The sequence below is a fragment of the Nonomuraea fuscirosea genome, from assembly GCF_003001935.1.
GTDB lineage: Bacteria > Actinomycetota > Actinomycetes > Streptosporangiales > Streptosporangiaceae > Nonomuraea > Nonomuraea fuscirosea.
The window spans coordinates 400,227-629,338 of the sequence record NZ_PVNG01000003.1; the positions used below are offsets into that span (position 1 = coordinate 400,227).

At 71.6% G+C, this 229,112-nt stretch carries 202 protein-coding genes, 1 other RNA gene and 1 pseudogene (1 of these 204 only partly in view); 119 read left to right on the forward strand and 85 right to left on the reverse strand.

Annotated elements, in window-relative coordinates:
* The 4 genes in view from B0I32_RS08880 to B0I32_RS08895 are tightly spaced (at most 51 nt apart) and all read left to right on the forward strand, a layout consistent with a single transcriptional unit that may run on beyond the window.
* Window positions 1–879: the 3' portion of a phosphomannomutase/phosphoglucomutase gene (locus tag B0I32_RS08880; RefSeq protein WP_106236647.1), read on the forward strand. 471 nt of this gene lie to the left of the window's left edge; 879 of the gene's 1,350 nt are visible here — the last part of the coding sequence; its start codon lies off the left edge, out of view; it ends in the stop codon at window positions 877–879.
* Window positions 876–1,043, forward strand: a complete 168-nt coding sequence (locus B0I32_RS08885; protein ID WP_106236648.1) for a Trm112 family protein — start codon at window positions 876–878, stop codon at window positions 1,041–1,043. Before B0I32_RS08880 ends, B0I32_RS08885 begins: the two co-directional genes overlap by 4 nt.
* Complete coding sequence (locus B0I32_RS08890; RefSeq protein WP_106236650.1) at window positions 1,040–2,146, forward strand: SIS domain-containing protein; 1,107 nt, start codon at window positions 1,040–1,042, stop codon at window positions 2,144–2,146. The genes B0I32_RS08885 and B0I32_RS08890 overlap by 4 nt, the downstream gene beginning before the upstream one ends.
* A 51-nt stretch (window positions 2,147–2,197) precedes the next feature.
* On the forward strand, window positions 2,198–3,136 hold the full coding sequence (locus tag B0I32_RS08895) for a cation diffusion facilitator family transporter (protein ID WP_106236652.1): 939 nt from the start codon (window positions 2,198–2,200) through the stop codon (window positions 3,134–3,136).
* A gap of 115 nt (window positions 3,137–3,251) precedes the next feature.
* Here B0I32_RS08895 and B0I32_RS08900 read toward each other — a convergent pair whose 3' ends face one another.
* The gene (locus B0I32_RS08900; protein WP_106236653.1) at window positions 3,252–3,584 is read right to left on the reverse strand and encodes a MerR family DNA-binding transcriptional regulator; all 333 of its coding nucleotides are present in this window, start codon (window positions 3,582–3,584) and stop codon (window positions 3,252–3,254) included.
* 101 nt (window positions 3,585–3,685) lie between these two features.
* Between B0I32_RS08900 and ahcY the strand changes: the two genes are divergently transcribed.
* Together ahcY and B0I32_RS08910 are read left to right on the forward strand one after the other, a co-directional pair.
* Entirely contained in the window at window positions 3,686–5,113 is a 1,428-nt protein-coding gene (ahcY, locus tag B0I32_RS08905) for an adenosylhomocysteinase (RefSeq protein ID WP_106236655.1), read from the forward strand.
* A 187-nt stretch (window positions 5,114–5,300) separates the two neighbouring features.
* Window positions 5,301–6,536 carry an adenosylhomocysteinase gene (locus B0I32_RS08910; RefSeq protein WP_106236657.1) on the forward strand — a complete coding sequence of 412 codons (1,236 nt, stop codon included), beginning with the start codon at window positions 5,301–5,303 and terminating at the stop codon, window positions 6,534–6,536.
* A gap of 113 nt (window positions 6,537–6,649) precedes the next feature.
* Here B0I32_RS08910 and B0I32_RS08915 read toward each other — a convergent pair whose 3' ends face one another.
* On the reverse strand, window positions 6,650–7,075 hold the full coding sequence (locus tag B0I32_RS08915) for a peptidase inhibitor family I36 protein (protein ID WP_181307172.1): 426 nt from the start codon (window positions 7,073–7,075) through the stop codon (window positions 6,650–6,652).
* A 153-nt stretch (window positions 7,076–7,228) separates the two neighbouring features.
* On the reverse strand, window positions 7,229–7,864 hold the full coding sequence (locus B0I32_RS08920; protein WP_106236661.1) for a DUF305 domain-containing protein: 636 nt from the start codon (window positions 7,862–7,864) through the stop codon (window positions 7,229–7,231).
* Between the two features lie 165 nt (window positions 7,865–8,029).
* Here B0I32_RS08920 and B0I32_RS08925 point away from each other — a divergent pair, with 165 nt between their 5' ends.
* Complete coding sequence (locus B0I32_RS08925) at window positions 8,030–9,427, forward strand: LVIVD repeat-containing protein (RefSeq protein WP_106236663.1); 1,398 nt, start codon at window positions 8,030–8,032, stop codon at window positions 9,425–9,427.
* Between the two features lie 109 nt (window positions 9,428–9,536).
* Window positions 9,537–10,970, forward strand: a complete 1,434-nt coding sequence (locus tag B0I32_RS08930; protein ID WP_106236665.1) for an LVIVD repeat-containing protein — start codon at window positions 9,537–9,539, stop codon at window positions 10,968–10,970.
* 30 nt (window positions 10,971–11,000) lie between these two features.
* On the opposite strand, the gene B0I32_RS08935 is transcribed toward B0I32_RS08930, so the two are convergent.
* Window positions 11,001–11,972 carry an RDD family protein gene (locus tag B0I32_RS08935; RefSeq protein ID WP_106236667.1) on the reverse strand — a complete coding sequence of 324 codons (972 nt, stop codon included), beginning with the start codon at window positions 11,970–11,972 and terminating at the stop codon, window positions 11,001–11,003.
* A gap of 51 nt (window positions 11,973–12,023) precedes the next feature.
* Between B0I32_RS08935 and B0I32_RS08940 the strand changes: the two genes are divergently transcribed.
* A complete protein-coding gene (locus B0I32_RS08940) occupies window positions 12,024–13,016 on the forward strand; it encodes a stage II sporulation protein M (protein WP_106236668.1) in 993 nt (330 codons plus the stop codon).
* Window positions 13,017–13,110: 94 nt separating this feature from the next.
* Here B0I32_RS08940 and B0I32_RS08945 read toward each other — a convergent pair whose 3' ends face one another.
* The 5 genes from B0I32_RS08945 to B0I32_RS08965 all read right to left on the reverse strand — a co-directional run bounded on the left by B0I32_RS08945 (window position 13,111) and on the right by B0I32_RS08965 (window position 18,822).
* On the reverse strand, window positions 13,111–14,481 hold the full coding sequence (locus B0I32_RS08945; RefSeq protein ID WP_106236670.1) for a DUF58 domain-containing protein: 1,371 nt from the start codon (window positions 14,479–14,481) through the stop codon (window positions 13,111–13,113).
* Between the two features lie 88 nt (window positions 14,482–14,569).
* Entirely contained in the window at window positions 14,570–15,550 is a 981-nt protein-coding gene (locus B0I32_RS08950) for an AAA family ATPase (protein ID WP_106236671.1), read from the reverse strand.
* Window positions 15,540–16,775: a DUF4350 domain-containing protein gene (locus B0I32_RS08955; protein WP_181307174.1), complete on the reverse strand. Its 1,236-nt coding sequence runs from the start codon at window positions 16,773–16,775 to the stop codon at window positions 15,540–15,542. Before B0I32_RS08955 ends, B0I32_RS08950 begins: the two co-directional genes overlap by 11 nt.
* A complete protein-coding gene (locus B0I32_RS08960) occupies window positions 16,772–17,503 on the reverse strand; it encodes a DUF4129 domain-containing protein (RefSeq protein ID WP_181307176.1) in 732 nt (243 codons plus the stop codon). The genes B0I32_RS08955 and B0I32_RS08960 overlap by 4 nt, the downstream gene beginning before the upstream one ends.
* Window positions 17,500–18,822, reverse strand: a complete 1,323-nt coding sequence (locus tag B0I32_RS08965; RefSeq protein ID WP_245955692.1) for a DUF7847 domain-containing protein — start codon at window positions 18,820–18,822, stop codon at window positions 17,500–17,502. The genes B0I32_RS08960 and B0I32_RS08965 overlap by 4 nt, the downstream gene beginning before the upstream one ends.
* A 269-nt stretch (window positions 18,823–19,091) precedes the next feature.
* Between B0I32_RS08965 and mtrA the strand changes: the two genes are divergently transcribed.
* From mtrA to B0I32_RS08995, 6 genes are all read left to right on the forward strand, one after another.
* Window positions 19,092–19,769, forward strand: coding sequence for an MtrAB system response regulator MtrA (mtrA, locus tag B0I32_RS08970; protein WP_106236674.1), 678 nt, complete (start codon window positions 19,092–19,094; stop codon window positions 19,767–19,769).
* Window positions 19,770–19,787: 18 nt separating this feature from the next.
* On the forward strand, window positions 19,788–21,566 hold the full coding sequence (mtrB, locus tag B0I32_RS08975; RefSeq protein ID WP_106236675.1) for an MtrAB system histidine kinase MtrB: 1,779 nt from the start codon (window positions 19,788–19,790) through the stop codon (window positions 21,564–21,566).
* Window positions 21,553–23,286, forward strand: a complete 1,734-nt coding sequence (locus tag B0I32_RS08980) for an LpqB family beta-propeller domain-containing protein (RefSeq protein ID WP_106236676.1) — start codon at window positions 21,553–21,555, stop codon at window positions 23,284–23,286. The genes mtrB and B0I32_RS08980 overlap by 14 nt, the downstream gene beginning before the upstream one ends.
* A gap of 200 nt (window positions 23,287–23,486) precedes the next feature.
* Window positions 23,487–24,236 carry a ComF family protein gene (locus B0I32_RS08985; RefSeq protein ID WP_245955693.1) on the forward strand — a complete coding sequence of 250 codons (750 nt, stop codon included), beginning with the start codon at window positions 23,487–23,489 and terminating at the stop codon, window positions 24,234–24,236.
* A gap of 604 nt (window positions 24,237–24,840) precedes the next feature.
* Window positions 24,841–25,509, forward strand: coding sequence for a ribosome hibernation-promoting factor, HPF/YfiA family (gene hpf / locus B0I32_RS08990; protein ID WP_106236678.1), 669 nt, complete (start codon window positions 24,841–24,843; stop codon window positions 25,507–25,509).
* Between the two features lie 204 nt (window positions 25,510–25,713).
* Entirely contained in the window at window positions 25,714–26,412 is a 699-nt protein-coding gene (locus tag B0I32_RS08995) for a response regulator (RefSeq protein ID WP_106236680.1), read from the forward strand.
* 857 nt (window positions 26,413–27,269) lie between these two features.
* On the opposite strand, the gene B0I32_RS09000 is transcribed toward B0I32_RS08995, so the two are convergent.
* Entirely contained in the window at window positions 27,270–28,547 is a 1,278-nt protein-coding gene (locus tag B0I32_RS09000) for a winged helix-turn-helix domain-containing protein (protein ID WP_106236681.1), read from the reverse strand.
* A 1,013-nt stretch (window positions 28,548–29,560) separates the two neighbouring features.
* The gene (locus B0I32_RS09005) at window positions 29,561–29,821 is read right to left on the reverse strand and encodes an HGxxPAAW family protein (RefSeq protein WP_106236683.1); all 261 of its coding nucleotides are present in this window, start codon (window positions 29,819–29,821) and stop codon (window positions 29,561–29,563) included.
* Between the two features lie 223 nt (window positions 29,822–30,044).
* On the opposite strand from B0I32_RS09005, the gene secA reads away from it, so the two are divergent.
* Window positions 30,045–32,834: a preprotein translocase subunit SecA gene (gene secA, locus B0I32_RS09010; RefSeq protein WP_106236684.1), complete on the forward strand. Its 2,790-nt coding sequence runs from the start codon at window positions 30,045–30,047 to the stop codon at window positions 32,832–32,834.
* Window positions 32,835–32,905: 71 nt separating this feature from the next.
* On the opposite strand, the gene B0I32_RS09015 is transcribed toward secA, so the two are convergent.
* From B0I32_RS09015 to B0I32_RS09030, 4 genes are all read right to left on the reverse strand, one after another.
* Complete coding sequence (locus B0I32_RS09015) at window positions 32,906–33,334, reverse strand: Rv3235 family protein (RefSeq protein WP_181307178.1); 429 nt, start codon at window positions 33,332–33,334, stop codon at window positions 32,906–32,908.
* 222 nt (window positions 33,335–33,556) lie between these two features.
* Window positions 33,557–34,792 (reverse strand): PTS transporter subunit EIIC, encoded by a 1,236-nt coding sequence (locus B0I32_RS09020; protein WP_106237061.1) that lies wholly within the window; start codon window positions 34,790–34,792, stop codon window positions 33,557–33,559.
* Between the two features lie 263 nt (window positions 34,793–35,055).
* A complete protein-coding gene (locus B0I32_RS09025; RefSeq protein ID WP_106236686.1) occupies window positions 35,056–36,369 on the reverse strand; it encodes a PTS transporter subunit EIIC in 1,314 nt (437 codons plus the stop codon).
* A gap of 134 nt (window positions 36,370–36,503) precedes the next feature.
* Window positions 36,504–37,244, reverse strand: a complete 741-nt coding sequence (locus B0I32_RS09030) for a GntR family transcriptional regulator (protein ID WP_106236687.1) — start codon at window positions 37,242–37,244, stop codon at window positions 36,504–36,506.
* 123 nt (window positions 37,245–37,367) lie between these two features.
* Here B0I32_RS09030 and B0I32_RS09035 point away from each other — a divergent pair, with 123 nt between their 5' ends.
* The 6 genes from B0I32_RS09035 to nagZ all read left to right on the forward strand — a co-directional run bounded on the left by B0I32_RS09035 (window position 37,368) and on the right by nagZ (window position 42,590).
* The gene (locus B0I32_RS09035) at window positions 37,368–38,402 is read left to right on the forward strand and encodes an SIS domain-containing protein (protein ID WP_106236689.1); all 1,035 of its coding nucleotides are present in this window, start codon (window positions 37,368–37,370) and stop codon (window positions 38,400–38,402) included.
* Between the two features lie 38 nt (window positions 38,403–38,440).
* Entirely contained in the window at window positions 38,441–38,677 is a 237-nt protein-coding gene (locus tag B0I32_RS09040; RefSeq protein WP_106236690.1) for a PTS sugar transporter subunit IIB, read from the forward strand.
* A gap of 10 nt (window positions 38,678–38,687) precedes the next feature.
* The gene (locus tag B0I32_RS09045) at window positions 38,688–39,134 is read left to right on the forward strand and encodes a PTS sugar transporter subunit IIA (RefSeq protein WP_106236692.1); all 447 of its coding nucleotides are present in this window, start codon (window positions 38,688–38,690) and stop codon (window positions 39,132–39,134) included.
* Window positions 39,135–39,292: 158 nt separating this feature from the next.
* The gene (locus B0I32_RS09050) at window positions 39,293–39,553 is read left to right on the forward strand and encodes an HPr family phosphocarrier protein (RefSeq protein WP_106236693.1); all 261 of its coding nucleotides are present in this window, start codon (window positions 39,293–39,295) and stop codon (window positions 39,551–39,553) included.
* Entirely contained in the window at window positions 39,550–41,229 is a 1,680-nt protein-coding gene (gene ptsP / locus B0I32_RS09055; RefSeq protein WP_106236695.1) for a phosphoenolpyruvate--protein phosphotransferase, read from the forward strand. Before B0I32_RS09050 ends, ptsP begins: the two co-directional genes overlap by 4 nt.
* Before the next feature lie 59 nt (window positions 41,230–41,288).
* Entirely contained in the window at window positions 41,289–42,590 is a 1,302-nt protein-coding gene (nagZ, locus tag B0I32_RS09060; protein WP_106236697.1) for a beta-N-acetylhexosaminidase, read from the forward strand.
* 18 nt (window positions 42,591–42,608) lie between these two features.
* Here nagZ and B0I32_RS09065 read toward each other — a convergent pair whose 3' ends face one another.
* Window positions 42,609–43,403, reverse strand: a complete 795-nt coding sequence (locus tag B0I32_RS09065; protein WP_106236699.1) for a F0F1 ATP synthase subunit A — start codon at window positions 43,401–43,403, stop codon at window positions 42,609–42,611.
* A gap of 141 nt (window positions 43,404–43,544) precedes the next feature.
* Here B0I32_RS09065 and B0I32_RS09070 point away from each other — a divergent pair, with 141 nt between their 5' ends.
* From B0I32_RS09070 to B0I32_RS09090, 5 genes are all read left to right on the forward strand, one after another.
* Window positions 43,545–44,201, forward strand: coding sequence for an HAD family hydrolase (locus B0I32_RS09070; RefSeq protein ID WP_106236700.1), 657 nt, complete (start codon window positions 43,545–43,547; stop codon window positions 44,199–44,201).
* A gap of 85 nt (window positions 44,202–44,286) precedes the next feature.
* Window positions 44,287–44,796 carry a DUF6912 family protein gene (locus B0I32_RS09075; protein ID WP_106236702.1) on the forward strand — a complete coding sequence of 170 codons (510 nt, stop codon included), beginning with the start codon at window positions 44,287–44,289 and terminating at the stop codon, window positions 44,794–44,796.
* A 136-nt stretch (window positions 44,797–44,932) separates the two neighbouring features.
* On the forward strand, window positions 44,933–45,340 hold the full coding sequence (locus B0I32_RS09080; protein ID WP_181307179.1) for a DUF2690 domain-containing protein: 408 nt from the start codon (window positions 44,933–44,935) through the stop codon (window positions 45,338–45,340).
* 114 nt (window positions 45,341–45,454) lie between these two features.
* Window positions 45,455–46,081 (forward strand): HAD family hydrolase, encoded by a 627-nt coding sequence (locus B0I32_RS09085; RefSeq protein WP_106236705.1) that lies wholly within the window; start codon window positions 45,455–45,457, stop codon window positions 46,079–46,081.
* A gap of 90 nt (window positions 46,082–46,171) precedes the next feature.
* Window positions 46,172–46,879, forward strand: coding sequence for an HAD family hydrolase (locus B0I32_RS09090; RefSeq protein WP_106236706.1), 708 nt, complete (start codon window positions 46,172–46,174; stop codon window positions 46,877–46,879).
* Window positions 46,880–46,997: 118 nt separating this feature from the next.
* Here the strand turns inward: B0I32_RS09090 and B0I32_RS09095 are convergent, their stop codons facing one another.
* Window positions 46,998–48,608, reverse strand: a complete 1,611-nt coding sequence (locus B0I32_RS09095; protein ID WP_106236708.1) for a penicillin-binding transpeptidase domain-containing protein — start codon at window positions 48,606–48,608, stop codon at window positions 46,998–47,000.
* An 87-nt stretch (window positions 48,609–48,695) separates the two neighbouring features.
* Here B0I32_RS09095 and B0I32_RS09100 point away from each other — a divergent pair, with 87 nt between their 5' ends.
* The 3 genes from B0I32_RS09100 to B0I32_RS09110 are packed head-to-tail and all read left to right on the forward strand — an operon-like array spanning window position 48,696 to window position 52,484.
* Window positions 48,696–49,613 (forward strand): LysR family transcriptional regulator, encoded by a 918-nt coding sequence (locus B0I32_RS09100; RefSeq protein ID WP_106236709.1) that lies wholly within the window; start codon window positions 48,696–48,698, stop codon window positions 49,611–49,613.
* Entirely contained in the window at window positions 49,610–50,467 is an 858-nt protein-coding gene (locus tag B0I32_RS09105) for a serine hydrolase (RefSeq protein WP_106236711.1), read from the forward strand. The genes B0I32_RS09100 and B0I32_RS09105 overlap by 4 nt, the downstream gene beginning before the upstream one ends.
* A gap of 58 nt (window positions 50,468–50,525) precedes the next feature.
* Window positions 50,526–52,484, forward strand: a complete 1,959-nt coding sequence (locus B0I32_RS09110) for an acetoacetate--CoA ligase (RefSeq protein ID WP_106236713.1) — start codon at window positions 50,526–50,528, stop codon at window positions 52,482–52,484.
* 15 nt (window positions 52,485–52,499) lie between these two features.
* Here B0I32_RS09110 and B0I32_RS59690 read toward each other — a convergent pair whose 3' ends face one another.
* On the reverse strand, window positions 52,500–54,164 hold the full coding sequence (locus tag B0I32_RS59690) for an alcohol dehydrogenase catalytic domain-containing protein (protein ID WP_245955695.1): 1,665 nt from the start codon (window positions 54,162–54,164) through the stop codon (window positions 52,500–52,502).
* Window positions 54,165–54,281: 117 nt separating this feature from the next.
* Here B0I32_RS59690 and B0I32_RS09120 point away from each other — a divergent pair, with 117 nt between their 5' ends.
* A complete protein-coding gene (locus B0I32_RS09120; RefSeq protein ID WP_106236714.1) occupies window positions 54,282–55,220 on the forward strand; it encodes an AraC family transcriptional regulator in 939 nt (312 codons plus the stop codon).
* Window positions 55,221–55,516: 296 nt separating this feature from the next.
* Entirely contained in the window at window positions 55,517–56,470 is a 954-nt protein-coding gene (locus tag B0I32_RS09125) for a L,D-transpeptidase family protein (protein ID WP_181307180.1), read from the forward strand.
* A 240-nt stretch (window positions 56,471–56,710) separates the two neighbouring features.
* Here B0I32_RS09125 and B0I32_RS09130 read toward each other — a convergent pair whose 3' ends face one another.
* The 5 genes from B0I32_RS09130 to B0I32_RS09150 all read right to left on the reverse strand — a co-directional run bounded on the left by B0I32_RS09130 (window position 56,711) and on the right by B0I32_RS09150 (window position 62,099).
* Window positions 56,711–57,148 (reverse strand): hypothetical protein, encoded by a 438-nt coding sequence (locus B0I32_RS09130; RefSeq protein ID WP_106236718.1) that lies wholly within the window; start codon window positions 57,146–57,148, stop codon window positions 56,711–56,713.
* Window positions 57,149–57,339: 191 nt separating this feature from the next.
* Complete coding sequence (locus B0I32_RS09135) at window positions 57,340–58,968, reverse strand: NADH-quinone oxidoreductase subunit NuoF family protein (RefSeq protein WP_342751720.1); 1,629 nt, start codon at window positions 58,966–58,968, stop codon at window positions 57,340–57,342.
* A 34-nt stretch (window positions 58,969–59,002) separates the two neighbouring features.
* Window positions 59,003–59,839 (reverse strand): hypothetical protein, encoded by an 837-nt coding sequence (locus B0I32_RS09140; RefSeq protein ID WP_146178094.1) that lies wholly within the window; start codon window positions 59,837–59,839, stop codon window positions 59,003–59,005.
* A gap of 71 nt (window positions 59,840–59,910) precedes the next feature.
* Window positions 59,911–61,458 (reverse strand): DUF1996 domain-containing protein, encoded by a 1,548-nt coding sequence (locus B0I32_RS09145; RefSeq protein ID WP_219911700.1) that lies wholly within the window; start codon window positions 61,456–61,458, stop codon window positions 59,911–59,913.
* Window positions 61,455–62,099 carry a DUF4142 domain-containing protein gene (locus B0I32_RS09150; RefSeq protein WP_106236724.1) on the reverse strand — a complete coding sequence of 215 codons (645 nt, stop codon included), beginning with the start codon at window positions 62,097–62,099 and terminating at the stop codon, window positions 61,455–61,457. Before B0I32_RS09150 ends, B0I32_RS09145 begins: the two co-directional genes overlap by 4 nt.
* A gap of 108 nt (window positions 62,100–62,207) precedes the next feature.
* On the opposite strand from B0I32_RS09150, the gene B0I32_RS09155 reads away from it, so the two are divergent.
* The 3 genes from B0I32_RS09155 (at window position 62,208) to B0I32_RS09165 (ending at window position 68,216) form a co-directional block, all read left to right on the forward strand.
* On the forward strand, window positions 62,208–62,762 hold the full coding sequence (locus B0I32_RS09155) for a sigma-70 family RNA polymerase sigma factor (RefSeq protein ID WP_245955696.1): 555 nt from the start codon (window positions 62,208–62,210) through the stop codon (window positions 62,760–62,762).
* The gene (locus B0I32_RS09160) at window positions 62,762–62,962 is read left to right on the forward strand and encodes a zf-HC2 domain-containing protein (RefSeq protein WP_106236725.1); all 201 of its coding nucleotides are present in this window, start codon (window positions 62,762–62,764) and stop codon (window positions 62,960–62,962) included. Before B0I32_RS09155 ends, B0I32_RS09160 begins: the two co-directional genes overlap by 1 nt.
* A gap of 379 nt (window positions 62,963–63,341) precedes the next feature.
* Window positions 63,342–68,216: an NAD-glutamate dehydrogenase gene (locus B0I32_RS09165; RefSeq protein ID WP_106236727.1), complete on the forward strand. Its 4,875-nt coding sequence runs from the start codon at window positions 63,342–63,344 to the stop codon at window positions 68,214–68,216.
* A gap of 301 nt (window positions 68,217–68,517) precedes the next feature.
* Here B0I32_RS09165 and B0I32_RS09170 read toward each other — a convergent pair whose 3' ends face one another.
* Window positions 68,518–69,537, reverse strand: a complete 1,020-nt coding sequence (locus B0I32_RS09170) for a DUF8094 domain-containing protein (protein ID WP_146178095.1) — start codon at window positions 69,535–69,537, stop codon at window positions 68,518–68,520.
* 47 nt (window positions 69,538–69,584) lie between these two features.
* Between B0I32_RS09170 and prfB the strand changes: the two genes are divergently transcribed.
* On the forward strand, window positions 69,585–70,700 hold the full coding sequence (prfB, locus tag B0I32_RS09175; RefSeq protein WP_106236730.1) for a peptide chain release factor 2: 1,116 nt from the start codon (window positions 69,585–69,587) through the stop codon (window positions 70,698–70,700).
* Here the strand turns inward: prfB and B0I32_RS09180 are convergent.
* Window positions 70,686–70,877, reverse strand: coding sequence for a hypothetical protein (locus tag B0I32_RS09180; RefSeq protein ID WP_106236732.1), 192 nt, complete (start codon window positions 70,875–70,877; stop codon window positions 70,686–70,688). The genes prfB and B0I32_RS09180 overlap by 15 nt on opposite strands.
* Before the next feature lie 201 nt (window positions 70,878–71,078).
* Between B0I32_RS09180 and ftsE the strand changes: the two genes are divergently transcribed.
* The 15 genes and pseudogenes from ftsE to B0I32_RS61610 all read left to right on the forward strand — a co-directional run.
* Window positions 71,079–71,768, forward strand: coding sequence for a cell division ATP-binding protein FtsE (gene ftsE, locus B0I32_RS09185; protein WP_091079803.1), 690 nt, complete (start codon window positions 71,079–71,081; stop codon window positions 71,766–71,768).
* Between the two features lie 20 nt (window positions 71,769–71,788).
* Complete coding sequence (gene ftsX, locus B0I32_RS09190) at window positions 71,789–72,697, forward strand: permease-like cell division protein FtsX (protein ID WP_106236733.1); 909 nt, start codon at window positions 71,789–71,791, stop codon at window positions 72,695–72,697.
* Between the two features lie 47 nt (window positions 72,698–72,744).
* On the forward strand, window positions 72,745–73,212 hold the full coding sequence (gene smpB / locus B0I32_RS09195) for an SsrA-binding protein SmpB (protein ID WP_106236735.1): 468 nt from the start codon (window positions 72,745–72,747) through the stop codon (window positions 73,210–73,212).
* A 19-nt stretch (window positions 73,213–73,231) separates the two neighbouring features.
* Complete coding sequence (locus tag B0I32_RS09200; RefSeq protein ID WP_106236736.1) at window positions 73,232–75,088, forward strand: penicillin-binding transpeptidase domain-containing protein; 1,857 nt, start codon at window positions 73,232–73,234, stop codon at window positions 75,086–75,088.
* 308 nt (window positions 75,089–75,396) lie between these two features.
* Window positions 75,397–75,780, forward strand: a transfer-messenger RNA (tmRNA) gene (gene ssrA / locus B0I32_RS09205).
* Between the two features lie 173 nt (window positions 75,781–75,953).
* Window positions 75,954–76,181 carry a thioviridamide family RiPP peptide gene (gene tvaA, locus B0I32_RS09210; protein ID WP_181307181.1) on the forward strand — a complete coding sequence of 76 codons (228 nt, stop codon included), beginning with the start codon at window positions 75,954–75,956 and terminating at the stop codon, window positions 76,179–76,181.
* Window positions 76,182–77,279 carry a phosphotransferase family protein gene (locus B0I32_RS09215; protein ID WP_106236740.1) on the forward strand — a complete coding sequence of 366 codons (1,098 nt, stop codon included), beginning with the start codon at window positions 76,182–76,184 and terminating at the stop codon, window positions 77,277–77,279.
* The gene (locus B0I32_RS09220) at window positions 77,276–78,292 is read left to right on the forward strand and encodes a T3SS effector HopA1 family protein (protein WP_106236741.1); all 1,017 of its coding nucleotides are present in this window, start codon (window positions 77,276–77,278) and stop codon (window positions 78,290–78,292) included. The genes B0I32_RS09215 and B0I32_RS09220 overlap by 4 nt, the downstream gene beginning before the upstream one ends.
* Before the next feature lie 146 nt (window positions 78,293–78,438).
* Window positions 78,439–79,263: a phosphotransferase gene (locus B0I32_RS09225; RefSeq protein ID WP_146178096.1), complete on the forward strand. Its 825-nt coding sequence runs from the start codon at window positions 78,439–78,441 to the stop codon at window positions 79,261–79,263.
* A complete protein-coding gene (locus B0I32_RS09230; RefSeq protein WP_106236745.1) occupies window positions 79,260–80,120 on the forward strand; it encodes a flavoprotein in 861 nt (286 codons plus the stop codon). Before B0I32_RS09225 ends, B0I32_RS09230 begins: the two co-directional genes overlap by 4 nt.
* On the forward strand, window positions 80,117–81,337 hold the full coding sequence (locus B0I32_RS09235; RefSeq protein ID WP_106236747.1) for a 50S ribosomal protein L11 methyltransferase: 1,221 nt from the start codon (window positions 80,117–80,119) through the stop codon (window positions 81,335–81,337). Before B0I32_RS09230 ends, B0I32_RS09235 begins: the two co-directional genes overlap by 4 nt.
* Window positions 81,334–82,683 (forward strand): YcaO-like family protein, encoded by a 1,350-nt coding sequence (locus B0I32_RS09240; RefSeq protein ID WP_106236748.1) that lies wholly within the window; start codon window positions 81,334–81,336, stop codon window positions 82,681–82,683. The genes B0I32_RS09235 and B0I32_RS09240 overlap by 4 nt, the downstream gene beginning before the upstream one ends.
* Window positions 82,684–82,709: 26 nt before the next feature.
* Window positions 82,710–83,357, forward strand: a complete 648-nt coding sequence (locus B0I32_RS09245) for a TfuA-like protein (RefSeq protein WP_106236750.1) — start codon at window positions 82,710–82,712, stop codon at window positions 83,355–83,357.
* Window positions 83,354–84,235, forward strand: a complete 882-nt coding sequence (locus B0I32_RS09250; RefSeq protein WP_106236751.1) for a phytanoyl-CoA dioxygenase family protein — start codon at window positions 83,354–83,356, stop codon at window positions 84,233–84,235. Before B0I32_RS09245 ends, B0I32_RS09250 begins: the two co-directional genes overlap by 4 nt.
* Before the next feature lie 185 nt (window positions 84,236–84,420).
* Window positions 84,421–84,960 (forward strand): annotated as a pseudogene (locus B0I32_RS61610) (hypothetical protein); the annotation flags it as partial.
* Between the two features lie 168 nt (window positions 84,961–85,128).
* On the opposite strand, the gene B0I32_RS09255 reads toward B0I32_RS61610, so the two are convergent.
* Complete coding sequence (locus B0I32_RS09255; protein ID WP_181307182.1) at window positions 85,129–85,968, reverse strand: AfsR/SARP family transcriptional regulator; 840 nt, start codon at window positions 85,966–85,968, stop codon at window positions 85,129–85,131.
* A 255-nt stretch (window positions 85,969–86,223) separates the two neighbouring features.
* Window positions 86,224–86,349 carry a PIN domain-containing protein gene (locus B0I32_RS60860; RefSeq protein WP_281262580.1) on the reverse strand — a complete coding sequence of 42 codons (126 nt, stop codon included), beginning with the start codon at window positions 86,347–86,349 and terminating at the stop codon, window positions 86,224–86,226.
* A 242-nt stretch (window positions 86,350–86,591) separates the two neighbouring features.
* Between B0I32_RS60860 and B0I32_RS09265 the strand changes: the two genes are divergently transcribed.
* Both B0I32_RS09265 and B0I32_RS09270 read left to right on the forward strand, forming a co-directional pair.
* On the forward strand, window positions 86,592–87,515 hold the full coding sequence (locus B0I32_RS09265; RefSeq protein ID WP_146178098.1) for a hypothetical protein: 924 nt from the start codon (window positions 86,592–86,594) through the stop codon (window positions 87,513–87,515).
* The gene (locus B0I32_RS09270; RefSeq protein ID WP_106236757.1) at window positions 87,512–88,126 is read left to right on the forward strand and encodes a hypothetical protein; all 615 of its coding nucleotides are present in this window, start codon (window positions 87,512–87,514) and stop codon (window positions 88,124–88,126) included. Before B0I32_RS09265 ends, B0I32_RS09270 begins: the two co-directional genes overlap by 4 nt.
* Before the next feature lie 30 nt (window positions 88,127–88,156).
* Here the strand turns inward: B0I32_RS09270 and B0I32_RS09275 are convergent, their stop codons facing one another.
* Window positions 88,157–88,570, reverse strand: a complete 414-nt coding sequence (locus B0I32_RS09275; protein WP_106236758.1) for a hypothetical protein — start codon at window positions 88,568–88,570, stop codon at window positions 88,157–88,159.
* 97 nt (window positions 88,571–88,667) lie between these two features.
* Between B0I32_RS09275 and B0I32_RS09280 the strand changes: the two genes are divergently transcribed.
* The 5 genes from B0I32_RS09280 (at window position 88,668) to B0I32_RS09305 (ending at window position 96,035) form a co-directional block, all read left to right on the forward strand.
* A complete protein-coding gene (locus B0I32_RS09280) occupies window positions 88,668–89,636 on the forward strand; it encodes a GlxA family transcriptional regulator (protein WP_106236759.1) in 969 nt (322 codons plus the stop codon).
* 39 nt (window positions 89,637–89,675) lie between these two features.
* Entirely contained in the window at window positions 89,676–91,679 is a 2,004-nt protein-coding gene (locus B0I32_RS09285; RefSeq protein WP_106236761.1) for a serine/threonine-protein kinase, read from the forward strand.
* Window positions 91,680–91,687: 8 nt separating this feature from the next.
* Complete coding sequence (locus B0I32_RS09295) at window positions 91,688–94,828, forward strand: AfsR/SARP family transcriptional regulator (RefSeq protein ID WP_245955697.1); 3,141 nt, start codon at window positions 91,688–91,690, stop codon at window positions 94,826–94,828.
* Window positions 94,829–94,903: 75 nt separating this feature from the next.
* A complete protein-coding gene (locus B0I32_RS09300) occupies window positions 94,904–95,509 on the forward strand; it encodes a hypothetical protein (protein WP_106236762.1) in 606 nt (201 codons plus the stop codon).
* Window positions 95,493–96,035, forward strand: a complete 543-nt coding sequence (locus B0I32_RS09305; protein ID WP_106236763.1) for an OmpA family protein — start codon at window positions 95,493–95,495, stop codon at window positions 96,033–96,035. Before B0I32_RS09300 ends, B0I32_RS09305 begins: the two co-directional genes overlap by 17 nt.
* A gap of 153 nt (window positions 96,036–96,188) precedes the next feature.
* Here the strand turns inward: B0I32_RS09305 and B0I32_RS09310 are convergent, their stop codons facing one another.
* From B0I32_RS09310 to B0I32_RS09320, 3 genes are all read right to left on the reverse strand, one after another.
* Entirely contained in the window at window positions 96,189–97,271 is a 1,083-nt protein-coding gene (locus B0I32_RS09310) for a S1C family serine protease (protein ID WP_106236765.1), read from the reverse strand.
* Between the two features lie 18 nt (window positions 97,272–97,289).
* Complete coding sequence (locus B0I32_RS09315; protein WP_106236766.1) at window positions 97,290–98,720, reverse strand: AMP-binding protein; 1,431 nt, start codon at window positions 98,718–98,720, stop codon at window positions 97,290–97,292.
* 187 nt (window positions 98,721–98,907) lie between these two features.
* A complete protein-coding gene (locus tag B0I32_RS09320; protein ID WP_106236767.1) occupies window positions 98,908–99,168 on the reverse strand; it encodes a hypothetical protein in 261 nt (86 codons plus the stop codon).
* Between the two features lie 283 nt (window positions 99,169–99,451).
* Here B0I32_RS09320 and B0I32_RS09325 point away from each other — a divergent pair, with 283 nt between their 5' ends.
* Both B0I32_RS09325 and B0I32_RS09330 read left to right on the forward strand, forming a co-directional pair.
* On the forward strand, window positions 99,452–100,324 hold the full coding sequence (locus tag B0I32_RS09325) for a hypothetical protein (protein WP_181307183.1): 873 nt from the start codon (window positions 99,452–99,454) through the stop codon (window positions 100,322–100,324).
* A 74-nt stretch (window positions 100,325–100,398) separates the two neighbouring features.
* Entirely contained in the window at window positions 100,399–102,636 is a 2,238-nt protein-coding gene (locus tag B0I32_RS09330) for an acyl-CoA dehydrogenase family protein (protein ID WP_106236770.1), read from the forward strand.
* A gap of 30 nt (window positions 102,637–102,666) precedes the next feature.
* Here the strand turns inward: B0I32_RS09330 and B0I32_RS09335 are convergent, their stop codons facing one another.
* On the reverse strand, window positions 102,667–104,601 hold the full coding sequence (locus B0I32_RS09335) for a hypothetical protein (RefSeq protein WP_106236772.1): 1,935 nt from the start codon (window positions 104,599–104,601) through the stop codon (window positions 102,667–102,669).
* Window positions 104,602–104,683: 82 nt separating this feature from the next.
* Between B0I32_RS09335 and B0I32_RS09340 the strand changes: the two genes are divergently transcribed.
* From B0I32_RS09340 to B0I32_RS09355, 5 genes are all read left to right on the forward strand, one after another.
* Complete coding sequence (locus B0I32_RS09340; protein ID WP_106236774.1) at window positions 104,684–106,366, forward strand: MmpA family trehalose lipid delivery protein; 1,683 nt, start codon at window positions 104,684–104,686, stop codon at window positions 106,364–106,366.
* 121 nt (window positions 106,367–106,487) lie between these two features.
* Window positions 106,488–106,622 (forward strand): hypothetical protein, encoded by a 135-nt coding sequence (locus B0I32_RS60865; RefSeq protein WP_281262581.1) that lies wholly within the window; start codon window positions 106,488–106,490, stop codon window positions 106,620–106,622.
* Window positions 106,623–106,633: 11 nt separating this feature from the next.
* Window positions 106,634–107,437: a glycosyltransferase gene (locus B0I32_RS09345; protein ID WP_106236775.1), complete on the forward strand. Its 804-nt coding sequence runs from the start codon at window positions 106,634–106,636 to the stop codon at window positions 107,435–107,437.
* On the forward strand, window positions 107,434–108,564 hold the full coding sequence (locus B0I32_RS09350) for a glycosyltransferase family 4 protein (protein ID WP_106236777.1): 1,131 nt from the start codon (window positions 107,434–107,436) through the stop codon (window positions 108,562–108,564). The genes B0I32_RS09345 and B0I32_RS09350 overlap by 4 nt, the downstream gene beginning before the upstream one ends.
* Complete coding sequence (locus tag B0I32_RS09355; RefSeq protein WP_181307184.1) at window positions 108,561–112,694, forward strand: alpha-(1->3)-arabinofuranosyltransferase domain-containing protein; 4,134 nt, start codon at window positions 108,561–108,563, stop codon at window positions 112,692–112,694. The genes B0I32_RS09350 and B0I32_RS09355 overlap by 4 nt, the downstream gene beginning before the upstream one ends.
* Here B0I32_RS09355 and B0I32_RS09360 read toward each other — a convergent pair.
* On the reverse strand, window positions 112,621–113,766 hold the full coding sequence (locus B0I32_RS09360; protein ID WP_181307185.1) for an acyltransferase family protein: 1,146 nt from the start codon (window positions 113,764–113,766) through the stop codon (window positions 112,621–112,623). The two genes, B0I32_RS09355 and B0I32_RS09360, sit on opposite strands and share 74 nt — an antisense overlap.
* Window positions 113,767–113,933: 167 nt before the next feature.
* Between B0I32_RS09360 and pgfA the strand changes: the two genes are divergently transcribed.
* Both pgfA and B0I32_RS09370 read left to right on the forward strand, forming a co-directional pair.
* Window positions 113,934–114,857 (forward strand): cell envelope lipid trafficking protein PgfA, encoded by a 924-nt coding sequence (pgfA, locus tag B0I32_RS09365; protein WP_106236782.1) that lies wholly within the window; start codon window positions 113,934–113,936, stop codon window positions 114,855–114,857.
* Window positions 114,858–115,019: 162 nt separating this feature from the next.
* Window positions 115,020–116,126 (forward strand): NAD(P)H-dependent flavin oxidoreductase, encoded by a 1,107-nt coding sequence (locus B0I32_RS09370; RefSeq protein WP_106236784.1) that lies wholly within the window; start codon window positions 115,020–115,022, stop codon window positions 116,124–116,126.
* Window positions 116,127–116,130: 4 nt separating this feature from the next.
* Here the strand turns inward: B0I32_RS09370 and B0I32_RS09375 are convergent, their stop codons facing one another.
* From B0I32_RS09375 to B0I32_RS09385, 3 genes are all read right to left on the reverse strand, one after another.
* On the reverse strand, window positions 116,131–116,535 hold the full coding sequence (locus B0I32_RS09375; protein ID WP_106236785.1) for a type II toxin-antitoxin system VapC family toxin: 405 nt from the start codon (window positions 116,533–116,535) through the stop codon (window positions 116,131–116,133).
* Window positions 116,528–116,809 (reverse strand): type II toxin-antitoxin system Phd/YefM family antitoxin, encoded by a 282-nt coding sequence (locus B0I32_RS09380; protein WP_245955698.1) that lies wholly within the window; start codon window positions 116,807–116,809, stop codon window positions 116,528–116,530. Before B0I32_RS09380 ends, B0I32_RS09375 begins: the two co-directional genes overlap by 8 nt.
* Before the next feature lie 61 nt (window positions 116,810–116,870).
* Entirely contained in the window at window positions 116,871–117,680 is an 810-nt protein-coding gene (locus B0I32_RS09385) for a crotonase/enoyl-CoA hydratase family protein (protein WP_106236787.1), read from the reverse strand.
* A gap of 228 nt (window positions 117,681–117,908) precedes the next feature.
* Between B0I32_RS09385 and B0I32_RS09390 the strand changes: the two genes are divergently transcribed.
* The 5 genes from B0I32_RS09390 to B0I32_RS09410 are packed head-to-tail and all read left to right on the forward strand — an operon-like array spanning window position 117,909 to window position 124,104.
* Window positions 117,909–119,462: an acyl-CoA synthetase gene (locus tag B0I32_RS09390; protein ID WP_106236789.1), complete on the forward strand. Its 1,554-nt coding sequence runs from the start codon at window positions 117,909–117,911 to the stop codon at window positions 119,460–119,462.
* Window positions 119,452–120,351: a Zn-ribbon domain-containing OB-fold protein gene (locus B0I32_RS09395; RefSeq protein WP_245955699.1), complete on the forward strand. Its 900-nt coding sequence runs from the start codon at window positions 119,452–119,454 to the stop codon at window positions 120,349–120,351. Before B0I32_RS09390 ends, B0I32_RS09395 begins: the two co-directional genes overlap by 11 nt.
* Entirely contained in the window at window positions 120,348–121,367 is a 1,020-nt protein-coding gene (locus tag B0I32_RS09400; RefSeq protein WP_106236792.1) for a thiolase domain-containing protein, read from the forward strand. Before B0I32_RS09395 ends, B0I32_RS09400 begins: the two co-directional genes overlap by 4 nt.
* A gap of 2 nt (window positions 121,368–121,369) precedes the next feature.
* Entirely contained in the window at window positions 121,370–122,518 is a 1,149-nt protein-coding gene (locus B0I32_RS09405) for a thiolase domain-containing protein (protein ID WP_106236794.1), read from the forward strand.
* Entirely contained in the window at window positions 122,518–124,104 is a 1,587-nt protein-coding gene (locus B0I32_RS09410; RefSeq protein ID WP_106236795.1) for an acyl-CoA synthetase, read from the forward strand. The genes B0I32_RS09405 and B0I32_RS09410 overlap by 1 nt, the downstream gene beginning before the upstream one ends.
* A gap of 102 nt (window positions 124,105–124,206) precedes the next feature.
* On the opposite strand, the gene B0I32_RS09415 is transcribed toward B0I32_RS09410, so the two are convergent.
* From B0I32_RS09415 to B0I32_RS09425, 3 genes are all read right to left on the reverse strand, one after another.
* Window positions 124,207–131,382 carry a tetratricopeptide repeat protein gene (locus B0I32_RS09415; RefSeq protein ID WP_146178101.1) on the reverse strand — a complete coding sequence of 2,392 codons (7,176 nt, stop codon included), beginning with the start codon at window positions 131,380–131,382 and terminating at the stop codon, window positions 124,207–124,209.
* A gap of 108 nt (window positions 131,383–131,490) precedes the next feature.
* On the reverse strand, window positions 131,491–132,117 hold the full coding sequence (locus B0I32_RS09420; protein WP_106236799.1) for a LysE family translocator: 627 nt from the start codon (window positions 132,115–132,117) through the stop codon (window positions 131,491–131,493).
* A 21-nt stretch (window positions 132,118–132,138) separates the two neighbouring features.
* Window positions 132,139–132,999, reverse strand: a complete 861-nt coding sequence (locus B0I32_RS09425; RefSeq protein ID WP_106236800.1) for a LysR family transcriptional regulator — start codon at window positions 132,997–132,999, stop codon at window positions 132,139–132,141.
* A 111-nt stretch (window positions 133,000–133,110) separates the two neighbouring features.
* Here B0I32_RS09425 and B0I32_RS09430 point away from each other — a divergent pair, with 111 nt between their 5' ends.
* The 3 genes from B0I32_RS09430 to B0I32_RS09440 all read left to right on the forward strand — a co-directional run bounded on the left by B0I32_RS09430 (window position 133,111) and on the right by B0I32_RS09440 (window position 134,579).
* The gene (locus tag B0I32_RS09430) at window positions 133,111–133,638 is read left to right on the forward strand and encodes a cysteine dioxygenase family protein (protein WP_106236802.1); all 528 of its coding nucleotides are present in this window, start codon (window positions 133,111–133,113) and stop codon (window positions 133,636–133,638) included.
* Window positions 133,639–133,769: 131 nt separating this feature from the next.
* Window positions 133,770–134,357 carry a winged helix-turn-helix domain-containing protein gene (locus B0I32_RS09435; RefSeq protein ID WP_106236803.1) on the forward strand — a complete coding sequence of 196 codons (588 nt, stop codon included), beginning with the start codon at window positions 133,770–133,772 and terminating at the stop codon, window positions 134,355–134,357.
* Window positions 134,358–134,390: 33 nt separating this feature from the next.
* Window positions 134,391–134,579: a hypothetical protein gene (locus tag B0I32_RS09440; RefSeq protein ID WP_106236804.1), complete on the forward strand. Its 189-nt coding sequence runs from the start codon at window positions 134,391–134,393 to the stop codon at window positions 134,577–134,579.
* Here B0I32_RS09440 and B0I32_RS09445 read toward each other — a convergent pair.
* Window positions 134,573–134,995, reverse strand: coding sequence for an ester cyclase (locus B0I32_RS09445; protein WP_106236806.1), 423 nt, complete (start codon window positions 134,993–134,995; stop codon window positions 134,573–134,575). The two genes, B0I32_RS09440 and B0I32_RS09445, sit on opposite strands and share 7 nt — an antisense overlap.
* Before the next feature lie 90 nt (window positions 134,996–135,085).
* Between B0I32_RS09445 and B0I32_RS09450 the strand changes: the two genes are divergently transcribed.
* A complete protein-coding gene (locus tag B0I32_RS09450) occupies window positions 135,086–135,613 on the forward strand; it encodes a TetR/AcrR family transcriptional regulator (protein WP_106236808.1) in 528 nt (175 codons plus the stop codon).
* Between the two features lie 42 nt (window positions 135,614–135,655).
* Here B0I32_RS09450 and B0I32_RS09455 read toward each other — a convergent pair whose 3' ends face one another.
* Window positions 135,656–136,510, reverse strand: coding sequence for an NAD(P)H-binding protein (locus B0I32_RS09455; RefSeq protein ID WP_106236810.1), 855 nt, complete (start codon window positions 136,508–136,510; stop codon window positions 135,656–135,658).
* Between the two features lie 87 nt (window positions 136,511–136,597).
* On the opposite strand from B0I32_RS09455, the gene B0I32_RS09460 reads away from it, so the two are divergent.
* Entirely contained in the window at window positions 136,598–137,380 is a 783-nt protein-coding gene (locus tag B0I32_RS09460; protein ID WP_106236812.1) for a helix-turn-helix domain-containing protein, read from the forward strand.
* A 43-nt stretch (window positions 137,381–137,423) separates the two neighbouring features.
* Here B0I32_RS09460 and B0I32_RS09465 read toward each other — a convergent pair whose 3' ends face one another.
* Window positions 137,424–138,779, reverse strand: coding sequence for a dipeptidase (locus B0I32_RS09465; protein ID WP_106236814.1), 1,356 nt, complete (start codon window positions 138,777–138,779; stop codon window positions 137,424–137,426).
* A 271-nt stretch (window positions 138,780–139,050) separates the two neighbouring features.
* Here B0I32_RS09465 and B0I32_RS09470 point away from each other — a divergent pair, with 271 nt between their 5' ends.
* Together B0I32_RS09470 and ald are read left to right on the forward strand one after the other, a co-directional pair.
* A complete protein-coding gene (locus B0I32_RS09470; protein ID WP_106236816.1) occupies window positions 139,051–140,433 on the forward strand; it encodes an aspartate aminotransferase family protein in 1,383 nt (460 codons plus the stop codon).
* A gap of 52 nt (window positions 140,434–140,485) precedes the next feature.
* Window positions 140,486–141,595, forward strand: coding sequence for an alanine dehydrogenase (ald, locus tag B0I32_RS09475; RefSeq protein WP_106236818.1), 1,110 nt, complete (start codon window positions 140,486–140,488; stop codon window positions 141,593–141,595).
* 76 nt (window positions 141,596–141,671) lie between these two features.
* On the opposite strand, the gene B0I32_RS09480 is transcribed toward ald, so the two are convergent.
* The 8 genes from B0I32_RS09480 to B0I32_RS09515 form a co-directional block, all read right to left on the reverse strand.
* Complete coding sequence (locus tag B0I32_RS09480; RefSeq protein WP_106236819.1) at window positions 141,672–143,057, reverse strand: tetratricopeptide repeat protein; 1,386 nt, start codon at window positions 143,055–143,057, stop codon at window positions 141,672–141,674.
* 53 nt (window positions 143,058–143,110) lie between these two features.
* Entirely contained in the window at window positions 143,111–144,022 is a 912-nt protein-coding gene (locus B0I32_RS09485) for an urease accessory protein UreH domain-containing protein (protein WP_281262585.1), read from the reverse strand.
* Complete coding sequence (locus tag B0I32_RS59695; protein WP_106236821.1) at window positions 144,019–144,219, reverse strand: hypothetical protein; 201 nt, start codon at window positions 144,217–144,219, stop codon at window positions 144,019–144,021. Before B0I32_RS59695 ends, B0I32_RS09485 begins: the two co-directional genes overlap by 4 nt.
* Window positions 144,220–144,398: 179 nt before the next feature.
* Window positions 144,399–144,692: an SHOCT domain-containing protein gene (locus B0I32_RS09495; protein WP_106236823.1), complete on the reverse strand. Its 294-nt coding sequence runs from the start codon at window positions 144,690–144,692 to the stop codon at window positions 144,399–144,401.
* Window positions 144,693–144,936: 244 nt separating this feature from the next.
* On the reverse strand, window positions 144,937–145,308 hold the full coding sequence (locus B0I32_RS09500; RefSeq protein ID WP_106236824.1) for a VOC family protein: 372 nt from the start codon (window positions 145,306–145,308) through the stop codon (window positions 144,937–144,939).
* Complete coding sequence (locus tag B0I32_RS09505) at window positions 145,292–146,056, reverse strand: class I SAM-dependent methyltransferase (RefSeq protein WP_106236826.1); 765 nt, start codon at window positions 146,054–146,056, stop codon at window positions 145,292–145,294. The genes B0I32_RS09500 and B0I32_RS09505 overlap by 17 nt, the downstream gene beginning before the upstream one ends.
* 46 nt (window positions 146,057–146,102) lie before the next feature.
* Window positions 146,103–146,564: a Clp protease N-terminal domain-containing protein gene (locus B0I32_RS09510; RefSeq protein WP_245955701.1), complete on the reverse strand. Its 462-nt coding sequence runs from the start codon at window positions 146,562–146,564 to the stop codon at window positions 146,103–146,105.
* 4 nt (window positions 146,565–146,568) lie between these two features.
* The gene (locus B0I32_RS09515; protein ID WP_181307187.1) at window positions 146,569–146,772 is read right to left on the reverse strand and encodes a hypothetical protein; all 204 of its coding nucleotides are present in this window, start codon (window positions 146,770–146,772) and stop codon (window positions 146,569–146,571) included.
* Window positions 146,773–146,824: 52 nt separating this feature from the next.
* On the opposite strand from B0I32_RS09515, the gene B0I32_RS09520 reads away from it, so the two are divergent.
* Window positions 146,825–148,261 (forward strand): FAD-dependent monooxygenase, encoded by a 1,437-nt coding sequence (locus B0I32_RS09520; protein ID WP_106236827.1) that lies wholly within the window; start codon window positions 146,825–146,827, stop codon window positions 148,259–148,261.
* A 7-nt stretch (window positions 148,262–148,268) separates the two neighbouring features.
* Here B0I32_RS09520 and B0I32_RS09525 read toward each other — a convergent pair whose 3' ends face one another.
* A complete protein-coding gene (locus tag B0I32_RS09525; protein WP_106236829.1) occupies window positions 148,269–148,916 on the reverse strand; it encodes a response regulator transcription factor in 648 nt (215 codons plus the stop codon).
* On the reverse strand, window positions 148,913–150,025 hold the full coding sequence (locus tag B0I32_RS09530; RefSeq protein WP_106237082.1) for a sensor histidine kinase: 1,113 nt from the start codon (window positions 150,023–150,025) through the stop codon (window positions 148,913–148,915). The genes B0I32_RS09525 and B0I32_RS09530 overlap by 4 nt, the downstream gene beginning before the upstream one ends.
* Window positions 150,026–150,120: 95 nt before the next feature.
* Between B0I32_RS09530 and B0I32_RS09535 the strand changes: the two genes are divergently transcribed.
* Window positions 150,121–151,866, forward strand: a complete 1,746-nt coding sequence (locus tag B0I32_RS09535) for a gamma-glutamyltransferase family protein (RefSeq protein WP_106237084.1) — start codon at window positions 150,121–150,123, stop codon at window positions 151,864–151,866.
* On the opposite strand, the gene B0I32_RS09540 is transcribed toward B0I32_RS09535, so the two are convergent.
* Window positions 151,856–153,310, reverse strand: a complete 1,455-nt coding sequence (locus B0I32_RS09540; RefSeq protein ID WP_106236830.1) for a flavin-containing monooxygenase — start codon at window positions 153,308–153,310, stop codon at window positions 151,856–151,858. The two genes, B0I32_RS09535 and B0I32_RS09540, sit on opposite strands and share 11 nt — an antisense overlap.
* A gap of 166 nt (window positions 153,311–153,476) precedes the next feature.
* Window positions 153,477–153,650, reverse strand: coding sequence for a hypothetical protein (locus B0I32_RS57545; RefSeq protein ID WP_181307189.1), 174 nt, complete (start codon window positions 153,648–153,650; stop codon window positions 153,477–153,479).
* A gap of 105 nt (window positions 153,651–153,755) precedes the next feature.
* Here B0I32_RS57545 and B0I32_RS09545 point away from each other — a divergent pair, with 105 nt between their 5' ends.
* Window positions 153,756–154,541, forward strand: coding sequence for an SURF1 family protein (locus B0I32_RS09545; RefSeq protein WP_181307191.1), 786 nt, complete (start codon window positions 153,756–153,758; stop codon window positions 154,539–154,541).
* A gap of 2 nt (window positions 154,542–154,543) precedes the next feature.
* The gene (locus B0I32_RS09550) at window positions 154,544–154,855 is read left to right on the forward strand and encodes a DUF3817 domain-containing protein (RefSeq protein WP_106236832.1); all 312 of its coding nucleotides are present in this window, start codon (window positions 154,544–154,546) and stop codon (window positions 154,853–154,855) included.
* A gap of 37 nt (window positions 154,856–154,892) precedes the next feature.
* Here the strand turns inward: B0I32_RS09550 and B0I32_RS09555 are convergent, their stop codons facing one another.
* From B0I32_RS09555 to B0I32_RS09565, 3 genes are all read right to left on the reverse strand, one after another.
* Entirely contained in the window at window positions 154,893–155,084 is a 192-nt protein-coding gene (locus B0I32_RS09555) for a hypothetical protein (RefSeq protein WP_106236833.1), read from the reverse strand.
* 123 nt (window positions 155,085–155,207) lie between these two features.
* Window positions 155,208–156,299 carry a protein kinase domain-containing protein gene (locus B0I32_RS09560; RefSeq protein WP_106236835.1) on the reverse strand — a complete coding sequence of 364 codons (1,092 nt, stop codon included), beginning with the start codon at window positions 156,297–156,299 and terminating at the stop codon, window positions 155,208–155,210.
* 52 nt (window positions 156,300–156,351) lie between these two features.
* A complete protein-coding gene (locus tag B0I32_RS09565; RefSeq protein WP_245955702.1) occupies window positions 156,352–157,206 on the reverse strand; it encodes an arylamine N-acetyltransferase family protein in 855 nt (284 codons plus the stop codon).
* Between the two features lie 73 nt (window positions 157,207–157,279).
* Between B0I32_RS09565 and B0I32_RS09570 the strand changes: the two genes are divergently transcribed.
* The 6 genes from B0I32_RS09570 to B0I32_RS09595 are packed head-to-tail and all read left to right on the forward strand — an operon-like array spanning window position 157,280 to window position 165,400.
* Complete coding sequence (locus B0I32_RS09570) at window positions 157,280–157,963, forward strand: response regulator transcription factor (protein ID WP_245955703.1); 684 nt, start codon at window positions 157,280–157,282, stop codon at window positions 157,961–157,963.
* A complete protein-coding gene (locus tag B0I32_RS09575; RefSeq protein WP_106236837.1) occupies window positions 157,960–161,103 on the forward strand; it encodes a DUF4153 domain-containing protein in 3,144 nt (1,047 codons plus the stop codon). The genes B0I32_RS09570 and B0I32_RS09575 overlap by 4 nt, the downstream gene beginning before the upstream one ends.
* Window positions 161,104–161,111: 8 nt before the next feature.
* Window positions 161,112–162,680, forward strand: coding sequence for an N-acyl-D-amino-acid deacylase family protein (locus B0I32_RS09580; protein ID WP_106236838.1), 1,569 nt, complete (start codon window positions 161,112–161,114; stop codon window positions 162,678–162,680).
* A 47-nt stretch (window positions 162,681–162,727) separates the two neighbouring features.
* Window positions 162,728–163,804 (forward strand): alanine racemase, encoded by a 1,077-nt coding sequence (locus B0I32_RS09585; protein WP_245955704.1) that lies wholly within the window; start codon window positions 162,728–162,730, stop codon window positions 163,802–163,804.
* Window positions 163,805–163,813: 9 nt separating this feature from the next.
* Window positions 163,814–164,194 (forward strand): RidA family protein, encoded by a 381-nt coding sequence (locus tag B0I32_RS09590; protein ID WP_106236840.1) that lies wholly within the window; start codon window positions 163,814–163,816, stop codon window positions 164,192–164,194.
* 9 nt (window positions 164,195–164,203) lie between these two features.
* Window positions 164,204–165,400 (forward strand): hypothetical protein, encoded by a 1,197-nt coding sequence (locus B0I32_RS09595; protein ID WP_106236841.1) that lies wholly within the window; start codon window positions 164,204–164,206, stop codon window positions 165,398–165,400.
* Between the two features lie 58 nt (window positions 165,401–165,458).
* Here B0I32_RS09595 and B0I32_RS09600 read toward each other — a convergent pair whose 3' ends face one another.
* Window positions 165,459–166,007: a TetR/AcrR family transcriptional regulator gene (locus B0I32_RS09600; protein WP_106236843.1), complete on the reverse strand. Its 549-nt coding sequence runs from the start codon at window positions 166,005–166,007 to the stop codon at window positions 165,459–165,461.
* A 5-nt stretch (window positions 166,008–166,012) separates the two neighbouring features.
* Window positions 166,013–166,627, reverse strand: a complete 615-nt coding sequence (locus B0I32_RS09605) for a LysE family translocator (RefSeq protein WP_106236844.1) — start codon at window positions 166,625–166,627, stop codon at window positions 166,013–166,015.
* A 102-nt stretch (window positions 166,628–166,729) separates the two neighbouring features.
* On the opposite strand from B0I32_RS09605, the gene B0I32_RS60870 reads away from it, so the two are divergent.
* Window positions 166,730–169,483 carry a helix-turn-helix transcriptional regulator gene (locus B0I32_RS60870; protein WP_106236846.1) on the forward strand — a complete coding sequence of 918 codons (2,754 nt, stop codon included), beginning with the start codon at window positions 166,730–166,732 and terminating at the stop codon, window positions 169,481–169,483.
* A 195-nt stretch (window positions 169,484–169,678) separates the two neighbouring features.
* On the opposite strand, the gene B0I32_RS09615 is transcribed toward B0I32_RS60870, so the two are convergent.
* The 7 genes from B0I32_RS09615 to B0I32_RS09640 all read right to left on the reverse strand — a co-directional run bounded on the left by B0I32_RS09615 (window position 169,679) and on the right by B0I32_RS09640 (window position 175,725).
* Window positions 169,679–170,554, reverse strand: coding sequence for an ABC transporter substrate-binding protein (locus B0I32_RS09615; RefSeq protein ID WP_181307193.1), 876 nt, complete (start codon window positions 170,552–170,554; stop codon window positions 169,679–169,681).
* Between the two features lie 164 nt (window positions 170,555–170,718).
* On the reverse strand, window positions 170,719–171,459 hold the full coding sequence (locus B0I32_RS09620) for an ABC transporter permease (protein ID WP_245955705.1): 741 nt from the start codon (window positions 171,457–171,459) through the stop codon (window positions 170,719–170,721).
* 65 nt (window positions 171,460–171,524) lie between these two features.
* Window positions 171,525–172,280 (reverse strand): ABC transporter permease, encoded by a 756-nt coding sequence (locus B0I32_RS09625; protein ID WP_106236851.1) that lies wholly within the window; start codon window positions 172,278–172,280, stop codon window positions 171,525–171,527.
* 202 nt (window positions 172,281–172,482) lie between these two features.
* On the reverse strand, window positions 172,483–173,124 hold the full coding sequence (gene otnC, locus B0I32_RS09630) for a 3-oxo-tetronate 4-phosphate decarboxylase (protein ID WP_106236852.1): 642 nt from the start codon (window positions 173,122–173,124) through the stop codon (window positions 172,483–172,485).
* Window positions 173,121–174,545, reverse strand: coding sequence for a four-carbon acid sugar kinase family protein (locus tag B0I32_RS09635; RefSeq protein WP_106236854.1), 1,425 nt, complete (start codon window positions 174,543–174,545; stop codon window positions 173,121–173,123). Before B0I32_RS09635 ends, otnC begins: the two co-directional genes overlap by 4 nt.
* Window positions 174,542–174,667 carry a hypothetical protein gene (locus B0I32_RS60875; RefSeq protein ID WP_281262582.1) on the reverse strand — a complete coding sequence of 42 codons (126 nt, stop codon included), beginning with the start codon at window positions 174,665–174,667 and terminating at the stop codon, window positions 174,542–174,544. The genes B0I32_RS09635 and B0I32_RS60875 overlap by 4 nt, the downstream gene beginning before the upstream one ends.
* Before the next feature lie 116 nt (window positions 174,668–174,783).
* Window positions 174,784–175,725: a hypothetical protein gene (locus B0I32_RS09640; protein ID WP_106236855.1), complete on the reverse strand. Its 942-nt coding sequence runs from the start codon at window positions 175,723–175,725 to the stop codon at window positions 174,784–174,786.
* A 588-nt stretch (window positions 175,726–176,313) separates the two neighbouring features.
* On the opposite strand from B0I32_RS09640, the gene B0I32_RS09645 reads away from it, so the two are divergent.
* Window positions 176,314–177,465, forward strand: coding sequence for a DUF418 domain-containing protein (locus B0I32_RS09645; protein ID WP_106236857.1), 1,152 nt, complete (start codon window positions 176,314–176,316; stop codon window positions 177,463–177,465).
* A gap of 338 nt (window positions 177,466–177,803) precedes the next feature.
* Here the strand turns inward: B0I32_RS09645 and B0I32_RS09650 are convergent, their stop codons facing one another.
* Window positions 177,804–178,652, reverse strand: coding sequence for an alpha/beta fold hydrolase (locus tag B0I32_RS09650; RefSeq protein ID WP_245955706.1), 849 nt, complete (start codon window positions 178,650–178,652; stop codon window positions 177,804–177,806).
* A gap of 392 nt (window positions 178,653–179,044) precedes the next feature.
* Between B0I32_RS09650 and B0I32_RS09655 the strand changes: the two genes are divergently transcribed.
* From B0I32_RS09655 to B0I32_RS09685, 7 genes are all read left to right on the forward strand, one after another.
* Window positions 179,045–180,022 (forward strand): threo-3-hydroxy-L-aspartate ammonia-lyase, encoded by a 978-nt coding sequence (locus B0I32_RS09655; RefSeq protein WP_106236858.1) that lies wholly within the window; start codon window positions 179,045–179,047, stop codon window positions 180,020–180,022.
* Window positions 180,023–180,157: 135 nt separating this feature from the next.
* Window positions 180,158–181,384, forward strand: a complete 1,227-nt coding sequence (locus B0I32_RS09660) for an MFS transporter (protein WP_106236860.1) — start codon at window positions 180,158–180,160, stop codon at window positions 181,382–181,384.
* A gap of 243 nt (window positions 181,385–181,627) precedes the next feature.
* Window positions 181,628–182,074 carry a MarR family winged helix-turn-helix transcriptional regulator gene (locus B0I32_RS09665; RefSeq protein WP_219911702.1) on the forward strand — a complete coding sequence of 149 codons (447 nt, stop codon included), beginning with the start codon at window positions 181,628–181,630 and terminating at the stop codon, window positions 182,072–182,074.
* On the forward strand, window positions 182,071–183,486 hold the full coding sequence (locus B0I32_RS09670) for an MFS transporter (protein WP_219911703.1): 1,416 nt from the start codon (window positions 182,071–182,073) through the stop codon (window positions 183,484–183,486). The genes B0I32_RS09665 and B0I32_RS09670 overlap by 4 nt, the downstream gene beginning before the upstream one ends.
* 162 nt (window positions 183,487–183,648) lie before the next feature.
* On the forward strand, window positions 183,649–184,422 hold the full coding sequence (locus tag B0I32_RS09675) for a carotenoid biosynthesis protein (RefSeq protein WP_245955707.1): 774 nt from the start codon (window positions 183,649–183,651) through the stop codon (window positions 184,420–184,422).
* Window positions 184,410–186,002: a phytoene desaturase family protein gene (locus tag B0I32_RS09680; protein ID WP_245955708.1), complete on the forward strand. Its 1,593-nt coding sequence runs from the start codon at window positions 184,410–184,412 to the stop codon at window positions 186,000–186,002. Before B0I32_RS09675 ends, B0I32_RS09680 begins: the two co-directional genes overlap by 13 nt.
* Window positions 186,003–186,013: 11 nt before the next feature.
* Window positions 186,014–187,231, forward strand: a complete 1,218-nt coding sequence (locus tag B0I32_RS09685) for a glycosyltransferase family 2 protein (RefSeq protein ID WP_245955709.1) — start codon at window positions 186,014–186,016, stop codon at window positions 187,229–187,231.
* Here the strand turns inward: B0I32_RS09685 and B0I32_RS09690 are convergent.
* Window positions 187,191–187,763 (reverse strand): glycerol-3-phosphate acyltransferase, encoded by a 573-nt coding sequence (locus B0I32_RS09690; protein WP_245955710.1) that lies wholly within the window; start codon window positions 187,761–187,763, stop codon window positions 187,191–187,193. The two genes, B0I32_RS09685 and B0I32_RS09690, sit on opposite strands and share 41 nt — an antisense overlap.
* Between B0I32_RS09690 and B0I32_RS09695 the strand changes: the two genes are divergently transcribed.
* Window positions 187,753–188,604, forward strand: coding sequence for a spheroidene monooxygenase (locus B0I32_RS09695; protein ID WP_245955711.1), 852 nt, complete (start codon window positions 187,753–187,755; stop codon window positions 188,602–188,604). The two genes, B0I32_RS09690 and B0I32_RS09695, sit on opposite strands and share 11 nt — an antisense overlap.
* Before the next feature lie 8 nt (window positions 188,605–188,612).
* Here the strand turns inward: B0I32_RS09695 and B0I32_RS09700 are convergent, their stop codons facing one another.
* The 5 genes from B0I32_RS09700 to B0I32_RS09720 form a co-directional block, all read right to left on the reverse strand.
* Window positions 188,613–189,551 carry a phosphate acyltransferase gene (locus tag B0I32_RS09700; RefSeq protein ID WP_245955712.1) on the reverse strand — a complete coding sequence of 313 codons (939 nt, stop codon included), beginning with the start codon at window positions 189,549–189,551 and terminating at the stop codon, window positions 188,613–188,615.
* Window positions 189,552–189,589: 38 nt separating this feature from the next.
* Window positions 189,590–190,489 carry a phytoene/squalene synthase family protein gene (locus tag B0I32_RS09705; protein ID WP_106236863.1) on the reverse strand — a complete coding sequence of 300 codons (900 nt, stop codon included), beginning with the start codon at window positions 190,487–190,489 and terminating at the stop codon, window positions 189,590–189,592.
* Window positions 190,490–190,550: 61 nt separating this feature from the next.
* Entirely contained in the window at window positions 190,551–191,993 is a 1,443-nt protein-coding gene (locus tag B0I32_RS09710; protein ID WP_106236864.1) for a phytoene desaturase family protein, read from the reverse strand.
* 196 nt (window positions 191,994–192,189) lie between these two features.
* Window positions 192,190–192,669 (reverse strand): DUF305 domain-containing protein, encoded by a 480-nt coding sequence (locus B0I32_RS09715; RefSeq protein WP_181307195.1) that lies wholly within the window; start codon window positions 192,667–192,669, stop codon window positions 192,190–192,192.
* Window positions 192,670–192,719: 50 nt separating this feature from the next.
* Window positions 192,720–193,253, reverse strand: coding sequence for a helix-turn-helix domain-containing protein (locus tag B0I32_RS09720; protein WP_245955725.1), 534 nt, complete (start codon window positions 193,251–193,253; stop codon window positions 192,720–192,722).
* A gap of 97 nt (window positions 193,254–193,350) precedes the next feature.
* Here B0I32_RS09720 and B0I32_RS09725 point away from each other — a divergent pair, with 97 nt between their 5' ends.
* The 3 genes from B0I32_RS09725 to B0I32_RS09735 are packed head-to-tail and all read left to right on the forward strand — an operon-like array spanning window position 193,351 to window position 196,812.
* Complete coding sequence (locus tag B0I32_RS09725) at window positions 193,351–194,484, forward strand: aminotransferase class V-fold PLP-dependent enzyme (RefSeq protein WP_106236869.1); 1,134 nt, start codon at window positions 193,351–193,353, stop codon at window positions 194,482–194,484.
* Between the two features lie 21 nt (window positions 194,485–194,505).
* Entirely contained in the window at window positions 194,506–195,897 is a 1,392-nt protein-coding gene (locus tag B0I32_RS09730; RefSeq protein ID WP_219911704.1) for an amino acid permease, read from the forward strand.
* A 42-nt stretch (window positions 195,898–195,939) separates the two neighbouring features.
* Entirely contained in the window at window positions 195,940–196,812 is an 873-nt protein-coding gene (locus B0I32_RS09735; protein ID WP_106236871.1) for an LLM class F420-dependent oxidoreductase, read from the forward strand.
* A gap of 37 nt (window positions 196,813–196,849) precedes the next feature.
* Here B0I32_RS09735 and B0I32_RS09740 read toward each other — a convergent pair whose 3' ends face one another.
* Window positions 196,850–198,379 (reverse strand): alpha-N-arabinofuranosidase, encoded by a 1,530-nt coding sequence (locus B0I32_RS09740; RefSeq protein ID WP_106236873.1) that lies wholly within the window; start codon window positions 198,377–198,379, stop codon window positions 196,850–196,852.
* A 212-nt stretch (window positions 198,380–198,591) separates the two neighbouring features.
* On the opposite strand from B0I32_RS09740, the gene B0I32_RS09745 reads away from it, so the two are divergent.
* From B0I32_RS09745 to katG, 6 genes are all read left to right on the forward strand, one after another.
* The gene (locus B0I32_RS09745) at window positions 198,592–200,205 is read left to right on the forward strand and encodes an FAD-dependent oxidoreductase (RefSeq protein ID WP_106236874.1); all 1,614 of its coding nucleotides are present in this window, start codon (window positions 198,592–198,594) and stop codon (window positions 200,203–200,205) included.
* Between the two features lie 20 nt (window positions 200,206–200,225).
* Window positions 200,226–201,446, forward strand: coding sequence for a cytochrome P450 (locus tag B0I32_RS09750; protein WP_106236876.1), 1,221 nt, complete (start codon window positions 200,226–200,228; stop codon window positions 201,444–201,446).
* A gap of 103 nt (window positions 201,447–201,549) precedes the next feature.
* Window positions 201,550–201,927, forward strand: a complete 378-nt coding sequence (locus B0I32_RS09755) for a hypothetical protein (RefSeq protein ID WP_106236878.1) — start codon at window positions 201,550–201,552, stop codon at window positions 201,925–201,927.
* Window positions 201,928–201,965: 38 nt separating this feature from the next.
* Window positions 201,966–203,138: a serine hydrolase domain-containing protein gene (locus tag B0I32_RS09760; protein ID WP_106236879.1), complete on the forward strand. Its 1,173-nt coding sequence runs from the start codon at window positions 201,966–201,968 to the stop codon at window positions 203,136–203,138.
* Window positions 203,139–203,274: 136 nt separating this feature from the next.
* On the forward strand, window positions 203,275–203,712 hold the full coding sequence (locus tag B0I32_RS09765; RefSeq protein ID WP_106236881.1) for a Fur family transcriptional regulator: 438 nt from the start codon (window positions 203,275–203,277) through the stop codon (window positions 203,710–203,712).
* A 34-nt stretch (window positions 203,713–203,746) separates the two neighbouring features.
* Complete coding sequence (katG, locus tag B0I32_RS09770; protein WP_106236883.1) at window positions 203,747–205,978, forward strand: catalase/peroxidase HPI; 2,232 nt, start codon at window positions 203,747–203,749, stop codon at window positions 205,976–205,978.
* Window positions 205,979–206,105: 127 nt separating this feature from the next.
* On the opposite strand, the gene B0I32_RS09775 is transcribed toward katG, so the two are convergent.
* Window positions 206,106–206,678 (reverse strand): dienelactone hydrolase family protein, encoded by a 573-nt coding sequence (locus B0I32_RS09775; RefSeq protein ID WP_106236885.1) that lies wholly within the window; start codon window positions 206,676–206,678, stop codon window positions 206,106–206,108.
* A gap of 165 nt (window positions 206,679–206,843) precedes the next feature.
* Window positions 206,844–207,713: a sigma-70 family RNA polymerase sigma factor gene (locus B0I32_RS09780; RefSeq protein WP_106236886.1), complete on the reverse strand. Its 870-nt coding sequence runs from the start codon at window positions 207,711–207,713 to the stop codon at window positions 206,844–206,846.
* 84 nt (window positions 207,714–207,797) lie between these two features.
* On the opposite strand from B0I32_RS09780, the gene B0I32_RS09785 reads away from it, so the two are divergent.
* The 5 genes from B0I32_RS09785 (at window position 207,798) to B0I32_RS09810 (ending at window position 211,899) form a co-directional block, all read left to right on the forward strand.
* Entirely contained in the window at window positions 207,798–208,247 is a 450-nt protein-coding gene (locus B0I32_RS09785; protein ID WP_106236888.1) for a carboxymuconolactone decarboxylase family protein, read from the forward strand.
* A 205-nt stretch (window positions 208,248–208,452) separates the two neighbouring features.
* Complete coding sequence (locus tag B0I32_RS09795) at window positions 208,453–208,866, forward strand: TOBE domain-containing protein (RefSeq protein ID WP_106236890.1); 414 nt, start codon at window positions 208,453–208,455, stop codon at window positions 208,864–208,866.
* A 256-nt stretch (window positions 208,867–209,122) separates the two neighbouring features.
* Entirely contained in the window at window positions 209,123–209,878 is a 756-nt protein-coding gene (locus B0I32_RS09800; protein ID WP_106237116.1) for an ABC transporter permease, read from the forward strand.
* A 32-nt stretch (window positions 209,879–209,910) separates the two neighbouring features.
* Entirely contained in the window at window positions 209,911–210,945 is a 1,035-nt protein-coding gene (locus B0I32_RS09805) for an ABC transporter ATP-binding protein (RefSeq protein WP_106236891.1), read from the forward strand.
* Window positions 210,946–211,131: 186 nt separating this feature from the next.
* On the forward strand, window positions 211,132–211,899 hold the full coding sequence (locus B0I32_RS09810) for a class I SAM-dependent methyltransferase (RefSeq protein WP_245955713.1): 768 nt from the start codon (window positions 211,132–211,134) through the stop codon (window positions 211,897–211,899).
* Between the two features lie 36 nt (window positions 211,900–211,935).
* Here the strand turns inward: B0I32_RS09810 and B0I32_RS09815 are convergent, their stop codons facing one another.
* From B0I32_RS09815 to B0I32_RS09825, 3 genes are all read right to left on the reverse strand, one after another.
* Entirely contained in the window at window positions 211,936–212,925 is a 990-nt protein-coding gene (locus B0I32_RS09815; protein WP_146178102.1) for a trypsin-like serine peptidase, read from the reverse strand.
* A gap of 104 nt (window positions 212,926–213,029) precedes the next feature.
* The gene (locus B0I32_RS09820) at window positions 213,030–213,569 is read right to left on the reverse strand and encodes an LppU/SCO3897 family protein (RefSeq protein ID WP_106236896.1); all 540 of its coding nucleotides are present in this window, start codon (window positions 213,567–213,569) and stop codon (window positions 213,030–213,032) included.
* A gap of 67 nt (window positions 213,570–213,636) precedes the next feature.
* Window positions 213,637–214,266 (reverse strand): HD domain-containing protein, encoded by a 630-nt coding sequence (locus B0I32_RS09825; protein WP_106236898.1) that lies wholly within the window; start codon window positions 214,264–214,266, stop codon window positions 213,637–213,639.
* Window positions 214,267–214,554: 288 nt separating this feature from the next.
* Between B0I32_RS09825 and fdhA the strand changes: the two genes are divergently transcribed.
* Entirely contained in the window at window positions 214,555–215,778 is a 1,224-nt protein-coding gene (gene fdhA, locus B0I32_RS09830) for a formaldehyde dehydrogenase, glutathione-independent (protein ID WP_106237118.1), read from the forward strand.
* A gap of 73 nt (window positions 215,779–215,851) precedes the next feature.
* On the opposite strand, the gene B0I32_RS09835 is transcribed toward fdhA, so the two are convergent.
* Both B0I32_RS09835 and B0I32_RS09840 read right to left on the reverse strand, forming a co-directional pair.
* Window positions 215,852–216,520 carry a LysE family translocator gene (locus B0I32_RS09835; RefSeq protein WP_106236899.1) on the reverse strand — a complete coding sequence of 223 codons (669 nt, stop codon included), beginning with the start codon at window positions 216,518–216,520 and terminating at the stop codon, window positions 215,852–215,854.
* Window positions 216,517–217,266 (reverse strand): metallophosphoesterase, encoded by a 750-nt coding sequence (locus tag B0I32_RS09840; RefSeq protein WP_106236901.1) that lies wholly within the window; start codon window positions 217,264–217,266, stop codon window positions 216,517–216,519. Before B0I32_RS09840 ends, B0I32_RS09835 begins: the two co-directional genes overlap by 4 nt.
* Before the next feature lie 97 nt (window positions 217,267–217,363).
* On the opposite strand from B0I32_RS09840, the gene B0I32_RS09845 reads away from it, so the two are divergent.
* Entirely contained in the window at window positions 217,364–217,978 is a 615-nt protein-coding gene (locus B0I32_RS09845; protein ID WP_106236902.1) for a CGNR zinc finger domain-containing protein, read from the forward strand.
* A gap of 111 nt (window positions 217,979–218,089) precedes the next feature.
* Window positions 218,090–220,975, forward strand: a complete 2,886-nt coding sequence (locus B0I32_RS09850; RefSeq protein ID WP_146178103.1) for a DUF7507 domain-containing protein — start codon at window positions 218,090–218,092, stop codon at window positions 220,973–220,975.
* Between the two features lie 105 nt (window positions 220,976–221,080).
* On the opposite strand, the gene B0I32_RS09855 is transcribed toward B0I32_RS09850, so the two are convergent.
* A complete protein-coding gene (locus B0I32_RS09855) occupies window positions 221,081–222,328 on the reverse strand; it encodes an NAD(P)-binding domain-containing protein (protein ID WP_106236906.1) in 1,248 nt (415 codons plus the stop codon).
* A 67-nt stretch (window positions 222,329–222,395) separates the two neighbouring features.
* Entirely contained in the window at window positions 222,396–222,944 is a 549-nt protein-coding gene (locus tag B0I32_RS09860) for an OsmC family protein (RefSeq protein WP_106236907.1), read from the reverse strand.
* Between the two features lie 80 nt (window positions 222,945–223,024).
* Here B0I32_RS09860 and metX point away from each other — a divergent pair, with 80 nt between their 5' ends.
* The 3 genes from metX to B0I32_RS09875 are packed head-to-tail and all read left to right on the forward strand — an operon-like array spanning window position 223,025 to window position 226,072.
* Complete coding sequence (metX, locus tag B0I32_RS09865) at window positions 223,025–224,236, forward strand: homoserine O-acetyltransferase MetX (protein WP_106236909.1); 1,212 nt, start codon at window positions 223,025–223,027, stop codon at window positions 224,234–224,236.
* Window positions 224,237–224,255: 19 nt separating this feature from the next.
* On the forward strand, window positions 224,256–225,593 hold the full coding sequence (locus B0I32_RS09870) for an O-acetylhomoserine aminocarboxypropyltransferase/cysteine synthase family protein (RefSeq protein ID WP_106236911.1): 1,338 nt from the start codon (window positions 224,256–224,258) through the stop codon (window positions 225,591–225,593).
* Complete coding sequence (locus B0I32_RS09875; RefSeq protein WP_106236912.1) at window positions 225,590–226,072, forward strand: CoA-binding protein; 483 nt, start codon at window positions 225,590–225,592, stop codon at window positions 226,070–226,072. Before B0I32_RS09870 ends, B0I32_RS09875 begins: the two co-directional genes overlap by 4 nt.
* Here the strand turns inward: B0I32_RS09875 and B0I32_RS09880 are convergent.
* Both B0I32_RS09880 and B0I32_RS09885 read right to left on the reverse strand, forming a co-directional pair.
* Window positions 226,044–227,453 (reverse strand): sensor histidine kinase, encoded by a 1,410-nt coding sequence (locus tag B0I32_RS09880; RefSeq protein WP_181307198.1) that lies wholly within the window; start codon window positions 227,451–227,453, stop codon window positions 226,044–226,046. The two genes, B0I32_RS09875 and B0I32_RS09880, sit on opposite strands and share 29 nt — an antisense overlap.
* A gap of 156 nt (window positions 227,454–227,609) precedes the next feature.
* Window positions 227,610–228,980, reverse strand: coding sequence for a sensor histidine kinase (locus B0I32_RS09885; RefSeq protein WP_181307200.1), 1,371 nt, complete (start codon window positions 228,978–228,980; stop codon window positions 227,610–227,612).
* Between the last annotated feature and the right edge of the window lie 132 nt (window positions 228,981–229,112).

The following is a 229,112-nucleotide window of genomic DNA, read 5'->3' on the forward strand; positions in this document are numbered from 1 at the left end:
CGTACGCTGGTCGACCTGCGGGGCATCCGGCCGCTGAAGGTCGTCGTCGACGCGGGCAACGGGATGGGCGGCCACACCGTGCCGGCCGTGTTCGACGGGTTGCCGATCGAGCTGACCCCGCTCTACTTCGAGCTCGACGGGAACTTCCCCAACCACGAGGCCAACCCGCTGGAGCCGCAGAACCTGGTGGATCTGCAGCGCGCGGTGGTCGAGCGCGGCGCCGACCTGGGGCTGGCCTTCGACGGCGACGCCGACCGGTGCTGGGTGATCGACGAGCGCGGCGAGTCGGTCTCGCCCTCGGCGGTCACGGCGCTGGTGGCGGCGCGCGAGCTGGCCAAGCATCCCGGCGCGACGATCATTCACAATCTGATCACGTCGCTCGGCGTGCCGGAGATCGTCCGCGAGCACGGCGGCGTCCCGGTGCGCACGCGGGTCGGGCACTCGTTCATCAAGGCCGAGATGGCGCGCACCGGCGCCGTCTTCGGCGGCGAGCACTCCGCCCACTACTACTTCAGGGACTTCTGGTTCGCCGACTCCGGCCTGCTGGCCGCGATGCACGTGCTGGCCGCGCTGGGCGAGCAGGACAGCCCGCTGTCGCAGGTGGTCGGGGCCTACTCGCGCTACCACGCCTCGGGCGAGGTCAACAGCGCGGTGTCCGACCAGGCCGAGGCGCTGCGGCGGGTACGCGAGGAGTTCGCCGGGCGCGGGGAGTTCGACGAGCTCGACGGGCTGACCGTGACCGGGTCCGGCTGGTGGTTCAACCTGCGTGCCTCCAACACCGAGCCGCTGCTCAGGCTGAACGCCGAGGCGGCCGACGAGACGAAGATGACGGCGATCAGGGACGAGGTCCTCGCCATTGTGGGAAAGGTGTCAGAGTGAAGATCGACGACTGGCTGCTGGAGATCCTGGCCTGCCCGGCGTGCAAGGCGCCGCTGCGTGCCGAGACCGAGGCGGAAGAGCTGGCCTGCACCGGATGCGGGCTGATCTATCCGGTCAGGGATGACATCCCGGTTCTGCTCGTCGACGAGGCCAGGAAGCCGTGACCTGGGAGCCGGAGCGGCTCGACGACCAGCGTCATCTCAGTGAGGGCGATCCCTCGGGCATGCTGCCGGCGGTGGCCGGCGCGGCGGCCCACGTACGCACCGGCTATCGCAACGCGATCGAGGCCCGGGTGGACCGCCTGGCCGGCCAGGGGCGTCCCCGCGCCATCGTGGTCGCCGGCATGGGTGGCTCGGGCATCGCCGGCGACATGCTGGCGGCGGTGGCCGGCAACGGCGCCCCGCTGCCGATCGTGACCGTGCGCTCCTACCAGCTCCCCGGCTGGGTGGGCGCCACCGACCTGGTCATCGCCGTCTCCGGCTCGGGCGACACCGAGGAGACGCTGTCCGTCGCCACCCAGGCCGTGCGGCGCGGCTGCACGCTGCTCGGCGTGGGCGCTCCCGGATCGCCGCTGGAGGCCGTCGCCACCCAGGCGTCGGCCGTCTACGTCCCGGTGCCGGTCAGCGGGCAGTCCAGGGCCAACCTGTGGCTGCTGGCGATTCCGCTGATCGTGGCCGCCGTCGAGCTGCGGCTGGTGACGGCGGAGCCGGATCTGTTCGAGCGGGTGGCCGCGACGCTGGAGGACATGGCGAACCGGTGCCGGCCGGCCAGCGAGTCGTTCATCAACCCGGGCAAGTCGCTGGCGATGGACCTGGCCGAGTCCGTACCGATGATCTGGGGCTCCTCGCCGTCCACGGCCGTCGCGGCGCACCGGCTGGCCGGCCAGCTGCACGCCAACGCGAAATATCCCGCCATGCACGGCGAGCTGCCCGAGGCCGGTCACCTCCAGGTCGCGGCCCTCGACGGGCCGGTGGCCGAGCGCGACATCTTCGCCGACGTCTCAGGACGCTCGCTGCGGCTCGTGATCCTGCGCGACGTCGAGGAGCACCCCCAGGTGACGCGGCGGCGCGAGGCGTCGCTCAGGCTGGCCCGCGAGCGCGGGGTGCCGGTCAGCGAGCTCATGGCCGAGGGCGTGCACCCGCTGGAGCGGATGGCCACGCTCATCGGGCTCGGCGACTACGCCAGCACCTATCTGGCACTGGGTTATGCCATCGATCCCACCCCCGTGTCGGCGATCACTGAACTGAAGGCCAGAATTTCGCAATAGGATCCCCTTCCACAGGCCTTTGCAGTTGATCTTTATGAGTGGAGCAGATCGGTGAGCGCGAGCGGCGGAACTAAAGCGATCATTGCGGCATTGTCCGCGAACTTGGCCATCGCCGTGGCCAAGTTCGTGGCCGCGGCCTTCACCGGATCGTCCTCGATGCTGGCGGAGGGCATTCACTCGGTCGCCGACTCGGGCAACCAGGTGTTGCTGCTGGTGGGTGGCAAGAGAGCGGCCAGGGCCAGCACCAAGGAGCATCCGTTCGGATACGGGCGCGAGCGTTACTTCTACGCCTTCGTGGTGGCCGTCGTGCTGTTCACGATCGGCGCCGCGTTCTCGATTTACGAGGGCGTGCACAAGCTCTCCGATCCGCATCCGGTGGAGGCGCCGGCCTGGGCGTTCGGCGTGCTGATCTTCGCGATCATCGCCGAGGGATTCTCGTTCCGTACGGCGATCAGGGAATCGAACACCGTGCGCGGCAAGCAGTCCTGGGTCTCGTTCATCCGCCGCTCCAAGTCGCCCGAACTGCCCGTCATCGTGCTGGAGGACCTCGGCGCGCTGCTCGGTCTGGTCTTCGCGCTGTTCGGCGTGGCGATGGCGGTCATCACCGGCGACGGCCGCTGGGACGGCGTCGGCACCCTGATGATCGGCGTGCTGCTGGCCGTGATCGCGATCGTGCTGGCCGTCGAGATGAAGTCGCTGCTCGTCGGCGAGGGCGCCGCGCCGGAGATGGAGAGCCGCATCAGGGCCGCCCTGGAAAGCGCGCCCGAGGTGGCGCGGGTCATCCACATGCGCACGCTGCACCTGGGGCCCGAAGAGCTGCTGGTGGCGGCAAAGATCGCGGTCGAGCACAACGAAACGGCGGCGGAGGTCGCCCACGGCATCGACGAGGCGGAGCGCCGCATCAGGGACGCCGTGCCGATCGCCCGGGTGATCTACCTGGAGCCCGACCTCGACCGCCTGCGCTCCGGCAACGCCTCCACCTCCGCCTGACCACCTCGCCGCCGCCTGGCCACCTCGCGTTGCGCAGATCTCCGCGCGGCGCGAGGTCTGCTCAGCGGTGACGGGGCTGCGCTCGGGCGGCGGCTGGCCAGGCGCAGGGCTCTGCTCAGCGGTGGCGGAGCAGGCGCAGGGCCTTCTCCTTCTCGAAGTCGAGCGCCCTGCGGGGCACCTGGATGCGCCCGATGCGCACCCCCAGGTCGCGTACGGCCGCCGCCACCGCCGGGTCGCTCAGCACCCGCAGCGCGAACGCCAGCTCGGCCGGCGAGACGTCGAACCGTTTCTCCAGCTCCACGCCCTGGGCCACCGCGGACAGCTCGTCCGGCCCGAACCGGCGATGGGCCCCCTGCTCCCGCACCGGCGGCAGCAGACCGAGAGCCTCCCGGTATCGGAGCATTCGCGGGGACATGCCGAGTCGCTTGGCCGCTTCCGTGATGCGCATTCTTACATTCTTACGTCAGATTCCGACTACCTGGGGTGCGACCGCGTACGAGGGCCGCCTAAACTCGTCGCGACAACATCAGTGACGCGAGGGGAAACCCGATGGACTTCAAGGTCGCCGACCTTTCACTTGCCGACTTCGGCCGCAAGGAGATCCGGCTCGCCGAGCACGAGATGCCCGGCCTCATGGCGGTCCGCAAGGAATTCGCGGCCTCCCAGCCCCTCCGCGGCGCGAAGATCATGGGCTCCCTGCACATGACCATCCAGACCGCCGTCCTCATCGAGACGCTGGTGGCGCTCGGCGCCGAGGTGCGCTGGGTGAGCTGCAACATCTTCTCCACCCAGGACCACGCCGCCGCCGCCGTGGTGGTCGGCCCCGACGGCACCGTGGACGACCCGCGCGGCGTGCCGGTCTTCGCCTGGAAGGGCGAGACGCTGGAGGAGTACTGGTGGTGCACCGAGCAGGCGCTGACCTGGCCTGACGGCGACGCCCCCAACATGATCCTCGACGACGGCGGCGACGCCACGCTGCTGGTGCACAAGGGCGCCGAGTACGAGAAGGCCGGCGCCGTGCCGCCCGCCACCGCCGACGACCCGGAGGAGTGGCACGTCATCATCGACCTGCTCACCCGCACGGTCGGCGCCGACAAGCGGTGGACCCGGATCGCCGAGAGCATCAAGGGCGTCACCGAGGAGACCACGACCGGCGTGCACCGTCTCTACGAGATGCACAAGAACGGCCAGCTCCTCTTCCCGGCGATCAACGTCAACGACTCGGTCACCAAGTCGAAGTTCGACAACAAGTACGGCTGCCGCCACTCCGTCATCGACGGCCTCAACCGCGCCACCGACGTGCTGATCGGCGGCAAGGTCGCGGTGATCTGCGGCTACGGCGACGTCGGCAAGGGCTGTGCCGACGCGCTGCGCGGCCAGGGCGCCCGGGTCATCGTCACCGAGATCGACCCCATCTGCGCGCTCCAGGCGGCCATGGACGGCTTCCAGGTGACCACGCTGGAGGAGGTCGTCGGCATCGCCGACATCTTCGTCACCTGCACCGGCAACTTCAACATCATCACCGCCGCGCACATGGCGCAGATGAAGCACCAGGCGATCGTCTCCAACATCGGCCACTTCGACAACGAGATCGACATGGCCGGCCTGGCCAAGCTGCCCGGCATCGTCAGGAACACCATCAAGCCGCAGGTCGACGAGTGGGTCTTCGCCGACGGCCACTCGATCATCGTGCTGGCCGAGGGCCGCCTGATGAACCTGGGCTGCGCGACCGGCCACCCCAGCTTCGTCATGTCCAACTCGTTCACCAACCAGGTGATCGCGCAGATCGAGCTGTTCACGAAGACGGCCGAATACCCGATCGGCGTCTACACGCTGCCCAAGCACCTGGACGAGAAGGTGGCCCGGCTGCACCTCGACGCGCTGGGCGTGAAGCTCACCGAGCTGACCAAGGAGCAGGCCTCCTACATCGGCGTCCACGTCGAGGGCCCGTACAAGTCCGACCACTACCGGTACTAGATCTTCCTCAGAGATGGCTCCGGGAGCTCGTCTCTCGGAGCCATCCGTTTTTTCATCTTTTACGGCGGGCCAGGTTACCCGCACGCGCCGACGCCACCTCCGTCCGTCATGGCCGGTCGTGAAGGCTCACGGGCCGGGCGCCGTGACGACGCGTAATCTTGGCCGTGTTCTTCGGTGGGGGCTGGCCATGGATCTCAGTGCGAGCGGTGAACGGCAGATCTCCTGGGCTGCCCGGTCGATGCCGGTGTTGACCGCGATCGGTGAACGGTTCTCCCTCGAACGCCCGCTGGACGGGCTGAAGATCGCTGCCTGCCTGCACGTCACCGCAGAGACGGCCGTGCTGATGGGGGCGCTGAAGGCGGGCGGCGCGCAGATCGCGCTGGCCGCGTCCAACCCGCTGTCCACGCAGGACGACGTCGCCGAGGCGTTGCGCGGCTACGGGATCGCGGTGCACGCGCGGGCCGGGGTGGATCGGGCCGCCTACTACCGGCACATCCACCAGGCGCTCGACCTCGCGCCCGACCTCGTGCTGGACGATGGCTGCGACCTGGTCAACATCCTGCACACCGAGCGGACCGACCTGCTCGACGGCGTGAGCGGCGGCTGCGAGGAGACCACGACCGGGATCATCCGGCTGCGGCAGATGGCGGCCGAGGACGCGCTGCGGTTCCCCGTGGTGGCCGTGAACGACACCCGTACCAAGCGCATGTTCGACAACCGGTACGGCACCGGCCAGTCCACGCTGGACGGCATCATGCGGGCCACCAACACCATGCTGGCGGGCCGGACCGTGGTGGTGGCCGGGTTCGGCTTCTGCGGGCGCGGGGTGGCCGAGCGGGCGAAGGGCTTCGGCGCCCGGGTGATCGTGACCGAGATCGACGCGGTCAAGGCGCTCGACGCCACCCTGCAGGGCTACGAGGTGCGGCCGATGGCGCAGGCCGTGCTGCTCGGCGACCTGTTCGTCACCGTGACGGGCAACCGCGACGTGATCAGGGCCGAGCACCTGGCGGCGATGAAGGACGGCGCGATCCTGGCCAACGCGGGGCACTTCGACGTGGAGATCGACGTGCGGGCGCTGGACGAGCTGGCCTCCGAGGTGCACCGCGGGGTCCGGCCCAACACCGACGAGTACGTCATGCCCGACGGCCGCCGCCTGCTGCTGCTCGCCGAGGGCCGCCTGGTCAACCTCACCGCCGCCGAGGGGCATCCGGCGGCCGTCATGGACATGTCGTTCTCCGCCCAGGCGCTGGCCGTGGCCTGGCTGGCCGGTGAGCGGGCCGGCCTGGAGCCGGGGGTGTACGACGTTCCTGAAGAGATCGACCACGAGGTGGCCAGGCTCAAGCTGGCCGCGGCCGGCATCGGCATCGACGTGCTCAACCCCGAGCAGGAGGACTACCTGCACTCCTGGCGCGTCGGATCGTGAACGCGATCGTCAGCGCCGGCCCTCTCCCGCGCAGGTGAGGGCGACCTGCTCTGAGCGCGGGCGCCCGCGGCAGGGGCTGCCGCGGACGCCTCGCGGGCTTCTCCGGGCGACCTCTACCAGACGACCCGGTCGACGGTGTCGTTCAGCGGGAGCGGCTCCTCCAGGTGCTGGCCGGGGAAGAGCGGGCGGGGGCGGCCGCCCTGCTCGTCGACCAGCAGGGCGACGCCCGCCGTGCGGTTGGCCCAGGACGAGACGTTGTCGGCGGCGGTGGGGCCGCCGGACCCGTACATGGGCAGCCAGTGCAGGTCGACGACGTAGCCCGCGCCGATGCCGTACGCCGGGCCGGAGAAGCCGTAGTCGCGGTAGAGGCACAACGTGCCGGGCGGGCACGGCTCGCCGTCGCCGAGCTGGATCACGCCCGGCGGGAGCTGGGCGGCGACGGCGGGCGGCGCGGCGGGCAGGGCGGTGACGCCGGCCAGGGCCGCGGCGGCGGCGGTGACGATCAGGGCGCGGGCGAGTGCGGTGCTCAGGGACGGCACGATGCCTCCTCGGGGGCGGTTCGGTACTGACGCCCCACACTCTCGTGCACGCAGCGCGATCGGATAACTACTCAGGGTGATGTATTGCCGTAGCGTGCGGGTGACGCACGACCCACCGCCATGACCTGCGAAGACGTTGTAGGCTCGCGGGCTTCACGGCGCCCGCTGCAGCTCCTGCATGCGCCGGATCTCCGCCGCCTGGGTCACGCTGACGTCGCTCGCCAGCTCCTCGATCCGGATGTGGATCCCGCCGCCCAGCACCTGCTCGGACATCTTGATCGCCCCGAGGTGGTGGTTGATCATGAGCTGTAGGAACAGCTGGTCGAAGGCCTTGCCCGTGGCCGCCTTCAGCGCCTCCATCTGCTCCGGCGTGGCCATCCCCGGCATGCCCTCGTGCGCCGCGTGATGGTCGGGCACCTTCTGCTCCTGCTCCCGCAGCCACGAGGTCATGAACTGGATCTCCGGGCCCTGTGCGGCCTTGATCCGGTCGGCCAGGCTCTTGAGCTTCGCGGACTCGGCGCGGTTGGGGGCGAGCAGGGCCATGTCCATGGCCTGCCGGTGGTGCACGATCATGTCCTGGACGTACTTCACGTCCGCCGCGTTGGGCGTCTCGGAGGGCACGGCGGTGGCGGCCTCGCCCGGTGACAGCGTCCTGGCCTGCTCGCCCGGACGGCCCGGCGCGATCACGGGGGCGGTCGAGTCGGCCCGTGGAGCCTGGGGCGCCGTACTGGAGGTGCAGCCGGTGAGGACGACGACCAGGCTCGCGATCACGATGAGCGCAGCGCGCACTCAACCTCCTGACTGACTCGGTTCAGAATGCGCACTCTAGGTGATAAGGCCGCGGAAGAAAAGAGGGCGAAGCGTGACAAAAATTGACACGTTGGACGCTGGTCACGGAAGCGAAGAAAGGTGAGGATTACCTAGATTTATGCCCCCTTTATCGGAGGTTCCCGCGTGTTCACCCCCCGCAGGGCTCTCATCCTGCTCGCGGCGCTCGCCGCGATGTCCGGCGTCATCGCGCCGGCGCAGGCTGCGGACATCCCGGCTCCCGGCGAGATCGTCATGAGCCCGAACATCAAGCACGTCACCAATGTGCCCAAGCCAGAGGCCCTGGCCGACATCCACACGGACATGGCCTTCCAGGGCGACTACGCCTACGTGGGCAACTACTACGGCTTCTCGATCTACGACATCAAGAACCCCAAGCGCACCTCCCTGGTCAGCTCCGTGGTCTGCCCCGGCGGCCAGATGGACGTGTCGGTGTACGGCGACCTGCTGTTCGGGTCCGTCGACTCCTCGCGCAACAACGACTCGTGCAGCAGCACCGGGCAGAGCGCCACGATCAAGGAATCGTGGGAGGGCATCCGCATTTTCGACGTCTCCGACAAGGCCAATCCGCGGTATGTCAAGGCGGTCGAGACGAACTGCGGCTCGCACACGCACACGCTGGTGCCGGACCGCAGGCGGGAGAACGTCTACCTCTACATCTCCTCCTACAGCCCGAGCGACACGTACCCGGACTGTCGGCCGCCGCACGACCTGATCACCATCGTGAAGGTCCCGCTGCGCGACCCGGCGGCGGCCTCGGTCATCGCCACGCCGAACCTCTTCCCCGACGGCGGCTTCCCCGGCGTGCCGGGCCAGTACCCCGACGGCAAGTCGGCCACCACGGGCTGCCACGACATCACGGCCTACCCGGAGAAGGGCATCGCCGCGGGCGCCTGCATGGGTGAGGGCGTCCTGCTCGACATCCGCGACCCGGCGCGGCCCAGGGTCACCGCCACCGTGCGCGACGAGACGAACTTCGCCTTCTGGCACTCGGCCACGTTCAACAACGAAGGCACGAAGGTCATCTTCACCGACGAGCTCGGCGGCGGCACCAGGGCCACCTGCAACGAGGCCATCGGGCCCGTCAAGGGCGCGAACGCCTACTACGACCTCGTCCGCGGGCAGTTCGTGTTCCGGGGCTACTTCAAGATCCCGAGGCATCAGGACGACACCGAGAACTGCGTGGCGCACAACGGCTCGCTGATCCCGGTCAAGGGCCGCGACATCATGGTGCAGGCGTGGTACCAGGGCGGCATCTCGGTGGTCGACTTCACCGACTCCGCCCACCCGCGGGAGATCGCCTACTTCGAGCGCGGCCCCGACAACACCGCGCCGGCGCTCAGCGGCGGCTTCTGGTCCGCGTACTACTACAACGGCTACATCTACGGCTCCGACTTCAACCTGGGCCTCGATGTGCTGAAGCTCAACGACTGGCGGACGAACAAGGCCAACGGCGTCAAGATGCGCTCGCTCAACGCGCAGACGCAGGAGTCGTACCCCGATCGGGGCCACGGCCACCACTGACGGACCCCGGCGGCGGGGGCGCCCGCGAGGAGCCCCCGCCGCTCAGGCGTTCCCCCCGACATCCCTGGTTCCCGAGTTCCCAGAGGAATGTGATCAAGGAGGCTCCCGAGTGATCTCATTGCGCCGCTCCATCGTCGTGGCGGCGGCGGCCACAGCCTTAGCGCTGGCGGGCATGCCCGCGCTGGCCGCCGACATCCCGCCCCCCGACGCCGTGGTCACCAGCCCGAACGTGACCCACGTGCTGAACATCCCCAAGCCCGCCCCGATCGCCGCCACCATCAACACCGACATCGCCTTCCAGGGCGACTACGCCTACGTCGGCAACTACGGCGGCTTCTCGATCTACGACATCAGGAACCCCAAGCGGGCCAGGGCCGTCAGCTCGGTCGTCTGCCCCGGCTCCCAGATGGACGTCAGCGTCTACGGCGACCTGCTGTTCGCCGCCGTCGACTCCTCGCGCAACAACGACTCGTGCAGCAGCACCGGGCAGAGCGCCACGATCAAGGAATCGTGGGAGGGCGTCCGCATCTTCGACGTCTCCGACAAGGCCAACCCGCGCTACATCAAGTCCGTCGAGACCAACTGCGGCTCCCACACCCTGACCCTGGTGCCGGGCAAGGGCCGCGACCAGAACAAGAACGTCTACGTCTACGTCTCGTCGTACCTGCCGCAGGCGGACTTCCCCGACTGCCAGCCGCCGCACGACAAGATCTCGATCATCAAGGTGCCGCTCAGGAACCCGACCGCGGCCGCGGTGGCCTCCACCCCGGTCGTCTTCCCCGACGGCGGCAACGAGACCCAGCCGGGCCTGCTGGTGCCGACCACCGGCTGCCACGACATCACCGTCTACGCCGAGAAGGACATCGCGGCGGGCGCGTGCATGGGTGACGGCGTGCTGTTCGACATCCGCGACCGGCTGAACCCGAGGGTCACGGCCAGGACCACGGACCCGAACTTCGCGTTCTGGCACTCGGCCACGTTCACGAACGACGCCAGGAAGGTCGTCTTCACCGACGAGCTCGGCGGCGGCGGAGCGGCCACCTGCAACGAGGCGACGGGGCCGAACCGCGGCGCGGACGCGATCTACGAGATCGTCCGCGGCAAGCTGGTGTTCAAGAGCTACTTCAAGATCCCGCGGTACCAGGCCGACAGCGAGAACTGCGTCGCGCACAACGGCTCGCTGATCCCGGTCAAGGGCCGCGACATCATGGTGCAGGCCTGGTACATGGGCGGGCTGTCGATCTGGGACTTCACCGACGCCTCGCGGCCGAGGGAGATCGGCTACTTCGAGCGCGGTCCGCGCTCGGACGGCAGCGGCGGTGGCATCTGGTCCGCCTACTACTACAACGGTTACATCTACGGCGCCGACTTCAACGAGGGGCTCGACGTCATCAAGATCGACGACCGGCTCACCGACGGCGCCAGGCACGTTCGTACCGACAGGTTGAACGTCCAGACGCAGGAGTCGTTCCCCGGCGGTGGCCACGGTGGCCCCGGCGGCGGTCACGGCGGCGGTCACGGTGGTGGCCACGGCGGCTGGTGAGGTGACGGCTCGTCCGCCCTCTGGCCGCGCTCACTGAGGTGGTGCGAACCCGCCCGGAGTCGCCTGCGGCGGCTCTGGTGCGGGTGCGGGCGACGCCTGCGGCGGCGGGGGATACCCGGCGGGCGGCCCCTGCGGCGAAGGCATCGGAGGTGCGTACGGACCGGGCGGCGCGTACGCCCCCGGCCCGGACGGCGCGGCAGGCCCGTACGGCCCCGGAGGAGGCCCCGGAGGGCTCTGGGGCGGCGGGACGGTCCCCATCCGCTGTGCGAAGCGCACCTGCTCCCTGCGCCGGCGCTCGGCGAGCACGGCGCTCAGGTACGCGTGCGGCGGCACCCCGGCCGGCGCGGCGGGCGAGACGAACGCCGCCACCTGGGTCGCGATCCGCACCCCCATGTCGTGCTGGACCTGCGGCGAGAGCTGATGCCATCGCGCCAGGTACTGCCTGGCGGCCTGCGCGGCCTCGTCCGGCAACTGGGAGAGCTCCAGCGTGGTGGCCCAGCCGGCCAGTGGCGGCGGCATCGCGATGACCTGGCCCGACTCGCGCGGCGCCCGGTCGGAGATCACGATGGTGCCCGCGAACACGTCGCCGAGCCGCTTGCCCCGCTTGGAGACCAGCGACGCGATCAGCGCGGGCGCCCCGGCCAGCACCCAGAACTCCAGCACCCCCGCCAACCCGCGGAACAACGCCTGGCGGAAGCGCACGGGGCTGCCGTCGTCGCCGACCACCCGCAGCCCGAGCGCCAGCTTGCCGAGGCTGCGCCCCCTGGACAGGCTCTCGAAGATCACCGGGTAGCCGATCAGGACCAGCACCGTCAGCAGGATCATGACGGCGGCGTACATGGCGAAGTCGGTGACCCCCGCGAACGCGCCTAAGAGCGCGTTGATCGCGACCAGGATGACGAACTGCGTGGCCAGATCGATGATGATCGCCAGCGCGCGGGAGGGCATCTGGGCGACCCGCACCTCGACGACGACCGCGTCGCCGGTCACAACCTCTGACATATGTGGAGCCTAACGGCTCTGCCCTGGTGATTGAGCGGCCAGAATGTTCGGGTGGACATCGATGCGTTCGTCACAGCACACCGCCCCGTGTGGGATCGGCTCGACCACCTGGTCAAGAACCGGTCGTCGCTGACCGGCGACGAGGTGGACGAGCTGGTCGAGCTCTACCAGCGGGTGTCCACGCATCTGTCCATCGTCCGCTCCGCCGCCGAGGACCCGATGGTGGTCGGGCGGCTGTCCGCGCTGGTGGCCAGGGCCAGGTCCGCGGTCACCGGGGCGCACACCCCGGCCTGGCGGGAGCTGACGCGCTTCTTCACGGTGTCGTTCCCCGTGGTGGCCTACCGGGCGCGGTGGTGGTGGCTGGGCAGCGCGCTGGCCTTCCTCGCGGTCGCGTGGGCGATGGGCGCGTGGGTGGCGGCCAACCCCGACGTCCAGGCGACGATCGCCAGCCCCGACGAGATCACCCGGCTGGTCAACGAGGACTTCGCCGACTACTACTCCGAGCACCCTGCCGCCTCCTTCGCCAACCGCGTCTGGATCAACAACGCCTGGGTCTCGGCGCAGATGATCATGTACGCGGTGGTGCTCGGGCTGCCGATCCCGTTCGCGCTGTACTCCAACGCGGCGAACGTGGCCGTCTCGGGCGGGCTGATGGCCTCCAGGGACAAGCTGGACATCTTCTTCGGCCTGATCCTGCCGCACGGGCTCCTGGAGCTGACCGCCGTGTTCCTGGCCGCGGCCGTGGGCCTGCGCCTCGGCTGGACGGTCATCGACCCCGGCCCGCGCAGACGCGTCGAGGCGCTGGCGGAGAACGGCCGGGCGGTGATGAGCGTGGCGCTGGGGCTGGTCGTGGTGCTGTTCGTGTCGGGGCTGATCGAGGCGTTCGTGACCCCGTCGGGGCTGCCCACGTGGGCGCGCGTGGGCATCGGGGTGCTCGCCGAGGTGGTCTTCCTCACGTACGTGATCGTCTTCGGGCGGCGGGCGATGCGGCAGCACGAGACCGGCGACATCGAACGCGCCCCCGACGTCGCCCCCTCAGCCTGAAACTCCCGGAAACGGACAGCGGCCGCCAGGGCTCGGCGCCGGCACACAGGACGCGGACGCCGGCTCAGCGGACGCCGGCTCAGAGGCGGCCGGCTCAGAGGCGGCCGGCCGCCTTCAGCGCCAGGTACGCGTCCGCCAGCGCCGGCGCGATCTCCTCCGGGGGCGCGTCCACGACCTCGACGCCGTGCCGCCGCAGCCTGGCCGTGATCCGCCTGCGCCCGAGCTGCGCCTGCTCGGCCGCCGCCGCGTCGTACACCTCCTCGACCGACCCCCTGCGGCCCGCCATGGCCGCCACCCGCGGATCGGACACGCCGGCCACCAGCACCAGGTGCCGCGAGGACAGCTGCGCCAGCACCGGCATGAGCCCCTCGTCCATGGCCGCCGAGTTGAGGTCGGTGAGCAGCACGACCAGGCAGCGCCGCTTGGCCCGCGACAGGATCGAGGCCACCATGCCCTGAGCGTCGGCCTCGATCAGCTCCGCCTCGATCGGCGCCATCGCGTTGACCAGCATCGACAGCAGCTCGGTGCGGGACGCGCCGCTCACCCAGGCGCGCACGGCGCGGTCGTAGGCGAGGAAGTCGACCTGGTCGCCGGCCCTGGCCGCCAGCGCGGCCAGCAGCAGCGCCGCGTCCATCGACCAGTCCAGGCGCGGCCAGCCGGGCGCGGGCCGGGAAGCAGGGGGTGCGAGCAGGCCGGTGTTCGCCTCCGTCCCGGCCATGGGGACGGGCGCGTCGCCCACCCGGCCCGCCGAGGTGCGGCCGGTGTCGAGCACGATCAGCACGCGGCGGTCGCGTTCCGGCCGCCAGGTGCGGACGACGACGTCGTGGCGGCGCGCGGTGGCCCGCCAGTCGATGGAACGCACGTCGTCGCCCACGACGTACTCGCGCAGCGAGTCGAACTCGGTGCCCTGCCCGCGTACCAGCGCCGGATGCTGCCCGTCGAGCTCGCGCAGCCTGGCCAGCCTCGACGGCAGGTGCTTGCGCGACAGGAACGGCGGCAGCACCCGTACCGTCCACGGGGCCCGGTGGCTGCCCTGGCGCGCGGCCAGGCCCAGCGGCCCGACGGAACGCACGGTCACCGCCACGGATGAGCGGTCGCCCCGCCGGGTCGGGGTGAGCGTCACGACGATCCTGCGGCGCTCGCCGCCCAGCACGTCCAGCTCGGCCTCCCGGGGCGCGGCGCCCGCCGACGGCGGCCACGCGTCTCTGAGCAGGCCGCGTACGCGCCGCTTGCCCGGGTTCTCGACCACCAGCTCCACCGTCGCCTGCCCGCCCAGCCGGACCAGGGTCTCGCCGGAACGGTGCAGCCGCAGCGGGCGCACGGCCCCGGCGAACGCCAGATCGACCACGATCCCCGAGGCCAGCAGCAGACACACCCCGGCCAGCGCGGCACCGGGGCGCGGCGCGAACAGCACCACGACGATCCCGGCCAGCGCGATCAGCCCGGTACGTCCGGTCAGCGCCATCGGTTCCACCCGCCCTGTCGGCTCGCCCGCTCTGTCAGCTCGTTCGCGGGCATCGGCTCGCTCACGGGCATCGGCTTGTTCGCGGGCATCAGCGCGGGACCGGGACCGAGGCGAGGATGCCGTCGAGCAGGCCGTCGGCGGTCGCCCCCTCCAGCTCGGCCTCGGGCCGCAGCTGCACCCGGTGCCGCAGCGCCGGCCTGGCCAGCGCCTTCACGTCGTCGGGGGTCACGTAAGGGCGCCCGGACAGCCACGCCCACGCCCGCGCCGCGGCCAGCAGCGCCGTGGCGCCACGCGGCGAGACGCCGAGCTGCAGCGAAGGGGAGCTCCTGGTCGCGCGGGCCACGTCCACGACGTAGCCGAGCACCTCGGGGGCCACCCGCACCTGCGCCACCGCCTCCCGCCCCGCCGCCAGGTCGGCGGCCGTGGCCACGGCCTTGACCTCGGACAGGTCACGCGGGTCGAAGCCGAGCGCGTGCCGCTCCAGCACCGAGATCTCCTGCTCGCGCGGCGGCAGCGGCACCGTCAGCTTGACCAGGAAGCGGTCCAGCTGGGCCTCGGGCAGCTGGTAGGTGCCCTCGTACTCGACCGGGTTCTGCGTCGCGCACACCATGAACGGATCGGGCAGGCGCCTGGCCGCGCCCTCCACGCTGACCTGCCGCTCCTCCATCGCCTCCAGGAGCGCCGCCTGCGTCTTCGGCGGGGTGCGGTTGATCTCGTCGGCGAGCAGCAGGTTCGTGAACACCGGCCCCTCGCGGAACTCGAACTCCGCCGTACGCGTGTCGTAGATCAGCGATCCCGTCACGTCACCCGGCATCAGGTCGGGCGTGAACTGGACCCGCTTGAAGTCCAGGGACAGCGCCGCCGACAGCGTCCGCACCATCAGCGTCTTGGCCACGCCGGGCACGCCTTCGAGCAGCACGTGCCCTCCGCACAGCAGCCCGATGACCAGCCCCGTCACCACCGCGTCCTGGCCGACCACGGCCTTGGACACCTCGGCACGCAGCGCACCCAGCGCCTCCCTGGCCGAGTCGCCCGAGGCCGTCACCCGGTATGCATCCTCAGAGTTCACTCAACTGCCTTTCGATGAAGTCCAGATATCCGGCCAGCGCGACGAGCCCCGCGTCGTCGGTCGGAGGCGGGCCGTAGAGCGCGGTGCCGACCTGGTGGGCGTCCTGTCCCGTACGGGCGGCGATGGCCGCGACGACCTCGTGCTGCCCGGCGCCCGACCCGAGCCCCAGCCTGGGCGCGAGCCGGTCGATCGTGCCCGCCCGCAGCGACGCGGCCGCCCGGCCCCTGGCCCGCCTGGCCCGGTAGAGCCGGCCGCGGCCCTCGACGGTCTCGGCCGCCCTGACGACGACGGGCAGCTTCTCCGTCACCACGGGCCCGAGCCGCCGGCCCCGCCAGAACGCGGCGACGGCCACGGCGATGATCGCCATGTAGATGGCCCAGCGGATGCTCTCCGGCATCAGGTCGTAGATCGACTTGCCGCTTTCGCCCGGCAGGTCCACGGCGGGCGGGTCGGCCGGGCGGGCCAGCCACACGACGCTCTTCCCGGTCTGGAGCAGGTTGATCGCCAGCGCCGCGTTGCCGTCCTCGGCCAGGCGCTGGTTGGTCATGAAGCTCCCGTCGCCGACCACGGTGGTGACGCCGCCGTCGGCCTGGAAGCGGACGAGCAGATGCCCGTCCTCGACCGGGAAACAGCCGACCGTGCCGGCGGGACCGCGCATCGCGAGGCCGCCGATGTGCACGCTGCCGGCCGCCGCGGCCGCGGGCAGGCCGCATTCGGGCTCGCGGGAACGCGAGCGGTTGTCGCCCGGCTCGATCCGCACCCCCGGGGCCACGCGCTCCATGTACGGCAGGGGGCCGACGACGAGGCGGTCACCCGGGAGCCTGGCCAGTTCCTCCTCGTCGTAGTACGTGAGGTCGGTGATGACCAGCAGCTTGTCGCCTGCGGCGGCCTTCTCCGCCGCCGCCTGCGCCGATCCGACCCGCTCGACGGTGACGCCCCGCCCGCGCAGGATCTCGGCCAGGGCCTTGGACCCGGCGAGTGAGGTGTCGTCGGGGTCGAGCGGACGGGACTCGCCACGGCCGGGGGCGAGCAGGACGCCGATCACCGCGATGAGCACGACCAGCACGCCCAGCAGCACGATCAGGCGGCTGGAGCGCCAGGCGGAGCGGGCGGTGGGGGAGGTCGAGTAGGAGCCCTGGCCGTTCGCGCCCTGCGGGGCGGGAGAGGTCGCGGGGCCGGCCTGCGGCGGTGCTCCGGTGTCGGCCGGACGCGCGAAGATGCTCATCCCGCCGCGCCCTCCGTCCCACCAGCCGCGGGACCGCCGATGGGGCCTGTGCCGGGACCGCCCGCGGGGCCTCCGCCTGCGGGGCCTCCATCGGCGGGGCCTCCGAGCGCGGCGCCGGCGGTCGCGAGCGGGGCCGGGCGGGCCTGGCGCAGGCGGTCGTCGAGGCTCGCCATCCGCTCGTACGCCTCCCGCGTCCCCATGATCCCGCCATACGTCACGTCGTCGAACGACCGGGCGGCCGTCGCCAGTTCCCCGGCGAAGCCGGGCAGTGACCACGACGCCTCGGTGGCGAGTTCGTGGGCCGTCCGCCCCGGCATGCCGTCCACGATCGCCCGCTCCTCCAGGTCGCGGGCGATGGCCCGCAGCCGCTCCTGGACCGCCTCGGTCCACGCGCTCTCGGCGGCCAGCCGCTCGGCCTCGCGCCGGTGGTCGGCCGCGTTCATCGTCCGGCCGCCGAATAGCCCGCTCACGCCCGGCGGGCGGCGCCGGCTCGTCCTGCGCAGCCGCCAGGTGATCAGCGTCATCACCCCGATCAGGATCAGCACGATCAGCGCCGCGGCGATGATCCCGCCCGTCGAGCCGCCGCCGCCGACCGCGTCGACGAGGTCGCCGAGGAACTGCGACACCCGCCGGTGGATCAGGTCGATCAGCGCTTCCTTCTCGTAGGCGGGGTCGAGGAGCTCGCGCGCGGCCCTGCCCGCGGCCTCGCCCCTGTCGACCGGGTTCACGACCCGGCGGAGTTGGACGGGTGCCAGAGCTCGTCGGCCGAGGCGTGCACCCATCCCTGGCGCTGCTGCTCGACGGCGGCCGTCTGCAGCACGAGGTCGAACGCCTCGCTGCGCATGCGCCGGTCGGCGTACAGCAGGCCGGCGACGCCGGCCTCGAACGGGTAGGTGAACATCGACCCGAGCGTGGCGCCGATCGTGATCAGCACGGCGGAGACGACGGTGGTGGTCGCCGAGCCGGCGCCGAACATGCCGAACATGGTGCCGGCCAGCGTGAACGGCACCGTCAGGACGCTCGCCACGAGGCCCACGAGCAGGGACGTGAGCAGCAGGATGCCGAAGCAGCGCCAGAAGTCGCCGCTGACCAGGTGCCACGAGCGGCGCATGGCGTCGAGCGGACCCCTGCCCTCCAGCACCACGGCGGGGGAGGCGAGGGCGAAGCGGGTCCTGAAGTACAGGTAGTAGGCGAGGTAGAGGATGACGAACAGGATCGAGACCAGGGCGATCCAGCCGGCGCCGGAGCTGGAGGCGCCGGCCGCGAGCGCCACGATGAGCCCGACGAAGACGATCAGCGGCACCAGCATGATGACGGCCATCAGGCCCACCACGCCGAACAGCGCGGGCACCCGGCCCTTGACCAGCCGCCACGACTCGCCCGCGCTGATGTTGCCGCCGAACACGGCCCGGCCGAGTATGCGGGTCAGCACGCCGGTCAGCAGCGTCACCACGACGAACTGGATGGCGTAGGAGATGATCGAGCCCACGTACTGACCGGCGACGCCGTAGATGGTGGTGAGCTCGCTCTCGGCGCTGGAGACGCTGCCGGGGTCGGACAGGATGCCGCTCATGGAGTTGAGCACGAACACCTGGCCGATGGCCAGCGGCACGGCGGCGAGCAGGGCGGCCACGGCCGACAGCCCGAGCACGGCCTTGGGGTTGGACCGAATCAGCTTGATCGTGCCGTCGAGGATGTCGCCGAGGCCGAGCGGGCGCAGCGGGATGATCCCCGGCCGCAGCGCCGGCGCGTGGGGGCCGTAGCCGGGGGCCGGATGCGGGCCCCAGCCCTGGGCGGGCGGCTGGTGCGGCGGATGTTGCTGATGTTGCGAATGGTGCGGATGGGGCGGATAGGGTGGCTGGGGTCCGAGCGGGTCGGGCTGCTGCTGCGGCGGGGCGTCCCTGTACGGCTGTCCGTAGGGCACCTGCTGCTGTGGCTGCGCGCCAGGCGCGGTCCACGGCGAGGCCGGCGGGGCGCTGTAGGGCGGGGGCTGTTCGGCCGACCAGCCTGATGGCGTCTCGGGCGTGGGACCGTGACCGTCTGACATATCCCAATCCTGGCACGCTGGGCGGGGCATTGGTGTCGCGGAGAGGATTCGCGATGTCATCTTGACGGCATTCATGGAGGAATCCGGGCAAGGTTCGCGTCCGGGGATGGCCGAAAGTCGCTGTGTTACCGCAGACTGAGATTGCGGTCGCGGGGGCGGACCTAAAATTCGCCTTTTGCAGGGCTCAGGTCACACTCATGGGCCGACCAAGGGTAACCTTCAGCGATCGTGCGGGTATGTCCCACAATGCGTAGAACGAATGAGGGGCCATGAAAGGTCGCGTGCTGGTCGTCGACGACGACGCCGCTCTCGCCGAGATGCTGGGGATCGTGCTGCGAGGGGAAGGCTTCGAGCCGTCATTTGTGTCCGACGGCGACAAGGCCCTCGACGCGTTCCGGGATACACGCCCGGACCTGGTGCTGCTCGATTTGATGCTGCCGGGGGCCGACGGCATCGACGTCGCGCGCAGGATCAGGGCGGAGTCGGGGGTTCCGATCGTCATGCTCACGGCCAAGAGCGACACGATCGACATCGTGCTCGGTCTTGAATCGGGTGCCGACGACTACATCGTCAAGCCGTTCAAGCCGAAGGAACTGGTGGCCAGGGTGCGGGCGCGGCTGCGCCGTACCGACGAGCCGACCCCGGAGATCCTGCAGATCGGCGACATCACCATCGACGTGGCCGGTCACTCGGTCAAGCGCGGCGAGGAGACCATCAACCTCACGCCCCTGGAGTTCGACCTGCTGGTGGCGCTGGCCCGCAAGCCGCGCCAGGTGTTCACCCGCGAGGTCCTGCTCGAACAGGTGTGGGGCTACCGGCACGCGGCCGACACGCGGCTGGTCAACGTGCACGTGCAGCGGCTCAGGGCCAAGATCGAGAAGGACCCCGAGCACCCCGAGATCGTGGTGACGGTACGCGGCGTCGGCTACAAAGCCGGCCCCGCCTAACCCTCGCAGCGCCCTGCCATGCCCCCGACCAGGAAGAAGAGATCCCGCCGACGGACGCTCCGCCAGATTCTCGGAGGCGTTCGCCGGCGGATCCGCCGTGCGGCGGGCAGGACGCGCAGCATCTGGCGGCGCTCGCTGCACCTCCAGGTGGTCACCAGCACGCTGGTGATCTCGGTGATCGTGGTCGTGGTGCTCGGGACGTTCCTGTTCCAGCAGATCAACAACTCGGTCGTGCAGAGCAGCCAGCAGTCCTCCTCCGGCGAGGCGACCGCCGACCGGCTGCGGATCGCCGACGCGCTCGCTCCCGAGACCGACGATCCGGCCAAGGCCGCCGACGGCGGCGACAAGGGGGCGGCAGACCCGCTCGACGACGTCATGGACACCATCACCGGCTCCCGCGACGACGCCTCGGAGAAGCGCTACGAGGTGCTGGTCCTCAATCTGACCAATCCCGGCAAGTCGCGCGCGTCCAACAGCGTCGAGCCCGCCAACGTGCCGGTGGGGCTCCGGCTGAGCCTGCAGCGCAACATCCGCGAGTACAAGTACGACAAGACCGTCGGCTTCATCCAGTCGATCAGGCTCGCCGGCGAGAGCCAGCCGCAGCTGCGCTTCGTCGTCGGCGGCATCGTCCACGTGCTGCCGACCGGCGAGAACTACGAGGTCTACCACTTCTTCCCGTTCAACGAGGAAGAGGAGCTGCTGACCAACGTCAGGCTCGCCATCGTCGTGGTCGGCCTGGGGCTCGTGCTGCTGCTGGCCGCCATCGCCTACCTCGTCGCCCGCCAGGTCGTCAGCCCCGTGCGCCTGGCGCGCGAGGCCGCCGAGCGGCTGGCCGCCGGCAAGCTGGACGAACGCCTCAAAGTGCGTGGTGAGGACGACCTGGCCCGGCTGGCGAACTCGTTCAACGAGATGGCCGCCAACCTGGCGCTCAAGATCCACCAGCTCGAGGAGCTCTCGCAGGTCCAGCGGCAGTTCGTCTCCGACGTCTCCCATGAGCTGCGCACGCCGCTCACGACCGTGCGGATGGCCGCCGACCTGCTGTACGACGCCCGCGAGGACTTCGACCCCATGGCCGCCCGCTCGGCCGAGCTCATGCAGGCGCAGCTGGAGCGGTTCGAGTCCATGCTGACCGACCTGCTGGAGATCAGCCGCTACGACGCGGGCGCGGCCACGCTCGACCTCGACTCCGTGGACGTCCGCGACGTGGTGCTGCGGGCGATCGGCGACTCCGAGGCGCTGGCCGAACGCCACACCACCCGCTTCGAGCTGCGGCTGCCCAACGAGCCGTGCATGGCCGAGATCGACAACCGGCGGGTCGAGCGGATCCTGCGCAACCTGCTGTTCAACGCCATCGAGCACGGCGAGGGCAGGGACGTCGTGGTCACCGTGGGGGCCGACAGGGACGCGGTGGCCGTCGCCGTACGCGACCACGGGATCGGGCTCAAGGCCGGCGAGGACACGATGGTGTTCGACCGGTTCTGGCGGGCCGATCCGTCGCGGGCCAGGACCATCGGCGGCACCGGGCTCGGGCTGGCGATCTCCCGCGAGGACGCCACCCTGCACGGCGGCTGGCTGCAGGCGTGGGGGCAGCCCGGCGAGGGCTCCCAGTTCCGGCTGACCCTGCCCAGGGTCGCCGGGTCCGACCTGAAGGGCTCGCCGCTGTCGCTGGTGCCGCCCGAGATCGAGATGCGCCGCACCTGGCGCACCGCCATGACGCCCGTGCTGCTGCCCGCGTCAGGAGACGGTGCCGGCTTCGACGGCACCGCGTACGACAGGGCCGGATATGACGAGGATTAGGCGGCTCGGCGCGGCGGTCGCGCTCGCGGTCACGGTGGTCTGGGCGGGCTCCGGCTGCACCGTGATCCCCGTGAGCGGCCCGTACACCGTGAACGACCAGGGCGCGGGCGATCCGCTCAGCAAGCCGTTCCACCGCATGATCGCCATCAAGCCGCAGCCCAACTGGGGCGTCGACGAGACCATGAGGGGCCTCCAGGCCGCCATGGCCGCCTACGCGGACGACCCGTCCATCCTGCTCAGCTACCTCACCCCCGAGGCGCGCGCCAAGTGGAGCGCCGCCGGGCCCGTGACGGTGGTCGAGGACGCGATCGACGTCGTCCCGCCGCCGCCGCGCGAGGCCACGGACCCGGTGCTCAAGGTCTGGCTCAAGGGCAAGTACGTCGCCCGCATCGACGAGGACGACACCTACACGCCCACCGGCGGGTCGTGGGGGCAGCCGTTCGACCTGGTCAAGGCGCCCCAGGGCGGTTTCCTGGTCAAGAGCCTGCCCCCGGGGCTGGTGCTCACCAGGGCCGACGTGCGGCGCGCGTACCGGCCGACCAACCTCTACTACCTCAACCGCAGCCTCCAGGACCGGCTGGTGGTCGACCGGGTCCGGCTGCGGCTGAAGACGACGGAGAGCTTCGCGCAGACGGTGCTCGAACGGCTGCTCAAGCCGCCGACCGCGACCCTGAAGGACGCGGTGACCTCCAGCCTGCCCGAAGGCACCACGATCGAGTCGATCAGGTCGGGCGAGGGCGGCGAGCGCGTCGTGGTCAACCTGTCGGGTCCGCTCGACCTCAGCTCCAGAGACGCGCTCAGGGCCCAGATCAAGTACAGCCTGAACATGAACGACGTCGCCAAGGGCCGCACGATCGAGATCCAGGCGAACGGCGAGCCGTACACCACCGCCCTGGCCAACACCGACGAGACCTGGCTGGACGACAGCGGCAAGACGGCCTACTACGTCACCAAGGGCGCGATCCACTACCTCAGCAAGGACGGCCCGGGCGGCGTCGTGGCCGGCGCGGCGGGGGAGCAGCGCGACGGCTACAGCGACTTCGCCGTCTCCAAGGAGGAGAACGGCAACTCCCTGGTCGCCGCCAAGACCTCCACCGGCATCTCGGTGGCCGCCATGGTGCCGCAGGGGCGCTGGCAGGAGGTCATCCACGGCAAGGGCGCCGACTTCACCGCGCCCACCTGGCACCGCGACGGCTCCCTGTGGACCTACGACCGCAAGAACTCCGTGCTGCTGCGCTACGACCCCTCCAGCGGGCGCGGGGCCGAGCCGGTCGAGGCGCCCAACCTGGCCGGGCTCGACGTCACCCGGCTGCGGATCGCCAGGGACGGCGTCCGGGTCATGGTGATGACCGGGCGCAACACCGTCCAGATCAGCGCGCTGACCGGGGAGGGGCCGCAGATGAAGCTGGGCAACCTGCGGGCGCTGACCACGACGAACGAGGCCGACAAGATCATCGACGTGAAGTGGGGGGACGAGGAGCACCTGCTCGTGCTCGTGCAGAGCCAGGCCGGGCACATCCTCACCGAGATCAACGTGGGGGACGGGGAGAGCACCGGGGTGCCGCTGACCGAGCGGCTGCAGTCGGTGGCGGCGCTGGGGGACCGGGTGCTGGCGGAGACCGACAAGGGGGCCAAGCTGCTCGAACTCAACCAGGACCGGCAGACCTGGACCCCCAAGATCGACTCAGACGGGGGCGCTCCCCTGTTCCCTCTCGGCTGATCCCCGCTCCTCCGTCGGCCCTGGGCCCTGCGGTGGTCCTGCGTCGGCCCTGTCCCCGTCTCCGCGGTGGTCCTGCGTCGGCCCTGCCCGCGTCTCTGTGGTGGCCCTGCGTCGCCCTGCCCCGTTTCCGCGATGGCCGCGGAGCAAGCTCATGGGGCCGGAACCGGGTGGCCGCGGGACAACCGCGCTGGACGAGACGCATGGGGCCGGAACTGTCGGTGGCGGCGGGCATGCTGGGCCGCGTGCTCAGCGCCGTACTGGACCTGGTCCTGCCCTCCTCCTGCGCCGGCTGCGGCGGCCAAGGGGCGTCGTGCTGCCCGCGCTGCTTCGGCGCACTGACCGCCGCGCCCGCCGCACGCCTGCCCGACCCGGTTCCGCGCGGCCTGCCCGACTGCTGGTCGGCGGCCCGCTATGAGGGGGCGGTGCGCCGGCTGGTCGTGGCGTACAAGGAGCGGGGGCTCGTGGTGCTGGCGGGCGTTCTCGCGGAGGCGCTGACCCACACGGTCGTGGCGGCCGTGCGCGAGGGCGGGCATCGGCTGCCGGACCGCGGGCTCGTCGTGGTGCCGGTGCCCAGCGCGTGGCGGAGCCGCAGGGGCAGGGGGCACGACCACGTGGGCCGGCTGGCCGGGCTCGTCGCCGGGCGGCTTCGGCAGGCCGGGCTGGCGGCCGAGGTGTGGCGGGGGCTGCGGCACACCGGGCGGGTGGCCGACCAGGCGGGCCTGAGCGGCCCTGAGAGGGTCGCCAACCTCGCCGGGTCCCTCCAGGTCGCTCCGGCCGCGAACGGCCCTCCAGGAGCCTTTGCGCTGCTCGTGGACGACATCGTCACGACCGGCGCCACCCTGGCCGAGGCGGCGCGGACGCTGCGGTCGTCCGGCCTGCGGGTGCCGCTGGCGGTGACCGTCGGCGCGACACGCCGAAGATCTCAAAAGAGTTACGGTGACGGTCGGTAAAGAAAGATCCAATTCATGTCTCTAGCCGGAGGGTGACATGTCGCTACCCCACGTGCCGTGGTATAGCAGCTCAGCGGATGGGAGGCCCGTGCCGATAAGGGGTGCCGATCGGTTAAACAGGGCGCCGGAAGGCGCTCTCCGGCCCGCCGGATCTCACCCAGCGTGATCTATCCTCCGATCCCCCCGGCTGACATTCGTGCTGGATACGGATAGCGTTCTGACATGGCACCCGTTCGGGTCCGTGGTTGCGCAGGGTCGGGGTTCCCGGCTCTGCTAGCCGATGCCAGCCGCAGGCAAAACGGTCCACGTAAGGCGACTCTTTGTCGACCGATCACGGTGCGGCTTAGGGGTAAGTCCTGCCTTCCCGGGGGTCCAGATGTCCCCCGCCAGAAGAGAAGGGCAGTAGTGGCAACAGAGCTGCGAGACCCTCAGCAGGCGAATGTGGGGTCGAAGACCAGGTCGGCCGGACGGGTGCCCTCCGAGTTCCCGGTGAAGCCTAGTCGGAAGAGGGTAACGGTGACAGGAAGGCAGACAGAAGACCTCGTCCGGCACGCACGTCGTCGGGCGCTCTCGCTCAGTCGTTAGACCGAAGGGGGGCTGTTGCATGGACATCATCGTCAAGGGCCGGCACACAGGAGTGAGTGACCGGTTCCGAGACCACGTGACGACCAAGCTGGCCAGGATCGAACGTCTGGACAACAAACTCATCCGAGTCGATGTGGAGGTGTCGAAGGAACGCAACCCGCGCCTCGCCGGACAGCGAGAGCGCGTCGAGCTCACCATTCACTCGAAAGGACCGGCCATCCGCGCCGAAGCCTCGGCCGACGACCGGTTCGCAGCCCTCGACCTGGCACTCGACAAGCTGGAAGGCCGCCTCAGGCGACTGGCCGACCGGCGCAAGGTTCACCACGGCAACCACTGCCCGCCCTCGGTGGCGGAGATCACCGCGACCATCCCCGACACCGGCGACCTGGCCCAGGCCAAGCGGACGGCCGTCCCCGAGCAGGCCGACGCCGAGGACGACGAGCTGCGGGAGAAGCGCGACAAGCTCTACGACGACATCGTCCCCATCGAGATGGACGGCGACGGGCCGCTCATCGTACGGGAGAAGTACCACCGGGCCGAGCCCATGACCATCGACCAGGCCCTCCTCGAGATGGAACTGGTCGGACACGACTTCTATCTGTTCCGTGACAAGGAGAGCGGCCAGCCGTGCGTCGTCTACAACAGACGCGGGTACAACTACGGCGTGTTGCGGCTCATAGAGCCCTGATCGCGCGCTAAAAGATCTTCTCGACCACCCGAGAACCGCGGGTACGTGCCATCATGGCGGTTCAACGGCTCTGGCCCCCCGACGAGGAGGAGACGTGAGCGAGCTCAGTCAGGCGCAGATGAGCGAGCGAAGCGAGGGAAAGGCAGGCGCGAGGCGGATCGTCGCCAGGCGGACCGAGGTCGCGAGGCGGAGCAGGGAGGCCTTGTGACCGAGTCCGGCGAGGTCCGTACGCCGGCGAGCGAGCCGATCCGCGTGCTGATCGTCGACGATCACGAGCTGATCAGGCGCAGCCTGGCGCTGGCGCTGGCCGCGGAGCCAGACATCGAGGTGGTCGGTGAGGCGAGCGACGGGCAGGAGGCGGTCGAACTGGCCGATCGCCTCATGCCTGACGTCGCCCTCATGGACGTCCGCATGCCCCGGCAGGACGGGATCGAGGCGACGAAGGGCATCAAGGCCTCGGTCCCCAGCACCCGCATCATCATGCTGACGGTCAGCGACGAGGAAGAAGACCTCTTCGAGGCCATCAAGGCGGGCGCCACCGGCTACCTGCTCAAGGACGTCCAGATCAACGACGTACCGGCCGCGGTGCGGGGCGTGCACGAAGGACAGTCGTTAATCAACCCGGCGATGGCGGCCAAGCTCATCAGCGAGTTCGCCAACATGAGCCGCAAGGAAGCCGAGCGCCCACCCCAGCTCCCCGTCCCCCGCCTGACCGACCGGGAGATGGAGGTGCTGCGACTGGTGGCCAAGGGCATGAACAACCGCGAGATCGCCAAGCAGCTGTTCATCTCGGAGAACACGGTGAAGAACCACGTCCGCAACATCCTCGACAAACTGCAACTGCATTCGAGGATGGAGGCCGTGGTGTACGCGGTCCGAGAACGCATGCTCGAAATCACCTGACCCAGCCGCACTGCAAAAGCGCCCCACAGCCGAACCCACCCCCAGCCCCCGATGCGAACCCGAACACGTCCCACTCCAGGCAGGCGCGAACCCCCACAGCCTCCGACGCCGCCTGAAAGCGGACACGAACGGGCTTCGACGTCGGTTTCAGCGGACACGAGCGGGCTTCGACGCTGGCCGAAGCGGACGTATTCAGGCTCCGACGTCGGCGAGCCGAGACGTGACCCGGCCCCGACACCCCCCGAGACGAAGCCAAGGGGCTCCGTCGCCGGCCGGAAGGGCTCGGCCAAGGGGCTCCGTCGCCGGCCGGAACGACTCGAACAGCCCCCGCCCTCATGCCGCTCGCCTTACGCTGTGGTGCCCCCATCCCGCGTCAGCCAGAGACGGCGCCCGCCTCGCTCCCCGTGTTGCAGGCGTAATTGAGGAATGCGGTGGGTTGGTGTCTCGCCGAGTGGTGGATCAGCGATCCTGCCACGTGTCGTCCAGCCCTGAATTAGATGCTGCTGTCCGAGACGGCGGTCAGTCCCCGGTCAGCCGAGGCGGACCGAACAGGACGGGCGCAGCCGAGGCGGACGGGCACCGTCCTGTGCCGATCGTTTGCGTGCTCGTTCAGCGCTGTGTTGGAGTGCCGAACCGCGCCCCACTCTGCTCGCGGATGCATGTGTCCCAGCCTGCATCGTGGTTTTGAACCCCGGCCTTCGCCCCCTGCGCCGTCTTGCCCCGTCCGCGTCCGAGTGCGGAAGTGCGCCCCAGTGCGTTCGGCGTTCGCGTCTCAGGTCGCCATTGAACGGCTGCCCCCGCTCTCGCTCTCGGACGTCCGCGAACCCGGAGCGTGCAGGGGGAAGGCGAGGCTGGGGTCAGAGGGTGGCGGGTGAGTTGAGGGCGGGCAGGAGTTGTGGGGGGTCGGTGCGTTCGACGCGGACGGCGTCGCAGCCCACCCAGTCGGCGGCCGACCACAACGCTTCTCGTAAGGCGTCGGTCCACTTGGCGGGGGAGAGGCCGGGTTCGAGGCTGAGCTGTCTGGCCACCAGGGTTGAGCCTTCGCGGGCCGGGTCGACGCGGCCGATCAGGCGGCCGCCGGCCAGCACCGGCATCGTGAAGTAGCCGTGGACGCGCTTGTGCTTCGGGACGTAGAGCTCCAGCGTGTAGTTGAAGCCGAACACCCGCTCCGTGCGGCCCCGGTGCCAGATGAGCGAGTCGAAAGGCGACACGAGCGTCGTACGGTGGCGCCCGCGCGGCTCCGACTCCAGGGCGGCCGGGTCGGCCCACGCGTTGCCCTGGCCCTTCTTGCCCGGCCAGCCGGTCACGGTCACCGGCACCAGGCCGGCCGCGCCGCTGAGCAGGACCTCGTCGAGGATCGCGGCGTAGCGGCCCTTGAGGCGCAGGAAGTCGATGAGGTCGGTGCGGTTGGCCACGCCCAGCGAACGGCCCGCGATCGCGGCCAGGCGGACGACGCACTCCTCGTCGGACAGGTCTTCAGCCAGCAGCTCCGCCGGAACGACGCGCTCGGCCAGGTCGTAGACGCGGCGCCAGCCGACGCGGCGGGTGCAGACCAGCTCGCCGATGTCGAGCAGCCACTCCAGGCCGATCTTCGAGTCGGACCAGTCCCACCACGGGCCGCCGTTCTTCGCGCCGCCCACGTCGGAGGTCGTCAGCGGGCCCGACTCGCGCACCTGGTCGAGCAGCTTCTCGACGCCCTCGGGGACCTGGTGCCAGCGCTGGCGCTTGTCGCGGAACGCCCGGCGGCGGAACGCGTAGAGCGGCCAGTGCTCGATGGGCAGGATGCAGGCGGCGTGGCACCAGTACTCGAAGCTCTGGGCCGGATCGTGCCAGTAGGCGCGCTCGATCTTGGGACGGCCGACCGCGCCCAGCCGGGCATAGGCGACCAGCTCGTGCGAACGGGCCAGGACCGAGATCGTGTCGAGCTGCACGGCGCCCAGCCTGCGCAGCATGCCGTGCACCCCGCCCTTGCGGGCGTCGGCGCCGATGAAGCCCTGCGACCGGAGGATGATCCGGCGCGCCTCGTCGGCGGTCAGATCCGTGAGCCCGCTCGCGGTGGTCAGGCCGGTCTCGCCGATCGAGCTGGTCTCGCCAGTTGCGTTGGTCACGCGGGTCACGCCGGTCACATCGCTCATGGCTGGCCGTCCGTACGGAAGTGCATGTGTGAAATCTAGCGGTGGGAACCGACAGAATCGGACCGGGTGGGTGTGGCCGGGGGCCGCAGAGTGCAGAGTGGTGCGGTTGCTCTGCCCGCTCGGCTCGGTTCGCCCAGGCTCGCGATGTGTGACGGGGCCCTTGATCTGTGACGGGGCCCGTGATCTGTGACGGGGCTCGTGACTCGCGAGGAGGTTGGCGATGTGCGACCAGGTCGTTGGTCCAGCACGCACGGGCTCGTTGATCGTTCAGTGCGCGAGGCCAACCCGATGGTCAAGGGCTCGCTCAGGGCGCGGAGATGGCCTGACGTGCGGGGCCTTGTCCCGTGTTCAGGGGCCGGTGTGTGCGAGGGCTCGCTGCATGCCGGGGGCTGGCACGGTGTGCGGGGCTCGTCCAATGCGTGGAGACGGGCGCGGAGGCGACACGCTGGCGGTTCTGTGCGTGGGGCTGGCCCGATGTGCACCGAGGGCCTGATGTGTGCGGGGGTGGCCAGATGTGCCGGAAATGCGCCTCATGCGAAGTCGGCCCGATGTGCGGCGTCCCAGCGCGGGGAGGCTGACCCGATGTGCGGAGCTGATCCCCATGTGTGGATCGCTGACTGAGCTGCTCCGCTTTGACGGACACCATCGTCGTGGCGGTCAGGCTGCTACGGCGGTTTCGTGGTCGGCCGGGGCCGGAGGGTGCGCTGAGAAGAGAAACCATGGGAAGACGAGCGCAAACAACGCCCGGAACGGCATGATCCCCATGCGCGGGCGGATCCCCTTGGGGGTGGGGCTGGGCCCGAAGTGTGGAGTGTTCGTGCCGTGCGTAGGGGTGTCTGGACCGTGAGGGCTCCTGGGGCGTCATCGGCCGGGTCAGGCCGCCGTTGGGGCGGTGCGGGTTCCACACACCGTGAGGGCTCCTGGGGCGTCATCGGCCCTGGGGTGGGTGGTGGCGGGCGGCCCCGTGGTGGGGCGCCCGCCGGAACCGGGTGTTCGGAGCGGGGTCCTGGTGGTCAGCGGTGGTCTTCGGCGCGCATGCCCACCCGGGGCGCGTCGATCACGACATCGGTGAAGATGTCGAAGACCAGGGCGAGGATTCCGCCGACGACGAACACCCCGGCGCCGATCCAGACGAGTGTCCAGTTGGCCGCCGTCAGCCCGAAGCCGGCGACGACGGTTCCCACCAGCATCACCGTCACCGCGAGCCACGAAGAGGCCCGCCCGCCGTGGCTGCCGAGATTCTCCGTCTGCTCCGACTTCTTCCCCTCAACCATGACTAATCCTTCCTTTGCCGGTAATCCCGCTATTGGTGCGAGCCGGCTCTCAACCGGCATACCCTCTGCCTTGAGTCATTCTCCCAGACCCGTTCCGCGCCCTCGCCGTCACGGTGGCTGTGTCTGGTTGCAGAACCGCCTACGATGGCAAGCGGGGAAGTTTGTCTCGGCCTCTCCTCCTGGCGGCGCCGCCGGGGTAGACCTGCGAGGAGCTTTACATAAAGTGGCAGCCATTCTCGACAAGATCCTACGTGCCGGCGAAGGCAAGATCCTGCGCAAGCTCAAGCGGATCGCAGACCAGGTCAACTCCATCGAGGACGACTTCACGAGCCTGTCCGACGCGGAGTTGCGTGCGCTGACGGACGAATTCAAACAGCGCCATGCTGACGGCGAATCTCTCGACGATCTGCTTCCCGAAGCGTTCGCGACCGTGCGCGAGGCGGCCCGCCGCGTGCTCGGCCAGCGGCCTTACGACGTGCAGATCATGGGTGGCGCCAACCTGCACATGGGCAACATCTCCGAGATGAAGACGGGTGAGGGCAAGACCCTCACGTGTACGCTCCCGTCCTATCTCAACGCGATCTCCGGCAAGGGCGTCCACGTCATCACGGTCAACGACTACCTGGCCAAGCGTGACGCCGAGACCATGGGCCGCATCCACCGCTTCCTCGGCCTGGAGGTCGGCTGCATCGTCTCCGGCCAGCAGCCGGAGGAGCGGCGCAAGCAGTACCAGGCCGACATCACCTACGGCACCAACAACGAGTTCGGCTTCGACTACCTGCGCGACAACATGGCCTGGTCGCTCGACGAGTGCGTGCAGCGGGGCCACAACTACGCGATCGTCGACGAGGTCGACTCGATCCTGATCGACGAGGCCCGCACCCCGCTGATCATCTCCGGCCCCGGCGAGCAGTCGGGCAAGTGGTACACCGAGTTCGCCAAGATCGTCCCCCGTCTGCGCAGGGGCGTCGAGGCGAAGAACCCGGGCGAGGAGAGCACCGGCGACTACATCGTCGACGAGAAGAAGCGCACGGTCGGCATCCTCGAGTCCGGCGTGGAGAAGGTCGAGGACTGGCTCGGCATCGACAACCTCTACAAGCCCGAGCACACCCACCTCGTCGGCTTCCTGAACAACGCGCTCAAGGCCAAGGAGCTGTTCAAGAAGGACAAGGACTACATCGTCGCCGACGGCGAGGTCCTGATCGTCGACGAGTTCACCGGCCGCATCCTGCACGGCCGGCGCTACAACGAGGGCATGCACCAGGCCATCGAGGCCAAAGAGGGCGTGAAGATCAAGGACGAGAACCAGACTCTCGCCACGGTCACCCTGCAGAACTACTTCCGCCTCTACGGCAAGCTGGCCGGCATGACCGGCACCGCGGCCACGGAGGCCAACGAGTTCCACCAGACCTACAAGCTCGGCGTGGTGCCCATCCCGACCAACCGGCCGATGGTCCGCAAGGACCAGGCCGACGTGGTCTACAAGACCGAGGACGCCAAGTTCAACGCCGTCGTCGAGGACATCAAGGAGCGTTACGAGGCCGGCCAGCCGGTGCTCGTCGGCACCACCTCCGTCGCGAAGTCCGAGCGGCTGTCCAAGGCGCTCAAGCGGCGCGGCGTGCAGCACGAGGTGCTCAACGCGAAGAACCACGCGCGTGAGGCGTCGATCATCGCCGAGGCGGGCCGCAAGGGCGCCGTCACCGTGGCCACCAACATGGCCGGTCGAGGCACCGACATCATGCTGGGCGGCAACTCCGAGTTCCGCGCCGACCTGGAGCTGCGCCAGCGCGGGCTGGACCCGGTCGAGACGCCGGAGGAGTACGAGAAGGCCTACCCCGAGGCGCTGGAGAAGGCCAGGGCGGCCGTCAAGGCCGAGCACGACGAGGTCACCAAGCTCGGCGGCCTCTACGTCCTCGGCACCGAGCGGCACGAGTCGCGCCGCATCGACAACCAGCTGCGCGGTCGTTCCGGCCGTCAGGGCGACCCCGGCGAGTCGCGCTTCTACCTCTCGCTCGGCGACGACCTGATGCGCCTGTTCAACTCGGCCAGGGTCGAGATGATCATGACCAGGCTGCAGATCCCCGACGACCAGCCGATCGAGTCCGGCATCGTCTCCAAGGCCATCGCCTCCGCCCAGCACCAGGTCGAGCAGCAGAACTTCGAGATCCGCAAGGACGTTCTGAAGTACGACGAGGTCATGGACCGCCAGCGCAAGGTCATCTACGCCGAGCGCCACCGCGTGCTCGAAGGCGCCGACCTGCACGAGCAGGTGCGCGGCTTCGTCGGTGAGGTGATCGAGGGCTACGTCGACGGCGCCACGGCCGAGGGCTTCGCCGAGGAGTGGGACCTCGAGAAGCTGTGGAAGGCGTTCGGCGAGCTCTACCCGGTCTCCGTCAGGATCGACGACGTCGTCGAGGAGGCAGGCAGCCGCGAGGAGCTCACCGCCGAGCTGCTGACCGAGAAGATCAAGGCCGACGCTCTGGCCGCCTACGACCGGCGCGAGGAGGAGTTCGGCGCGGAGACCATGCGCGACCTGGAGCGCCGGGTGATCCTCTCCGTGCTCGACCGCAAGTGGCGCGAGCACCTCTACGAGATGGACTACCTGCGCGAGGGCATCGGCATGCGGGCCTACGCGCAGAAGGACCCGAAGATCGAGTACGCCCGCGAGGGCTTCGAGATGTTCGCCGCGATGCTCGAGGGCATCAAGGAGGACTCCGTCGGGTTCCTGTTCAACCTCGAGGTCGAGGTGCAGGAGAACCCGATCGTCGAGGAAGAGGACGCGGTGCTGGCGGAGACCCGCTCGATCATCGCGCGCGGCCTGCGCGGGCCGGACCGGCCCGCCGAGCTCGAATACTCGGCGCCCGGTGAGCAGGGCGACGTCGAGCACGTCAAGGTCCGCACCACTCAGGCGGAGCGGGCGGCGTACGGCAACGTGGAGCGCAACGCGCCCTGCCCGTGCGGTTCGGGCAAGAAGTACAAGCGCTGCCACGGCGACCCGAAGAACGCGGCCTGAGGTTAGGGTTTTCGGAGACCCTCGCTTTCCGTGCGGAAAGCGAGGGTCTTCGCGTTTGTTCGCCGCTGAGGTCAGGCTGTTTCGAAATCGGTGCACAGCCATTGCAGTCCTCTTCGTTCCAGGCGTACGGCGAGTACGTGGTTGCGGTCACCGCAGTGGACGAGGGCGCACATTTCAATGGCGCCCTCGCGGGGCTCCTTCATGTGCACGCCACCGACGAAAGGCGGGCGGCCGGCCCTGAGCATCCGGCCCGCTCGGGTCAGTTCCCGGTACGCGCGGTCGGTGAGCCGGTCGGCGACGGTCTCCGGCGCGCGGCGGCCGGTGAGGACCTCGGCCAGGGCCTGGGCCAGGTGGCGCAGCTTGCGTTCGTCGGGCAGGGCGCCCGGCGGACCCCACACCATGGGGTGGGTGGAAAGGGCCAGCGCGCCGTGGGTGAACGCGCGGTTGCGCTCTTCGTCGTGGGGCGGCTCGGGGGCGGGGGTGACGCCGATGCCGGGCATGGGAACCTCCGAATGCTCGATAGGGATGGAAGAAAGAATCGTTATAAGGAGTTTTCGGCCCGGCTCAGGAATACAGACCGCACCAACTTCCGCATTCGGCGCCCGTGTTCGTCCCTATTCGGTGGGGCTGATTTCGCGGAGTTGGAGTCCTGGTGGTGAGGGGCGCAGGAGAGTTCCGGGCGTGAACGGGCGCTTTTCGGGCGGTCCTGAAACCGGTAGGGCCTACGCCTTCTGGGTTTCGGTCTCCGGGACGTCGTCCTGGGGTTCGCGGCCGGGGGTGGGCAGGTTGAGCAGGCGGATCAGGAGGGTGAAGAGGGCGTAGTAGACCACCAGGTACACCAGCCCGAACCCGATGATCAGCCCCAGGCCGTGCGTGTTGGACTTGCCGGCGTTCAGCAGCAGGTCGATGGCGCCGCCCGAGAACGTGAACCCGAGCCGCGCGCCCAGCTCGGCCATCAGCGCCATGGACAGGCCGGTCAGCAGGGCGTGGACGGCGAAGAGCGCTGGAGCGACGAAGATGAACGCGAACTCCAGCGGCTCGGTGATGCCCGTGACGAAGGCGGTCAGGCCGGCCGAGAGCATGATGCCCCCGACGGCGCGGCGGCGCGGAGGCGGGGCGGCCCGCCAGATCGCCAGCGCGGCTCCCAGGAGGCCGAACATCATCACGGGGAAGAAACCGGTCATGAAGACGCCCGCGCCCTGCTCACCGGCGAAATAGCAGTTGAGGTCGCCCGCCGCGTCCCGCGTCGCGCCGTTCACGCCGGCGTGGCAGACCGGAAGGGTGAACCAGACGATCGTGTTGAGCACGTGGTGCAGGCCGACCGGGATGAGCAGGCGGTTGGCCACGCCGTAGATGCCCGTTCCCGCCGTGCCGTGGGCCGAGAGCCAGTCGCCGACGCGCGTCAGCCAGTCGCCGATCGGCGGCCAGAGCAGGCCGAAGGCGACGCCCAGCAGCAGGGCGGCGACGGCGGTGATGATGGGGACCGAGCGGCGTCCGCCGAAGAAGGCCAGCCAGGAGGGCGTCTTGAGGCGGTGGAAGCGCTGCCAGAGCAGGGCGGCCACGAGACCGATGAGAATGCCGCCGAGGACGCCGGTGGGGTTCTGGGCGCCCAGGTCGAGGGCGGGGGCGCCGTTCCTGAGCAGCACGGTGACCTTGTCGTGGACCGCGCCCGGCCCGGACTCGAAGAACATGGTCCTGGTCACGCGGTCGAAGACGAGGTAGCCGACCAGGGCGGCGAGCGCGGTGGAGCCGTCGGCCTTGCGGGCGAAGCCGATCGCCACGCCGACGGCGAACAGCAGCGCGAGATGGTCGAAGAGGGCGCCACCGGCGGCGGCCATGACCTCGGCCACGGGCAGCAGCCAGGGCAGGGTGCCGCCCAGGCCGTCCCGGCCGAGCAGGTCGTCCTGACCGAAGCGGAAGAGCAGGCCGGCGGCGGGGAGCACCGCGATGGGCATCATCAGGGAGCGGCCGATCCGCTGCAGCACCGCGAGCGCCGAGGACGTCCAGGACGGGAGCTTGATCGTGCTCACCCGGCCCGCCACCGCGCCGGAGAAGACGAGAGCGCGGCGCCGTGAGACGTCCGGAGCGGGAGCGCGGCGCCGTGAGACGTTCGGAGCGGGAGCATGGTCGTGCTCACCCCCACGCGCGTGCGTCGATCCGTTCGGGTCGCGGGGGATGAGGGGTTACTACCCGGGAGTGGATCTCCAGGAAACGCGCCGCGTCAGGTTTCGCCGGAGTCGAGGTCGGGCTCCGGTTCGCGGCCCGGGGTCATGATGTTCAGCCGGCGGATCAGGAACGTGAACACGACGTAGTACACGACGCCGTAGATCACGCCCAGGATCAGGATGCCGGGCAGGTTCTCGGTGTTCGACTTGCCGGCGTTCAGCAGCAGGTCCAGCAGCCCGGCGGAGAAGCCGAAGCCGAGCTGGCCGCCGATGAGCGTGGTCAGGGCCATCGCCAGGCCGGTCAGGATGGCGTGGACGACCAGCAGCAGCGGCGCGACGAAGATGAAGGCGAACTCGATCGGCTCGGTGATCCCCGTGACGAACGACGCCAGCGCCGCCGACAGCATGATGCCGCCCACCGTGGCCCGCCGGTGCTTGGGCGCCGCCCGCCACATGGCCAGGGCGGCGGCCGGCAACGCGAACATCATCACGGGGAAGAACCCGGCCATGAAGTGACCCGAGGTCGGGTCGCCGCCGAAGTAGCAGTTCCAGTCGCCGCCCAGCACCCGGCCGTTCACCTCGCACTGCGGCACCACGTACCAGACCACGGAGTTGACGAAGTGGTGCAGGCCGAGGGGGATGAGCAGGCGGTTGACCAGGCCGTAGATGCCGGTGCCGATCGGGCCGATGGCCGCCAGGGCCTCGCCGGCGTGCCGGATCCACTCGCCGATCACCGGCCAGAGCCAGCCGAAGCCCACGCCGATGAGCAGCGCCACGATGGAGGTGATGATGGGCACGAAGCGCCGCCCGCCGAAGAACGCCAGCCAGGACGGCAGCTTGATGCGGTGGAAGCGCTGCCACAGGAGTGCGGCGACCAGGCCGATGACGATGCCGCCGAGGACCTTGGTGGGGTTCTGCAGGCCGTAGTTGATGATCTCGACGACGCCCTGGGGCTGGGCCTCCCTGAGCAGGACGGTGTCCCTGATGTCGGAGCCGAAGAACATCACCTTCGTCACCCGGTCGAAGACCAGGTAGCCGACCACTGCGGCCAGCGCGGTGGAGCCGTCGGCCTTGCGGGCGAAGCCGATCGCCACGCCGACGGCGAACAGCAGCGGCAGGTTCTCGAACAGGGCCGCCCCCGCCGCCTCCAGCACCTCGGCCACCTGGTTCATCCAGGACAGCCCCGCCACGTCCGCGAGCCCGCCCGGCGCCGCCCCGTTGGAACCGAGCATGTCGGGCTGGCCGAAGCGCTGCAGCAGGGCGGAGGCGGGCAGGGCGGCGATGGGCAGCATGAGGGAGCGGCCCAGCCGCTGGAGCACGGACATCACGCGAGCGAACGGCGAAGGCCGGGCGGCGGTGGTCTCGTTCACCGGGCGTTCCTCCGAGGCGTGTTGGAGCCGGTCTCGGGGCCGGAGCTCAAGGGGGAGGGAAGCTGACTCCAGGTGGTGCCCGGAGGCCGGCTCCAGGAGGCGGCGGGGGTGGGGTCGCTCGGGAGCCGGTGCGGTCAGCCTCGTCGTGAAGGCATCTCCAGCATCGTACGCAGCTGGTACCGGTCCGCGCGGTACGTGGACACCCCCAGCTCCGCGCACATGCCGCCGGAGAACGACCGGCGCTGCAGCAGCAGCACGGCCCCGCCGCGGGGAAGTTTGAGCAGGTCGGCGTCGCTCGGGTCGGCGATGCCGCCGTCTATGGTGAGCTCGCCCGCGTCCATGACGAGCCCGTACCGGCTCTCCAGCAGCTCGTACAGCGACCGGTCGGAGAGGTTGTGCTCGGCCAGGTCGGGGGCGAGCTTGACCGGGATGTGGGCCCGTTCGATGGACAGCGGCTCGCCGTCTGCGGTGCGCAGCCGTTCGATGAAGTGGACCTCCTCGCCCGGCTGGATCCCCAGCTCCTTGGCCAGGTGGGCGCTGGCGCGCACGACGCGGCGGTCGAGGTCGCGCGAGCCCGGGATCATGCCTCTGGCCCGCATGTCGTCGGTGAACGACGTGAGCTGCAGGGCCAGCTCGATCTTCGGCCGGGCGACGAACGTCCCCTTGCCGGGCACGCGGTGCAGGCGTCCCTCGGACACGAGGTGGTCGACGGCCTGGCGTACGGTCATCCTGGACAGGCCGAAGCGCTGGCACAGCTCGCGCTCGGACGGGATGGCCGCGCCGATGCTGAGCTCGTCACTGTCGATGAGGTCCAGCAGGATCTCGCGAAGCTGGAAGTACTTGGGCACCGGGCTGTCCGGATCGATGTGCGCCACGGATCCTCCCCTCGTCACTACCTGGGCAATGGGCTATGGTTCGTACTGGTCTAGTCCGGACTAGACCACATGTCGCGAAAGACGGTCAAGTCAGATCCGTAATGAGTTGAGGGATAGCCCGAGATGACCACGAAGATGCGCAGCGAGATCGCCGAGCAGCCGACCGCGCTGCGGGCCACACTGGACTCCCTGCTTCCCAAGATCGACGAGATCAGGAGCATCGGCGAGCGTACCCGCCAGCTGCTGTTCATCGCCCGCGGCACCTCGGACAACGCCGCCGTGTACGGGCGTTACCTGGTGGAATCGCACGCCGGCCGGCTGTCGGCGCTGGCCGCGCCGTCGATCGCGACCACGTACAAGCGCAAGCTCGACCTGGACGGGGTGCTGGCGGTCGCGATCTCGCAGTCGGGACGGACCGAGGAGATCGTCGAGACGCTGGCCTGGGCCAAGGACTGCGGGGCCGGCACCGTCGCGGTGACCAACGGGGGCGAGGACAGCCCGCTGGCCCTCGCGGCCGACGTCGCGCTGTGCACGGTGGCGGGCGAGGAGAAGGCCGTTCCGGCGACGAAGACGTACACGACGGGGCTGGCGGCGCTGGCCGTGCTGGCGATCGGCCTGGGCGCGGACGTGGACGTGGACGAGCTGCGGCGGGTGCCCGAGGCGGTGGAGAAGCTGATCGCCGAGCCCGGCGACCTGGAGGCCGTGGTCCAGGGGCTGCTCGACAAGCCGGGCGTGGTCGTCTCGGGGCGCGGGCTGGCCTTCTCGACCGCGCTGGAGACCGCGCTGAAGCTCAAGGAGGCCTGCTACCTGCACGCCATGGGCCTGTCGTACGCCGACCTGCTGCACGGCCCGATCGCCGTCGTGGACGCCGACACGCCCGCGCTGCTGGTGGCGGCCGAGAACAGCCCGACGCTGCAGGGCACGGTCGCGCTGGCCGAGCGGGTGGTGGCGGCCGGCGCGGCGGCGTACACGATCGGCGGCGGCACCGCGCTCGCCCAGGCGGGCACGGCCGCGCTGAACGGCCCCGACCTGCCCGAGTGGCTGGCCCCCATGGGCCTGATCGTGCCCGGCCAGCTGCTCACCGAGGCCCTGGCACGCCGGCTCGGCATCGACCCCGACGCGCCGCGCGGTTTGAACAAGGTCACCCAGACCGACTGATCTAGCCTGGTCAGAGTGTCGATCCGAGGGAGGGCCCGATGGCGGCCGACGCGAACGCGATCATCGCCGCACTGGGCGGCGCCGACAACATCATCGAGATAGAGCCCTGCATCACCCGGCTGCGCACGGAGGTGCACGACGCGTCCAAGATCGATCAGGCGGCGCTGCGGGCGGCCGGCGTGCATGGCGTGATGGCCACGGGGAACGTGATTCAAGTCGTCGTCGGACCGGAGGCGGACACGATCGCCAGCGACATCGAGGACATCATCGGCTAAGGGCGAGACCATGACGACTGTTCTCGCCCCGGTTGAGGGGGCAGCTGTGGGGTTGGCCGCCGTGCCCGATCCGGTTTTCTCGGCGGGCATGGTCGGTCCGGGAACGGCGATCGACCCGTTGCGGGGGCCTGGCCAGGCCGTGGCCCCCATAGCGGGAAAAATAATGAAACTGCATCCGCACGCGTACGTCATCGTGGGGGACGACGGCCGGGGCGTGCTGGTGCACCTGGGCATCGACACGGTTCAGCTCAAGGGGGAGGGGTTCCGCCTGCTGGCCGCGGAGGGTGACCGGGTCGGCGCCGGGCAGCCGGTGGTGGCCTGGGACCCCGCCGCCATCGAGGCCGGCGGGCGTTCGCCCGTCTGCCCGATCGTCGCGCTCGACGCGCTCTCCGGGGCCCTGACCGGGTTCGCGGAGGGCGCGGTGCACGTGGGCGACGAGCTGTTCCGGTGGGAATAGCGAACGTCTCCATCGGCGTGACGGCGGCGCCGGGGCGCGAAGAGTAGCGGCGGGAACCGCCACAATAGGCAGTACCGCCGGGTTTCGACCCCGATCGGCGGCATGGGCAGACGGAGGTCCGGCTGGTCTGGACCGGTAGTGAAGGAGGAACGACGACAATGGGTGAACGCAAGGTCACCGTGGCGGCGGAAGTGGGGCTGCACGCCCGCCCCGCGGCGACGTTCGTCCAGCGGGCGAAGCTGGCCCCGATGGACATCACGGTGACGAAGTCCCATGGCGGCGACTCGGTCAACGGCAAGAGCATCCTCGCGATCATGGCCCTGGACGTCAGGCAGGGCGAGACCGTGGTGATCTCCGCCGACGGCGAGGGCTCCGAGGAGATCCTCGACGAGCTGGCCGCGATAGCCAGTACGCCATGAACCTGCGGGGGGTGGGGGTCAGCCCGGGAATCGGGCACGGCCCCTCTTATGTGCTCACCGTCTCCGTGCCCGAACCCCCCGAGGGCGCCACGTACACCGGTGAGGCGGAGCAGGAGAAGGAGCGCGCGATGGCCGCGCTCACCCAGGTCGCGGGCGAGCTGGAGGCCCGCGGCAACCAGGCGGGCGGCAAGGCCGAGGAGATCCTCAAGGCCCAGGCGCTGATGGCCGAGGATCCCGGCGTGGTCGTGAAGGTGCGATCGCTGATCGACCGCGGCCTGGCCGCCCCCAGGGCGGTCTTCGAAGCTTTCACGAAATATCGGGACGTGCTCGCGGGGTCCGGCGGCTACCTGGGCGAGCGGGCCGCCGATCTGGGCGACATCAGGGACCGGGTGATCGCGCAGCTCTACGGGCAGCCCGTGCCGGGGCTTCCGCTGGCGCCGGAGCAGCCGTACGTGCTGGTCGCCAGGGACCTCGCCCCCGCCGACACGGCGCTGCTGTCCAGGGACGAGGTGGTCGCGTTCGTCACCGAGGAGGGCGGCCCCACCAGCCACACCGCGATCATGGCCAGGGCGATCGGCGTGCCCGCCGTGGTGGCCTGCCCGGGCGCGACCGGCATCCCGGCGGGCGTGGAGGTGATGGTGGACGGCACCTCCGGCGAGGTGCGGGTCGCGCCCGCCGAGTCCGACGTGGCCGACGCGGTCGGCGCCGCGACGGCCCGCCGGGCCGCGCTCGCGTCGTGGAACGGTCCAGGAGCGACCTCCGACGGCCATCCGGTGCCGCTGCTGGCGAACGTGGGCGGCCCGGCCGAGCTGGACGCCGCCGTGGCCGCGGGCGCCGAGGGCATCGGGCTGTTCAGGACCGAGTTCCTCTACCTCGATCGCGCCGACCCGCCCTCGGCCGAGGAGCAGCGGCGGGCGTACCGGGCGGCGCTGGCGGCGTTCCCCCGGGAGAAGGTGGTGGTGCGCACGCTCGACGTCGGCGCGGACAAGCCGCTGGCCTTCCTGCCCGCGCCCGCGGAGCCGAACCCGGCGCTGGGGGAGCGCGGGCTGCGCAGGTTCATGCGCTCGCCCGCGATGATGGACGTGCAACTCGCCGCGCTGGCGGCGGAGGCGGCCGAGAGCACCGGCGCGGGGCTGCGGGTGATGGCGCCGATGGTGGCCACCGCCGAGGAGGCCACCTGGTTCACCAGGGAGTGCGCCGACCACGGCCTCACCGACGTGGGCGTCATGATCGAGATCCCGGCCGCCGCGCTGCGGGCCGCGGACCTGCTGGCCATGGTCGACTTCGTGTCGATCGGGACCAACGACCTGAGCCAGTACGCCTTCGCCGCCGACCGCCGCCTCGGGGCCGTGAGCGCGCTGCACGACCCCTGGCAGCCGGGGCTGCTCGACCTGGTGGCCATGACCGCCGAGGCCGCCACGCGGGTGGGCAAGCCGTGCGGGGTGTGCGGGGAGTCGGCCGCCGATCCGGCGCTGGCCTGCGTGCTCGTCGGGCTGGGGGTCTCGTCGCTGTCGATGGCGCCGTCCGCGCTGGCCGGCGTACGTGCCGGGCTGGCCGCGCACTCGCTGGAGCAGTGCCGTGCGGCGGCGCAGGCCGCGCGGGCGCAACCGTCGGCGTCGGACGCGCGCACGGCGGCCCGGGTCCACCTGCCGGGCCTGGCCGGTCTGGGGTTGTAGCCCTCGCGTCCGGGCGGGCGCGGACCCGGGCGGGTCGTCGGATGGATACCTTGGGAGGCATGCTTCGACGGATCGGTACGACAGGGCTCCTGGTGGTCGCGCTCGCTGCGTGCGGCGGTGGCGGCGGATCGGCGGGGGCGGAGCCGACCGGAGGCAAGGCCGCGCCGCCCGCGCGGATGGCGCAGAGCACGCCGGCCACTCCGGCCGAGCGGACGCCGGCGGCGCCCAGCCCGGTCCAGCGCGCCCTGTCGGGGATGAGCGTCGAGGAGAAGGTCGGCCAGCTCTTCATGCCGGTCCTGTACGGCACCGCCGCCGACACGGTCTCCGGCGAGAACCAGGCCCGCTACGCCGCCGGCACCCCGGCCAAGGTGGTCGCGAAATACCACCTGGGCGGGGTGATCCTCTTCCCGCACAACGTGAAGAGCACCGGCCAGGTCGTCGGCCTCACCAACGGCCTGCAGCGCGGCTCCAAGAAGATCCCGCTGCTGATCGGCACCGACCAGGAGAACGGCCTGGTGTCCAGGATGTCCGCGCTCATGACAGACTTCCCCGGCGCCTCCCGGATCGGCGCGACCAAGGACACCGGCCTGTCGCGGGCCGTGGCCAAGGCGACAGGAGAGGAGCTGCGCGCGCTCGGCGTCAACCTCGACTTCGCCCCCGTCGCCGACGTGAACGTCAATCCGCGCAACCCCGTCATCGGCCGCCGGGCCTTCGGCGACGATCCGAAGCGGGTGGCCACCATGGTGAGCGCGGCGGTCAAGGGCTTCGCCGACGCGAAGATCGCGGCCACCGCCAAGCACTTCCCCGGCCACGGTGACACCTCCGTCGACAGTCACACCGGGCTGCCGGTGATCAAGCACACGAAGGCGGAGTGGGAGCGGATCGACGCGCCGCCGTTCAAGGCCGCCATCGCGGCGGGGGTGGACGCCGTGATGAGCGCCCACATCGTCTTCCCCAAGCTGGACCCGTCCGGCGATCCTGCGACGCTGTCCAAGCGCATCCTGACCGGCCTGCTGCGGGAGAAGCTCGGGTTCAAGGGCGTGATCTCCACCGACGCGCTCAACATGGCCGGGGTGCGCAAGAAGTACGACGACGGGGAGATCGCGGTGCGGGCCGTGCTGGCCGGTGCCGACCTGCTGCTCATGCCGAACGACCTGCCGAAGGCGTACAAGGCGGTGCTGGGGGCGGTGAAGTCGGGGCGGATCTCGCGCGAGCGCCTCGACCAGTCGGTCACCCGGCTGCTGACGCTCAAGCAGAACAGGGGACTGCTGGCCGAGGCGCCGGTGGCGTCGGTTGAGCGGGCAGGCGACGTGCTGCGCTCGTCCGCCCACCGCAAGCTGGCCGCCCGCGTGGGAGGCTAGCGGCGTACGAGGCAGGCGTCAGTGTGAGCCGTGCAGCCCGCTGGCGATGAACATGCCGGCGAGCATGGCGAACAGGAACGCCTGCAGGAACTGGACGAGCAGCTCGAACGCCGTCATCACGATCGCCATCAGCACGCCGAGGACGCCGAGACCGGCGCCGAGCGGGGTGAGCCGCTCGAACAGGAACCAGAAGCCCACCGAGCTGAAGAAGGCCACGATGATGTGGCCGGCGAACATGTTCGCGAACAGCCGGACGAAGTGGGTGAACAGCGAGGTGAGGAACACCTCGGCGAGGATCATCGGCGCGTAGAGCGCGTACGCCCAGCCGGGCAGCCCCGGCAGGTGCACGATGCCGCGCAGGTATCCGCGCACGCCGTGGTGGCGGACGCCGAGGTAGAGCTTGATCACGTACACGCTGATCGCCAGCACGGCGGGGAAGGCGATATGGGCGGCCACGGGGAACTGGACGAGCGGCACGATGCCCATCAGGTTCCAGCCGAGCACCGTGAGGAAGACCGTCAGGAGCAGGCCCATCCAGCGGTCGGCGTCCTTGCCCAGGTTGGGCCGGGCGATCTGGTCACGGACGAAGACGTAGGCGTACTCCCCGAGGCTCTGCCAGCCACGCGGCACGATCTTCGGTCTGGCGAACGCGGCCCAGCACACGGCGATGACGACGACCGAGCTGAGCAGGGCTATCAGAACGGGTTTGGTGAACCACTCGGGGCCTCCGGGGATGATCGGCGCGAACTGGAAGAGGTCGAGCCCGGGGGCGGTCCACTGGTCAGGAGAGGTGATCAGGATCGTCGTCCGCACGGCGGTCCCTTCTGGGGAGCGATGAACGCTGGACGGTCACCTTAACCGGACAAATCGGATGTCCTTTTATGGGGTTAAATCCGGAGTTGAACGGCGTACCCGGCGGTATGACTCCATTCCCGGACGCTCTACCCTAGAACGATGGTTACCGGTGTGCTCATCGACTGGGGCGGAGTGCTGACCACCAGCCTCTCCGACTCCATCGCGCGCTGGATCGTGGCGGACAGGATCGACCGCGACCACTACTACGCCGTGATGCGCGAGCTGATCGACCACGCCTACAAGGGCGGCGACGGCGAGAGCGTCGTGCACGCCCTCGAACGCGGCGAGATCGACGGGCCCTCCTTCGAGCGCGACCTGGCCGCCCGCCTGATGACCCTCGACGGCGTGCCGCCGGTGGCGGAGGGGCTGCTGGAGCGGATGTTCGCCGGCTTCGAGCGGGTGGACGCCATGTACGACATGCTGCGCGACGTCCGCGCGAGCGGCGTCAGGACCTGCCTGCTGTCCAACTCCTGGTCGAACACCTACCCCCGGGACGACTGGGACGAGCTCTTCGACGAGATCGTGATCTCCGGCGAGGTCGGCATGCGCAAGCCGGAGGAACGCATCTTCCGCCACGCGCTGACCCGGATCGGGCTGGCCGGCGAGGAGTGCGTGTTCATCGACGACATCGAGGCCAACATCGTCGCCGCCCGCGCGCTGGGCATCGCCGGCATCCATCACCGCGACGCGGACACCACCATCGCGGAGCTGGAGGGCGTGCTGCGGCTCACCCTGCGTGAAACAGGCCGGAAGTAGTCCCGTCCGCACGGCCGTGACCAGGCGCTATGAGTAAGGTTGCGGTCTGGTGAGGCAGGTTCCCCGTGGTTTGGAAAGGTTCTGCATGCGCGTCTATCTGCCGTGCACTCTCGTGGCCCTGGCCGCGGCGGTCGAGGCGGGAGAGCTCGGCCCGGCCCCGCTGACCGGCTACGCGGTGACCCCCGCGCTGACCGAGTGGTACGCCTCCGGCGACACCGAGGAGCTCGAATACGTCGCGCTCACCGAGGCGGCCCGCGCCTCCCTGCGGCTGCTGGCCGCCGGCCGCGCCGGCGGCGTCGAGGCCCCGCCCAGGCGGGTGGTGGTCGCGGCCGAGGTGCCGGATCGCGCCGCGAGCGCCGGCGCCGACCTGGAGGAGCGGGCGAGGGTACGCCTCGCCGAGCCGATCCCGATGGCCAAGGTGGCCGCGGTGCACATCGACGACGACTACGCGGCGGCCGACATCGAGGCCGCCGTCGCCGCCCTGCCCGCCTCCGACGCGGGCGACGACGACGCGCGCTTCACCGTGGACGGCGCCGAGGCCCACGAGCTGATGTGGTACGCGACCCAGGAGATTCCCGACCTGCTGAGTTCGTAACGGTGAGATCACGCCGGGTGTGCTTCCTGACCGCGCGGTGTCAGGTGTCGCTAGGGTCCCGGACGAAGCACTGTTATCTTCTCAAAGGAGTCGGTTCCACGTGATGCGTCGATTTGCGGCGATTGTCGTAGGAGCGGTGACGTTGCTGGCGGGTTCGCCCGCGCACGCCCAGTCCGCGAAGCCGTACGACCACAAGGACCCCTACAAGAGCGGCTGCGGCACGTCCGCGCGGGTGGTCAAGTCGGCCAAGATCACCAGCAGGGTGAACGGCGAGGTCGGGACGATCAAGCTCATGTGGTCGGGCCGCTGCAAGACCAACTGGATCGAGGTCAAGACCGGCACCAGCATGACCGGCACGATCAACGTGTACACCAGGGACGGGCGTCACGACGCGTTCCGGTTCAAGCGCGGCAACGGCGGCCGCCACTGGGGCAACATGCTCTGGGCGAACAACATGTGCGCCTGGGGCAGCGTCTCCGTCCAGTGGAACGGCGGGCGCGGCGGCCAGAACGGCTCCGGCACCACCCCCAAGGCCTGCAAGTAGCTCCGGGCCTCTCCGGCGAGGCTCGCAGGGAGCTCCCGGCCGGGGGCGGCGGCCACATGGTCCGCGCCCCCGGTTCACCGGAATGTCATACCCGCCGTCTAGGCTTGGCGGGAAATGACGAAACACATCATCTGGGATTGGAACGGCACCCTCTTCCACGACATCGACGCCGTGGTCGGCGCCACCAACGAGGTCTTCAAGCCGTACGCGCTGCCCGTTCTGACCGCTGACGGATTCCGCGCGGTCTACACCCGCCCCATCTGGCTCGCCTACGAGCGCCTGCTCGGCCGCCCGCTCGACGAGGGCGAGTGGCAGCTGCTCGACGACGGGTTCCACGAGCACTACTTCCGGCTGGCCGACATCTGCGGCCTGGCGGTGGGCGCCGAGGCGGCGCTGACCGGCTGGACCGGCACCCAGTCGCTCTGCTCGATGGCGCCGCACGCCCACCTGGTGCCCAAGGTCGACTCGTTCGGCATCACCCGGCACTTCACCAGGGTCGACGGCCTCACCGGCGCCACCGGCGGCGAGAAGGCCGCCCACATGACCGCCCACATCGCGGCCATCGGCGTCGACCCGGCGGAGATCCTGGTGATCGGCGACAGCGTGGACGACGGGCTGGCCGCCCGCCACGTCGGCGCGCGGGCGGTGCTCTACACCGGCGGCATGACACCGCGGGCCGAGCTGGAGAGCACGGGGCTGCCGGTGGTCGACACCCTGGCCGAGGCCATGGATCATGCCTGATCGTGATTAGATTCCCGAGGCGGGAGCCCTGAGAGCGGCGACGGCCGTACCCTTGCAGGGATTACTCAGGAGGCAGCCATCAACCGCCTTGTGCTGTGGAACGTCGACCTGACGCTCGTCGACGTGGCCATCGTGACCAGGGACGCCTACGCCGAGGCGTTCCGCTTCGTGACCGGGCGCCCCCTGGTCAAGCTCGTCCCCCCGATGGGCCGGCCCGACTCGGAGATCGTCTTCGAGACACTGGCCGTCAACGGCGTCGTGGCCGAGGACGGCCATCTGCCGAAGTTCCTGGCCGCGCTGGCCACCGCGTTCGCCGACCGGCGCGGGCGGCTGGCCAAGGAGGGGCGGATGATGCCCGGGGCCAAGGACGCGCTGAAGTCGGTGTCGCGGCTCGACGGCGTGGTGCAGACCGTGCTGACCGGCACGATCAAGAGCAACGCGGTGCACAAGCTGAAGGCGTTCGGGCTCGACAAGCACGTCGACTTCGAGCTCGGCGGCTACGGCGAGGAGGTCTATCCCAAGGCGACGCTGCTGCAGGTCGCGCAGTCGCGGGCCAAGCAGCGCTACGGCACGCCGTTCACCCCGGCCAACACCGTGGTGATCGGCGACTCCACGCGCGACGTGCAGGCCGCCAAGATCGGCGGGGCGGCGATGATCGGGGTCGCCTCCGGGCGGTCGATGGCGGCCGAGTTGCGCGAGGCGGGGGCCGACGTGGTGCTGCCCGACCTGTCCAACGCCTCCGAGGTGGTGGCCGCGGTCGCGGGCCTGACCTCGCCGCTGGACCGCAAGGCGGGCTGAACGGCCGCCGGCCGCAGCCCGCCCCGCCCGACACGGCCGTCACCGGCCCGGCGGCTCCCCACACCGCGCCGCCGGCCCGTCCCAGGGCCCGCGAGGCGGGTGATCCCGCCGGACCCGGTCAGCCGAGGGCTTTGAGGAAGCGGGCCGCGATCGGGGCCGCCACGGCCGAGCCGGCCCCGCCGCCCTCCACGATGACCGAGAACGCCAGGTCCCCCTGGTACCCGACGAACCACGAGTGCGCGGGCGGCTCCTTGCCCGAGCCGTACTCCGCCGTCCCCGTCTTGCCCGCCGTGCCGGCCGGGAAGCTCACGCCGTGCGCGGTGCCGTCGGTGACGACGGCGGGCATGAGCTCGCGCAGCGCCGTCACCACCCCCTTCTCCAGCGGGCGCGGGTTGCCGGGCTGCCCGTCGGGGATGTGCTCGGCGGTGACCAGCCGGGGCGGGATGTACGCGCCCGAGGCGATCGCGGCGGCCACCGAGGCCATGTTCAGGGGGCTCGCCAGCACCCGGCCCTGCCCGATCGCGGCGGAGGCCAGGTCGGTGTCGTCCTTGGGGTCGGGGAACTCGGCCCGCACGGCCGGCACGCCCGGCGTGATCGCGGAGCCGAAGCCGAAGCTCCTGGCCACCTCGGCCAGCCGCCCGCCGTTCAGCCGGGCCACGCTCATCTCCCCGAACGTGGTGTTGCAGGAGTGCGCGAACGCGTTCTGGAACGACAGCGTGCCGAAGTCCTCGAAGCCCGCGTTGTGGAACGGGAAGCCGCCGATGTTCTTCTCGGCCGGGCACGACACCTGCCGGTCCGGCCGGACGCCGTCCGCCACCAGCGCGGAGGCGGTCACGACCTTGAACGTCGAGCCCGGCGGGTACTTGCCGAGCAGCGCCCGGTTGAACCCGCCCGGCGCGTTGACCACGGCCAGGATCTCCCCGGTCGAGGCCCGCAGCGCCACCAGGGAGACCGGTTTGTCCACGCCCTTGACCGCCTGGGCCCCCGCCCGATGCACCTTCAGGTCGAGGGTGGTCTGGATCGGCCGGTAGCCGCCGGGCTCGACGACGTTCCTGACCAGCCGGTCGCCCTGGTAGAGGGCGATCCCGGAGCGGATCGGCGAGTCGAAGCGGTCGGGGAAGGTCTGCTTCATGCCCTCGACGAGCTGCTGCACCGACCCGGGGGCGTCCGCGCCGCCGACGTCGGTGCCGTCGGCGGCCAGGACCCGTACGGGGTCGGCCCGCCGCGTCGTCACCCGCAGCGCGAGGCCCTTCTTCAGCAGCGGGTGGAGCGCGGCGGGCGTCCAGGCCACCTTCCACGTGCCGCCGCGCTCGACCAGCCGCAGCTCGCCGTCGTAGTCCCAGTCGAGCGGCCCGGTCAGCTTCGCCTGGAAGGAGACCTTTCCGTCGGGGGAGCTCTCGCGGGCGAAGACCCCCGTCGGGCGCGGACGGACGAAACTCGCCTGGGTGAGCTTGAGGTCGGCGCGGAAACGGCGGTGCCAGGCTTCGAAGTCGGCCGGCGGGTCGACGACCAGCTCGCGCATCGCCGCGTAGTCCTGCTCGGCCCAGGCGGCGAGGTAGCGGTCGGCCGTCTCCTCGGGTGAGCCCTCCGTACGCAGCGCCCAGACGACGCCGCCGGCCGCGAGGAGCGGGACCAGCAGCCCCGCCAGGATCCACGGCCATCTCCTGCGGCGCCGCACCGGCCGCTCCGGCCGCAGGTAGGCGTAGTTTGTCCCCGTTTGTGGTGCCATGACGCAGAGGACATCAGAGATACGACATAGGTGTCCAATACTGATATGAGGGTCACATAGATATAAAGCCGGATATAGTGGCTGGTCATGGACCTGGTCCGGCACCTTCGCTACTTCATCGCGGTGGCGGAGGAACTCCACTTCGGCAACGCGGCCATCCGGCTCGGCATGGCCCAGCCGCCGCTCAGCCAGCGCGTCAAACGCCTGGAGGAGGAGCTCGGCGTACGGCTCTTCGACCGCTCGGCCCGCCAGGTCCGGCTCACCGAGACGGGCCGGCTGCTGCTCGGCGAGGCCCGCGAGATCGTCTCCAGGGTGGAGCGGCTGCACGAGCTGGCCAGGCAGGGCGAGGGCGCCGTGCTCAAGGTCGGCGTGCCGCCCGACCTCGCCGCCACCGTGCTCGCCGCCCTGGTCGCGGGCTTCCGCGAGACCAGCCCCGACGTACGCCTCGCGCCCGCCGAGATCTGGACCGCCGACCAGGTGACCGCCCTGGCCGAGGGCACGATCGACGTCGGCCTCGTCCGCCACCCGGTCAATGCGCCCGGGCTGCGCTTCGGGCAACTGCTGGTGCAGGCCCAGGGCGTGCTGCTGGCCGCGGCCGACCCGCTGGCGGACGTGGGAGAGGTGCACCTGGCCGACCTGGCGGGGCGCGAGCTGCTGATGCCGCCCAAGGAGGGCGAGCCCGGCTGGCACGCCGAGGTGCTGGCGGAGTGCCGCCGGCAGGGGTTCGTCCCCCAGCAGGTGCACGAGGGCGCCGGGCTCGGGCTGGTGCTGGCGGGGGCGGCGGTGGCGTTCGGGCCGAAGGTGGAGCTCCCGGGGCTGGCCTGGCGGCCGCTGCTAGGCTCGCCGATCGCGAGCCGGGTCTCCACCGCCTGGCGCGCGGTGACGGTCGCGGCCACCGACTTCTCGGCCATGGCCGTACGGACGTTGAAGGAGAGCGCCGGGATGACGGACGAGGGCGCCGCGACCGCGCGGCGGGTGAGCCGCAGGCCGGGGATGCTGGCATGAGCGCGCCCGACTTCGAGAGCCTGTTCCGCACGGCCGGCGTCACCGGCTGGCTGCACGCGGCCGACATCGACACCGGGCGTGAGATCGGGATCGGCTCCGACGATCCGCTGCCCATGGCCTCGATGTTCAAGGTGCCGCTGCTGGTGGCGCTGTGCAGGCAGGCCGACGCCGGCCTGCTCGACCCGGCCGAACGGATCACGGTGACCGGGGCCGGCCGCTCGCCGGGGCCGACGGGGATCTCGGCGATGCTCGACGAGGTGACGATCTCGCTGCGCGACCTGGCGTACCTGATGATCGCGGTGAGCGACAACACCTCGGCCGACACCCTGCTCGCCCGGATCGGGCAGGACACGATCAACGCCATGCTCGACTCGTTCGGGCTGGACGGGACGCGGGTCGTGCAGGGCGCGGGGGAGAGCGTCGACAGCCTGGGCCGCGACACCGGCCACGGGTGGCCGTTCGTGGATCCCGACGACATAGAGCGGCTGAGCGCGCTGGACCCGGCCCGGTCCAACCGCAGCACCCCACGGGAGATGACCCGGCTGTTCGGCCTGATCTGGCGGGACGAGGCCGCCTCCGCCGCCTCGTGCGCCTGGATGCGGGGCGTGCTCAACGCCCAGGTGTGGCCGCACCGGCTGGCCTCGGGATTCCCGTACGACGACGTGGCCGTCAGCGGCAAGACCGGCACCCTGCCGACCCTGCGCTGCGAGTCCGGCGTCGTCGACTACCCCGACGGCGGCCGGTACGCGGTGTCGGTCTTCACCCGCTCCTTCAGCACCGCGCTCAACCAGCCGCGCGCCGACGCGGTGATCGGAACCTCCGCGCGTATGGCGGTGGACCACCTACGGAGGTAGCAAGTTATGGGGAAAGGCGGGTATGACATTCCCCTGGACGGGCGACAGGATGGGGCACATGGTTGCTGAGGGTGAGCTTCTGTGGGAACCGGGCGAAGAGATCAAGGCGTCGGCGAAGCTGACCCGCTACCTGCGGTGGCTGGGCAGATCCGGCGACTACGAGGACGCCTGGCGCTGGTCGGTCGAGCATCCCGCCGAGTTCTGGACGTCGATCTGGGACTACTTCGAGGTGATCGGCGACCGGGGTGACGGGCCCGTGCTGTCGGGCAAGATGCCGGCGGTCACCTGGTTCGGCGGCAGCTCGATCAACTACGCCGAGAACGCGCTGCGCCGTACGGAGGGCACCGCGCTGGTGTTCGTCTCCGAGGACGGCGGCCGGCAGGAGCTGACCTGGGCCGAGCTGCGCGAGGAGGTCGCCCGCGTCAGGACCGGCCTGGTCCGGCTCGGCGTGGGCCGGGGCGACCGGGTGGCCGCCTACCTGCCCAACATCCCGCAGGCCCTGATCGCCTGCCTGGCCACGGCCTCGCTCGGCGCGATCTGGTCGGCCGGCTCGCCGGACTTCGGCGTGCCGAGCATCGTCGACCGTTTCAAGCAGATCGAGCCCAAGGTGCTCATCGCCGTCGACGGCTACCACTACAACGGCAAGAGCTACGACCGCTCCGCCGCCGTCAACGAGATCGCCGCCGCGCTGCCCACGCTCCGCGCGACCGTGTGGATCCCCTACCTGGCGGCGGCCGACGACGGCCGGGCGCCGCAGCACGCCGAGCCCGGTCCCGGGCACACCCAGGAGGTGCCGCACGGCGAGGTGATCGGCTGGGAGGGGCTGCGCGCCGAGGAGGGGCCGCTGGAGTTCGAGCGGGTGCCGTTCGACCATCCGCTGTGGATCCTCTACTCCAGCGGCACGACCGGGCTGCCCAAGCCGATCGTGCACGGGCACGGCGGCGTGGTGCTGGAGCACCTCAAGTCACTCGCCTTCCACCAGGACCTGGGCGAGGGCGACGTGTTCTTCTGGTACACGACCACGGGCTGGATGATGTGGAACTACCTCATCGGCGGCCTGCTGGTGGGGGCCACGCCCGTGCTGTACGACGGCTCGGCCACCTTCCCCTCGCCGGCCGCGCTGTGGCGGATCGCCGACTCGGAGGACGTGACGTACTTCGGGGTCGGGGCGCCGTACATCATGGCCTCGCTGAAGGCCGGCCTCCATCCCGAAGGGCTCGAACGGCTGCGCGGGGTCGGCTCGACCGGGTCGCCGCTGCCGCCCGAGGGGTTCGCCTGGCTCGCCGCCGAGCTGCCCGGCACGCCGCTCGGCTCGTTCTCCGGCGGCACCGACGTGTGCACGGGCTTCGTCGGGGCCACCATGCTGCATCCGATCAGGGCCGGCATCATCCCCTGCCGGTCGCTGGGGGCGCGGGTGGAATCGTACGATCCGGCCGGCGAACCGGTCGTCGGCGAGGTGGGCGAGCTGGTGATCACCCAGCCGATGCCGTCGATGCCGGTGAAGTTCTGGAACGACCCCGGCGGCGAGCGCTACACCGAGAGCTACTTCGACGTCTATCCCGGCGTGTGGCGGCACGGCGACTGGATCAAGATCAACGAGGACGGCAGCTGCGTCATCTACGGCCGCTCCGACTCGACGCTCAACCGGGGCGGTGTCCGGATGGGCACCAGCGAGTTCTACCGCGTCGTCGAGCGGTTCGAGGAGATCGCCGACAGCCTCGTCATCGACACCGGCCAGCTCGGGCAGGAGGGCCGCCTGCTCCTGTACGTGACCCTCGCCGAGGGGGCCGACCTCGAAGAGCCGCTGCAGCGGGCGATCTGCGACGCCCTGCGGACCGAGCTGTCGCCGCGCCACGTGCCCAACGAGATCCACGTCGTGCCCGGCATCCCGCGCACGTTGTCGGGCAAGAAGCTCGAGGTGCCCGTACGCAAGATCCTGCTGGGCACGCCCGTCGAGCAGGCCGCCAATCCGGACGCCATGGCCAACCCCGAGGTGCTGCGGCACTTCGTGAGGTGACCTCGCCGCTCTGGTTCAGGGGATGAGGGTGATCTTGCCGCGCAGGTCGCCCGCCTCGGCCCTGCGGTGGACGTCGGCGAGGCCGGAGAGCGGATGCGACTCCGCGACCTCGACCATCAGCCCGCCTTCGTCGATCAGCTCGGCGAGGCGGGTGAGCTGACCGGGGTCGGCGCGCATCACGAAGTGGGCGCCGCCCTCGATCGGGGTCGCGATCGAGACCGTGACCCGGGCGAGCCCGGCCAGCTCCGCCGCCGTGCCGTCGGCCAGCGGGATCAGGTTCAGCAGGACGTCCAGGTCGCGGGGGAGCGGGGTCGCGGTGTAGTCGATCACCTCGTCGGCGCCGAGCCGGCGCACCGCGGCGGTGCTGCGCGGACTGGCCGTGGCCGTGACGTGGGCGCCGGCCAGCTTGGCGAGTTGGACGGCGAACAGGCCGACGCCGCCGCCCGCGCCGTTGACCAGCACGCGCCTCCCGGGAGTGACATGGGCGTGCTCGTGGACCGCCTGCCAGGCGGTGAGCCCGGCCACCGGGACGGCCGCGGCGTCGGCGAGCGGAATCCGGCGCGGGGCCCGGACCAGTGACTCCGCCGGGGCCACCGCGTACCCGGCCGCCGCGCCGCCGGCCATGCCGAAGACCCGGTCGCCGGGGGTCAGGCCGGTGACGTCCGTCCCGGTCGCCACCACCGTGCCGGAGACGTCCCAGCCGAGCGTGTGCGGCGGTTCCACCCGGAACACCTCCGGCAGCAGCCCGGTACGCAGGCCGATCTCCGACGGGTTGAACGCGGTGGCGGCCACCTCCACCAGCACCTCTCCCGGTCCGGGCTCGGGCGTGCGGACCGTGTCGTACCGGATCACCGAGGCGTCACCGAAGCCGTGCATGCGGGCCGCCCGCATCGTGGGGGCGGCCACGGGCACGCGGAAGTCCTCCGCGTGCTCCTCCACCCACTGCCGGAACGGGATCGCCGGCTCCTTCGTGACCTCCTCGACCACCGAGGTGGCCGGCAGCGGCCGCCGGGCCAGCTCCGCCTGGGCGCGCAGCACCTCCTCGACCGCCTCGGGCGGCAGGCCGTCGGACTCCAGGGCCGCGCGGGCGTGCTCGGGCGGGACCTCCACCCAGCGTGCCGGGAGGCCGGTGACCTCGGAGATGATCCGGACCTGGTCGGCCTGGGAGATCGTCTCGGGGCCGGTCAGGTCGTAGGCCGCGCCGTGGTGACCCTCGTCCAGCAGCGCCCGCACGGCCACCGCCGCGACATCCCGCTCGTGCACGGGTGGCATGGCCGCCGCCCCGTACGCGCCGCGGACCGCCCCCGCCCTGATCCGCCTGGCCCAGCGCAGCGTGTTGGCCGCGAACGCGTGCGGGCGCAGGAACGTCCACGCGCCGGCCGTCCGAGCGATCAGCCGCTCGATCTCGCGCTCGTGCTCCCTGCGCGCGGCCGAGGACAGGTAGACCACGCGCCCGGCCCGCCCGGCGACGGCCTCGATCACCTCCCTCGCGCCCTCTGCCGTGCCGAACGGCCACACCAGCAGCACCGCGCTCACGCCGTCCAGCGGCAGCGTACCGGGGTCGCGCAGGTCGCCCGTGGCCCTGCTCGCCGGCACCACCTCGGCTCCGGCCCGGCGCAGCAGCGCCGCCGCGGACCGCCCGACCGTGCCGGTCGCCCCGGTGACCAGAATCCGTCCCATCACGCCCTCCTCGCCTCAAATCGCATCGATGGAAACCGTAGAGGGGCTGGATGAGATGGCCAATGTGTTCTCGTCTCGCTGTCATACGCGAGCGTCTTGCCGGTTAGAGTTCTCGGCATGGACGTGCTGAGCGACGTGATCACCATCATGCGGACCGGGCGGCCCCGCTCGGCCCGCGTCGAGTGGCGCGCCCCCTGGGGGCAGCGCTTCCCCTCGGCCCCTGGATCGGCCGGCTTCCAGGTGGTCCTGCAGGGCTCGTGCTGGCTGCTGCCGCCCGGCGAGCCGGCCCTCGCGCTGTCCGCGGGTGACGTGGTCTTCTTCCCGCACGGTCACGGCTACGCCATGGCCGACCACCCGTCCACGCCGGTGACCGAGCCCGCGTGCGACCCGGCCGAGGAGCGCGGCCTGTTCGCCTCCGCGTCGGTCGGCGGGCAGGGGGCGAGCACGGTGCTGCTGTGCGGCGGCTACCGGCACGACCCCGACCGGGCCCATCCGCTCCTGCGCGACCTGCCCGAGCTGATCCACCTGCCCGCGGGGCCGGGGCTCAACTCCGAGGTACGCGCCGCCGTCCACCTGCTCGGGGCCGAGATCCGCCAGCCCAGACTGGGCGCCGACACCGTCGTGTCGTCCCTGCTCGACATGCTGCTGCTGTACATCCTGCGGGCCCACTTCAGCAACGATCACGGCGACTGCCAGGTCGACGGCTGGGCGGCGGCGCTGGCCGATCCGGGCGTCAGCGCGGCGCTCGACGCCATCCACCGCGATCCGGCCCATCCGTGGACGGTGGCCGAGCTGGGGGCGCGGGCGGGGCTGTCGCGGGCCGCGTTCGCGCGCCGGTTCGCCGCGCTGGTGGGGCAGCCGCCGCTGGCGTACCTCACCTGGTGGCGGCTGGCCAGCGCCGGGCGGCTGCTGCGGGAGACGGACGCGCCATTGAGCGAGATCGCGGGGCGGGTGGGGTACGGGTCGGAGTTCGCCTTCGCCAACGCGTTCAAGCGGGACTACGGCGTCGCACCCGGCCGGTACCGGCGCACGGTCGCGGAGTGCGTGCGGGAGTGAGTGGCGGTTTCGCGGGATCACTGCCTATTTTTCCACTAAAGGCCGATTTAGCGTGATCGGCTTTATTAGCCGGGACTTTTGCTTGATAAAAACCATGAATTCTCGGCGGTGGGGGTAGGCGTTGATTTATGAGGATAAAGCTTCAAAGAATTGCCGCTCTCGGACTCGGAACCATGGTCGCCTGCGGCCTCCCGGCGGTCGCGGAGGCAGGCACAAGCCGGTCGGAATCGGGTCGGCCTGGGGCGGGCCGGACGGAAGCAGGTCGGACGGAGACGGGCCGGCCAGGGGCGCGCCGGATGGACCCCGGCAGGCCGGGGGCGGGGCGCGCGGACACGGGGCGGCCGGGGGCGGACCGGGCGGACGCGCGCAGGTCGAAGAACAGGTGGGCGGACGCGGGGCGGCCGGGCTCCAGGTGGGTGGAGCGGGACCGGCCGGGCACGGGCCGGGCGGGGGCGTCGCGGTCGGACACCAGGTGGTCGGACACCAGACGGGCGGACACCAGACGGGCGGACACCAGACGGGCGGACACGACGCGAGCGGGCGGCACGCAAACGAGCACGACGCCGACGGGCACGACCCGGACGGGCGCAGGGCGGACGGACGCCGGGCAGGCGGGGAGCGCGTCCACGGGGGCGGTCGCGGGGGCGCTGCTGCGGCCGGGTGACCGCGGCGAGGCCGTCAGGCTGCTGCAGCGGCGGCTGCACGCCGGCCACTACTACTACGGCAAGATCAACGGCGTCTACGACGAGCAGACCAAGTTCGCGGTGTGGGCGCTGCAGAAGAACCGCAGGATGGCGCCCAAGGGCGAGGTCGGGCGCCAGGTCTGGAACGCCCTCGACAAGCCCGCCCGCCGCCGCCCGCTGGTCCCGAACGGCGGCCCCGACCGGGTGGAGATCAACCTGCGCGACCAGTTCCTCACCGTCTACCGCGACCGCAAGCCGGTGCTGTTCTCGCACATCTCCACGGGCGCCGAGGTGCGCTACTGCGAGGGCGGGCGCTGCGGGACCGCGATCACGCCGGTCGGCGACTTCCGCGTGCAGACCCGCGCGCCGGGCTGGACCACCGGACGCCTTGGGTCGATGTTCAACTCGCTCTACTTCACGGGGGGCATCGCCATGCACGGCTCGACGAAGGTGCCGCTGCGCCCGGCCTCCCACGGCTGCGTACGCCTGCCGATCGAGACGTCCAAGCGCCTGTACGAGATGGTCAAGGTCGGCGAGCCCGTGTACGTCCGAGGCAAGATCATGTGAGCCCGGTGATAAGCATTTCGCCGAATATCCGGATTAGCTCCGATATAACTCGCATGTGCGTAACCCGGGAAATATCGGGATGTGTTGCCGGGCGATATATACCGGGCCGGCGCGTGCCGAAAAGGACGACGGCCGTGCGCCGGAAAGACGACGGCCGTGCGCCGGAAAGACGACGGCCGCGCCGAACGCCATCCGCCCCCGCACCGTCCGCTGATCCGCGGCGAGAGGGCGGATGACTCGCTACAACGGCGTGCCGGTCCCGTTCAGCCAGCTGCCGTAGAGGGTGCTGGTCCTCGTGCAGCGACCCGCGAAGCAGACGAAGCTCACCTTGATCGACCGGTGCCGGTAGACCGTCGGATTGAACTTGCGAACGATGCGTCCGTTGACGCACTGGTCGTACACCTTGGCCGTGCGCACACCGTTCTGGTTGTAGATCTCCGTCTTGCTGGTCGACGACGTCTCGGTTCTCTTGTGCCGCTTGACGCTGTGCGTCGCCGGGTCGTAGGTCCTCGTTCCGAGATAGGTCCTCCACTCACCACCACAATGACCCCGGTCCTCCGACCAGTAGAGGTAGGGCTTGACGGTGTCGGCGGCGGCGGCCTGCATCCCGCCGGCTCCGGCGGCCATCCCGGAAGCGACCATCGCCGCCGCCATGAACCTTGTGAGCCACTTGCGCATGATTCGTCCCCATTCCGGAGTCATCGCATCCTGTGGAACCCGGCTGCCTGCCACAGTGCCGCAGGGCGGAATACGCACGGAACATCTCCGGTACACGCGAGAACCCGGCGGGTCACGGCACCTCCCGACGATCATGAGAGATCATCGGGGAGCCCGCGAACAACCGCCGGGTTCGTCACATACGCGTCAGGTCACGCCGTTCCTCCGACTCCCGAGATCCGGGGGATGCCCACCCGCGTGAGCCGGGGCACGCTCTCTCCCGCCTTCTTCAGCACGCCGTCCTTGACCAGCCGCAGCTGCTTGCCCGGGGCCGGCTTGGGAGCGCCGCCGTGGTCGCCGCCGCTCTGGGCCAGGCGCAGGGCCAGCGCGGGGCACATGTCGACGGCCCGGCGCGCCTCCTTGGCCATGAACCCGGGGATCGTGTTGAACGACGGGAAGCCGTAGTCGTCCAGCTCCACGAACTCGGGCAGCAGGTGCGCGCACAGCCCGTGCCCCGCACAGCGGGACCAGTCGACCTCCAGCCGGTACTCCGGCTCGGGCTCGCGCTCGGGCATCGGCAGCACCCCGCGTACGGGGCGGCCGCAGGAGCCCTGCTCCAGGTGCTGGGCGATCTCGATCTCGAACGCGTCCAGCGCGGACAGCACGAACTTGGCCGTGCCGTCCGGGTGGAAGCAGGCCCCGCGCCGCTCGACGCCGCGCACGCAGCGCCGTACGGCGTCCACCGAGCCGGTGCCCTCGACCAGGGCGTACATGGCCCTGGCGATGTCGGGCAGGCCGAGCCGGCACGGCCCGCACTGGCCCGCGGACTCGGCCGCGAGGTAGGCGGCGACCCGGGCGGCCTCGCCCAGGGCGCAGGTCGCCTCGCCGAGCGGGACGATGATCCCGGCCCCGAGGGTGGCGCCGGCCTGCTTCATGCCCTCGCGGGAGAGCACGGCGGTCTCGACGACGTCGGCCGACAGCCACGCGCCGTGGTAGCCGCCGATGAGGACGCCGTCGCCGACCTCCGCCTCGCACAGGCCGAGCACGTCCGCCAGGTACGTCCCGGTCGGCGCCTCGATGACGGCGCCGTTGGCCGCGCCGCCGCTGACGGTGAGCAGGATGGTGCCGGGCTCCTTGGCGGTGCCCACCTCGGCGTACTTCTCCGGCCCGTACTCGGCCAGCAGCGCGAACTGCGCGTACGTCTCGGTGTTGGACAGCAGTGTGGGCAGCCCGTCCACGCCGCTGGTCGCGGCCCGCTTCTTGCGGCCGGGAGGAATGCCCTCCTCGCCGTTCACGGCCTTGACCAGCGCGCCGCCCTCGCCGGAGATGAACCGCTCCTTGATCCCGACCACGCGGATCGGGACCCGGCTCTCGGCTCCGCCGGAGACGTTGGCCGCGCGGCGCTCGGCCACGGCGGCGGCCACGGACGCCTCGGCGACCTCGCCGCCGGCCGTGGCGACGACCACCTCGCGGGCGCCGAGCGCCTCGGCCGCCAGCACCGCGCCGTCCAGCACCAGGTGCGGGTTGCGGGTGAGCAGCATGGCGTCCTTGGAGCTGGCCGGCTCGCCTTCCGCGCCGTTGACCAGCACCACGCACTCACCGCCTGGGCCGGTCGCGTCGGCCACGGCACGCAACTTGCGGGCGAAGGGGAAGGCCGCTCCCCCTCGCCCGCGCATGTCCACCTCGTTGGCGTACGAGATGAGCTCGCCCAGCTCCCTGGGCTCGACGAGCCCGTGGAGCGTGCGGTGGGCGGGCAGGTCGAGCCGTCGGCAGTGGTCCAGCCCGGCGGTCAGCCGGGCCGGACCCATGCGTAAGACCCGTGGCACTCTGGCCGGAATCACAGTCGCTCCTTGGGACGCGCGAGCAGGACGGTGGTCATCCTGCCTCCCGATATCTGCGCCGGGCCTCTGCGAGGCTCACGGGTGCGGCGGCCGCTCTCGGTCCTGCCGCCGCCGCGCCGGCGGCGACAGGAGCCTTCATCGGACGTTCTGACGGGACGCCCACGGCGGCGGCCGCGGTCACCGGGGGCGCTTCGACCTTCTCGGGTACGATCGGCGGCCGGCGCAGCGAGGCCAGCACGCGGACGATCAGCGCACCGCCGACCGCCGCCATGCTGGCCACGTACGACCAGGCCACCCAGCCGGCCGGCGGACGGCCGGCCGTCAGGCCATGCATGATCCCGACGGGCCAGGCCAGGTAGGCGGCCGAGTGGAAAATCCGCCACATCCATGGCCTGCTCCGTGTCGCGAACCGCCCCCTGAGCATTCCCGTCACCACGGCCACGACCATCAGGTCGAAGGCCAGGGTGCCGAACCCCACGTAGATGCCCGCGACCGGCACGACCGCTGCCCCCGGCGGCACGTGACCCAGGCTGATCATGAGCGTGATGTGGGTGATCAGGTACGCCAGGCCGATCAGCGCGGTGGCCCGGTGCGCGAGCTGTGCCCTGACCCGGTTGGCCGGCGACAGGAACACGCGTTCGGTGGTGAGCAGGCCGAGCGCGACGGTCGCGGTCAGCAGCACCAGGGCGAACACGCCCGCGTAGAACTCGAGGAAGCCGACCCCCTGGCCCAGCATCCCGATCCCGCGCTCCGTCCTGGTCAGCGCGAACGCCGACAGGAGGATCGCCATGACCGAGGCGCTCGCCCCCAGCCGGACACTCCTGGTGTCCAGCTTGGTGGGGGCGTGCCGGGGGCTACGTCTGTGGAGCATGTATTTCCCTCCAGGGTCGAGTGAGGGTGCGACTCGGAAGGCTGCGCCGCCCGAGGGGCGGGGGGTTCAGGTCAGCAACGGCGCCCCCGGTTGATGCACGAGACGACGGTCTGCATCAACCGGTCAGGCATGACGTTGACGAAGTCACCGTGGTCCGTGACCGGGTTGTGCTTCTGTTCGGGGAAGGCGTCCACGGCGAACGACGGCCCCTGGGGCACGCTGTACCCGAGGGTCATGCGCAGTCGCGGAATCGCCCGGGTGCCTTGCGGGCAGGCTCCGTTCTGGTCGGGGAAGACCACGTGGTTCCGATGGTTCGCGCTGTCGGTGTTCTGACCGTCCCAGCAGCTGGGGAAGTCCAGAATACGGAGCAGTTGGCTGCCGCGCGGGCAAAGCGTGTATTTGTCCGGACTTATGCGGTTTTGGAATCCTGAGCAGCTCCAGCCGGCGCGGGCGTTGGCGGTGCCGTTCGTGGCCGCCTTGGCGTCACCGGTGATGATCCGGATGAACCTCGGCATCGCGACCACCTGGGAGGTGGCGTTGCCGCCGAACTCCAGCCGCACGGAGCGCGGGCGCAGCACGGTGCCGACGTTGCCGTCGGGGTCGTTGGCGTTGACGTCCGACTTGCGGTCCCTGATCACGGGCCAGTAGTACGTGGACTGGTCGCCCAGCCGGCAGGTCGTGCCCGCCGCCGCCAGGCTCTCGTCGGTGGAGAACGCGTCCGTCGACAGGTTGCCCACGTAGTCGTGCAGGTGGTGCGCGCCGTTGCTCACACCGGGAGCGACGATGAAGTTGTCGGGGTTGTTGTGGCCGTTACGGTTCGTGCCGCACTGCGAGACGAAGGAGCCGCGGGAGCCGTTGCGGGCGGGCCGCGCGTCGAGGCGCACCGGCGCCACCTGGCGGATGTTCACGAAGTCCTCGGGGAACGGGCCGAGGTCGGCGCAGGCCTCCTCCTCGTCGTTGCCGCCGGTCGCGGTCGGGGAGGCCGAGGGGGAAGCGCTCGGGTCCGCGTCGCCCCCGTCGTCGGGGTTCTGCGTCTGGCTGGGGCTCGGGCTGGGGGAGTCGGTCGGCCGGCCGCCGTTGCCGCCGCGGCGGCGGGACTGGACCGTGGGGTTGTCCTCCGGCGCGGTCTGGGAGGCGTCGGCGCCCTGGTCCTGGTTCTGGTCCTGACCCTGGCCTTGGTCCTGACCCTGGTCCTGGCCGTCAGGGTCCTGGGCGGGGTCGAGCGCGACGCTGCCGCCCTGAGGGGCCTGCTGGTCGTCGCCGGTGCCCTGTTGGTCCTGCTGGTCCTGCTGCCCCTGCTGGTCACCGTTCTGGCCGGTGCCCTGCTGGTCGCCGTTCTGGCCGTTGTCCTGCTGGTCGCCGGTGCCCTGCTGGTCCGGCTGCTGCTGATCCTGCTGCCCCTGCTGGTCCTGATCCTGATCCTGGTCCTGGTTCCGCTGGCCCCGCTGGTCGCGGTTCGGCTGCTGGGACTGGCTCGCCTGAGGTGACTGCTCGGCGGGGTCGCAGTGGTCGGCGAAAGCCGGGCTGCTGCTCACGCCGATGACGGCCGCCGATACCAGGCCGCCTGCCGCCATGGCCAGAGCGGATGCGGCCGCGGCCATGCGTCTGGATCTCCTCATGTGTGTCTCCTCTTTTCCACCGCCATCGCGACGGGTGGAGCAGGTGCGGGAGTCGGGGGTTCGGGCAACTGGCTGTGATCGACCAGGCCGGTCGACTCCAGGTACGCCATATGGCGCATCACGTAGTTGATGCCTTCTCCGGCGAATTTCCGGATGTCGGAGTTGCGCGTTCCGGCTCGTACGCTCGCCAGGGTGCTGAAGACCTTGCCGTGAGCTGCACGCAGCAGGTTCACGTAGTCCTTGTCGAAGGCCGGTCCGCTCTCGGCGGCCATCTGGGCCATCCAGCGTTGCTGGTCGGGATTGGGCTCGTCCGGCAGGGCCACGCCCAGCTTCTTGGCGGTCTGGCGGGTGATCAGGTCGAGATCCATGTGCTCGCCCATGATCAACTTGCCGACCTCCTTCACGCGCTGGGACTCGGCGCGGGTCTGGGCGTACTCGCCGGCGGGCATCTCCCATAGCCCTGCCTGACGGACTTTGATCAGCAGATCGCGGTCGGCAGCTGTGAGCGGTCCTGACGACGTCTGTGACCATTGGGCGGCCGCGGGATCGATCGATGGTGGCATGACCAGCACGATCGTCACGGCGGCGGCTACGACGAAGCCGCCGAGCATGAACAACTCGCCGCGCAAAAGCCTGTGCATGGTCGGAGGTACGCGCCTGTACCGGTTCTGGTTCACCTATGGCCGGAGATAGTTAGAAATGACTGGAGTTATCGGAGTGGCTACCGCTTGGATAACGAAGGTGTAAAGATGTGCCCCGTGCTAGGTCACCTCGACGGCAGGTTCGAGAGTGCGGATGCCGAGGCGGAGCATCGCATCGCGGTGCTTTACCAGGAGTTCGGCGGCCCTCTGCTGCGACACGTCCGCAAATCCACAGGTAACGACCTTCAGTGGGCTGAAGACGTTGTGCAGGAGACGCTCGTCCGAGCCTGGCGGAACTCGGCAAGACTGCAATGGGAACCGAGCCTCATATGGGCATGGCTGCTTACCGTGGCCCGCCGCATAGTCATTGATGGGCGTCGGCGTAAGAGCGTGCGGCCGCAGGAGGTCGAGCCGCCCGAAGTCGACATGATGTCGGTCCCGGACGGATCGGAGCGTGCGCTGTCGGCGATGGTCGTCGCGGACGCTCTCCGGTCGCTGTCCGAAGAACACCGCCAAGTCATTGAGCACACCTATCTCCGAGACCGTACGATAAGTGAGGCGGCGGAGATTCTGGGGATCCCGCCGGGCACGGTGAAGTCCCGGCTCTACTACGGGATCCGGGCTCTCCGCGAGCTGCTGCGGGACAAGGGGGTAGCCGGCTGATGCATGACGGGGTGGCCGCTTACGTCCTCGGTGTCCTCGACGATGAGGAGCACGAGGCCTTCGAACGCCACCTCGACACATGCGAGCGCTGCCAGGCGGAGCTGGTCGAGCTCGCCGAGCTGCCGGACCAGCTCGACGAGCTCAAGAACTCCCCCTCCTCGACCTCAGGCGACGACCCCCCGATGTCGATGTCACATTGACGTTTATGTCCTTTTCGGGTGGTATCGGTACGGCGAGGCGTTGCGCCCGGCCCCGCGGCCAGGCGGTCAGGGGGAGGTGTTCGGTGGGCATCGAAGGCGATGCGCCCGTTCCCCCGCGTCGGCGGTCCGGTGATGAAGGCGGCCGGCTGTCGTACAGCGGCCGTTTTCGCATGTTCCGGCCCCGGCATCGGTCTCGGCCCCATCCCCGGCCCCTCGCCCAGCGGCGCCGCAGGCTCTCCGAGCCCGCGCCGTGGGATGCTGGTCCGACCGCCCTCACCCAGCGTGGTAGCACACGCCCGCACTACTTCCCGCTGCTGTGGGAACCAAGGGCCTGGCTATGAACAGCCATGGCGAACCCTCACAAAGGAGTGAGAGCGAAATGCCGCTCGACGAGGCCAAGGACGAGCTGCTCCAGAGAGCCGCAGAGAGTTGCGCGGTGGGCAGCGAGCATCTGAGCGCCGAGGAGGCTCTGTCCTTCCTCCGGTTCTACTACCGGCATGTCGCGCCGGAGGACCTGCTCGACCGCAACCCCGTTGACGTGTACGGCCCCGCGATGTCCCAGCGCCGGCTGGCCGAGCTCCGCCCCCAGGGCAGGGCCGTGGTGCGGGCCTACACCCCCACGATCGACGAGCACGGCTGGGACCCCGGCCGCTCCGTGGTGGAGGTGGTCACCGACGACATGCCGTTCCTGGTGGACTCGGTGACGATGGAGCTCGACCGGCACGGCCTGGGCACCTATCTGGTGGTCCATCCGCAGATGCGGGTGCGCCGCGACATGACGGGACGGATGCTCGGCCGCGGCCAGGAGGACGTGACCGGCCAGATGCTGGTCGAGTCGTGGATCCACATCGAGATCGACCGCCAGTCCGACCCCGAGGCGCTCAAGCGGGTCGAGGGCGACCTGCAGCGGGTGCTCACCGACGTGCGCCACGCGGTCGAGGACTTCAGGAAGATGCGGGCGCTGGCGGTGCAGACCGCCGAGGACCTGAGCATGAACCCGCCGCCGCTGGAGCCCGCGGAGGTGGAGGACAGCCTCGACCTGCTGCGCTGGCTCGCCGACGGGCACTTCACGTTCCTCGGCTACCGCGAGTACCGCCTGGAGCACACCGACGAGGGCGAGACGCTGCGGGCGCTGCCGGGGGCGGCGCTGGGCATCCTGCGCGACGACAGGGCCGGTTCCGACAGCTTCGCCGCGCTGCCCGCCGAGGTGCGGGCCAAGGCGCGCGAGAAGCAGCTCATGATCATCACCAAGGCCAACTCCAGGGCCACCGTGCACCGCGCCACCTACCTCGACTACATCGGGGTCAAGCTGTTCTCCCCCGACGGCGAGGTGATCGGGGAGCGGCGCTTCCTCGGCCTGTTCACCCACGTGGCCTACAGCGAGTCGATCTCCAGGATCCCCGTGCTGCGGCGCAAGCTGGGCGACGTGCTCGAAGCGGCCGGGCTGACCGCCGACAGCCACGACGGCAAGGACCTGATCGAGATCCTCGAGACGTTCCCGCGCGACGAGCTCTTCCAGACCTCGGTCGACCAGCTCCTGCCCATCGCGATGGGCGTGCTGCGGCTGCGCGAGCGCAAGCAGGTCAAGCTGTTCCTGCGGCGCGACGACTACGGCCGCTACATCTCCTGCCTCATCTACCTGCCGCGCGACCGCTACACCACCAAGGTCCGGCTGAAGATGGAGGAGGTGCTGCTCAAGGCGCTGGGCGGCAGGTCGCTCGACTACAGCGCGATGATCGGCGAGTCCGTGCTGGCCCGGCTGCACGTGGTCGTGCGCGGCGAGCGCGGCACCCCGCTGCCGCGGCCGAGCGTGGACGTGGAGGAGCTGGAGGCGCGCCTGGCCGCCATCACCCGCTCCTGGGAGGACGACCTGGCCACGGCGCTGGGGGAGATGACCTCCGAGGAGGAGGCGCCCGCGCTCATCAAGCGGTACGCCTCCGCCTTTCCCGAGGGGTACAAGGTCGACTTCCCACCCAAGGTGGCCGTGGTGGACCTGCGGCGGCTCGAACACCTCGTCGAGCAGGGTGACGGCGAACGGGTCGAGATCAACCTGTACGAGCCGTACGACGCCGAGGAGGGCGAGCGGCGGCTCAAGGTCTACAAGGTCGGTTCGCCGATCTCGCTGTCCCAGGCGCTGCCGCTGATCCAGCGGCTCGGCGTGGAGGTCGTGGACGAGCGGCCGTACGAGATCGACCGGGACAACGACCCGCGCACCAAGAACGCCTGGATCTACGACTTCGGGCTGCGGTACACCCCCTCGGACGAGGTCGACAGGAACGACTTCAAGCGCCTCTTCCAGGACGGGCTCACCGCGCTGTGGCACGGGCGGGTGCAGGCCGACGACTTCAACGCGCTGATCCTGGCCGCCGGGCTGACCTGGGAGCAGGTCGAGATCTTGCGGGCCTACGCCAAGTACCTGCGCCAGGCCGGGAGCACGTTCTCGCAGCCGTACATGGAGCAGGTGCTCAGGGACAACGTGCGGCTGGCGCGGCTGCTCGTGCAGCTGTTCGAGGCCAAGCTGGATCCGCGGCGGGGCGAGGACGTGCGGGTGGAGCTGGTGGACGCGCTGCACGAGGAGATCCTCGGGGCGCTGGACGCGGTGGCCTCGCTGGACGAGGACCGCATTCTGCGGGCGTACCTGGAGATGATTCAGGCGACATTGCGCACCAATTACTTCCAAACAGTGGATGGTCGCCGCAAATCGTACATATCGCTCAAACTCGACCCCGGGGCCATTAGTGTCCTGCCGTTGCCGCGGCCGAAGTACGAGATTTTCGTGTACTCGCCGCGCGTCGAAGGCGTGCATCTGCGTTTCGGGAAAGTCGCCCGCGGCGGGTTGCGGTGGTCGGATCGGATGGAGGATTTCCGGACGGAGATTCTCGGCCTGGTCAAAGCACAGATGGTGAAAAATACCGTTATTGTGCCGACTGGGTCCAAGGGCGGCTTTGTTGTTAAGCGTCCGCCAAAGTCTGGTTCGCGGGAGGACGTGCTCGCCGAGGGCGTGGCCTGCTACCGCACGTTCATCTCCGGGCTGCTCGACGTCACCGACAACCTGGTGGACGGCAAGGTCGTGCCCCCGCCCGACGTGGTCAGGCACGACGGCGACGACACCTACCTCGTGGTCGCCGCCGACAAGGGCACCGCCACCTTCTCCGACATCGCCAACAGCGTGGCCAAGGAGTACGGCTTCTGGCTCGGCGACGCCTTCGCCTCCGGCGGCTCGATCGGCTACGACCACAAGGCCATGGGCATCACCGCCCGCGGCGCCTGGGAGTCGGTCAAGTACCACTTCCGCACCATGGGCGTCGACGTGCAGAGCACCGACTTCACCGTGGCCGGGATCGGCGACATGTCGGGCGACGTGTTCGGCAACGGCATGCTGCTGTCGCGGCACATCCGGCTGGTGGCCGCGTTCGACCACCGGCACATCTTCGTCGACCCCACGCCGGACGCCGCCCGCACCTACGCCGAGCGGCAGCGGCTGTTCGAGCTGCCGCGCAGCTCGTGGGAGGACTACGACGCCAAGCTGATCTCGGCCGGCGGCGGCGTCTTCCCGCGCACCGCCAAGTCGATCCACCTCACGCCGCAGATGCACGAGGCGCTCGGCATCCCGGCCGGCGTCACCTCCATGGCGCCCAACGACCTGATCAGCGCCATCCTGAAGGCTCCGGTCGACCTGCTGTGGAACGGCGGCATCGGCACCTACGTCAAGTCGGCCGCCGAGTCCAACGCCGACGTCGGTGACAAGGCCAACGACGGGCTCCGGGTCAACGCCTCCGACCTGCGCTGCAAGGTCATCGGGGAGGGCGGCAACCTGGGCTTCACCCAGCTCGCCCGGATCGAGTTCGCGCTCAACGGCGGGCTGGTCAACACCGACTTCATCGACAACAGCGCCGGCGTCGACACCTCCGACCACGAGGTGAACATCAAGATCCTGCTCGACCAGGTCGTCCGCGACGGCGAGCTGACCGACAAGCAGCGCAACCAGGTCTTCACCTCGATGACCGACGAGGTCGCCGACCTGGTGCTGCGCGACAACTACGCGCAGAACGTGGTCCTGGCCGCCTCCCGCTCGCAGGCCGTCGAGATGCTCCACATCCACGCCCGCTACCTGCGCAAGCTCGAACGCGACGGGCTGGTCAACCGGGAGCTGGAGTTCCTGCCCTCCGACAAGACCCTCGCCGAGCGGCGGCAGGCCAGGCTCGGGCTCACCGCGCCGGAGTTCGCCGTGCTGCTGGCCTACACCAAGCTGGTGGCCGACGCCGAGCTGCTCGGCTCCGACCTGCCCGACGACCCCTACCTGGCGTCGTGGCTGGTGTCGTACTTCCCGTCGGCGCTGCGGGAGCGGTTCCGCACGTACATGGACGAGCACCCGCTGCGCCGCGAGATCATCACCACCTGCGTGGTGAACGAGCTGGTCAACTCGGCGGGCACCACGTTCACGTTCCGCTTCGGCGAGGAGACCGGCGCCTCGACGCCCGACATCGTGCGCGCCTACCTGGTCGCCAGGGAGGTCTTCGACCTGCCGAGCTTCTACCGGGCCGTGGAGTCGCTGGACAACGAGATCGACACCGCCACCCAGATCGCCATGCTGCTGGAGGCGCGCAAGCTGGCCGAGCGCGGCGCCCGCTGGCTGCTGGTCAACCGGCGGCCGCCGCTCGACCTGGCCGGATCCGTCAGCTTCTTCATGAAGGGCTTCAACGGGCTGCTGGCCCACATCCCGAAGCTGCTGACCGGGCCCGACCTGGCGGCCTACGAGGATCGCCGCGACTCCTTCGCGGCCCGTGGCGTGCCCATGGAACTGGCCGAGCGGGTCGCGGGGATGGTGCCCGCGTACTCGACGCTGGACCTGGTCGAGATCTCGTCGCTGACGGGGCGGCCGGTCAGCGAGGTGGCCGAGGTCTACTTCGACCTGGCCGACCGGCTGCAGCTGGCCCGGCTGCGCGAGCGGATCATCGCGCTGCCCCGCGACAACCGGTGGAACTCGATCGCCCGCTCGGCGCTGCGCGACGACCTGTACGCCGCGCACGCCTCGCTGACCAGGGACGTGCTGGCCCACAGCAAGCCGGGGCTGCCGCCGGAGGAGCGGCTGGCCCGGTGGTCGGACGCCAACTCGGCGGCGGTGTCCCGGGCCCGCCAGACGCTGTCGGAGATCTGGGAGAGCGACAACTTCGACCTCGCCACGCTGTCGGTCGCCCTCCGCGCCATCCGCACCCTCGTCGCCGCCAGCAACCTCCCGCACACGGAGGCATAGTTCTCCGGTGTTCCGGGCTTCTCCCGCTCGTCCGGGAGAAGCCCGTTCTTCACGCGCTGTCGTGGGCCGGCGTCCGCGGCCTGCCTCCCCGGGGAGCAGGCGCCGGTGCCGGCCTGGAAGCGAGGACACGGCGCTGCACGGGCCCGCCAGGCGTCGAACGACCACGGAACGGGGCCGACTGTGCGCTCCGTCACGGCGGCGCGCCACAGACCGGTCAGAGGCCGTTTCCCTGGACGGGGGCCGGCCCACGACGGCGGGTGGCCGGCCACGGCAGCGCGTGAAGGATGCTGCTTGAAAGGTGTTACTGGCCGACGGCGCCGGTCAGACCGCCGTCGTGGGCGATCACGGCGGCGGCGGCCGGAGCGGTGAGCGGCGGCACCAGCGTCGCGTACTGGTGGACCTCGGTGAGTTTGAGGCTCAGCCGGACGGTGCCACCGGTGAGATAGCGGCTGGCCTCCTCCGGCACCGGGATCTTGTACGACTTGTCGACCATGTTCTTCGTCGTGCTCGTGCGCGACAGCGAGTACTGGATCAGCGCGCCGCCGTTCTCCGTCCGCAGCCCGTAGACCGGGTAGTTGTCGGCGCTGAAGATCGAGTCGTAGCTCAGCTCGTTGAACTTGGCGTCGCCGCGCAGGGTGGCGATCTGCTCGGCCACCTCCGTCGTGTAGGGCCCGGGGGCGAGCAGCCCCGCCGTGACCCCCGACTTGCCCGTCTCGGCCACGCTGGCGTGCACGGGGCCCATGAACTGCGGGCTGATCGTCACCGACTTGTCGTCGGCCGCCACCGCCGTGGCATAGCCGTCGGCGTCGAGCGCCACCGGCGGCATCTCCTGGCCGGGCAGCAGCCGCGCGGCCGAGCTGAACTGCCAGTTGTCGCCGGACTTGGCGAACGTCACGATCGTCGGCTGCTCGTCGCGGGTGACCAGGGCACTGAACCAGGGCGCCCGCTCGCCCGGCGCGAACCGGGGGACCAGCAGCGTCGGCGTGCCCCACCGGTAGCGCGGCGGCGCGTAGTCGGTGGCGGAGTAGGCGGCCACGGTGAGCGCGGCCTGGCCGCCGACCGTGAGGTCCTTCGCCTGCTGCAGCCTGCCCCGCAGCTCGCTCTTCACCCGCAGCAGGTCGTCGGTGGCGATGAATTCGGCGAACGCGTCGGCCGCCTCCTCGCGGGTGACGGCCGGCTCCTGCGCCGAGGGCGAAGGCCGGGCCGTGCCGGACTCGGCCGCCTTGGTCGGGGCGGGCGGGGCGCCACCGCTGCAGGCGGTCGCCCCGGCGAGCAGGCCGGCGGCGAGCGCCAGCATCTTCCGCCGACCGTAAGCACGCACCTCGCCATGTTATTCGGGCCCGCGAGGGTCGCGTACCCTTGGGAGACGTGGCAGGCATCGATCCGGCAGAAGAGATCAACGAGCTCGCGGGCACGGTCCGCAGCATCCAGGACGTGCTCGACCTCGACGCGATGCGCAAGCAGATCGCTGAGCTGGAGCAGCAGGTTGCCGCGCCCGACCTGTGGGACGACCCCGACCAGGCCCAGAGGGTGACGAGCAAGCTCTCCCACCTCCAGGGCGAGCTCAACCGGGTCGAGGGCGTGGCGCGCCGGCTCGACGACCTGACGGTCCTCTACGAGCTCGCGGCCGAGGAGGCCGACGACGACACGCGGGCCGAGGCCGACAAGGAGCTCGTGACGCTGAAGTCCGACATCGGCGCCCTTGAGGTGCGCACCCTCCTGTCGGGCGAATACGACGCCCGCGAGGCGCTCGTCACCATCAACTCCCAGGCCGGCGGCGTCGACGCGGCCGACTGGGCGGAGATGCTGCTGCGCATGTATCTGCGCTTCGCCGAGCGCAAGGGCTACGCCACCGAGGTCTACGACACCTCCTACGCGGAGGAGGCCGGCATCAAGTCGGCCACGTTCACGATCAAGGCGCCTTACGCCTACGGCACGCTGCGCGGCGAGCACGGCACCCACCGGCTGGTCCGCATCAGCCCGTTCGACAACCAGGGGCGGCGCCAGACGTCGTTCGCGGGGGTCGACATCGTGCCGGTGGTCGAGCAGACCGACCACATCGACATCAACGAGGACGAGATCCGCGTCGACGTCTACCGCTCCAGCGGCCCCGGCGGCCAGGGCGTCAACACCACCGACTCGGCCGTGCGCATCACGCACCTGCCGACCGGCATCGTCGTCTCCTGCCAGAACGAGCGCTCCCAGCTGCAGAACCGGGCCACCGCGATGAATGTGCTGCAGGCCAAGCTGCTGGAGCGCAAGCGGCAGGAGGAGGCGGAGAAGATGTCGGAGCTGCGCGGCGCCACCACCACGTCGTGGGGCACGCAGATCCGCAACTACGTGCTGCACCCGTACCAGATCGTGAAGGACCTGCGGACGGGCACCGAGGCCGGCAACCCCTCAGCCGTGCTCGACGGCGACCTCGACGAGTTCATCGAGTCGGAGATCCGCTGGATGCGGCGGCAGGAGTCAGGCACCGACTAGGTGCTCGGCCACCAGGCTCAGCAGCAGCAAAACCAGCAGCAGGCCGACGACGAGAGCGGGTGACAGCCCGGCGAAGCCGTGGTTGTGCATCCGCTCCCTGTTGGCGCGGCACAGGGGGCAGCGGCCCTCGATCACGGGGTGGGCGCACTGCGCGCATACGAGGTGTTGGCAACTCATGTCAGCCCCAAGTCTAGCCGCACAATCGTTTTGTTTCCGTTATGGACGTTCCATGCCAGTCTTCCCCCTAGACTGTCGTCTGGCCAATCGGAACGTCGATCATCAGTAAAGAGACGCCCCCGATCGGCCGGTGGCGGGAAGTGGGCATGTGCCACCCTCGCTTCCGTCCTGACCCCTAGACTGGCATGCCGTGATGCTCTCGTGATCCATTTCGATAATGTCACCAAGGTCTACGCGAACCAGAACCGGCCCGCTCTCGACCACGTCTCCGTCGACGTGGACAAGGGCGAGTTCGTGTTCCTCGTCGGTCCCTCGGGATCAGGCAAGTCCACGTTCCTGCGCCTGATCCTCAAGGAGGAGCGGCCCAACTCCGGGGCGATCCACGTCGCCGGCAAGGATCTGGCCCGCCTGTCCAACTTCAAGGTGCCGCACCTGCGCCGCCGCATCGGCTGCGTGTTCCAGGACTTCAGGCTGCTCCCGAACAAGAACGTCTACGAGAACGTGGCGTTCGCGCTCGAGGTCATCGGTAAGCCCCGGCGGTTCATCCGCAAGGTGGTTCCCGAGGTCATCGAGCTGGTCGGCCTCGAAGGCAAGGCGCACCGCATGCCCGACGAGCTGTCCGGCGGCGAGCAGCAGCGCGTCGCCATGGCCCGCGCGTTCGTCAACCGGCCGATGATCCTGCTGGCCGACGAGCCCACGGGCAACATCGACCCCGCGACGAGCATCGGCATCATGAAGGTGCTCGACCGCATCAACAGGACTGGCACCACGGTCGTCATGGCCACGCACGATGCGGCCATCGTCGACTCCATGCGCAAGCGTGTCGTGGAGCTGGAGGACGGCAAGATCGTCCGTGACCAGTCGCGTGGCGTGTACGGCCAGGCGTACTGACAGGGAGCTGCAGACAAGACATGCGGGCGAATTTCATCTTCTCCGAGGTCTGGATCGGCCTCCGTCGCAACCTGACCATGACGATCGCGGTGATCATCACCGTGGCGGTCGGCATGGCGATGCTCGGCGTCGGCCTGATGATCAACAGTCAGGTCGGGCTGATGAAGGGCTTCTGGAACGACAAGGTCGAAGTGTCGGTCTTCCTGTGTAAAAAGGGAACGGCCATGCCGGCCTGCAACGGCAAGGCGATCACGCCCGCGCAGACCAAGGCGCTCGAAGCGCACATCAAGGGCACCCAGGGCGTCAAGCAGGTGTTCTTCGAGAACGAGACGACCGCGTACGAGAACTTCAAGCAGTCGTTCTCGTCCAACAAGGCCCTCGTGGACGCCACCAAGGTGGAGGATCTGCCCCAGTCGTTCCGGATCGCGCTCAAGGATCCGGACAACTACGAGTCCGTCATCCAGGCGGTCACCGGTCAGCCCGGTGTCGCTCAGGTGATGGACCAGAAACAGCTGATCGCCCCGTTCTTCAGCATGCTCGACAAACTGGCCATCGCCGCGCTCACCGTGGCGATCATCCTGGTGCTGGCGGCGGCGCTGCTGATCGGCAACACGGTCCGGCTGTCGGCGTTCAACCGGCGCCGGGAGACCGGCATCATGCGGCTGGTCGGCGCCTCCAACCTCTACATCCAGCTGCCGTTCGTCATGGAAGGCGTCATCGCCGGCCTGGTGGGCGGCGTGTTCGCGGCGGTCATCCTGATCGTGGCGAAGGTGTTCCTGTTCGACCAGATCGTCGGCTTCTTCGGCGGCGCCACGGCCCTGCTGGGCTGGAACGACGTGGCCCAGACGATCACGATCACCATGATCATCGGTGTCGTGATCTGTATCCTGGCCTCGTTCGTGACGTTGCGGCGCTACCTGAGGGTGTAGTCGTGCACATGGGTCGTCCCCGCCCCGGTCGCCGGTAAAGTCGAACCATGCCACGTGAGACCGGGCGGAAGGTCATCGCCCAGAACAAACGTGCTCGGCACGACTACCACGTCGAGGACACTTTCGAGGCGGGTCTCGTGCTCCAGGGCACCGAGGTGAAGTCGCTCCGCGAGGGTCGCGCCTCGCTCGTCGACGGCTACGCCAGCATCGACGGGAACGAAGCGTGGCTGCTCAACGTGCACATCCCCGAATATTCGCAAGGGACGTGGACCAACCACGCGGCGCGCCGCAAGCGCAAGCTGCTGCTGCACCGCAAGGAGATCGAGAAGCTCGCCGCCAAGACGAAGGAGGGCGGGCTGACGATCGTGCCGCTGGTCCTGTACTTCAAGGACGGCCGGGCGAAGGTCGAGATCGGCATCGCCCGGGGCAAGAAGGACTGGGACAAGCGGCAGGCGCTGGCGGAGCAGCAGGCCAAGCGAGAGATGGCCCGGGCCCTGCGCGGCCGCAACCGATGAGACGGCGGCACCGCAACCGATGAGACGCGCCCGCCGCACCCTGGCCGCGACCGTCACCCTGGCGGTCGCGAGCACCACACTGACCGGCTGCTTCGAGGAGCCCTCGCCGCACGACGCGGTGCGTGACTTCCTCGTGGGCTGGCAGACCGAGGACTACGAGCTGGCCGCCGGCCGCACCGACGGCGACCCGGCGAAAGTGCGCAAGGCGCTGGCCGACACCAAGCTGGAGCTCGACGCGGCCTCGTTCCGCTTCAAGATCACCAGCTTGGGCGTCGAGGGCGAGGAGTCCAAGGCCAACTTCCACGCCGAGGTCGACCTCGGCGAGAACAACCCCCTGTGGGAGTACGACGGGGTGCTGCCGCTGCACCTGGTCGACGGGATGTGGCGGGTGCGCTGGTCGCCGTCCGTGCTGCATCCGCAGCTCAAGGAGGGCCAGCGCTTCGCGGTCGACACCGAGCCCAACGCGCGCATGCCGGTCGTCGACCGGGCGAACGACCCGCTGCAGAGCGACACCATCCTCTACGTCGCCGGCGTCTACCCGGCCAAGCTGGGCGACCGGGCGGAAGAGGTGGTCGCGCGGCTGTCCGAGGTCACCGGCTACGCCCAGGACCGGCTGCTCAGCCGGGTCAGGTCGTCGCCGCCCGAGAAATTCGTGCAGCTGGTGACGTTCGGGCGCTCGCGCTACCAGTCGATGCGGGCGAAGCTCGACGCCATCGCCGGGATCGTGGTCCAGCCGCAGGACCAGCCGGTCAACCCCGATCCGCCCCGGCAGATCGTGGGCAGCGTCAGCGCGCTCACCCCCGAGACCGAGCAGAAGCTGGGCGGCCCGCAGCGGGCCGGCGACTCGGTCGGCAAGAGCGGCCTGCAGCAGGCCTACCAGAACTACCTGACCGGCTCCACCGAGACCAAGGTCATCACCCTCGACCTCAAGACCGGCAAGGAGGTCGCCCAGCTCAAGGAGTGGCCCGGCCGCCAGAACGTCTCGGTGAAGACCACGATCGACCGGGCCGCGCAGCAGGCGGCCGAGCAGGCGGTGGCCGACACGGAGACGAGCGCGCTGGTCGCGGTGCAGCGCACCACCGGTGAGATCCTCGCGGTCGGCACCAAGGGCCTGCACCAGGAGCGTGACGCGCTGGCCGGCAAGTTCCCGGCCGGCACGGCGTTCTCCATCGTGGCCGCGGACGCGCTGCTCAAGGCCGGCGTCAGCCCCAAGCAGCGGCTGGCCTGCCCGCAGGAGCGCACGGTGGGCGGGGCCAAGTTCGTGCACGTCGGCCAGAACACCGGGGTCACGACGTCGGCCACGTTCCAGGAACACTTCGCCAAGGGCTGCGTGACCGCGCTGGCCTCCCTGGCCCGCCGCGTCACGGCCGGCGACCTCGACCGCAGCGCCCAGGACTTCGGCATCGGGCAGCCTTGGCGGCTGCCGCTGAAGTCGTTCAGCGGCGCCCGTCCCGCGCTGTCCAGCGACGCCGACAAGGCCAAGGCCATCGCGGGCCAGAACGTCCAGGTGAGCCCGCTCAGCATGGCCCTGGTGGCGGCCACGGTCGCCTCCGGCACCTGGCGGCCGCCCGTGCTGGTGACCGAGCCCAAGACGGCCGACCCGGCGGCCGAGCCGGTGCCGGCCACCCAGCCCGCGCCGATCCCGATGGACCCGAAGATCCGCGCGACGCTGACGACGATGATGCGGGCCGGGGCGGTCGGCACCCCTGCCCAGGCGGGCAAGGGCAAGGTCTACGGCGTCACGGCGTACGCGGGCGACCAGCAGACCTGGTTCGTCGGCTGGCAGGGCGACGTGGCCATCGCGGTGCTGGCGAAGAACTACAACGCCGGAGCCGTCGCGGGCAGCTTCTTCGCGGGCCTCGGCAGCTCTTCGTGAATTAGTCGCTACGCGGAGCAACCATTCGCGGGCCCGGTTGCGTCTTACCTGATGACTGGGCCCGCTCGGGGGGTTGCGGTTCCAGTCGCCGTGATGAGATCAGGACTTCATCTCGGGGGAAGTCCTGCCGTCCGGACCGGCTCGACCCTGCCGGTCGGCCCCCGGGAGCGTGTGCCTCTGTGCCGCGCTCCCGGGGGTTTCGCCATGAGGAATTAAGTTGGCGTTGAGGGCGTTGTCCCCTGTAGATTCGTGTTGCTCGCCGTGGAGTTCCGGAAGTTCGGGATCCAGGGCGTGTTGACAAGTGCACAGGGGGTGACTGGCTTCGACTTTGGCCTTGCAAGCCAGGTGAAGCGGGCCGAGGACTGCGGACATAACCTCGTTAATCCTGTGACCGCAAACAACAAGTGCCAATTCCAAGAGCACTGTGGCTGCCAGGGACTCCCTGGCGCTCGCTGCCTAAGTAGCGAAACCACTGTCAGCCCGGGAGTGCCTTCGGCCCGGGACCTGGCATCGCTAGAAGGCTCAACCGTTCGACCCGGCCACGGGGAAGATCGGGAAACTAAACAGTGGCTGAGCCCGTCGGCGACTCGCCTGCGTGATCGCCGGGGCTGAGAAAAGCACAGCAGGCTGCGCCCGGAGAAGCCCTGACTTGGGGTTGAAGGACGCGGGTTCGATTCCCGCCACCTCCACCATCACAGACCGCCATCCACCTGCGGAGACATCGCAGGTAGGTGGCGGTTTCGTGTTTTTCGGGGGCACTCGCGAGGGTGGTCCGCACGCCATGCGTTCGGCATGCGCTCCGTGGCCAGACTGGAGCCGTTCACTGTTCCTCCGCATCGAGCGGATGCCGAGCCATGGAGTAGCCATGACAGCGATCGTGCCCGAGCACAATCTCGACGAGATCGTCGCGCAGATCCGCGCCGAGGAGTCGGCCGCGGACTTCGACACCTCCGAAACCGCGTTCAGCGAACTGGCCGGGGTCTCCCCGGAGGACCTGCAGCAGTTCCTGGAGGAGCAGGTCGGGCTGTCTCCCGACGAGGGCATCCAGGGCAGCTTCACCGGCATCATCGTCACCGCCGGGGTGCACTGCTAGATGGTCCCGCACTCAGGGGCTGACGAGCTCCTGCGCGCCCGGACGCTGGGTTTCCACATCCCGCGTCCGGGCCGGCGCAGCGCGCCCCGCCGGACGCAGCAGTTCGACCACCGCGGCGCGGAGCTCGCCCCGGTCTTCACGGCGCTGGGCATCGATCTGGATCGGGTGGTCCGGGTCAGTCAGCGCGTCTCGCGCCGGCTCGTGCTGATGGTCGAACTCGCCGACGGAAGCGCCCTGCTCCTGAAGTGGCCCGACACCGACACCGAGCACGACCACGACTACGAGTACGTGATGCTGAGCCTGATCGACCGGCTCGATCTGCCGGCCGGGACCCGGGCCGCGCTGCCGCGCCTGCTCGCCGCCGACCGCCGGAGCGGGACCATCGCCCTGGACGTGATGCGGGACTGCGTACGCCTGAGCGACGTGATCAGGCAGACCCACGTGGTGGACACCGTGTACCTGGTCCATCTGGCCGCGGCGATGGCGGGGCTGCACCGCACGCCGATCGAGGAGGCGTACGCCGAGTATCCCGACTGGCTGCTGCGTCCGCCGGTGCCGAAGTCGACGATCCCCACGCCGTACGAGTTCGCCCACGGCTGCGGCGTCGACTTCGACGTGTACCTGCGGACGATGCAGGAGCTCCAGCGGGACTTCGTGGAGATCCACGCCGGCTGGCGGCCGGACAGCCTGATCCACTTCGACCTGCGTGACGACAACGTCCTGCTGGCCAGGGACCCGCGGGCGGCCGCGCCCGTCCGCGTCATCGACTGGGAGGCCGCCGGGTTCGGCGACCCGTACTTCGACCTCGGCACGCTGGTGGGCCAGTTCCTCACCGCGGCCCTGCGCCGCCACGGCGACCCGGACGGACCCCGCGCGGCGCGGCAGAACATCCGCGCCTTCCTGCTCGCCTACCGGCGGCTGGCCGAGCCGGAGCAGGCGCACGAGGAGCGGATCTTCCGGTACGCGGGCATCCTCCTGCTGGTCCAGGCGGCGAGCCGGCTGCACCTCCTGGGCGCTCTCGGCCGGATCGGCCATCTCTGCCTGCTCTACGGAAAGCAGCTCATCCAGAACCCCGTTCCGGAGGCGATCCTGCGATGACGGACGAGACGGACAACCCCTATCTCCGCTTCTTCCGTCAGATAGCGGAGGAAGCGGTGATCCAGGACGCCTCCACCTTCACCCACCCGCGGTTCGGAACCCTGGAGCCGCCCCGCGACATGGCCGCCGGCGACGGTCACCCGGTCGTCACCTACCTGGCGAAGCTCATCTATCTGTCGTACTACGCGGGGGACGACGCGGCCGCGCGGATCCTCATGGACGGCGGCAAGGCCGTCGCCACCATCCCCGACTACGAGGACTACGCCTTCAGCGAGCAGCTGCACGGGCACAACACCGGACGCGGACATCTCACCCCCGGCTGGCGGATCACCGGGCGCGACGGGCAGAGCTTCCTGGTGCACGCGGAGGGCATCACGCTCAGCGCCACCCTGGGGGAGCTCGTCGCGACCGGACCGGACGGTGAGCTGACGGTGGGCGCGCCGGTGTCGGTGCGTTTCCCGCCGAGCATGCGGTACGCCATGCTCGGCTGGTACCTGGCGGTCGGGGATCAGGGCGTGGCCGAACGCGAGGACGGCCTGGTCCGCGTCTACTTCAGCCTGGACGGGCACCTCGGCGCCCCCGTCCTGATGAAGACGGTCACCTCGACGCTCAATGCGCTGGAGCTCCCCTTCCAGTTCAAGATGGCCAACCACCCGGCCGCCTACCACCGGCGCGACGCCGGAGTGCTCTTCCTGAGCGCGGAGGCGTGGTCGCGCCACCGGACGACCCTGCTGGAGATGTGCGCGGAGGCACGCGCCGTCCTGCGCGACGACTACCCGAGGCTGGCGCTGCCGCTGGCGTTCGGGGTCTCCTTCGCCGTCGAGCCCCGGGTCCCCGGACGCCTGCTGAGCTTCGGCGAACACCGCTGCCTGCTCGTCGCCGAGGCGCTGGCCGAGGCGCACGAGCGGGGGGTGGATGACGCGGCCGGCCGGCTGGCCGCCATCCGCGACCGCTACGCGCGCGAGGGACTGAGCCTGGAGGCGCCGTACGCCGAGCCGGTGCCGGTGTCATGAGCGGGACGACGGACGCCGCCGGCCTTGCGGAAGGTGGCACCGGCCGGACCGCTGGCCTTGCGGAAGGTGGCACCGGCCGGACCACCGGTCTCGCGGGAGGCGGCACCGGCCGCACGTCCCCGGCCGCCGATGGTCTGGTGCGCAGCATGGACGGGCCGTTCGTGCTCCGGGTCTGCGTACGCACCCCGTCCGGTTACCGCTGGGCGGAACAGGACAAGCGGCGGAACCCGTGCTACCTGGACGCGGGCCGGCTCGACGCGCTGCGTGCCGTGTTGCCCCAGGACGCCGCCGTGCTCGCCGCCGTCCCCACCCTCTCCGCCTCCGGCCTGGCCACGTGGCCCACGCTGCCCACCCCCGCGCTGCTCTGCGACCGGGCGTACGTCGCCGGGCGCGGCGATTTCGAACGCGTCTGCCGGGCGTTGGGCGGGTTCCTCGCCCTGCTGCACGCCGCGCCGCCGGCCGACCTGCCTCGCCGGTCCGCCCCGGCCTGGCTGCCTGAGGGATCGTGGGCGGCCTGGGCGGTCGAGACCGTACGGCGCCGGCTGCCGGGCGGACGGCTCGCCCGCGCCGCGGCGGCCGTCACCCCGTTCACCGGTTACCCCGTGGTCGTGCACGGGCGGTTCTCGACCGGTGTGTGCGCCGACACGGACCGGCCGGCGGTGCTCGGCTGGCGGGAGGCGGGGCTCGGCGACCCCCTGCGTGACCTGGCCTTCTTCCTGGCCGAGCTGGTCGAGGCGGCCGCGCTCATCGAGTCGGCGGACGATCCGGCGGCGACGGCGTTCCTCGACGGGTACGGCGCGGTGGCCGATGCCGACCGGCTGGTGGGTCTCGTCGCCGATCGGTTGCTGGAGCACTGCGCCCAGAGCATGGTGTGGCGGCCCGCGGGTCACGCCGTCGGGGGCGACCCGGAGGTGGCGCTGCCGCGGCTGGAGGCGTACTGGCGGAGGTTCGCGACGGCGGTGACGGCGTGACGCGGCCTCCGACCGAGCACGGGCCCGAGACCCAGACCGAGGTTGAGGCCGAGACCCAGACCCAGACCCAGGTTGAGGCCGAGGCCGGGGCCGAGACTGAGACCGAGGTCCAGCCCGAGCCCGAGCCCGAGCCCGAGCCCGAGCCCGAGTCCGAGTCCGAGTCCGACGCCGACGCCCGGACGCACCTCGACCTGAGCGGGGTGCGGTTGCTGGTCTGCGTCTCCGGCTCGGTCGCGGCGCTGGCGGTGCCGCACATCCTGCTCTGGCTGACGGGCCGGCTCAGGCTGAGCCGGATCAGGGTGCTGCTGACGCCGATGGCGCTGCGGCTGGTCACCAAGGACTCGTTCCGGCGGGTCGTCGGCTGCGAGGTGATGTGCGACTGGGACGACCTCCCCCTGGAGGACCGCTCCCACGTGTCCGTCGCCCGGTGGGCGCAGGTGGCCCTGGTGCTGCCGGCTACCGCGGACCTGGTCGGCAAGCTCGCCCACGGCATCGCGGACGACCTCGTCAGCTCCACGCTCATGGCCGTGTCATGCCCCACCGTCGTCGTGCCCTCCACCAGCGAGACGACCTGGAACAAGCCGGTCATGCGGCGCAACGTCGCACAACTCAGAGCCGACGGCCTCGAAGTGGTGGAGCCGCGCACGGGTCACTCGCTCGCCACCGACGCGGACGAGAAGGGGTCGATGGGCGACTACCTGCCGCCGCTGATCGCCGCGCTGGCCCACGCCGCGGGCCGTCCGGCGCCCGTTCCGTCCGCGGCCGGATCGTCCGCGGCCGGATCGTCCGCGGCCGGATCGTCCACGTCCGCCTCCGCCGCGGACACCGCAAGCAGTGAGAGCAGGAGGAACCTGTGACCCTGACGCCCGACGTGACGCTGCGTCGCGTCCCCGAACTGCTGGTCGAGGTGGAGAGCTCCCATCGGGTGCGGGTGCACCACGACCGGCGGATCTGGGAGTTCGGCCCGCACGCGCTGTCTCTCCTCGACGTGTTCTACGAGCCCGTGACCGTCGCCGAGGCCCTCCAGCGTCTTCGCCCGCGGCTCAAGGGCAGGCGAGCCGTCGACGAGCTGCTCACGACGCTCACCACCATGGCCGGGGCCGGACTGCTCACCCCCGACCCGGCCGAGGGCCACTCGGAGCTGATGTTCCCCATCGGCGGGTACGGACAGACGTACCTGGATGTCACGATGCTTGAAGACCCCGTGCGCAAGCCGCTGTTCCTCAAGGCCATCGACGAGGTGGTCGGCCCGGACGACGTGGTCCTGGACCTCGGCACCGGCTGCGGTGTCCTGGCCGTCGCGGCGGCCCGCGCCGGCGCCCGGCACGTGTACGCGGTCGAGCCCGCGCGCACCGGCGACATCGCCGCCCGCGTGGTCGAGCGCAACGGCTTCGCCGACCGGGTCACGATCGTGCGCGGCTGGTCCAGCACCACCGAACTGCCCGAGAAGGCGACCGTGCTGACCACCGACATCATCGGCAACGACGGCCTGGACATGGTCATCTGGGAGAACCTCCAGGACGCGCGGCGGCGCCTGCTCAGCGACGACGCCCGCCTGATTCCCGGCTCGCTGCGCGCCAGGATCTACCTCGCCCACATGCCGGACGGCTTCCGCTCCCGGCACCGGATCCTGCCCGCGCACATCGCGCGCTGGCAGAGCCGCTACGGCATCGACTTCGCGCCGATGCTGGAGGGCAACCTCTCCCGCTCCGCGGGCTTCTACGAACGGCCCGAGCACGTGCGGGACTGGGAGCCGCTCTCGGAGCCCGTGCCCCTGTTCACGGTCGACCTGCACCAGGACGTACGGCACTTCGAGAACGAGGTGAGCGTGCCCGTCACCAGGGCGGGCCTGTGCAACACCGCGCTCGTCTACTTCGAGGCGCAGCTCGGTCCCACCACCGTGCTCTCCACGGCTCCCTGGGACGGCGGCGAGAAGAGCCACTGGTACTGCGCCGGCTGGGCCTTCCCCGAGGAGGTCAAGGTCGCGCCGGGGGACATGATCACGCTGAGCTACCGGTACGAGGGCGACGGCCGGGCCCGTGTCGAACTCGTCCAGAAAGACGAGGAATCATGAAGCTGCGCACCCACGTGCCCAAGGTCAACGGCCATGGCGTGCACCGGGAGATCACCGCCGAGGAGACCTGGTCGCGGGTGGAGCCGCATCTGCTGCGGGCGGGCATCACCCGGGTCGCCGACATCACCTGGCTGGACCGGATCGGCATCCCCGTCTACAACGCGATCTCCCCGCGTTCCAACGACATCATCTCCGTCTACAACGGCAAGGGCATGACCCCGTTGCAGGCCAAGACCTCGGCCGTGATGGAGGCCATGGAGCGCTTCTCCGCGTGGCTGCCCCGCATGCCCGCCGTCATCGCCTCCTACCGGGAGTTACGCGCCGAGGGGCGGAGCGCGATGCACCCCGCCGAGTACCTGCTGGAGCCGGCCCCGCACTATTCCGACGACCTGCCCATCTCCTGGGCGCAGGGTCACGACCTGCTCTCCGGCGAACCGGTCCTGGTTCCCCAGGACGCGGCCGGCTACGTGGCGAAATATCACGAGGCGCCCTGCTACCGCATCACCACCACCAACGGGCTCGCCTCCGGCAACAGCCTGGAGGAGGCGGTGTGCCACGCGCTGTGCGAGGTGATCGAGCGCGACGCCATCACCATCTCCGAGCTGCTGAGCACGAAGCTCGGCCGGGTGCTGGAGGGGGACGACCGCTCGGAGCACACGTCCGCGATCACCGGCTGGCTCAAGGAGCAGCACCCGCACGTGGACATCGGCACGCTGCCGCCGCGCGCGAAGGACCTGGTCGCCCGGGTCCACGAGGCGCGGCTGGAGATGCGGGTCGTCCAGCTGACCAACGACATCGGCGTGCCCACCTTCGCGGCGGCGACCACCGAGGCGCTGACGGCCACCTCGGCGCACAACCACGCCGGCTTCGGCACCCACCCCGACGCCGAGGTCGCGATCGTGCGGGCGATCAGCGAGTGCGCCCAGGGACGCGCGGTGGACATCCAGGCCATGCGGGAGGACATCTCCCTGCCGGGCACGAAGGTGCCCAAGCACATGCTGCACGTGCACCGGTCGGCGACCGTGGACGAGAACGGCTGGCTCTGGAAACCGTCCGGCAAGATCCTCGACGCCCGGGAGATCCCCTCCTACCGGCACGGGGACGTGATGGACGACGTGCGCTTCATGCTCGACCGGCTCCGGGCGATCGGGATGACCCGGGCCATCGTGGTCGACCTGTCCCCGCCGCAGATCCCGGTCTCCGTGGTCCGGCTGCTGGTGCCGGGGCTGGAGTCCTGGGGCGTCGACCACAGCAGGCTCGGCCGCCGGGCCGCCACCGCGTGGAACCGTGCCGTCCGCACGGCCGCCGAGCTCGACCGCCGGCTGTCCCTCGCCGAGGCGGGCTGACCGCCATGACCGCAGAGAGGAATGTCATGCGCGCAGCGGTCTTTCTCGGGCCCAGCCTGAGCCCGGCCCTCGCGTCGAAGGAGCTCGACGCGGAGTACCTGCCGCCGATCCAGCGCGGCGACATCGACGCCCTGCTGAGCCGGCCCGTGCCGCCCGAAGTGATCGGCATCGTGGACGGCCGGTTCCTGTCGTCGCTCTCGATCTCGCCGAAGGAGGTTCTCTCCGCCGTCGACGAGGGCGTACGCGTCTACGGATCGTCCAGCATGGGCGCCCTGCGCGCCGCGGAGTGCGCTCCCTGGGGCATGATCGGCGTCGGCAGGATCTACCAGGCGTACGCGTCCGGGGCCGTCGACGCGGACGATGAGGTGGCGATCGTCTACGACGAGGAGACCGGGACGGCCGCGTCCGATCCCATGATCAATCTTCGCTTCGCCGTCGCCGCGGCGGTGGAACGCGGGCTGGTCACGGCCGGGACGGGAGCGGTCTTCGTCGACGCGGCGAAGAAGCTGTACTTCCCCGACCGCACCGTGCGCAACGTGCTGCGGGTCGTCGAGCCCGCCCTGCCCGCCGGCGAGCACGAGGCGCTCACCCGGTTCTTCGCCATCGAGGCGCCCGACACCAAGGCCGACGACGCCCGGCTGCTGCTCGGCGCGATCAGGGAGTACCTGGGATGAGCGGCCACCCCGCGCCGCGACAGGACCGGCTCGCCCGCTTCCAGGCCGACGGATTCCTCTTCCCCGTCGAACTGCTGGAGCGTGCGGAGGCGCAGGAGTACGCCACCGCGCTCAGGACCTACCGCGAGATCACCCGGCGGGCCGGCGGGCTGCTGCGGCAGCGCTGGAACTATCCGAAGATCCACCTGCTCACGCGATGGGCCGACGCGCTGGTCCACCACGAGGCGGCGGTGGATCTCGCCGAGAGCCTGATCGGCCCCGATCTCCTGGTGTGGTCCACCAACATCTTCGAGCGGCCCGAGCACAGCCCTGCCCGCCTCGCCTGGCACCAGGACGCCCCGTACTACGGATGGGAGGGCTTCGAGGGCCGCGCGATCCGGGTCTGGATCGCTCTCACCCCCACGAGCAGGGCGAACGGCACGATGCTGTACTGCCGCGGATCGCACGCGGGCGGGCTGGTGCCGCACGGCTTCACCGGCTCCTCGATGGGCGATCTCCTCCAGGGCGAGCGGGCCGCGTACGAGATCGCGCAGGAGGACGTCCTCAGCGTGGACCTCGAACCCGGGCAGTGCGCCGTGCACACCCCCGCCACCGTTCACAGCTCGGGACCCAGCACGGGCGAGACGGAGCGGCTCTGCTTCGCCGTCGACTACATCGATCCCGCCGTGCGGCCCCTCCACGGCGACGACAGCGCCCTGCTGGTGCGCGGCGAGGATCGTCACGGGCACTACGTCCCCGAGCGGCGTCCCGCCGCGGACTTCGCCCCCGAGGCGCTGCGCGCCTTTCGCGCCGCGGTGCGGATGCGGGACGCCCGGCTGGTCGCGGTCATGCGCGAAGCTCATGCCGGGCGGGACGCGCGGGCCGGGCAGGCCGGGTGACCGGCTGGCAGGTCGCGGTCAAGGGCGGATTCCGCGCCACGGGGACCGGGCTGGCACCGCCGTGGTCGGAGCGCGGCCCGACGGGGGCGGGGCTCCCACCGGCGACGCCTCCCGTCGAGCGGTGCTTCCCCGCCGTCATCGACCAGGGCGAACAGCCGTTGTGCACCTCCGCGGTGGTCACCGCCATGGCCTCCTACTACGCGCGGCGGGCCGAGGGGCGGGAGTTCGAGCCTTCGCTGCTCTTCAACTACCGCCTCTCCCGCGGGCTCGGCGGGGATCCCGACCGCGACGGCTCGCACATCCTCTTCAGCCTCGCCGCCTGGGCCCGCTACGGCCTGGCCGACGAGGCGAGCTGGCCGCTGGACCTGAGCCGGGTCAACGACGACCCGCCCGAGGAGGTGTACCCGTCGAGCGCGCCGCGGCTGCAGTTCCGGCGGCTCGCGGGTGACGCGGGTGACACGGGTGACACGGCCCGGCGGGAAAGGCTCCTCACGCTGCTGAAGGAGCCGCTCGCGGTGGGCGTTCCCGTCGTCTTCGAGGTTCCGCTGCACCTCTCGACGGCCGGGTCGTTCGCCGACGGGATCTTCCCGGTCCCGCGTGCCGGGGAAGCGCTCCTCGGCGCGCACGTGGTGCTGCTCGTCGGCTATGACGACCACCGGCTGTGCGGGCCCGGGCTCACCGGCGCGTTCCGGGTGCGCAACAGCTGGGGGCCGGGGTGGGGTGAGGACGGCTACGGGTGGCTGCCGTTCGCGTTCGTCCGTCAAGGGCCGGTCCGCGACAGCTGGCTGGCGGTCGAGCCGGGCTGGGTGACCGCGCGGACCGGCGGCCCGGCCGGTGATCGCGTACCGGCGCCGGGCGGACCGGCTCCCTCGTCGGAGGCGGGTCACGACCGGTCATCGGACCGTGAGGGAGTCCCGCTCCGGCCAGATGACGCCACGCGCCCCGGCGTCGTCGCGGTCCAGGACGGCGCGGTGCAGCCGGTTCAGCTCCTCGCTCGGCTCCACTCCCAGTTCCTTGGCCAGGATGTCACGCAGCTCCCGGTAGGTGCGCAGGGCCTTCTCGACGTCCCCGGAGCGGTGGAAGGCGTAGATCAACTGTGCCCAGGCGCCCTCCCGGTAGGGGTGGTCGGCCAGCAGGGCCCGCAATTCGGGGATGACGAGCCGGTGCTCCCCGCGCTGCAGCCGGACCGCGGTCAGATCCTCGTACGTGATCAACCGCAGGTCGTTGAACGCGTCGAGCTGGGCGAGCAGCCGGCCGGAACCGGCGACGTCACAACCGCCGGCCGGCCCGTGCCACAGCTCTAGGGCCAGCTTCAGCAGGTGGACGGCCGACTCGGCGTCGTCGTCGCGCCGCATGGCCTGCGCACGGGCGATCAGCCGAAGGAAGACGTCGGCGTCCAGCTCCATCTCCCCGACGCGCAGCAGGTACGCGCCGCCTCCGCCCTGTTCGCCGCTGCCTTTCCGCGACTCCAGCCGGACCCGCGATGGATCCACCGCGTTGAGGCAGCGACGCAGCCGGGAGGCATAGGTGCGCAGGTTGGAACGGTATCCGGCCGGCGGCTCGTCCCAGAGCAGCCCGGCCAGCGTGGTGTGGGCCACGAACCTGTTGGGCCGCAGCAGCAGGGCGGCCAGCAGCCCGCGTACCCGATGCTCGGAAAGCTGCTCGTCGGCCGTCTTCCGCGCGGCCTCCTGCCGGGTCAGCACGCCGACGGGGCCCAGGATCGTGAATATCACGGTGTGATCCGCGCGGGCGTCGCGGGCCGACGCGGAGATCCGACGGATAAGGCCTTCGTCGCCAGGAGACACCTCTGCTTTTCTCGGCATTCCCATGTCCCGGCCGGGATCGCGGCGGATCGCCCCCGCACCGACGTTTCCTGGGGAGCATATGATCGTCCACCCGGGCGCACTATCCGAAGAGCGCCCACGCGCATTCGCTTGCCGGACACCTCGCCGGCGGCGGTCAGGCGCGGCTCGCCGTCATCAGCGGCATCAGACGTCGGTGACCAGCTCGGTGGCGGCGATCAGCAGGTCAGCTGGACCGGCTGACCTGTGCTGCCCGGTATCGGTGAGCAACTGCTGAACCTCTGTGGCACGGTCCCAGGCGTGTTCGCTCATCGGTACCCAGCCGAATCTTCTCCAGGTGGTCCGCCGGCGATCTCGCGGAGACATCTCTGGTAGATGTCTCGGATATCTGAAGGCGTTCGAGGTTGTCTCGGTCGGCCGTGCTCGTGCGGCGGTGCGAGGGGTGTGGTGGCTGGGGGAGAATAGGTCACAGAACTGCCACTCCGTAACCAAATATTGCTGTACGTGTGCTTAGGTGTTCCCCTGACAAGTCGTGTGCGGAGTGGGGTTGAAGGGTGTCAAGGTTCGACTGGCGTCACTCGGTGTTCGCACCGGTGGTGGGCCTGCTGGTGTCCGCTGTACTCATGGTGGCGGGAGCGGTCAAGGCGCTGCTGGAGGTGGTGGGCGCCACCACGGCCCCGGCGGCGGCGGAGCTCGTGGTCACGCTCGTCATCGCGGTGTTCCTGATCACGGTGCTCAGGATCGCCAGGGCCGTACCGGACATCCGGCGGGAGGCTGAGGCCACCGAGCGGGCCAGGACCAACATCGGGTCCGTGAAACCGAACGAGGACACGCTGGTGGCCCGGCGGCTCAAGCTCTTCAAAGAGGCGGCCGAGGCCGGGAACGACTGCGAGTCCGTGCTGAGCGCACGCTCCGCGCTGGACGAGAGCGAGATGAGCAACAAGCACCACATCGACCACGCGCTCATCTGGGCCCTGCCGGTCTTCGGGTTCATCGGCACCGCGCTGACCATGGCCGCGATGGTGAGCTCGTTCTCCAACGCCCTGGACAGCCGGGGCGACCCCGGTGTGCTGATCACCGCGCTCAAGCAGCACGTGCTGCCCGAGCTGGCGTCGGCGTTCGGCGTCACCATGATCGCGCTGTTCCTGAGCGTGCTCGCGTTCGGGGCGATGGCCCTGGTCGAGCGGGCCGAGCGGGCCTCGGTGGTGGAGGCCGACGAGGTCTTCCTGATCTACATCGCGCGCCTGCCCGCCAAGCAGACCGGCCCCGCGCTGCAGGGGCTGACGCGCGAGCTGTCCCACATCCAGGGGCTGGCCAGGGAGATGGGCCACATGCAGGGGCTCACGCAGGAGCTGGCGATGTCCAGGGGCGGGACCGAGGAACTGATCAAGGGCATGGACGCGCTGCGTACGGCGGTCGAGCGGCTGAGCGCCGCCGAGACCCGGCCGCAGAAGTACACGCTGGTGAGGGAACCGTGAGAAGGCGGCCGCCCAGGTCCTTCGCGCCGCCGCTCGACCTGCGCTTCATCGACCTGTTCATGGCCATCGTGCTGGCACTGTCGTTCGTGGCGATCATGCTCACCGTGGTGGCCCGCATGCTGCCCACGGAGGACGCCACGCCGCCCTCCCGGCCGCAGAAGAGCGTGGCGCAGCTGGAACGGGAGCTCGACGCCGCCGTACAGGCCCAGCGCCAGGCCGAGGCCGAGCTGCGCACCACGCGCGAGCAGATCGCCGAGCAGAACGCCTTCGCCCTGCCGTGGTGGCTGATCGGGTTCTGCGCCCTGCTCGGCGTGCTGACCGTGTTCATGAACTGGCGGGTCCGGCTGTGGAACAACGGCAACCTGCCCCGGCTGCGCAGCTGGCTGCTGGTCACCTTCGTGGTGGCGGTGGTCACGGTGGTGATCAGGTCGCTGAGCGACGGCCAGGGGTATCTGCTGCTCGCCGAGATCCCCTGGTGGGCGGCCGACATCCTGTGCCTCGGGCTGCTGCTGGTCGCACACGTGCTCATCTCCGACATCCGGGACAGGAACGCCGCGCTGGGCGCCATCAGGAAGCGGCCGGCCCGCGAGCCCGTACCCGAGCGTCGGTGACGTACGTTCTCCCGGGTGCGCCGGTGGTGCTCAGTGGGCGCAGCCGGCGTACTCGTCGAGGCGGCGCAGCATCGCCACCAGCATGAGCGGGAACATCACCACGTGCGAGACGAGCATGAGGACGCCGCCGTCGATGATCCCCAGCCACAGCATGGGGAAGAGCGGCACGACCGGCGCGAACATGATCCCGCACATCTCCAGCGTCGGCGCCCAGCCGTGCCCGCGGAACCGCATCCACGCGGCCATGCCCACGGACATCTCGAACGCCATCACGAGGTACCAGAGCTCCGGCTGCTCGGCGGGGGAGATGCCGAGGCCGACAGCGGACCTGAGCATGCCGAGCCCGATCATCCCGACGAACATCGCGATGATCATCTCGACGTAGTGGAGGGCGAATCTGCCCCAGCGGCGGCCTGACTTGGGGGTGGTGGTCGTCGTCGTCATGCTTCGACTGTGGCCGGGGCCCGCCGGGGCGCCTAGGAAAGCGGCGGAGGAGGTCCGGAAACTTGGGATCCACGTCCTTCGGACCTACAGTCGGGGCATGGAGCCGAGACGGGTCGTGGTGGTGGCGTACGAGGCGGCGGAGTTACTGGAGGTCGCCTCCGTCACCTCGACGCTGGAGAGCGCCAACTGGCACGGCGCCCAGCCCTACTACGAATACCGCGTGGCGACCCCCGGCGGCCACCCCGTCACCACCGCGACGGCGCTGACCCTGCACGCCCAGCTCGCCCTCGAACGCGTCACCGGGCCGCTCGACACGCTCGTGGTGGCGGGCGGGATCGGCCACGAGGACGCCGCCGCCAATCCGCTCATCGTCGGTCACGTCCGGCGGCTGGCCCGCGAGAGCCGGCGCGTGGCCTCCGTCTGCACGGGTTCGTTCGTCCTGGCCGCGGCCGGCCTGCTCGACGGGCGGCGCACCACCACCCACTGGGGCCAGGCGCAGCGGATGGCCGCCTGCTACCCCGGCGTGATCGTCGACCCCGACCCGATCTTCATCAGGGACGGCAACGTCGCCACCTCGGCCGGCATCACCGCCGCGCTCGATCTCACCCTGGCCTTCATCGAGGAGGACAACGGCACCGAGCTGGCCAGGACCGTCGCCCGCAACCTGGTCACCTACCTGCAGCGGCCCGGCAACCAGGCGCAGATGAGCATGTTCGTGGACGCGCCGTCCCCGGCCAACAGCCTGGTCAAACGGACCATCGAGTACATCTCCGCCCACCTGCGCGACGACCTCACCACGCCCGCGCTGGCCACCGAGGCGGGCGTCAGCGAGCGGCACCTGACCCGGCTGTTCCTCAAGCACCTCGGGCTGACGCCGGGCCGCTACGTGCGGCAGGCCCGCACCGAGGCCGCCGCCCACCTGCTGGCCTCCACGTCGCTGCCGATGGCGGCGGTGGCGGTGCGCTGCGGATTCGGTACGGCGGAGACGCTGCGGCAGGCGTTCATCGACCGGTACGGCATCCCGCCCTCCCGCTACCGCCTGGCCCAGGCGCCCGCGGTCGGATGAACCCGGCTCAACACCCCGAATCTGGTTAATGTGTCTGCGATGGACGGAGACCGGGTCATAGGCGGGTACGCGCTGCGGCGCCTGCTCGGCCAGGGCGGCATGGGCGAGGTGCACCTCGCCGCCACGCCCACCGGCGGCCTGGCCGCGGTCAAGCTCATCCACCCCGCGCTGGCCCGCGACCCGGCGTTCAGGCGGCGCTTCGAACGGGAGGTGGCGGCGGCCCGGCGGGTGGCCAGGTTCTGCACCGCGCCGGTGCTCGACGCCGGGATCGACGGGGGCGTCGCCTACCTCGTCACCGAATACGTCAAGGGTCCCGACCTGGCCCAGGCCGTACGCGACCAGGGGCCGCTGTCGGGCGGGAACCTGGAGGCGCTGGCCGTCGGCATCGCGACCGCGCTGAGCGCCATCCACGGGGCCGGGGTGATCCACCGCGACCTGAAGCCCTCCAACGTGCTGCTCTCGCCGCTCGGGCCCCGGGTGATCGACTTCGGCATCGCGCAGATCGTCGACCAGGCCAGCCTGGCCAGCCAGGCCATCCTCGGGACACCCGCGTTCATGGCGCCCGAGCAGGTGCGCGGCGACCCGCTCACGCCCGCCGCCGACGTGTTCGCGTGGGGCGGGGTGATCGCGTACGCCGGGACTGGGCGGCTGCCGTTCGGGGGCGGGGCGCCGGGGGAGGTGCTGTACCGGATCGCGCACGAGCAGCCGCGCCTGGACGGGCTCGACGACGGCATCCGTGGGGTGGTGGAACGCGCCCTGTCCAAAGACGCCCGCCTCCGGCCTGTGGCGCAGGAGCTGCTGGGGGAACTGGTGGGGGGTACGCGGCTGGCGGCGGCGACGGAGGTGGTGGAACGCACGTGGACGGAGTCGATCACAGCCGACGTCCGCCCGCCCGCCGCCCCTCCTGGCCCGCCCTTGGCCGGTGCCCCGGGACCGCCTGGGGCTGCTCCTGCTGGCCGGCCACCGACTGTCGGCCAGGGGGTGTCGGGGCCTGTGGACGCCCGCACTGCCCCGCGACCGACCGCCGACCCCGGAGCGGCCGGGCCTGGCGGGTCGGGGACCGCTGTGCTCGGGGCGGGGGTCGGTCGGCTCGACGCTGCTGAGGGCGGTGTGGTCGGTGCCGGTCGTGAGGGCGAGGTGCCGGGGCGAAGGCGGTGGTCGCCGTGGGTTGTCGGGGCCGGTGCGCTGCTGGTCACCGCCGCTGTCGTCGTCGCGAACCTGCCGGGGCTCACCTCGCAGACCTGGCCGTACGAGGCGGGGTTCGAGTCCTGGGACACCGGCGCTTCCGAGGGCGGTGACGCCCGCCTGGACGGCGCCGGCTACCGGCTGACCGTCAAGCCGGGCTGGCGCCTGTGGAAGTCGGCGCCCGTACGCGAGCCGGAGAACGGCGTGATCGTCAGCGCGAAGGCCACCCTGGAGCAGGGTGCGGGTGAGTACGGTGTGTGGTGCCACGGCGCGGCCGGCTCGGGCGACCGTTACGAGTTCGGGGTGAACGGCGAGGGCAAGGTCACGATCGTCAAGCGCCGTGCGGGCGCCGAGGCCAAGGTCCTGTACGGCCCCGCCGAGGCGCCCAAGGCGGCTGCCAACCGGGTCGTGGCGGAGTGCGGCCGGAGCGGGGACAAGGTGACGCTGCGGATGTGGCTGAACGAGAGCCTGGTCGGCGAGGCCTCCGACACCGACGACCCCCACGGCCACGGCGAGACCGGCGTCTACGCGGCCCCATCAGCCGACCAGCCCACCGCCGGCTCAGGCATCCAGGGCAACGCGCCCCTCGGCTCGGCGAGGTCGGGCGGCACCCGCCCCGGGGCCACGGAGCCCGCCGACACCCGACTCGCCGTTACGGGGCCCGGCGTCATGCGGTCCGGGACTGCCGCGTTCGGTGGTGTGGGTTCCGGTGCCATGCGGTCCGGGGATGCCGTGTTCGCCCTCACGCGGTCGAACATCATGCGGGGTGGTGGGGTGGGGTTCGGGGCGGATGCTGGGGTTGAGGCTATGCGGGTGCGGTTTGAGTCTTTCGCCGTCAGACCGGCGAACGGCACGTGAGGCCGCAGGTGCGGTTCGGGGTGTTGGGGCCGCTGCGGATCGAGGGGGGTCAGGCTCCCGGGCCCGCCAAGCACAGGACGTTGCTGGCGGCGTTGTTGTTGTCGGCGCGGGAGCAGGTGCCGGTTGATCGGCTGATGTCCGTGGTCTGGGACGACCGGCCGCCGGCGTCGGCCGAGTCGGTGCTGCGGGTGTACGTGAGCGCGCTGCGCAAGGTCGTGGACGGGATCCGTACCGTGCCGGGCGGTTACCTGCTCGACGTGGAGCCGGACGACGTGGACTGCCACCGGTTCGAGCGGATGGTCGGCGAGGCAAGGCGGGCGCGGGCGGAGGGCCGGGTGGCGCAGGCGGCCGGTGGGTTCGGGGCGGCGCTGGGGCTGTGGCGGGGGCAGGCGCTGGCGGACGTGGAGTCGTCGGTGCTGCGCCGGACGTACGGCGTACCGCTGGAGGAGTTGCGCCTGACCGCTCTGGAGGAGCGGGTGGAACTGGACCTGCGGCTGGGCCGGGGCGCCGAGGTGGTCGGCGAGTTGCGGGCGCTGGTCGGGGCGCATCCGCTGCGCGAGCGCGCCTGGGTACGTCTCATCGAGGCGTTGCACCAGGCCGGGCGCAGGTCGGAGGCGCTGTCCGCCTACCAGGACGCGCGCCGGACGCTGGTGGAGGAGCTGGGTCTTGAGCCCGGCGCCGAGCTGGTCGCGGCCCATCAGCGTGTGCTGAACGACACCCCGGAGGCGGGCGCGGGTGCGGGCGTGCGCCCCCTAGGAGGAGTCCCTGTCCGGGGTGGCGGTCCCGGGCTGGAAAGGGGGAGCTGGGGTGATGATCCGGAGAGGGGTCGGTGGGGTGGAGAGGTCCGGGGCGCGGGGCAGTCGGGCGAGCTCGGGGGCGTAGGGCCCTGGGGCGGGGCGCCGGTGGTGCGGGGTGGGCAGGGGCGGGGAGCGGCGGCGGTTGATGAGTTGCCGCCGGATATTTCCGACTTCGCGGGACGAGAGCCGGTGCTCGGCTGGATCGCCGCGATGGCGGGGGAGCGGGCCGCCGCACCCGTGCACCTGGTCCTGCACGGCCCGCCCGGCTGCGGGAAGTCCGCCGCCGCCGTGCACGCCGCCACCGCGCTCGAACTCCCCGACGGCCGCCTCTACGCCTCGCTCGGCGCCAGGCCGCCGGGTGCCGTGCTGGAGGACCTGCTGCGTTCCCTCGGCTGCCCCGACGGCGCGGTGCCGCCCGCGCTCGACGATCGGGTACGGCTCTACCGCAGCACGACGGCCCGCAGGCGGCTGCTCGTGCTGCTGGACGACGCCGCCGACGAGGCCCAGGTGCGGCCCCTGCTGCCTACGGGGCCGGGCAGCCTCACCCTGGTGACCAGCCGGTCGCCGCTGGCCGGGCTGGAGGCGGCGCGGGCGTACGAGCTGGGCCTGCTCGGCGAGGAGGAGGCCGTGGCGATGCTCGCGGGCGTGGCCGGGCACGAGCGGGTACGCGCGGAGCCCGAGGCCGCGCTGCGCATCGTCCGGCTCTGCGGCCACCTGCCCCTCGCGCTGCGCATCGCCGGGTCCCGGCTGGCCAGGAAGCCGGGCTGGACGCTCGACCACCTGGCGGGGCGGCTCGGGGACGAGCGGCGCAGGCTCGACGAGCTCAGCGCCGGAGACCTGGCCGTACGAGGCAGCCTCGCGCTCGGCTATCGCGGCCTGCCGGATCCGGAGCGGCGGCTGCTCCGGAGGCTCGGTGCGCTGTCCGCGCCCGACTTCGCGCCCTGGGTGTTCGGGGTGGACCTTGAGCCGCTGGCGGAGGCCGGGCTGCTGCAGTCGCGCGGGCTGGACGAGGCCGGTCAGGAGCGGTTCGGCTGGCACGATCTGACCCGCCTCTACGCCGCCGAACGTCTGTCCGAGGAGGACGGCGGCCCCGCTGGTGTGCTTGCCGCCATCGCCGGTGAGATTCTCGAACGTGCCCGGCAGGCCAGAGCCTCTCTGCTCCCGGCCGAACCCGGCACCGGCCGCACCGAGATCCACCCGCCCGGCCCCGCCTCGCCCGGCCTCACCCCGCCGGACCTCGCTCCGTCCGGCCTCACCCCTCCCGGTCTCGCCCCGTCCGATTCCTCCGTGGGGTTCGGTTTCGCTGAGGAGGCGAGTCTGGCGACCGGCTGGTTGCGGCAGGAGGCGCGGTGGCTGAGCGCCGAGCGCCGGTTCCTGGCCGCCTGTGTCGGCGACTTCTACCGGGCCGGCCTGTACGAGGCCGCGTGGCGGCTGGCCTTCTACCTGACCCCGCTGTTCGAGCTGGGCGCCCACCACGACGACTGGCACGCGACGACGGCGACCGGGCTCGACGCGGCCAGGGCGGCGGGTCACCGTCACGGTGAGGCGTTGCTGCTGCGCGGCCTGGCGGACCTGCACCGGGCGGAGGGCCGTACGGACGCGGCCGCCGCCGCGCTGCGGGCGGCCCAGCCGCTGGTGGAGGGCCTGGAACTGGCCAGGATCACGCTCCGGCTCGGCCTGGTGCAGGCAGCCGAGTCCGGAGCGGCACGGCGGCGACCGGCCCAGGCGCCCGAAACCGGCAGCCCGGGCAGGGGCGAGGGCAGGGGCGCGGAGGCTGAGCGGGCGTTCGTACGGGCCTTGCGGGTCTTCGAGGAGGCCGGTGATCGGCGCGGCCGGGCGGACACCCTGCGCGCACTGGGCGCCCTGCGCAGGGACGAGGACACGCTGCGGCGGAGCCTGGCCGCCTACCAGGAGCTGGGCGACCCGAGAGGCGAGGCCGAGGCGCTGCTGGACCTGGCCAGGCAGCAACTGGCCGCCGGCCGGCCCGACGTGGCCCGCGACTGCGTGGAACGGCGGCTGAGCGTCAACCGCCGCCTCGGCGACCGGCTGCCGGAGGCGGTGGCGCTGCTCGTGCTGGCCGAGATCGAGGCGGCGCGCGGTGACGGGCGGGCCGCGACGGAGGCGGCGCGGTCGGCGGTGGAGACGTTCACCGCGTACGGCGACCGCAGGAACACCGCCAGGGCCCTCCTGGCCCTCGCCCGAGCCGAGCTGCAGGGTGGCCAGCCAAATGTCGCAGTTGAGACACTTAGTCGTGCTATGGGAGAGTTTGACGGTCTCGGCGACCCACAGGGCAGAGCCGAGGCGGAACAGCTCGCGCAGGAGGCCCGCAGATGGCCTGATCAGCATATATAGCGAACTATGCGAATCCTGAAGGTCGCCTCCCTAGGGTGAGAGCCACATCCCCGAACGCACGAAGGTGACCACATCATGCGTAAGACGATCGCACTGGCCTTCGCGGCCGCCGCGCTGGCAGGTTGCGGCGTGATCCCGGGTCAGCAGGGCGCGGGCGGCGAGGAGAGACAGCCTGAGACCGCACCGGCCACCGCCTCCGAGCAGGCCGCCTCCGAGCAGGCCGACGCTGCGGAGGCCACACCCGCGCAGAGCGCGCCGCCCCAGGACGCCAAGGTGATCGCCACCCGCGAGGCCAGCACCGGCGCAGGCGACCAGTACGGCAAGGCGCGGGTGGACATCACCGCGCTCAAGCGCCAGGGCAGGACCGTCAGCCTCAACTGGACGGTCACCGCGACCGACGGCAAGGTCAACGTGCACAACGGCCTGGGCGGCGGCGGGCTCGACTTCACCGTCTCCGGCGTCTCTCTGATCGACCCGGTCAACGCCAAGCGCTACCGCGTGGCCCGCAACGGCACCGGCGAGAACGCGGAGTGCGTCTGCTCGGGGACGCAGGGTCAGTTCCTGGAGCCGGAGGAGGCGTCCACGCTGTACGCGGTGTTCGCGGCCCCGCCGGCGGACGTCACCAAGATCAACATCGAGATGCCGATGTTCGGCGTGCTGACCGATGTTCCGATCTCTTAGCGTCGTCCTGGCGCTCCTGCTGTCCCCGACGCCGCCGCCCAGCGCGCCCCCGGACGCCACCGGGGCCGTCGAGGACCTCGTGTTCCCCATCGAGGACATCGTCGGCGAGGTCGAGTCGATGGACGGCACCGAGAGCGAGACCAAGCAGGGCCGGCAGGTACGGGTGGCCGTGACCAGCGACGTGCTGTTCGCGCTGGACAAGTGGCAGCTCACCGCCAAGGCCAGGCAGCGGCTGGCGAAGGTGGCCGAGCGGGTCGAGGCCGAGGGCGCCGGCGGGGTGGTCACGATCGAGGGGCACACCGACGACCAGGGGACGGACGCCTACAACCGCACGCTGTCCGAGCGGCGGGCGCAGTCCGTGCGGCAGGCCATGGGCGGGCTGCTGACGGACGCGGGCGTGCGGCTGGAGTCGCGCGGGTTCGGTGAGAGCCGTCCCAAGCTGCCCAACGTCGTCGAGGGCAAGCCCGTCGAGAAGAACCGGGCCAAGAACCGGCGCGTCGAGATCGTCTTCACCGCCAAGCAATGACAGCCCGCGGGTCAGCCGCCCGGCCATCGCCGCCCGCCCGCCGACCGCCGCCCACCCGCCGACCGCTGCCCGCCCGCCGCCCACCCGCCGACCGCCGGCAGACCACCGACCGCCGGCAGACCACCGACCGCCGGACGACCGCGCTCTGAGGGCTCAGTCGCCCTGTAGCTGGCCCAGTCGTACGTTCACCGTCTCCTTCGTCCCGTCCGCCCGGATCAGCCCGACCTGGGCCTGATCCCCGGTCTTGAGCATGGTGATGGTCTCTGCCAGGGCCGCCATCGTCGGCGTCTCCTTGCCGTTGATCGATACGATCACGTCACCGGCCCGGATCCCGGCCCGCTCGGCCCCGCCGCCCCGTTCGACCGAGGCCACCCCGACGCCGCTCGGCTGCCCGTCCGAGCCGATCACCGTGCTGCCGCGGATGCCCAGCGCGGCCCGGTGGCTGTTGGTGACCTTGCCGTCCTTGACGATCTGGCGGGCGATGTCGGTGGCGGTGTTGCTCGGGATCGCGAAGCCGATGCCGGGCGCGGCGCCGCCGCCCAGGTCGGGGTCCGTGGCCGCGAGCGTCGGGATGCCGATCACGTGGCCGGACAGGTCCACGAGGGCGCCGCCGCTGTTGCCGGGGTTGATCGCGGCCGAGGTCTGGATGGCTCCGGCGATGGTGGCGCCGGGTGATCCTGGGTTCTGCGGCTCGGTCACCGTACGGCCGAGCGCGGAGACGATGCCGTTCGTCACGCTGCCCGACAGGCCCAGCGGGTTGCCCATGGCCAGCACGATCTGCCCCACCCGCAGTTTGGCCGAGTCGCCGAACTGCGCAGGCTTCAGCCCGTCGGGCCGGTCCACCTTGATCACCGCGAGGTCCCCGGCGGGGAACGACTTGACCAGCTTGGCCGGCCGGGGCGCGCCGCCGGTGGCGATGGTGACGTTCATCTGCGTGGCCTGCCCGACCACGTGGGCGTTCGTGACGATGTGGCCCTGGGTGTCGAACACGATGCCCGAGCCGAGCCCGACCTTCGTGGTGATCTGCACGATGGACGGCAGGACCTCCGCGATGACCCGCTCGTACGCCGCCTCAAGGGCCTGCGGCGACGCCGTGGCGGAAGCCGTGGGAGCAACCGACGGCGTCGCGGAGGTGGGGGTCGCGGACGGCGAGGCCGTTCGCGTGGTCTCAGGAGGAGGGCCGCAACCGGTCAGCAGTACGGCGGCGGCGACCAGTCCGGCGGCGATCTCCCTCATGGGAGCTCCCTGCCCAGCTCAGCTGGAAAGATACGCCTCACGGACGTTCCGCCTGCTCAGCTTGCCGGTCGGCGTACGGGGCAGCGTCTGCCGGTACTCGATCAGCCGCGGGTGCTTCAGCCTGGCCAGCCGGGGGGCGCAGTGCCGCAGCAGCTCGGCCGTGAGCTCCTCGCCGCCCGCGATCCCGTCGGCCGGCTGGACGAGCGCCACCACCTTGTGCCCCCACTCGGGATCGGGCACGCCGATCACGGCCACGTCGGCCACCGAGGGATGTTCGAGCAGCGCCGCCTCGATCTCGGCCGGGTAGATGTTGACCCCGCCGGAGATGATCAGGTCGGTCCGCCGGTCCAGCAGGAACAGGTAGCCGTCGTCGTCGAGGTAGCCGATGTCGCCCGGCGTGTACTCCCGCCCGCGCATGGCCGAGGCCGTCTTGTCCGGGTCGCGGTGGTACTCGAAGCGGTTGATCCCGCCGATGTAGACCAGTCCGGGCTGTCCCGGTGCCGCCTCCTCGCCGTCGTCCCCGATGATCGTGAACGACATGCCGTCCAGCGCCCTGCCGACCGTGCCCGGCCGCTCCAGCCACTCCCGCGCGGACACCATGGTCGCCACGGCCGCCTCGGTGGAGCCGTAGTACTCCCACACCACGGGCCCCAGCCAGTCGATCATCGCCTGCTTGGTGGCCGGCGGGCAGGGCGCGGCTCCGTGGTAGAGGTGGGTGAGGGACGACAGGTCGTACGACTCCCGGTCCGGCACGGCCAGCAGCCGGTGGAACATCGTCGGCACCATGAACGCGTTCGTCACCCGGTACCGCTGGATCAGCTCCAGCGCGGCGGCCGCCTCGAACCTCTCCGGCGCCACGATCGAGTGCCCGAACTGCAGCGCCATCATGGCCTGCCCGTACGGCGCCGAGTGGTAGAGCTGCGAGCACACCAGGTGCACGCCGCCCATCGGCAGCCCGAAGTGCCGCCAGCTCTTGCGCATCAGGATCGGGTACAGCTCCTCCGGCGTCAGGTCCAGCAGCCGCCGCCGCACGCCCTTGGGCCGGCCGGTGGTGCCCGAGGTGTAGAGCATCATCGAGCCGGCCCGCCGGTGGCCGGGCGCGGTGGCCGGCTGGCCGGCGACGAGCTCGGCGACCGTGAGGGCGTCCGGCGCGATCACCACCTCGGCGCCGCAGTCGGCGACGATGTAGGCGATCTCCTCAGCCGTGAAGTGCCAGTTGACGGGTACGAGATAGACCCCGATCTGGTACGTCGCCAGCATCATGACCAGGGCGTCGGCCCCGTTCTTCAACACGGTCACGACGCAGTCGCCGGGGCGGACTCCGCGCGAGGTCAGGCCGCCCGCGGCCTGGTTGGCCCGGTCGAGCAGCGCTCCGTAGGTCATGCCCTCGTCGCCGAGGAGGGCCGGGCGTTCCGGGTCTTCGGCCGCGATCTCGTAGAAACCCCTCATGTTCGCCGACCTTACAGAATTAGATTCTGCAGGGGGAATAGAGGAATTATCCCGCTCCGTGGTGACGTAATCTCAAGGCCATGGCGGACGACGGCGAGCGCAGACGAACCTATGATTCACCCACCACTCCGTTCCGCAAGATCGTCGTGCCCGAGATGCCCGAGGTGTCCGAGGAACAGCAGGCGGATCAGACGATCAGGATCTCCCGGCCGCCGGCGGCCGGCTCGTCCGCCCCGGTGAAGCCGCAGACCCCGCCGTCCGCGCCGTCCACCTCCGACCAGACCGCCCCGAGCCGGCCCGCCCCGAAGCAGTCCGGCCCGAAACCGGGCACCCCACAGCCGGCCACCCCGAAGCCGGCCGCTCCCAAGCCCGCCGCTCCCAAGCCGGCCGCCCCGAAGGAGCCGGGCCCGAAGCCGGCGCCTCCGAAGCAGTCCGGCCCCAACCCCACCGCACCGCCCAAACCGGGGCCGAGCCCCGCTCCGACGCGTCAGGGCCCGCCACCGTCCGCGGCCGCGAGCCCGGCCCAGGCGCCGAGCCAAGCGCCCCGACCGTCCCAAGGGCCAGGACCATCACAAGGACCAGGACAAGGGCCATCACAAGGGCCAGGTCCAGGTCAAGGGCCGGGTCTAGGACAGGGGCCGGGTCAAGGACCAGGGCCGGGGCAGGGATTCGGGCCGGTGCAGGGGCCGGGGTCGATGCAGGGCGCGGGTCCCGTGCAGGGGCCGGGTCCGATGGGCCCAGGGGGGCCGCCGCGGCAGCCGTTCGGGCAGCAGCAGGCGCACCCGCACCCCGTGCCGACGCTCCCGCCCGTCCCCCCGCTCCCCGCCGCGCCCCCGTCCCGCCGGCTCGGCGACATCCCGATCAGGGCCGTCTACCTGCTCGGCTCCATCCTGGCCACGGTCCTGGCCGTGCTACTCATCTTCGTGGTGTTCTCCGGCGACGTGCCCACCAACCAGCAGCCGGGCGAGCAGGTGGTCTCGGTGGCGCCGGTGCCCAGCGCGTCGGTCACGGCGACGCCGTCGGCCAGTGCCAGCGCCAGCCCGACCGTGAGCGCGGTCGTGCTGCCCCCGGTGCCGGCGAGCAAGACGCTGGAGACGTTCTCCGGGACTGCGTCCCTGGCCAGCGGCCTCATCACCGACAAGACCGTGGGCATCACCTATCCGAGGCTGGCCGCGCCGTGGAAGGCCAAGTCGTTCCCGCCGTTCTCGATCGCGCAGCGGATGGGCAAGGTGGAGATCCCGCACACGGTGATCGCCTCGGCGATGTACCCAGGCGACTCGCCGGAGAAGAAGCCGTCGTCGAACGCCGACTACCGCAAACTGGCCACCGAGGCGGTCCGCTGGGCGATCCGCACCCAGTACCCGAAGGGCGCCCGGCTCGACGAGTGGACCGCGTCGCAGAAGATCCCGGTCGGTAAGGGGTGGACGCTCGGCTACAAGGTCGGCTACACCTTCGGCGGCAAGAAGCAGGAGGCGCAGGCCGTGGTGACGGTGGTCGAGGTGGGCAAGACCAAGCCCGGCATGCTGCTGGCCTCGATCCCCGAGCCGAACAAGAAGTACTGGCGCGACCTGAACACGCTCGTCCAGCAAGTTCGCCCGCTGTGACAGGCTGACACGCCAGAAGCATCCTCTAGAATATGGTTCTGGGCATACCCCCGGACCTGGCTGGAGGATGAGCAATGGCTATCGGGTTGAGCGAGGAGCATGAGGCGCTCCGCGAATCGGTGCGCGGCTGGGCCGAGCGGAACATCCCCGCGGAGCTGCTGCGCGCCGGGGCCGGCGGACGCCCCGCGTTCTGGCCTAGCCTCGCCGAGCAGGGGCTGCTCGGCCTGCACGTGCCTGAGGAGCACGGCGGCTCGGGCTACGGGCTGCTGGAGGCGGCCGTGGCCATCGAGGCGCTGGCCGAGCGGGTGGCGCCGGGCCCGTACGTGCCGACCGTGCTGGCCAGCGCCGTGATCAACGCCTCCAAGCGCCCCGAGCACCTGGAGTCGTTCGCCGACGGCACGCTGACCGGCGCCGTCGCGCTGAGCGGCGCGCTGCGCGGCACCCGCCGCGAGGACGGCTCCCTGGTCGTCTCCGGTACGGCGGAGCCCGTCCTGGGCGGCTCCCTGGCCGACTCGCTCGTCCTGCCCGTGGCCACGGCCGACGGCGAGGAGTGGGTGCTGATCGACGCCTCCTCCGCCACCGTCACCGAGCTGAAGTCGCTCGACCTGACCAGGCCGGTCGCCAAGGTGGAGCTGACCGACGTGGTCGTCCCCGCCGAGGGCATCCTGGACGGCGTCGGGAGCGCCGACGTGCGCAACCTGGCCGCGATCCTGCTCGGCGCCGAGGCGGCGGGCCTGGCCTCGTGGTGCGTCACCGCCGCCGCCGAGTACGCCAAGGTACGCGTGCAGTTCGGCCGCCCGATCGGCCAGTTCCAGGGCATCAAGCACAAGCTCTCCCGCATGCTCGTCGCGCTGGAGCAGGCCCGCGCCACCGTGTGGGACGCCACCCGCGCCGCGGAGCGCAGGGCCGGGGCCGAGCGGGCCGCGGAGGGCGGCGACAGCGCGGCCGTGAGCGCGGACAAGGAGCTGGAGTTCGCCGCCGCCGTGGCCGGGGTGATGGCCCCCGACGCGGCCGTGCAGTGCGCCAAGGACGCCATCCAGACCTTCGGCGGCATCGGCTACACCTTCGAGCACGACGTCCACCTCTACTACCGCCGCGCGCTCACCCTGCGCGCCCTGCTCGGCTCGTCGGCGGACTGGGCCGGGGCCGTGACCGCGCTGTCCCTCCAGGGCGTCTCCCGCGAGATGGAGATCGATCTGCCCGCGGACGCCGAGGAGCTGCGCGAGTCGATCCGCGCCGAGATCGCCCGCATCGCCGAGCTGGAGGGCAAGGAGCAGAAGCGGGCCCTGGCCGACGGCGGGTTCGTCATGCCGCACCTGGCCAGGCCGTGGGGCCGCGACGCCAAGCCCCTGGAGCAGGTGCTGATCGCGCAGGAGCTCAAGGCCGCGAAGGTACGCCTGCCCGCGATGATCATCGGCGCCTGGGTGGTGCCGTCGATCGCCGCGTACGGCACGCGCGAGCAGCAGGAGCGCTTCCTGCCCAGGACGCTCAGCGGCGAGATCATCTGGTGCCAGCTGTTCTCCGAGCCCGGCGCCGGTTCCGACCTGGCCTCGCTGCAGATGAAGGCGGAGCGGGTCGAGGGCGGCTGGAAGCTCAACGGCCAGAAGATCTGGACCTCCGTCGCCCACGTGGCCGAATGGGGCATCTGCATCGCCCGCAACTCCAGTGAGGGCTCCAAGCACGAGGGCATCACGTACTTCCTGGTCGACATGAAGGCCCCCGGCGTCACCGTCAGGCCGCTGACCGAGATGACCGGCGAGAACCTGTTCAACGAGGTCTTCCTCGACGACGTCTTCGTGCCGGACGACCTGGTCGTGGGCGAGGTCGGCGAGGGCTGGAAGGTGGCCCGCAACACGCTGTCCAACGAGCGGGTCTCGCTGTCGTCCGGCTCGGGCGGCACCGGCTCGTCGGTGCCCGACCTGCTCGGCCTGGTCGGCCGCCTGGGGCGGGAGCTGACGCCGGTCGAGGCGCAGCGGGTGGCCGAGGTGATCTGCGAGGGCCACTCGATCAACGCGCTGTCGCTGCGGGTGACGCTCAAGCAGCTCGCGGGGGCGGAGCCGGGCGCGGACGCCTCCGTACGCAAGCTGCTGTCCACCTCCCACGCCCAGCACGTCTCCGAGACGGCGGTGGAGCTGCTCGGCCCCGCCGCGGTGGTCGCCGCGGACATGAAGCTCGGCGACGCCGGCTACTGGAACCGGGCGGTGCTCGCGACCAGGGCGATGACCATCTACGGCGGCACCACGGAGGTGCAGCTCAACATCATCGGCGAGCGCATGCTGGGCCTGCCCAGGGACCCGGAGCCGGGCAAGTAACCGCGGCTCCAAAGGCTCGGGCGGCCGCGGTCATCCCCCCACCTGCCGCGGGGGGATGGCCGCGGCGTGCTCGTCGGGGACGGGGGTGCCGATCCTGATCTCGCCGACGCAGGCGCCGGGGCCGCCGGTCGTGCGCAGGGCCAGCTCGCCGCCCTCCCCGGTGATCCGCACGAACGTCCTGCCCAGGTCCTTGCCCGCCGCCGCCTGGGCGACGCCGAGCCCGAGGCGTACCGACAGGGTGGTCTCGGCCGCGTTCAGGTAGGAGATCTGCGCGGTGTACTCGCCGCCAGGCAGCCGCGTGGGCAGGCGGAAGCGGACCTCCCGCGGGCCGACCGGCACGCAGGCCGGGCCCTGCGGGATCGTCAGGCCCTTGACGGCCACCGGCCGCAGGCGGCCGCGCGCGTCGAACGTCATCGGGTTGCGCAACGGGCCGGAGAGGCGGGACGTCCAGGTCACCGGCCAGGGATCCGGTACGCCGAGCAGCCGGGAGTGGCGGGCGTACTCGTGGAAGAAGGCCGCGGCGGCGACGCCGGGCGGGACGTACGTGTCGAGCACGACCGTGCCCTCGGGCACCCGCGAGAGCGCCTGCCTGGCGGTCTCCACGTAAGCGCGCACGGGGGCGCCGAGCGGCCGGTCGGCGTAGGCGGCCACCGACCAGACCGAGCCGGCCGCGAACGTGGCGACCAGCGGGACCCAGACCCACCTGAGCCAGTTCCACCTGAGCCAGTTCCACCTGAGCCAGCTCCAGCTGGGTCGCGTCCGCCTGAGCGGCGTCTCCTGGAGTCGCTCCCCTTCGCGCGGGCGCAGCCACGGACGTTGCTCGCCGGACAGCGGGATGAAGGCCAGCCCGATCACGACGGCGACGACGGTGGCGGTGGCGGCCAGGTAACGCAGCTCGTGCCCGAGCACCCCGGGCCCGAGCACGTCGATCCGGCCCAGCAGCACCGGCACCACGTCGGCCGCCAGGAAGTAGCCGAGCAGCACCAGCCACGCCGCCCAGGCCCGCCGCCGGTGGCGCACCGACACCGCCACCACCGCCGCCGCGACGGCGAGCCCGGCCCAGACCAGCGGCTCGGGGGCGGCGGCCATGGCGTAGTCGTCGCCGACCGGCTGCCACGCCCACGGCCCGCCGAGCGCCGACGGCACCAGCCCCCGCGAGCCCAGCAGCCAGGCGAACTCGCCGGCCACCTCCAGGGACGGCAGCGTCGGGGTCTGCGTCGAGTGGTTGATCTGGACGGAGCCGTACAGGCCGGTGAAGAAGATCCACGAGTACGCCGCCAGGACCGCCGCGTAGGCCGCCCAGGCCCGCCACAGCCGCCACAGGCCCCGCCACGACGGCGTCAGCCAGCAGGCCGTGACCACCAGTGCCAGCACCGGGATGAACGCGGCCTTGACGAAGAACGCCAGGCCGAACACCGTCCACGCGCACGCCGCCACCAGGTGCCTGGCCCGCCCGTCGCGCGCGTACAGGACGTGGGTCGACAGCGCCATCGGCAGCGCCAGCTGCAGCGGCAGCGTCTCCAGCACCGCCGCCCACCACGACAGCGACGGCACCGTCATGGGCGTCAGTAGATAGAAGCCGAGCGGCACCAGGATCGCCGGCCGCGCCCCGAACAGCACCACGAGCAGCCGCAGCAGCGCCAGGCTCGCCCCGGCCTGCAGCGCCATCGTCATCGTGTGGGCCAGCACCTCGTTGTAACCGCCGAGCCTGGCCATCGCCCACGAGATGCCGAACCCGCCGGGCAGCAGGTGACCGACGTCCACCCACATCAGGTAGTCCCAGGTGAAGCCGCTCTCCTGGCCCCTGATGAGGTAGTGGAAGTCGTCCTGGCGGAAGTAGGTCCGCCTGACCAGCTCGAACTTCCACACCAGCTGCGCCACGACCATCGCCAGCCCGGCCGCCAGCACGGCGTCGGCCACGCGCGGCCGGTGACTCACCTCCGGTGCCGCCTCCGCCGTCGTCATCGCCCCGTCCTCACCGGCGCAGCGTAGTCACGCGGAGGTCGCCGGTGGAATGGCCGTGGCCCGGTTGTGATGTCATAGCGCAATGCTCCGTACGGTCCGGGCCGGGCCCGCCTCCGCCCTTCTCGGGCTGGCCCTGGGCTGCCTGGCGCTCGGGCCCGCCCTGGGCTGGGGGTTCACGCTGCTCCAGGACATGGTGTTCGTGCCGGAGCCGGAGTTCTCGCCGTTCACGTTCGGGCTGGCGGGCGGGGCGGCGCGGGTCGTGCCGAGCGACGCCGTGGTGACCGCGCTGGCTCAGGTGCTGCCGGCCGAGCTGGTGCAGAAGGCGATCCTGCTGGCCGTCTTCGTGCTGGGGTGCTCGGGGGCGGCGCTGCTGCTGCCGTCGGGGTCGCTGGGGCCGCGGCTGGTGGCGGGGGCGTTCTACGTGTGGAACCCGTACGTGGCCGAGCGGCTGCTGATCGGGCAGTGGGCGCTGCTGCTCGGGTACGCGGGGCTGCCCTGGGTGGTGCGGGCCGTGTGGGCGGGGCGGCGGGTGGCCCTGGCGATGCTGCCCGCGGCGGTGGGCGGGTTCGCGGCGATGACGGTCACCGCGATCACGTCGGTGCCGGTCGCGTTGTCACGCTGGAGGGTCGGGGCGCGTGATCAGGCGAAGCCGCCTGATCACGCCGGGCCGCGTGCTCAGGATCAGGCCGGGCGGTCTGAGGGGCGCTGGTGGGGTGTCGTGCGGGTGGTCGGGGTGCTGGCGCTGTTCAGCCTGCCGTGGCTGGTGCCGACCGCGCTCAGGCCGCACGGCATCGCGGGCGACCCGGTGGGCGTCGACGCCTTCGCCGCGCGGGCGGACACACCCTTCGGCGCCGTGGGCAGCCTGCTGTCACTGGGCGGGATCTGGAACAGGTACGCGGTCCCGCCCGGCTACGAGAGCGTGGTGGGGGCCGTGGCCCGGCTGGCGCTCACGCTGGCCGGGGTCGTCGCGTTCCTGCGGTCGCGGGCGCCGTACCGGACGGGGCTGGCCGTGGCCGCGGGGGCCGGGCTGGCGGTGGCGTGCGCCGGGGTGAGCGAGCCGGGCCGGGAGGCGTTCAAGTGGCTCGTGCAGGTGTGGGGCGGGTTCGCGGTGTTCCGCGACGCGCAGCAGTTCGTCGCGCCGCTGGCCCTGGCCGCGGCGCTCGGGCTGGGCGCGCTGGCCCAGTCGGTGGCCCAGCCGATGACGGGGTCGGTGGCAGGGCCGGTGGCGGGGCCGGTGGCGGGGTCGGCGGTGGGACGGCGGGCGTGGACGGTCGCGCTGGTGCTGGTGCCGCTGGCCGTGCTGCCGACGATGGCGTGGGGGTCGCTGGGGCGGCTCGGCAGCGTCTCCTATCCGGCGAGCTGGACGGCCGCGCGGGAGATCATCCGGCGTGATCCCGCGCCGGGGGACGTGCTGGTGCTGCCGTTCGAGTCGTACCGGCAGTTCCCCTGGAACGGGGGGCGGGCGGTGCTGGATCCGGCCCAGCGCTTCTTCGCGACGCCGGGGAGGCGGGTGGTCTCCGGCGACGCCGTACGGGTCGGCGGGCTCGTCGTCAGGAGCGAGGATCCCCGCGCCCGCGAGGTAGAACGCGTACTAGAAGGGCCCTCGCCCGACCTCGCGGCGGCCGGATTCCGCTACGTCATTGTGGACGCGGGGACACTTGAGGAGCGGCACCGGTTCGGTGTCTGGCTACGGAGCGCGAGGGTCCTGGTCGATACCGGTGACCTGGGGTTGTACAGATTCGAACGGGTCGGCGGCCGAGCCTGACTCCGGATCGCACCCTGATCAGGCTCTTTGTTAATATTTCCGCTAGCTACTTCCGAGTAGCAAGAATTGGTTCTAAGTTGAGGGACGCCCGCACCGCTTGCCCGCTTGAGGAGGAACCCCGGTGATCAAGATCCTCTTAGCGGCGATGATCGGCATCGCCGTCGCGGCACTCGTGGCGACGGTCACCACCGTCACCTTCACCGGCGCCACCGCCACGCCGGTCAACCAGCCGCTCTACAACTACGGCGACCGGTAACCCGAGCCGAGATGCCGCCCTCTCCGCAAGGGGACGAGCGGACGAGTCGACCACCACTGCTTGAGATCGTCATTCCCGCCTACAACGAGGAAGGGCGACTACCCGGGGGGCTCCTGCAGCTGTGCGCGAAGCTTGCCCGCATGCCGTTCCCCAGCTCCGTCATCGTCGTGGACAACGACAGCACCGACCGCACGGCCGAGATCGTCGAGACCTGGCCACGCGGTCCCGTTCCCGTCCGGTTGATCCGGTGCGCGACCCCGGGCAAGGGCGCCGCGGTACGCGCCGGGCTGCTCGGCACGAGCGCGCCCTTCGTCGGCTTCCTCGACGCCGACATGGCCACCGACCTCGGCGCCATCGACGTGGCGCTCGGGCTGCTGCTGTCCGGTGAACGCGTCGTGATCGGATCGAGGGGTCACGACGGCTCCCTCGTGGAGAACCGGCACAGCAAGGTCCGCGAGCTGGGCGCGTTCGGCTTCCGCGGGCTGGCCGGCCTGCTCGTGCACGGCGTGAGCGACACCCAGTGCGGCTTCAAGTTCTTCGACGGCGTGCTCGCCCGCGACATCGCCGCCCAGTTGCGCACACCGGGGTTCGCCTTCGACGTCGAACTGCTCGCGCGCTGCCTGCGGCAGGGCTCGGAGGTGACGGAGATCCCCGTGCGCTGGCGCGACATGCCGGGCTCGCGCTTCTCGCCGGCCCGTCACACGTTCGGCATCGTGCTGGAGCTCGGCCGGATCTGGCTGCGGCTGCGCGCCCGGCCACGGCCCGCCGCCCGCCCGGCCTGGGAACCGCCGCTCGACCCCGTCGGATATCCGTGAAGATCGCGGTCGTCAACTGGCGTGACCCCTGGCATCCGCAGGCGGGCGGTGCGGAGACGTTCGCCTGGGAGCTGGCCCGCCGCTTCGCGCGGGCCGGCCACTCGGTGTGCTTCGTCACCGCGCGGGCGCCGGGGCAGAGCGGGCGCGAGAGCGTCGAAGGGGTGCGTTTCGTCCGCATGGGTGGGGTCTTCACCGTCTATCCGCTGGTGCTGGGCTGGCTACTGCTTCGCCGCGGGCGCTTCGACGCCGTGCTCGACTGTCAGAACGGGATCCCGTTCTTCACCCCGTGGGTGCTGCGGCGGCGTACCAGGGTGCTCTGCGTCGTGCACCACGTGCACGACCGGCAGTTCGGGGTGCACATGCCGGGGTGGCTGGCGGCGGTCGGGCGGTTCCTGGAGGGGCCGGTGTCGCGGTGGAGCTACCGGCGGCACGCGAGCGTGGCCGTCTCGCCGTCCACGGTGCTGGCCATGCGCGAGCGGCTCCGGTGGCGGGGGCCCGTGCACATCGTGCCGAACGGGGTCAGCGTCGCCGAGCCGGATGTGCCGTACGAGGCGAGCGCCGTCCAGCCCGGCGAGCCCGTGGAGCCGGTGAAGAGCGGTGTTCCGCGGATCGTCTGCCTCGGGCGGCTGGTCGCGCACAAGCGTGTGCACCTGCTGCTCGACGCCGTGACGGAGTTGCGTGAGCGGTGGCCCGGCCTGGTCGTGGACGTGATCGGCAGGGGGCCGGAGGAGGCGGCGCTGCGGGAGCGGCTGCCCGAGGGCGTGACCCTGCACGGGTACCTGCCGGAGCAGGACAAGGCGCGCCTCGTCGCGCGGGCGTGGCTGCACGTCAGCGCCTCGCAGGGGGAGGGCTGGGGGCTGAGCGTGCTGGAGGCGGCCGCGCTCGGCGTGCCCACCGTGGCGTTCGACGTGGACGGGCTGCGGGACGCCGTACGGCACGGGGAGACGGGCTGGCTGCTGCCCGAGGGCACGGACCTGGCCAAGGGCATTGCCGCGGCACTCGACGAGCTGGACCACACTTATACCGTGAAATGTCGGGAATGGGCGGGCCGCTTCTCCTGGAACCGCAGCGCGGAACGCCTCATCACCCTCATGCACGGCCGCGACCCCGGCCGGGAGGCGTGGTGAGCGAGCCGACGGGCGCGCGGCGGGCCATGAGCCTGCTCCCCACCGACAAGCTCGTCGCAGGACGGCGCACGGGAGCCGGCCGGCCGGTCGGCGAGCCGGCCAGGCGCCGTCTGTGGCTGCTGCTGTGCTGCTTCGGCTTCGCCCTGATGGCCTTCACCACCAAGCCGGGCCACCTCATCTCCGACACCAAGATGGACCTGGCGCTCAACCCGGTCGGCTGGCTGGAACGCGCCGCCCACCTGTGGGACATCCAGCACTTCGGCCAGCTGCAGAACCAGGTGGCCGGCTACGTCTTCCCGATGGGCCCGTTCTTCGCCCTGGGCGACCTGGCCGGGGTCGAGCCGTGGGTGACGCAGCGGCTCTGGCTGACGCTGCTCATGAGCGTCGCCTTCCTCGGCGTGGAGCGGCTGTCACGGCAGCTCGGCATCGGCACGCCGGGCACGCGGATCGCGGGGGCGCTGGCGTACGCGCTGGCCCCGCGCACGCTGTCCATCCTGGGCGAGATCTCCATCGAGTGGCTGCCCGCCGCGATGCTGCCGTGGATCCTCATCCCACTGCTCACCGCGTCGGAGACGGGCCAGCGGGCGCGCGGGGCGGTCAGGTCGGCGCTGGCGGTGGCGCTGTGCGGCGGCGTGAACGCGGTCGCCGTGCTGGCCGTGCTGGTCGCGCCCGTCCTGTACATCCTGACCCGGCCGCGCCCGGTGCCGCGCTGGCGGCTGCTCGCCTGGTGGTCGGGCGCGGTGGCCGTGGCCACCCTGTTCTGGACGCTGCCGCTGCTGCTCGTGGGCCGGTACGCGTTCTCGTTCCTGCCGTACACCGAGACCTCCGAGACCACCACCGCGGTCACCTCGCTCACCAACGTCCTGCGCGGCGCCTCCGACTGGGTGCGTTACCTGCCGCTGAACGGCGTCTTCGAGCAGCCGCCCGGCTTCGCCATCGCCACCTCGGCCACGATGGTCGTCGTCACCGGCGTGCTGGCCGCGCTCGGCCTGGCCGGGCTGGCCCGCCGTGACCTGCCCGCCAAGGGGTTCGTGGTGGCGCTGTTCCTGGTGGGCGTGGTCGCGCTCGTGGCGGGGCACGCGAGCGCGCTCGAACCGGTGCTGGCCGAGCCGGTGCGCTGGCTGCTGGACGGGCCGCTCGCGCCGCTGCGCAACCTGCGCAAGTTCGACCCCCTGATCCGGCTCGCGCTCGCCTTCGGCCTGGCCCACCTGCTGGTCAGGGCCAGGATCCCGCTGCGCACGGTCGCGGTGGCGGCCGCCGCTGCGCTCGTGCTGCCCGTCTTCAACCAGGGGCTGGCCGCGCCCGGTGACTTCGAGCGGGTGCCGTCGCACTGGCAGGAGGCGGCGGACTGGCTCAACCGCAACGCCGGCGACGACGGCGTGCTGGTCGTGCCGGGCGCCAAGTTCGGCGAGTACGTCTGGGGGCGCCCCATGGACGAGCCGTTGCAGGCCCTGACCACCGCGCGCTGGACCGCCAGGCAGATCACCCCGCCCGGCTCGGTGGGCCTGACCAGGCTGCTCGACGTCATCGACCAGCGCCTGGCCGCCGGGCACGGCTCGGCCGGGATGGCGACCGTGCTGCGCCGGCTGGGCGTGCGTTATCTGCTCGTCAGGAACGACCTGATCAGGCAGAACCTCCAGGGCGCCTGGCCGTCCCGCGTCCACGAGGCGCTGCGCGAGACGCCGGGCCTGACGAAGGTGCGCTCGTTCGGCGAGCCGGTCGGCGACAAGGAGACCGACGACGCGGTCAACCAGCTCGACGCGCCGTTCCCCGCGCTCGACCTGTACGAGGTCGCGGGCAGCAGCGACCTGGTCTCCGTGCAGGCCGCGGCCGACGCGGTGGCCGTGCGCGGCGGGCCCGACTCGCTGCTCGCGATGGGCGACCTCGGCCTGCTCGGAGACGCCCCGGTCCTGGTCAACGGCGACGCGGGCACCCGCGAGGCGCCGACCGTGGTCAGCGACGCGCTGCGGCTGCGCGAACGTTCCTTCGGCGAGATCAGGACGAACCTGTCACCCACGCTCACAGCGGGCAGCAAGGCGGACTTCGCCGGGGTCAGGGCGCTGGACCTGCTGGAGAACGGCTGGCTGGACGAGACGGCGGTGGCCGAATACCACGGCATCTCCGGCATCAGCGCCTCCTCCTCGGTCGCCGACCCGTACGCGATCGCGGGCATCAGCTCCACCGGCCGCAGCCCCTGGGCGGCCATGGACGGCAACGTCCGCACCGGCTGGGAGAGCGACGGCTCCAGGCGCCCGGTGGGCGAGTGGCTGCGGGTGGACCTGCCGGGCAGCACGCGGATCCCGTACGTGAACGTGATGTTCGCCCCCGACCTGCTGCTCGGCCAGGTCATCACCAAGGTGGCGGTGGAGAGCGAGGCGGGCGGTCTGGTCCAGGACGTGCGGCGCACCACGGAGCCGCAGCGGCTGCGGGTCCCGGACGGGACCACGAGCTGGGTGCGGATCAAGGTGGCCGGCACCGCGTCGAAGGAGTGGAGCTACGGGCAGCGGGTCGGCATCGTCGAGCTGTCGATCCCCGGTGTGACCGCGGGCCGTTCGATCCGGCTGCCCGGCCAGGGCGGCGACGTGTACGTGATGGACCGGGGGCTGGACGAGCGGCCCGCGTGCATGCGTAACACGTACCGGTGGGTGTGCAACGAGGTGATGCTGGCCAAACAGGGGGAGGAGACCGGGTTCGACCGGACTTTCCGTGCGGAGTCCGCCTCGGCGGCGAACGTGCGCGGAACGGCCGTGCTGAGGGATCCGAAGCTGGTCGACCGGTTCACCCGGGTCCGTGCGGACCTGACCACCGTGACCGGCTCGTCCCAGCTGAGCGAGGATGCCGTGGTGTCGCCCAGGTCGGCCTTCGACGCCGACGGGAGCACCACCTGGATCCCCGCCTCCGACGACGCCGAGCCCACGCTCACCATCGCCTGGAAGGGCAAGCGCACGATCTCCCGCGTCCAGATCGGCCGTCCCGGCGGCGACAAGCAGCCCATGGACGTGATCGTGAGCGGCGACGGCGGCGCGGTGCGCGGCGGGCGGGTGGACGAGCGGAACGTGCTCACGTTCAAGCCCATGAAGACCTCGAAGATCAAGCTGCGCTTCACCCCGTTCTCCCAGCGGCTGCAGGTGACGGAGCTGGTGGTGCCCGGCGTGGACCCGGTGGGCCGGCCCGCGGACATCCCGCTCAGGCTGGACTGCGGGCTCGGGCCGAACATCGAGGTGAACGGCCGCAGCGTCGCCACCAGGGTCGTCGGCACCCACGCCGACCTGCTCGAACAGCGGCCGGTGCGGATCATCGGGTGCTCCAAGGCCGGGCTGGCCGCCGGTGACAACCGGGTGCGGGTGGCGGGCTGGGACCCGTACGCGATCGACTCGCTCGTGGTCGGATCACTGGCCGAGAAGCCGCGCGGCGTGGAGGGCGCGGCGGTGCAGAGCGTCTGGACCACCACGGCGCGCGAGGTCACGGTGAGCGCGCCCAAGGACGCCTTCCTGGTCGTCAACGAGAACTACAACGCCGGCTGGCGCGCCCAGATCAGCGGCAAGACGCTCAAACCGGTGCGGATCGACGGCTGGAAGCAGGGCTGGGAGCTGCCGGCGGGCACGTCGGGGACGGCCGAGCTGGAATACCTGCCCGACCGGGTCTACCGGCTCGCGCTCCTGCTCGGCCTGGCCGGCATCGCGCTGCTCGCGCTGGCCGCGCTCGTGCTGCGGGGGCCGCGGCCCGAGCACGTACGCGAGACCGCCCCGGCGTCGGCCGCGCGGATGGCCAGGCCGAGGGCCCCGTACGTGATCGTGCTGGCGCTGGCCTTCGGCGGCTGGGTGGCGAACTGGCCCGGCATGATCGCGGTGCTCGCGGCGGTCCTGGTGACCCTGCTGCTGCGGTCCCGCGGGCTGCCCGCCCACTGGGCGGCGGCCGGCGTCTTCGGCGCGGCCACGGCCGCGCTGGCGGCGGCCATGGTGCTGCGCGAGTACGGGATCGACGTGGCCCTGCTCATGGACGAGGCGCCGCAGCTGGCGGCCTGCGCGGCCGTGGGCGTGCTGTTCGGCCAGCTCGTCACGGAGCCGGCGCGGCCGGCAGCGGAGCCGGAGCGGCCGGCGGCGGAACAGGTGCTGACCGGTGTCGGCTGAGCTTGAGCGCGCTCACCTCGACGAGGTGGTAGCTGCCGACGCTCAGCAGCATCGTGACCACGAACGACACCACCGCCACGCTGGCGAAGTCGCCCTGGAACGGCTGCGCGCCCATGATCTTGAGCTGCAGCGTGATCACGGGGGCGTGCCAGAGGAAGAAGCTGTAGGAGATGCGGCCCAGGTAGGCGCAGACGGGGTTGCCGAGCACGCGGTCGCGCAGCGAGCCCGGATGGGAGGCGAGCGCGAACGGCGCCACCACGAGCACGGCCACGGCGGTCTCCAGGCTGATCCGCCAGAGCGACTGCGACAGGGTGGGCAGCGTGAGCGTGCGCGGCCCGGCCAGCCCGGTGCTCAGCAGCGCGTACAGCAGGGCGGCCAGCACGAGCAGTTGCGGGGCCAGCGAGTCGATCACGCGGCTGTGCCCGATCCACACCGACAGCACCGCCATGGCCATGCCGCAGGCGAAGAAGACCAGGTGGTACGGCAGCAGCAGGGCGAGCTGCGGCTGCGCGAGCTCCCTGGCCGCGATCACGGTGGCGACCGAGATCGCCGGCAGCACGGCGATGCCCGCCAGCAGCCGCACCGGCCGGTTGCCGCCGCGCGCCCACCGGTGCAGCGCCCAGGCCAGCACCGGCAGCAGCACGTAGAAGGACATCTCGATGGGCAGCGTCCACATCTGGTAGAGCCCGTCGGGCACCGGGTCGCCGGGGAAGAAGTTCTGCAGCAGCAGCATCCACTTCGCCCAGCCCGTCCAGTCGAACGAGCTCCACGCCCACAGCGCCAGCCCGGTCACGAGCCAGTAGACCGGCATGACGCGCAGCACCCGGCGCCACAGGTAACGCAGCGGTCTCGGGCGTGGCGTATCCTCGATCACCGCGCGCGCCCACGGGCGGTAGAGGAGCAGGCCGGACAGGAGGAAGAAGATGGGTACGGCGATGCCGAGACGGCTCATCATCCAGGGGAACATGCCCTCGCGGTACATGACCCCGGTGTTGCTCCCGACGTGGAGCAGCCAGACGCCGAGCGCGGCGAACGCGCGGATGCCGTCGAGGGCGGCGTCCCTGCTCCTCATCCCTGCTCCCACTTTCTCGCTTTCCAAGCCGAAACCACGATAGAACTTGTTTCTATCAATTTGGTTGCGGTGGTAGGGGCGCCCGTGACGGGCATCACCCCCTGTCATACTTTGTTGCTCGACGATCGCACCAGACGACAACGTGTTCTACTAAGGCGGAGGCCTCGATGGGTCGTATCTCAACGCTCGTCCTCATCGGGTTCGGGGCTTTCTTCATCGCGCTGGCGCCGCTGCTGAAATTCTGGGCGGCCGGCCAGATCATCTCGGCCCCGGCCGACCAGTTCGGCATCTCGCGGCTGGAGGCCAAGGGCGCCCAGTACTTCTCGCTGCAGGACCTCAAGGTGCTGACCGGCGACCTCGACATCATCGTCACCACCCGCGGCGACGTGAAGGAGGCCACCAGCGACCGGGTCGTCTGGGACGAGGCCATGGTCGTCAACGACGTCACCAACAAGCGGCCGCAGATCGACATCTCCGAGCGCCGCAGCGCCTTCAACCGCTACACGGGCGCGGGCGTGAACTGCTGCGGCACCAGCGTGGAGAAGGCGCCGGTGACGATCGAGGGCCAGGTCTACAAGTTCCCGTTCGACGTGGAGAAGAAGACGTACAAGGTGTTCAACTCCACGGCGGGCAAGGCGTTCGACGCCACGTTCGTCCGCGAGGACAACGTCAACGGCCTGCCCGTCTACGTCTTCGAGCAGTCCGTGCCGCCGACCAAGACCGAGACCCGCACCGCCCCCGCCAACGTGCTCGGCATGACCGGCACCACCGGGGACGTGCAGGTGGACCGCTGGTACGACGGCAAGACCACGTACTGGATCGAGCCCGTCACCGGGTCGCCCGTCCGCCAGGAGGTGCAGCGCCACGAGGTGCTGAAGACACAGGACGGCGTCGAGCGCTCCGCGGCCTTCATCGCCACCGCGAAGATGACCGAGAAGACCGTCGAGGAACTGGTCAAGGACGCGCAGGACGGCAAGAGCACGATCAACCTGCTGCGCAACACGATTCCGCTGGTCCTGCTCGTCGTGGGCGTCTTCCTGGTCCTCGCCGGGATCATCGTGGGGCGTCGCCGGCCGACCGCCGGCGAGTGACGTCCGGGCATTTGTCCGAGGGCCCGTGAGAACGGGCCCTTTTTCTTTTCCGAAAAGCGAACTAGAACGAGTTATAGCTCAAGGTTACCCGTGAGTACCAGACGAGAAGTTCTAGTCTAGAACGCGTTGCAGTTTGCCGGTTGGCGGACGTATGGTCGGGCCATGCGGACACGTGTCACGGACATGTTCGGAATCGACTTGCCGATCTTCGCTTTCAGTCACTGCAGGGACGTGGTCGCCGCGGTGAGCCGGGCGGGCGGCATGGGCGTGCTCGGCGCGCTCTACTTCACGCCGGAGGAGCTCGAACAGGAGCTCAAATGGATCGACGACCACGTGGACGGCAGGCCGTACGGGGTCGACGTGGTCATGCCGGCCTCGTACGAGGGTGCCGACTTCGCGCCCGAGGAACTGGTCGGCCGGCTGCGCTCGATGATCCCCGACGGGCACCGCGCCTTCGTCGAGGACCTCCTGGCCAAGCACGGCGTCCCGCCGCTGTCGGCCGACGCCGAAGCCGGCCGGGTGCTGCTCGGCTGGACCGACGCCACCGCCCGCCCCCAGGTGGAGGTGGCCCTGCGCCATCCCATCGCGCTCCTCGCCAACGCCCTCGGCCCGCCGCCCGCCGACGTGGTGAAGCTCGCGCACGATCACGGCGTCAAGGTCGCCGCGCTCGCCTCGACCCCGCGCCACGCGCTCAAGCAGGTGGAGGTGGGGGTGGACGTGGTCGTCGCCCAGGGCACGGAGGCCGGCGGCCACACCGGCGAGATCTCCACCATGGTCCTCATCCCGCAGGTCGTGGACGCCGTGGACGTGCCCGTGCTGGCGGCGGGCGGCATCGGCAACGGCCGCCAGATGGCCGCCGGGATGGCGCTCGGGGCCGACGGGGTCTGGACCGGCTCCCTGTGGCTCACGGTCGAGGAGGCCGACACCCCGGAGATGGCCAAACGCCGCATCCTCTCGGCCACCTCCCGCGACACCGTCCGCTCCCGCAGCTGGACCGGCAAGCCGGCGCGGCTGCTCAAGAACGAGTGGACGCAGGCGTGGGAGTCGGAGGAGTCGCCCGGGACGCTGCCGATGCCGCTGCAGTTCATGCTGGTCTCCGACGCCCTGCGCCGCATCGGCCGCTCCGACGCCACCGAACTGGCCACCTTCCCGGCCGGCCAGATCATCGGCGTGATGAACCAGGTACGGCCGGCCAAGGACGTGGTCTTCAGCCTGGTGGAGGAGTACGGCGAGGCTCTGGACCGCCTCGCCCGCCTCACCGACGAATGACCGCTCAGACGGGAACGACGGTCACCATGCTTTCGAGCCCCACGAAGTCGTCGGTGTTACGGGTGTAGAGCGGCAGGCCCCGGCTGGACGCCACCGCGGCGATCATGAGGTCCATGCGCCGGGGCCGGGGGTCGCGCTTCGCCGCGATCGTGAGCGCGACAAGGCTGCCGTAGCGGGTGGCCGCATCGTTGTCGAAAGGGAGCGGCTCGAAGTCGACCACGGCGCTGCCCAGTCGCTCCATGCGAGCGGCCCGGGTCGCCGCGTCCCGCGCCATGGACACACCTTGGTGCAGCTCGGCGAGCGTGATCGTGGTGAGCTTCGGTATGGCCGGCAGAGCGTCAGGAGATATCTCGCTGAGGTCGATGTAGACGCAGGTGTCGATGACCCCGGAAGCGCGACGTTCAGTCACGCCGGCGCTCCCAGGGGTCGTCGTCGTCCACGCGGTCCTCTGTCCCGAAGAACTCGTCAGCCTCGCGGCGCATCTCGGCGTAGTCGACCCGGGGGAGCAGCCGATGCTTCGCGACCAGCTCTTCGGCGGTCAAGTGGCGCCTGCGCGGAAGTGGCCGCAGCTCCGCTATCTCGACGCCGTTGCGGGTGATGTGGAAGATCTCGCCCGCTTCGACCTCATTCATGACGGCTGCGGAGTTGTTGCGGAACTCTCGCTGACTGATGACCTTCAACATGCACCTCACCGTAGCCTTGTGTAGCCCACCGTGCTACAGGTTCAGTGTAACCCCGCGAAAGTCAGTGGCCGCGGTAGGTGGCGGGGCGCTTTTCGCGGAAGGCCCTTGTGCCTTCCTTGGCGTCCTCCGAGCCGATCACCGGCCAGCCGAGCTCGTCCGAGACCTTCAGGGCGTCCACCTCCGGCATGCCCAGCGTGTCCCGGTACGTGCGCAGAATCGCCTGGACGGCCAGCGGGCCCGAGGAGGCCACGTTCTCGGCCAGTTCGCGGGCCGCCGTGAGGGCCTGGCCGTCCGGGACCACGCGGTTGACCAGGCCCATCGACAGCGCCTCCGCCGCCGTGATGGGGCGGCCGGTGAGCAGGAGGTCCATGGCGTGGCAGTACGGGATCTGCCGGGGCAGCCGGACGGCGCTGCCGCCCATGGGGAACAGCGCGCGCTTGGCCTCGAACAGGCCCAGGGTGGCCGACTCGGCCACGATCCGCAGGTCCGTGCCCACCAGCAGTTCGGTGCCTCCGGCGACGGCGTAGCCCTCCACCGCGCAGATGATCGGCTTGGTCGGCAGGTCCTCGCGCAGCAGGCCCTTCCAGTGGAAGTTGGCGATCTGGGCGGCCCTGGCCTGCACCTCGGGGTCCGCCGACGGCTGGCCCATGGCCTTGAGGTCGGCGCCGGCGCAGAAGGTGCCCTGCGCCCCGGTCAGGATCGCGACCCTGATCTCCGGCTCCTCCGACGCGTACGCCCACGCCGAGGCCAGCCCGATCAGCATGTCCGAGGACAGCGCGTTGCGGGCCTCGGGCCGGTTCATCGTGACGGTCAGGACGTGGCCGTCACGCTCGATCCGGCAGTGGGGGGTGCTGATCGGCAGGAGCTCCACGGATGCCTCCGAAGTGACTTAATCAAGCGCTTGCTACGGACTTTGGCCCAGGATACGCTCCCATGAGCAAACGAGAACAGGTTCCTGTTTTGCTCGCGCGACGACGCGAGAGAGCGCCGTCGTCTGGAGGAGCGGCGAGAGCGGAGCGACCAGAGCGGGGGAAGACGGCGGCATCAAGGGCGACCGAGCCCGCTTCACGGAGTGAAGCCATGAGCAGAGGAGAAACAGATGGGCACGCTCGGTTTCTGGAGGCTCGCGCAGGCGGATCCCGAGTGGATCGCGGCCGTGGACCCCGACGGCACGCAGCACCGCGCGGGTGACCTGCTGGCCCGCTCGAACCGCCTCGTCCACGGGCTGCGCGAGCTCGGACTCCAGCCCGGCGACGGCATCTGCGGCCTGGTGCCGAACGGCGCCGACGGGCTCGTCCTGTATCTCGCCGCGCTCCAGGCCGGCTGGTACTACACGCCGGTCAACTGGCATCTGACCGGGCCCGAGATCGCGTACATCGTCTCCGACAGCGAGGCGAAGGCGTTCTTCGTGCACCCGCGCTACCTGGGCGAGGGTGTCAGGGGAGCCGAGGCCATCGAGCCCGAGCGCCGCTTCCTCATCGGCGCGGCCACGGGGGCGGAGGGTTTCCTGGACGTGAGCGAGCTCACCGAGGGGCAGCCCGACACCGCCCCCGCCGACCGCACCGCCGGCGCCACCATGCACTACACCTCCGGCACCACGGGCAAGCCCAAAGGCGTCAGACGGCCGCTCAGCGGCATGGATCCGGACGAGTCCGCCGAGCTCATGACGTTCCTCCTCACCCTGTTCGGCATCACCCCCGGCCGCCCGAACGCCCACCTGGTGACCTCGCCGAGCTACCACACGGCGGTGACCCAGTTCGGCGGCACGGCCCTGCACATGGGCCACACCCTCGTCTACATGGACAAGTGGGACGCCGAGGAGATGCTGGCGCTGTGCGAGCGGCATCGCGTCACCAACTCGCACCTGGTCCCCACCCACTTCAAGCGGCTGCTCGCGCTGCCGGAGCAGACCCGCGCGAAGTACGACCTCTCCTCGCTCTCCTGGATGATCCACGCCGCCGCCCCCTGTCCAGTCCCGGTCAAGTGGGCGATGCTCGAGTGGTGGGGCGACTGCGTCTACGAGTACTACGCGGCCACCGAGGGCGGCGGCACCCTGGCCACGCCCGAGGGCTGGAAGGCGCACCCGGGCACGGTCGGCTCGGCCTGGCCGATCAGCGAGCTGCTCATCGCGGACGACGAGGGCGAACCGGTGCCCACCGGCACGCCCGGGACGATCTACATGAAGATGATGGGCGCCACGTTCGAGTACAAGGGCGACCCCGCCAAGACCGCCGCGAGCCGGCTGAAGGACTACTTCACCGTCGGCGACATCGGCTACCTGGACGAGGACGGCTTCCTCTACCTGTGCGACCGCAAGGCCGACATGATCATCTCCGGCGGGGCGAACATCTACCCGGCCGAGATCGAGAACGAGCTGATGATCCACCCCAAGGTGGCCGACGTGGCCGTGTTCGGCATCCCGGACGAGGAGTGGGGCGAGCAGATCAAGGCCGTCGTCGAGCCGGCTCAGAACGCGGAGCCGGGGCCAGAGCTGGCCGCCGAGCTGCTGGCCTCGCTGGAGGGCCGCCTGTCCAGGATGAAGTGGCCCAAGAGCATCGACTTCATCGCCGAGATGCCCCGCGAACCCAACGGCAAGCTGCTGAAACGCAAACTCCGAGCCCCGTACTGGGAGGGACACGACCGTGCCATCTGATCCCCTGGTCGCTCAGCACGTCCTGGAGTTCCCGGGCGGCTACACGCGGACGACAGGACCGGTGATCGGCCGGTTCCTGACCGAATTACGCGCTCGCCGCATCGTGGGGGTCAGGACGGCGGAGGGCCGGGTGCTCGTCCCGCCCCTGGAGTACGACCCCGAGACCGGCGAGCCGGTCACCGGCGAGTACACGGAGGTGGGCCCGGCCGGCACGGTGAAGACGTGGGCCTGGGTGGAGCAGCCGCTGGACAGCCACCCCCTCGACCGCCCCTTCGCCTGGGCGCTGATCGAGCTGGACGGCGCGGACACCGCGCTGCTGCACGCCGTGGCCGCGGACAACGCCAAGGCGATGGCGGCGGGCATGCGGGTCTGGCCGGTCTGGAGCGACCGGCCCACCGGCCACATCACCGACATCTCCCACTTCGCGCCCGAGGTCACGAAGATCGTCTCGAACGTACGCGCCGAGTACCGCCTCCAGGCCGGCGGCGCGCTGCGGACCTTCCTGGAGGGCGTCGAGCGCGGCGTCCTCCTGGCCGGCCGGTGCGAGCGGTGCGCGAAGGTGTACGTGCCCTACCGGCTGAACTGCCCCGAGTGCGGACAGAGCCTGGGGGACACGTTCGAGGTGCCCGACACCGGGACGATCACCACGTTCGCCATCAACAACCTGCCCGATCCCCGGGCCCCCGAGGTGCCGTTCGTCTCGGCGTACATTCTGCTCGACACCACCGACATCCCCATGATCGCCCTCATCGGCGACGTTCCCGCACACGAGGTGCGCCAGGGCATGCGGGTCAAGGCGGTCTGGGTGCCCGAGAGCGAGCGCACGGCGTCCATGGCGAACATCCGCTGGTTCGCCCCCACCGGCGAGCCCGACGTGGAGCTGTCATGAGAGATGTGGCGATCGTCGCGTTCGCCCAGACGCGGCACACCGATCACGACACCGGCCTGACCGAGCCCGAGCTGATCGCGCCGGTGATCAACGAGATCAAGGAGCGCACCGGGCTCAGGCGGTTCGGCTTCACCTGCTCGGGCAGCTGCGACTATCTCGCCGGGGCCCCGTTCTCGTTCGTCTCGGCCCTCGACGCGCTGGCCGCCTGGCCGCCGATCTCCGAGAGCCATGTCGAGATGGACGGCGCCTGGGCCCTGTACGAGGCGTGGGTCCGGCTCCAGCACGGCGACATCGACTCGGCCCTCGTCTACGGGTTCGGCAAGTCGTCGCTCGGCGACCTGCGCACGATCATGACGTTGCAGCTGGACCCGTACTATCTGGCTCCGCTCGGCCTCGACCAGCTCTCCTACGCCGCGCTCCAGGCCAACGCGGTCGGCGCGGACCGGGCGGAGCTCGACGAGATCGTCCGGCGCAGCCGGGCCGACGGCCGGGGCAACCCGTACGCGCTCGATCTGCCCGAACCGGACGGCGAGGACTTCGCCGTACAACCACTCAAGAAGACGGACGTGCCCCCCATCACGGACGGCGCCGCCGCGATCGTGCTGGCCACCGGCGACCTGGCCACCCGGCTCTGCGCCACCCCCGCCTACATCAGGGGCATCGCCCACCGCACCGAACCCCACTACCTGGGCCTGCGCGACCTGTCCGGCTCGGCCTCCGCCGCCGACGCCGCGCGGGCCGCCGGAGTCGGCAAGGCGCCCGTCGAGGTGGCCGAGCTGCACGCCCAGTTCCCGCACGAGGAGATCATCCTGCGGCGGGCGCTCGAACTCGGCGGCGGCACCCTGATCAACCCGTCGGGCGGGCCGCTGGCCGCCAACCCCGTCATGGCCACGGGGCTCATCCGCATCGGCGAGGCCGCGCGGCACATCCACGACGGCCGGGCCCGCCGCACGGTCGCCCACGCCGCGAGCGGCCCCTGCCTGCAGCAGAACCTCGTGACCGTCCTGGAGGCATGACCATGGGAAACCGGTGCGCGGTCATCGGCGTCGGGCAGACGCACTACACGACCAAGCGCAGGGACGTCTCGATCGCCGGCCTGGTCCGCGAGGCCGCGCTGCGGGCGCTGGAGGACGCCGGGCTGACGTTCAAGGACATCGACGCCGTGGTCATCGGCAAGGCGCCCGATCTGTTCGAGGGTGTGATGATGCCGGAGTCGTACCTGGCGGACGCGCTCGGCGCGGCGGGCAAGCCCATGATGCGCGTGCACACGGCGGGCAGCGTCGGCGGCTCGACCGCGCTGGTCGGCGCCTCCCTCATCCAGGGCGGCGTGCACGAGCGGGTGCTCGTGGTGGCGTTCGAGAAGCAGTCGGAGTCCAACGCCACCTGGGCGCTGTCCACGCACCTGCCGTTCAGCGCGTCGCTGGTGGTGGGCGCGGGCGGCTACTTCGCCCCGCACATCCGCGAATACATGCGCAGATCCGGAGCCCCCGGGCACATCGGGACGCTCGTCGCGGTCAAGGACCGGCTGAACGCGCTGAAGAACCCGTACGCGCACCTGCGGATCCCCGGCATCGACCAGAAGATGGTCGAGTCCACGCCCATGCTCTGGGAGCCCATCCGCTACCTGGAGACCTGCCCGTCCAGCGACGGCGCCTGCGCGATGGTGCTGTCGTCCGAGGCGGCGGTCACCGGCACCCCCGCCTGGGTGCACGGGACGGCCATGCGCTCCGAGCCGATCTTCCGCGCGAGCCGCGACACGGTCAGCCCGCAGGCCGGCAAGGACTGCGCCGCCGACGTCTACCGGCAGGCCGGGATCGCCGACCCGCGCCGGCAGATCGACGTGGCCGAGGTGTACGTGCCGTTCTCCTGGTACGAGCCGATGTGGCTGGAGAACCTGGGGTTCGCGGCGGAGGGGGAGGGATGGAAGCTCACCGAGTCGGGCGCCACGGCACTCGACGGTGACATCCCGTGGAACGCCTCGGGCGGGGTGCTGTCCAGCAACCCCATCGGGGCGTCGGGGTTGATCAGGTTCGCCGAGGCCGCGCTCCAGGTGCGCGGGATGGCGGGCGAGCACCAGGTGGACGGCGCCCGGACGGCGCTCGGCCACGCCTACGGCGGGGGAGCCCAGTTCTTCGCGATGTGGATCGTCGGACGGGAGAGACCCTGATGGAGTTCAACCACGCTGACCTGTTCGAAGGGCTCGCGGACACGATCGGGGACAGGACGGCCGTCGTCTGCGGCCGGGAACGGCGCACGTACGCCGAACTCGAGGCCGAGGCGAACCGGCTCGCCCACTACCTCATGGACCTCGGCGTCCAGCCCGGCCAGCACGTCGGCCTGCACCTCTACAACGGCGTCGAGTACGTCGCCGGCATGCTCGCCGCCCTCAAGATCAGAGCCGTGCCGATCAACGTCAACTACCGCTACGTCGAGGCCGAGCTGCTCTACCTCTACCGGGACTCCGACCTGCGGGCGCTGATCTACGACGTGGAGTTCGAGCCGCGGGTGGCCGCCGTGGCCGGTCAGGCGCCGCTGCTGGAGCACCTGATCTCGGTCGGCGGGCCGCCGTCGATCGGCTCGGCGGTCCCGTACGGTACGGCGCTCGAACGCGGCAAGCCGGAACGCGGCTTCCCCGCCCGGTCCGGCCAGGACGTCTACATCATCTACACCGGCGGCACCACCGGCATGCCCAAGGGCGCGATGTGGCACGTCGAGGACCTGTTCATGGGCTTCGGCGGCGGCAACCCGTACGGCGAGCCGCGCACCACCCCGCAGGAGGTCGTCGACGAGGCCGTCAAGGCCACCCCCATGATCATGATGGCGGTGCCGCCGCTCATGCACGGGGCCGCGCAGATGACCACGTTCATCTCCTGGTGGATGGGCTCGACCACCGTGTTCGTGCGCAAGTTCGAGGCCGCCGAAGTGTGGCGGACGGTCGAGCGCGAGCGCGTCTCCACCATGAACATCACCGGCGACGCCATGGCCAGGCCCCTGACCGAGGCGCTGGAGGGCGGCGACTTCGACCTGTCCTCCCTGTTCGTGATCAGCTCGACCGGCGCGATCCTGTCCGGCGCGGTCCGCGACCGCCTCCAGGAGCTGCTCCCGAACGTGATGATCCTCGACAGCTTCGGCTCCACCGAGTCCGGCTACACCGCCTCGGGCGTGGCCGGCTCCTCCCCGGAGAAGGGCCTGCGCTACAAGCCGAACGCCGTCGTCACCCTGGCCGTGCTCGACGAGAAGAACCGGCCGGTCGAGCCCGGCTCCGGCCAGATGGGCACCGTGGCGAGGTCGGGACGGGTCGCCTTCGGCTACTACAACGACCCCGAGAAGACCGCCCGCACGTTCGTCACCGACGAGGACGGCACCCGCTGGCTGCTCACCGGCGACCTGGCCACCGTGGACGCCGACGGCACCGTGAACGTCTTCGGCCGCGGCTCGCAGTGCATCAACACCGGCGGTGAGAAGGTCTTCCCCGAGGAGATCGAGGCGGTGCTCAAGGGCCATCCCGGCGTGTTCGACGCGGTGGTGACCGGGGTGCCGGACGAACGCTGGGGCGCCAAGGTGGCCGCCGTGATCGAGCCCCGGCCCGGGACCGAGGTGACGGCCGCCGAGCTGGACGCGCACTGCCGGGGGTTGCTGTCGGGGTACAAGGTGCCGCGGACGTACGCGTTCGTGGGCGAGATGGTACGGTCACCGGCCGGCAAGGCCGACTACCGCTGGGCCAGGGAGACCGTCGAGAACGCCGGCGGCTGAGCGGCCTGTCGCGTCGGCTCTGGGGCCGCGTCGGGTTCTGGGGCCGCGTCAGGTCGGGCGGCTCGGCGCGGCCTCGACCGTTGCCGGGCCTGGGGGCGGTGGTCAGGTCAGGCGGCGTAGCTCGGCCTCGACCGCCTTCGCGTCCGCGTCCTTTCCGGCCTTCTCCAGCAGCTTCAACCGGCCGAGCAGCACGTCCCGCAACAGATCGCTCTCCGCCGCGGGCAGCTCGCGCAGCAGGCCGGCCGAGACGCGCAGGGCGGCGTCGGCGGCGTCGTCCCGGCCCAGCTGCTGCTGGCAGAAGCCGAGCCGGGCGTGCGCCACGGCCCTGGTCAGCTCGTCCCGTGTCACCTGGGTGGTGCGGTGGAAGACCAGCCCGGCCTCCAGCGCCCGCCCCGCCTCCATCAGCGCGTCGCCCAGCATGAGCATCGCCCGGGACAGCAGCCCGCCCTGCATCGGATTGCCCGGCGAGAACCGTTCCAGCGCCGCCACCGCCTCCCGCAACGGCTGGATCGCCTCAGCCGCCAGCTCCCGCATCCGCAGCGCCCCCGCCAGCGTGAGGCAGGCGCCCGCCCGGCTCGTGTGCACGGCCTGCGCGTCCATGCCGGTGGTCAGCAGTTCGTCGTAGATCGCGATCGCCTCGCGCGCCCTGGCCTCGGCCTCGACGCCGTCGTCCAGCCGCAGCAGGGGCAGCAGCTCGGAGCTCTGCGCCAGGGAGTCCGCCAGCGCCGCCCGGTACGTCAGGTCGTCGGGCGATCGCCTGGCCAGCGGGATCAGCTCCTCCACCAGGGCGTTGGCCTGTTCCAGTTCACCCAGCATCATGTGGCACCTGGCCAGCCGCTGAGTCGCCAGAACCCGCTTCACCGTGCCCGCCTCGTGGCCGTTCGCGGCGATCTGTGCGTACTCGGCCGCATCCTGCGGTCGCCCGGCCGCCAGAAGATCATCGGCGATCAGCCCAGCCGTCTCAGCCGCCGCCAGCGGTTCGGGCAGCCCGCTGAACAGGCGCAACGCCTCGACGAGATGCGCCATCGCCTCCTGCTCCCGCCCGAACGCCCGCAACACCCGCCCCCGCACCTGCACCGCCTGCGCCCGCACCCGCACCAACTCCAACCCCGCCACCGCAGGCCGGTCAGTTGCCGCCACCGCGGACCGACCCGTTCCCGCCACCCCAGTCGCGGTACCAAGCGGCTGAGGCCCGTACAGCTCGGCCCCAAATAGCTGAGTCAGGTACAGCTCGGTCCCTTGCAGTCGGGCCCTGTGCGGCTCCGCCCCTTGCATCTCGGCTCGGTCCAGCTCCGCCAGCGACCAGGCGATCGCCTCCAGAGCGGCCTGCGGGCGGTCCAGCGCGGCCAGGGTCGAGCCGAGCTGGGCGTAGGTGACGGCGGCCACGGCCGGGTCCTCCAGCTCGTCACAGAGGTCGGCGGCACGCTCGCAATGGGCCAGCGCCTCGACCGCGCGACCCTGTTCGAGCAGCCCGGCCGCGTAGTGGTTCAAGGCCATGGCCAGCGTATGATCCTGCCGTTCACCAAGGAGATCGATCGCCTGCTCGACCACGGCCGGCCCGGCCCGTTCACCCCGCCTGCCCGCACCCCCGCCCCGTTCCCGCACCGCCACAGCGACAAGCGCCGCCAACGCCGACCCGAGCGACTCCCGATGGGCACCGGAGACAGCGGCAAGCCCCCGATAAACGCGAACAGCCAGCTCCTGAAGATGCACCGCAGCCGCAACGTCTCCAGTCCGCTCCACCGCCACCGCGAACACCCCCGAACACCGCCCGAACTTCTCATGCACCCCCAGCCCACCCCCCACCAACGCCTCGCGCTTGGCCGGCGTGGAGCCCGTCGTCGGCGCCTCGTGCCTTGCCGTCGGAGACGCGATCACCGGCCCCTCATGCTCGGCCAGCGTGGACGGCGTCAGTGGCACCTCGCGTTCCAGCGCCTCGGTGAACCCCGTCAGGGGCCCCAGCAGTCCGGCCGCACCCTCTCCCGTGTCCGCGAACCAGGAGAGCCGCTCGACGACCGTGTCCAGCACCTCGATCCCGGGAAGCGGGCGTACCCCGAGCACCTGGGCGTACAGGCCGGTCGCCGCCTCCGGTCCCGCCTCCTCCACCCGCAGCTCGGCCAGCCGAAGCAGCGCGCGCACATGCACCTCGGACAGGTCACCGGGAACGGGTCCGAGCCGCGCCATCGCCGATGTGCCCGCCGTCAGCCGCTCCCTGGCCGCGTCGCTCTCGTGCAGCTCAGCCAGGCACAGGCCGGCCAGCTCCAGGCATGTGGCGGTGAGCAGTTGCTCACGCTCGCCCTGCTCCTCCGGCGAGGACGGCAGGAGGCCGAGCGCCCGTGTGATCGACTGGAGTGCGGCCTCGGCGTTCTGCCTGGGATCCGCGTCGCGCCTGGTCCAGCGGATCTCCGCCTGCAGCCGCAGCGCCCCCGCCAGAAGCAGCGGCGGCCGCAACTCCTCCGCCACCAGCGCCGAGCAGAGCCGCACCAGCCGGTCCACCGCCTGCACCACACCTGCTTGCACTTGCACCGCGCCTGTTTGCGTCGCGCCTGCTTGCGCGGTGCTCGCCTGCGTCGAGCCTGCCTGTGCTGCGAAGGTCGCCTCCGAGTGGGCCTTCGCCTCCGCCGTCGTCGCTTCTGCCGTCACCTCCGCATCGGCCTCCGCCTTCGACGGGCAGGTGGCGCGCGACAGGGCGACCGTCTCCAGGATCATCAGCTCGGCCAGCTCGCTACGGAACTCGGCGCTCGTCGCGGCGTGCGGCCCGTACGAGTCGATGGCGGTCCGGAGATACGGGACGGCCTCCTCGGGACGCCAGAGTCCCACGAGCGAACGGCCGAGCGCGGCCGCCACCATGCCCACCGCGATGGCGTGTGGTCCGTCGGGCGCGGCATGCCGCTGGAGCAGCTCGGCCGCCCGCGTCGCCAGCGCGAACCCGTCCGCCGGTCGCCCCGCGTCCGCCCAGGCCCGGGCAAGCATGGCCTGTGCCGACAGATACGCATGAACCCGCTCGACCCCGGCCGTATCGTCCAGCTGGCCCTGCGCCCTGAGCCGCTGCTCGGCCCTGCTCACGGCCTCCTCCGGCCGGTCGAGGAGCAACGTCAGCAGCCACGGCAACCCGGCTCTAGGCGGTCCGGTCCTCGACGGGCCGTTCTCGGACCGGCCGGTCTCAAACGGGCCGGTCTCCGATAGGCCAGTGCCCGACGGGTTGGCCCCCGACAGGCCAGTGCCCGACAGTCCGATCCCTAGAGGGCCCGATAGCCCCGGCAAGCCCGGCAAGCCCGGCACGCCCGGTAGGACCGATAGCCCTGGTGGGTCTGGCTCCAGTCTCCTGCGGATCCTGGCCCGTACCTCGGCATGATGGCGGGTGTAGTCGGCGTCCACAGCGCTCAGCAGCTCGTACCGCTCGGCTGCGAATTCCAGCTGGGCCAGGCCGTCCACCGTGCGGCCCAGCTCGTCCAGGCAGAGGCCCAGCAGCCACGTGCCCCTGGCCCGCGTGGCCGGATCCGGTTCGGACGGCAGCGCCATGGCCTCCTGCAACGGCCTCAGCGCCTCCTCCGGGCGGTCGTCCACCAGCAGCAGCTCGCCGAGATCGAGCAGTTGCCCGGCCAGGGCGGGGCGGTGCTCATCCGGTTCGAGGGTGACGAGGGCACGCAGGTTGCGTACGGCCTCCGCGGCGTACCGGGCGGCGGCGTCCAGATCGTCCAAGCGGGCGTGCAGCCTGGACAGGACGGAGGCGGCGAACGCCAGCAGGACCCGCAGCCCGGGCTCCTCCGCCGCCAGCGCCCGCAGCCGCCCGACCGCCTCGGTGGCCGGCCGCAGCGCGTCGGCCGGTCTGCCGTGCGCCTCCAGCCACGTGGCGATCACGTGCAGCCGATGAGCAACGTCCCTGCTGGTGGGGGCGGCGCTTCTCACGGCGGAGGTGACGGCGACGGCGATACAGGCGGCCAGCTCGGGCAGCGCGGCGGCGGCGCCGATCCCCTCGAAGGGGGTCAGCGGCTCGGGGGCCTGGAGGGACGGAGCAACCGGCACCTGCGCCGATCGCCCCGCCACCGTCCGGGCCGGGGGTGTGAACGCCTCGAACCCACCCACCACGCCCTCCGCCTCTCCAGCCAATCCATGGATGGGTGCCTGCGGGTGCGGGGCAGGCGGGCGTGCGGATGGGCGCGGGTCTCGGGCGGATGCGCCTCCGGGTAGCTGCGCGGCTGGACCGACCCCGCCTGCACGCGGCGACTCGGCCGAGCCGGGCCTACTCGCTGAAGGCTGCCAGGTTGGAGCGAACGTGCTCATGGATGGCGGTTCGGTTAGGCCGGGCGTGCCTGGGAGAGACGGCTCGGTCGGGCCGGGCGTGCTTGTGGGTGGCTGGGGGAGCGGGGTGGGCGTGTTCGTGTGTGGTGGTCGGGTCAGTGGGTCGTCTTCGGTGGCGGGGTTCGTTGGTGGTAGGACCGATAGGACGACTGTCACGTTCGTCGCGAAGTCCGCGTCGCCGCCTGCTGCCTCGAATGCGGCCGCCGCCTCGTCCAGGCGACCGACCCCCAGGAGAGCGCAGGCGACGTTGTAGTGGGCCCGGGCGGTCTGCTCCAGGTAGCGGGGGTCGTCCTCGGCCAGGATGCGGAACCGGGCCGCCGCCTCCTGGGCGGGCTTGAGTGCGCCGCCGGCCTCGCCGCCGAGCAGCAGGCACGCTCCCAGTCCGAACGCGGCCTCCGCTCGCCCGGCCGCCTCCTCGTACGGGGAAGCGCCCGCGTACACCTCCACTGCCTCCGCCGCGGCGACGACCGCCTCGCCCACCCGGCCGACGGCGGCCAGGGCGCTCGACAGTCGCGTCAGCGCCTTGGCCTGCGCGGTCCGCTCGCCGCTCGCCCGCCAGTGGCGCACCCTCAGCTCGGCCAGCGTCACCTCGAGCGCCCGCATCCCCGGCCCTGGGGCGGCTGCAGTACGTGGGTCCGGTCGCGCGGTGTCTGGAATCGGTCGGGGCGGCAGCGGTAGCGGCAGTGTGGCCACGGACGCGGCGAGTCGCTGGTCGGTGGCGAACAGCAGGAGTGCGGCGTTGAGCATGTCGCCGAGCCGGTCGGAGGGGTTCGCCTTCGCCTGTGCGACCAGGGGGCCGAGCCGGTGGGTGATCAGTGTCCACAGTGCCGCCCGCACCCGTTCCCGGCCGGCGCACGATCGCAGGACGTCCAGCATGCGTACGAGCTGCTCGACCGTCCGGCCCTCGTGGTCGTGGACGGCGAGCACCAGCGCGTCCAGGCCCTCCGTCGTGGCGAGAAGCTGCTCGGCGAGGAGGTCGGGCCCGAGGGGAGTCAGCCGCTGGTCCCGGTGCGAGCCGGGGGCGGGCGGGGGAGCGGGGAAGATCCGGCTCAGCCAGCCGGCCGCGTTCGAGGCGGCGCTGCCGTGCAGGCCGAACGCGCCGCCCGGTGCGCGGCTGCTGATCCCCGGTACGGCGGCTGCCAGCAGGCCGGGCAGCTCGGCGACGGTGGGCGCGGTGAGGGTGAGGACCGCGACGGCGCGGCGTGCTGTCACGTCGGGCAGACGTTCCTGCCCGTCCGGCCAGACCCGCGCCCACTGATCACACTCCCGCCTCAGAAACCGCCCCAGCAACTCGCCCCCGCCCGCGTCGGTACGTGCGCTGGTGCTGATTCGTTCGTCTGTATCGGTACGTCCGCTTCCGCCGGTGTATGCGTCCGTGCGCTGGCCCGCGTCCGTTTCGCCGTCCCCGTTCCCGTCGCAAAGACGCAGGAGGGCGGCCAGGTGGACGTGGAGGGGGAGGCCGTATTCGGGGTCGTCGAGGCGTGGCGGGCTGGGGAGTGCGGCGCGGCTCGGTGCGAACGCCTTCATGGCCGCGAGTGCGTGTTCGGTCCGTTCCGGGAGCGTGAGGGGGCGGCTGTTGAGGCGTACGGTCATGGTGTTGAGCCGCCGCAGCCATCCGCCGGCCGCCGTGTCGAGCCGCCGCCACCAGTCCGCATCGCCGGGTTCACGGACCAGGAGCAGGAGGCGTACGCGGGGGTTGTGGCCGTGCTTGGCCAGCCGTCGGATCAGCTCGCCCACGAGGGGTGCCGACGGCTCGGGACGGTCGACGACGAGCAGCGTCGGCCGCAGCGCCTCAAGGGAGATGTCCTGGGCAGTCAGGGAATCCGTTGCAGTGCCCCGATCGGCCAAGGGACCTGACACAGCGCTTCGGTCGGCCAGGAGATCCGTTACCGGGCCTTGGTCGGCCAGGGGGTCTGCCACCGCGTCCAAAGGCAGGAATCCTGCGTCCCAGCCCTCGCTCTCCAGCTCCACGCACAGCTCGCCCGCCAGCCGGGTCTTCCCCATGCCGCCGCGCCCGCTCAGCACCGCGATCGACAGCGGGCCCGGCTCGGTGGTGGCCCACGCACGCAGCTCGGCGAGCTCCTCGCGTCGTCCCAGGAACGGCACCACCGCGTGCCGCGCCATCAGCAACGTCCAGTCAGGGCAGTCCGGCGGCAGACTCTCCCGGGCCGGCGTCATCAGGGCCGGCAAGGGGACGGCGTGGTCGCTTCCCGTCACGGTCTCCAGCCCGCCGGGCGACACGCCCGCCAGCTCCCGGAACCGTTCGTCGCCCAGTAACGCGGTCACGGGAACGACGTCCAGCCGGCCCTCGGCGTGTCCGGCCGTCGTCGGGGTGACCACTCCGATGAGCTGCCCGGCGGGCTCGGCGATCAGGACGGCTCCGCACATACCCCGCCAAAGCGGCTCAGGGGTCGCGGAGGACGGAACGCCGGCCGTCAGAGTCTTCGAGACCGCGCCCGTGGGCGGGGAGACCAGGCCGGGCAGTGTCTCGGCGATGCGGAGCCCGCCGCGCCGGAGCTCCTGGGCGAACCCCCTGGCGACACAGCGCACCGGAGCGGAGTCGCTCGCTATCCGGGCCCAGCGGTTGTGCTCGATGCCTGGAAGGTCGGTCCACATCGGTTCGGAGGTCCGGAGCAGCACCACGTCCGCGCTGCCGCGTCCCCGCCACACCGGCTCGGCCGCAGACCAGCGCGCCGACCCGGGAAGGCGCACGTGACACGAGGCCCGGCGGCTTTCCTCTGGCCCTTCGCCGTTTCCCACCGGCCGTCCACCGGCCTGAGGCGGTGGCCCACCGGTGAACGCCGGCCGTTCGCCGTCCTCGGCTGATCGTCCAGGATCGGGTGTCAGGCGGGCGGAGGTCAGGACCAGGTCGGGGCCGATCACATAGCCGGAGCCGGTCACGCCGACGAGGTCGTCATGACCGGAGAAGACCTCGACGACCCGTTCGAGTCCGAGGCGGTGCGGTGGCGTGTCCATGGGTCCGCCTATGAGCTACGTCTTAGCCACGTCCCGGCGTGCCGTCTTTCTGGTCAGTGCCTGATCCCATCTCACTATCGCACTATGGCCAGGAAATTTCCCGGCTTGTCATGCCTTCTCGGTTGTGAGCCACGCCGCCAGCCCGAGGTACACGAGCCCGCTCCCGACGTCCAGCCGCCGCCGTGCGCGGACCGACTGGCGGACCCGGCCGGCCAGGGCCGAGGCGAGCATCGCGTACGTGCCGTCGGAGGCCATCCCGAGCAGGATCCACACCGCGCCGAGCAGGAGGATCTGCGCCGCGATGGGCCCGGCCGCGGGATGCACGAACTGCGGCAGGAACGCGAGGAAGAAGATGGCGGTCTTGGGGTTGAGCACGTTGACCACGAACCCCTCCCAGAACAGCCGCCGCTTCGACTGGACCTTGAGCTCGATCACCTCGCCGCCGTCGCCCCGGCGCATCAGCTTGCGTACGCCGAGCCAGAGCAGGTAGGCCACGCCCGCGTACTTGACCACGGTGAACGCGGTGGCCGAGGCCGAGATCAGGGCGCTGATGCCCAGCGCCGCCGCGGCCACGTGGACGAGGGAGCCGGTGTGCACGCCGAGCACGGAGATCAGGCCCGCGGACCGGCCTTGGGCGACGCTCCTGGTGACGATGTAGAGCACCGCGGGCCCGGGCACGATGAGCAACCCGAGCGTGGCCACGCAGAAGACGGCGAGTGTCGTGATTTCCGGCATGGGGCCATCGTAAATGCGGCGTCAAAGGCTTTCCGTGAGCGCCGACAGGAGCGCTTCGACGGCGGGCGGGTGGGGCGGCTCGCCGTAGACGGCGGCGTACACGTGCCTGGTCGAACCGGGCACCCGGGCGACCTCCACCTCCGGATGGCGGTGCGCGGTGAGCGCGAGCCCCGGCAGCATGGTCAGCCCCAGCCCGGCCGCCACCAGCGCCTGCACGGCGACGATGTCGTCGCTGGTGAACGAGATGCGCGGCTCGAACCCCGCCTTGTCGCAGATGTCGAGCAGATGGCTCCGGCACCGGTCGCACCCGGTGATCCAGGACGACTCGGCGTGCCCGGCGAGCTCGCCGGGCGGTGCGCTGGACACCAGGTAGCTGGGATCGTCAAGGAGGTGGACCATGTGGATGCCGTTGTCCTCGGGCGCGGTGTCGTCGTAGCGGAACATCACCGCCACGTCCACCCGCCCGGCGCGCAGCAGCCGCAGCGCCTCGGGCGGCTCGGTCTCGGTGAGCTGCAGCCGCAGCCCGGGGTGCGCGCCGGCCAGCAGCCGGGCCGCCTTCGGGATGAACGTGCCCAGCGCCGAGGGGAAGGCGGCCAGCCGCACCCGGCCGGAACGCAGCCCCACGTGCGCGGCCAGCTCCTCGGCGGTGGCGTCGAGCCGGCCGATGATCTCCGCGGCCCGCTCGGCCAGCAGCCGGCCCGCCTCGGTGAGCCTGATGCCGCGCCCGGCGCGCTGGACGAGCTTGGCCCCGGTCTCGGCCTCCAGCCTGGCCAGGTGATGGCTGACCGAGGGCTGGGAGTAGTGCAGCTCCTTGGCCGCCGCGGTCAGCGAGCCCTTGCGGGCCACCGCGACGAGGACGCGGAGGCGTACGACGTCGAGCATTCATCAATCATATCTATCGATCAGCCAGAGAACTTCTGTTGGACCTATCGGTCGGAACGGAGGAGCGTAGGGAGAGAAGGAAAGAACCGCTGCAGCTCCAGGGAGAAGCCCATGAACCTGGCCACCACGACCGTCCGACCCGGACTGGACGTCCTGGTGCACGGCGTGTCCAGCATCGCCGCCCGCCGGCTCGGCCGCCGCGAGAGCGCGCTGGCCGTGGCCGCGTTCCTGCGCGAGCACCTTCCCGCCCTCGACATCCTCACCCCGCAGGAGCGCGCGGGCTCACCCGACGGGTACGTCTCCCACGTGCTGCACGCCGAGGAGGACTTCTCGATCGTGGCCGTCGTCTGGCGGCCGGGCCAGGACACGGTGATCCACGACCACGTGTCGTGGTGCACGTTCGGCATCCTCAGCGGGATCGAGCACGAGACCCTCTACCGGGACAAGGGCGACCACCTCGTGGAGATCGGCCGGGCCGACAACCGTCCGGGGGAGGTCAGCGGGTTCGCACCGCCCGGGGACATCCACAAGGTGCGCAACACGAGCGACGAGGTCGGTGTGTCGCTGCACGTCTACGGCGCGAACGTGGCCACGCTGGGCAGCAGCGTGCGCCGGGTCTACGACCTCCCCGTCAGGTAACCGCCTCACCCATCCCATGAGCCATCCTGGGCTGCCCTGACCTGTCCGGCGGCCGCCGGAGCGGCGCCGCACGGCCGCGCAGATGCGAAATTTTATTTGCGCAAATTTATTTTCGCTTCTATGGTGGTGTCATGGCGCCCACCGAGAAGACCCACCGCGTCAAGGACCTCGACACGCTCAAGGCCCTCGGCCATCCGCTGCGCATCCAGCTCTACCGCGCGCTCTCCGTCGCGGGCACGGCCACCGCCTCACAGCTCGCCGACCAGGTCGACGAAGCCGTGTCGCTGGTCAGCTACCACCTGCGCAAGCTGGCCGCCCACGGCATCATCGAGGAGGCGGAGGGGCGCAGCGGGGACGCCAGGGAGCGCTGGTGGCAGCCGGTGTCCACGGTCATCACCACCAAGGACGAGGACTTCGACGCGCCCGAGCGCGCCGCCGTGCACACCGCCGTCTCGCGGGTCTACGCGCGCCAGCGCAGCGAGCTCTACGAGCGCTACCTCGACGAGAAGCAGGCCTGGCCCGCCGACTGGCGCGGCGCGGCCTTCGCCTCCGAATACCTGCTCCGGCTCACGCCTGCCGAGCTGGAGCGGCTGAAGGAGGAGCTGGACGAGGTCGTGGTGCGGTGGCGGCGGCATGGGCTCGCGGCCCGCGAGGCGGGCGACACGGAGGGGCGGGAGAACGTGGCCGTGCACGCGAACGGCTTCCCGTTCCGTGCGTAGGACTTACTCGAACGTTGTGGAGGAGGGGCAGGGATGTATCCGGACCTATATCTGTATGTCGAACGGGCGAGGGGCCGGGAGCTGCGGGCGGAGGCCGCGCGTCAGCGCCAGTGCCGTCCGGACAGGGACGATTCGCTGGTCCGCGGGCTGGAGAAGCGTCTGGGCTGGGTGCTGGTGGAGGCGGGGCTGCGGCTCGTGCACCGGCGCGCCGTCGACTACTGATCGCGCCGTCGATCATCCAGCCCGAGCTGATGACGTCTGGCCGTCGCGTCCATGACGGCCCAGTGTTCGACGATCCTGCCGTCCCGTACGCGGATCATGTCCAGGCCGCGCACCTCGTACCGGCGGCCTGAGGCGGTGTGGGTGCCCCGGCTGAGGTAGACGTTGGCCGACCTCTCCTCGTCCGAGACGTTCTGTTCGACCGTGACCGACAGGTCGTGGAAGCCCGTCTCGCCCGATCTCATCAGCTCCCACTTCTCCCGCCACGCCCGCAACCCGTGGTGGTCTCCCGCGGCTCCGCCCCGGTGGTCGATCACGTCGGGGTCGATGAGGGCGAGCGCTTCGTCCATCTGCCCGGTGGCGAGCAGTTGGGGGTAGAGCTCGACGATCCGTCGATGTACCTCTCCCGCGGTCGTCATCCTGATGTGCTCCTCGGCTAAGTGGGGAACTCCCCGTTTCGGTGTCGCCGCTACACTAAACGGGGAAGTCCCCACTTAGCAAGGAGCACGATGCCACGTCCTCTGCGGGCGGACGCGCAGCGCAACCGCGACCTGCTGCTGGCCGCGGCCGCCCACGTGTTCGCCGAGCGCGGCGCCGACGCGCCGATGGACGAGGTCGCCCGGCGCGCCGGGGTCGGGAACGCCACGATGTACCGGCATTTCCCGACCCGTTCCGACCTGCTGGCCGCCGTCTACGCCGACGAGGTGGCCCAGCTCCGCACCAGCGCGGAGGAACTGCGGGCGGCCGGGCCTCCCGGGGAGGCGCTGCACGCGTGGCTGCGGCTGTTCATGGACCACCTGACCACCAAGCGCGATCTGGCCCTGGCCGCGACGGACGACACGGCCCTGCACGCCGCCTGGCACCGCACCATGATCGAGGCCGCCTCCATGTTGCTGGAGGAGGCCAGACAGGCCGGCCTCGTCCGGGCCGATCTGGACGTACGCGACCTGCTCACGCTGGTCAGAGGCATCACCCTGGCCACCACCGACCGCGAACAGGCCGAACGCCTGCTGTCGCTCGTCGACTGGAGCGCCTGACCGGACGCCGGTGGATTCAGCCCGTGGAATCAGCTGGTGGGATCAGCCGGTGAAGGCGGCGCGATGGTCGTGGGCCCAGGTGCGGAAGGCGCGCGGCGGGCGTCCCAGCGCCAGCTCCACGTCCTGCGTGAGCCGGGCGTTGCCGCCCTCCGCCACCAGCCTGGCCCCGTTGACCGCGATCTCCGCGAAGTCCGCGCCGACCCCGGCCCCGAGCAACTGCTCACGGTACGTCTCCAACGGCACGTCGACCGTCGCCGGCGCCCGCCCCCCGACCGTCTCCTCCAGCACCTTCACCATGTCGGGGACGCTGAGCAACTCGGGCCCGGTCAGCGTGAGCACACCCCGCACGCTCTCCTCCGACGACGTCAGCGCCCGCACCGCGACCTCGGCCACGTCCAGCGGATCGATGACGCCCTGCCTGCCGTCGCCGCTCATGTTGGGGATCGGCTCGCCCGCCAGGATCCGCGGCGCCCAGCCCAGCGCGTTGGAGGCGAAGCTGGACGGCCGCAGCGCCGCCCACTCCAGGTCGCTCGCCCGCAGCGCCTCCTCGCCGGGCAGATGCCAGTCGCCGACCCTGGCGCCCGCCCGCTCGCCGGTGCCGATGGCCGACACCTTCACCACCTTCCGCGCCCCGGCGGACCGGGCCGCCGCGAGCATCGCCTCGTCGTGCTGCACCACCCAGGGGCCCGGCGCGCTGAGCAGGAAGACGCTCTCGGCGCCGCGCACCGCCTCGGCCAGGGAACCGGGCTCCTGGAAGTCCCCCCGTACCACCTCGACACCGGGAAACACGATCTTCGACGGCTCCCGCGTCATCGCCCGCACCCGCTCACCGCGAGCCGCCAGCGACCGGACCAGCTCACTGCCGACGGTGCCCGTGGCACCCGTTACCAGAATCATGCCGACCAGCGTGCCCGCCGGCCCACCAGCCCTTATAGGAAGTTTCGGCACACTCGGCCGCCTCGGCGGGCGGATAGCGTGAGGGGAATGAGCGCCGAGGTGACAGTGCCGGAGAGTCTGAGCGGGCTGGTGAGCGAGGTGACCGTCCTGGTGGCGGACGGCCGCGGGCCCGCTCAGCCCCTCGTGCACCTTCCCGACGCCGGCACCAGCCTGATCTTCCGTACGACGCCCGCCGGGCGGGGTGACCTGCTGGTGATCGGGCCGCGCACCCGGGCCTCGTACCACGTCGGCAAGGACCTGCCGTTCTGCCTGCGGCTGCGCCTGCGTCCCGGCGCCGCCCGGCCCCTGCTCGGTGTGCCGGTGAGCGAGCTGGTCGACCGGGTGGCCGGCCTGGAGGAGCTGTGGGACGGCTCGACGGCGGCACTGACGGATGCGCTGACGGCGGCCGGGCGTGATCCCCGGCGTGTTCTCGCCCGGCTCGGTGCGGCGCTGGCCGAGCGGATCGAGCGCAGGTCCGCCGGGGACGAGACCCGGGGCGAGCTGGTACGGGCCGCCGCCGAGGCCCTGGACGGGCGGACGGGTAGGCGTGAGCCGGTTCCCGCCATCGCCCGGCGGCTGGCCGTCAGCGAGCGGCACCTGCGCGGCCTGTTCGAGGACGGCGTCGGCCTGCCGCCCAAGCGCTTCGAACGCATCGGCCGCGTACGCGAAGTGCTGGCGCGGGGCGGACGGCGCCGCCAGGGGTGGGCGCAGGTGGCGGTGGCGAGCGGCTACTACGACCAGTCGCACATGGCGGCCGAGTTCCGCCGCCTGATGGGCGTCACCCCCGTGGCCTTCTTCGCCGGCCGCCTCCCCGCCCCGCACACCTGCTGAGCCGCCGCACAACGCCCCCCACGCCGGCTGAAACCGCCCGGAGCTACACGCCCAGGGCCGAAGGAAGGCTCAGCTCGTTCAGGAAGAGCGCCTCGGTGGTCGCCACCTTGCGCAGCTCCTCCAGATCGACCCGCTCGTTGGGGGCGTGGATGGCCGCCTCCTCGTCCTCGGCCCCGAACAGCAGGATCTCCGCCGCGGGGAACTGCTTGAGCAGCGTGCTGACCAGCGGGATCGACCCGCCCGCGCCCACGTCGCGCGGCGGGCGGCCGAAGGCGCGCTCCATGGCCCGGTTGAGCGCCGCGCGGGCCTTGCCGCCCGAGTCGGCCTGGAAGCCGGAGCCGACCGTGAAGTCGCCGAACGACACCTGCACGCCCCAGGGCGCCACCTGCCGCAGGAACTCCACGATGGCGTTCACCGTCGTCTTCGGGTCGCCGGCCGGAGGCACGCGCACGGTCACCCGCGCCCTGGCGGCGGGCTGGACGGCGTTGATCGCCCCGGACACCGTCGGCACGTCGAGGCCGGTGACGGTGATCGCGTACGACGACCAGAGCCGGTCGGCCAGCGAGCCCGAGCCCACCAGCGACACCCCGTCGACGACCCCGGCCGTCCTCCTGAACTCCTCCTCCGACGGCCCGTGGCCGAGGAAGGAGCCGCGCGGCAGGCCGGGCACCCGGATGTCGCCGTTGTCGTCGTGCAGCGAGGTGAGCATGCGCATCAGCGCCGCCAGCGCGTCGGGCGCCGCGCCGCCGAAGGAGCCGCTGTGGACGGCCTCCCGCAGCGTACGGACCTCGACGGTGAACCCGGCCATGCCGCGCAGCGACGTCGTGACCGCCGGGTCGCCCACGCGCGGGTTGCCGGTGTCGGCCACCACGACGGCGTCGGCCCGCAGCAGGTCGGGGTTGCGCTCGACGAACGCCTCCAGCCGGTCGCCGGCGTATTCCTCCTGGCCCTCGATGATCACCTTGATGCCCACGGGGAACCGCCCCTGGAAGGCGCGCAGGGCCGTGACGTGGGAGATGACGCCCGACTTGTCGTCGGCGCAGCCCCGCCCGTACAGGCGGCCGTCGATCAGCGTCGGCTCGAACGGCGGCGTACGCCATGCGGCCGGGTCCCCCGCCGGCTGCACGTCGTAGTGCGCGTAGAGCAGGACGGTGGGCATGCCGGGAGGCGCCGGCGCCTCGCCGAAGACGGCGGGAAAGCTGCCGTCGACGGGCACCTGCTGCACCCGCGGCAGCCCGGTGGAGCGCAGCAGTTCCTCCGTCATGGAGGCGGCGGCGAAGACGGGCTCCTCCGGATGACCGGGAAAGGCCACGGATGGTATGGCGGCGAACCGTCTCAGCTCCTCGATGGCCTGGGGCATCGCGGCGGAGACGGCGCTCTCGATCTGATCAGGAGTCACGGAGGGTCCCCCGGGGGTCGTTCTCAACAGTGCACAGTTGTTCACAGGAGTTAACAGCAGTTTGTCTCATTGCATCACAACGGGCCCTGCGCTGCGGAAACGGGATCCGGCAGGCGGGACCACGTGCGTCAATGTACCTGCGGATTTCGTTGCCGTTACAAAGGGGTTCTGCGGATCTCGATTTTCTTGCATAGTGCTGCGACCGATTCGCTTGGCAAGGTGCCCGTGAGCAGGCAGACTGTGGGAAGTTCAGACACGAGGGAAGATAACCATGACGCAGCCGGAACACGACGTCCTCAAGGCCGCGCAGGACAACCTGTGGTTGCACTTCACCAGGCACAGCGCCTACGACACGTCCGAGATCCCGACGATCGTGCGGGGCGAGGGATCCTACGTCTACGACATCCACGGCAAGCGCTACCTCGACGGTCTGGCGGGGCTCTTCGTGGTCCAGGTGGGCCACGGCCGCCAGGAGCTGGCCGAGGCCGCCGCCAAGCAGGCCCAGGAGCTGGCGTTCTTCCCGCTGTGGTCCTACGCCCACCCCAAGGCGGCCGAGCTGGCGCAGCGCCTGGCCTCCTACACCCCGGGCGAGCTGAACCGCGTCTTCTTCACCACCGGCGGCGGCGAGGCGGTCGAGACCGCCTGGAAGCTGGCCAAGCAGTACTACAAGCTGGTCGGCAAGCCGCTCAAGCACAAGGTCATCAGCCGCCAGATCGCCTACCACGGCACCCCGCAGGGCGCGCTGTCGATCACCGGCATCCCGGCGTTCAAGCAGATGTTCGAGCCGCTGGTGCCCGGATCCGTGCGGGTCCCCAACACCAACCACTACCGTGCCGACGAGATCACCGGCGTCAAGGGCATGACGCCCGAGGAGTACGGCATCTGGGCCGCCGACCGGGTGGCCCGCGCGATCGAGATGGAGGGCCCCGACACGGTGGCCGCCGTCTTCGCCGAGCCCGTGCAGAACGCCGGCGGCTGCTTCCCGCCCCCCGACGGTTACTTCCAGCGCCTGCGCGAGATCTGCGACGAGTACGACGTCCTGCTCGTCTCCGACGAGGTCATCTGCGCCTTCGGCCGGCTGGGCACCATGTTCGGCGGCCAGAAGTTCGACTACGTCCCCGACATCATCACCTGCGCCAAGGGCCTGACCAGCGGCTACTCGCCCATCGGGGCCATGATCGCGCACGAGCGGCTGTTCGAGCCGTTCAAGGACGGCGACACCATGTTCGCCCACGGCTACACCTTCGGCGGGCACCCCGTCTCCTCGGCCGTGGCCCTGGCCAACCTCGACATCTTCGAGCGCGAGGACCTGCTCGGCCACGTCACCAAGAACGAGCCGGTGTTCCGCCAGACCCTCGACGACCTGCGCGACCTGCCGATCGTCGGCGACGTGCGCGGCGCCGGCTACTTCTGGGGCATCGAGCTGGTCAAGGACAAGACCACGAAGGAGACCTTCGACGCGGCCGAGTCCGAGCGGCTGCTGCGCGGGTTCCTGTCCAAGGCGCTGTTCGACGCGGGCCTGTACTGCCGCGCCGACGACCGCGGCGACCCCGTCATCCAGCTGGCTCCGCCGCTGATCGCGGGCCAGAAGGAGTTCGACGAGATCGGCTCGATACTCCGCGGCGTGCTCACCGAGGCGTGGGCACGGCTGTGACACCCCTTAATCCGGTACGACGGCGTGCCGGTTCCCGAAAGGATCCACCGCAATGAAGATCGGCGTTCCCGCCGAGGTCAAGAACCACGAGTATCGTGTCGCCGCCACCCCGGCCGGCGTGCACGAGCTGGTGCGTCACGGGCACGACGTCACCGTCCAGCGGGGCGCGGGCCTGGGCTCGCAGATCCCGGACGAGGAGTACCTCGCGGCCGGTGCCAAGATCCTCGACAGTGCCGACGCCGTGTGGGCGCAGGCCGACATGGTGCTCAAGGTCAAGGAGCCCATCGCCGAGGAGTACCACCGGCTGCGCGAGGGACTGGTGCTGTTCACGTACCTGCACCTGGCCGCCTCCCGCCCCTGCACGGACGCGCTGCTGGAGGCGCGCACCACCGGCATCGCGTACGAGACCGTGCAGGTCGGCCACTCGCTGCCGCTGCTGGCCCCGATGTCGGAGGTCGCCGGACGGCTGGCGCCGCAGGTGGGCGCGTACAACCTGATGCGCTTCAACGGCGGCAGGGGCGTCCTGCCCGGCGGCGTCCCCGGCGTGGCGCCGGCGAAGGTGGTCGTGATCGGCGGCGGCGTCTCCGGGCTGAACGCCGCCCAGATCGCCGTCGGCATGGGCGCCGAGGTGACCGTCCTCGACACCAACATCGACCGGCTGCGCTTCATCGACGCCGTCTACCAGGGCCGGCTCAAGACGCTCGTCTCCACCTCGTACGCGATCGAGCAGGAGGTCCTCCAGGCCGACCTGGTCATCGGCGCGGTGCTCATCCCCGGCGCGAAGGCTCCGACGCTGGTCTCCAACGACCTGGTCGCGCGGATGAAGCCGGGCTCCGTGCTCGTCGACATCGCCATCGACCAGGGCGGCTGCTTCGAGGACTCGCGCCCGACCACGCACGCCGAGCCGACGTACAAGGTGCACGAGTCGGTCTTCTACTGCGTGGCCAACATGCCGGGCTCGGTGGCCAACACCTCCACCTACGCGCTGACCAACGCCACCCTCCCGTACGCGGTCAAGCTGGCCGACCTGGGCTGGCGCGACGCGCTCAAGGCGGACGCCGGGCTCGCGGGCGGGCTCAACACGCACGACGGGCGGCTCACCAACGAGCCGGTCGCCCAGGCGCTCGGGCTGCCGTACACGCCGGTCGCCGAGTTCGTCTGACGCCGCGACCTGCCCTCTGTCGCAGGCCCGGCGGCGACGGCTGCCGGCCGAGTGCGGTCCAGGCGGGGGCTGCCGGCTAGTGCAGGCCCAGCCGGCGGCGCAGGTCGCGGGCGGTGGTCAGGACGTGCTGCAGCTCGCCGGGGCTCGGCCACGGCGCGCTGCCCGGCCGTACCAGCGTGCCGCGTACGGACGCCAGGTGCTCGACCGCGCTCTCGTGCACCCCGCTCCGCTCGGCCAGCCAGGCCAGCACGTCGGACAGGTCGTGCAGCGGCCGGGTCACCACGTCCCACGTGCTGAGCACCTCCGCGAGCTCCGCCGCGACCAGCGGGACGCCGCCTCCTCGTGCGGTGGCGGCCGCGGCCAGCTCCGCCCTGGCGGTCAGCTCCGGCTCGGCCGGACGGTCCCAGGCGGGCGGCGGCGGGTCCGACAGCCACTCCTGCGCCTCGCCGTGCTCACCGGCCACCGACAGCAGCCCGCCCAGCTCGACGGCGGCACCGTGGTGCCCCGCCCGCGCCGCCTGCCGGAACCAGTGCCGGCCGCCCGCCAGGTCGCCGAACTCGGCGATAAGCAGCAGGCCGTAGTTGAAGGCCGCCTCGGCGTCCCCGCCGGCCGCGGCCCGGCCGAACCAGTGGCTGGCCGCCGCCGTGTCGCCCAGCTCCACGCAGACGAACCCGGCCATCCGCTGGTCCTCCGCCCGCCCCGCCCCGGCCGCCTGCTCGAACCAGCCCCGCGCGGTACGCAGGTCGCCCCGCGTCAGCGCGATCCCGCCGAGCCTCGAGGCCGCGCCGGGATGCTCGCTCCTGGCCGCCAGCCGGTAGTACGCCTCGGCCCCCTCGGGGTCGCGGCAGGCGTGCAGGTAGAGGCCCAGGTAGTAGGCCGACTCGGCGTGCCCGCCCCTGGCCGCGCACTCCCACCAGCGCACGGTCTCCGCCTCCTCGCCCGCGCAGTAGGCCAGGAAGCCCAGGTCGTGGGCGGAGGCGGCGTCGCCGTCCGTGGCCGCCCTGCGGTGCCACTCGCGCGCCAGGCCCAGCTCGCCCGCGTCCTCGCACATCAGCGCCAGCCTGCGGGCGGCCCTCCTGGAGCCCGCCTCGGCCGCGCTCTCGTACCAGACCCTGGCCGCGCCGGCGTCGCCGCGCTGCTCCAGCAGGAGCGTGGCCAGGTTGGTCGCGGCCTCGGCGTCACCGGTGCTGGCCGCGGCCTCGTACCAGGTGACGGCGTCCTCCAGGCTGCCGTGCATCTCGTGCCAGATGCCCAGGTTGTACGCGCTGTCGACGCTGCCGCCGGCGGCGGCCCGCTCCCACCACATCCGGGCGGCCGCGCGGTCGCCGTGCTGGGCGTAGAGCCGGCCGAGCCGGTGCGCCGCCTGCGCGTCACCCGCCCGCGCGGCGGCCAGCAGCTCGGGTACGTCTCCCGCGCGCGGCGCCGGTACGGCCGGCACCGCCGCCTCTCCTTGCCAGGACATGGCGACAGAGTGGCACGTGATCGCCCGATCGCGAACCGTAATCGCCGAAGGCACTAGGAGAAGTTGATGAAGCCCGCGTACATCCCCATTCCGCACACGTACCGCAGCAGGCCGGGTGGCTGGGGCGGCAGGCGTACGGTGGCGGGGACGGAGACGTCGCGCCCGCCGATCACGACGGTGCCGGTGCAACCGCGGTCGAGCAGCTTGAAGACCACGTCCACGGGCTCGCCCGCCCGCGCCTCCACCATGGCCGGCCGGTAGCCCTCGCGCGTCGCCCACACGGTGACCGACGGCACGGCGCCCGGTTCCGCCGCGGCGACGGGAGCGGGGGCGGGTGTGGCGGCGGTGGCCGCCCAGCCGCCCAGGCTGATCCCGGACCCGGCCGTCCAGAGGCCGGCGGCGAGCGCCACGACCCCGGCCAGCCGGGCCAGCCGGGTCCGCGAGACGCGCCGCAGCACGTAGCCGAGCAGTGCGAACGCCGGTGCGGTGCCGGCCACGAATCCCGCCATCGCCGCCGCTCCCGCCAGCGGCGAGCCGCTGGAGATCGCCAGCATCTCGACGCTGAGAGTCACCCCGCAGGGCAGCAGGACGGTGGCCGCGCCCAGCAGGGGCGCCCGGTAGCGGGACGGAGCCGCCGGCTCCGGTGCGGCGCAGACTCCGTGGCCGCGCCGCAGCAGCCTGACGGCGAAGCCGGCCACGGTGAGCCCGGCCGCGACGAGCAGCGCCGCCCGGGCCTGGGGCGGCAGGCTGACGGCCGAGCCGAGCAGCCCGAGCAGCGCCCCCGCCAGCGTGTACGAGACCAGCCGCCCCGCCAGGAACCAGCCCACCAGCGCCCGGTCCCGCCCGTGACGGCCGTCGGCCAGACCCATGAGGAGCCCGCCCTGCGTGGCCGTGCACGTGGCCGCGCCGGCGACGAGGCCGGCGGCGACCCCGCCCGCCAGCAGTGTGACGGCCTGGGCGCTCAGTGGACGAGCGCCAGGCTGTCCAGAGCCCCGCTCTTGGCGGCCTCCACGATGGAGCCGAACTGGTCGTGGCTCATCTCGACGCGCTGACCGAAGTCGTCGACGATGATCACCTGGCGCTCGTCGGGCGCCGTGGCGTCGACGAACAGCTCCGGGCAACCGCAGCTGCACTGGCCGCAGAACTTGGTGATGGACCGCATCTGTCGTCCCCACTTCCTTGAGACCATCACCCGGAACCTAACGCGGGCCCATGGGTACGACCAGTGACAGTTGCCGCACTCAAGGTGACGTTTATGCCGCAGCGTCCTCAGCGTCCTGCCGCATCGCCGCCGGCGTCAGACGGCATCACCGTCGGCGTCAGGCGGGACTGCCGCCGGCGTTACGCGGAGCCGCCCCTGAGGACGGACATCTTCTCAAAGTACTCGTCGTCGCTCATCTCACCGCGGGCGTACCGCTCGGCCAGGATCTGCTCGGCCGACGCGGTGGCGGAGCCGCCGGGCGCGCCGGGAGCGTGGGCGGCGGCTCCGCGGCGCGGCCCCCACCAGCCCCTGCGCCAGCCCGTGACGGCCAGCGCGATGACGGCGATCCAGAACAGGCCCCAGACGGCGGGGAAGATCGGCGCGAAGCCGATGCCAGGACCCCAGTGCGGACCCCAGGTGGCGATCGTGTTCATGTCTCCTCCTCCTTGACGTGTACCTCAAGGGTCCGCCGGAAGCAGGCGCGGCGAATCGCACCACGGGCGCTCTCGCGGCTGCGCCCGCTGGAGTGTTCGGCGGAGCCGCGCGTACGACAGCGGGGGTAGGGCGGCGGCGTGGCTCCTCGTCCTCAGGACGGGGGCGGCCTCATGCCCGCGATCGCCCGCCCCGCGGCTGCCCGGCCCTTGCCGGAGGCTCCCGGCGCCTCGGTGGCCGGGTGGGTCAGGCCAGGCAGAACTCGTTGCCCTCGGGGTCGGCCAGGACGACCCAGTCGTCGTGGGTGTCGAGCAGCACGGCCCCGAGCCCGATCAGCCGGTCGATCTCCGCGTCGACGTCGTCGGCACGCAGGTCGAGGTGGAGCCGGTTCTTGACGATCTTGCGTTCCGGCACCCGCTGGAACCACAGCCGCGGCGACCCGCCCTCGACCAGCACGGTCGGGTCGTCCTCCGGGTCCTCGATCCCCTCGCCGCGCAGCCGCTGCAACTCAGCCTCGTCGTAGGGCGCCACCGCGTAGCCGTCGAGCGCCTCGGCCCAGAACCGGGCCAGCGAGGCGGGATGCCGGCAGTCGACCACCACGTCACGCAGCCTGGCCATCGGGCCTCCTCGCCTCGATGAGGAACCGGGCGGAGTGGGCCACGAACGGCCCTTCCGCCTCGATCAGATCGTGCAGCTCGCGCAGCCGGCCGGCGTAGCGCTCGACCGAGAACCCGGGCACGGTCCAGATCACCTTCCGCAGGAAGTAGATCACCGCCCCGATGTCGCGGAACTCCATCCGCAGCCGCTCGAAGCGCAGGTCGACGACCTCCAGGCCGGCGGCCTCCGCCTCGGCCACGGCGTCGTCGGGCTGACGATGGCCCTCGCCCTGGGGCCCGAGGAAGTATTCGTACAGCTCGGCCACGCTGCGCGGCCCGACCTGCTGGGACAGGTAGGTCCCGCCGGGCTCCAGCACGCGGGCGATCTCCTCCCACCAGGTTTTCACCGGATGTCGGCTGGTCACCAGGTCGAAGGTGCCGGCGGCGAACGGCAGGCGGGCGTCCTCGTCGCTCGCCACCACCCGGGCGCCGCGCGGGCGCAGCCGGGAGGCGGCCAGCCTGAGGTTGGGCGGCCACCCCTCGGTGGCCACGGTCACCGGCGGCAGGGAGGGCAGACCGGCCAGGATCTCGCCGCCGCCGGTCTGGATGTCGAGCGCGGCCCTGGCCCCGGCCATGCGCTCGCCGATCAGCCGGGAGTAGCCCCAGGAGGGGCGCTCCTCGGTGGCCCGCCCGTCGAGCCAGGAGAAGTCCCAGCCGTCCACGGACACCTGCTCGGCCTCTTGGACCAGGTCCTCGTACGTGCGCCGCATCCTTCGACCCTCTCAACGGCCGGGCCCGCCGATCAACCAATTTTCGTCAAGCGATGCGGCTGCGTACGGCCGCCCGGTCGATCCCGAGCTGGTCGATGACCTGCGCGGCCGGGTCGGGCTGTTTGCGCTCCAGCAGCCCGAGCATCAGGTGGCGCGGCGCCTGCGCGTCTCGCGTCTTCATCGTGGTGGCCTTGATGGCCTCGTTGAGCACGGCGCGGGCGCTCGACGTGAGCGCCGTGCCGGGGACGCGCGGATGCTTGCGCGGCCGCTCGGGCAGGTCGCCCACCTCCAGGCCGAGCATGCGCAGCGAGGCCCGGTCGAGCTCGACGAGCGCCGCACGGCCGGCGGCCAGGTCCACGCCCAGCGTGCGGGCGGACTCCTCGTGGTGGAGCAGGCCGAGCAGCAGGTGCTCGGTGCCCATCCGGCGGTCGCCGCGCAGCTGGGCCTCCTCCAGCGCGCCCTTGATGATCACCGACACGGGGCTCTTCTGCTTGCCGAACATCGTCATCCCCTCACTTCCCGTATTTGGCGTGCACCGACTGCCGTGACATGCCGAGCGCGTCGCCGATCTGCTCCCAGGTCCAGCCCTGCTCCCTGGCCACGGCCACGGAGACGGCCTCGACCTGCTCGGCCAGCCGGTGCAGCGCCCCGACCGCACGCAGGCCCATCGCCGGGTCGTTGGCCCTGATCCGCTCGGACAGCTCTGTTACGTCCACGGTTGTCAGGCTAGATTGACACGTCGGATTTTGTCAATCTAGCCTGACAGGCATGGAAGATGTGCTGATCGTGGGGGCGGGCCCGGTGGGGCTGATGCTCGCGTGCGAGCTGAGCCTGGCCGGAGCCCGCCCGATCGTGCTGGACAAGAGGGCCGAGGCGAGCGAACTGCCCAAGGCCAACGGGCTGGGCGGGCAGATCGTCGACGTGCTCGACCACAGAGGGCTGCTCGATCGCTTCAGCGCGGGCAGCCCGTTCTCGGGCCGGGCCCCCGGGTTCCCGTTCGGGGCGGTGCCGCTGCGGTTCGACGGGATCGACGACGTCCCGCTGCGGCTGCTGCTGATCCAGCAGCCCCGGCTGGAGCGGCTGCTGGCCGAGCGGGCGCGCGAGCTCGGCGTCGAGATCAGAAGAGGGTCCGAGGTCCGCGACTTCGCCCAGGACGAGGAGGGGGTGACGCTCGACACCGGGGACGGTCCGATCAGGGCCCGGTACGTGGTCGGCTGCGACGGGGCGCGCAGCGTCGTCCGCGAGCGGGCCGGGATCGCCTTCCCCGGCACCACCGAGGCTGAAGGGCTGCTGTTCGGCCACTTCAAGGCCGACATCAAGGTCTTCGAGTCGCTGGAGGGCGAGGGCCTCGAACCGGGCTGGAACCGCCGGCCGAACGGGCGCGTGCTGCTCACCTCGCTGCAGGACGGCGTGCTCATCGCCGGCGTACGGGCCCCCGGCGCGTTCACCGAGGAGGAGGTGAGCCTGGCGGACTTCCGCGCGGCCGTCCGCGACGTGCTGGGCGTGGACGTGCCGCTGGGTGAGCCGATCTGGATGTCGAGTACGGTCGCGCAGGGCCGGCTGGCCGAGCGGTACCGGGCCGGCCGGGTGTTCCTGGCGGGGGACGCCGCCCACCTGTTCCCCGCGGGCGGCTCGGCGCTCAACGTCGGCATGACGGACGCGGTCAACCTCGGCTGGAAGCTGGCCGCCGTGCTGCGCGGGCGGGTGCGGGAGACGTTGCTGGACACGTACGAGCCGGAGCGCAGGGCGATCGGCGAGCGCACGCTCCTGCACAGCCGGGCGCAGTCCGCGATCGACCGGGCCGAGGGCGAGGACGGCGAGGCGCTGCGCGAGCTGCTCGGCGAGGTGTTCGCCTTCGCGGAGCCCGCCCGCCACCTCGCCATACTGCTGCACGACTCCGGCATCCAATACGGATCCAACGGTGAGGCGGTCGTCGGGCGATTCGTGCCCGATCTGGTGCTGGAGGGCAGCGGGCGGGTGGCCGAGCTGATGCGCGCGGCCCGTCCCGTCCTGCTCGACCTGGGCGGCGGCGCCGGCTCCGCGGCGCTGCTCGGCGACGACTGGATCGACGTGGTCAGGGCCCGCTGCGACGACCCGCCCGCCGACACGCTGCTGATCCGCCCCGACGGCTACGTGGCCTGGGCCGGGGCGGACGGGATCGAGGAGGCCGCCCGCGACTGGTTCGGCCTGGCCACCGCCCGATGACCAGGACTCACAGCCAGCCGGGTTTGACCAGGCCCGACTCGTAGGCGATGACGACGAGCTGGGCCCGGTCGCGGGCGTGCAGTTTCATCATGGCCCGGCTCACGTGCGTCTTCGCCGTCGCCGGCGACATGAACAGCTTGGCCGCGATCTCGTCGTTGGTCATCCCGGTGCCGACCAGGGCCAGCACCTCACGTTCGCGGTCGGTGAGCTGGTCGAGACCGTCGGCGGCGAGCGGCTCCTTGGCGCGGGAGGCGTACTCGGCGATCAGGCGCCGGGTCACGCTGGGCGACAGCAGCGCCTCCCCGGCGGCCACCACCCGCACCGCCTGGATCAGCTCGGCCGGCTCGGTGTCCTTGACCAGGAAGCCGCTGGCGCCGCCGCGCAGTGCCTCGAAGACGTACTCGTCCAGCTCGAACGTGGTCAGGATGATGATGTGCGGCCCCGGCGGCATCTGCCGGGTGGCGGTCAGGCCGTCGGTGCCGGGCATGCGGATGTCCATCAGCACGACGTCGGGCCGGTGCTCGCCCGCCAGCCGGACGGCCTCCGCGCCGTCGGAGGCCTCGGCCACCACGGTCATGTCCGGCTGGGCGTCGAGCAGCGCCTTGAACCCTGCCCGGACCAGCGCCTGGTCGTCCGCCAGCAGCACGTTGATCATGAGGTCTCCTCGTCGGGTAGTGGCAGCCGGGCCTGGACCTGGAACCCGCCGCCGGAAGGGCCGGCGACCAGTGTGCCGCCGAGCGCGGAGGCCCGCTCGCGCATGCCGGGGATGCCGTTGCCGCTGCCCGCCTCGGCCAGGACGGCGGGGGTGGTGGCGCCCGTGTCGGAGACCTGGACGACCAGCTCCCGCTCGCCGTACTCCAGGCGCACGCCGACCTCGGAGCCGGGCGCGTACCTGGCGGCGTTGGTGAGCGACTCCTGCACGATCCGGTACGCCGCCCGTTCCACCTGCGGCGGCAGCGGGCGGGAGCCCACGCGCTTGAGCGACACCCGCAGCCCGGAGCGCTCGATCAGCTCGTCGAGCCGGTCGAGCCCGGCGGTCGGGGAGCGCGGGGCGCCCTCGCGCAGCACGTTCAGCACCGAGCGCATCTCGCCGAGCACCTCCTTGGAGGCCGTCTTGATCGTGGCCAGCGCGGTCCTGGCCTGCTCGGGGTTGGCGTCGATGAGGTGGAGCGCGGTGGAGGCCTGCACGTGGATCAGCGAGATGTTGTGCGCGAGCACGTCGTGCAGCTCCTGGGCCATGGTCAGACGCTCCTCGCTGGCCTGCCGCCTGGCCTCCTCCTCGGCGATCCGCTCCTGCTCCATGCGCCGTTCGCGGACGATCCTGACCAGCTCGCCGACCACCATCAGCAGCATGATCGCGGTCAGCACCCACACGCTGTGGAAGAGGTCGGGGCGGCCGAGGAGCCAGGCGTAGGACAGGAAGGACAGCAGCGTCATCAGCGCCATGAACCAGGCCATCCACCGTTTGCCCCGGGTGACCAGCAGGAACAGCATGACCGCCGGGCTGATGAAGCTGGGGCCGTAGGCGTACCCGCCGATCAGGAACAGGTCGCACGCGGCGAGCGCGGCGGCGGTGGTGAGCAGCGGGAAACGGCGGTGGACGAGGAGCGCGAGCGGGCCGACCAGCAGCAGGAGATGCGGGTAGGGGCCTACGAGCGGCTCACGGAACGAGCGCTGCCCATAGCTGGCGCCCCTGCCGATGACCATCTGGGCGACCGCCACGATCAGGGCGAGATAGGGATCGAAACCGTACTTCCTGCGCACCTCACCCACGCTAGATCACCCCTCCGACCAGCGCATCACCCCTGCGTGTGAGGGGGCCCTACCACTATGGGGGTATGTGGTCCAAGGTGAGAATCATGCGCCGTGTGCTCATTCCCGCAGCAGCAGTCCTCATCTCGCTCGTGCCCGCGCAGGTCGCGCTGGCCGGGCCGCCCCATCATCAGCCGCCGCCCCAGAAGGTCCCCGTCGCAGAGGGGTACGGCGGAGCGGTCGCCACGGTCGACCTCGACGCCAGCAAGGCCGCCATCTCCGTGCTCAGGAAGGGCGGCAACGCCATGGACGCCGCCGTCGCCGCCGGCGCGGTGCTCGGCGTCACGGAGCCGTACTCGTCGGGCCTGGCCGGCGGCGGCTTCATGGTCTACTACGACGCCAGACAGCGGAAGGTCTTCTCCATCGACGGCCGCGAGACCGCGCCGCGCGCCATGACCGCCACCACGCTGGAGGGCATCCCCTTCGACGAGGGCGTGACCAGCGGTCTCTCGGCGGGGGTGCCGGGCACGGTCGCGAACTGGGACCTGGGCCTGCGCCGGTTCGGGACGATGTCCCTCAAGCAGGCGCTCCAGCCGGCCATCGAGGTGGCCTCCAAGGGTTTCGTGGTCGACCAGACGTTCCACGACCAGACCGCCCAGAACGCCGACCGGTTCAAGGACATCACCTCCACGGCCAAGCTGTACCTGCCGAACGGCGCCCCGCCGCCGGTCGGGTCCGTCTTCAGGAACCCGGAGCTGGCGGCCACCTACCGCGAGCTCGGCAGGCGCGGCCCCGAATGGCTGTACGGCGGCCGGCTCGGCCAGGAGATCGTGGCCACGGTCAAGAGGCCGCCGGTCACCCCGGGCAGCACCCGTAACGTGCGCCCCGGCCTGATGGAGCTGTCCGACCTGCGCGCCTACCGGGCGCTGCTCCGCGAGCCGACCAAGATCTCCTACAAGGGCATGGACGTGTACGGCATGGCCCCGCCCTCCTCCGGCGGCTCCACGGTCGGCGAGGCGCTCAACATCCTGGAGGCCCTGCCGCAGGTGGGCCTGCACGAATACCTGGAGGCGTCCCGGCTGGCCTTCGCCGACCGCGGCAAGTACGTCGGCGACATCCCCGGCGTGCCGCTCAAGGAGCTGCTGTCCGACGGCTTCGCCAAGGAGCGGGCCTGCCTGGTCGGCGACACGGCCATGGCCCACCCGGCCGCGCCGGGCAACCCCGACGGCCGCTACGAGCGCTGCGACCGGCCGACCGGCGAGGCGGCACCGCCCGCGCAGGAGGGCCCCGAGACCACCCACCTGGTCGTCGCCGACCGCTGGGGCAACGTGATCGCCTACAACCTGACCATCGAGTCCACCGGCGGCAACGGCATCGTGGTGCCGGGGCGCGGGGTGCTGCTCAACAACGAGCTGACCGACTTCACCTTCGGCCCGGCGCCCGGCGACCCGAACCTGCCGGCGCCCGGCAAGCGCCCGCGCTCGTCGATGGCCCCGACGCTGGTCTTCGAGCACGGCAGGCCGGTGCTGGCGGCCGGTTCGCCCGGCGGCTCCACCATCATCACGACCGTGCTGCAGATCCTGGTCAACCGGTACGAGCTCGGGATGAGCCTGCCCGAAGCGCTGGCCGCGCCGCGCGCCACGCAGCGCAACACCGCGCAGACCCAGGCCGAGCCGGCCTTCCTCGCCGCGCACCAGGCGGAGCTGGAGGCCAAGGGACACTCGTTCGCGCCCAACCCGGAGATCGGCGCGGCCACCGCGCTGGAGTTCCTGGGCCGGGACCGGATCCAGGCCGTGGCCGAGCCGACCAGGCGCGGCGGCGGCAGCGCGCTGGTGGTCTCTTCTAGAAGATGAGCTCGTAGGCGCCGGGTTTCACCCTCCGCGTACGCGCCCAGTACTCGAAGGTGAAGCCCGGCCAGAGCGTCCTGTTCACGCCGTGCTCGTCCAGGTACCAGGACCGGCAGCCGCCCGCGCTCCAGACCAGCGGGTCGAGCCGGGCGCGCAGCCGGTCGTTGTAGCCGCGCTGCGCCCGCGGCCGCACGTCCAGGGCCCTGGCCCCGGTGCGGGAGAGCAGGCGCAGGCACTCGATGACGTACCTGACCTGCGACTCGATCATGAACACGACCGAGTTGTGCCCGAGGCCGGTGTTGGGGCCGAGCAGGAAGAACAGGTTGGGGAAGCCCGAGGCGGTGATGCCGTGGTAGGCCTCCACGCCGCCCTTCCAGGCGTCCTGGACGCTCAGCCCGTCCCTGCCGGTGATGTGCCGGTCGGTCAGCGCGTCCACCACCTTGAAGCCGGTGCCGTAGACGATCGCGTCGGCCTCGTGCTCCACCCCGGCGGCGTCCACGATCGAACGCTCCCGGATCTCGGTGATCGCGTCGGTGACCAGCGAGACGTTCGGCCTGGTCAGGGCCGGATAGTAGTCGCTGGAGATGAGGATGCGCTTGCAGCCGATCACGTAGTCCGGGGTGAGGGCGCGGCGCAGGACGGGGTCGGGCACCTGGGCTTCGAGGTGTCGCAGGGCGAGGCGTTCGTGGCCCTTCATCAGGCGCGGGTCCACCGCGAAGCCCAGCGCCCGGCTCTCCAGGGCCCAGTAGATGCCGCCGCGCAGGGTCCTCGCCGCGCCGGGCAGGCGCAGGAGCCGGCGGGCGGCGGGGGAGAAGGCGAAGTCGGGCTTGGGGTGGACCCAGGGAGGGGTGCGCTGGAAGACGGTCAGGTGGCGGGCGTCGGGGGCGAGCCGCGGGACGAACTGGACGGCGGAGGCGCCGGTGCCGATGACGGCGACGCGCTTGCCGGTCAGGTCGGCGGAGTGGTCCCATTCGGCGGAGTGGAAGGCGGGGCCGGTGAAGGACTCCCGCCCCACAATTTCCGGAAATTTCGGGATATGGAGGGCGCCTATACCGGAGACGACCGCGTTGGTACGCAGGACCTCGCCGTCCTGCGTGGTGACCGTCCAGTCGCGGCGGCCGTCGTGGTACTCCAGCGCGACGACGTCCTTGCCGTACCGGAGATGCGGGGTGATGCCGTACTTGGCCGCGCAGGCGCGCAGGTAGTCCTGGATCTCCTCGCGCGGCGCGAACATCCGCGACCAGTCCGGATTCAGCTCGTACGAGTAGGAGTACATGTGCGAGGGCACGTCGCACGCGCAGCCCGGATAGGTGTTGTCCCGCCAGGTGCCGCCCAGTTCGCCGGCCTTCTCCAGGATGACGAAGTCGTGGTAGCCGGCCTCCTTGAGCTTGACGGCCATGCAGATGCCGGCGAAGCCGGAGCCGACGATCACCAGTCCTGGCTCGCCCACGGGTCCTCCTGAAGGTCGCGCGCTTATTGGACGCTGGATCCAATGTAAGAAGCGCTGCCCGGCGCGGTCCAGAGTGATCCCGCTCACGCCCCCTGTTCTTCCCGCGCCACGCCCGGGAACGACGAAAACCCGCCACGGCTCCGCGGCGGGTGATGCTGTCGGCTGACTACTGGAGCAGCAGGAAGGCGGCTACGCCGACGATCACGACCGCGGCGACGACCACGATGATGGGGATGAGGGGCGACTTCTTGGGCTTGGCAACGGCCTCCTGCTCGCGCGCGTTCGCGAACGCGCGGAAGGCCTGGGTGTTGCCCGCCGGGTCAATATGCTGGTCAGACATGGGCAGCAGCCTAGCGTGCTCGCCTGTTCCGTTTGTGCCTTTTAGTGTGATCCGTAGGTATGGGCTGATTAGCAGACCGCCCCACCCGGCGGATACTTTGAAGGCATGCTGAGGACCCTGCTCTCACCCCGCATCCTGGGGCTGCACCTGCTCACGATCGGGGTCCTCATCGCCTTCATCCTGCTCGGCCGCTGGCAGCTCGGAGTCTTCCAAGATTCGGGAAAGCCTCATGCGGCCACCGATCCCGCGCCCGTCACGGTCGCGACGCTCGCCGGGGTCGGCACCCAGATGGACGGCGAGGCGGTCGGCCGCAGGGTCACCGCACAGGGCGTCTACGAGGCCGGCCGGCAGCTTCTGGTCGCCGACAGGAAGCCCGACGTCGACGCCCCCGGCGGCAACGTCTCGCGCGACGAGGGTTACTGGGTGCTCACACCGCTGCGGCTCGACGACGGCACGCTCATGCCGGTCGTCCGCGGCTGGACGGCCAAGCCCGACGACCCGGCCGTGGCCGTGGTGCCGCAGGGGAAGGTCGCGGTGACCGGGCGGCTGCGGCCGCAGCAGGGCACCGACAGCGTGCAGCGGCGCTCGGAGGGCCTGCCCGCCGGCCAGGTGCAGACCGTGTCCACGGGCGAGCTGGTCAACCTGTGGAGCGGGCAGCGGGTGCGCACCGGCTATGTGGTGGCGCAGCCGGCCTCGGGCTCGCTGGCGCCGGTCCAGGTGAACCCGCCGGTGGTCGGAGGCACGTTCACCTGGCGTAACCTGGCATATGCCGCCAACTGGTGGATCTTCGCTGGATTCGCCGTCTTCATGTGGTTCCACTTCGTCCGCGACGCCGTACGAGCGGATCGGGACCGCGGCAAGTCGTCCCCTGAGATGGTTCTGGAAGGTTAACGGTGGAATCGGCTCTGAAGCCCTTCCGGGCACTCGCGTACGTGGTCGGCGTCATGCTGCTCGTGCTCTGCGTCGGCATGGTGCTGCGCTACGGCTTCGACCAGCCGGCCATGTCGAAGATCATCGCCCCGATCCACGGCGGGCTCTACATGATCTATCTGATCACGGTGATGAACCTGGGCATGAAGGCGCGCTGGGCGTGGCCGTACATGCTCGGTGTCATGCTCGGCGGCACGGTGCCGTTCCTGTCCTTCTACGTGGAGCGACGGGTGACCCAGCGCGTGCAGACGGCGCTGGCCGCGGCGGAGGCCTGACCGGGCTGCGCCCGATCGGGCCCCGCCGCCGAGAGCCTCAGCGGCCGATGCCGCGCCTGCGGGCCCGCTTGAGCCGCTCACGCTGCGACGGGTCGAGCATCAGGTAGCCGACCACAGGGGCGGCGACCAGGCCGAGGACGACCAGCAAGGTGACCCAACCGGGCAAGAAGATCAGCGAGAGCAGAACCGCGGCGCCTGCGCCGATGGCGTACTTCTGAACTGGCGACATCCTCAACTTCCTCCGAACGCGGAGCGCGCGCCCCGCCTCTCCCACATTCTGCGTCCTCTGTCCAACGTGTGAACCCGTCGCTGAGGTTCCGTTCGCGATGTATCGCAATCGTTGTGCCGGAGGTCAAGCACTTCCTGAGGCGATCCTGAGCAGGTCGCGGCGGAGCTCGTCCAGTGTGGGACGTTCCAACGGGTTGCCCGACAGGAGCCGGAAGAGCACCGGAGCCAGCGGGCCCGCCCGCCGCAGCGGCGCGCCCGGCGCGGGCGGCCCGCCCTCGACGGCGGTGAACAGGGTGGCCCCGAGCGACCAGAGATCGGCGGCCTGGGTGGCGGCGCCCTCGGGAGCCGTGTACGCCGGGAGCGTTCCCGGCCCCGGCAGCGGCGTCAGCCGGGCCCGGCCCCAGACGTCGATGAGCACGTTCCCCGGATGCACGCCGCCGTGGAACCCGCCCCAGTCCGCCAGCCGGTCGAGCACGGCCAGCCCGATCGCGGCCACCTGGGCCGGCGGCAGCGGGCCCGACGCCCTGACCACGGTGTCCAGCGGCCGGTCCACCGCCAGCCGCTCCAGCGTCTCGCGCACCACCTCCGCCGGCGGCGGCCCCAGGCTTCCCGACGAGCTCTTCACCGGCCGGAGCATCGCCCTGACCAGCGACCTGAACGGGTCGGCGCCCTCGGTGGGCGCCCGGCCCGGCGGCCGGCCCTCGACCGCGAAGTGCAGCGTGGCCGCCAGCGCCCACAGGTCGGCGGAGGGCAGCATGCTGAGACTGGGGAAGCCGAACCCGGTGAGCACCGCCCGGCCGGTCGTGGTCAGCAGCACGTTGCCGGGATCGACCCGGCCGTGCACGATCCCCGCCGCGTGCGCCGCGGTCAGCGCAGACAGGACGCAGACGCCGATCCTGGCCGCCTGCGGGACGGGCAGCGGACGGCGCGAGCGGACGGTCTGCTCCAGCGACGCCCCCGAGACGAACTCCATGACCAGCCACGGCTCGCCGTCCTCGACCAGCACGTCGAGCACGCGCACGACGAAGGCGTGACGCAGCGCGGTCGCCCTGCGCGCCTCCTGCAGAGCGGCCTCGCGCAGCTCAGGGGGCACCCGTAGGCGCCTGACCGCGACGTCGCGGTGTTCCGCCTCGTCGAAGGCCAGCCGTACGGATCCCGCCCCCAAGGGATTCAGCAGCCGGTAGCGACCGTTCAGTTTCCTGGTCTCATCAGCCATTCCGAGTCGCACGATAGCTCCCCGGCCGCCGCATGACCATGGGCCTGAGCGATCAATCCGAACCGGCGCGCGACCAGCTCTCGTGGGCCGCGCGCACCTTGTGCCAGAGCCGGTCCTTCTCCTCGGCGCTCACGTCGTCCAGCGGCAGCAGGAACACGTCCGCCAGTGCCGCGTAGTAGTCGCGCGACGTGCACAGCGTCACCGACTGCGTGCCGTTCCCGAGGCGCTTCAGCTGCAGCCCGCGCAGGACGTCCACCCCGTAGGCGTCGCGCCGCTGCACCGTGGCCACGCGGACGAAACCCGAGGCCGGCGACGTGGTCAGGTGGCGGTGCATGTCGGCGAACGCCGACATCCGCGCCGGTTCGAGCCCGAAGTCCATGCCCTCGAACGAGCCCACGGGGTCGTGGTCGAGCCGCCAGCCGCCGGGCGCCACCTGCGACGGGCGCAGCACGTACCGGAACGGGCCCTGCCGGTAGCCGCCCGCGACCAGCGGCAGCGGCTCGTGCAGGGCGTCGCCGAGCCCAACGTCCACCAGCCAGGCACCGCCCGGATTGGCCTCCGACGGCAGGTCGCGCACGGTGAGCACCAGGTGGTTGCCGGTGACGCCGGGCTCGCCGCCCCGGTTCTGCACGCCGCCGACGTGCCGGGTCACCTCGTAGCCGAGGGCCGCGAGCAGCTCCGAGAACGCGCCGTTGAGGTGGTAGCAGTAGCCACCCCTGCCACGCAGGATGCGCTCGGCCGACTCCAGCGGATCGACGGTCGTGGTGCGGCCGAGCCAGATCTCCAGCGCTTCGTAGGAAACCTTTTCGATGTGCGCGGCGTGCAGGGCGCGCAAGCCCTCCGCGCTCGCGGGAGCGCCGAGCAGCGCGGGCAGGCCGAGGCGGCGGAGGTATCCGGGGGTGTTCACGCCGCCAAGTCTGCACGGATTGTGCACGAATCGGGGAGTGTCGTCTGCACAGGCCGCTCGTAGTCTTTCGTACGTGGCAGAGCAGCGACGCATTCTCGTGGTCGAGGACGACGTGACCATCGCGCTCGCCGTACGGAACAGGCTGGCCGCCGAGGGCTTCGACGTCAGGGTGGCCGGCGAGGGGCAGGACGCCCTCGTCCAGTACGGCAGCGCGGAACCGGATCTGGTGGTCCTCGACCGGCTGTTGCCCGGCATGGACGGGCTGGAGGTGTGCCGCAGGATGCAGGCGGCCAGGCCGGTGCCCGTCCTCATGCTGACCGCGCTGGGGGAGGAAACCGATGTGCTGGTCGGGCTGGGGGTCGGGGCCGACGACTACCTGACCAAGCCGTTCAGCATGCGGGAGCTGGTGGCCAGGATCCACGCGCTGCTGCGCCGGGTGGAGCGCGCGGCCCAGCTGGCGGCCGAGGACACCGTGATCAGGGTCGGCGAGGTGGAGATCGACACCGCCGCCCGCCGCGTCTTCGTCCGCGGCGCGGAGGCCCAGCTCACCAGGACCGAGTTCGACCTGCTGCGCCGCCTGGCCGAACGCCCGGGGCAGGTCTTCGAGCGCGACCGGCTGCTGTCGGACGTGTGGGGCTTCTCCGAGGCGGCGGCCACCAGGACCGTCGACAGCCACGTCCGCGCGCTGCGCCGCAAGCTCGGCTCCGACGTCGTCCGCACGGTGCACGGCGTCGGGTACGCCCTGGTCCGGCGATGAACCCGCTCGATTTTCTCGGCCGGATCAAGGTCAAGCTCGGCATCGTGATCGTGCTGGCCGTCGGGACCGCGTTCGTGGTGAACGAGCTCGGCATCCAGTCAGGGCTCACCCGCGAGACGCGCATCGCGGTCGCGGTCGTGCTGGCGCTGATCATGGTGCAGGTGCTGGCCATGGGCATGACCAAGCCACTGCGCCAGATGGCCAGCGCCGCCCAGACCATCGCCAAGGGCAGCTACACCCTGCGCGTGAACGCCACCTCCCGCGACGAGGTGGGCGAGCTGGCCAGGGCCTTCAACGCGATGGCGGCCGACCTCGGCGAGGTCGACCGGCAGCGGCGCGAGCTCGTCGCCAACGTCAGCCACGAGCTGCGCACCCCCATCACCGGGCTGCGCGCCGTGCTGGAGAACGTGGTGGACGGCGTCTCCGCGCCCGACCCCGTCACCATGCGCACCGCGCTCGCCCAGACCGAACGGCTCGGCCGGCTCGTCGCCCAGCTGCTCGACCTGTCGCGGCTGGACTCCGGCACCCGCCTGATCGAGGCCGAGGCCGTCGAGCTGGCGCCGCTGATCGAGCAGGCGGTGCGCGAGGCCTCGCTGGCGCGCGAGGACGTCGTGATCCGCTCGTCCGTACCGGCCGGCCTGGTCGTGCGCGCCGACCCCGACCTGCTCGCCCAGGTGCTGGCGAACCTGCTCGACAACGCGGTACGGCACAGCCCGCCCGCGGGCGAGGTGGTCATCCGGGCCGCGGCGTCGGGCGCCGAGGTGCGGATGGAGGTCGCCGACCAGGGGCCCGGCATTCCGGCGTCGGCCAGGGCGCGCGTCTTCGAGCGCTTCTCCCGGCTGGACGCGGGGCGGGCGGCCGACTCGGGCGGGGCCGGGCTGGGGCTGGCCATCGTGAAGGAGATCGTCGAGCTGCACGGGGGATCCATTCGAATCGACGACGGTGCGGGTTGCCGGATGGTCGTCGAGCTACCAGGAAGGACGACGATGGCTGAGGCGCCATCAGAGGGTGCACGCGACACGGGGGACGTGGAGCGCTCACTGCCCGCCGAGCCGGCGGAGGAGGCCCTACCCGCTCCGGCCGGGCAACCGGTTGACGCGGTGCACGCGTCCGGGCCGCCGGCGAGTCCGGTCATGGCGGCGGGCGCGTCCTCGGACGGTGTGCCAGCGGAGAAGGCCCCGATGGCGACCGCCACGGCCGGCCCTGCCGCGGCGGCGGTCGTACGGACCGAGGTGCCCGGTGGTGGCGGGCCGGTCGGGGCCGGTCCGGCAGCGGGGCACGCCTGGCCGATCGCGCCGGGCGGGGGCGGGATGCCGCCGGTGGGGATGCCGGTCTATCCGCCGCCGCGTGAGCCGTTCGCCGGTGGGCTGGGCCGGATGGTCGTCGGCGGCGTCCTCGGGCTGCTGGTCGGGCTGGTCGGCGGCATGTTCGCCGCCGTGCTGGCCAGCGTGGTCGTGGGGGACGGGGCGGCGCTGGTGACGCTCATCGGGTGCACCGCGCTCATGGGAGCACTCGGCGCCTCGCTGGGAGCGGGGTCCGGCAGGCGGGCGATGGAGGCGTACCAGGCGGCCACCCGGGCGGGCCCGCACGCCGGCACCCCTGAGGGAAGCCAGGCCGGGGGGCTGGGCGGGGAGCCGTACCGGGGGCAGATGGGGCCGCCGCCGGCCTACGTGCCGCCGCCGCTCTTCCCCAGGCCCGAGGTGCCCGATCCGCCGCGCTGGCTGCTGCCCGCCGCCGTGGGCGCCGGCGTGTTCGCCGCGGTGGCGCTGCCGGAGGCGCAGGTCGGGCTGGGCATCGTGCTGGTCGCGATGGTGGTGGGCGGCGCGGCGCTGCCCGCGCTGCTGCACCGGATGACGCCGTGGACGCTGGCGTTCGGGCTCACCGCGTACTGGCTGATCTCGATGGCGGCGGTGCGGGACGCCGACTGGCTGGTGGCCATCCTGCTCGTGGCGGGAGCCGGGCTGGGTGCGCTGGCGGTCTCCGGAGCGGGCGCCGGCTGGGTGGGTGTGATCAGGGGCGGGATGTCGGTGCTGCTGGCGTTCGGCCCGGTGCCGTGGTTCCTGGCCGGGCCGCTCAGGCGGCTGACGGCGCGGCGGCGGGTCCTGCCCATGGTGGGCGCGCTGAGCATCACGGCGGTGCTGCTGCTGGTGTTCGGGCTGCTGTTCGCCTCGGCGGACGCGATCTTCGCCTCGTACGTGGAGCGGCTGACCACCACCCCCGCCTGGGCGGAGTCGATCCCGGGACGGATCTTCCTGTTCCTGCTGTTCGCGGTGCTGCTGGTCGCCGTGGTCCTGGTCGCGCTGCGGCCGGTCGTGGACCCGGTGGGGCCGGGGACGAGGTTCCGCGTGAGCCGGAGCATCTGGGCGCTCCCGCTCACGGCGGTGAACATGCTGTTCGCCTCGTTCGTGGCGGTGCAGATCACGGCGCTGTTCGGCGGCGACACGCTGGTGCTGAGGACGGCGGGCCTGACCTACGCCGAGTACGCCAGGCAGGGGTTCTTCCAGCTCGTGGTGGTCAGCGTGTTCGTGCTGGGCATCGTGGCGGTGGCCGCGGGGCTGCTCAGGGTCGAGCGGGCCGAGCGCTGGCTGCTGGCCGCGCTGCTCGGCGTGCTCTGCGGGCTCACCATGGTGGTGCTGGCCTCGGCCCTGCACCGGATGAACCTCTACACCGACGCCTACGGCCTGTCCCGGCTGCGCCTGTCCGTGGAGGCCACCGTGTGGTGGCTGGGCGCGCTGTTCGCCCTGGTGCTGCTGGCGGGCGCGGCCCGGCTCACCGGCCGTCGGTCCGGCTGGCTGCCCAGGACGATCGTGCTGGTCACCGGGCTGGGGCTGGTGGCGTTCTCGATGGTCAACCCCGATCTGCGGGTGGCGGAGTCGCAGGTGCAGGTGCGCGGCGTCACCAAGCTGGACTCCGACTACCTCGGCGATCTCGGCGCGGAGGCCGTGCCGGCCCTGGACCGGCTGCCGGAGCCGCAGCGCAGCTGCGTGCTGGCGGACGTGATCGCGGCCAACCGGCTGGACCGGCCCGACTCGTGGAACGGCTGGAACCTGGCCCGTTCCAGGGCCCGAGACCTGCTGGCCGAGCGGCCGGTGGTGAAGGGGGTGGGATGTACTCCGGCGTACTTGCAGCGCTCTGATTGAATCTTGGTGTGAGCTTCGACGTAGTCATCAGCGGCGGGCGGGTGCTCGACGGCACGGGCGCCCCGCCGTACCGGGCGGACGTGGCGATCGCGGGCGATCGGGTCGCGGCGGTCGGCAGGCTCGACGGCGCGACGGCGGGCACCGTGATCGACGCGACCGGGCGGTTCGTCGCGCCCGGGTTCGTCGACTGCCACGCCCACGGTGACGCGGTCGTGTTCGACCCCGGCGTGCAGCTGGCGGCGTTGCGGCAGGGGGTGACGACGTTCGTGCTGGGGCAGGACGGGCTGTCGTTCGCACCGGGATCCGCCGCCACCGTCGCCTACGCCTCCCGCTACTTCGCCGCCGTCAACGGCGAGCTTCAGCGCGACGGCGGACGCGACGGCGAGCCGGGGTCCGCCTTCGGGCCGGGGCCGTTGAGCGTGGCCGAGCTGCTCGGCGCCTACGACCGCGCCGTGGCGCTCAACACCGCCTACCTGCTGCCCCACGGCACCATCCGCTACGACGTCATGGGCCCGTCGGCCGAGCCCGCCTCGCCCGGCGACCTGGCCGCGATGCTGCGGCACGTCGAGCGGGGGCTGTCGGAGGGCGCGGCGGGGCTGTCGAGCGGGCTCGAATACCTGCCCGGCGGCTACGCCTCCGCCGAGGAGCTGGCCGCCCTGTGCGCCCCGCTCGGCGGGCTCCCGTACGTCACCCACATGCGCGCCTACGGCGAGCGCGCCGGGGTCGGCATGGCCGAGGTCGTGGACATCGCCGGGCGCTCCGGTGCCGCCGTGCACGTCTCGCACCTGCACGGGCCCGCCGACGTGCTGCTGCCGCTGGTCGACGAGGCGCTCGGCAAGGGCGTCGACCTCACCTTCGACACCTACCCCTACCTGCGCGGCAACACGATCCTGGCGATGATCGTGCTGCCGCCGGCCGTGCCGGGGGCCGAGCCCGCCCGGGCCCTGGAGATGATCGGCTCCGGCGCGCTCGACGACTGGTGGCCGACGCTGGCCACGACCTGGCCCCGGCTGACCGTCTCCCACGCGCCCGGCCTGGAGTGGGCCGAGGGGCTGACCATCGTCGCGGCGGCCGGGCGGGCGGGGGTGGAGCCGGCCGAGTTCTGCCGCCGTCTCCTGACGGAGACGAACCTGGAGGCCGGCGTGGTCTCCGCCCGGCCCGACGAGGGCCCGCTGGGCGAGGAGTCCGTACGCCGGGTGTTGCGGCATCCGTCCCACACCGGCGGCTCCGACGCCATCTACGTGGGCGGGCACCCGCATCCGCGCGGGTTCGGGGCGTTCGCCAGGTTCCTCGGCCGGCACGTCAGGGAGCTGGGCGACTGGACCTGGGAGCAGGCCGCGACGCACCTTGCGTCCCATCCGGCCCGGCGCTTCGGGCTGACCGACCGGGGGCTGCTGCGCCGCGGGTTCGCCGCCGACGTGGTGGTGTTCGACCCGGCCGTGGTGGGCGACCTGGCCACGTACCAGGAGCCGCGCAGGCTGGCGGAAGGCGTGGACGACGTGCTCGTCTCCGGGGTGCGCGTGCTGGCCGGCGGCGAGCTCACCGGGGCCACCCCCGGGCGGGCGCTCCGGCCCTGAACGCCGGAACGGTTGGGATAGGGTCGGACGCGGACGAAGGGGGTGTTGTGCCGGCGAACCTCGGCCAGTCGGTCTTCGACGGCGGGCTCGAATTTCCCGCGATGCTGGTGCACAGGGGCGCGCTGGCGCACAACGTGACCACGATGGCGGCGTTCGTCCGCGACCACGGCATGGAGCTGGCGCCCCACGCCAAGACGCACATGTCGCCCGAGATCGCCGCGATGCAACTCGCCGCCGGAGCCTGGGGGCTCACCGTGGCGACGCCCCGGCAGGCCGAGACGGTCAGGGGGTTCGGGGTCCGGCGGATCATGGTGGCCAACCAGGTGGTCGATCCCGCGGGGCTCACCTGGGCCGCCCACGAGCTGGAGCGCGATCCCTCGTTCGAGTTCCTGAGCTTCGCCGACTCCACGGCCGGGGTCGACATCCTGGCCGGCCACGCCGGGCCGCGGCCGTTCCGGGTGCTGGTCGAGCTGGGCCACGAGGGCGGCAGGGCCGGCTGCAGGTCGGTCAAGGAGCTGCTGGAGCTGGCCTCGTACGTGCAGGTGACCCCCGGCGTGGAGCTGGCCGGGGTGGCCGGATACGAGGGCGGGCTCAAGAGCGCCGACGAGGTCCGCGACTATCTCGGCTCGCTCCAGGAGGCCGTCGAACACCTCCGCGTCCGCAATCCCATCCTCAGCGTGGGCGGCAGCCAGTGGTTCGACGTGATCGGCCGCGAGCTCGTCGCCACCCAGGCCAGGATCCTGCTGCGCAGCGGCGCCTACGTCACCCACGACGACGGCTTCTACCGGGAGCGCACCCCGTTCAACCGGATGGAGGGCGAGCTGCGCCCGGCGCTGGAGGTGTGGGCGCACGTGCTGTCCACGCCCGAGCCGGGGCTGGCCATCGTGGGCATGGGCAAGCGGGACGCGCCCTACGACGAGGGCCTGCCGATCCCGCGCCGCGGCGGCGTCACGATCGTGAAGATGCAGGACCAGCACACCGTGGTCCGCGCCACCGGGCTCAAGCCCGGTGACCTGCTGGCCTTCGGCATCTCCCATCCGTGCACGGCCTTCGACAAGTGGCGGCTGCTGCCGCTGGTGGACCAGGACTACCGTGTCGTAGGCACGATAAGCACCAACTTCTAGGGAGATTTCGTGAAAAAGGAGCTCAGGACCACCGAAGGCGCCGCCCCGGTCGGCGCCTACTCGCAGGGACTCGTGGTGGGCGACTTCGTCTACACCTCCGGCATGGGGCCGCTCGACCCCAAGACCGGCGAGGTCGTCGGCACCGACGTCGCCACCCAGACGCACCAGGTCATGCGCAACCTCGGCGCCATCCTCGCCGCGCACGGCCTCGGCTTCGACGACGTCGTCAAGTCCACCGTGCACCTGCAGCACCTCAAGCGCGACTTCGCCGCCTACAACGAGGTCTACAAGTCGTACTTCAACCAGCCCTACCCGGTCCGCACGACCGTCGGGTCCGAGCTGATGGACATCCTCGTGGAGATCGACTTCGTCGCGCACAAGAGCGCTTAAGGTCGTGGTGTGGACAGTTCGGTGTACGTCTTCGTCGAGGACCTGCGCGGCGAGGGCGTCGAGCGGGTGCTCGACAGGATCAGCGGGTACGGCGTCCGCGGCGTCACCGTCGGCGCCGTGCACCACGCCTCCCGCGACGTCACCCCGCACGGGCTGTCCAGGCTGACCCTGCGCCACGACGGGGCCCACTTTGTCCCGCCGCCCGAGCTGTTCGACGGGCTGAGGCTGACCCCCGTGCCCGGCCACCTCGACGCGCTCGACGGGCTGCGTGAGGCGTGCGCGAAACGGTCCATGAAGCTGCACGGGTGGACGGTCTTCCTGCGCAACGCCACGCTCGGCGAGCGCCACCCCGACGTGACCGTACGCGACTGCTTCGGCGACCGCGGCTCGCTCACCGACCTGTGCCCCGCCCACCCCGACGTGCGCGAATACGCCGTCGCGCTGGCCAGGGCGGTGGCCAGGCTCGGCGTCGACAGCGTGGTGGCCGAGTCGCTGCACTTCAGGCCGCTCAAGCCGCAGCGCTCGTTCGTGCCCCTGGGGCCGATGGACGCCTACCTGTTCGGGCTCTGCTTCTGCGACTACTGCATGCGCCGGGCCACCGACCTGGGCGTCAACGCCGAAGTGGCCCGCGACGAGTGCGCCAGGATCGTCGGCGGCGTCTTCGACGGCGACCCGCCCGCCCAGGGCGAGGTGACCAGGGCGGCGCTGACCGCGTACGCGGGGCCCGACGTCGTCGCCTACGCCCGCGCGCGCTCCGAGACCGTCACCACGCTGGTGTCCGAGGTTTCCTCCGCGGTGGCCGGCGAGGGCTCGAAACTGGTCTTCATCGACTCGACCGGCGCGGTCAAGGGCTACACCGACGGGCTGCCGACGCCGGGTCTGGCCGCCCATGACGCCTGGCAGCTCGGGGTCGACCTGGTGGCGCTCGGCGACCTGGTGCCCGCGTTCGGGGTGCTGGCGTACGCGCGTGACGCGGCGCGGGTGGCCGACGACGTCGGCGCCTACCTGCGCTCGGTGGGCAAGGACCGGGAGGTGCGGGCGGTGCTGCGGCCGGGCTACCCCGACAGCGACTCCGCCGACCGGCTGGTGGCCAAGGCCCGTGGGGCCAAGGCGGCGGGGGCGCTGGCGGTCGACTTCTACGCGTACGGGCTGGCGCCGCACCCGGTGCTCGACCGCATCCCGGCCGCGCTGTCGGAGTCGCTCTGACCGGACGCCGTTCTCCGCGTGACCTGTGCGACCCCTCCTCCGGACCGGTCGGCCGTGGTCAGCGGGTGCGGACGCCGTCCAGGACCGCCGAGACGGCCTCGGTGGCGAAGTCGTCGCCCACGTCCAGGTCCCTGAGGACCGCCCGCATCCACACGGCCCCCGCCAGCAGATCCACGATCAGCATGGGGTCGGCGGACTCCTTCAGCTCACCCCTGACGGCCGCCCGTTCGAAGATCTCCCGTTCCCTGGCGAACCTGTCGGCGAAGAAGCGGTGCCCGTCCAGCTCAGGATGGCGGACGGCGGCGGCCAGCGCGGCCACCGCGATGTCGGCGGCGGGCCGCTGGGTCAGCAGCCGCCTGACGCCCTCCACCAGCGCGACCAGGTCGCCGCGCAGGCTGCCGGTGTCGGGCGCCGCGAAGCCCAGCACGTCGGACTCCACCAGGGCGGCGCCGAGCAGCGCGGCCTTCGACGGCCACCAGCGGTAGATCGTGGTCTTGTTGACGCCGGAGCGCTCGGCGACCCCCTCCACGGTCAGGCCGTCGTAGCCCTTCTCGGCCACCAGCCGCACCGTCGCGTCGAAGATCTCCTGCTGCTTCCTGGGCGCCATGCGGTTCATTTTCTCCCGGCGAAGGCGGTGGCCACGCCCAGGGCCAGGTAGACGACGCCGCTGACGTACCGGAGCGTTCTGGCCGCACGGTCGAGGCGGCGGCCGAGCGCGCCGGCGGCGACGGCGTACACGAGGTCGGAGATGAGCCCGAGGAGCAGCAGCGTGAGGCCGAACACGGCCATCTGCAGCGCGGGGGAGCCCGCGCCGGGGTCCACGAAATGGGGCAGGAACGCCAGGAAGAACAGCGCCACCTTGGGGTTGAGCACGTTGACCAGCATGCCTTCGAGGAACACCTTGCGCAGCGGCTGCGGCTCGGGCCGCCCGGCGTGCGCGTCCTTGCCGGTGAACGCCCGGACGCCCAGGTAGACGAGGTACGCGACGCCGGCCCACTTGATGACCGCGAAGAGCGTGGCGGATCGGGAGATCACGTACGACAGGCCCGCGGCGGCGGCCGCGATGTGCACGAGCGTGCCCGCCTCCACGCCGAACGCGCTGGCCAGGCCCGCCGCCCGGCCCTGGGCGAGCCCTCTGGCGGTGATGTAGAGGTGGTTGGGGCCGGGGATGAGCACCAGGGCGAGGGAGGCCGTCACGAAGAGGGCGAAAGTCGCGGGAGGTATCACGAACCGCAGCGTAGGACGGTGTTGGTCCCCCGGTCAGGGCCAATCCCGGCCCGGCTGACTGGACCAATCGGCTGTCGGTGCGGCATGGCATAGTTTCAAGGCGTGAACGGTCTTCTCGTCGGGCGCTCCTCTGAGTTGGCCGGGCTCGTGCAGGTGCTCGACTCCGCCGCCGAAGGCGTGGCCGGGGTGGCGCTCGTCGGCGGAGACGCCGGCATCGGCAAGACCCGGCTGGTCACCGAGCTGGCCGCCCGGGCCAAGGAGCGCGGCTTCAACGTGCTGGTCGGCCAGTGCGCCGAGCTCGGTGACTCGCTGCCCTACCTGCCGCTGGCCGACGCGCTGCGCGGCGCGGAGCCCGCCGTGCGCGCCGCCGCCACCGCCCATCCGCTGCTGGGCCAGCTGCTGCCGGGCGCCGAGAGCCAGCCGTCCGCCGGGCTCACCCAGCAGCGGCTGTTCGGCTCCTTGCTCGGGCTGCTCGCCGAGCTCCAGCCCGTGCTGTTCGTGATCGAGGACCTCCACTGGGCCGACCGCTCCACCCGCGACCTGCTGGTCTTCCTCAGCCGCATGGTGCAGAACGAGCGGGTCTGCGTCGTCGGCACCTACCGCACCGACGACCTGCACCGACGCCATCCGCTGCGATCCGTGCTGGCCGAGCTGAAGCGCCTGCCCACGGTGATGAACGTCGAGCTGGGGCCGCTGGGCACCGGCGAGATGTCCGACTACGTCGCCACCCTGGGCGAGGTGGACGCCCAGGGGCTCGGCCTCATCGTCACCCGCGCCGACGGCAACCCGTTCTACGCCGAGGAGCTGTTCGCGGCCATGGCCGAGGGCGACGCCCTCCCCGACGGGCTGGCCAGCCTGCTGATGTCCAGGGTCGAGGTGCTGTCCGAGGCCGGGCAGCGGGTCCTGCGCGCCGCCGCCGTGGCCGGGCGCCGGGTCGAGGACGACCTGCTGCGCGAGGTGTCGGGGCTGCCGCTGGCCGAGTTCGAGGAGGCGGTCCGCGAGATCGTCTCGCGCGGCCTGCTCAGGGTCAAGGGCCACGGTTACGCCTTCCGCCACGCCCTGCTGCAGGAGGCCGTCTACACCGACCTGCTGCCGGGCGAGCGCACCCGCCTGCACACCGCCTTCGCCCGCCTGCTCACCTCGCCGGCCGAGCTGGCGCACCACTACCTCGCCGGCCACGACCTGGCCGGGGCGCTGCGGGCCTCCATCGAGGCGGGGCGGGCGGCCGAGCGGATCGGCGCGCCCGCCGAGGCGCACAGCCACTACGACCGGGCGCTGGGCCTCTGGGAGCGGGTCGACGACGCCGAGCGGCTGGCCGGGGAGAGCCGGGCCGGGCTGGCCTTCCGCAGCGCGGTCATGGCCTCCGACAGCGGCGACAACCACCGGGCCGTCGTCCAGCTGCGCGCGCTGCCGCCGACGTCCGAGGTGAGCGAGCGGCTGGCGTACTACCTCTACGAGACCAAGGACCAGGAAGGCGCGATCGCCGCGGCCGAGCGGGCCGTCGAGAGCGCCGAGGACCAGGTCGCGCTCGCCCGCGCGCTGGCCACCCACGCCCGCACCCTGCTGTGGTCGTCGCGGCACCAGGAGGTCGAGCCGCTGGCCGAGCGGGCCCTCGCGACCGCACGCGCGGCCGGGGTCAGAGACGCCGAGGTGAGCGCGCTGGTGTCGCTGGCCAGCTTCGTCGAGCTCCGCGGCGACATCGACCGGGCGCACGCGCTGCTCGACGCGGCCTGCGCGGGGCGCACCGGCGACCTGGCGATGGACCTGCGGGCCCGCTTCAACCACGCCCGCATCCACTACGAGCAGGGCCTGCTCACTCGCGCCGCCGAGGTGGCCGACGACGGCATCCTGATGGCGTTCGAGACCGGGCTCAAGTGGAGCACCTACGGCACCGACCTGCGTTTCCTGCGCTTCCTCATCCACTACGCGGCCGGCGAGTGGGACCAGGCCGAGTCGATGGCCGCCGGCTTCGGCGCGCGGGTCGGCACCGTGCCGGAGGCGATCCTGTCGTCGTTCGCGCTGTTCATCGAGGTCGGCCGCGACCTGTCGGCGGTCGAGGGGCGGCTCGCCCTGCTGCGGCCGTTCTGGTCCGACCCGCTGGCCGTCTACATGTCCAGAGCGCTGGCGGCCGAGCACGCGCTGTGGCACGGCGACCCGGCGACGGCGCTCGACCACGTGCTCGCGGTCCTCGCGGTGGTGGACGAGGACGACGTGGGCATGCTGCGGCCGATCGCCATCGGGCTGTGGGCGCTGGCCGAGCTGGGCACCACCGAGGGGGCCGACGACCTGCGCGCCCTCGCCCACGCCACCCTCAAGGCCGGGCCCGCCGGCGAGGGCGGCTACGTGGGGCCCGAGGGCCGGGCCTGGGAGCTGCGGGTCGAGGCCGAGTGGCATCGCGTGCACGGGCGGCTCGACGTGCCGCTGTGGCGGCGGGTGGTGGAGACGTTCGACGTCGCGTCCGTCTACGAGGCGGCGCGGGGCAGGTGGCGGCTGGCCGAGGCGCTGCTGGCGGCCGGCGACCGGGAGGCCGCGCAGGCGGAGTGGGAGCTGGCCAGGGAGACGGCGGGCAAGCTGCGGGCCGTGCCGCTGGAGAACGCGCTGCTGGAGTTCGGGCGACGGGCCCGGTTCGGCGGCGGGGGCAGTGGTGGCGGCGCGGGTGACGCCGGGCTGACGGCGCGGGAGGTCGAGGTGCTGCGGCTGGTGGCCGAGGGGCTGACCAACCGGGAGATCGCGCAGCGGCTGTTCATCGCGCAGAAGACGGTGAGTGTCCACGTGTCCAACATCCTGGGCAAACTCACCGTCTCCACCCGCACCCAGGCCGCGGCGGCAGCCCGGCGACGAGGACTGCTGGAGTGACCGCCCTCGGCCTCGGGCAGAGGGGTCGGCGCGTCTGATCCCAGGGCGGCGGGTCCGTGGACGCCCGAGTCTCGGCCCTGTGCGTGGGATTCCGGATGCCCGGTCGGGTGGGTTGTCGTTGGACGGGTGTGGGAGTCCTGGTCAGGTCGGGGCGGGCCTGACCAGGGGATGAGCCGTGATCATCAAGGGGTGGGGTCAGGAGCCGGGGGCTGCGGCGATGAGCGGGGTGGCGTCGAACTTCTGCTTCAGGTAGCCGAATTCGAGCATGAGGTCCGCCACCCGCTGCACCTTCGCCGGATCGACGGAGGTGGCGAAGCCGCCGAGCTTCATCGTGGCGGCGGTGGCGCGGTCGATCTTGGTGTACTTCTCCAGGGCGGGAGCCACCTCGGCCGGGTTCGACAGGGCCAGCTCGGCGCCCTTGCGCAGGGCCCGCTGGAAGGCCGCGACGGTCTTCGGGTTCTGCGCGGCGAAGGTCTCCGTGGTGAGATAGCCGGCGATCGGGAAGTCGGCCATCGGCCCGGCGAACGGCTCGGCCAGCTCGACCGCCCCCGACTGTGCGGCCGCCGCCTGGCTGAACGGCTCGGGCAGGAACGCCACCTCGACCTGGCCGCTGTCGAGCGCCCCGGCCATCTCGGGGAAGGGCCGTTCGATGAACTTGACGTCCTGCGGTGCCAGCCCGGCGGGCTTGAGCAGGGCGCTCATGGTGAGGGTGGCGATGTTGTTCAGCGTGTTGACGCCGATGGTGTGCCCCTTGAGCTGGGACAACCCGGTGATCGGCGAGCCCTTCTTGGTCATGAGCGTGAAGTTGCCGGGCTTGGCATCGTACGCGGCTCCGACGATCTTGAGCTTGACCGTGCCGCTGGCGGCGGCGAGCAGGGCGGAGACGTAGTTGCCGTGCATGATGTCGAGCTTGCCGGAGACCAGGTCGGGCATCGCGGCGGCGCCGCCCGTGATCTGCTCGGTGGTGACCTTGAGCCCTTCGGCGGCGAAATAGCCTTTGTCGATGGCGATCTGGATGGGGGCGACCTCGGGCAGCGGCAACATGCCGATCCTGATTTCGGCCTTTTCCAAACCATTGGCTTGTCGGCCCGAATCACCTCCGCCGCCGCAGGCGGTGATCAGTAATGCGAGAAGTCCGAGGACGGTGGCGCGCCGGAAACCTGACATGAACGCTCCTGAGAAGAAATGCGTCCGGTAAAGGCGATCATCGAGCTTAACCGCGTTCGCTGGAATGTTCATCGGCTTTTCGCCGCGGCATGCCAGGCGAGCAACCGGCTCTCCATGAGCAGGAACCCCTGGTTCAGCAGATAACCGAGGATGCCGAGCAGCGCGATCGCCCCCCACACGCCCGGCAGGTCGAACGCCCGCTGCGCCGCGCGTAACTGGAAGCCGATGCCCTCGGTGCTGAAGAACTCCGCGATGACCATGAGGATCAGCGCCAGCGAGAGGCTCAGCCGCAGCCCGGCGAAGATCTTCGGCGCGGCGGACGGCAGGACGATCCGCAGCAGCCGCTGGCCCCGGCTGAACCCGAACACCCGGGCCGTGTCCAGGTGCGTCGGCTCGACGGAGCGCGCCCCGTCGGCCGCGTTGAACAGCACCGGCCACACGATCCCGAACGTGATCGTGGCGACCTGCATGCGCGTGCCCACCGAGAACAGGGCCAGGAACATGGGCAGCAACGCGGGCGGCGGCAGCGCCCGGCCGAACTGGATGACCGGGTCGAGGAAGCGGTAGAGGAGCGGCGAGCGGCCCAGCGCCACGCCGAGGGCCACCCCGGCGATCCCGGCCAGCGCCCAGCCCGCCAGCAACCGGCCCAGGCTCTGCGGGAAGTTGGCCAGGGCGGTGTCGTTCAGCCAGAGGTGGGACGGGGGGCCGGTGAACCAGAGCTCGCGCATCCGGACGGCGATCGCGGACGGCGGCGGGAAGAAGGGATGCTCCATCGCTCTGGTGGCGAACTCCCACCCCAGCAGCACCACCGGTACGACCCAAAGACCGGCCAGCCGTCCCGCTGGAGATCGTTTCCCTGCGCGCTGGGGGGCGGTCATCGGCGGGTTCCCGGGTGCCAGTGGAAGAGGCGGCGTTCCGCCCAGACGAAGGCGCCGTTGGTGGCGATGCCGAGCAGGCCGGCCCAGACCGTGGCGGCCACGGTGAGCGTGAGGCCGTCGGGGCTGCTGCCGGCCAGGATGATGAACGCGCCGATCCCGTCGGAGCCGCCCGCGAGCAACTCCGTGCTGATGGCCAGGATGAGCGCGATCGTGGCGGCCACCCGGATCCCGGTCGCGATGAACGGCGCCGTGCTCGGCAGCGAGACCCGCAGCAGCACCGCCAGGTGGCCGAAGCCGAAGGCCCGCAGGGTCTCCTTGGCCAGGGGGTCGACCTCTTTGAGGCCGTACATGGTGTTGATCAGGATCGGCCACGTGGAGGCGTACACGATGATGGCGACCTTCATGTCCAGCCGCTCGGTGAACACGAACGCCGCCAGCGGGATCAGCGCCACCGACGGGATGGGCCGCAGGAACTCGATCAGCGGCCGCAGCGCCCGCTCGATCGCCGGCACGCTGCCGAGCAGCAGCCCGGCCGGTACGGCGAGCGCGACCGTGAGCAGCAGCCCCAGCGCCCATCCGGCGAAGGTCAGGCCCACGTCCAGCAGGAACTCGGGATCGGCCGCCAGCCCGGCGGCGGTGCGCAGCACGGTCGAGGCCAGCGGGAACTGCACGGTGGAGACGAACCCGAGCCGGCCCGCCGCCTCGGCGAGACAGAGCAGACCGGCCACGCCGAGAGAGCCGCAGATGAACACGTTGTCGAAGGGACGCCAGAGCCGACGCCGCCGGAGTAAAGGACGCGGAAATGTCAGCCGGGGGATCAACGGATCGCCTCGGTGAGGAGAACAACCATGAAGGTCTCCGAATTCGACCGGGGACGGGCGAATATGAAGACAGAGTAACGATCAGCAATTCATCGCGGCGACCGGATGGTTTTCCTTACCACGCAACCGTTCTTCACTTACCGTGTCGCGCCAGTGCCCGCACCTGCTCGGGCGTGAGCGGGCGCGTGGGCAGGCCGCGCAGCAGCAGGAAGAGCTTGGCCGTCTCCTCCAGTTCCTCGATCGCGTCGAGCGCCGCGCCCAGGCTCGTCCCGGCGACGATGGGGCCGTGGTTGCTCAGCAGCAGGGCCGCGTGCGTGCGCGCCGCCTCCTCGGCGGCCGGCTCCAACACCTGGTCGCCGGGCGCGAAGTACGGCAGCAACGGCAGCCGGCCCACGCGCATCGCGAAGTAGGCGGTCAGCGGGGGCAGCGCGTCCTCCGGGTCGAGGCCGTCCAGGCAGGAGACGGCGGCGGCGTACGTGGAGTGGGTGTGCACGACGGCGTTCGCCTCGGGCCTGGCCCGCAGCATGGCGGCGTGCAGGAACGCCTCCTTCGACGGCCGGGGTCCGCTCACGTGGGCTCCGGCCGCGTCGATCAGCGACAGCTCGTCCGCTTCGACGGTGCCGAGGCTTGATCCGGTCGGGGTGACCAGGAGGTGCTCGCCGACGCGTACGGAGAGATTGCCCGTGCTGCCGTGGGTCAGGCCGCGCTGGAACAGCGATCGCGCGGCGGCGATGATCTCCGCGCGCTGCTCGTCTCGGTTCGTCGCTCGGCTCATCGTGTGGCCTCCAGCAGTAGGTCCGGCTCGCCGAAATTGCCGGACTTGAGCAGTAGCGTGAGGCCAGAGGGGGTGAAGATCCACGGCACCCCGCGTGCCGCCTCCGCGCCGATCTCGCCGCCCGGCACGCCGAGCGTGCTCACGACGGCGCCCGACGTCTCGCCGCCGGCCGACACGACGCGGGTGACACCCCGCTCGACCAGCCCCCGGGCGACCCGGCCGATGGCCGCCTCCAGGATCGCGGCCGAGCGGTCGGTTCCGAGCCGTCGCTGTACGTGGCGCAGGGCGGCCAGCTCCAGGGAAGAGTAGATCAGGGGTGCCTCCGTGTCCTTGCCGAGGGTGTCGTACCAGGCGAGTGCGCCGTCCGCGAGGGAGCCCGGGTCCTGGTCGGCCAGGGCGTCGAGGCGGTAGGCCGGCCGGCCCGCTTCGATCATGGCGGCGATCTGCTGGAGCGTACGGGCCGAGCAGCTTCCGGCCAGCACCGCGGCGGGCTCGCCGGAGGCGGGAACGGGCGCCTCACCGTGGTCGGCGCGCGCCCTGCTCGCGGTCGGACTTTCCGCCTGGCCTACCGCCGGACCTTCGGCCGAATCTCCCGCACGACCTTCCGCACGACCTTCCGCACGACCTTCCGCACGACCTTCCGCTCGGCCTTTTGCCAGGCCGGCTGCCAGGCCGGCCGCGCCTGCGACCAGCGGGGCTCCGGACAGTGCCCGGCCCGCCGTCGTCAGGTCGCTGTCGTCCAGGGCGTCCACGAGGGCGTAACGGACGCCGTCCGCTCGCAACTCGGACAGCCGCGCCTCGATGGCCTGCCCACGGACCTGGGGGAGTGTCACGACGCCCGCCCGGTACTCGCTCTGGGCTTCCAGTACGCGTGGCAGGTAGGAGTCGGTCATGGGGGTGAGCGGGTGATGGCGCATGGGGGACTCGCCGAGCAGCACGTCGCCGACGAACAGGTAGCCGTTGTACTGCGTGCGGCCGTGCTCGGGGGAGCTCGGGGTCATCGCCACGACCGGCACGTCCATGGCGTCGGCCAGCGCGTCGAGGACCGGGCCGATGTTGCCGTCGGGGGTGGAGTCGAAGGTGGAGCAGTACTTGAAGTAGACCTGGTCCAGGTTGACGTGCGTACGCAGCCAGTCCAGGGCGGCGAGCGAGCGGGCCACCGCGTCGGCCTTGGGGATCGTCCGGGTCTTCAGCGCGATCACCACGGCGTCGTACCCGGGCGTGTCGGTGCCCCGCGCGGGCCTGTCGGTGTCGTGCTCGGGTGTGTCGGTGTCGCTCTGGGACGGGTCAGCGCCGTGCTTGGACGGGGCGAGGTCGTCCGGCGGGAGGCCGAAGTAGAGGACGGTGCGGAGGCCGTGACGGCGCAGGGCCACGGCGACGTCTGTGGCGCCGGTGAAGTCGTCGGCGATGGCGCCGATCATCGATCCCCCTTCGGGTGGTGCTGGCGGCGGGCGGTGACGGGGATGGCTGCTCGTCGCACAGGCATGGCGCGCCCGGTCGCGGCCGGGGTGGTGTCGACCAGCGTGATTCTCGGCCTGCTCATCGGGGCGGCTCCGTCGGGTTCGGCACGGGAGCGCGCTCGTCGATCCGGGCACGGTGGTGGGCGACCATGTGACCGACGTTATCGGCGTCCCGCCAGGAGGCGACTGCGGCCTGTGCTCAGCTGGTGATTGTTTTGTCGCGCAGGAGGAAGTAGCTCGCCTGGTCGGTCTGAAGGTAGGCGTGGAAGTTCGGGGCCAGGGAGCGGGCTGATCTGTCGGCGGTCACGATCGTGACGACCACGTAGTTCTTGGACGACCCCGAGAGGATCTTGCCGTACGAGTACTTGGCGAGGGTCTCGTCCTGACGCCACCTGACCGCGTTCGACGAGAGCTTGGCCAGGCGGGAGGCGGCGGTCTTGGCGGACTGTTCGCTCGGGAAGGACATCAGGAGCTGCACCGCCTTGATGTGGCCGCTGTAGGCGGAGTAGGCGAGCTGGACGGCGCTCTCGCACTTGTTCTTTGTCAGTACGCTGCCCTCGCCGTCCACCGGGGTGCACGACGGGTACGTCCAGCCGCCGACCTTGTCGGCCCGGAACTTGACGCCGCCCAGGGCGAAGTTCCAGTCCTTGAACTCGCTGTGGGTGAGCGGCGAGCCGGGCTGCACCTGCTTCGAGGCGGACGCGGTGCTGGTCGGGGAGCCGCTGGGCGTGGCCGAGGGGGTGGGGGACTCGGAGGTGGGGTCGGGGCTCGTGGTCGCGGGCGGGTCCGACGACTCGGGGCTCTGCGACGGCGGGGACGTGGTGGGGGCCTCGCTGGGCAGGGCGACGGTGGTGGTGGGGCCGGGCGCGTTCAGGTAGAGGTACGCACCCACGGCGCCGCCGCCGAGAAGGAGCACGGCCACGCCGACGGCCAGCCCGATGATCAGGGCGCCGTTGCTCTTCCTGGCCGGCCCAGGCGCATAGCCCTGCTGCGGGAACTGCCCACCGCCCGGCTGCCCGGCGTACGGCCCACCGCCCGGTCGCCCGTTGTACGGCGGGCTGCCGTAGCCCTGGTGAGCCAGCGCCGTCTGATCCGGCAACGGTGCGTAGGCCGGCTGGGTGGCGGCGGCCTGAGTCGGCATTTGACCGTAACCGGGTTGGGGGATGCCGTAACCGTGTTGGTTGGCGGCCGTCTGGCCCGGCTGTGGGTCCCAGCTGGGTTGGGGGGTGGTGGGCCGGCTCGGTGGTGGGCCCCAGCCGGGTCCCGGGGGCGTGGGCTGACTCGGTTGGGGAGCGTGGCCGGGGCCGGTGGGCTGACCTGGCGGTGGGCCGTAGGTGGGCTGGGGCGGGCCGTTGCCGGGTGGAGGAGAGGGTGGCCATCCCTGCGGGTCCTGCTGGGAGGAGTAGGACGGGTGTTGTGGCGGACCCCAGGACGGTGGTTGCGGGGTGCTGTAAGGCGGGTGCTGCGCGGCCGGGTTCTGGGGTGGGTCGTACCCTTGCGGCGCAGCCTGGCCCTGTGCGTCGCCCCAGGGTTCTGGCTGGTGCGGCTGGGGTTGGGGTGGCTGCGGAGGGTATGCCATCCCCCCATTGTGGGGCAGGCCATTACCTTCTGCCTCAAGTACCCCACCAATTGTCATACTAGGTCAGCGTGCCGACGGGGATGCTTTGGTCGGCTCGGCGGAGACCAAGGTCTGATGTCGCGGCGTGAGCGCCGATCGTAGCTTCGGCCCATGACGGAACTACGCACGCCTCCCGCCACCCGTGTCCACGAGGTGGACGCCGTGCGGGGGTTCGCCCTGGCCGGCATCCTGGTCGCGAACATCGGCTTCTTCGCCGATCCCGGCTATGCCATGGCGGACGGCAGCATGCCCATCACGGAAGGCCCCGTCGCCTGGGTCATCACGGCTCTCGTGCTGACGAAGTTCTACATCGTCTTCTCGTTCCTGTTCGGCTACTCGTTCACGCTGCAGATGCGCGCGGCGGAACGGGCGGGCGCGAGCGTGAAGGCCAGGACCCTGCGCAGGTGCCTGGGACTGTTCGTGATCGGGGCGCTGCACGGGATCCTGCTGTGGATCGGCGACATCCTGACCCTGTACGCCGTGCTCGGCCTGGCCCTGCTCGCCATGCGCGACCTCAGGCCGAGGACCGCCGTGGTCACCGGCTCCGTCATCGTCGGCGTGATCACCCTGCTGCTGGGGGCGCTGGCGTGGCTGTCCACCCTCGACCCGGCGGCCGGCCAGACCCCGGCGGCCGACCCGGCGCAGGCGGCCAGGGCGCTGAGCCTGGCCACCGGCGGGCCGCTGGACTTCCTGACCCTGCAACTGGAGCTCTATCCGCCCATCGCGGTGCTGGTCTGGCTGGGCCAGGGGCCGACGGCGCTGGCCATGTTCCTGTTCGGGCTGGCGGCGGGCAAGCGCAGGCTGCTGGAGGACACCGAGCGGTGGGAGCGGCTGCTGCCCGGGATCCAGTGGATCGGGTTCGGGATCGGCCTGCCCGGCGGGATCCTGCTCGCGTGGACGTCCGGCGAGGCGGGCCCGTGGGAGCTGGCCGGCACGGCGCTCAACACCGTCACCTCGATCCTGCTGGCCGCCGCCTACGTCGCGACGCTGCTGCGGGTGATCAGGCGCTTCCCCGCCGCCGGGCGCGTGCTCGCCCCCGCCGGCCGGGTGGCGGCCTCCAACTACGTGGGCCAGTCGCTGCTGGCGTGCCTGATCTTCACCGGGTACGGGCTCGGCCTGGCGGGCACCCTGTCGCCGCTCGCCGTGATGGGCGTGGCCGCGCTGATCTACACCCTGCTGCTCTGGCTGAGCGCGATGTGGCTGCGTTCGCACCGATACGGGCCGATCGAGTACGTGCTCCGCCGCGTCACGAACGGGGCCTGAACAGTGCCCGCCGGAATTCGATGGAAAGTTTGCGGCGAACCGGTATTTCTCCCTATACGCCCGCTCTCTACGAGTGCAGCATCCTTTGGCAGGAGGTCGGACAGGAAGCCGTGCCGGCGGCCTGTGGCGCAGCACGAGGGCCTGCGCGACAGGCCGATCTCCGGCACAGAGCCGACCGACCGCCGAGGACGGATCAGTTGGGCAGGCCCGTGCCGCGGGTCACCACGATCCCCGCCGAGCAGAGCGCGGTCTTGCTGCGGGACGGCGCTTTGCTCGGCGGGCATTTCCCCGGCCACCGGTCAGCGGTTTGCTCGGGGGGCATTTCCCCGGGCAACCGGTCAGCGGGTTTCGGCGCGGTGGACGAGACGGGCGATGCGGGCGGCGATGTCGGACCACAGCTGCCTGGGCAGGTTGTGCCCCATGCCGTCGATGATCACCAGCTCCGCCCCGGGGATCGCCGCCGCGGTCGCCTCGCCGCCGCTGACGTCGCACATCGCGTCGTCGGCGCCGTGCAGCACCAGCGTCGGCACGCCGACCGTACGGAGCCCGGCGGTGCGATCGCCCGACGCGAGGACCGCCACGGCCTGGCGGAGCGTCCCGACGGGATCGTGGGACCGGTCGTACGCCATCCCGGCGCGCTCGCGCAGCTCGGCCTCGTCGGCGGGGAAGCCGGGCGAGCCGATGACGCGGAAGGCCGCGACCCAGCGCTCGATGACGGCCGCGCGCCCCGCAGGCGCCGGCCCCGCCAGCGCGGCCAGCGCCTCCGGCCTGGGGCCGCCCACTCCGGGCGCGCCCGTGGTGGACATGATCGACGTCAGGGAACGGATGCGGGCGGGATGCTCGACGGCCACCGTCTGGGCGATCATCCCGCCCAGTGAGGCGCCGACGAGATGGGCGCTGTCCAGCCCCAGCGCGTCGAGCAGGCCGACGGTGTCGGCCGCCAGGTCGGACAGCGTGTAGGAGGCCGAGGACAGGTCACCGGCCAGCGCGGCCGGCAGGTCGGGCGGCGGCGCGTCGTGGAAGTGGGTGGACAGGCCGGCGTCGCGGTTGTCGAAGCGGATGACGTGGTGGCCGAGGCCCGCGAGTTCGGCGCAGAAGCCTTCGTGCCAGTGGACGAGCTGGCCCCCGGCGCCCATGATCAGCAGGATCGGCGGCGCTTGGGGGTCGCCGAAGCGTTCGTAGGTCATCTCGATCCGGGACGGACCGACATTCTTCGCTTTTTCCTCGCTCATCATCACGCTGACTCCCGATTTCGACGGGCGGAAGGATGGAAATAACGCTATCCCTCTTCGGCCGGGTTGCCGAACGCATATTCGGTCGGTGATCAGGGTGGCTTTCTTGTTGTATTTCGCGAGAATGTTGGAGATGTGGTGAAGGTCGCAGAGCGGAGACCGTCCCGCTCAGGACGCTGTTCGGGGGGCAGAAGGTGCAAAAGGCGTTGCGGTAAGCATGCCCGGCTCGCGATTCCGCCGATAGATGAAGAGCGGGCGCTACCCGGTTACCCGGGTTTCTTCGTCGATGGGGAAAATGGTGGTGATATAGGTAGGTCTTCGGTGGTCAACTGGGAGGTACACAGAACATGCCGAACGCGCTGCCGGTCACCCTCGGTGACGTTCACGACGCCGCCGCCCGGATCAAGGGCGTCGCCCACCGGACCCCCGTCCTGCGCTCGCGTACGCTCGACGCCCTGGTGGGAGCCGAGGTCTTTCTCAAGTGCGAGAACCTGCAGCGCATCGGGGCGTTCAAGTTCCGCGGAGCCTACAACGCCGTCTCCCGCCTGACCCCGGCCCAGCTGGAGCGGGGCGTGGCCACGTACTCGTCCGGCAACCACGCCCAGGCCGTCGCCCTGGCCGCGCGTGAGCTGGGGAGCACGGCGGTGATCGTCATGCCCGAGGACGCCCCGCGGTCCAAGAGGGAGGCCGCCGTCGGTTACGGCGCGGAGATCGTCACCTACGACCGCTACAGCGGCGACCGGGTCGCCATCGGCGAGGCGCTGGCCGCCGAGCGCGGACTGGCCCTGATCCCCCCGTACGAGCATCCGCACGTCATCGCTGGCCAGGGCACCGCGACCCTGGAGCTGATCGAGGAGGTCGGCGACCTGGACGCGCTGCTCGTGCCGATCGGCGGCGGCGGCCTGATCGCGGGCAGCGCCACGGCGGCCAAGGGCCTGCTGCCCCGGATCCGGGTGATCGGCGTGGAGCCTGAGGCCGGCGACGACACCAAGCGGTCGCTCAGCGCGGGCCGGCGGGTGTCCATCCCCATCCCGCGGACGATCGCCGACGGCCAGGCCAGCGAGATCCCCGGCGAGCTGACGTTCTCGATCAACCGGCACCTGGTCGACGACGTCGCCCTCGTGAGCGAGGACGACATCCGCGCGGCCATGCGGATGGCGTTCGAACGCATGAAGATCGTCATGGAGCCCAGCGGCGCCACCCCGCTGGCCGCGCTGCTGGCGGGGCGGGCCGGGAACCTGCCGCGCCGGGTCGGGATCATCGTCTCCGGCGGCAACATCGACACCCGCCGCTTCGCCGAGATCTGCGCCGCCCCAGCCGGCTGATCGTCCCGCCGACGGCTGATCGGCCGACAGCTGATCGGCCGACAGCTGATCGGCTGGTGGCCGGTTGAGGTCAGCTTAGGTCGGTCCCTTGTTCGGCTGATCGTCTTGTTGTGGGATTGCGGCAGAATAGGCGGGATGTCCTCCCCCCGCCCGGCGTCCGATCGGGACTTCCGGCGCCTCTGGGCGGGGACGGCGGTCAGCCAGCTCGGGTCGGCGGTCGGCATGGTGGCGCTGCCCGTGGTGGCCGTCACCGTCGTCGGGGCGTCGGCGTTCGAGGTGGCGCTGCTGGCCGCGTTCACCGCCGTCACGACCGCGCTGCTGGCCTTCCCGCTCGGCGCCTACGTCGAGTTCAGGCGCAAGCGGCCGATCATGATCGTGACGGACGCGGTCAGGTTCGCCGCGATCGGGAGCGTTCCGGTCGCGGCGCTTCTGCACGTGCTGACGTTCGCCCAGCTGTGCGTGATCGCGGTCGTGAACGCCTCGTGCCAGATCGCGTTCTCCGCCGCCTCGCAGGCGCATCTCAAGGCGCTGGTGTCGGGGCCGGGCCTGGTCGCGGCCAACAGCCGGCTGGAGTCGACCCGCTGGCTCAGCGTCTCGGCGGGTCCGTCCGCGGGCGGCGCGCTCATCGGGCTGTTCGGCGCGGCCGGGTCGCTGGTGATCGACGCGCTGTCGTTCCTGGTCAGCGCGCAGGCGATCAGGACCCTGCGCACGCCGGAGCCGGCCCCGCCGGTACGGGAGCGGCGCGCGTCGCGGCGGGAGGAGCTGTTCGCGGGGTGGCGGTTCGCCTGGCGGCATCCGGCGCTGCGGCCGATGCTGGTCAGCTGGGTGACCTTCGCCGGGGCCAGCTCGATGGGGGCGTCGGTGTCGGCCGTCTTCTACCTGCGCGACCTGGGGTTCGAGCCCTGGCAGTACGGGCTGATCATGGGCGTGCCGTCGCTGGGCGGCTTCGTCGGCGCACGGGCCGCGCCCCGGCTGGTGGCCAGGCTGGGTGACGTGCGGACTCTGTGGTGGGCGAGCATGGTCCGCGGGCCCTGGTACTTCCTCATCCCGGCCGCCGTGCCCGGCGTTCCCGGGCTGCTGATGTGCGGCTTCGGGTTCGGCCTGGTGCTGCTGTTCGCCGGCGCCGCCAACTCCACCATGACGAGCTACCGGCAGCGGCAGACGCCCGACGAGCTGATGGCGAGGGTGGCGGCGCTGTGGTCGTTCGCGACGACGGTCACGCAGCCACTGTTCATCCTGCTCGGCGGCCTCGTGGCGACGTGGGCGGACACCAGGTCGGCGCTGTACGCGGCGGCCGCGGTGATGTGCGGGGCGGCGCTGCTGCTGCCGCGGACACCACCACGTGAGCAGCCGGGCTCATGATCATTCGGTGGCCGTCCACGCGGCTATCTGCGCCCGCGAGCCGAACCCCGAGCGGCGGCGCTCCCTCCTCCTCCGGCTCCTCGGCGGCGTCCGGAGCGGGCTCCCCGAGTGCCAGCGCGACCCCCGCCGTCCGCGGCAACACCAGGGGCAAGGTCGTGATCACCGTCTTAACGTGACGGGATAGACAGCCAAGGCTGTTCAGTTCAGGTTGTGCAGTCCAGGCTGTCGTTCTAGCGTGGACGTGTGAACGAGGTGCAGCAGGTCTCCGAGCAGGCCGCGCACGCCGCGGCCGAGGTGTGGGTGGTCTTCAGCCGGCTGCGCCGCAGGCTCCAGGCGCTGGAGGGGGAGGGCGGCAGCTCGCCCGCGCAGGCGTCGGTGCTGGCCCGGCTCAGCAAGCAGGGCCCGGCCTCGGCCAGCGAACTGGCCGCCGCCGAGCGGGTCAGGCCGCAGTCGATGGCGAAGATCGTGGCCGCGCTGGAGCAGGCGGGGCTGGTCGAGCGGCATCCCGATCCGGAGGACGGGCGCCGTCTGCTGGTCACGCTGACCGAGGCGGGGCGTACCCGGCGGCAGGGCGACCGTCAGGCGCGCGAGGCGTGGTTGGCCAGGACGCTGCACGAGCGGGGGGACGAGGAGCAGTTGCGCGCGGTGATCACCGCGATGGCGCTGCTCGACGAGGTCGCGCACTCGTGACGATCCGTCAGGGCATCGGGCGCGTCGCCGGACGGATGCGGCGCGGGCGGCCGCCCGATGCGGGCGGGTTCGACCGCAAGCTGGTCGCGCCCATGATCCTCGGCTCCATCCTCAACCCGGTCAACTCCTCCATGCTGGCGGTGGCGCTGATCCCCATCGGGGCCGCGTTCGGGGCGCCGCCGTCCGAGACGGCGTGGCTGGTGACCGCCCTCTACCTGGCCACGGCGGTCGCGCAGCCGGTCATCGGCCGGCTCGTCGACGCGTACGGGCCGCGCCCGCTCTACCTGACCGGCACCGCGCTGGTGGGCCTCGCGGGGCTGATGGCCGTGTTCGCCCCCGGTCTCGGCCTGCTGATCGCCTCCCGGGTGCTGCTCGGCATCGGCACGTCGGCGGCCTATCCGGCGTCGATGTACCTGCTGCGCAGCGAGGCCGAGCGCACCGGCCTGCGCAACCCGAGCGGCATCCTGGCCGCCCTGTCCGTCTCCAACCAGGTCATCGCGGTGATCGGCCCGACGCTCGGCGGCCTGCTGATCGGCCTCGGCGGCTGGCACCTGATCTTCACCATCAACGTCCCGCTGTCGGCCGCCTGCCTGGTCCTGGGCGGGCTGCGGCTGCCGCGACGCGCCGACCTGCGCCTCGCGCCCGGGCAGCGGATCGACGTCGTGGGCATCGGGTTGTTCGCCGGCACGATCGTCGCGTTCATGCTGTTCCTGATGGAGCCGGGCCTCGACCACGCCTACCTGCCCGCCGTCGCCCTCGTGACCGGCGCGGGCTTCGCGTGGTGGGAGCTGCGGCGGACGCAGCCGTTCATCGACCTGCGGGTCCTGCGCGGCAACGCGCCGCTGCTGGCCACGTACGCGCGCCAGCTGCTCGCCTTCACCACCATCTACGCCTTCCTGTACGGCTTCACCCAGTGGCTGGAGGAGAGCCGGTCGCTGAGCCCGTCGCAGGCGGGGCTGATCCTGCTGCCCATGTCGGGAGCGGCCATCGTGGCCACGGTCCTGGTCGGGCGGCGGCCCCAGGTGCGCGGCAAGCTCCTGGTCGGCGCCGTGATCCAGGTCGCGGGCTGCGCCGGTCTGCTGCTGCTCGACGTGTCCATCCCCGTCTGGGTCCCGGTGGCCATCGCCACCGCCGTCGGCATCCCGCAGGGCCTGATCGGCCTGGCCAACCAGAACGCCCTCTACGCCCAGGCGGACCCGGCGCGCATGGGGTCGTCGGCCGGGCTGCTGCGTACCTTCGCCTACCTCGGCGCGCTGCTCGCCTCGGCCGCCAACGCCGCCTTCTACCGGCACGGCGCGACCACCGGCGGGCTGCACGACCTCGCGCTGCTCCTGCTGGTCGTCTCGGCGCTGCTGCTCACGGTCACGGTCGCGGATCGCTCCTTGCGCCGCGTCGGCCGCGACCGCTCCTGACGGACGCCACGTTCATCGACGTCACCCCGATGGACGCCTCCCGCACGGAAGTCACCCGCACGGACGCCGGTTGGAGGCGCGGAATCTTGCCCTGATGCGCGGACGGCCGTGGGGCTCGCTTGGGACGTCACCGGGAACCCTTCACCGCGGCGGAAACCGGGGGTGGCGTTGGAACAGGCGAGTGAACAGGTCAGGTCCGTGGACGCCGGGCCGGTGCGCGTGCTCGGCGTGGCGTTCCTGCTGGCCATGACGGCCTGCCAGATGGTGTCGGGGCTGGACGCGAGGCCCGAACGCTTCACCGGGGCGATCGTGGCGCTGCTCGCGGCCTGCGCGCTCGCCTTCGCCGCCGCCGTCTGGGGGCCGGCCAGGGCGGCGGGCGCGTTCGGCGGCGCGGTCCTGACCGGGTACGCGGCCGAGGTCGCCGGGGTGCTGACCGGGTTCCCGTTCGGCGACTACGCCTACGGCGACGTCCTGTGGCCGCAGGCAGGCGGGGTGCCGGTGGCGGTGGCGGTGGCGTGGGGCGGCATGGGGCTGGCCGCGTACGCGGTGGCCGCCGCCGTCGTGCCCGTACCCGGCTGGCGGCGGATCGCCGTGGGCGCGGGCGCGCTGACCGCGTGGGACCTGTTCCTCGATCCGCAGATGGTGCGGATGGGGCTGTGGACGTGGGCGGAAGACGGGCCGTACCGAGGCGTGCCGCTGAGCAACTACGCGGGCTGGCTGCTGGTGTCGGCGCTGGTCATGCTGGTCGTGCAGCGCTTCGCCGGCGACCGTGAGCCGGGATACGGGCTGCCCGCCCTCTACACGGTCATGGCGGTCATGGAGACGATCGGCTTCCTGGCGGTGTTCCAGCCGCCCGATCCGCTGGTCGCCGCCGCCGGAGGCATCACGATGGGCGCGTTCGCCGCGCCCGCCTGGAGGCGGTTGTGGCAGCGGTGACGGTGATCGGCGGCGGCGTCGGCGGCATGACGAGCGCGCTGCTGCTGGCCAGACAGGGCCACGACGTGCGGCTGTACGAACGCTCGCCGCGGCTGGGCGGGAAGCTGGCCGAGCACCACCGCGACGGCTTCACCTTCTCGCTCGGCCCCTCGCTGCTGACCATGCCCGAGCTGTTCAGGGAGCTGGGGCTGCGCCGCGAGCTGATCGAACCCGCGCCGCTGTGCCGCTACCGGTTCGCCGACGGCACGGAGCTGGACGCCCGGCGCGACCCGGCCGAGATGGCCGCCGCGGTGGACCGGCTGGCCCCCGGCGAGGGCGCCGCCTGGCACGCCTTCCACGACTGGGCCCGCGGCTGCCTGCGCGCGGCCGGCCGGACCGCCTTCGCCGGCCCCCTGCTCGGCCCGCCCGGTCAGGCCCGGCTCTCGGACCTGCTCGCTGTGGCGCCCGCCCGTACCCTCGACGGGCTGGCCCGCCGCTTCTTCCGCGACCCGCGCCTGCGCCAGTACGTCGGCCGCTACGCCACCTACGCCGGCTCCGACCCGTACCGGGCGCCGGCCGCGCTCGGCTGCGTCCCGGCCCTGGAGCACGGGCAGGGCGTCTGGTACGCGCCGGGCGGCCTGCCGCGGCTGGCCGAGGACCTGACGCTGCTGTTGAAGGCGGCCGGCGTGCGGCTCCATCTGTCCACCCCGATCGCCGCCGTCATCTGCGACGGCTCCCGCGTCACCGGCGTCCGGCCGGCGGGCGGGCGCGCCGTGCCCTGCGACGTCGTGGTGGCCAACACCGACGCCGCCGCCCTGTACGGGCACCTTCTGCCCGACCGGCGGCGGCTGCGCCGGATCGCCCGGCTCGGCCCCTCGTCGTCGGCGTTCCTGCTGATGGCCGGGGTCGAGGGCAGGACGCCCGGCCTGGCGCACCATTCCGTGCTGTTCTCCGGCGACTACGAGCGCGAGTTCGCCGACCTCTTCGAGCACCGGCGGCCGCCCGCCGACCCGACGATCTACCTCGGCTGCTCGGCCGTGGACGACGCCACACAGGCGCCCGAAGGGGCCGAGAACTGGACGATGCTGGTCAACGTGCCGGCCCGCGACCCGGTGCGGTGGCCGATGGGGGTGGCCGCGTACCGGGATCTGGTCCTGGAACGGCTGGCCGAGCGCGGGCACGACCTGTCGGGACGGCTGCGCTTCGTGGACGTCCTCACCCCCGCCGACCTGCGCGACCGCTACGGCGCCTGGGGCGGCGCAATCTACGGCAGCGCCTACCGGGGCAGGCTCTCGTCGTTCCTGCGCCCAGGAAACAGGGGGCCTAGACGCGGGCTGTACGTGGTGGGCGGCTCGGCCCACCCGGGCGGCGGCCTGCCGATGGTGGTCCTGGGCGCCCGCATCGTCGCGCGCCTCATCGCCCACGACTTCCCACCCACCGCTTCTGACCGGACCTCGTCACGAGGTTCGGGCGACACTGCGCCGCGCCGGCCTTCCGCGCGGAGTTCGGGCGACGCCGCGCCGGATTTGCCGTCTTCGCGTGGCGTTTCCGACGTCGTGGCAGCCTCGCCGCCATCGGACGTCGAGCGGGGTGGCCGGTGAGGGTGCTCAGTGTGGCTCAGGCCGTGGCCGGCGTTGTCGTGGTCGCGCGGCTGGCGCGCGGGCGACGGAGGCTGCCGCCGCTCCGGGCGTGCCCGCCGACCGGCGATGAGGTGTCCGTGGTGATCCCGGCTCGCGACGAGGCCGCCAGGATCGGGCCGTGCCTGCGGGCCGTGCTGGCCGACCCCGGGGTCAGCGAGGTGATCGTGGTCGACGACGGCTCCAGCGACGGTACGGCGGATGTGGCGGCGCGGCTCGGAGCCAAGGTCGTCACGTCGGCACCGCTGCCGCCCGGATGGATCGGCAAGCAGTGGGCCCTGCGCCAGGGCGTGGCGGCCGCGCGCGGCGAGGTGGTGGTCACACTCGACGCCGACACCCGACCCGGGCCCGGCCTGTTCGGTGCGCTGACGCGGGCCCTGGCCCAGTACGACCTGGTGAGCGCCGGTCCCCGCTTCCGCTGCGACGGCCGCTTCGAACGGGCGCTGCACGCCTCCATGCTGGCCGGCCTGGTCTACCGGTTCGGCCCGATCGGCCCGCCGACCGCGCCCCCGCCGCACCGCACGATCGCGAACGGCCAGTGCCTGGCCTTTCGGCGGGCGCGGATGTCGGAGGCGGACGGGTTCGCACGGGTACGTGACCGGATGACCGATGACGTCGCGCTGGCCCGCCACCTGGCCGGGCGGGGCTGGAAGGTGGGCTTCCTGGACGCGGCGGACCTGCTGCAGGTCGACATGCACGACTCGGCGGGCGAACTGTGGCGCGAGTGGGGCCGCTCACTGTCACTGGGCGACGTGACCGATCCTGGGCGGCAGGCGGGCGACCTGGCCGTGATCTGGCTGACGGGGGCCCTGCCGGTGCTGCGGCTGGCGTCCGGGCGGCCGTCGGGGCTGGACCTGGCGCTGCTGGCCGTGCGTCTACTGGTGGCCGGCGCGCTGCGCGGCAGCTACCGGGGGCCGGGGGCCGAACTGCTGCTGTCACCGCTCCTCGACCCCGCGGTCGCCGCCCGCCTGACCCATGCCACCCTCCGCCCCGCACGAACCTGGCGCGGCCGCACGTACCCCCGATCCGGCCCTGTCGGGTCGCTTGGGGATCGTAGGGACCCGCGTTCCGGTCTTGTGGGGTCAACCGGAGACCGTACGTACCCGCGATCTGAGCCCGTCCAGTCGCCTGGGGATCGTGCGGACGTAGCGGTCAGTGGCGGCGGGTGGCCAGGACGAAGCGTAGCCCGATGAGGCACATCAGGCCGCCGGTGGCCGCGACCAGTCCCGCTGGGGCGAACGGCCACTGCAGCACGGGGATGGCGAACACCGCCACCCGGGCCCCCACCGCGAACGAGCGCGTCGCCAGTGCCGTCACCACCAGCGCCGCCACCGCCAGGCCGAACGCGGGCGGGCAGATGACGGCGATCCCGCCGGCGAACGTGAGCACCGACCGCCCGCCCCTGAACCCGGCGAACACCGGCCAGGCGTGCCCGGCCATCGCCGCCGCCACCGCCAGGTACACCGGCGCCGCGCTCGCACCCGAGACCGTGCCGGACGCGGAGGTGTGCGCGCCGCTGACCAGCAACGCCAGCAGGGCGGCCAGCGTGCCCTTGAGCATGTCGCCGGCGAACACCGGCACCGCCGCCCGCCGGCCGAGTCGCTCCTTGACGTTCCAGTACCCGGGGTTGCGATCTCCGACGTCCCGAGGATCGACGCCGTGGACGCGGCCCACCAGCACCGCGACCGGCACCGACCCGAGCAGGTAGCCGGCGATGACCGCCACCGCCCACTCAAGCGCCGCCCCGACTCCCGCCTCAACCATCGCGTCGTTCCACCTCGTCCGGTACGACACCGCGAGCGCGATGCGCCACATGGCCTTCGACCGGCCGCTGCTGCGTGACTGCGGGGGGCTGCTGTTCTGGCGGCTGCTCGGCACGGGGAGGGGACGCTCGATGTCGCTCGGGGCCGACCTGCGCCGCTGGGCGCTGTTCGCGGTCTGGCGCTCGGCCGGCGACCTGGAGGCGTTCCTGCGCTCGTCGCCGATCGCGGCCCGCTGGCGCGCCGAGGCGTCGGAGACCTGGCAGGTACGACTGGCTCCGCTGTCCTCGCGCGGCACCTGGACCGGCCGAAACCCCTTCGCCGACCCGCCCGGCCCTCCGGCGGGCCCGTCCGGTGACTCGCGTGGTGCCCAGGTGGGCTCGGGCGGCGGTGTGGTGGGTGCACGGGGCGGGCCGGTGGCGGTGCTCACCAGAGCGTCGATCCGGGTGCGGCGGCTGGTCGCGTTCTATCGGTCGGTGCCGCCTGTGGACGAGTCGCTGCGGCGGCAGGACGGGTGTCTGGCCTCGATCGGGATGGGGGAGTGGCCGCTGGCCCGGCAGGCCACGTTCTCGTTGTGGCGCGACCAGGACGCGATGCGCGGCTTCGCCTACCGGGGTGCGGCGCACCAGCGGGTCGTCGAGCGCGTACGCTCCCACGACTGGTACGCCGAAGAGCTGTTCGCTCGCTTCGTCCCGTACGCCAGCGAAGGCACCTGGAACGGCACCGACCCCCTGCGCACGCCACCGCCGCACCACGGCACCGACTCCCCACGTGACCGGCACGGCGGCCCCGGCCCCTCGTGCTGAGCGGGTGGTCATGGGGCCGGTGCCTTGATGTCGGGTGCTGCTCCGGAGAGGGTGTGGGCCACCACGCAGGCCCTGGCGATGGTGGCCGCGCGGGATGAGCCGTGGGCGACGACGACCGTGCCGCGTAGCCCGAGCAGGGCCGCGCCGCCGTGGGTCTCCGGGTCGTAGCGGCGGGCCACTCCGGCGAGTTGCTCGGGCGCGGCGACGCCCTCGCGGGCGACCATCGCGAGCACCGTACGCACGCATCCCTCGACGTTCTTGAGCACCACGTTGCCGGTGAAGCCGTCGGTGACGATCACGTCCACCCGGCCGGACAGCACGTCGTGCCCCTCGACGTTGCCCGCGAAGCGCAGCGGCAGGGCGGCCAGCAGTTCCTCGGCCTGGCAGGTGAGCCGGTTGCCCTTGCCCGGCTCCGACCCGATGGACAGCAGCCCCACGGCCGGGTCCGCCCGGCCGAGCACGGAACGCGCGTACCCGGCCCCCAGCTGTGCGAACTGCGCCATCATGGCGGAGCTGGGATCGGCCGTCGCCCCCGCGTCCACCAGCACCGTCGCGCCGCCCCGCAGCGACGGCAGCGCCACGGCCAGCGCGGGCCGCAGCACGCCGGCGGCCCGGCCGAGGCCGCGTACGGCGCAGGTGACCACCGCCCCGGTGGACCCGGCGGACACGAACGAGCCGCCCACGCCCTGGCGTACCAGGTCACAGCCCACCGCGAGACTGGAGCCGGCCAGGGCGGCCGCGGCGGCGCCCCGTTCGGACATCGGCACGGCGTGCAGGGCGTGCACCACGGCGATCTCGCTCTCCGCGCCGTGCCGCCACAGCTCCCTGCTCAGCTGCGCCTCCGCGCCGACCAGGATGACCGGCACCCCGTGCGCCCGCCGCGCCTCGACCGCCCCCGCCACCGCCTCGGCCGGCCCGTGGTCGCCACCCATCGCGTCCAGCACCACAGGCCCGGCAGACCTCCCGGCCGAACCCCAGGCGGCACTCACGGGAGTTCCACCCGGACGCGGCGCTCGGCCCGGCCCGCTGCGGTGGCGGCCAATAGGTGGCGGGTGAAGACGGCGGCTCTGCGGTGGTGCGGTAGTCGTACCCGGGCGGCCAGGACCTCGAAGCCGCGGCGCTCGACCTCGGTGAGGATGCCGCCGTACAGCTGAAGGGCGGCGCTCACGCACGGCCGCGAGGAGGCGACGAGCAGCTCGACGCCCTCGGCGGCGGCGCGGTAGTGGGCGTGGGCGCGGTCGGCCTCGAAGGCGAGCAGGTCCCGCAGGGCCCGGCTGGTACGCCGCGCCCCCAGGTGCTCCGGCTCGACGCCGAACTTGGCCAGGTCCTCCAGCGGCAGGTAGATCCGGCCCCTCGCGTAGTCCTCGGCCACGTCGCGCAGGAAGTTGGTGAGCTGGAAGGCCAGGCCGAGCTGCCGGGCGGGCTCGCGGGCCCGTTCCTCGCACCCGGGCACCGGCTCCAGCAGCGGCAGCATCATCGTGCCGATGGCGGCGGCGGAGCCGGCCATGTAGCCGAGCAGGTCGTCGTACGTGGCGTACCGGGTGACCGACAGGTCGGCGCGCATCGAGGTCAGGAACGAGCGCACGTCGTCGCGGTCGACGCCGAACGAGCGCACGGTGTGCAGGAACGCCGGCAGCACCGGATCCCGGACCTCGGCTCCCGACAGCCCGGCCTCGACCCCGGCCCACAGGCGGTCGAGCGCGCGGGTCCGGTCGCCGGTCATGGTGAAGGAGTCGACGATCTCGTCGGCGTAGCGGGCGAAACCGTACAAGGCGTGCACGTGGCGGCGTTTCCAGCTGGGCAGCAGCCGGGTGGCCAGGTAGTAGGAGCGGCCGTAGCGGGCGTGCAGCCGCCGGCAGCGTTCGTAGCCGGAGGTCAGCGTCATCGGAGCTCCCCGAGCGCCGGTTCCGTGGTGCGCGGCCTGAGCGCCGGTTCGGCGGTGCGCGTCATGACGACTCTCCGAGGACGCGTTCCGCGGCGAGGCGGCCGGAGATCAGGACCGGTGGCACGCCCACGCCCGGCGCGGTGTACATGCCGGCGAAGTGCAGGCCGGGAACGCGCCGGGCGACCCCGGACGGCCGCAGCCACGCCGTCTGGGTGAAGCGGTGGTCCAGCGCGAACGGCGTCCCGGCGCTGTGGCCGCGGGCCGCCCACGCGGGCGGGTCCAGGACCAGCCTGGGCGCGCCCGACAGATCGCCGTAACCAAGGTCGGCGAGACGGGCGAGCAGCCGTTCCTCCAGCTCGGGCCGCAGGCGGCTCCAATCGGCGGTGCGCAGGTTGGGCGCCGGTTCCAGGACGCTGAGCGTGGCGGGCCCGCCGGTGTCCGGGCAGGTGACCAGCAGGCTCGGGTCGGGCTGCGGCCGGCCCCGGTCCAGCGCGGCGAACGTCTCCCGCCAGGTCCGGCCGAAGTGCACGGTGTGGTGGGCCTGGCCGGGCGGCTCGCGTTCGAGGCCGAGGTGGAGCACCAGGCAGGAGGGGGAGTGGCGGGGACGGCGCAGCCGCCAGTCGTCGGCCCGGCCGGGCAGCAGCCGCCGCGCCGCCAGCCGGTCGCAGGCCACCACCACGTGGGCGGCCGGCAGCCGTTCGCCGTCCTCCAGCAGCACGCCGGTGACGCCGTCGCCGTCGGCCTCGACGCGGTGGGCGCGCACGCCGTACCGGATGGCCGCGCCCAGCTTCTCCAGCAGTGCCGCCATCGCGACCGGGACGGCGTGCATGCCGCCGTGCTCGGGGAAGTACACGCCGCCGACGGTGTCCATGTGCGCGACGACGGCGTAGATGCCCAGCGCGCGATGCGGCGACAGCCCGACGTACAGGGACTGGAAGGTGTGCGCCCTGATCAGCCGGGGGTCGGTCAGGTGGCGCGCGGCCAGGCGGTCGAGCCGGCGGAAGCCGCCCAGCGCGGCCAGCCGCAGCAGCGCCGCCGGCCTGGCCAGGGCGCGCAGCCTGGTCATGTCGGCGTCGATGAACGCCGGCCACTCCACCGCGAACAGCTCGTCGAGCAGCCGCCGGTAACGCTCGTAGCGGGCCGCCTCGGCGGGCCCGCAGAGCGTGCGGACCTGCTCGGTCATCTCCGCGCGCCCGGCCCGCACGTCCAGCCGCGAGCCGTCGTGGAAGGTCAGCCGGTACGAGGGGTCGAGGCGGCGCAGCGGCACCCAGTCGCGCAGCTCCTCCCCGGCCGCGCCGAAGACGTCGGCGAGCACGCCGGGCATCGTCAGCACGGACGGCCCGACGTCGAACCGGTACGTTCCCACACGCCCGGTGGCGCAGCAGCCCCCGGGCTCCTGCCCGGCCTCGACCACGACCACCTCGCGCCCGGCGACGGCCAGGCGCACGGCCGCGGCCAGCCCGCCCAGGCCGGCCCCGACGACCACCACAGGACCTCGCCGCACGGGACTCCCTCCGTCGCTCGGTGACAAGCTGCGGAGGGAGAGTCGGGTTCCGGGCACGTCAGTCAGTCCGGAACCACACCATCACGGTATCCAGCGGACGCGGGCCGGGCAGCGGGGACACGCCCGCGCCCCGCCCATGTCCCCTAGCGAACCTGGAGGCGGGTGGCCCCAGCCGGCGGCGGGGTCGCCGCGAGCCTCAGATGGCCAGTTGCTTGCCGATGGCGGTCAGTTCCTCGGTCTGGTTGGTCACGATCTGGTCGGCCAGTTGCTTCGTCCCCGTGTGCTGACCAGTGCCCTGGATCTCCTTGGCCATGTGCACGCCGTGTTCGAGGTGCCCCTTGAGCAGCGTCAGCCAGCCCCGGTCGAACCCGTCGCCCGCCTTCAGCTCGGCGCCCTCGTCCGTCTTCTCCTCGGCCGGGACCGCCTCCGACCAGGACGTGAGCCAGCCGGACATCTTCTGGATGTCGGCCTGCTCCTTGGGGATGATCTCCTTGGCCAGCTTGCGCACGTAGTCGCCGCCGCCCCGCTCGGAAGCCAGCTCGGCCAGCTGGATCGTCTGCCGGTGGTGGGTGATCATCTGCTGGTTGAACCGAACGTCCGCCTGGTTGTACCCGGCCTGGGTGCCCGCCGACGCGGAGCACGCGCCCGCCGCCACCAGTGCCAGCAGGGCGATCAAGGCCATTCTCCAACGCATGTACGAAGGTACGCGCGCCGCCGGGAAAGGGTTCAGTAGCTCGGCGGGGTCGCGGTGATGAGGAAGTCGACCGGCTCCGCGCCCGGGTTGAGGTAGCGGTGCGGCAGCGCGGAGTCGAAGTAGCAGCTGTCGCCCTCCTCCAGCGCGTGCTCGATCCCCGACACCTCCACGACGAGCCGCCCCCGCAGCACCAGCACGCACTCCTCGGACGGGTGCGACCACGGCTCGGCGGCCGACGACCCGCCGGGCTCCAGCCGGCCCTCCAGGACCTCCAGCCGGCCGTGCCCGGGAGAGACGCGGGTGTAGGTGACCCCGCCGGTAGGGGATCTGACCAGCATGCGCTTGTCCTGCCGGACCACGGCGACGACGGCCGCGTCCGGCTCCTGGAACAGGCTGAACAGCGGCAGGTCCAGCACCTTGGCGATCTTCCTGAGCGTCTCCAGGCTCGGATCGGCCAGATCGCGCTCGACCTGGCTGATCAGCCCGCTCGACACGCCCGCCGCCGCGGCGAGCTGCGCGAGGGTCAGCCCCCGTTCGGTACGGAGCTTCCGGATCCTGGCGCCCATCACGGGGGGATCCTATCCGGCGTCAACCTCATCGCCCGTGTTAACACCATTTAACAACCATTGACCTGGTTAAATCCCGCCCGATAGTGTGCCCGAAATGTCGCGCATGTTGAACGCCACCCAGTTCCGGGCCGAGTTCCCCTCCTTGGCCGACTCCGTGCACCTGGCCAGCTGCAGCCAGGCCGCGCTGTCGTCGCGGCTGACCTACGCGCTCCAGGAGATCGGCCACTCGCTGCGCGCCGAGGGCGCCCCGTGGGAGACCTGGATGGGACAGGTCGGCCAGGCCAGGGAACGCTTCGCCCGGCTCATCGGCGCGGAACCCGGCGAGGTGGCCGTGCTGTCGTGCGCGTCCGAGGCCGCCTTCCAGGCCGCCGCCTCGCTCGACTGGTCCCGCCGCCCCGGCATCGTCACCAACGACCTGGAGTTCCCCTCGATCGCGCACGTGTGGCTGGCCCAGCGCCAGCGCGGCGCCGAGGTGCGGGTGGCCGCCGACACCGGCGAGAGCGTCGCGGCCGAGGCGTACGAGCAGGTCATCGACGAGCGGGTTAACCTCGTCTCCGTGCCGCTGCACACCTACCGCAACGGCGCCCGCCTGCCCGTCGAGGACGTCGTACGGCTGGCGCACGACCGGGGCGCGCGCGTCTTCGTGGACGCCTACCAGGCCACCGGCGTCGTCCCGATCGACGTCAAGCGGCTGGGCTGCGACTACCTGGCGTCCGGGTCGCTCAAATACCTCCTCGGCCTGCCCGGCATCGCCTTCCTGTACGTCAGGGGCGGCATGGAGCAGCAGCGCGAGCCCGAGCTGACCGGCTGGTTCGGCCGGACGCAGCCGTTCGCCTTCGACCCCCGGCTGCTCGACTTCCCCGCCGACGCCCGCCGCTTCGAGACCGGCACCCCGCCCATCCCGTCCGCGTACGCGGCCAACGCCGGGTTCGACCTGATCGAACGGGTGGACCCGCACGCCGTACAGGAGCACGTGTCGGACCTGGTCGAGGAGCTGGCACAGCGGCTGACCGCGGACGGCGAGCGGGTGGCCAGCCCGGCGGGGGCGCGCGGCCCGCAGGTCGCCATCGCCGACGCCGACCCGAACGCGCTGGCCGCCCGGCTGGCCGAGCGCCGCATCTGGACCGCGCCGCGCGGCGACCTGCTGCGGCTGTCGTTCCACTACTACAACGACCGCTCCGACGTGGACGCGGCCGTCGAAGCCATCAGGGCCTGCCGCAGGACCTGATCACCCCCCGAGAGGTCTTCCGTGGACAACGAAACCGGGCTGCGCCGCCGGCTGACCGGCCGCCAGCTCACCATGATCGGGCTGGGCGGCGCCATCGGCACCGGGCTGTTCCTCGGCTCCAGCCTGGCCATCTCGCAGGCGGGGCCGGCCACCATCGTCGCCTACGTGATCTGCGCCGGCGTGGCGCTGGTGATCGGCTGGGCGCTGGCCGAGATGGTCGTGGTGCATCCGGAGGCGGGCGCGTTCGGGGTCATCGCGCACCGGTACCTGGGGCCGTGGGCCGGGTTCGTGGTCCGCTGGACGTACTGGACGATCCAGGTCATCGCGATCGGCGGCGAGGTCATCGCGGCCGGGATCTACGTGCAGTTCTGGTGGCCGTCGCTGCCGCTGTGGCTGCCGGTCACCGTCTTCTCCGCCGTCGTGCTGATCACGAACGCCGCCGCGGTCAAGCTGTTCGGCGAGGTCGAGTACTGGTTCGCCATGATCAAGGTGGTGGCCATCGTCGTGTTCATCCTGCTCGGCGTGGTCCTGATCACCGTCGGGCTGCCCGGCGCGCAGGCGACCGGCGTGTCCAACCTGACCGCGCACGACGGCTTCCTGCCGAACGGGATCAACGGCCTGTTCCTGGCCATGGTGTTCGTGCTGTTCAGCTACATCGGCACCGAGGTCGTCTCGGTCACCGCCGCCGAGTCGGAGAACCCCGCCCGCGACATCCCGCGCGCCGCCCGCCGCATGGTCACCCGCCTGGCGCTGTTCTACGTGCTGGCCATCGCGGTCGTGCTGACCGTGGTGCCGTGGACCACCACCGCGCAGGGCGGCGACGTCACCCAGAGCCCGTTCGTCCGCGTCTTCTCGGCGGCCGGCGTCCCGGCGGCGGCCACGATCATGAACTTCGTGGTCCTGACCGCCGCGCTCTCCAGCGCCAACACGAACCTGTACCTGACCACCAGGATGATGCACTCGCTGGCCTCCCACCGGTACGCCCCCGCCTGGACGGGACGCCTCAGCGCCTCCGGCGTGCCGCGCAACGCGCTCGCCCTGTCGGCGCTCGGCCTGGCGCTGGCCGCGATCGTCTCGGCGGCCAGCGAGAGCGAGGCGTACCTGGCGCTGTTCGGGGTGTCGGTGTTCGGGGCGCTGGTCGTGTGGCTGCTCATCCTGGTGACCCACCACGCCTTCCGCCGCACCCGCGCCGCCCAGGGGCTGGCGCCGTCGCCGGTCCGGCTCTGGGGCGCGCCCGTCACCTCGGTGGTGGTGATGCTCTTCCTGGCCGCCGTGCTCGTCTCGACGCTGTTCATCGAGCCGCTGCGCCCGGCGTGGTGGGCGGGCGTCCCGTTCTTCGTGATCATCAGCGTGGTGTACGCCGTCGTCTCCCGCCGGAGCGTCGTACGCGAAGGATCGGGGCCGGGTAAGTGATGATGATCGGGAAGTAGCACGCGCCCGACGGGAGTCCTCGCCATGCGGATCGGTGTCGTCCTGCCCCAGACAGAGCTCGGCGGCGACGCGGGCGCCGTGCGCGCCTACGGGCAGCGGGTCCAGGAGCTCGGCTACCGGCACGTGATGGCCTTCGACCACGTCGTGGGCGCCGACCCGGCGGTGCACGAGGGCTGGGACGGGCCCTACGACGTGCGCACGACGTTCCACGAGCCGATGGTCCTGTTCGGCTACCTCGCCGCGCTGACCTCGCTCGAACTCGTCACCAGCATCGTCATCCTGCCCCAGCGGCAGACCGTGCTCGCGGCCAAGCAGGCGGCCGAGGTCGACCTGCTGACCGGCGGCCGGTTCCGGCTGGGCGTCGGGATTGGCTGGAACCCGGTCGAGTACGAAGCGCTCGGCGAGGACTTCGGCAACCGGGGCCGGCGCGTCGAGGAGCAGATCGAGCTGATGCGCCGGCTGTGGACCGAGCAGTCGGTCACGTTCGAGGGCGAGTTCCACCGGGTGACCGGGGCCGGGATCGCGCCGCTGCCCGTCCGGCGGCCGATCCCCGTGTGGATCGGCGGCCAGTCGCCGGCCGCCTACCGCAGGGCCGGGCGCCTGGCCGACGGCTGGTTCCCGCAGATGTCACCGGGCCAGGAGCTCGACGAGGCCAAGGCCATGGTCGAGCAGGCCGCCGCGCGGGCCGGCCGCGACCCCGCCACGCTCGGCATGGAGGGGCGCGTCAGCTGGCGCGGCGACCCGGACGAGCTGGCCGAGACGGCCCGCCGGTGGGAGGAGTCCGGAGCCACGCACCTGGCCGTCAACACCATGCGGGCGGGGCTGCGCTCGGTGGACGAGCACCTCGCCGCCCTGGAGACCGCCGCCGACGCCCTCGGCCTGCGCCGGCAGCCCTAGGACTGGTCGCCTGCGGTCCCGCGGGACCGGGACGCGTTCACCGGCCGTCCAGGCTGCCCTCGACGGTGACGAAGGAGCGGGCGGGCAGGTGCACCCGCAGGCCGGACGCCGTGGCCGTGACCTGATCGTGCGGGCGCGGCGCGACCGTGGCCGGGGCCTCGGGGGTGTTGTGGTCCTGGAGCCGGTCCGCGGTGAGGATCCGGGCGCGCACGTCGGTCACGGAGCCGCCGCGCAGGTCCAGGTCCACGTCCGCCGCCTCGTCCGCGTCCAGGTTCGACAGCGACACGAGGATCCGGCCGTCCTTGCGGCTGGCCGACAGCGAGACGGTCGCCAGCCGGTCCTCCCCGACCTCGCGCGAGGGCAGCCCCGAGGGGAGGTCCACCCGCAGCGAGGCCGCGTCCTGGTGCCCCTTGTTCATCTCGAACACGTGGTACGTGGGCGTGAGCACCAGCGCGCCCGACTCAGGATCGGTCAGGATCATGGCCTGGAGCACGTTCACCGTCTGGGCGATGTTGGCCATGACCAGGCGGTCGGCGTGGCGGTGGAAGACGTCGAAGTGCAGCCCGGCCACGAGGGCGTCGCGCAGCGTGTTCTGCTGGTAGAGGAAGCCGGGGTTGGTGCCCGGCTCGACGTTCCACCAGGTGCCCCACTCGTCCAGCACCAGGCCCACGTTCCGGCCCGGGTCGTAGCAGTCCATCACGTTGGAGTGGCCGGTGAGCAGCTCGTCCACCCGGGCCGCCTGCACCATCGTGCGGTAGTGGTCGTCGGTGCCGAAGTCCGTGGCCTGGCCCTTGTCCTGCCAGGTGCCCGTGAGCGTGTAGTAGTGCACAGACAGCGCCTGCATGAACGGCGCCGGGCGGTAGGCGCAGCCCAGCTCGCCGAGCTGCTTCATCAGCGTCTCGGTCCAGGCGTAGTCGAAGGAGTTGGCCCCCGCCGCGATCCGGTACAGCTGGTTGTCGCCGTGGTCGCGGCAGTAGGTGCCGAACTTGCGCGCCTCGGCGGCGTACTGCGCGGCGCTCATGTGCCCGCCGCAGCCCCACGCCTCGTTGCCGAGCCCCCAGAAGCGCACCCGCCACGGCTCCTCGCGCCCGTTCTCCTTGCGCAGCCGCACCATCGGCGAGTCGCCCTCGCGGGTGAGGTATTCGACCCAGTCGCTCATCTCCCTGACCGTGCCCGAGCCGACGTTTCCGCTGATGTACGGCTCCGCCCCCAGCAGCTCGCACAGGGCCATGAACTCGTGCGTGCCGAAGTGGTTGTTCTCCTCGACGTTGCCCCAGTGGGTGTTGACCATGATCGGGCGCCGCTCCTTGGGCCCGACGCCGTCCATCCAGTGGTATTCGTCGGCGAAGCAGCCGCCGGGCCAGCGCAGATTGGGGATGTTCAGGGCACGGAGCGCGTCGACCACGTCCAGCCGCAGGCCGCCCTCGTTCGGCAGGTCACTGTCCTCGCCCACGTAGAACCCGCCGTAGACGCACCGGCCCAGGTGCTCGGCGAAGTGCCCGTACAGGTGCCGGTTGATCACGGGACCGGGGACGTCGACGTTGATGACGGCGGGGACGGCGCTCATCCAGGACTACCTCGCGTGCTTCGTGCGTCGGTGCGGGCGACGCAAGTTTGTATCGATACATGAACGGCTGTCAAGGCGCCGGCACCCGGCGGGCAAAGAGCAGGGCAGGATCGCGCGGGGCGGGCTACGGCCCTCGGCGTCACGGGTAGGTCCCAGCCCGGGACCCGCCGCCGACCAGCGGGAACGTGTCCGCTCGACGGGGGAGTGGCCTTGTGAGAGTCATCGTCGACCTGACGCGCTGCCAGGGATACGGCCAGTGCGCCTACCTCGCGCCCGACGTCTTCACCGTGGGCGACGAGGCGCTCCTCTACGACCTGGATCCCGCCGACGAGCAGCGCGAGCACATCCTGCGGGCGGCCGCCGCCTGCCCCGTCCAGGCCATCCACCTCGACTGGACGCAGACGCGCCGGGTCGGCCAGTCGTCGGCGGAGCGGCCGTCGTACGAGGAGGCGCCGGCCGCGAAGATGACCGATGGTCACATCGTGATCGTGGGAGCCTCGCTGGCCGGCGCGCGCGCCGCGGGCGTGCTGCGGCGGGAGGGCTTCGCCGGCACCCTGACCGTGATCGGCGACGAGAGCCACGAGCCCTACGACCGGCCGCCGCTGTCCAAGCAGGTGCTCACCGGGCAGGTGCCCTCCGGCCACACCATGCTGCCCAGGCTGCGCGAGGTCGAGGCCGAGTGGATCGCGGGCACCCCGGCGACGGGGCTGGACGTGGCGAGCAAGCGCGTCCACCTGGCCGACGGCCGCGAGATCGGCTTCGACCGGGTCCTGCTGGCCACCGGCACCCGCGCCCGCCCCTGGCCGAACGAGGCCGAGGCGGCGCTGGAGGGCGTGCACACGCTGCGCACACTGGAGGACGCCGCCCGCCTGAGACAGGCCCTGGCCGCCCGGCCGCGCCGGGTGCTCGTCCTCGGCGCGGGCTTCACCGGCAGCGAGCTCGCCTCCGTCTGCCGCGAGCTGGACCTGCCCGTGACGGTCGTCGAACGCGGCCCCGCCCCGCTCGTCAGCGCGCTCGGCGCGGTCATCGGCGGCGTGGCGGCCCAGATGCACCGCGACCACGGCGTCGACCTGCGCTGCGACACCACCGTCACCGCCCTGGAAGGCGACGGCGGCCGGCTGCGCGGGGCCCGCCTGTCGGACGGCAGCACGGTGGAGGCCGACGTGGCGGTCGTCGCGCTCGGCTCGATCCGCAACGTCGAGTGGCTGCACGGCTCGGGGCTGGCCGCCGGCGTGTGGGGCGTGGCCTGCGACGCGGGCTGCCGCGCCGTCGACACCAACGGCCTGGTCACGGACGACATCTTCGTGGCCGGCGACATTGCCCGCTTCCCGCACCCGCTCTACCAGTACCAGTTCATGACGCTGGAGCACTGGGGCAACGCGGTCGCCCAGGCCGAGATCGCCGCGCACAACATGGTCAGCGACCAGGCGCACCGCTGGCCGCATCTGTCGGTGCCGGTCTTCTGGTCCACCCAGTTCGGGGTCAACATCAAGTCGGTCGGCGTGCCCACGCTCGCCGACGAGCTCGTGGTCGCGCAGGGCTCGACGGACGAGCGCCGCTTCGTGGCCGTCTACGGCTACCGGGGCCGGATCACCGCGGCGGTCACCTTCGACCAGGGCATGTGGCTGGAGTACTACCAGGGGCTGATCGAGCGGGCCGCGCCGTTCCCGCCCGTGACCCGCCACGTCGACCGGCGCGAGGCGCCCCGGCCGGTGCCGGCCCAGGTCCCGGACCGGATGGTCGCCACGGCGGGGGCGACCGTCGTGGTGACCGGCCACGACCCGGCCGAACGCCGCGCCACGCTGGTGCACCCGCCACAGCGCTGAACGGATCAGGAGTGCAGAGCATGTCATCGCAGAGCCTCTTCGAGCGGATCCTCGACCCTTCCGGCCGCGCCGACCCCTATCCGCTCTACGAGCGGCTGCGCGAGACGCCGGTGGCGCGCCAGGAGGACGGCACGTACGTCGTGAGCACCTACCGCGAGATCGTCGCGCTGCTGCACGACCCGCGGATCAGCTCCGACCGCCGCAACCTCGCCGTCGCGGCCGAGGCGCTCGATCAGAATCCCTCGTTCATCGGGCTCGACCCGCCCGAGCACGACCGGCTGCGCCGCCTCGCCGTGCGTCACTTCGGGCCGCCGCACTCGCCCCGTGTGGTGGAGGAGCTGCGACCGGCGATGCTGGAGATCACGACCAGGCTGATCGACGGCATCGCGGACCGAGGCCGGGTCGATCTCGTGGACGAGGTCGCCTATCCGCTGCCGGTCGCGATGATCTGCCGGCTGCTCGGCGTGCCCGAGGAGGACGAGCCGCGCTTCCACGCCTGGACGGAGAAGCTCGTCGAGACGCTGATACCGGGCGAGGAGGGCCGCGCCGAACGGGAGCGGGAACGCCAGGACGTCGCGAACGAGCTGCGCGGCTACCTCGCCGGCCTGGCCGAGGAGCACGGGCGGCAGCCGGGGCAGGACCTGCTGTCCGGGTTCGTCACCTACCGGGGCCCGGAGGGCGGGATGACGCCGCAGGAGGTGGTGTCCACCGCCGTGCTGCTGCTCATCGCCGGGCACGAGACCACCATCAATCTCATCGCCAACGGCATGCTCACCTTCCTGCGCCGGCCCGACCTGCTCGAACGCCTGCGCGCCGACCCCGGCCTCATCGTCCCCGCCGTCGAGGAGCTGCTGCGTTACGAGCCGCCGGTGCACTTCCTGTCCTCGCGGGTCGCCCTCGACGACATCACGATCGCCGGCGTCACCATCCCGGCCGGCGCGCCCGTCGTGCTCGCGCTGGCGGCGGGCAGCCGGGACCCGGCCCACGTGAGCGACCCCGGCCGCTTCGACCCGTGCCGGCTCCCCAATGAGCATTTGGGCTTCGGCGGCGGCGTCCACTACTGCTTCGGCGCGCCGCTGGCCCGGTTGGAGGGGCAGATCATGCTGGCGGAGCTCGTCCGCAGGCTGCGCGCCCCCAGGCTCGTCACCGACCCGCCGCCCTACCGGCCGAGCCCCGTCCTGCGCGGGCCGCGCCACCTCCTGATCCAGTACGACGGCGTGGAGCCGTACTTGCCAACTTAGTCTCGCATAGAGACAATGTTTTACGGCGCTCGCGGAGCAGGGCGCCGTCCGTGGTAGTACTGGAGATCCGCGAAGGAGGCCGGACAGACGAGCAGGTGCACCCATGACCGAGCGCTACCTCGGCATTCTCGGCCTGGCCGAGGCCCTGGGGGTGACCCGGCACGCGGTGCACAAGTGGCGCACCCGCTTCCCCGGCGACTCCGATCACCCGTTCCCCGCGCCCGACGTCGAGGTGGACGGCGCCCCCGGCTGGCGGGCCGATCGGCTGGCGGAGATCGTCCGCTGGCGTGAGGGGCTGCCCGGGCGCGGCGCGGGCGGAGGACGTCCGACGGCCGCCCGGCAGGACTACCTCAAGGCCGCGCTGGCCCGCGGTCTCGACCGGGACGAGGCGATGCGCGCGCTGTCCACGTTCGCGGCGGAATTTCCTGAGATGACCGAGCCGGAGCTGTGCGCCTGGCTGGTCGAGAAGTTCCGCCGCTGACCGCTCCTTCTCCGCGGGCCGACGAGAGGAGACGAGGCATGACCGAGATCGGCGGGGACATCGCACCGGGATTCGAAGCGGTGCGCGCGGCGTTCGCCGCGAACCTGGACTCCGGCCAGGACGTCGGCGCGGCGGTGAGCGTCTACGTGCACGGCCGCGAGGTCGTCGACCTGTGGGGCGGGATCGCCGATCCCGAGACCGGGCGCCCGTGGGAGCGCGACACCCTCCAGGTCGTCTACAGCACCACCAAGGCCGTCACGGCGGCCTGCGCCCTGCTGCTGGCCCAGCGGGGCGAGCTCGACCTCGACGCGCCGGTGGCCCGCTACTGGCCCGAGTTCGCGGCCCAGGGCAAGAAGCGGCTGCCGGTGCGGTGGCTGCTCACCCATCAGGCCGGGCTGCCCGCGATCGACCGGCCGATCACCCCGGCCGAGGCCATCGCCTGGGAGCCCATGGTCAAGGCGCTCGCCGCGCAGAAGCCGTACTGGGAGCCGGGGACCGAGCACGGCTACCACGGGCTGACGTACGGCTGGCTCGTGGGCGAGGTCGTGCGCCGGGTCAGCGGCAGGAGCGTCGGCACGTTCCTCGCCGAGGAGATCGCGGGGCCGTTCGGCATCGACTTCTGGATCGGCCTGCCCAAGTCGGAGCACCACCGGGTCAGCCGCATCCTCACCGAGGCCGCCGCCTTCGACCCCAGCGCCATCGACCTCGACGCCGTCCCCGAGCCCATGCGCGAGATCCTGGCCGTCTACGCCGATCCCACCTCGCTCACCTCGCGCGCGATGGGCGTCGTCAAGCCGGCCCTGGACCACAACGACCCCGCCGAGCAGGCCGCCGAATTGCCCGCGACCAACGGCATCTGCACGGCCCGCGGCCTGGCCCGCTTCTACGCGGCGCTCATCGGCGAGGTGGACGGCCGCCGCATCCTCACCTCCGGCAGCCTGGCCGCCGCGGTCGAGGAGCGGGCCGCCGGGATCGACCGGATCCTGCGGGTGCCGGTGCGGATCGGCACCGGGTTCGGCCTGCCTACGCCGGACGCGTACTGGTACTCGCCCTCCGCCTTCGGGTTCGGGGGCCTGGGCGGCTCCATCGGGTTCGCCGACCAGGAGAGCGGGATCGCGTTCGGCTACGTGATGAACCGCCTCAGAGAGGGCGTTCCCGACGACCGGGCCGCGAGCCTGTACCGCGCCGTGCGCGCGGCCGTCGCGCCCTGAACGGACGCCGTGCGCGCGGCCGTCGGCGCCTTGACGGGCACGGGGCGCGACGCGCCGCCGGTTACCCATCCGGGCCCCAGACTTGGACGATTCATTATCTTGTACAGTTCGTGTTTGTGGCGGTAGGTTTGACCGCATGACCGCATCCAGCACTCCGACCACCGCCGAGGAGTTGCGCGGCGCGGGCCTGCGGGTCACGGCCGCCCGCGTGGCACTGCTCGACACCGTCAGAGAAGGCGATCATCTCGGCGTCGAGGCGATCGCCGACGGAGTGCGCGAACGCGTCGGCCATGTCTCCCTGCAGGCCGTCTACGAGGCCCTGCACGCCCTCACGGCGGCCGGCCTCGTCCGCCGCATCGAACCGGCCGGCAGCCCGGCCCGCTACGAAGGCCGGGTCGGGGACAACCACCACCACATCGTCTGCCGCTCCTGCGGGGCCGTGGCCGACGTCGACTGCGCCGTCGGTCACGCGCCCTGCCTGAGCGCGTCCGACGAGCACGGCTTCGTCATCGACGAGGCCGAGGTCATCTACTGGGGCCTGTGCCCCGCCTGTTCCACCGACATCAGTTCCTGAGCAAACGTGATCTCCACAGTCCGGAAGGATGCCCATGTCCGAGAACCATGACGCGATCGTCACAGACCCGCAGCCGGAGGGCGAAGGCGGCTGCCCGGTCGCGCACGTGCGCGCCCCGCACCCGACGCAGGGTGGTGGCAACCGTCAGTGGTGGCCGGAGCGGCTCAACCTCAAGATCCTGGCCAAGAACCCCGCCGTGGCCAACCCCTTCGGCGAGGACTTCGACTACGCCGCGGCGTTCAAGAGCCTGGACCTCGCGGCCGTGAAGCGGGACATCGCCGAGGTGCTCACCACCTCGCAGGACTGGTGGCCGGCCGACTTCGGCCACTACGGCCCGTTCATCATCCGGATGGCCTGGCACAGCGCGGGCACGTACCGCATCAGCGACGGCCGCGGCGGCGCCGGCGCCGGCCAGCAGCGCTTCGCCCCGCTCAACAGCTGGCCGGACAACGCCAACCTGGACAAGGCCCGCCGCCTGCTGTGGCCGATCAAGAAGAAGTACGGCAAGAAGCTCTCCTGGGCCGACCTGCTCGTCCTGTCCGGCAACGTGGCCCTGGAGACGATGGGCTTCCAGACCTTCGGCTTCGCCGGCGGCCGCGAGGACGTCTGGGAGGCCGAGGAGGACGTCTACTGGGGTCCCGAGACCACCTGGCTCGGCGACGAGCGCTACACCGGTGACCGCGAGCTGGAGAACCCGCTCGGCGCGGTCCAGATGGGCCTCATCTACGTCAACCCCGAGGGCCCCAACGGCAACCCCGACCCGATCGCCGCCGCCCGCGACATCCGCGAGACGTTCCGCCGGATGGCGATGAACGACGAGGAGACGGCCGCCCTGATCGTCGGCGGTCACACCTTCGGCAAGACCCACGGCGCGGGCCCGTCCGACAACGTCGGCGACGACCCCGAGGCCGCCTCCATCGAGCAGCAGGGCCTGGGCTGGAAGAACAGCTTCGGCACCGGCAAGGGCGGCGACACGATCACCAGCGGCCTTGAGGGCATCTGGACCAACACCCCGATCACCTGGGACAACAGCTTCCTCGAGATCCTGTACGGCTACGAGTGGGAGCTGTTCCAGAGCCCCGCGGGCGCCAACCAGTGGCGGCCGAAGGACGGCGCGGGCGCCGGCACCGTGCCCGACGCGCACGACCCGGCGAAGACGCACGCGCCGACGATGCTGACCACCGACCTGTCGATGCGTTACGACCCGATCTACGAGCAGATCACCCGGCGCTGGCTGGAGCACCCCGACGAGCTCGCGGACGCCTTCGCCAAGGCGTGGTACAAGCTGACCCACCGCGACATGGGCCCGATCGAGCGTTACCTCGGCCCCGAGGTCCCGGCCGAGGTGCTGCTGTGGCAGGACCCGCTGCCCAAGGTGACGCACGAGCTCATCGACGCCGCCGACGTCGCCGCGCTCAAGGGCCAGATCCTGGCCTCGGGCCTGACGGTGTCGCAGCTCGTCTCCACGGCGTGGGCGTCGGCCTCCTCCTTCCGCGGCAGCGACAAGCGCGGCGGCGCCAACGGTGCCCGCATCCGCCTGCAGCCGCAGAGCGCGTGGGAGGTCAACGAGCCCGACCGCCTCGCGACGGTGCTCGGCACGCTCGAAGGCGTCCAGAAGTCCTTCAACGGCGCGCAGACCGGCGGCAAGCAGGTCTCGCTGGCCGACGTGATCGTGCTGGCCGGCGTCGCGGGCGTCGAGAAGGCCGCCAAGGACGCCGGTTACCAGATCGAGGTGCCCTTCCGGCCGGGCCGGGTGGACGCCTCGCAGGAGCAGACGGACGTCGATTCGTTCGCCGCGCTCGAGCCGGTCGCCGACGGCTTCCGCAACTACCTGGGCAAGGGCAGCCGGCTGCCGGCCGAGTACCTGCTGCTCGACCGGGCCAACCTGCTCACCCTCAGTGCTCCCGAGCTGACCGTCCTCATCGGCGGCCTGCGCGTCCTGGGCGCCAACTACCAGGGCTCGCAGCACGGCGTCCTCACCGAGACGCCGGGCGTGCTGACGAACGACTTCTTCGTCAACCTGCTCGACCTGGGCACGGAGTGGTCGGGCGTCGGCGGCGACGAGAACACGTTCGAGGGCCGCGACGCCGCCACCGGCCAGGTCAAGTGGACCGGCACCCGGGCCGACCTCGTCTTCGGGTCCAACTCGGAGCTGCGCGCGCTGGCCGAGGTGTACGCGAGCGACGACGCCAAGGAGAAGTTCGTCACGGACTTCGTCGCGGCGTGGGACAAGGTCATGAACCTCGACCGGTTCGACCTCGCCTGATCGTCCCCGCTCCCTGACTCCGGGCCGGCCCTGCATGGGGCCGGCCCGTTGTCATGGACGGGCCCGTTCTGTGTGGCTCGGCGTCACAGACCGGCTTGTTCGGAACGGCCCGTTGTCACAGACGGGGTCACAGGTCGGCGAGGAAGTCCAGGGCGATGGCCCAGGCCCGCTCGGCGGCCTCGGGGTCGTGGTCGGGCAGGTCGGGGTCGGTGAACAGGTGGCCGGCGCCCGGGTAGCGGAAGACCTCCACGTCGGCCCGCGCCTGACGCATCCGCAGGTACCAGGCGTTCAGCCAGTCGACCGGCTCGTAGGTGTCGGGGTCGGCGACGTGCAGCTGCACGGGCAGGTCGTCGGCGGAGACCCCTTCGGCCATGTCGGACGTGCCGTGCATGAGCAGCAGGCCGCGCGACTGCTCGTCGCCCAGGGCCAGGTTCTGCGCGATCGCCGCGCCGAGCGAGAAGCCCGCGTAGACCAGCCCGTCGGCCGACAGCGGGGCCGCCGCGGCGACCGCCCGCTTGAGCAGCTCGTCCCGGCCGATCTCGTCCTTGATCGCGATGCCCTCCTCGGGCGTGTCGACGACCCGGCCGTCGTACAGGTCGGGGACGTGCACGGTGTGACCGGCCGCCCGCAGCCGGTCGGCCGCCTGGTGGACGGCGGGCCGCAGGCCGTACATCGAGTGCAAGAGGAGAATCCGCGCCATGCGCGCAGCTTAGCCAGCCCGCGCGCGTTCCCGGTCGCCCGCCCCGCGCGAGCCGCCGTAGGCCGCGATGGACGTGAACACCGCGAAGTCGTCTTCGCCCTGATCCAGTCGTCGGCCACCCTGACGCTGATCCCTTGGTGACGTGCCGGATGATTTTCCTGGTGCTCAGGGGGACAGGTTCATCGCCGTCAGGTGGGCGGCGTCGGTCAGGGCCGTGATGGCGGTGATCCGGTCGCCGGTGACGGTGAAGTACAGGATCGACAGCGGGGTGCCGTCGGCACGCCACGACATGAAGCCCGGCAGGCCGCCCACCAGCACCTCCCGCTCCCGCGCCGCCGCGCCGGAGAACAGCCGCGCCCGACCGGCGATCTCGGTGGCCCCGAGCACCACGACCTCGCCGCCGGGTGTGTCCACGGTCAGCTTCACCTCGGGGTCGAGCACGCGCAGCAGCTCGCCGAAGTCGCCGTCCCGCACGGCCGCGCGGAAGGCCCGTACCACCTGCCGCTGCTCCCGTCCGGAGACCGGCTCCCGCTCGGTCGCCCGCACCTTCCCGCGGGCCCGGCTGGCCAGCATCTTGGCGGCGTCGGCCGACTTGCCGAGGATCCGGCCGATCTCGTCGAACGGCACCGCGAACAGGTCGTGCAGCACGAACGCCAGCCGCTCACCCGGCTTGAGCGACTGCAGGACGACGAGCAGCGCCAGCCCGACCGAGTCCGCCAGCACCGCCTCCTCCTCGGGCTCCGCCTCCTCGTCGAGGACGACGATGCCGGGCAGCCGGTCACCGTACGACGCCTCGGGGCGGCTCTGGCGTGAGCGCAGGACGTCCAGGCTGATCCGGCCGACCACCGTGGTCAGCCAGCCGCCCAGGTTGTGGATGGCCGCCGCGTCCTGCCGGGACAGCCGCAGCCAGGCCTCCTGGACCACGTCCTCGGCGTCGGCGTGCGAGCCCAGCATGCGGAAGGCGACCGCGCGCAGCCGCTCACGCTGCGCCTCGAACGCCTCGGTCACCAGGTCTGCCTGGCCGTGGTCGGACATGTCGTTACCTTTCTCCGTACCGCTCCGTCATGGGTGATGACGGGCCAGGACCGGCCCGGGTAACCGGAACCTAGGAGCGACACCATGCAAGCACGGATGCAGAGCCCGGCCGACGCCGACGTCATGGCGGCCATCAAGGGCCTGTACAAGGCGATGTACTCGGGCGGGGTGGACCCGCGCGTGCTGGAGCTGGTCCACCTGCGGGCCAGCCAGATCCACGGCTGCTCCCCCTGCGTCCACGCCGGGATCGCCGCGGCCAGGAAACAGGGGGAGAGCGACGAACGGCTGCACAGCGTGGTCGCCTGGCGCGAGACGCCCTTCTTCACCGAGGCGGAACGGGCCGCGCTCGCCCTGGCCGAGGCGGCCACCCGGATCCAGGACGGGGCGCCGGGGGTGACCGACGAGATCTGGGCCGCGGCCGCCGAGCACTTCGACGAGCGGCAGCTGTCGGCTATCGTCCTGGACATCGCGCTGACCAACTTCTTCAACCGGATCAACCACACGCTCAGGGAGCAGGCCGGCAAAACCTGGTAACCCGACCGGGGCCCGCCATCGGTCGGCCTGTGATCGGTCGGCCTGTGATCGGTCGGCCTGTGATCGGTCGGCCTGTGATCGGTCGGGCCGCGCCGTCGGTCGGCGGCGGTCTCGTAGATGCGATGGCTGTTGCCGACGCGGTGCCGCTGTTGCGGGCATGATGATGATTTCTGCCTGGCATGTGCGGCGGGTAATGTGTGGGGTTGTGACGACGTTCAGGATCAGTGAGGCCGCGGCGTTGCTCGGCGTCAGCTCCGACACGGTCCGCCGCTGGGTCGACGCGGGCCGTCTCGGGGCCGAGCGCGACGAGCACGGTCACCGGCGGGTGAAGGGCGCCGACCTGGCCGCCTTCGCCCGCGCGCAGGTCGGGGCCGACGACGAGGGCGGCCGTTCCTCGGCGCGTAACCGCTTCCGCGGGATCGTCACCGAGGTGATCCGCGACGCGGTGATGGCCCAGGTGGAGATCGCCGCGGGGCCGTTCCGCGTGGTGTCGCTGATGAGCCGGCAGGCCGCCGACGAGCTGGGCCTGGAGCCCGGCGTGGTGGCGGTCGCCGTGATCAAGTCCACCAACGTCGTCGTGGAGGTCCCCGGCCGCGACCGCATGGCCGGTCAGCTGTGAGGGGCCGCGGGTTCGTGGGCTGGGAGCCGGCGCGGGGGAGCGCGCCCGCCGAGGTGAGCCGCGAAGCCCGCTGATGAACAGTTCCCCACCGGAACCAGAGGCCGGGCCTCCTGACGATCCCCGTGACGGGCTCCGGGACGGACCTGGTGGTGGAGCCGATGACGGGCGTCGGCCACCCGTCCATGACCGGCCTCGTGGTGGGCTTCGTGGCGGGTCGGGACGGCGTTCGGTCTCCGGGCGGTTGCCGTGGGTGCTGATGGTGCCTGCCGTGCTGGGGCTGGTCTTTCTGGTGCTGCCGCTGGTGGGGCTGCTGGTCCGGGCGCCGTGGTCCACACTGCCGGCCCGGCTGACCGAGCCGCAGGTGCTGGAGGCGTTGCGGCTGTCGCTGATCACCGCGACCGTCGCCACCGTCCTGTGCCTGTCGCTGGGGGTGCCGCTGGCGTGGCTGCTGGCCCGGGTGGAGTTCCCGGGCCGGCGGGTGGTGCGGGCGCTGGTCACCGTGCCGCTGGTGCTGCCGCCGGTGGTCGGGGGTGTCGCGTTGCTGCTGGTGCTGGGGCGGCGCGGGCTGGTCGGGGAGTGGCTTGAGGCCGGTTTCGGGATCACGCTGCCGTTCACCACGGCGGGGGTGGTCGTGGCGGAGGCGTTCGTGGCGATGCCGTTCCTGGTGATCAGCGTGGAGGGTGCGCTGCGTGCCGCCGACCGGCGGTTCGAGGAGGCCGCCGCGACGCTGGGGGCCTCGCGGTGGACGGTGTTCCGGCGGGTGACGCTGCCCATGGTCATGCCGGGGGTCGTCGCGGGGGCGGTGTTGTGCTGGGCGCGGGCGCTGGGCGAGTTCGGGGCGACGATCACGTTCGCCGGCAACTTCCCCGGTACGACCCGGACGATGCCGCTGGCCGTCTACCTGGCCCTGGAGACCGATCCGGAGGCGGCGATCGTGCTCAGTCTCGTGCTGCTGGCCGTCTCCGTCGTCATCCTGGCCAGCCTGCGCGACCGATGGGTGAGCGCGCCGTGACGAGCCTGAGCGATCGAGGAGGTGAGCGCGCCGTGAGCCTTGAGGCGCGGCTCGTGGTCGAGCGGGCCGCTTTCACTCTCGACCTGGCGCTCGACGTACGGGCGGGTGAGGTGGTGGCGCTGCTCGGTCCCAACGGGGCGGGCAAGACCACCGCTCTGCGCGCGCTGGCCGGGCTGACCCGGTTGTCCGGCGGGCATGTCACCCTGCGCGGCCGGCCGTTGCACACCCTGCCCGCCGAGAGCCGTCCGATCGGCATGGTCTTCCAGGACTACCTGCTGTTCCCGCACCTGTCCGCGCTGGACAACGTCGCCTTCGGCCTGCGCTGCCAGGGGATGTCCAAGACCGACGCCCGGGCCGCCGCCGCCGGGCTGCTGGAGCGGGTCGGGCTGGCCGCGCGCGCGGGGGCCAGGCCGCGGCAGTTGTCCGGCGGGCAGGCGCAGCGGGTCGCGCTCGCCCGCGCGCTCGCCGTACGGCCCGAGTTGCTGTTGCTGGACGAGCCACTGGCGGCCCTCGACGCGCACACCCGGCTGGAGATCCGGTCCCAGCTGCGGCGTCATCTGGCCGACTTCGACGGCGTCACCGTCCTGGTCACCCACGATCCGCTGGACGCGATGGTGCTGGCCGACCGGCTGATCGTCATCGAGCACGGCGCCGTTGTCCAGCAGGGCGCCCCGGCCGAGGTCGCCCGGCGGCCCCGTACCGACTACGTGGCCCGGCTCGTCGGGCTCAACCTGTATCGCGGCGTGGCCGGCGGGGGCCGGGTCGAGGTGGGGGAGCTGCTGCTGCACACCTCCGAACCCGCGACCGACGGCGCGGCCTTCGTCGCCTTCCCGCCCGCCGCCGTGGCGCTGTACCGGACCCGCCCGGACGGCAGCCCGCGCAACCTGTGGCAGGCCCGCATCGGGGGGATCGAACGGCACGGCGACAACGTCCGCGTCCACCTCGACGGCCCCGTCACCGCCTTCGCCGACATCACCCCCGCCGCGCTCGCCGACCTCGACCTGACCCCCGGTCAGCGGATCTGGGCCTCGGTCAAGGCCACGGAAACCCACGCCTACCCCGCCTGAGCCGAGAGCTCCGGGGACCGGAGGCGGTGTGACGGATGCGACCCTCTCGGGAGGGGGCCGGCGCCGGGGCTTCGTGCTGATGGATGCGGTGCTCTTGGTAGAGCCGCTGCTGGAGGATCCGTGCCGCCGGATGTGATGCTTGAGGAAGGATCACTACCGGAGGATTCCCGCCTTTCAGGAGGTTTCTTGTCCAGCCCCGCTCCCGCCGGCGACTTCGACTACGACCGGCACGGGCACGGCTACGCCCGGCAGCGGCGTACCGATCCGCGCATCGCCGCCCACGTCCATGCCGCGCTCGGACCGGCCCGTACCGTCGTCAACGTCGGCGCGGGCGCCGGGTCCTACGAGCCGGAGGACCGTCACGTCGTGGCGGTCGAGCCGTCGGCGGCGATGCGCGCCCAGCGCCCGCGCCACCTGGCCCCAGCCGTGAACGCGACCGCCGAGCGGCTGCCCTTCGACGACGACGCCTTCGACGCCGCCATGGCGACCGTCACCGTCCACCAGTGGAGCGACACCGAGCGGGGACTGCGCGAGCTGCGCCGGGTCAGCCGTGGGCCCGTCGTCGTGCTGACCTTCGACGGCGACGCGCTCGATCTGCTCTGGCTGGCCGAGTACGCCCCCGAGCTGATCGCCGCGGAACGCCGCCGCTACCCGCCGATCGACCTGATCGCCTCCCTCGTCGGCGGGCGGGCCGACGTGGTGCCGGTCGCGATCCCGATCGACTGCGTGGACGGGTTCACCGAGGCCTACTACGCCCGCCCCGAGCGCTTCCTCGACCCGGGGGTGCGCGCCTCGCAGTCGGCCTGGGGCTTCGTCGACGACGCGGCCGAGGCCCGCGCGGTCGAAGAGCTGCGGCGCGACCTGGAAAGCGGCGCCTGGGACCACCGCCACGGCCGGCTGCGCGACCAGCCCGAGTTCCTCGGCTCGCTCCGCCTGATCATCGGACACCCCTGACCGGAGGGCGGTGCCGTCGGACGGCCTGGAGGGTGGTCAGGCGGCGACGGCGGCGCGGAAGGTGGCCAGGGCTTCGGGGCCGGAGTAGGCGCCGTAGCTGGTCGTGGTGTTGCGCAGGGCGTGGGCGGAGATCACGTAGCCGGTGCCGGTGGTCCGGTTGAACTCCTGGAACCAGGGCCCGCCGCTGGAGCCGCCGCCCATGTCGCAGAGCATCGCGTACTTCATGCCGTAGGAGGGGTCGACGGACTCGCCGCTGCAGTACTGCAGGGTCTTGCCGCCGTTGCCGTTGCTCGGGTAGCCGAACAGGTGGTTGGACGTGCCCTCGGTGGTCACGTTGAACCTGAGGCCCTGCCCGCCCACGGTCTGCACCGGGGTCTTGCTCTTCACCTTGTTGACGACCAGCATGCCGAAGTCGAGCGGCGGCTGGTGGGCGTTGTCCTTGTAGTAGCCGGACCAGATGTACATGGTGCGCGCGGTGAACTTCCCGTACGGCGCCGCCCCGTCTTTGTACGCGGGCACGAAGACCAGGTTGGTGCTCCAGCGCCCGTCACCGTCGATCATGGCGTGCGCGACGGTCACGATCACGTCCCCGTCGGTGCTGTTCACCACGGTGCCGGAGGCCACGAAGTCCTTGCCGTTGCCGCCCGTGCCGAACACCTTGCCGGCCGTCTTGGCGATGAGGCCGCCGGACTTCCACGTCTGCTGGGCGGCCGCCATGGGGGCGAGGGGCAGGCCCTTCGCGCGCTTGGGTCCCGGGCCGGGAGCGGGCGCGATCTCCACCGGGTCGCCGGCCGCCAGTGTCGTCGCGCGGCCGGTCGCCGGCTTGGCCGAGCCGGCGGGGGCGGTCAGCGGCCGGGCGGCGCGCATGCGTTCGGGCGTCCAGTAGCCGTCACCGGCGGCGTAGGTGGTCGCGATCCGGTGCTCGACGGGTCCGTCCTTCTCGGGCGCGGCGAGGGCGGCGGGCGCGGCGACGGCGCCGGACCCGAGCAGCAAGGTGGTCAACCCGGCAACGGCCAGGGTACGCATGGGGCCTCCGTGACAAATGGGGTTACGGAGATTTACCACACATGTCGTCTATGGCGGGAATCGGAGGTTTGGCCGGGTCGACCGCCCAGGTCGGAGATGCCGGGTCAGGGGCGGTCGGCGCAGAGGGTGAGGGGCGGGTGGCGGTAGACGATGGCGCGTGGCAGCACGTCAGGGGTCTTGGTCCAGTTGGGTACGTCCTTGCCGCAGACCGAGGCGTCGGCGGTGCCGTCCGACACCTTGGTGACCCGATAGGTCGCGGCGGGGCCGCAGCTCACCTTGGACGCCCGGCCGGTGGGGAAGCCGATCTCCTGATAGAAGCAGTCGCCCTCGCTCGCGTTCAGCGTCAGGCACAGGCGGGTGCGCGACCGGCGGGTGCCGATCTCCAGGTATCCGTTGGTGCTGTCGCCGCACTGGTCGTTCTTCCTGATCATCTTGTACGCGGCCCGCGGGCTGGTGCACGGAACGAGGCGGAAGTCGTCCCGGACGGTCTTGCCGCCCTTGCCCTGAGCTTCGAGGCAGGAGCCGACCTTGGCCCGGCTCGGATCGTCCTCGGCGGCACAACCCGCCGTCACGGCGATCATCAGCGCACAGGCGAGTCCCATGGTGAGGCGGGCGAGGGGGCGGTGGCGAGTGGTGCCGGTCATGGCACGGCAGCCTAGTGAGCTCCCGGGACGCTTCCCCTCATTTACCGAATAGCCGAAATGTCAGCCTTCACTCCGGCCAGGGTGAGTCGAGGATCGTGTCGACGAAGTTCCCCCGCTGGAAGCCGGGCACGAAGCGTTCGAGCACGTCGGCCTTCACGTTCCCGAACGTGGTCTCCGGCTTGGGCGCGATGCCCTCCGTGAACGCCCGCAGGATCGCCTGCTTGAAGCCCGGCCGCGGATGCACGGCGGTGACCTCGGCCCGCTGCTCGTCGGTGAGGTCGTAGTAGCCGAGGCCGAGCACGTCGTACTCGACTCCGGCGGTGACCAGGGCGACCTCGGGCTCCATGTACTCGGGGATGCCGGGAGTCGTGTGCAGCGCGATCGCGGTCCACACCCGCCGGACGCTGTCCTCGGGCACGCCGCGTTCGCGCAGGAAACCGCGGGCGGCGTCGGCGCCGTCCACCTCGAAGCGCCGCCCGCTGCCGCGGTGCTCCTCGTTCAGCCCCAGGTCGTGGAACATGGCGGCGACGTACAGCAGCTCGGGGTCGAAGCTCAGGTCGCGCTCGCGGCCCTGGAGGACGCCCCAGAAGTAGACCCGGCGCGAATGGTGGTAGATCAGGTCACTCGTGGCCTGCCGCACGAAATCGGTGGCCTCGGCCGCCAGCCTGGTGTCGGGAACACTCTTCTTGATCCCCATGCCGACCCCCTCCCCGTGCCTTTCCGGCGTCGCACGGAACCCTTCCCGCCGCCGCGACCTCGCTGAATGCACGAGTCGGTGAAGATCTGACAAAGCCCCCTTTGTACGCCCGCAGCCACCCCCGGAGCCCCGCCGACTTCTAGGGATATATTCAGATATAGAGGACAAAACGCCCGTTGTTATCTTCGTCCCCTGCCGGGGAGGAGGTGGTCCGCGAGCCTGTGCCGCGAACGCATGCCCCATCACGAGCGCATGCCCCACCACTTCCGACGCGAGGGAGAGAGCACCATGCCTGGTAACAAGGGAGTCATCTACGAAGGCCCAGGCAAGGTCGAGGTTCACGAGATCGACTATCCCGGATTCGAGCTGAAGGACGGCCCCGGCGTGAATCCGGCCAACATCGGCCGCAAACTGCCGCACGCCGCGATACTGAAGGCGGTCGCCACCAACATCTGCGGCAGCGACCAGCACATGGTACGCGGGCGCACCACCGCCCCCCAGGGCCTCGTCCTCGGTCATGAGATCACCGGGGAGGTCGTGGAGACGGGCCCGGGCGTGGAGTTCATCAAGAAGGGCGACCTCGTGTCGGTCCCGTTCAACATCGCCTGTGGACGCTGCCGCAACTGCAAGGAGGGCAACACCGGCATCTGCGAGAACGTCAACCCCGACCGGCCCGGCTCGGCGTACGGCTACGTCGACATGGGCGGCTGGGTCGGCGGGCAGGCCGAGTACGTCCTCGTCCCGTACGCCGACTGGAACCTGCTCAAGTTCCCCGACAAGGACCAGGCGATGGAGAAGATCCTCGACCTGGCCATGCTGGCGGACATCTTCCCGACCGGCTTCCACGGCTGCGTGACGGCGGGAGTGGGCCCCGGATCCACGGTCTACATCGCCGGCGCCGGACCGGTCGGCCTGGCCGCCGCCGCGTCCGCGCACCTGCTCGGGGCCGCCGTCGTCATCGTCGGCGACCTGAACAAGGAACGCCTGGACCAGGCCCGCAGCTTCGGCTGCGAGACCGTCAACGTCGCCACGGGCGAACCGAGGGACCAGATCGAGCAGATCCTCGGCGAGCCGGAGGTGGACTGCGCCGTGGACGCGGTCGGCTTCGAGGCGCGCGGCCACGGCCGCGAGGCCGAGGTGGAGCGTCCCGCCACCGTGCTCAACACGCTCATGGACGTCACCAGGGCGGGCGGCGCGCTCGGCATCCCCGGCCTGTACGTGACGGGCGACCCGGGCGCCTCCGACGAGGCCGCCAAGCACGGCTCGCTGTCCATCCGCATCGGTCTGGGCTGGGCCAAGTCGCACAGCTTCGCCACCGGCCAGTGCCCGGTCATGCGCTACAACCGCCGGCTCATGCAGGCGATCCTGCACGACAAGGTACAGATCGCCAAGGCGGTCAACGCCACGGCGATCGGGCTGGACGAGGCGCCGCGCGGGTATCGCGAGTTCGACGAGGGCGCGGCCAAGAAGTACGTCCTCGACCCGAACGGCATGCTGCCCAAGGCGGCCTGACCGGCGCAGCCGCCGGAGGCCGCCGCCATCCCCGCGGTCTCCGGCGGCTCGCCCCTTTTCGCTCCCGTACGGGCTACGCCGTGGCGGCCCTGACGCCGAGGGCGACGAGCACCACGGCGCTCACCCTGCCGACCACCCGCCGGAAGCGCGCCTCGCGCACGAGGTGCGCTCCTCGGTGCAGCAGCGCCGTCCAGGTGAGCAACCACACCGCCATCAGCACGGCGTGGACGGTGGCCAGGCCGAGGATCTGCCCGGCGACGGAAGAGCCGGGCACGACGAACTGCGGCACCAGGGTGAGGTAGATGGAGGCGGCCTTGGGGTTGAGCACGTTCGCGAGCACGGCCTGAACGTAGACGGACCGGGCCCGTCCGGGCCGGTCGGCGGACGCGGGAGGCGGAGGGCCGGCGGACGCGGGAGGCGCGGGCCGGTCGGCGGACTGGTGAGGTCGGGGGCGGGTGGCGGTGTGCCAGGTCCACACGCCGAGCCCCACGAGGTAGGCCGCGCCGGCGAGCTTGACCACGGTGAACGCCTGCGCCGAGTGCATGATCAGCGCCGACAGACCGGCCACGGCCAGGGTCGCGTGGGCGTACAGGCCGGTCGCGGTCCCGAGGATCACGGGCACGGCCCGCCGCCGGCCGCCGGTCGTGACGTGCTGGACGAGCAGGGTCATGCCGGCGCCGGGCGTGGCGATGACGGGCAGGATCGCCATAAGAAAGCCGGCGGTCGCGCACCAATGGATCATGCCTGGAGCACGACGCGGAAGTGCGTGGTGAGACGGCGTTCGTCGTCCAGGACGTGGAAGGCGAGGCCGGGCGGCTGCTCGCGGTCGTCGGGCCGGTCGCCCTCCCACGGCATCCGCAGGGTCCAGGTGACGGCCGGGCCGACGATCAGGGGCCGGCCGGCGAACGTGGAGGCGGCGGCGGTGTGGGCGTGGCCGGTGAGCACGGCGGCGACCTGGGGATGCTCGTCGAGCAGCGCGGCCAGCTCGGCGGCCGACTCCATCCGGCAGCAGTCGGGCAGCGGGTGGTGCAGCACGACGGGCGGTTGGTGGAAGGCGATCAGAGCGGGCGTGCCCGGGGCGAGGCCGTCGAGGGTGGCGCGCATCCAGGCGAGCGTCTCCTGCTCGAGGCGGCCCTCGTCGCGGCCGGGGATCGTGGTGTCGCACATCAGGACGGCGGTCCCGGCCAGGTGGTGCACCTCGTTGACGGGGCCCGTGCCGGGCGGCCGGCCCAGCAGCGCCTTGCGGTAGGCCGGGCGGGCGTCGTGGTTGCCGGGGCAGGTCAGCACGGGGAAGGGCGCGGTGAGGAGCTCGGCGGCCTCCTCGTACTCGGACTCCGCGCCGTGATCGGCGATGTCGCCGGTGACCAGCAGGCCGTCCACCGGGCGGGGGAGCGCGCGCAGGTGGTCCATGACCAGGCGGGCGCGCCGGGACGCCCGCTCGCTGCCGTCGAGGTGGAGGTCACTGATCTGGGCCAGGAGCAACGTCATCGGGCGGGCCTCCTACGAGGGCGTCTAATGGTTAATTCTGTTTTAGCGTTAGTGACGATAGGGTACGGAGAGGATGCGGGCAACAGGAGGAGGCGAGATGGGGAGCTGGCCGGCGCTGGAGCTGGCGAGCACGATCCGCCACGACGGCGACGGCGGTGTCGCCGACGACCTGGCCACCCCGGTGGGCGCGACCCGCTGGGTCCGGCAGCAGGGCGAGTCGCTGGGCGGCCAGGTGGACGTGGCGCGGTTCGTGGTGGACGACGGGCTCTGGAACGAGATCATCGAGCTGCGCCGGGCCGTACGCGCGTTGTTCGCGCACGCGGTCAGCCCGGCGCCGCCGAGCCGGGCCGACGCCCACCGGCTGATGCCGGTCGAGCAGGCGCTGGCCCGCCTCAACGCGGCCGCCGCCCGCGAGGCCGTGGTCCCGCGCCTCGACTGGCCCACGGGGGCGCCGCCCAGGACGGTGGTGTTCTCGGCCGAGCCCGACGCCGGCGTCCGGCTGGTCGCGGCCCTGGCCCGGGCCACCATCGACTTCCTCAGCGGCCCTGAACGCGAGCGGCTGCGCGCCTGCAACGCGCCCCGGTGCGTGCGTTACTTCGTCAAGAGCCACGGGCGGCAGGAATGGTGCAAACCGTCCTGCGGCAACCGGGCCCGGGTCGCCCGCCACTACGAACGCCACAGCGCCGCCACCACCACGGACCCGACCGGCTAGCCCGTCCCGGCGCGGAGGGTGAGTAGGGGTTACTCATGCCGGACGCCCCCGCGCGGAGGAGCGTGACTGTCGCAACGTCCCGACAGCACACCTTCGCGCAGGGGGAACCACATGTGGACAAGAGCGCTGACCGCCTGTCTCTTAGCCATGGCCGGCCTGTTCGCGCTGCCGGTCACCCCCGCACGGAGCGCACCGGCCACGCAGCCGGTGACCGTGCGGATCATGTCCGTGGAGTGCGAACACTGCACGGACGAAGGACTCGAGGACGCCGGCAAAGGCGCCCCCGACTTCTACGCCAAGATCAGCATCGGCTCCCAGACCTTCACCACGCCCAGGGCGCCCGACGACCGGACGAAGGTCTTCGTCCCCGAGGGATGGACGATGACGCAGCAGGTGTCCACCTCGCTGCCCTCGGTGGACATCTCGGTGCAGATCTGGGATGCGGACGTCTTCCCCGACCCCAACGGCGACGACCTGGCCGACAGCACGCCCCGCCCCGATGACGCCACCAGCCGGTTCAAGCTGGACCTGGTGGACGGCAGCCTGTCCGGCGACCTGACCTCATCCAACCAGTGCCTGCTCGGCAACGGCGAGGAGGACCAGCCGCCGGTGCAGGTCTGTTTCGACGTCCGGCCATACACGTTCGAGGACGGCGACGGCGACGGCTTCACCGACTACGCCGAGCACCGCGGCCTCGACTTCAACGGCGACGGCAGCATCGACCTGCACCTTGAACAGTTCGCCGACCCGACACGGCGTGACCTGTTCGTCGAGATCGACTGGATGAAGGACGAGGGTCCGGGCCGGGCCGACCTGGACGCGGTGGAGGGCGCGTTCGACGCCGCGCGGGTCGAGAACCCGATCACCGAGGCCCGGGGTCTGGCCCTGCACCTGATCCCTGACGAGGAGCTGACCTGGGCGGAGACGCTGCGGTTCGATGGCCGCGACGCGGGCGCGTACGACGACTTCGACGACCTGAAATGGGGTGATCCGGCGAAGTCGTGCACCCATGGCGGAGAGGACGGCCACTTCGGCACCCCCGCCGACCGCGCGAGCCCGTTGTGTGAGCAGATCCTGCTGTTCAAGCGGCTGCACTTCCGGTACGGGATCTTCATCCACGGCCTGAGCCCGGCGACCGTGACAGGACGCGACGGGAAGCAGCACCCCAACACCACGTCAGGCATGGCGGAGCTGGACGACAGGGGCGGCAACGATTTCGTCGTGTCGGTCGGCCGCTTCGCGCGCAACATCGACGTCTCCCGCTACAACGGCATCGGCGCCGTCCGCCAGGCCACACTGCTGCACGAGCTAGGCCACACCTTCGGCCTGGGCCACGGCGGGCGCACCGACGACGGCCGGCCCGACCCGGTCAACTGCAAGCCCAACTACTTCAGCGTCATGAACTACTCGCGCCAGTTCGCCACCGCCAAGAGCCTGCCCGCCGACCAGCAGCTCGATCCCGACCGGCCGCTCGACCTCCAGCCCGTCGACGTCAAGCCGGAAACGCTGGTGGAGAGCAGCCTGAGCGAGACGAAGGATCCCGGCGTGGACGGCGCGGGCGGCCGCCGGGTCATCTGGGGCGGCGGCGCCGACAGCCAGTGGTTCTACGACCCGGCCGACGAGCCGATCAACTGGCTGGTCGACTCCAAGCGGGAAAGCTCGGTGAACGTCAACGTCAACCGCATCCCCGTCTTCGACGGCTGCCATGAGTCGCCCGGCGGGGAAACGCTGCGCAGCAGCCCCGACTGGGACCGGCTGGTCTACGACTTCACCTCCAGCCGCTACTTCTCCGAAGGCTCGCACGGCCCGTACCTGCCCGAGCTGACCGCCCACGACCTGCAACGCCAGCAGGCCGCCGACCTGAACGTGACCAAGACCGTCGACCGGGCCGAGGCCGTGCCCGGCGACCGGCTCACGTACACGGTCAAGGTCGGCAACAGGGGCCCCAGCACCGCGACCGCCGTCTCGCTGACCGACACGCCGCCCGGGGGCGCCGCCGTGACCCGCGACCTGCCCGACCTGCCGGCCGGCCGGACCGACGAGCAGACCTTCACCTACGAGGTGCCCTGCACGGTCACCGACGGCGGCGTGCTCACCAACACCGCCACGGTCACCGGCAAGGACGCCTCCGGCGGGGCCGAGCCCGCGCAACTGCTGGGCGACGACACCGCCACCGCGAAGACGACCGCGCACGTGCCGGTGCTGACGCTGACCAGGACGGCCACGCCCGGCGCGCACGCGGGCGACCCCGTCACCCACACTCTCACGTACCGCAACACCGGCTCGGCGCCGGCCACGGACGTCGTCGTGACCGACACGCTGCCGCGCGAGGTCTACTACAGCGGCGCGCTCGACCAGGGCGCGGGACCCAGACCGGCCGAGGTGGTCAAGGACGGCGACGGCCGCACCACCCTGCGCTGGAAGCCCGGCACGGTCGCGCCCGGCGCCTCCGCGACGGTCACCTACACCGCCCGCACGAGCCTGCTGACCACCGGCGGCACCGTCGTCACCACCCGGGCCACGCTCCGGTACGGCGGCGCCGGCGGCTGCGCGTACCCGGACGTGACCGTCACGGCGGACTCGACGGTCACCGAACGCCCGCCCGGCCGCGACCCCCGCGCGAAGCTCGTCTGGCAGTTGCGCGAGAGCGACTGGACGCCTGACCTGCTGGCCCGCACACAGGCCACGGACCAGCGTTACGACGGCGCCGACGGCTCGGCCCCCGACGGCGCGCTGTCCAAGGCCGAGGTGAGGGCCGCGCTCCTGCTGCCGCTGCTGCGCGGTGAACTGCTGGCGACCTACCTCAACCTGGCCGACCGGCGGATCAACGCGGCCACCAGGATCGTCTCGGCCCCGGCCGCGCTGCTCGACCTGACGAGCGTGGGCCAGGCCGCCGGGTACGCGCAGTCGGCGCTCCAGGACGGCGACCTGCTGCGGCAGACGAAGGCGACCGTGGTGCTGAACGAGATCAACCTCAACCTCAGCGAACGCTACTGAGCGGCACACATCGGGGGGCTGAGCACGTTCCACGGGCTCAGCCCCTGCCGGTCAGCTCCTGCCGGTCAGCCCTCTGCTGGTCAGCCCGGCGAGCCACGGTCCGCCTCAGGCGCCGGGGCGTTGGGCGAGTGTCACCGTGGCGAGGTGGTCGATGACCTCGCGGGCGTCGGACTCGATGCCGTGGATGAACGTGGACCTGCGCCGCCGCAGCACCGGCAGCCCCAGCGCGTACAGCCCAGGGCTGTCCACCACGCCGCCCTCGTGCCGCAGCCGGCCCTTCTCGTCCACCACGGGCACGTCCAGCCATCCGTAGTCGGGCCGGAACCCGGTCGCCCACACGATCGTGCGGATCTCGCCGCCGCGCAGGTCGAGCTGGAGCCGCGCCCGCTCAGGCGCCCGCGTCGGGGCGAAGCGCTCGGGCGGCCCGACCTCGCCGTCCCGGCCGTGCTCCCGCGCCCACGCGTCGAACGTGTCCAGCAGGCGCTCCATCTTCAGGTCCGCGAGGGAGAACACGTTGCGCAGTCCGCCGGAGAACAGCGCGCGGCCGTCCCGCACGGCGGCCAGGCGGCCCACCGGCTCGACCCCCATCGAGGTGAGCGCGTTGAGGTCGAGCGTGGTCCGCTCGTCCGTGCCGATCAACTGGGGCGAGGGCAGCCGCCTGGCCCTGGTGAGGTCGTCGATCTCGTCGAAGCGCTGGTCCCACACGCCGGAGGCGTCCATCCACCACAGCACGTCGCGCCCCCGGTAGGTGCGCGGCAGCCGTACGTGCTCGCCCACCGAGAGCGTCACCGGACGGCCGGAACGCCGTAGCTCGGCCGCCAGTTGCACGCCGGTCGCGGACGCCCCGACGACGAGCACGCCGCCGTCGGGGAGCTGCGCGGGACCGCGATAGTCGAACGGCGTCAGCTGTTCGACGGAGCCGGGCACCGCGCCGGCGAACGGCGGCACCACGGGTACGTTGCAGGCGCCGCTGGCGATGACCACCGACCGGCAGCGGAACTCGCCGCCGCCCGTCGTCACCTGGTAGCCGTCGCCGGCCCGCCGCACGGAGGTGACGTCGGCGCCGGTCCTGACGGGCGCGCCCGAGCGGGCGGCGAAGCCCTCGATGAATGCGGTCACCTCCGCCATCGTCATGTAGCCGTCGGGGTCAGGGCCCTCGTAGCGGTGGCCGGGCAGGCGGCTCTGCCAGTTGGGCGTGAGCAGCCGGAAGGAGTCCCAGCGCTCATGCCGCCACGAGTTCGCCACCTCGCCGCGTTCGAGCACGACGTGGTCGATCGAGCGCCGGGTGAGGAAGTGGCTCGCGGCCAGTCCCGCGTGCCCGGCGCCGATGACGACGGTGGTGACGGACTCGATGACTCTGCTCCCTCAGGACGACTCAGACAAATCACACCGGCTTGGACGATCAGACGGCTCGGACGGCTCAGGCGACTTCGACGGTGACGTCCGTCGGGTTCGTGAGCGCGTCGAACACGGCCGAGCGCTTCTGCGACTGGGCCACCAGCGCCTCGATGTCCTGCCTGGACGCGTCCGCGTCGATGGTGAAGGTCACCTTGATGTCGTTGAAGCCGTTGCGCACGTCGCTGTCGACGCCCAGGATGCCGCGGATGTCGTGCTTTCCTTCGAGCGCCGCCTCGACCGAGCGGAGCTGGATGCCGCGGTTCTGCGCGACGGACGCCACGCCCGCCGTCAGGCAGCTCGCCAGCCCGATGAGGAGGTACTCGATCGGCGTGATGCCGTTGTCCTGGGCCGCGAAGACCTCGGGGTGGTCGGCGTCGAAGACCGCCTCGCTCTTGTGCTCCTGCTCCTGCCCGAGCCCGAAGAACTCCTTGACCCGCGTCGTGCTGTGGACGCCGTCCTGCCATTTCGAGGAGGCCCGCCAGACGAACTGGGCGGCCTCGGGCGCGCCCTTCAGCGCCTCGCGCGCGTCCAGCAGTGCCTGTACGTTGACTCCGTTGGCGACCGTGGTCATGTCCCGCCCCTTCGGCTGCGTTCCCACTTTCCCGGTAGGTATTTGACCATATACTGCCCGTGGCGGGCTACCATAGCCCCATGTCGCAGCCAGCCACAACGCTCGCGGCCGGCTCCGTCGGCACGGTGGAGACGCGCTATCTCGATCTGCCCGAGCCGGTCCACCTCGACTGCGGCCGGGAGCTGCATCCGGTCCGCGTCGCGTACGAGACCTACGGTGTTCTCTCCCCGCAGCGCGACAACGTGATCCTGGTGTGTCACGCGCTCAGCGGCGACGCGCACGCGGCCGGCTTCGCGAAGGCGCCGCCCGCGCAGAGCACGCGCGACGGCTTCGGCGCCGAGGAGCGCGACGGCGCGGCCGGCAAGGGGCTCGGCTGGTGGGACGGCATGATCGGCCCGGGCAAGGCGTTCGACACCGACCGCTACTTCGTCGTCTCCACCAACCTGCTCGGCGGCTGCCGGGGCACCACGGGGCCGTCGTCGACCGACCCGGCGACGGGCCGGCCGTACGGCGCGGACTTCCCCGTGATCACGGTCGCGGACATGGTGCGCACCGAGCGCGCGTTCCTGGACGCCCTCGGCATCGACCGGCTCGCGGCTGTGGCCGGCGGCTCGCTCGGCGGCATGCAGGCGCTGGAATGGGCGGTGCGGTACCCCGACCAGGTCGACGCGATCATCCCGATCGCCAGCACCCACGCGCTCCACCCGCAGGGGGTGGCCTGGAACGCGATCGCCCGCGACGCCATCATGCGCGACCCGGCCTGGCAGGGCGGGAGCTACCACGGCACCGGCCGCGCGCCCGACGCCGGCATGGGACTGGCGCGGATGGTCGGCCACATCACCTATCTGTCCGCGCCCGGGCTGGAGGAGAAGTTCGGCCGGCGGCTGCAGTTCGCCGACGACGTCCGCTACACGATCACCGAGCCGGAGTTCGAGGTGGAGAGCTATCTGCGCCACCAGGCCGACTCGTTCGTCAAGCGCTTCGACGCCAACACCTACCTCTACACCTCGCGCGCGCTGACCTACTTCGACCTGGCCCGGCAGCACGGCGGCGGATCGCTCGCGCGGGCGCTCGAAGGCGTCAAGGCGCGGACGCTGCTGATCGCGTTCAGCTCCGACTGGCTCTATCCGCCGGCCGCGTCGAGCGAGATCGCCGAGGCGCTCGGCGGGCTCGGCAAGCCGGTCGAGTTCCAGGTGATCGAGGCGCCGTACGGGCACGACTGCTTCCTGCTGGAAGAGGCGAGGCAGACGCCCATCATCAAGGAGTTCCTGGCCCAGGGCGGGCCCAGGTGAGATCGAGGAAGAGACGTTCGTGACCGACAAGCCCTCCCGTCAGGAACAGGCCCGCGCGTTCGGGTTCGAGACCCGCCAGCTGCACGCCGGGCAGCGGCCCGACCCCAACACCGGCGCCCGCGCGGTGCCGATCTTCCAGACGACCAGCTACGTGTTCGAGGACCCCGAGTCGGCGGCGGCCTACTTCAACCTCCAGGAATACGGCAACACCTACTCGCGGATCATGAACCCGACCGTCGCGGTGTTCGAGGAGCGGGTGGCCAACCTCGAAGGCGGCGCGGGCGCGGTGGCCTTCGCCAGCGGCATCGCCGCGCAGGCGGCCGCGCTCTTCACGCTGCTGGAGCCGGGCGACCACGTCGTCTCCTCCTCGGCCCTGTACGGCGGCACGGTCAACCAGCTCAAGCACCTGCTGCGCAAGATGAACGTGGAGCTGACCTGGGTCGATCCCGACGACCCCGAGGCGTGGCGGCAGGCGGTGCGCCCGAACACCAAGGCGTTCTTCGGCGAGACGATCGGCAACCCGGGCGGCAACGTGCTCGACATCGAGACGGTGGCGGCCATCGCGCACGAGCACGAGCTGCCGCTGATCGTGGACAACACGTTCGCCACGCCCTACCTGTGCCGCCCGATCGAGTGGGGCGCCGACATCGTGATCCACTCGGCGACCAAGTTCATCGGCGGCCACGGCACCAGCATCGGCGGCGTCGTGGTCGAGGCGGGCACGTTCGACTGGTCCAACGGGCGCTTCCCGGTGGTCGCGGATCCGTCGCCCGCCTACCACGGCTTGCGCTTCCACGAGACGTTCGGTACGTACGGCTACCTGATGAAGCTGCGCGCCGAGACCCTGCGCGACCTGGGCGCGGCGCTCTCGCCGTTCAACGCCTTCCTGTTCCTGCAGGGGCTGGAGACGCTGTCGCTGCGGATGGACCGGCACGTCGCGAACGCGCGCGCGGTGGCGGCGTTCCTGGAGGAGCACGAGCTGGCCGCGAACGTGACCTATCCCGGACTGCCGGGCAGCAGGCACCGGGCACTGGTGGAGAAATACCTGCCGCTCGGCGCGGGCGCGGTGTTCTCCTTCGACTGCGCCGGCGGCCGGGCCGGCGGCCAGGGACTCATCGGCGGACTGACCATCTGGTCGCACCTGGCGAACGTCGGCGACGCCAAGAGCCTGGTCATCCATCCCGCCAGCACCACGCACCGCCAGCTCGGCGACGACGAGCTGCGCGCGGCCGGCGTCGGGCCCGGTACGGTACGGCTGTCGGTGGGCACCGAGTCCGTCGAGGACCTCATCTGGGATCTCGACCAGGGTTTCGCCCGCGTCGCCGCGACGATCGAGGAGAAGGTGGAGACGGCATGACCGATCTCGCTCGCTACCAGGACCCGCTGACGATCCAGCGGGTGCTCCACTCCACCAGGACGATCGCGATCGTCGGCCTGTCGGGCAACGAGCTGCGGGCCAGCTATTTCGTCGGCTACTACCTCAAGCGGCACGGCTACCGGGTGATCCCGGTGAACCCCCGCGAGAAGGAGATCCTCGGCGAGACCAGCTATCCGAGCCTGCTCGACGTGCCCGAGCCGGTGGACCTGGTGAACGTCTTCCGCGCGCCGGACGCACTGCCCGGGATCGCCCGCGACGCCGTGGCGATCAAGGCAGGCGCTCTGTGGTGCCAGTTCGGCGTGATCAACGAGGAGGGCGCGCGGATCGCCGTGGACGGCGGCGTGACGGTGGTCATGGACCGCTGCATCAAGGTCGAGCACGCCCGTTACGTGGGCCGGATGCACTGGCTCGGCTTCAACACCCAGCGCATCACGTCTGTCCGGGCGGGGCTGCAGTAACCGGCGCGACGGCCAGGGGCAGGCGCAGGACGAACCGGGCGCCGGCGGTGCTGTCCTCGACCTGGAGGGTCCCGCCGTGCGCCTGGGCGATCTTGCGGGCCATCACCAGCCCGAGCCCGGTGCCGCCGGTGTTCCTGTCGCGGGCGGTGTCCAGGCGGGCGAAGCGCTGGAAGACGAGCTCGCGCTTGTCCGGTTCGATGCCGGGACCGTCGTCGATCACCTCCAGCAGCGCCACGCCCAGCGGGAAGTGCGCGGTGTCCCGCCCGGTCGCCGGCTCGTGCGAGACGCGCACGGTGACGATGCCGGCGGCGTGCCGCTCGGCGTTGTCGATCAGGTTGGTGAGCAGCCGGGTCAGGTGCGCCGGATCGCCGGTCACCACCACGCCGGGCTCCAGCGCGCAGTCGAACGATGTGCGCCGGCCGGGCATCTCCCGGCACTTCGCGCTCACCAGCGTGGCCAGGTCGACCGGCTCGCCGTCGACGGACTGCGCCGCCTCCAGCCGGGCGATGGCCAGCAGGTCGCCGACGATCGTCTCGATCCGGTTCACGCTGCCCAGCACGGCCTCGCCCAGGTTCCGCACCGTGGTCTCCTCGGGCGCGAGCAGGGCGTCCTCGACCTCGGCGCGGATCGCCGTGATGGGGGTGCGCAGCTCGTGGGAGGCGTTGGAGGTGAAGTTGCGCTGCTGGGCCATCGCGGCGTGCAGGCGGGCCAGGGTCCGGTTCACGCTCTCGGCCAGGTCGTGGATCTCGTCGTGGGTCGGCGGCAGCGGTACCCGGCGCTGCGGGCAGCTCTCGCTGATCGTGTCGAGCTCCGTGCGGATGGTGTTCACCGGTCTGAGCGCGGCGGTGACGATCCGGTGGCCGAGGCCCGTGATCGCCGCTGCCATCAGCGCGGCGGCGCCGAACACGGTCGCGGCCAGCCACGGGGCGACGTAGACCGGGACCACGTGGCCGGAGCTGTAGACGACCCAGTCCTGTCCGGCGTGGTAGGCCGACTGCGCGACCACGAGCCTGCAGTCACCGTCGGGGAACACGCCGCCGCAGACGACGCGGCTGGCCATGGCCTTGGGCAGGGGGGTGAAGTCGGCCATCGCCGGTTTGCCGCGCAGCCGCGGGGTCGAGGCGACGACCTTGCCCGTGGCGTCGACCACCTGCAACTCGCGGCCCTCCTCCTCGGTCATGTGCGGGCGGACGCCGTCGTGCTCGATCTCGTGAGCCACCCGGCCACCGTCCACGGCGATCGCGCTGATGTGGTCCTGCGTCACGTACCTGTGGATGGCGAGCATGACCGAGACGGCCAGCAGTGCCGACAGCAGCGTCGCGACCGCGCCCGCGAACGCCGTGATGCGCGTGGTGATCGACCAGTCTCGCCCAGCCCTCATGCGCCCAGTCGAGCACACGGGCCGTAGCGGGAGATGAAGGCCGGGCCCCGGCGACGGCATGAGACGAGTTAATACCTCGCCAAAAAGGTTGAACCGATGCCATCTCGGTGCAAATCCGGCTCGCGCGGCCGGGTTTCCGGCCGATCCGGGCGTGCGTCAGCCGGGGCATTCGTCCGCGGGGGCCGGCACCGGCAGGCGCAGGACGAACCGCGTGCCGGCCGGATCGTCCGCCACGGTGAGCGACCCGCCGTGGGCGTGGCACGTCTCCCTGCTGATGGCCAGGCCGAGCCCGGTGCCCCCGGGATCCAGGCGCTGCGCCTCCCTCAGCCGGACGAAGGCGTCGAAGACCCGCTCCCGATCCTCGGGGGCGATGCCCGCGCCGTCGTCGCGCACGCTCACCACGGCATGCCCGCCGTCCTGCTCGACGGTGACGTCGATGCGGGACCTGGCGTGCCGCCGCGCGTTCGCCAGCAGGTTGGTCAGCACCCGGCCGAGCTGGATCCGCGAGCCCAGCACGATCGGGCGGTCCACCACCCGCAGCCGGATCTCTGCGCCGTCGCGGGGTAGGGCCGCGATCTCGAACTCCACCAGGTCGGCGAGGTCGAGCGGCTCGTACGCGGCCGGCGGGGCACCTTTGATCCGGGTGTAGGCGAGCAGGTCGTCGATGATCGCCTCAAGGCGTTCCGTGCTGCACAACGTGCGTCGCAGGGCCACCCGGGCGTCGGTGTCCTCCGGATACAGCAGCGCCTCCTCCAGTTGGGTGCGCAGGGCGGCGACCGGGGACCTCAGCTCATGGGAGGCCATCGACGCGAAGCGGCGCTGCGCCTTCACCGCCTTCTCCAGCCGGTCGAGGTAGACGTTGGAGGTGCGGGCGAACTCGGCGATCTCGTCGTCGCCCGGCGGCTCGGGGATGCGCAGGTGCAGGTCGCTCTCCGCGGCCGCGCGCATCTTCGTGCTGATCGCCCTTACGGGTTGCAGCGTCCGGCCCACCACCACCCAGGTGCTCCACGCCGCCGTCGCGGAGGCGAAGAGGACGGCCGCCACGATGCCGGCCTCCAGGTAACGCATCGCCAGGGCGGGCGGTTCCGTCGTGCCCGCGTAGACGAAGTGCGGCTCGCCGCCGAAGAGGGTACTGGCCGCGCCGTCGTCCATCCGCAGCACCGTGATCAGCAGGCACCTGCCGGACTCCCACGGCGGGCACGCCTTGCCGTCCAGGAGGCGGTCGCTGGGGGACGGGCGGGCCGTGCTCAGCGGCGGCTTGCCCGCCGCCGCGGCGTTGGAGGCCACCACCCGGCCCTTGGAGTCGACGAGCTGGAGGTACTTCGCGCGGGCTGTCGGCTTGGGCGACGAGATGTGGCCCGGCCGCATCTCGGTGACCCAGTCGAGGATGGTCAGGCGCATGTCCTCGGTGAGGTCGGACGCGACGGTGTTGCGGATGCCGAGTGAGATCAGAGTGCCGACCCCCGAAAGGATCACCGTGAACAGCACGCCCACCACGATGGTGTAGCGCAGCCGGATGGAGCTCACGAACGGGCGGCGCCGCCGTCGGAGAGGAGAGCGTAGCCCGGCCATAAGCTGACGGTATCCAGGACTTCTGCTCCCTATGCGAATGCTTGTCCTAATATGACCGGTTACGCAGGCAGGGATTGACGTTTTCGG

Excerpts from the sequence above, each read along its gene's own strand:
- B0I32_RS09150 (WP_106236724.1), bottom strand. The coding sequence starts at position 62,099 with ATGCACAGGCTTTTGCGCGGCGAGTTGTTCATGCTCGGCGGCTTCGTC.
- B0I32_RS09005 (WP_106236683.1), bottom strand. The coding sequence starts at position 29,821 with ATGGTTGAGGGGAAGAAGTCGGAGCAGACGGAGAATCTCGGCAGCCAC.
- B0I32_RS09860 (WP_106236907.1), bottom strand. The coding sequence starts at position 222,944 with ATGACCACGGTCGCCAACGGAGTCAACGTACAGGCACTGCTGGACGCG.
- katG (WP_106236883.1), top strand. The coding sequence starts at position 203,747 with ATGTCCGAGAACCATGACGCGATCGTCACAGACCCGCAGCCGGAGGGC.
- B0I32_RS09145 (WP_219911700.1), bottom strand. The coding sequence starts at position 61,458 with ATGAGGAGATCCAGACGCATGGCCGCGGCCGCATCCGCTCTGGCCATG.
- B0I32_RS59695 (WP_106236821.1), bottom strand. The coding sequence starts at position 144,219 with ATGCGGTCCATCACCAAGTTCTGCGGCCAGTGCAGCTGCGGTTGCCCG.
- B0I32_RS09560 (WP_106236835.1), bottom strand. The coding sequence starts at position 156,299 with ATGGCTGATGAGACCAGGAAACTGAACGGTCGCTACCGGCTGCTGAAT.
- B0I32_RS09430 (WP_106236802.1), top strand. The coding sequence starts at position 133,111 with ATGAACCTGGCCACCACGACCGTCCGACCCGGACTGGACGTCCTGGTG.
- B0I32_RS09405 (WP_106236794.1), top strand. The coding sequence starts at position 121,370 with ATGGGAAACCGGTGCGCGGTCATCGGCGTCGGGCAGACGCACTACACG.
- B0I32_RS09165 (WP_106236727.1), top strand. The coding sequence starts at position 63,342 with ATGCCGCTCGACGAGGCCAAGGACGAGCTGCTCCAGAGAGCCGCAGAG.
- B0I32_RS09120 (WP_106236714.1), top strand. The coding sequence starts at position 54,282 with ATGGACGTGCTGAGCGACGTGATCACCATCATGCGGACCGGGCGGCCC.
- B0I32_RS09645 (WP_106236857.1), top strand. The coding sequence starts at position 176,314 with ATGACGGAACTACGCACGCCTCCCGCCACCCGTGTCCACGAGGTGGAC.
- ftsX (WP_106236733.1), top strand. The coding sequence starts at position 71,789 with ATGCGGGCGAATTTCATCTTCTCCGAGGTCTGGATCGGCCTCCGTCGC.
- B0I32_RS09250 (WP_106236751.1), top strand. The coding sequence starts at position 83,354 with ATGAGCGGCCACCCCGCGCCGCGACAGGACCGGCTCGCCCGCTTCCAG.
- B0I32_RS09555 (WP_106236833.1), bottom strand. The coding sequence starts at position 155,084 with ATGTCGCCAGTTCAGAAGTACGCCATCGGCGCAGGCGCCGCGGTTCTG.
- B0I32_RS09360 (WP_181307185.1), bottom strand. The coding sequence starts at position 113,766 with ATGAGGAGCAGGGACGCCGCCCTCGACGGCATCCGCGCGTTCGCCGCG.
- B0I32_RS09525 (WP_106236829.1), bottom strand. The coding sequence starts at position 148,916 with ATGATCAACGTGCTGCTGGCGGACGACCAGGCGCTGGTCCGGGCAGGG.
- B0I32_RS09635 (WP_106236854.1), bottom strand. The coding sequence starts at position 174,545 with ATGATCGGCGCCATCGCCGACGACTTCACCGGCGCCACAGACGTCGCC.
- B0I32_RS09345 (WP_106236775.1), top strand. The coding sequence starts at position 106,634 with ATGCCGCCCTCTCCGCAAGGGGACGAGCGGACGAGTCGACCACCACTG.
- otnC (WP_106236852.1), bottom strand. The coding sequence starts at position 173,124 with ATGAGCCGAGCGACGAACCGAGACGAGCAGCGCGCGGAGATCATCGCC.
- B0I32_RS60860 (WP_281262580.1), bottom strand. The coding sequence starts at position 86,349 with ATGAGCGAACACGCCTGGGACCGTGCCACAGAGGTTCAGCAGTTGCTC.
- B0I32_RS09425 (WP_106236800.1), bottom strand. The coding sequence starts at position 132,999 with ATGCTCGACGTCGTACGCCTCCGCGTCCTCGTCGCGGTGGCCCGCAAG.
- ahcY (WP_106236655.1), top strand. The coding sequence starts at position 3,686 with ATGGACTTCAAGGTCGCCGACCTTTCACTTGCCGACTTCGGCCGCAAG.
- B0I32_RS09110 (WP_106236713.1), top strand. The coding sequence starts at position 50,526 with ATGGTTGCTGAGGGTGAGCTTCTGTGGGAACCGGGCGAAGAGATCAAG.
- B0I32_RS09245 (WP_106236750.1), top strand. The coding sequence starts at position 82,710 with ATGCGCGCAGCGGTCTTTCTCGGGCCCAGCCTGAGCCCGGCCCTCGCG.
- B0I32_RS09340 (WP_106236774.1), top strand. The coding sequence starts at position 104,684 with ATGCTCCGTACGGTCCGGGCCGGGCCCGCCTCCGCCCTTCTCGGGCTG.
- B0I32_RS09040 (WP_106236690.1), top strand. The coding sequence starts at position 38,441 with ATGGCGGCCGACGCGAACGCGATCATCGCCGCACTGGGCGGCGCCGAC.
- B0I32_RS09800 (WP_106237116.1), top strand. The coding sequence starts at position 209,123 with ATGGTGCCTGCCGTGCTGGGGCTGGTCTTTCTGGTGCTGCCGCTGGTG.
- B0I32_RS09470 (WP_106236816.1), top strand. The coding sequence starts at position 139,051 with ATGACGCAGCCGGAACACGACGTCCTCAAGGCCGCGCAGGACAACCTG.
- B0I32_RS09095 (WP_106236708.1), bottom strand. The coding sequence starts at position 48,608 with ATGGCACCACAAACGGGGACAAACTACGCCTACCTGCGGCCGGAGCGG.
- B0I32_RS09085 (WP_106236705.1), top strand. The coding sequence starts at position 45,455 with ATGACGAAACACATCATCTGGGATTGGAACGGCACCCTCTTCCACGAC.
- B0I32_RS09445 (WP_106236806.1), bottom strand. The coding sequence starts at position 134,995 with ATGACGACCGCGGGAGAGGTACATCGACGGATCGTCGAGCTCTACCCC.
- B0I32_RS09835 (WP_106236899.1), bottom strand. The coding sequence starts at position 216,520 with ATGATCCATTGGTGCGCGACCGCCGGCTTTCTTATGGCGATCCTGCCC.
- B0I32_RS09370 (WP_106236784.1), top strand. The coding sequence starts at position 115,020 with ATGCGGACACGTGTCACGGACATGTTCGGAATCGACTTGCCGATCTTC.
- B0I32_RS09020 (WP_106237061.1), bottom strand. The coding sequence starts at position 34,792 with ATGATGCCCATCGCGGTGCTCCCCGCCGCCGGCCTGCTCTTCCGCTTC.
- mtrB (WP_106236675.1), top strand. The coding sequence starts at position 19,788 with ATGCCCCCGACCAGGAAGAAGAGATCCCGCCGACGGACGCTCCGCCAG.
- B0I32_RS09845 (WP_106236902.1), top strand. The coding sequence starts at position 217,364 with ATGGGGAGCTGGCCGGCGCTGGAGCTGGCGAGCACGATCCGCCACGAC.
- B0I32_RS09880 (WP_181307198.1), bottom strand. The coding sequence starts at position 227,453 with ATGAGGGCTGGGCGAGACTGGTCGATCACCACGCGCATCACGGCGTTC.
- B0I32_RS09510 (WP_245955701.1), bottom strand. The coding sequence starts at position 146,564 with ATGACGATGTTCGGCAAGCAGAAGAGCCCCGTGTCGGTGATCATCAAG.
- B0I32_RS08935 (WP_106236667.1), bottom strand. The coding sequence starts at position 11,972 with ATGTCAGAGGTTGTGACCGGCGACGCGGTCGTCGTCGAGGTGCGGGTC.
- B0I32_RS08965 (WP_245955692.1), bottom strand. The coding sequence starts at position 18,822 with ATGTCAGACGGTCACGGTCCCACGCCCGAGACGCCATCAGGCTGGTCG.
- B0I32_RS09200 (WP_106236736.1), top strand. The coding sequence starts at position 73,232 with ATGAGACGCGCCCGCCGCACCCTGGCCGCGACCGTCACCCTGGCGGTC.
- B0I32_RS09455 (WP_106236810.1), bottom strand. The coding sequence starts at position 136,510 with ATGATTCTGGTAACGGGTGCCACGGGCACCGTCGGCAGTGAGCTGGTC.
- nagZ (WP_106236697.1), top strand. The coding sequence starts at position 41,289 with ATGCTTCGACGGATCGGTACGACAGGGCTCCTGGTGGTCGCGCTCGCT.
- pgfA (WP_106236782.1), top strand. The coding sequence starts at position 113,934 with ATGGGTCGTATCTCAACGCTCGTCCTCATCGGGTTCGGGGCTTTCTTC.
- B0I32_RS09440 (WP_106236804.1), top strand. The coding sequence starts at position 134,391 with ATGTATCCGGACCTATATCTGTATGTCGAACGGGCGAGGGGCCGGGAG.
- B0I32_RS09435 (WP_106236803.1), top strand. The coding sequence starts at position 133,770 with ATGGCGCCCACCGAGAAGACCCACCGCGTCAAGGACCTCGACACGCTC.
- B0I32_RS09160 (WP_106236725.1), top strand. The coding sequence starts at position 62,762 with ATGCATGACGGGGTGGCCGCTTACGTCCTCGGTGTCCTCGACGATGAG.
- B0I32_RS09240 (WP_106236748.1), top strand. The coding sequence starts at position 81,334 with ATGAAGCTGCGCACCCACGTGCCCAAGGTCAACGGCCATGGCGTGCAC.
- B0I32_RS09155 (WP_245955696.1), top strand. The coding sequence starts at position 62,208 with ATGTGCCCCGTGCTAGGTCACCTCGACGGCAGGTTCGAGAGTGCGGAT.
- B0I32_RS09775 (WP_106236885.1), bottom strand. The coding sequence starts at position 206,678 with ATGGCGCGGATTCTCCTCTTGCACTCGATGTACGGCCTGCGGCCCGCC.
- B0I32_RS09335 (WP_106236772.1), bottom strand. The coding sequence starts at position 104,601 with ATGACGACGGCGGAGGCGGCACCGGAGGTGAGTCACCGGCCGCGCGTG.
- B0I32_RS09390 (WP_106236789.1), top strand. The coding sequence starts at position 117,909 with ATGGGCACGCTCGGTTTCTGGAGGCTCGCGCAGGCGGATCCCGAGTGG.
- B0I32_RS09015 (WP_181307178.1), bottom strand. The coding sequence starts at position 33,334 with ATGCCCGGCATCGGCGTCACCCCCGCCCCCGAGCCGCCCCACGACGAA.
- B0I32_RS09760 (WP_106236879.1), top strand. The coding sequence starts at position 201,966 with ATGACCGAGATCGGCGGGGACATCGCACCGGGATTCGAAGCGGTGCGC.
- B0I32_RS09105 (WP_106236711.1), top strand. The coding sequence starts at position 49,610 with ATGAGCGCGCCCGACTTCGAGAGCCTGTTCCGCACGGCCGGCGTCACC.
- B0I32_RS09850 (WP_146178103.1), top strand. The coding sequence starts at position 218,090 with ATGTGGACAAGAGCGCTGACCGCCTGTCTCTTAGCCATGGCCGGCCTG.
- B0I32_RS59690 (WP_245955695.1), bottom strand. The coding sequence starts at position 54,164 with ATGGGACGGATTCTGGTCACCGGGGCGACCGGCACGGTCGGGCGGTCC.
- B0I32_RS09070 (WP_106236700.1), top strand. The coding sequence starts at position 43,545 with ATGGTTACCGGTGTGCTCATCGACTGGGGCGGAGTGCTGACCACCAGC.
- B0I32_RS09410 (WP_106236795.1), top strand. The coding sequence starts at position 122,518 with ATGGAGTTCAACCACGCTGACCTGTTCGAAGGGCTCGCGGACACGATC.
- B0I32_RS09785 (WP_106236888.1), top strand. The coding sequence starts at position 207,798 with ATGCAAGCACGGATGCAGAGCCCGGCCGACGCCGACGTCATGGCGGCC.
- B0I32_RS09100 (WP_106236709.1), top strand. The coding sequence starts at position 48,696 with ATGGACCTGGTCCGGCACCTTCGCTACTTCATCGCGGTGGCGGAGGAA.
- metX (WP_106236909.1), top strand. The coding sequence starts at position 223,025 with ATGTCGCAGCCAGCCACAACGCTCGCGGCCGGCTCCGTCGGCACGGTG.
- B0I32_RS09045 (WP_106236692.1), top strand. The coding sequence starts at position 38,688 with ATGACGACTGTTCTCGCCCCGGTTGAGGGGGCAGCTGTGGGGTTGGCC.
- B0I32_RS09330 (WP_106236770.1), top strand. The coding sequence starts at position 100,399 with ATGGCTATCGGGTTGAGCGAGGAGCATGAGGCGCTCCGCGAATCGGTG.
- B0I32_RS08910 (WP_106236657.1), top strand. The coding sequence starts at position 5,301 with ATGGATCTCAGTGCGAGCGGTGAACGGCAGATCTCCTGGGCTGCCCGG.
- B0I32_RS08985 (WP_245955693.1), top strand. The coding sequence starts at position 23,487 with ATGGGGCCGGAACTGTCGGTGGCGGCGGGCATGCTGGGCCGCGTGCTC.
- B0I32_RS09450 (WP_106236808.1), top strand. The coding sequence starts at position 135,086 with ATGCCACGTCCTCTGCGGGCGGACGCGCAGCGCAACCGCGACCTGCTG.
- B0I32_RS09750 (WP_106236876.1), top strand. The coding sequence starts at position 200,226 with ATGTCATCGCAGAGCCTCTTCGAGCGGATCCTCGACCCTTCCGGCCGC.
- B0I32_RS09650 (WP_245955706.1), bottom strand. The coding sequence starts at position 178,652 with ATGACCTACGAACGCTTCGGCGACCCCCAAGCGCCGCCGATCCTGCTG.
- B0I32_RS09325 (WP_181307183.1), top strand. The coding sequence starts at position 99,452 with ATGGGCCCAGGGGGGCCGCCGCGGCAGCCGTTCGGGCAGCAGCAGGCG.
- B0I32_RS09815 (WP_146178102.1), bottom strand. The coding sequence starts at position 212,925 with ATGCGTACCCTGGCCGTTGCCGGGTTGACCACCTTGCTGCTCGGGTCC.
- B0I32_RS09380 (WP_245955698.1), bottom strand. The coding sequence starts at position 116,809 with ATGTTGAAGGTCATCAGTCAGCGAGAGTTCCGCAACAACTCCGCAGCC.
- smpB (WP_106236735.1), top strand. The coding sequence starts at position 72,745 with ATGCCACGTGAGACCGGGCGGAAGGTCATCGCCCAGAACAAACGTGCT.
- B0I32_RS09765 (WP_106236881.1), top strand. The coding sequence starts at position 203,275 with ATGACCGCATCCAGCACTCCGACCACCGCCGAGGAGTTGCGCGGCGCG.
- B0I32_RS09520 (WP_106236827.1), top strand. The coding sequence starts at position 146,825 with ATGGAAGATGTGCTGATCGTGGGGGCGGGCCCGGTGGGGCTGATGCTC.
- tvaA (WP_181307181.1), top strand. The coding sequence starts at position 75,954 with ATGACAGCGATCGTGCCCGAGCACAATCTCGACGAGATCGTCGCGCAG.
- B0I32_RS09780 (WP_106236886.1), bottom strand. The coding sequence starts at position 207,713 with ATGTCCGACCACGGCCAGGCAGACCTGGTGACCGAGGCGTTCGAGGCG.
- B0I32_RS09660 (WP_106236860.1), top strand. The coding sequence starts at position 180,158 with ATGTCCTCCCCCCGCCCGGCGTCCGATCGGGACTTCCGGCGCCTCTGG.
- B0I32_RS09495 (WP_106236823.1), bottom strand. The coding sequence starts at position 144,692 with ATGAACACGATCGCCACCTGGGGTCCGCACTGGGGTCCTGGCATCGGC.
- B0I32_RS09500 (WP_106236824.1), bottom strand. The coding sequence starts at position 145,308 with ATGGCCAGGCTGCGTGACGTGGTGGTCGACTGCCGGCATCCCGCCTCG.
- B0I32_RS09695 (WP_245955711.1), top strand. The coding sequence starts at position 187,753 with ATGACCGCCACCGCCCACTCAAGCGCCGCCCCGACTCCCGCCTCAACC.
- B0I32_RS09640 (WP_106236855.1), bottom strand. The coding sequence starts at position 175,725 with ATGCCGACTCAGGCCGCCGCCACCCAGCCGGCCTACGCACCGTTGCCG.
- B0I32_RS09315 (WP_106236766.1), bottom strand. The coding sequence starts at position 98,720 with ATGAGGGGTTTCTACGAGATCGCGGCCGAAGACCCGGAACGCCCGGCC.
- B0I32_RS09755 (WP_106236878.1), top strand. The coding sequence starts at position 201,550 with ATGACCGAGCGCTACCTCGGCATTCTCGGCCTGGCCGAGGCCCTGGGG.
- B0I32_RS60875 (WP_281262582.1), bottom strand. The coding sequence starts at position 174,667 with ATGAGCAGGCCGAGAATCACGCTGGTCGACACCACCCCGGCCGCGACC.
- B0I32_RS08945 (WP_106236670.1), bottom strand. The coding sequence starts at position 14,481 with ATGGCGCTGACCGGACGTACCGGGCTGATCGCGCTGGCCGGGATCGTC.
- B0I32_RS09300 (WP_106236762.1), top strand. The coding sequence starts at position 94,904 with ATGCGTAAGACGATCGCACTGGCCTTCGCGGCCGCCGCGCTGGCAGGT.
- B0I32_RS09220 (WP_106236741.1), top strand. The coding sequence starts at position 77,276 with ATGACGGACGAGACGGACAACCCCTATCTCCGCTTCTTCCGTCAGATA.
- B0I32_RS09600 (WP_106236843.1), bottom strand. The coding sequence starts at position 166,007 with ATGGCGCCCAGGAAGCAGCAGGAGATCTTCGACGCGACGGTGCGGCTG.
- B0I32_RS09420 (WP_106236799.1), bottom strand. The coding sequence starts at position 132,117 with ATGCCGGAAATCACGACACTCGCCGTCTTCTGCGTGGCCACGCTCGGG.
- B0I32_RS57545 (WP_181307189.1), bottom strand. The coding sequence starts at position 153,650 with ATGTCTGACCAGCATATTGACCCGGCGGGCAACACCCAGGCCTTCCGC.
- B0I32_RS09280 (WP_106236759.1), top strand. The coding sequence starts at position 88,668 with ATGGAGCCGAGACGGGTCGTGGTGGTGGCGTACGAGGCGGCGGAGTTA.
- B0I32_RS09655 (WP_106236858.1), top strand. The coding sequence starts at position 179,045 with ATGCCGAACGCGCTGCCGGTCACCCTCGGTGACGTTCACGACGCCGCC.
- B0I32_RS09305 (WP_106236763.1), top strand. The coding sequence starts at position 95,493 with ATGTTCCGATCTCTTAGCGTCGTCCTGGCGCTCCTGCTGTCCCCGACG.
- B0I32_RS09875 (WP_106236912.1), top strand. The coding sequence starts at position 225,590 with ATGACCGATCTCGCTCGCTACCAGGACCCGCTGACGATCCAGCGGGTG.
- B0I32_RS09505 (WP_106236826.1), bottom strand. The coding sequence starts at position 146,056 with ATGCGGCGCACGTACGAGGACCTGGTCCAAGAGGCCGAGCAGGTGTCC.
- B0I32_RS09460 (WP_106236812.1), top strand. The coding sequence starts at position 136,598 with ATGAGCGCCGAGGTGACAGTGCCGGAGAGTCTGAGCGGGCTGGTGAGC.
- B0I32_RS09035 (WP_106236689.1), top strand. The coding sequence starts at position 37,368 with ATGACCACGAAGATGCGCAGCGAGATCGCCGAGCAGCCGACCGCGCTG.
- B0I32_RS09825 (WP_106236898.1), bottom strand. The coding sequence starts at position 214,266 with ATGGGGATCAAGAAGAGTGTTCCCGACACCAGGCTGGCGGCCGAGGCC.
- B0I32_RS09545 (WP_181307191.1), top strand. The coding sequence starts at position 153,756 with ATGCTGAGGACCCTGCTCTCACCCCGCATCCTGGGGCTGCACCTGCTC.
- B0I32_RS09140 (WP_146178094.1), bottom strand. The coding sequence starts at position 59,839 with ATGCTCCACAGACGTAGCCCCCGGCACGCCCCCACCAAGCTGGACACC.
- hpf (WP_106236678.1), top strand. The coding sequence starts at position 24,841 with ATGGACATCATCGTCAAGGGCCGGCACACAGGAGTGAGTGACCGGTTC.
- B0I32_RS09735 (WP_106236871.1), top strand. The coding sequence starts at position 195,940 with ATGCGGATCGGTGTCGTCCTGCCCCAGACAGAGCTCGGCGGCGACGCG.
- B0I32_RS09575 (WP_106236837.1), top strand. The coding sequence starts at position 157,960 with ATGAACCCGCTCGATTTTCTCGGCCGGATCAAGGTCAAGCTCGGCATC.
- B0I32_RS09415 (WP_146178101.1), bottom strand. The coding sequence starts at position 131,382 with ATGGACACGCCACCGCACCGCCTCGGACTCGAACGGGTCGTCGAGGTC.
- ald (WP_106236818.1), top strand. The coding sequence starts at position 140,486 with ATGAAGATCGGCGTTCCCGCCGAGGTCAAGAACCACGAGTATCGTGTC.
- B0I32_RS09480 (WP_106236819.1), bottom strand. The coding sequence starts at position 143,057 with ATGTCCTGGCAAGGAGAGGCGGCGGTGCCGGCCGTACCGGCGCCGCGC.
- B0I32_RS08980 (WP_106236676.1), top strand. The coding sequence starts at position 21,553 with ATGACGAGGATTAGGCGGCTCGGCGCGGCGGTCGCGCTCGCGGTCACG.
- B0I32_RS09285 (WP_106236761.1), top strand. The coding sequence starts at position 89,676 with ATGGACGGAGACCGGGTCATAGGCGGGTACGCGCTGCGGCGCCTGCTC.
- B0I32_RS09130 (WP_106236718.1), bottom strand. The coding sequence starts at position 57,148 with ATGCGCAAGTGGCTCACAAGGTTCATGGCGGCGGCGATGGTCGCTTCC.
- B0I32_RS09720 (WP_245955725.1), bottom strand. The coding sequence starts at position 193,253 with ATGGGCGCCAGGATCCGGAAGCTCCGTACCGAACGGGGGCTGACCCTC.
- B0I32_RS09820 (WP_106236896.1), bottom strand. The coding sequence starts at position 213,569 with ATGACCGGCACCACTCGCCACCGCCCCCTCGCCCGCCTCACCATGGGA.
- B0I32_RS08955 (WP_181307174.1), bottom strand. The coding sequence starts at position 16,775 with ATGAGCATCTTCGCGCGTCCGGCCGACACCGGAGCACCGCCGCAGGCC.
- B0I32_RS09535 (WP_106237084.1), top strand. The coding sequence starts at position 150,121 with ATGCGCCGTGTGCTCATTCCCGCAGCAGCAGTCCTCATCTCGCTCGTG.
- B0I32_RS09050 (WP_106236693.1), top strand. The coding sequence starts at position 39,293 with ATGGGTGAACGCAAGGTCACCGTGGCGGCGGAAGTGGGGCTGCACGCC.
- B0I32_RS09275 (WP_106236758.1), bottom strand. The coding sequence starts at position 88,570 with ATGACGACGACGACCACCACCCCCAAGTCAGGCCGCCGCTGGGGCAGA.
- fdhA (WP_106237118.1), top strand. The coding sequence starts at position 214,555 with ATGCCTGGTAACAAGGGAGTCATCTACGAAGGCCCAGGCAAGGTCGAG.
- B0I32_RS09075 (WP_106236702.1), top strand. The coding sequence starts at position 44,287 with ATGCGCGTCTATCTGCCGTGCACTCTCGTGGCCCTGGCCGCGGCGGTC.
- B0I32_RS09310 (WP_106236765.1), bottom strand. The coding sequence starts at position 97,271 with ATGAGGGAGATCGCCGCCGGACTGGTCGCCGCCGCCGTACTGCTGACC.
- B0I32_RS09000 (WP_106236681.1), bottom strand. The coding sequence starts at position 28,547 with ATGAGCGATGTGACCGGCGTGACCCGCGTGACCAACGCAACTGGCGAG.
- B0I32_RS09400 (WP_106236792.1), top strand. The coding sequence starts at position 120,348 with ATGAGAGATGTGGCGATCGTCGCGTTCGCCCAGACGCGGCACACCGAT.
- B0I32_RS09840 (WP_106236901.1), bottom strand. The coding sequence starts at position 217,266 with ATGACGTTGCTCCTGGCCCAGATCAGTGACCTCCACCTCGACGGCAGC.
- B0I32_RS09215 (WP_106236740.1), top strand. The coding sequence starts at position 76,182 with ATGGTCCCGCACTCAGGGGCTGACGAGCTCCTGCGCGCCCGGACGCTG.
- B0I32_RS08900 (WP_106236653.1), bottom strand. The coding sequence starts at position 3,584 with ATGCGCATCACGGAAGCGGCCAAGCGACTCGGCATGTCCCCGCGAATG.
- B0I32_RS09125 (WP_181307180.1), top strand. The coding sequence starts at position 55,517 with ATGGACCCCGGCAGGCCGGGGGCGGGGCGCGCGGACACGGGGCGGCCG.
- B0I32_RS09225 (WP_146178096.1), top strand. The coding sequence starts at position 78,439 with ATGGACGGGCCGTTCGTGCTCCGGGTCTGCGTACGCACCCCGTCCGGT.
- B0I32_RS09705 (WP_106236863.1), bottom strand. The coding sequence starts at position 190,489 with ATGACGCTGACCTCCGGCTACGAACGCTGCCGGCGGCTGCACGCCCGC.
- B0I32_RS09740 (WP_106236873.1), bottom strand. The coding sequence starts at position 198,379 with ATGAGCGCCGTCCCCGCCGTCATCAACGTCGACGTCCCCGGTCCCGTG.
- B0I32_RS09725 (WP_106236869.1), top strand. The coding sequence starts at position 193,351 with ATGTCGCGCATGTTGAACGCCACCCAGTTCCGGGCCGAGTTCCCCTCC.
- B0I32_RS09180 (WP_106236732.1), bottom strand. The coding sequence starts at position 70,877 with ATGAGTTGCCAACACCTCGTATGCGCGCAGTGCGCCCACCCCGTGATC.
- ptsP (WP_106236695.1), top strand. The coding sequence starts at position 39,550 with ATGAACCTGCGGGGGGTGGGGGTCAGCCCGGGAATCGGGCACGGCCCC.
- mtrA (WP_106236674.1), top strand. The coding sequence starts at position 19,092 with ATGAAAGGTCGCGTGCTGGTCGTCGACGACGACGCCGCTCTCGCCGAG.